Annotated in this window: 225 protein-coding genes, 4 tRNA genes, 2 pseudogenes and 1 riboswitch (1 of these 232 cut by a window edge); of the genes and pseudogenes, 117 read left to right on the forward strand and 114 right to left on the reverse strand. The window is 59.7% G+C overall.

Features of this window, described 5'->3' with window-relative positions:
* Positions 1-1,045, forward strand: the 3' portion of a protein-coding gene (gor, locus tag QD336_RS01115) for a glutathione-disulfide reductase (protein ID WP_499168936.1). The gene continues 344 nt to the left of window position 1, outside the view; the window shows 1,045 of its 1,389 coding nt (coding positions 345-1,389); the start codon falls outside the window, past its left edge; the stop codon is at positions 1,043-1,045.
* A 249-nt stretch (positions 1,046-1,294) separates the two neighbouring features.
* Complete coding sequence (locus tag QD336_RS01120) at positions 1,295-2,671, forward strand: class II 3-deoxy-7-phosphoheptulonate synthase (protein WP_269341270.1); 1,377 nt, start codon at positions 1,295-1,297, stop codon at positions 2,669-2,671.
* 67 nt (positions 2,672-2,738) lie between these two features.
* Here QD336_RS01120 and QD336_RS01125 read toward each other — a convergent pair whose 3' ends face one another.
* From QD336_RS01125 to QD336_RS01150, 6 genes are all read right to left on the reverse strand, one after another.
* On the reverse strand, positions 2,739-4,478 hold the full coding sequence (locus QD336_RS01125; protein ID WP_269341271.1) for a TadG family pilus assembly protein: 1,740 nt from the start codon (positions 4,476-4,478) through the stop codon (positions 2,739-2,741).
* Between the two features lies 1 nt (position 4,479).
* Entirely contained in the window at positions 4,480-4,902 is a 423-nt protein-coding gene (locus tag QD336_RS01130) for a TadE/TadG family type IV pilus assembly protein (RefSeq protein WP_269341272.1), read from the reverse strand.
* Between the two features lie 147 nt (positions 4,903-5,049).
* Positions 5,050-5,892 (reverse strand): RadC family protein, encoded by an 843-nt coding sequence (gene radC, locus QD336_RS01135; protein WP_499168938.1) that lies wholly within the window; start codon positions 5,890-5,892, stop codon positions 5,050-5,052.
* Positions 5,893-5,906: 14 nt separating this feature from the next.
* Positions 5,907-6,740 carry a type I methionyl aminopeptidase gene (gene map, locus QD336_RS01140; protein WP_499169249.1) on the reverse strand — a complete coding sequence of 278 codons (834 nt, stop codon included), beginning with the start codon at positions 6,738-6,740 and terminating at the stop codon, positions 5,907-5,909.
* A gap of 31 nt (positions 6,741-6,771) precedes the next feature.
* Positions 6,772-7,491: a DNA/RNA nuclease SfsA gene (gene sfsA / locus QD336_RS01145; protein ID WP_499168940.1), complete on the reverse strand. Its 720-nt coding sequence runs from the start codon at positions 7,489-7,491 to the stop codon at positions 6,772-6,774.
* A gap of 32 nt (positions 7,492-7,523) precedes the next feature.
* On the reverse strand, positions 7,524-9,383 hold the full coding sequence (locus QD336_RS01150) for a PHA/PHB synthase family protein (RefSeq protein WP_499168941.1): 1,860 nt from the start codon (positions 9,381-9,383) through the stop codon (positions 7,524-7,526).
* Positions 9,384-9,421: 38 nt separating this feature from the next.
* Between QD336_RS01150 and QD336_RS01155 the strand changes: the two genes are divergently transcribed.
* Positions 9,422-9,946, forward strand: coding sequence for a hypothetical protein (locus tag QD336_RS01155; RefSeq protein ID WP_499168942.1), 525 nt, complete (start codon positions 9,422-9,424; stop codon positions 9,944-9,946).
* 610 nt (positions 9,947-10,556) lie between these two features.
* Here the strand turns inward: QD336_RS01155 and fnrN are convergent.
* Positions 10,557-11,282, reverse strand: a complete 726-nt coding sequence (gene fnrN / locus QD336_RS01160; RefSeq protein ID WP_269341277.1) for a transcriptional regulator FnrN — start codon at positions 11,280-11,282, stop codon at positions 10,557-10,559.
* A 213-nt stretch (positions 11,283-11,495) separates the two neighbouring features.
* On the opposite strand from fnrN, the gene hemN reads away from it, so the two are divergent.
* The 8 genes from hemN to QD336_RS01200 all read left to right on the forward strand — a co-directional run bounded on the left by hemN (position 11,496) and on the right by QD336_RS01200 (position 19,593).
* Positions 11,496-12,845 (forward strand): oxygen-independent coproporphyrinogen III oxidase, encoded by a 1,350-nt coding sequence (gene hemN / locus QD336_RS01165; RefSeq protein WP_499168943.1) that lies wholly within the window; start codon positions 11,496-11,498, stop codon positions 12,843-12,845.
* Positions 12,846-12,959: 114 nt separating this feature from the next.
* A complete protein-coding gene (locus QD336_RS01170; RefSeq protein WP_003495848.1) occupies positions 12,960-13,244 on the forward strand; it encodes an acyl carrier protein in 285 nt (94 codons plus the stop codon).
* Between the two features lie 89 nt (positions 13,245-13,333).
* A complete protein-coding gene (locus QD336_RS01175) occupies positions 13,334-13,813 on the forward strand; it encodes a 3-hydroxyacyl-ACP dehydratase FabZ family protein (RefSeq protein ID WP_269341279.1) in 480 nt (159 codons plus the stop codon).
* Between the two features lie 208 nt (positions 13,814-14,021).
* Positions 14,022-15,218: a beta-ketoacyl-ACP synthase gene (locus tag QD336_RS01180; RefSeq protein WP_499168945.1), complete on the forward strand. Its 1,197-nt coding sequence runs from the start codon at positions 14,022-14,024 to the stop codon at positions 15,216-15,218.
* A 12-nt stretch (positions 15,219-15,230) separates the two neighbouring features.
* Positions 15,231-16,511 (forward strand): beta-ketoacyl-ACP synthase, encoded by a 1,281-nt coding sequence (locus QD336_RS01185; RefSeq protein ID WP_499168946.1) that lies wholly within the window; start codon positions 15,231-15,233, stop codon positions 16,509-16,511.
* Positions 16,512-16,654: 143 nt separating this feature from the next.
* Positions 16,655-17,683, forward strand: a complete 1,029-nt coding sequence (locus QD336_RS01190) for a zinc-binding dehydrogenase (protein ID WP_006316337.1) — start codon at positions 16,655-16,657, stop codon at positions 17,681-17,683.
* Positions 17,684-17,688: 5 nt separating this feature from the next.
* Positions 17,689-18,618, forward strand: a complete 930-nt coding sequence (locus QD336_RS01195; protein ID WP_442864864.1) for a lipid A biosynthesis lauroyl acyltransferase — start codon at positions 17,689-17,691, stop codon at positions 18,616-18,618.
* A 279-nt stretch (positions 18,619-18,897) separates the two neighbouring features.
* Positions 18,898-19,593, forward strand: a complete 696-nt coding sequence (locus QD336_RS01200; RefSeq protein WP_499168947.1) for a hypothetical protein — start codon at positions 18,898-18,900, stop codon at positions 19,591-19,593.
* Positions 19,594-19,651: 58 nt separating this feature from the next.
* Here QD336_RS01200 and QD336_RS01205 read toward each other — a convergent pair whose 3' ends face one another.
* On the reverse strand, positions 19,652-20,455 hold the full coding sequence (locus QD336_RS01205; RefSeq protein ID WP_499168948.1) for a TSUP family transporter: 804 nt from the start codon (positions 20,453-20,455) through the stop codon (positions 19,652-19,654).
* Between the two features lie 182 nt (positions 20,456-20,637).
* Here QD336_RS01205 and QD336_RS01210 point away from each other — a divergent pair, with 182 nt between their 5' ends.
* The 5 genes from QD336_RS01210 to recJ all read left to right on the forward strand — a co-directional run bounded on the left by QD336_RS01210 (position 20,638) and on the right by recJ (position 26,807).
* Positions 20,638-21,597, forward strand: coding sequence for a nucleoside hydrolase (locus QD336_RS01210; protein WP_269341285.1), 960 nt, complete (start codon positions 20,638-20,640; stop codon positions 21,595-21,597).
* A 302-nt stretch (positions 21,598-21,899) separates the two neighbouring features.
* On the forward strand, positions 21,900-23,120 hold the full coding sequence (locus QD336_RS01215) for an LL-diaminopimelate aminotransferase (protein WP_020012585.1): 1,221 nt from the start codon (positions 21,900-21,902) through the stop codon (positions 23,118-23,120).
* 61 nt (positions 23,121-23,181) lie between these two features.
* Positions 23,182-24,492, forward strand: a complete 1,311-nt coding sequence (locus QD336_RS01220; RefSeq protein ID WP_269341286.1) for a homoserine dehydrogenase — start codon at positions 23,182-23,184, stop codon at positions 24,490-24,492.
* 187 nt (positions 24,493-24,679) lie between these two features.
* Positions 24,680-24,901 carry a hypothetical protein gene (locus QD336_RS01225; protein WP_499168950.1) on the forward strand — a complete coding sequence of 74 codons (222 nt, stop codon included), beginning with the start codon at positions 24,680-24,682 and terminating at the stop codon, positions 24,899-24,901.
* A 97-nt stretch (positions 24,902-24,998) separates the two neighbouring features.
* Positions 24,999-26,807: a single-stranded-DNA-specific exonuclease RecJ gene (recJ, locus tag QD336_RS01230; RefSeq protein ID WP_499169251.1), complete on the forward strand. Its 1,809-nt coding sequence runs from the start codon at positions 24,999-25,001 to the stop codon at positions 26,805-26,807.
* A gap of 128 nt (positions 26,808-26,935) precedes the next feature.
* Here the strand turns inward: recJ and QD336_RS01235 are convergent.
* From QD336_RS01235 to QD336_RS01260, 6 genes are all read right to left on the reverse strand, one after another.
* Positions 26,936-27,010: transfer RNA gene (locus tag QD336_RS01235), tRNA-Glu, on the reverse strand.
* A 453-nt stretch (positions 27,011-27,463) separates the two neighbouring features.
* Positions 27,464-27,538: transfer RNA gene (locus QD336_RS01240), tRNA-Glu, on the reverse strand.
* Positions 27,539-28,166: 628 nt separating this feature from the next.
* Entirely contained in the window at positions 28,167-28,940 is a 774-nt protein-coding gene (locus tag QD336_RS01245) for an amino acid ABC transporter ATP-binding protein (RefSeq protein ID WP_080808739.1), read from the reverse strand.
* A gap of 13 nt (positions 28,941-28,953) precedes the next feature.
* Positions 28,954-30,111, reverse strand: coding sequence for an amino acid ABC transporter permease (locus QD336_RS01250; protein WP_499168952.1), 1,158 nt, complete (start codon positions 30,109-30,111; stop codon positions 28,954-28,956).
* A gap of 3 nt (positions 30,112-30,114) precedes the next feature.
* Positions 30,115-31,311 (reverse strand): amino acid ABC transporter permease, encoded by a 1,197-nt coding sequence (locus QD336_RS01255; protein WP_499168953.1) that lies wholly within the window; start codon positions 31,309-31,311, stop codon positions 30,115-30,117.
* Between the two features lie 108 nt (positions 31,312-31,419).
* Positions 31,420-32,442: an amino acid ABC transporter substrate-binding protein gene (locus tag QD336_RS01260; protein ID WP_499168954.1), complete on the reverse strand. Its 1,023-nt coding sequence runs from the start codon at positions 32,440-32,442 to the stop codon at positions 31,420-31,422.
* A 375-nt stretch (positions 32,443-32,817) separates the two neighbouring features.
* On the opposite strand from QD336_RS01260, the gene QD336_RS01265 reads away from it, so the two are divergent.
* A complete protein-coding gene (locus QD336_RS01265) occupies positions 32,818-34,005 on the forward strand; it encodes a cystathionine beta-lyase (RefSeq protein WP_269341291.1) in 1,188 nt (395 codons plus the stop codon).
* A gap of 14 nt (positions 34,006-34,019) precedes the next feature.
* On the opposite strand, the gene QD336_RS01270 is transcribed toward QD336_RS01265, so the two are convergent.
* The gene (locus tag QD336_RS01270) at positions 34,020-35,201 is read right to left on the reverse strand and encodes an FAD-dependent monooxygenase (RefSeq protein WP_499168958.1); all 1,182 of its coding nucleotides are present in this window, start codon (positions 35,199-35,201) and stop codon (positions 34,020-34,022) included.
* A gap of 22 nt (positions 35,202-35,223) precedes the next feature.
* On the reverse strand, positions 35,224-35,469 hold the full coding sequence (locus QD336_RS01275; RefSeq protein ID WP_003502857.1) for a zinc-finger domain-containing protein: 246 nt from the start codon (positions 35,467-35,469) through the stop codon (positions 35,224-35,226).
* A gap of 170 nt (positions 35,470-35,639) precedes the next feature.
* On the opposite strand from QD336_RS01275, the gene QD336_RS01280 reads away from it, so the two are divergent.
* From QD336_RS01280 to QD336_RS01290, 3 genes are all read left to right on the forward strand, one after another.
* A complete protein-coding gene (locus QD336_RS01280) occupies positions 35,640-36,416 on the forward strand; it encodes an alpha/beta fold hydrolase (protein WP_499168959.1) in 777 nt (258 codons plus the stop codon).
* 143 nt (positions 36,417-36,559) lie between these two features.
* Positions 36,560-37,384, forward strand: a complete 825-nt coding sequence (gene cysE / locus QD336_RS01285) for a serine O-acetyltransferase (protein ID WP_269341294.1) — start codon at positions 36,560-36,562, stop codon at positions 37,382-37,384.
* Positions 37,385-37,525: 141 nt separating this feature from the next.
* Entirely contained in the window at positions 37,526-37,729 is a 204-nt protein-coding gene (locus QD336_RS01290) for a DUF3126 family protein (protein WP_003524869.1), read from the forward strand.
* Between the two features lie 55 nt (positions 37,730-37,784).
* Here the strand turns inward: QD336_RS01290 and QD336_RS01295 are convergent, their stop codons facing one another.
* Positions 37,785-39,179, reverse strand: a complete 1,395-nt coding sequence (locus QD336_RS01295) for a cytochrome P450 (protein WP_499168961.1) — start codon at positions 39,177-39,179, stop codon at positions 37,785-37,787.
* Positions 39,180-39,315: 136 nt separating this feature from the next.
* Here QD336_RS01295 and QD336_RS01300 point away from each other — a divergent pair, with 136 nt between their 5' ends.
* A complete protein-coding gene (locus tag QD336_RS01300) occupies positions 39,316-39,957 on the forward strand; it encodes a TetR/AcrR family transcriptional regulator (RefSeq protein ID WP_499168963.1) in 642 nt (213 codons plus the stop codon).
* A 103-nt stretch (positions 39,958-40,060) separates the two neighbouring features.
* Here QD336_RS01300 and fdhA read toward each other — a convergent pair whose 3' ends face one another.
* A complete protein-coding gene (gene fdhA / locus QD336_RS01305) occupies positions 40,061-41,251 on the reverse strand; it encodes a formaldehyde dehydrogenase, glutathione-independent (protein ID WP_269341297.1) in 1,191 nt (396 codons plus the stop codon).
* Between the two features lie 159 nt (positions 41,252-41,410).
* A complete protein-coding gene (locus tag QD336_RS01310) occupies positions 41,411-42,283 on the reverse strand; it encodes an ATP-binding protein (protein WP_499168965.1) in 873 nt (290 codons plus the stop codon).
* A gap of 206 nt (positions 42,284-42,489) precedes the next feature.
* Here QD336_RS01310 and yajC point away from each other — a divergent pair, with 206 nt between their 5' ends.
* From yajC to QD336_RS01335, 5 genes are all read left to right on the forward strand, one after another.
* The gene (gene yajC, locus QD336_RS01315; protein WP_003524964.1) at positions 42,490-42,837 is read left to right on the forward strand and encodes a preprotein translocase subunit YajC; all 348 of its coding nucleotides are present in this window, start codon (positions 42,490-42,492) and stop codon (positions 42,835-42,837) included.
* Between the two features lie 82 nt (positions 42,838-42,919).
* Entirely contained in the window at positions 42,920-45,484 is a 2,565-nt protein-coding gene (gene secDF / locus QD336_RS01320) for a protein translocase subunit SecDF (protein WP_269341299.1), read from the forward strand.
* The gene (locus QD336_RS01325; protein ID WP_269341300.1) at positions 45,484-45,876 is read left to right on the forward strand and encodes an Mth938-like domain-containing protein; all 393 of its coding nucleotides are present in this window, start codon (positions 45,484-45,486) and stop codon (positions 45,874-45,876) included. The genes secDF and QD336_RS01325 overlap by 1 nt, the downstream gene beginning before the upstream one ends.
* Positions 45,877-45,899: 23 nt before the next feature.
* Complete coding sequence (locus QD336_RS01330) at positions 45,900-46,745, forward strand: phytoene/squalene synthase family protein (RefSeq protein ID WP_499168967.1); 846 nt, start codon at positions 45,900-45,902, stop codon at positions 46,743-46,745.
* Positions 46,746-46,870: 125 nt separating this feature from the next.
* The gene (locus QD336_RS01335) at positions 46,871-47,329 is read left to right on the forward strand and encodes a hypothetical protein (RefSeq protein ID WP_269341302.1); all 459 of its coding nucleotides are present in this window, start codon (positions 46,871-46,873) and stop codon (positions 47,327-47,329) included.
* 18 nt (positions 47,330-47,347) lie between these two features.
* Here QD336_RS01335 and QD336_RS01340 read toward each other — a convergent pair whose 3' ends face one another.
* From QD336_RS01340 to lipB, 3 genes are all read right to left on the reverse strand, one after another.
* A complete protein-coding gene (locus tag QD336_RS01340) occupies positions 47,348-48,283 on the reverse strand; it encodes a DMT family transporter (RefSeq protein ID WP_269341303.1) in 936 nt (311 codons plus the stop codon).
* Between the two features lie 69 nt (positions 48,284-48,352).
* A complete protein-coding gene (locus QD336_RS01345) occupies positions 48,353-49,420 on the reverse strand; it encodes an NAD(P)-dependent alcohol dehydrogenase (protein WP_499168968.1) in 1,068 nt (355 codons plus the stop codon).
* Positions 49,421-49,486: 66 nt separating this feature from the next.
* Positions 49,487-50,218 (reverse strand): lipoyl(octanoyl) transferase LipB, encoded by a 732-nt coding sequence (lipB, locus tag QD336_RS01350; RefSeq protein ID WP_499168969.1) that lies wholly within the window; start codon positions 50,216-50,218, stop codon positions 49,487-49,489.
* 189 nt (positions 50,219-50,407) lie between these two features.
* Between lipB and QD336_RS01355 the strand changes: the two genes are divergently transcribed.
* Together QD336_RS01355 and QD336_RS01360 are read left to right on the forward strand one after the other, a co-directional pair.
* A tRNA-Leu gene (locus QD336_RS01355) sits at positions 50,408-50,492 on the forward strand.
* A 593-nt stretch (positions 50,493-51,085) separates the two neighbouring features.
* A complete protein-coding gene (locus QD336_RS01360; protein WP_269341306.1) occupies positions 51,086-51,472 on the forward strand; it encodes a PAS domain-containing protein in 387 nt (128 codons plus the stop codon).
* A 91-nt stretch (positions 51,473-51,563) separates the two neighbouring features.
* Here the strand turns inward: QD336_RS01360 and QD336_RS01365 are convergent, their stop codons facing one another.
* Positions 51,564-51,731, reverse strand: coding sequence for a Thivi_2564 family membrane protein (locus QD336_RS01365; protein WP_269341307.1), 168 nt, complete (start codon positions 51,729-51,731; stop codon positions 51,564-51,566).
* Between the two features lie 120 nt (positions 51,732-51,851).
* On the opposite strand from QD336_RS01365, the gene QD336_RS01370 reads away from it, so the two are divergent.
* A complete protein-coding gene (locus QD336_RS01370) occupies positions 51,852-52,280 on the forward strand; it encodes an OsmC family protein (RefSeq protein WP_499168971.1) in 429 nt (142 codons plus the stop codon).
* A gap of 3 nt (positions 52,281-52,283) precedes the next feature.
* On the opposite strand, the gene QD336_RS01375 is transcribed toward QD336_RS01370, so the two are convergent.
* The 3 genes from QD336_RS01375 to QD336_RS01385 are packed head-to-tail and all read right to left on the reverse strand — an operon-like array spanning position 52,284 to position 55,414.
* A complete protein-coding gene (locus QD336_RS01375; protein ID WP_499168972.1) occupies positions 52,284-52,778 on the reverse strand; it encodes a peptide deformylase in 495 nt (164 codons plus the stop codon).
* A 17-nt stretch (positions 52,779-52,795) separates the two neighbouring features.
* A complete protein-coding gene (locus tag QD336_RS01380; protein ID WP_499168973.1) occupies positions 52,796-53,095 on the reverse strand; it encodes a hypothetical protein in 300 nt (99 codons plus the stop codon).
* 15 nt (positions 53,096-53,110) lie between these two features.
* Entirely contained in the window at positions 53,111-55,414 is a 2,304-nt protein-coding gene (locus QD336_RS01385; protein ID WP_499168975.1) for an FdhF/YdeP family oxidoreductase, read from the reverse strand.
* A 394-nt stretch (positions 55,415-55,808) separates the two neighbouring features.
* Between QD336_RS01385 and mgtE the strand changes: the two genes are divergently transcribed.
* Both mgtE and QD336_RS01395 read left to right on the forward strand, forming a co-directional pair.
* Complete coding sequence (gene mgtE, locus QD336_RS01390) at positions 55,809-57,236, forward strand: magnesium transporter (protein ID WP_269341312.1); 1,428 nt, start codon at positions 55,809-55,811, stop codon at positions 57,234-57,236.
* A 71-nt stretch (positions 57,237-57,307) separates the two neighbouring features.
* Complete coding sequence (locus tag QD336_RS01395) at positions 57,308-57,694, forward strand: MerR family transcriptional regulator (protein ID WP_003524989.1); 387 nt, start codon at positions 57,308-57,310, stop codon at positions 57,692-57,694.
* Between the two features lie 184 nt (positions 57,695-57,878).
* On the opposite strand, the gene QD336_RS01400 is transcribed toward QD336_RS01395, so the two are convergent.
* On the reverse strand, positions 57,879-58,844 hold the full coding sequence (locus tag QD336_RS01400) for a heparan-alpha-glucosaminide N-acetyltransferase (protein WP_499168977.1): 966 nt from the start codon (positions 58,842-58,844) through the stop codon (positions 57,879-57,881).
* An 80-nt stretch (positions 58,845-58,924) separates the two neighbouring features.
* Positions 58,925-59,617 carry a DUF599 domain-containing protein gene (locus QD336_RS01405; protein WP_499169253.1) on the reverse strand — a complete coding sequence of 231 codons (693 nt, stop codon included), beginning with the start codon at positions 59,615-59,617 and terminating at the stop codon, positions 58,925-58,927.
* A gap of 482 nt (positions 59,618-60,099) precedes the next feature.
* Here QD336_RS01405 and cobU point away from each other — a divergent pair, with 482 nt between their 5' ends.
* From cobU to ccoP, 5 genes are all read left to right on the forward strand, one after another.
* A complete protein-coding gene (gene cobU / locus QD336_RS01410) occupies positions 60,100-60,621 on the forward strand; it encodes a bifunctional adenosylcobinamide kinase/adenosylcobinamide-phosphate guanylyltransferase (protein ID WP_269341314.1) in 522 nt (173 codons plus the stop codon).
* Between the two features lie 236 nt (positions 60,622-60,857).
* Positions 60,858-62,504, forward strand: a complete 1,647-nt coding sequence (gene ccoN, locus QD336_RS01415) for a cytochrome-c oxidase, cbb3-type subunit I (RefSeq protein WP_499168978.1) — start codon at positions 60,858-60,860, stop codon at positions 62,502-62,504.
* A 9-nt stretch (positions 62,505-62,513) separates the two neighbouring features.
* On the forward strand, positions 62,514-63,245 hold the full coding sequence (gene ccoO / locus QD336_RS01420) for a cytochrome-c oxidase, cbb3-type subunit II (RefSeq protein ID WP_448735008.1): 732 nt from the start codon (positions 62,514-62,516) through the stop codon (positions 63,243-63,245).
* A 13-nt stretch (positions 63,246-63,258) separates the two neighbouring features.
* Entirely contained in the window at positions 63,259-63,411 is a 153-nt protein-coding gene (locus QD336_RS01425) for a cbb3-type cytochrome c oxidase subunit 3 (protein ID WP_269341317.1), read from the forward strand.
* Between the two features lie 3 nt (positions 63,412-63,414).
* Positions 63,415-64,278, forward strand: a complete 864-nt coding sequence (gene ccoP / locus QD336_RS01430) for a cytochrome-c oxidase, cbb3-type subunit III (protein ID WP_269341318.1) — start codon at positions 63,415-63,417, stop codon at positions 64,276-64,278.
* 55 nt (positions 64,279-64,333) lie between these two features.
* Here the strand turns inward: ccoP and QD336_RS01435 are convergent, their stop codons facing one another.
* From QD336_RS01435 to QD336_RS01445, 3 genes are read right to left on the reverse strand one after another with little or no spacing between them, the layout of a single operon-like run.
* Positions 64,334-64,780 carry a VOC family protein gene (locus QD336_RS01435; protein ID WP_499168980.1) on the reverse strand — a complete coding sequence of 149 codons (447 nt, stop codon included), beginning with the start codon at positions 64,778-64,780 and terminating at the stop codon, positions 64,334-64,336.
* A 16-nt stretch (positions 64,781-64,796) separates the two neighbouring features.
* Complete coding sequence (locus tag QD336_RS01440; RefSeq protein ID WP_269341320.1) at positions 64,797-65,153, reverse strand: VOC family protein; 357 nt, start codon at positions 65,151-65,153, stop codon at positions 64,797-64,799.
* Between the two features lie 11 nt (positions 65,154-65,164).
* Positions 65,165-65,569 (reverse strand): SRPBCC family protein, encoded by a 405-nt coding sequence (locus QD336_RS01445; RefSeq protein ID WP_269341321.1) that lies wholly within the window; start codon positions 65,567-65,569, stop codon positions 65,165-65,167.
* Between the two features lie 121 nt (positions 65,570-65,690).
* Here QD336_RS01445 and ccoG point away from each other — a divergent pair, with 121 nt between their 5' ends.
* The 5 genes from ccoG to gnd all read left to right on the forward strand — a co-directional run bounded on the left by ccoG (position 65,691) and on the right by gnd (position 71,800).
* Positions 65,691-67,274 carry a cytochrome c oxidase accessory protein CcoG gene (ccoG, locus tag QD336_RS01450; RefSeq protein ID WP_499168981.1) on the forward strand — a complete coding sequence of 528 codons (1,584 nt, stop codon included), beginning with the start codon at positions 65,691-65,693 and terminating at the stop codon, positions 67,272-67,274.
* Positions 67,271-67,771 (forward strand): FixH family protein, encoded by a 501-nt coding sequence (locus QD336_RS01455; RefSeq protein WP_269341323.1) that lies wholly within the window; start codon positions 67,271-67,273, stop codon positions 67,769-67,771. The genes ccoG and QD336_RS01455 overlap by 4 nt, the downstream gene beginning before the upstream one ends.
* Complete coding sequence (locus tag QD336_RS01460; protein ID WP_499168983.1) at positions 67,768-70,059, forward strand: cation-translocating P-type ATPase; 2,292 nt, start codon at positions 67,768-67,770, stop codon at positions 70,057-70,059. Before QD336_RS01455 ends, QD336_RS01460 begins: the two co-directional genes overlap by 4 nt.
* Positions 70,056-70,217, forward strand: a complete 162-nt coding sequence (ccoS, locus tag QD336_RS01465; protein ID WP_269341325.1) for a cbb3-type cytochrome oxidase assembly protein CcoS — start codon at positions 70,056-70,058, stop codon at positions 70,215-70,217. Before QD336_RS01460 ends, ccoS begins: the two co-directional genes overlap by 4 nt.
* A gap of 152 nt (positions 70,218-70,369) precedes the next feature.
* On the forward strand, positions 70,370-71,800 hold the full coding sequence (gnd, locus tag QD336_RS01470) for an NADP-dependent phosphogluconate dehydrogenase (protein WP_499168986.1): 1,431 nt from the start codon (positions 70,370-70,372) through the stop codon (positions 71,798-71,800).
* A gap of 66 nt (positions 71,801-71,866) precedes the next feature.
* On the opposite strand, the gene QD336_RS01475 is transcribed toward gnd, so the two are convergent.
* The 3 genes from QD336_RS01475 to QD336_RS01485 all read right to left on the reverse strand — a co-directional run bounded on the left by QD336_RS01475 (position 71,867) and on the right by QD336_RS01485 (position 76,003).
* The gene (locus tag QD336_RS01475) at positions 71,867-72,190 is read right to left on the reverse strand and encodes an RcnB family protein (RefSeq protein WP_269341327.1); all 324 of its coding nucleotides are present in this window, start codon (positions 72,188-72,190) and stop codon (positions 71,867-71,869) included.
* Between the two features lie 191 nt (positions 72,191-72,381).
* Entirely contained in the window at positions 72,382-73,413 is a 1,032-nt protein-coding gene (gene mgrA / locus QD336_RS01480) for an L-glyceraldehyde 3-phosphate reductase (protein WP_499168987.1), read from the reverse strand.
* A 124-nt stretch (positions 73,414-73,537) separates the two neighbouring features.
* The gene (locus QD336_RS01485; protein WP_499168988.1) at positions 73,538-76,003 is read right to left on the reverse strand and encodes a beta-mannosidase; all 2,466 of its coding nucleotides are present in this window, start codon (positions 76,001-76,003) and stop codon (positions 73,538-73,540) included.
* Between the two features lie 491 nt (positions 76,004-76,494).
* Between QD336_RS01485 and QD336_RS01490 the strand changes: the two genes are divergently transcribed.
* Entirely contained in the window at positions 76,495-77,547 is a 1,053-nt protein-coding gene (locus QD336_RS01490) for a LacI family transcriptional regulator (RefSeq protein WP_269341330.1), read from the forward strand.
* Positions 77,548-77,659: 112 nt separating this feature from the next.
* On the opposite strand, the gene znuA is transcribed toward QD336_RS01490, so the two are convergent.
* The gene (gene znuA, locus QD336_RS01495) at positions 77,660-78,649 is read right to left on the reverse strand and encodes a zinc ABC transporter substrate-binding protein ZnuA (RefSeq protein ID WP_499168989.1); all 990 of its coding nucleotides are present in this window, start codon (positions 78,647-78,649) and stop codon (positions 77,660-77,662) included.
* 104 nt (positions 78,650-78,753) lie between these two features.
* Between znuA and znuC the strand changes: the two genes are divergently transcribed.
* The 3 genes from znuC to zur are packed head-to-tail and all read left to right on the forward strand — an operon-like array spanning position 78,754 to position 80,907.
* Complete coding sequence (znuC, locus tag QD336_RS01500; RefSeq protein ID WP_499168991.1) at positions 78,754-79,686, forward strand: zinc ABC transporter ATP-binding protein ZnuC; 933 nt, start codon at positions 78,754-78,756, stop codon at positions 79,684-79,686.
* A complete protein-coding gene (gene znuB / locus QD336_RS01505) occupies positions 79,679-80,497 on the forward strand; it encodes a zinc ABC transporter permease subunit ZnuB (RefSeq protein ID WP_499168992.1) in 819 nt (272 codons plus the stop codon). Before znuC ends, znuB begins: the two co-directional genes overlap by 8 nt.
* Positions 80,494-80,907, forward strand: a complete 414-nt coding sequence (gene zur, locus QD336_RS01510) for a zinc uptake transcriptional repressor Zur (protein WP_269341334.1) — start codon at positions 80,494-80,496, stop codon at positions 80,905-80,907. The genes znuB and zur overlap by 4 nt, the downstream gene beginning before the upstream one ends.
* 43 nt (positions 80,908-80,950) lie before the next feature.
* Here the strand turns inward: zur and QD336_RS01515 are convergent, their stop codons facing one another.
* Positions 80,951-81,481 carry a gamma carbonic anhydrase family protein gene (locus tag QD336_RS01515; protein ID WP_269341335.1) on the reverse strand — a complete coding sequence of 177 codons (531 nt, stop codon included), beginning with the start codon at positions 81,479-81,481 and terminating at the stop codon, positions 80,951-80,953.
* A 31-nt stretch (positions 81,482-81,512) separates the two neighbouring features.
* Positions 81,513-82,202, reverse strand: coding sequence for a fumarylacetoacetate hydrolase family protein (locus QD336_RS01520; protein ID WP_499168995.1), 690 nt, complete (start codon positions 82,200-82,202; stop codon positions 81,513-81,515).
* A 138-nt stretch (positions 82,203-82,340) separates the two neighbouring features.
* Here QD336_RS01520 and dusA point away from each other — a divergent pair, with 138 nt between their 5' ends.
* Complete coding sequence (gene dusA, locus QD336_RS01525; RefSeq protein WP_499168996.1) at positions 82,341-83,351, forward strand: tRNA dihydrouridine(20/20a) synthase DusA; 1,011 nt, start codon at positions 82,341-82,343, stop codon at positions 83,349-83,351.
* A 6-nt stretch (positions 83,352-83,357) separates the two neighbouring features.
* On the opposite strand, the gene QD336_RS01530 is transcribed toward dusA, so the two are convergent.
* Positions 83,358-84,158 carry a DUF72 domain-containing protein gene (locus tag QD336_RS01530; protein ID WP_499168997.1) on the reverse strand — a complete coding sequence of 267 codons (801 nt, stop codon included), beginning with the start codon at positions 84,156-84,158 and terminating at the stop codon, positions 83,358-83,360.
* 234 nt (positions 84,159-84,392) lie between these two features.
* On the reverse strand, positions 84,393-87,314 hold the full coding sequence (uvrA, locus tag QD336_RS01535; protein ID WP_269341339.1) for an excinuclease ABC subunit UvrA: 2,922 nt from the start codon (positions 87,312-87,314) through the stop codon (positions 84,393-84,395).
* Positions 87,315-87,578: 264 nt separating this feature from the next.
* Here uvrA and QD336_RS01540 point away from each other — a divergent pair, with 264 nt between their 5' ends.
* Both QD336_RS01540 and QD336_RS01545 read left to right on the forward strand, forming a co-directional pair.
* The gene (locus tag QD336_RS01540; protein ID WP_499168999.1) at positions 87,579-88,163 is read left to right on the forward strand and encodes a single-stranded DNA-binding protein; all 585 of its coding nucleotides are present in this window, start codon (positions 87,579-87,581) and stop codon (positions 88,161-88,163) included.
* Positions 88,164-88,202: 39 nt separating this feature from the next.
* Positions 88,203-88,472: a hypothetical protein gene (locus QD336_RS01545; protein WP_269341341.1), complete on the forward strand. Its 270-nt coding sequence runs from the start codon at positions 88,203-88,205 to the stop codon at positions 88,470-88,472.
* A 55-nt stretch (positions 88,473-88,527) separates the two neighbouring features.
* On the opposite strand, the gene QD336_RS01550 is transcribed toward QD336_RS01545, so the two are convergent.
* Together QD336_RS01550 and QD336_RS01555 are read right to left on the reverse strand one after the other, a co-directional pair.
* Positions 88,528-89,676, reverse strand: a complete 1,149-nt coding sequence (locus tag QD336_RS01550; protein ID WP_499169001.1) for an HPP family protein — start codon at positions 89,674-89,676, stop codon at positions 88,528-88,530.
* Positions 89,677-89,808: 132 nt separating this feature from the next.
* On the reverse strand, positions 89,809-90,438 hold the full coding sequence (locus QD336_RS01555) for a MarC family protein (protein ID WP_269341343.1): 630 nt from the start codon (positions 90,436-90,438) through the stop codon (positions 89,809-89,811).
* A 216-nt stretch (positions 90,439-90,654) separates the two neighbouring features.
* Between QD336_RS01555 and gyrA the strand changes: the two genes are divergently transcribed.
* Positions 90,655-93,447 (forward strand): DNA gyrase subunit A, encoded by a 2,793-nt coding sequence (gene gyrA, locus QD336_RS01560; RefSeq protein ID WP_499169003.1) that lies wholly within the window; start codon positions 90,655-90,657, stop codon positions 93,445-93,447.
* Positions 93,448-93,537: 90 nt separating this feature from the next.
* On the opposite strand, the gene QD336_RS01565 is transcribed toward gyrA, so the two are convergent.
* The 3 genes from QD336_RS01565 to QD336_RS01575 all read right to left on the reverse strand — a co-directional run bounded on the left by QD336_RS01565 (position 93,538) and on the right by QD336_RS01575 (position 96,233).
* The gene (locus QD336_RS01565; RefSeq protein ID WP_269341345.1) at positions 93,538-93,798 is read right to left on the reverse strand and encodes a hypothetical protein; all 261 of its coding nucleotides are present in this window, start codon (positions 93,796-93,798) and stop codon (positions 93,538-93,540) included.
* 83 nt (positions 93,799-93,881) lie between these two features.
* Entirely contained in the window at positions 93,882-95,375 is a 1,494-nt protein-coding gene (locus QD336_RS01570; protein WP_499169005.1) for an SPOR domain-containing protein, read from the reverse strand.
* Between the two features lie 138 nt (positions 95,376-95,513).
* On the reverse strand, positions 95,514-96,233 hold the full coding sequence (locus tag QD336_RS01575) for a hypothetical protein (RefSeq protein ID WP_499169007.1): 720 nt from the start codon (positions 96,231-96,233) through the stop codon (positions 95,514-95,516).
* 137 nt (positions 96,234-96,370) lie between these two features.
* On the opposite strand from QD336_RS01575, the gene QD336_RS01580 reads away from it, so the two are divergent.
* The 4 genes from QD336_RS01580 (at position 96,371) to QD336_RS01595 (ending at position 97,556) form a co-directional block, all read left to right on the forward strand.
* On the forward strand, positions 96,371-96,634 hold the full coding sequence (locus QD336_RS01580; protein WP_269341348.1) for a hypothetical protein: 264 nt from the start codon (positions 96,371-96,373) through the stop codon (positions 96,632-96,634).
* A 14-nt stretch (positions 96,635-96,648) separates the two neighbouring features.
* Positions 96,649-96,876 carry a hypothetical protein gene (locus tag QD336_RS01585; RefSeq protein ID WP_499169009.1) on the forward strand — a complete coding sequence of 76 codons (228 nt, stop codon included), beginning with the start codon at positions 96,649-96,651 and terminating at the stop codon, positions 96,874-96,876.
* 349 nt (positions 96,877-97,225) lie between these two features.
* Complete coding sequence (locus tag QD336_RS01590) at positions 97,226-97,378, forward strand: hypothetical protein (protein ID WP_499169010.1); 153 nt, start codon at positions 97,226-97,228, stop codon at positions 97,376-97,378.
* A gap of 88 nt (positions 97,379-97,466) precedes the next feature.
* A tRNA-Ser gene (locus QD336_RS01595) sits at positions 97,467-97,556 on the forward strand.
* 129 nt (positions 97,557-97,685) lie between these two features.
* Here QD336_RS01595 and QD336_RS01600 read toward each other — a convergent pair.
* Positions 97,686-98,024 (reverse strand): hypothetical protein, encoded by a 339-nt coding sequence (locus QD336_RS01600; RefSeq protein WP_499169011.1) that lies wholly within the window; start codon positions 98,022-98,024, stop codon positions 97,686-97,688.
* A 314-nt stretch (positions 98,025-98,338) separates the two neighbouring features.
* On the opposite strand from QD336_RS01600, the gene QD336_RS01605 reads away from it, so the two are divergent.
* The 14 genes from QD336_RS01605 (at position 98,339) to QD336_RS01670 (ending at position 112,719) form a co-directional block, all read left to right on the forward strand.
* Positions 98,339-99,427 (forward strand): septal ring lytic transglycosylase RlpA family protein, encoded by a 1,089-nt coding sequence (locus QD336_RS01605; protein WP_269341352.1) that lies wholly within the window; start codon positions 98,339-98,341, stop codon positions 99,425-99,427.
* A 73-nt stretch (positions 99,428-99,500) separates the two neighbouring features.
* Positions 99,501-100,673: a D-alanyl-D-alanine carboxypeptidase family protein gene (locus tag QD336_RS01610; protein WP_499169014.1), complete on the forward strand. Its 1,173-nt coding sequence runs from the start codon at positions 99,501-99,503 to the stop codon at positions 100,671-100,673.
* A gap of 132 nt (positions 100,674-100,805) precedes the next feature.
* Positions 100,806-101,480 (forward strand): dTMP kinase, encoded by a 675-nt coding sequence (gene tmk / locus QD336_RS01615; protein ID WP_269341354.1) that lies wholly within the window; start codon positions 100,806-100,808, stop codon positions 101,478-101,480.
* On the forward strand, positions 101,473-102,498 hold the full coding sequence (locus QD336_RS01620; protein WP_269341355.1) for a DNA polymerase III subunit delta': 1,026 nt from the start codon (positions 101,473-101,475) through the stop codon (positions 102,496-102,498). Before tmk ends, QD336_RS01620 begins: the two co-directional genes overlap by 8 nt.
* Before the next feature lie 252 nt (positions 102,499-102,750).
* Entirely contained in the window at positions 102,751-104,301 is a 1,551-nt protein-coding gene (gene metG / locus QD336_RS01625; RefSeq protein WP_269341356.1) for a methionine--tRNA ligase, read from the forward strand.
* 11 nt (positions 104,302-104,312) lie between these two features.
* Entirely contained in the window at positions 104,313-105,095 is a 783-nt protein-coding gene (locus tag QD336_RS01630) for a TatD family hydrolase (protein WP_269341357.1), read from the forward strand.
* A gap of 2 nt (positions 105,096-105,097) precedes the next feature.
* Positions 105,098-105,922, forward strand: coding sequence for an MBL fold metallo-hydrolase (locus tag QD336_RS01635; RefSeq protein WP_269341358.1), 825 nt, complete (start codon positions 105,098-105,100; stop codon positions 105,920-105,922).
* Positions 105,923-106,024: 102 nt separating this feature from the next.
* Positions 106,025-107,806 carry a chloride channel protein gene (locus QD336_RS01640; RefSeq protein WP_499169018.1) on the forward strand — a complete coding sequence of 594 codons (1,782 nt, stop codon included), beginning with the start codon at positions 106,025-106,027 and terminating at the stop codon, positions 107,804-107,806.
* A 135-nt stretch (positions 107,807-107,941) separates the two neighbouring features.
* Positions 107,942-108,292, forward strand: a complete 351-nt coding sequence (locus QD336_RS01645) for an ArsR/SmtB family transcription factor (protein WP_269341359.1) — start codon at positions 107,942-107,944, stop codon at positions 108,290-108,292.
* Positions 108,293-108,333: 41 nt separating this feature from the next.
* Positions 108,334-108,861, forward strand: a complete 528-nt coding sequence (locus tag QD336_RS01650; RefSeq protein WP_499169021.1) for an arsenate reductase ArsC — start codon at positions 108,334-108,336, stop codon at positions 108,859-108,861.
* The gene (gene arsB, locus QD336_RS01655) at positions 108,861-109,919 is read left to right on the forward strand and encodes an ACR3 family arsenite efflux transporter (protein ID WP_499169023.1); all 1,059 of its coding nucleotides are present in this window, start codon (positions 108,861-108,863) and stop codon (positions 109,917-109,919) included. The genes QD336_RS01650 and arsB overlap by 1 nt, the downstream gene beginning before the upstream one ends.
* A 2-nt stretch (positions 109,920-109,921) precedes the next feature.
* On the forward strand, positions 109,922-110,344 hold the full coding sequence (gene arsC, locus QD336_RS01660) for an arsenate reductase (glutaredoxin) (RefSeq protein WP_499169025.1): 423 nt from the start codon (positions 109,922-109,924) through the stop codon (positions 110,342-110,344).
* On the forward strand, positions 110,301-111,047 hold the full coding sequence (gene arsH, locus QD336_RS01665; protein ID WP_499169027.1) for an arsenical resistance protein ArsH: 747 nt from the start codon (positions 110,301-110,303) through the stop codon (positions 111,045-111,047). The genes arsC and arsH overlap by 44 nt, the downstream gene beginning before the upstream one ends.
* Positions 111,048-111,291: 244 nt before the next feature.
* Positions 111,292-112,719, forward strand: a complete 1,428-nt coding sequence (locus QD336_RS01670; protein WP_174034162.1) for an ISNCY family transposase — start codon at positions 111,292-111,294, stop codon at positions 112,717-112,719.
* Between the two features lie 6 nt (positions 112,720-112,725).
* On the opposite strand, the gene QD336_RS01675 is transcribed toward QD336_RS01670, so the two are convergent.
* Positions 112,726-113,463: a hypothetical protein gene (locus tag QD336_RS01675; RefSeq protein WP_174034164.1), complete on the reverse strand. Its 738-nt coding sequence runs from the start codon at positions 113,461-113,463 to the stop codon at positions 112,726-112,728.
* Positions 113,464-113,779: 316 nt separating this feature from the next.
* On the opposite strand from QD336_RS01675, the gene QD336_RS01680 reads away from it, so the two are divergent.
* The 9 genes from QD336_RS01680 (at position 113,780) to QD336_RS01720 (ending at position 121,005) form a co-directional block, all read left to right on the forward strand.
* On the forward strand, positions 113,780-115,153 hold the full coding sequence (locus QD336_RS01680) for an ISNCY family transposase (protein ID WP_499169030.1): 1,374 nt from the start codon (positions 113,780-113,782) through the stop codon (positions 115,151-115,153).
* 441 nt (positions 115,154-115,594) lie between these two features.
* The gene (locus QD336_RS01685) at positions 115,595-116,131 is read left to right on the forward strand and encodes a YceI family protein (protein ID WP_499169255.1); all 537 of its coding nucleotides are present in this window, start codon (positions 115,595-115,597) and stop codon (positions 116,129-116,131) included.
* 113 nt (positions 116,132-116,244) lie between these two features.
* On the forward strand, positions 116,245-116,634 hold the full coding sequence (locus QD336_RS01690; protein ID WP_499169032.1) for a COG4315 family predicted lipoprotein: 390 nt from the start codon (positions 116,245-116,247) through the stop codon (positions 116,632-116,634).
* Between the two features lie 5 nt (positions 116,635-116,639).
* Positions 116,640-117,146 (forward strand): sigma-70 family RNA polymerase sigma factor, encoded by a 507-nt coding sequence (locus QD336_RS01695; RefSeq protein WP_269347648.1) that lies wholly within the window; start codon positions 116,640-116,642, stop codon positions 117,144-117,146.
* Complete coding sequence (locus tag QD336_RS01700) at positions 117,143-117,919, forward strand: anti-sigma factor family protein (RefSeq protein WP_499169034.1); 777 nt, start codon at positions 117,143-117,145, stop codon at positions 117,917-117,919. The genes QD336_RS01695 and QD336_RS01700 overlap by 4 nt, the downstream gene beginning before the upstream one ends.
* A gap of 3 nt (positions 117,920-117,922) precedes the next feature.
* The gene (locus QD336_RS01705; protein WP_499169036.1) at positions 117,923-118,567 is read left to right on the forward strand and encodes a cytochrome b; all 645 of its coding nucleotides are present in this window, start codon (positions 117,923-117,925) and stop codon (positions 118,565-118,567) included.
* 370 nt (positions 118,568-118,937) lie between these two features.
* Entirely contained in the window at positions 118,938-119,558 is a 621-nt protein-coding gene (locus QD336_RS01710) for a DUF1062 domain-containing protein (RefSeq protein WP_269347651.1), read from the forward strand.
* A 112-nt stretch (positions 119,559-119,670) separates the two neighbouring features.
* Entirely contained in the window at positions 119,671-120,207 is a 537-nt protein-coding gene (locus QD336_RS01715) for a hypothetical protein (RefSeq protein ID WP_442864993.1), read from the forward strand.
* A gap of 141 nt (positions 120,208-120,348) precedes the next feature.
* On the forward strand, positions 120,349-121,005 hold the full coding sequence (locus QD336_RS01720) for a peroxiredoxin (protein ID WP_269347652.1): 657 nt from the start codon (positions 120,349-120,351) through the stop codon (positions 121,003-121,005).
* 54 nt (positions 121,006-121,059) lie between these two features.
* Here QD336_RS01720 and QD336_RS01725 read toward each other — a convergent pair whose 3' ends face one another.
* Positions 121,060-121,512 carry a DUF5680 domain-containing protein gene (locus tag QD336_RS01725; protein WP_269347654.1) on the reverse strand — a complete coding sequence of 151 codons (453 nt, stop codon included), beginning with the start codon at positions 121,510-121,512 and terminating at the stop codon, positions 121,060-121,062.
* Positions 121,513-121,677: 165 nt separating this feature from the next.
* Here QD336_RS01725 and QD336_RS01730 point away from each other — a divergent pair, with 165 nt between their 5' ends.
* The 3 genes from QD336_RS01730 to fghA are packed head-to-tail and all read left to right on the forward strand — an operon-like array spanning position 121,678 to position 123,717.
* Entirely contained in the window at positions 121,678-122,133 is a 456-nt protein-coding gene (locus tag QD336_RS01730) for a YaiI/YqxD family protein (protein WP_003502698.1), read from the forward strand.
* A gap of 25 nt (positions 122,134-122,158) precedes the next feature.
* Positions 122,159-122,854, forward strand: coding sequence for a DUF1345 domain-containing protein (locus QD336_RS01735; protein ID WP_269347656.1), 696 nt, complete (start codon positions 122,159-122,161; stop codon positions 122,852-122,854).
* A gap of 29 nt (positions 122,855-122,883) precedes the next feature.
* Complete coding sequence (gene fghA, locus QD336_RS01740) at positions 122,884-123,717, forward strand: S-formylglutathione hydrolase (protein WP_269347657.1); 834 nt, start codon at positions 122,884-122,886, stop codon at positions 123,715-123,717.
* Positions 123,718-123,777: 60 nt separating this feature from the next.
* On the opposite strand, the gene QD336_RS01745 is transcribed toward fghA, so the two are convergent.
* The 6 genes from QD336_RS01745 to crcB form a co-directional block, all read right to left on the reverse strand.
* A complete protein-coding gene (locus QD336_RS01745) occupies positions 123,778-124,167 on the reverse strand; it encodes a RidA family protein (RefSeq protein ID WP_006315324.1) in 390 nt (129 codons plus the stop codon).
* 230 nt (positions 124,168-124,397) lie between these two features.
* The gene (locus QD336_RS01750) at positions 124,398-124,886 is read right to left on the reverse strand and encodes a hypothetical protein (protein WP_269347658.1); all 489 of its coding nucleotides are present in this window, start codon (positions 124,884-124,886) and stop codon (positions 124,398-124,400) included.
* A 60-nt stretch (positions 124,887-124,946) separates the two neighbouring features.
* On the reverse strand, positions 124,947-125,741 hold the full coding sequence (locus QD336_RS01755) for an ATP12 family chaperone protein (protein ID WP_269347659.1): 795 nt from the start codon (positions 125,739-125,741) through the stop codon (positions 124,947-124,949).
* 30 nt (positions 125,742-125,771) lie between these two features.
* Positions 125,772-126,440, reverse strand: coding sequence for an HAD family hydrolase (locus QD336_RS01760; RefSeq protein ID WP_499169042.1), 669 nt, complete (start codon positions 126,438-126,440; stop codon positions 125,772-125,774).
* Positions 126,441-126,446: 6 nt separating this feature from the next.
* Positions 126,447-127,436, reverse strand: coding sequence for an RluA family pseudouridine synthase (locus QD336_RS01765; protein ID WP_269347661.1), 990 nt, complete (start codon positions 127,434-127,436; stop codon positions 126,447-126,449).
* 67 nt (positions 127,437-127,503) lie between these two features.
* A complete protein-coding gene (gene crcB / locus QD336_RS01770; protein ID WP_269347662.1) occupies positions 127,504-127,881 on the reverse strand; it encodes a fluoride efflux transporter CrcB in 378 nt (125 codons plus the stop codon).
* Between the two features lie 200 nt (positions 127,882-128,081).
* Between crcB and QD336_RS01775 the strand changes: the two genes are divergently transcribed.
* A complete protein-coding gene (locus tag QD336_RS01775; protein WP_269347663.1) occupies positions 128,082-128,402 on the forward strand; it encodes a hypothetical protein in 321 nt (106 codons plus the stop codon).
* 223 nt (positions 128,403-128,625) lie between these two features.
* Here QD336_RS01775 and QD336_RS01780 read toward each other — a convergent pair whose 3' ends face one another.
* Together QD336_RS01780 and QD336_RS01785 are read right to left on the reverse strand one after the other, a co-directional pair.
* Entirely contained in the window at positions 128,626-129,600 is a 975-nt protein-coding gene (locus QD336_RS01780; protein WP_269347664.1) for a copper chaperone PCu(A)C domain-containing protein, read from the reverse strand.
* An 84-nt stretch (positions 129,601-129,684) separates the two neighbouring features.
* Positions 129,685-130,107 (reverse strand): hypothetical protein, encoded by a 423-nt coding sequence (locus QD336_RS01785; RefSeq protein ID WP_499169045.1) that lies wholly within the window; start codon positions 130,105-130,107, stop codon positions 129,685-129,687.
* A 132-nt stretch (positions 130,108-130,239) separates the two neighbouring features.
* Here QD336_RS01785 and QD336_RS01790 point away from each other — a divergent pair, with 132 nt between their 5' ends.
* The 5 genes from QD336_RS01790 to QD336_RS01810 all read left to right on the forward strand — a co-directional run bounded on the left by QD336_RS01790 (position 130,240) and on the right by QD336_RS01810 (position 136,178).
* Positions 130,240-130,425, forward strand: a complete 186-nt coding sequence (locus QD336_RS01790; RefSeq protein ID WP_499169047.1) for a DUF3008 family protein — start codon at positions 130,240-130,242, stop codon at positions 130,423-130,425.
* A gap of 160 nt (positions 130,426-130,585) precedes the next feature.
* Positions 130,586-130,673: riboswitch (glycine riboswitch) on the forward strand.
* 150 nt (positions 130,674-130,823) lie between these two features.
* Positions 130,824-131,963, forward strand: coding sequence for a glycine cleavage system aminomethyltransferase GcvT (gene gcvT / locus QD336_RS01795; RefSeq protein ID WP_499169049.1), 1,140 nt, complete (start codon positions 130,824-130,826; stop codon positions 131,961-131,963).
* 28 nt (positions 131,964-131,991) lie between these two features.
* Positions 131,992-132,354 carry a glycine cleavage system protein GcvH gene (gene gcvH / locus QD336_RS01800; RefSeq protein ID WP_269347668.1) on the forward strand — a complete coding sequence of 121 codons (363 nt, stop codon included), beginning with the start codon at positions 131,992-131,994 and terminating at the stop codon, positions 132,352-132,354.
* On the forward strand, positions 132,354-135,218 hold the full coding sequence (gene gcvP / locus QD336_RS01805; protein WP_499169051.1) for an aminomethyl-transferring glycine dehydrogenase: 2,865 nt from the start codon (positions 132,354-132,356) through the stop codon (positions 135,216-135,218). The genes gcvH and gcvP overlap by 1 nt, the downstream gene beginning before the upstream one ends.
* 156 nt (positions 135,219-135,374) lie before the next feature.
* The gene (locus tag QD336_RS01810; RefSeq protein WP_499169053.1) at positions 135,375-136,178 is read left to right on the forward strand and encodes an endonuclease/exonuclease/phosphatase family protein; all 804 of its coding nucleotides are present in this window, start codon (positions 135,375-135,377) and stop codon (positions 136,176-136,178) included.
* Positions 136,179-136,222: 44 nt separating this feature from the next.
* On the opposite strand, the gene QD336_RS01815 is transcribed toward QD336_RS01810, so the two are convergent.
* Positions 136,223-136,726 (reverse strand): hypothetical protein, encoded by a 504-nt coding sequence (locus QD336_RS01815; protein WP_499169055.1) that lies wholly within the window; start codon positions 136,724-136,726, stop codon positions 136,223-136,225.
* Between the two features lie 209 nt (positions 136,727-136,935).
* On the opposite strand from QD336_RS01815, the gene QD336_RS01820 reads away from it, so the two are divergent.
* Complete coding sequence (locus tag QD336_RS01820) at positions 136,936-138,222, forward strand: MFS transporter (protein WP_499169057.1); 1,287 nt, start codon at positions 136,936-136,938, stop codon at positions 138,220-138,222.
* A 48-nt stretch (positions 138,223-138,270) separates the two neighbouring features.
* On the opposite strand, the gene QD336_RS01825 is transcribed toward QD336_RS01820, so the two are convergent.
* From QD336_RS01825 to cysG, 5 genes are all read right to left on the reverse strand, one after another.
* On the reverse strand, positions 138,271-139,083 hold the full coding sequence (locus QD336_RS01825) for a ferredoxin--NADP reductase (RefSeq protein ID WP_499169059.1): 813 nt from the start codon (positions 139,081-139,083) through the stop codon (positions 138,271-138,273).
* A gap of 147 nt (positions 139,084-139,230) precedes the next feature.
* On the reverse strand, positions 139,231-139,737 hold the full coding sequence (locus QD336_RS01830) for a DUF934 domain-containing protein (RefSeq protein ID WP_499169061.1): 507 nt from the start codon (positions 139,735-139,737) through the stop codon (positions 139,231-139,233).
* A gap of 10 nt (positions 139,738-139,747) precedes the next feature.
* On the reverse strand, positions 139,748-141,418 hold the full coding sequence (locus tag QD336_RS01835; protein WP_269347676.1) for a nitrite/sulfite reductase: 1,671 nt from the start codon (positions 141,416-141,418) through the stop codon (positions 139,748-139,750).
* Positions 141,419-141,426: 8 nt separating this feature from the next.
* Positions 141,427-141,741 (reverse strand): DUF2849 domain-containing protein, encoded by a 315-nt coding sequence (locus QD336_RS01840; RefSeq protein ID WP_499169063.1) that lies wholly within the window; start codon positions 141,739-141,741, stop codon positions 141,427-141,429.
* Positions 141,734-143,197 (reverse strand): siroheme synthase CysG, encoded by a 1,464-nt coding sequence (gene cysG, locus QD336_RS01845; RefSeq protein ID WP_499169065.1) that lies wholly within the window; start codon positions 143,195-143,197, stop codon positions 141,734-141,736. Before cysG ends, QD336_RS01840 begins: the two co-directional genes overlap by 8 nt.
* A 218-nt stretch (positions 143,198-143,415) precedes the next feature.
* On the opposite strand from cysG, the gene QD336_RS01850 reads away from it, so the two are divergent.
* Positions 143,416-144,048: a deaminase gene (locus QD336_RS01850; protein ID WP_442864995.1), complete on the forward strand. Its 633-nt coding sequence runs from the start codon at positions 143,416-143,418 to the stop codon at positions 144,046-144,048.
* 74 nt (positions 144,049-144,122) lie between these two features.
* The gene (gene mazG, locus QD336_RS01855; protein ID WP_269347680.1) at positions 144,123-144,968 is read left to right on the forward strand and encodes a nucleoside triphosphate pyrophosphohydrolase; all 846 of its coding nucleotides are present in this window, start codon (positions 144,123-144,125) and stop codon (positions 144,966-144,968) included.
* Positions 144,969-145,168: 200 nt separating this feature from the next.
* Here mazG and hflX read toward each other — a convergent pair whose 3' ends face one another.
* The 8 genes and pseudogenes from hflX to dusB form a co-directional block, all read right to left on the reverse strand.
* Entirely contained in the window at positions 145,169-146,503 is a 1,335-nt protein-coding gene (gene hflX, locus QD336_RS01860) for a GTPase HflX (RefSeq protein WP_269347681.1), read from the reverse strand.
* 196 nt (positions 146,504-146,699) lie between these two features.
* Positions 146,700-146,942 (reverse strand): RNA chaperone Hfq, encoded by a 243-nt coding sequence (gene hfq, locus QD336_RS01865; RefSeq protein ID WP_003496145.1) that lies wholly within the window; start codon positions 146,940-146,942, stop codon positions 146,700-146,702.
* 184 nt (positions 146,943-147,126) lie between these two features.
* Positions 147,127-148,512 (reverse strand): annotated as a pseudogene (trkA, locus tag QD336_RS01870) (Trk system potassium transporter TrkA); the annotation flags it as partial.
* 40 nt (positions 148,513-148,552) lie between these two features.
* Complete coding sequence (gene ntrX, locus QD336_RS01875; RefSeq protein ID WP_003521348.1) at positions 148,553-149,917, reverse strand: nitrogen assimilation response regulator NtrX; 1,365 nt, start codon at positions 149,915-149,917, stop codon at positions 148,553-148,555.
* Entirely contained in the window at positions 149,907-152,168 is a 2,262-nt protein-coding gene (locus QD336_RS01880; RefSeq protein ID WP_499169068.1) for a sensor histidine kinase NtrY-like, read from the reverse strand. Before QD336_RS01880 ends, ntrX begins: the two co-directional genes overlap by 11 nt.
* A gap of 147 nt (positions 152,169-152,315) precedes the next feature.
* Positions 152,316-153,767: a nitrogen regulation protein NR(I) gene (gene ntrC, locus QD336_RS01885; protein WP_279655230.1), complete on the reverse strand. Its 1,452-nt coding sequence runs from the start codon at positions 153,765-153,767 to the stop codon at positions 152,316-152,318.
* Positions 153,764-154,912: a two-component system sensor histidine kinase NtrB gene (locus QD336_RS01890; protein WP_499169070.1), complete on the reverse strand. Its 1,149-nt coding sequence runs from the start codon at positions 154,910-154,912 to the stop codon at positions 153,764-153,766. Before QD336_RS01890 ends, ntrC begins: the two co-directional genes overlap by 4 nt.
* Positions 154,909-155,925: a tRNA dihydrouridine synthase DusB gene (gene dusB / locus QD336_RS01895; protein ID WP_499169072.1), complete on the reverse strand. Its 1,017-nt coding sequence runs from the start codon at positions 155,923-155,925 to the stop codon at positions 154,909-154,911. Before dusB ends, QD336_RS01890 begins: the two co-directional genes overlap by 4 nt.
* Positions 155,926-156,201: 276 nt before the next feature.
* Between dusB and QD336_RS01900 the strand changes: the two genes are divergently transcribed.
* Positions 156,202-157,389, forward strand: a complete 1,188-nt coding sequence (locus QD336_RS01900; protein ID WP_499169074.1) for a bifunctional 2-C-methyl-D-erythritol 4-phosphate cytidylyltransferase/2-C-methyl-D-erythritol 2,4-cyclodiphosphate synthase — start codon at positions 156,202-156,204, stop codon at positions 157,387-157,389.
* Positions 157,386-157,895 carry a CinA family protein gene (locus QD336_RS01905; protein WP_499169075.1) on the forward strand — a complete coding sequence of 170 codons (510 nt, stop codon included), beginning with the start codon at positions 157,386-157,388 and terminating at the stop codon, positions 157,893-157,895. Before QD336_RS01900 ends, QD336_RS01905 begins: the two co-directional genes overlap by 4 nt.
* Here QD336_RS01905 and QD336_RS01910 read toward each other — a convergent pair.
* Complete coding sequence (locus QD336_RS01910) at positions 157,877-158,332, reverse strand: type II toxin-antitoxin system RatA family toxin (RefSeq protein WP_269347693.1); 456 nt, start codon at positions 158,330-158,332, stop codon at positions 157,877-157,879. The genes QD336_RS01905 and QD336_RS01910 overlap by 19 nt on opposite strands.
* Positions 158,333-158,341: 9 nt before the next feature.
* Positions 158,342-158,911 carry a P-loop NTPase family protein gene (locus QD336_RS01915; protein ID WP_269347695.1) on the reverse strand — a complete coding sequence of 190 codons (570 nt, stop codon included), beginning with the start codon at positions 158,909-158,911 and terminating at the stop codon, positions 158,342-158,344.
* Positions 158,912-159,159: 248 nt separating this feature from the next.
* On the opposite strand from QD336_RS01915, the gene QD336_RS01920 reads away from it, so the two are divergent.
* The 3 genes from QD336_RS01920 to QD336_RS01930 all read left to right on the forward strand — a co-directional run bounded on the left by QD336_RS01920 (position 159,160) and on the right by QD336_RS01930 (position 161,219).
* Positions 159,160-159,336, forward strand: a complete 177-nt coding sequence (locus QD336_RS01920) for a hypothetical protein (protein WP_003496171.1) — start codon at positions 159,160-159,162, stop codon at positions 159,334-159,336.
* A 127-nt stretch (positions 159,337-159,463) separates the two neighbouring features.
* The gene (locus QD336_RS01925; RefSeq protein WP_499169077.1) at positions 159,464-160,198 is read left to right on the forward strand and encodes a helix-turn-helix transcriptional regulator; all 735 of its coding nucleotides are present in this window, start codon (positions 159,464-159,466) and stop codon (positions 160,196-160,198) included.
* Positions 160,199-160,289: 91 nt separating this feature from the next.
* A complete protein-coding gene (locus QD336_RS01930; protein WP_269347698.1) occupies positions 160,290-161,219 on the forward strand; it encodes a DMT family transporter in 930 nt (309 codons plus the stop codon).
* A gap of 205 nt (positions 161,220-161,424) precedes the next feature.
* On the opposite strand, the gene lipA is transcribed toward QD336_RS01930, so the two are convergent.
* From lipA to QD336_RS02005, 15 genes are all read right to left on the reverse strand, one after another.
* Positions 161,425-162,396, reverse strand: coding sequence for a lipoyl synthase (gene lipA / locus QD336_RS01935; RefSeq protein ID WP_129565763.1), 972 nt, complete (start codon positions 162,394-162,396; stop codon positions 161,425-161,427).
* Positions 162,397-162,499: 103 nt separating this feature from the next.
* Positions 162,500-162,748 (reverse strand): GlsB/YeaQ/YmgE family stress response membrane protein, encoded by a 249-nt coding sequence (locus QD336_RS01940; protein WP_006312479.1) that lies wholly within the window; start codon positions 162,746-162,748, stop codon positions 162,500-162,502.
* 98 nt (positions 162,749-162,846) lie between these two features.
* Positions 162,847-164,292: a dihydrolipoyl dehydrogenase gene (gene lpdA / locus QD336_RS01945; RefSeq protein WP_499169078.1), complete on the reverse strand. Its 1,446-nt coding sequence runs from the start codon at positions 164,290-164,292 to the stop codon at positions 162,847-162,849.
* 60 nt (positions 164,293-164,352) lie between these two features.
* Positions 164,353-164,997 (reverse strand): SGNH/GDSL hydrolase family protein, encoded by a 645-nt coding sequence (locus tag QD336_RS01950; RefSeq protein WP_269343531.1) that lies wholly within the window; start codon positions 164,995-164,997, stop codon positions 164,353-164,355.
* Positions 164,998-165,009: 12 nt separating this feature from the next.
* Positions 165,010-166,362 carry a pyruvate dehydrogenase complex dihydrolipoamide acetyltransferase gene (locus QD336_RS01955; protein WP_499169080.1) on the reverse strand — a complete coding sequence of 451 codons (1,353 nt, stop codon included), beginning with the start codon at positions 166,360-166,362 and terminating at the stop codon, positions 165,010-165,012.
* Positions 166,363-166,376: 14 nt separating this feature from the next.
* Complete coding sequence (locus tag QD336_RS01960) at positions 166,377-167,783, reverse strand: pyruvate dehydrogenase complex E1 component subunit beta (protein WP_269343535.1); 1,407 nt, start codon at positions 167,781-167,783, stop codon at positions 166,377-166,379.
* Positions 167,784-167,800: 17 nt separating this feature from the next.
* On the reverse strand, positions 167,801-168,844 hold the full coding sequence (gene pdhA / locus QD336_RS01965; protein WP_269343536.1) for a pyruvate dehydrogenase (acetyl-transferring) E1 component subunit alpha: 1,044 nt from the start codon (positions 168,842-168,844) through the stop codon (positions 167,801-167,803).
* A gap of 153 nt (positions 168,845-168,997) precedes the next feature.
* Positions 168,998-169,315 (reverse strand): FtsB family cell division protein, encoded by a 318-nt coding sequence (locus QD336_RS01970; RefSeq protein WP_004441601.1) that lies wholly within the window; start codon positions 169,313-169,315, stop codon positions 168,998-169,000.
* 339 nt (positions 169,316-169,654) lie between these two features.
* A complete protein-coding gene (gene eno / locus QD336_RS01975; protein ID WP_269343541.1) occupies positions 169,655-170,929 on the reverse strand; it encodes a phosphopyruvate hydratase in 1,275 nt (424 codons plus the stop codon).
* A gap of 136 nt (positions 170,930-171,065) precedes the next feature.
* Entirely contained in the window at positions 171,066-171,911 is an 846-nt protein-coding gene (gene kdsA / locus QD336_RS01980; RefSeq protein WP_499169081.1) for a 3-deoxy-8-phosphooctulonate synthase, read from the reverse strand.
* Positions 171,911-172,792: a VOC family protein gene (locus QD336_RS01985; RefSeq protein ID WP_499169082.1), complete on the reverse strand. Its 882-nt coding sequence runs from the start codon at positions 172,790-172,792 to the stop codon at positions 171,911-171,913. The genes kdsA and QD336_RS01985 overlap by 1 nt, the downstream gene beginning before the upstream one ends.
* 122 nt (positions 172,793-172,914) lie before the next feature.
* A complete protein-coding gene (locus QD336_RS01990; protein WP_499169083.1) occupies positions 172,915-173,403 on the reverse strand; it encodes an ureidoglycolate lyase in 489 nt (162 codons plus the stop codon).
* On the reverse strand, positions 173,403-174,446 hold the full coding sequence (locus QD336_RS01995) for an L-idonate 5-dehydrogenase (protein WP_499169084.1): 1,044 nt from the start codon (positions 174,444-174,446) through the stop codon (positions 173,403-173,405). Before QD336_RS01995 ends, QD336_RS01990 begins: the two co-directional genes overlap by 1 nt.
* Before the next feature lie 49 nt (positions 174,447-174,495).
* Positions 174,496-175,266 (reverse strand): SDR family oxidoreductase, encoded by a 771-nt coding sequence (locus QD336_RS02000; RefSeq protein ID WP_499169085.1) that lies wholly within the window; start codon positions 175,264-175,266, stop codon positions 174,496-174,498.
* 10 nt (positions 175,267-175,276) lie between these two features.
* Entirely contained in the window at positions 175,277-176,479 is a 1,203-nt protein-coding gene (locus tag QD336_RS02005) for a mandelate racemase/muconate lactonizing enzyme family protein (protein WP_499169087.1), read from the reverse strand.
* A 160-nt stretch (positions 176,480-176,639) separates the two neighbouring features.
* On the opposite strand from QD336_RS02005, the gene QD336_RS02010 reads away from it, so the two are divergent.
* The 10 genes from QD336_RS02010 (at position 176,640) to QD336_RS02055 (ending at position 185,775) form a co-directional block, all read left to right on the forward strand.
* Complete coding sequence (locus QD336_RS02010) at positions 176,640-177,395, forward strand: GntR family transcriptional regulator (protein WP_173986836.1); 756 nt, start codon at positions 176,640-176,642, stop codon at positions 177,393-177,395.
* A 122-nt stretch (positions 177,396-177,517) separates the two neighbouring features.
* Positions 177,518-178,735 carry an ABC transporter substrate-binding protein gene (locus QD336_RS02015; protein ID WP_269343556.1) on the forward strand — a complete coding sequence of 406 codons (1,218 nt, stop codon included), beginning with the start codon at positions 177,518-177,520 and terminating at the stop codon, positions 178,733-178,735.
* 64 nt (positions 178,736-178,799) lie between these two features.
* Positions 178,800-179,717 (forward strand): carbohydrate ABC transporter permease, encoded by a 918-nt coding sequence (locus QD336_RS02020; RefSeq protein ID WP_499169088.1) that lies wholly within the window; start codon positions 178,800-178,802, stop codon positions 179,715-179,717.
* The gene (locus QD336_RS02025) at positions 179,717-180,547 is read left to right on the forward strand and encodes a carbohydrate ABC transporter permease (RefSeq protein WP_499169089.1); all 831 of its coding nucleotides are present in this window, start codon (positions 179,717-179,719) and stop codon (positions 180,545-180,547) included. Before QD336_RS02020 ends, QD336_RS02025 begins: the two co-directional genes overlap by 1 nt.
* A 12-nt stretch (positions 180,548-180,559) precedes the next feature.
* On the forward strand, positions 180,560-181,711 hold the full coding sequence (locus QD336_RS02030) for an ABC transporter ATP-binding protein (protein ID WP_269343561.1): 1,152 nt from the start codon (positions 180,560-180,562) through the stop codon (positions 181,709-181,711).
* Between the two features lie 70 nt (positions 181,712-181,781).
* Positions 181,782-182,768 carry a 2-hydroxyacid dehydrogenase gene (locus QD336_RS02035; protein WP_499169090.1) on the forward strand — a complete coding sequence of 329 codons (987 nt, stop codon included), beginning with the start codon at positions 181,782-181,784 and terminating at the stop codon, positions 182,766-182,768.
* A 65-nt stretch (positions 182,769-182,833) separates the two neighbouring features.
* A complete protein-coding gene (locus tag QD336_RS02040; protein ID WP_499169091.1) occupies positions 182,834-183,637 on the forward strand; it encodes a transporter substrate-binding domain-containing protein in 804 nt (267 codons plus the stop codon).
* 68 nt (positions 183,638-183,705) lie between these two features.
* Positions 183,706-184,410, forward strand: a complete 705-nt coding sequence (locus tag QD336_RS02045; protein ID WP_499169093.1) for an amino acid ABC transporter permease — start codon at positions 183,706-183,708, stop codon at positions 184,408-184,410.
* A complete protein-coding gene (locus QD336_RS02050; protein WP_499169095.1) occupies positions 184,410-185,063 on the forward strand; it encodes an amino acid ABC transporter permease in 654 nt (217 codons plus the stop codon). The genes QD336_RS02045 and QD336_RS02050 overlap by 1 nt, the downstream gene beginning before the upstream one ends.
* Positions 185,044-185,775, forward strand: a complete 732-nt coding sequence (locus QD336_RS02055) for an amino acid ABC transporter ATP-binding protein (RefSeq protein WP_269343570.1) — start codon at positions 185,044-185,046, stop codon at positions 185,773-185,775. Before QD336_RS02050 ends, QD336_RS02055 begins: the two co-directional genes overlap by 20 nt.
* A 171-nt stretch (positions 185,776-185,946) precedes the next feature.
* Here the strand turns inward: QD336_RS02055 and derI are convergent, their stop codons facing one another.
* The 5 genes from derI to QD336_RS02080 all read right to left on the reverse strand — a co-directional run bounded on the left by derI (position 185,947) and on the right by QD336_RS02080 (position 190,061).
* Entirely contained in the window at positions 185,947-186,384 is a 438-nt protein-coding gene (derI, locus tag QD336_RS02060) for a D-erythrulose-4-phosphate isomerase (RefSeq protein WP_499169096.1), read from the reverse strand.
* Positions 186,385-186,442: 58 nt separating this feature from the next.
* Positions 186,443-187,087 (reverse strand): dihydroxyacetone kinase subunit DhaL, encoded by a 645-nt coding sequence (gene dhaL / locus QD336_RS02065; protein WP_269343573.1) that lies wholly within the window; start codon positions 187,085-187,087, stop codon positions 186,443-186,445.
* 11 nt (positions 187,088-187,098) lie between these two features.
* On the reverse strand, positions 187,099-188,091 hold the full coding sequence (locus tag QD336_RS02070) for a dihydroxyacetone kinase subunit DhaK (RefSeq protein ID WP_499169098.1): 993 nt from the start codon (positions 188,089-188,091) through the stop codon (positions 187,099-187,101).
* A gap of 56 nt (positions 188,092-188,147) precedes the next feature.
* The gene (locus tag QD336_RS02075; RefSeq protein ID WP_499169100.1) at positions 188,148-189,023 is read right to left on the reverse strand and encodes a sugar phosphate isomerase/epimerase family protein; all 876 of its coding nucleotides are present in this window, start codon (positions 189,021-189,023) and stop codon (positions 188,148-188,150) included.
* Between the two features lie 150 nt (positions 189,024-189,173).
* Positions 189,174-190,061, reverse strand: coding sequence for a LysR substrate-binding domain-containing protein (locus QD336_RS02080; RefSeq protein ID WP_269343579.1), 888 nt, complete (start codon positions 190,059-190,061; stop codon positions 189,174-189,176).
* A gap of 169 nt (positions 190,062-190,230) precedes the next feature.
* Here QD336_RS02080 and QD336_RS02085 point away from each other — a divergent pair, with 169 nt between their 5' ends.
* The 7 genes from QD336_RS02085 to lexA all read left to right on the forward strand — a co-directional run bounded on the left by QD336_RS02085 (position 190,231) and on the right by lexA (position 196,959).
* Complete coding sequence (locus QD336_RS02085) at positions 190,231-190,992, forward strand: SDR family NAD(P)-dependent oxidoreductase (RefSeq protein WP_269343580.1); 762 nt, start codon at positions 190,231-190,233, stop codon at positions 190,990-190,992.
* A gap of 58 nt (positions 190,993-191,050) precedes the next feature.
* Positions 191,051-191,923, forward strand: coding sequence for a transketolase (locus QD336_RS02090; RefSeq protein ID WP_499169102.1), 873 nt, complete (start codon positions 191,051-191,053; stop codon positions 191,921-191,923).
* Positions 191,920-192,951, forward strand: coding sequence for a transketolase family protein (locus tag QD336_RS02095; protein WP_499169104.1), 1,032 nt, complete (start codon positions 191,920-191,922; stop codon positions 192,949-192,951). Before QD336_RS02090 ends, QD336_RS02095 begins: the two co-directional genes overlap by 4 nt.
* 120 nt (positions 192,952-193,071) lie before the next feature.
* Complete coding sequence (locus QD336_RS02100; RefSeq protein WP_269343585.1) at positions 193,072-194,079, forward strand: TRAP transporter substrate-binding protein; 1,008 nt, start codon at positions 193,072-193,074, stop codon at positions 194,077-194,079.
* Between the two features lie 120 nt (positions 194,080-194,199).
* Positions 194,200-194,733, forward strand: coding sequence for a TRAP transporter small permease (locus QD336_RS02105; RefSeq protein ID WP_269343587.1), 534 nt, complete (start codon positions 194,200-194,202; stop codon positions 194,731-194,733).
* Entirely contained in the window at positions 194,730-195,989 is a 1,260-nt protein-coding gene (locus QD336_RS02110) for a TRAP transporter large permease subunit (RefSeq protein ID WP_499169106.1), read from the forward strand. Before QD336_RS02105 ends, QD336_RS02110 begins: the two co-directional genes overlap by 4 nt.
* A 247-nt stretch (positions 195,990-196,236) precedes the next feature.
* Positions 196,237-196,959, forward strand: coding sequence for a transcriptional repressor LexA (gene lexA / locus QD336_RS02115; RefSeq protein WP_003521385.1), 723 nt, complete (start codon positions 196,237-196,239; stop codon positions 196,957-196,959).
* 95 nt (positions 196,960-197,054) lie between these two features.
* Here the strand turns inward: lexA and QD336_RS02120 are convergent, their stop codons facing one another.
* Positions 197,055-197,294 carry a hypothetical protein gene (locus QD336_RS02120; RefSeq protein ID WP_269343592.1) on the reverse strand — a complete coding sequence of 80 codons (240 nt, stop codon included), beginning with the start codon at positions 197,292-197,294 and terminating at the stop codon, positions 197,055-197,057.
* 94 nt (positions 197,295-197,388) lie between these two features.
* On the opposite strand from QD336_RS02120, the gene QD336_RS02125 reads away from it, so the two are divergent.
* Entirely contained in the window at positions 197,389-198,066 is a 678-nt protein-coding gene (locus QD336_RS02125; protein WP_499169108.1) for a glutathione S-transferase family protein, read from the forward strand.
* Positions 198,067-198,084: 18 nt separating this feature from the next.
* Here the strand turns inward: QD336_RS02125 and QD336_RS02130 are convergent.
* Positions 198,085-200,513 (reverse strand): annotated as a pseudogene (locus tag QD336_RS02130) (ComEC/Rec2 family competence protein).
* Between the two features lie 307 nt (positions 200,514-200,820).
* Between QD336_RS02130 and gltA the strand changes: the two are divergent.
* Positions 200,821-202,110: a citrate synthase gene (gene gltA, locus QD336_RS02135; protein WP_003502585.1), complete on the forward strand. Its 1,290-nt coding sequence runs from the start codon at positions 200,821-200,823 to the stop codon at positions 202,108-202,110.
* Positions 202,111-202,188: 78 nt separating this feature from the next.
* On the opposite strand, the gene QD336_RS02140 is transcribed toward gltA, so the two are convergent.
* The 20 genes from QD336_RS02140 to QD336_RS02235 form a co-directional block, all read right to left on the reverse strand.
* Entirely contained in the window at positions 202,189-202,923 is a 735-nt protein-coding gene (locus tag QD336_RS02140) for an amino acid ABC transporter ATP-binding protein (RefSeq protein WP_065653920.1), read from the reverse strand.
* On the reverse strand, positions 202,901-203,560 hold the full coding sequence (locus tag QD336_RS02145; RefSeq protein WP_499169109.1) for an amino acid ABC transporter permease: 660 nt from the start codon (positions 203,558-203,560) through the stop codon (positions 202,901-202,903). The genes QD336_RS02140 and QD336_RS02145 overlap by 23 nt, the downstream gene beginning before the upstream one ends.
* A complete protein-coding gene (locus tag QD336_RS02150) occupies positions 203,557-204,228 on the reverse strand; it encodes an amino acid ABC transporter permease (RefSeq protein ID WP_269343598.1) in 672 nt (223 codons plus the stop codon). The genes QD336_RS02145 and QD336_RS02150 overlap by 4 nt, the downstream gene beginning before the upstream one ends.
* Positions 204,229-204,308: 80 nt before the next feature.
* Positions 204,309-205,094 (reverse strand): transporter substrate-binding domain-containing protein, encoded by a 786-nt coding sequence (locus tag QD336_RS02155; protein WP_499169111.1) that lies wholly within the window; start codon positions 205,092-205,094, stop codon positions 204,309-204,311.
* Positions 205,095-205,100: 6 nt separating this feature from the next.
* Positions 205,101-205,811: a GntR family transcriptional regulator gene (locus QD336_RS02160; protein WP_499169113.1), complete on the reverse strand. Its 711-nt coding sequence runs from the start codon at positions 205,809-205,811 to the stop codon at positions 205,101-205,103.
* A gap of 193 nt (positions 205,812-206,004) precedes the next feature.
* Positions 206,005-207,189: a lipid-A-disaccharide synthase gene (gene lpxB, locus QD336_RS02165; RefSeq protein WP_499169114.1), complete on the reverse strand. Its 1,185-nt coding sequence runs from the start codon at positions 207,187-207,189 to the stop codon at positions 206,005-206,007.
* Positions 207,186-208,067, reverse strand: coding sequence for an LpxI family protein (locus tag QD336_RS02170; protein ID WP_269343604.1), 882 nt, complete (start codon positions 208,065-208,067; stop codon positions 207,186-207,188). The genes lpxB and QD336_RS02170 overlap by 4 nt, the downstream gene beginning before the upstream one ends.
* A 3-nt stretch (positions 208,068-208,070) precedes the next feature.
* Positions 208,071-208,886 carry an acyl-ACP--UDP-N-acetylglucosamine O-acyltransferase gene (gene lpxA, locus QD336_RS02175; protein WP_269343606.1) on the reverse strand — a complete coding sequence of 272 codons (816 nt, stop codon included), beginning with the start codon at positions 208,884-208,886 and terminating at the stop codon, positions 208,071-208,073.
* Complete coding sequence (gene fabZ, locus QD336_RS02180; RefSeq protein WP_269343608.1) at positions 208,883-209,350, reverse strand: 3-hydroxyacyl-ACP dehydratase FabZ; 468 nt, start codon at positions 209,348-209,350, stop codon at positions 208,883-208,885. Before fabZ ends, lpxA begins: the two co-directional genes overlap by 4 nt.
* Positions 209,343-210,410, reverse strand: coding sequence for a UDP-3-O-(3-hydroxymyristoyl)glucosamine N-acyltransferase (lpxD, locus tag QD336_RS02185; protein ID WP_269343609.1), 1,068 nt, complete (start codon positions 210,408-210,410; stop codon positions 209,343-209,345). The genes fabZ and lpxD overlap by 8 nt, the downstream gene beginning before the upstream one ends.
* 49 nt (positions 210,411-210,459) lie before the next feature.
* On the reverse strand, positions 210,460-212,784 hold the full coding sequence (gene bamA, locus QD336_RS02190) for an outer membrane protein assembly factor BamA (RefSeq protein WP_269343610.1): 2,325 nt from the start codon (positions 212,782-212,784) through the stop codon (positions 210,460-210,462).
* 199 nt (positions 212,785-212,983) lie between these two features.
* A complete protein-coding gene (gene rseP, locus QD336_RS02195) occupies positions 212,984-214,105 on the reverse strand; it encodes an RIP metalloprotease RseP (RefSeq protein ID WP_269344413.1) in 1,122 nt (373 codons plus the stop codon).
* Between the two features lie 49 nt (positions 214,106-214,154).
* A complete protein-coding gene (locus QD336_RS02200; protein WP_269343611.1) occupies positions 214,155-214,988 on the reverse strand; it encodes a phosphatidate cytidylyltransferase in 834 nt (277 codons plus the stop codon).
* Positions 214,988-215,731, reverse strand: a complete 744-nt coding sequence (locus tag QD336_RS02205; RefSeq protein WP_269343612.1) for an isoprenyl transferase — start codon at positions 215,729-215,731, stop codon at positions 214,988-214,990. Before QD336_RS02205 ends, QD336_RS02200 begins: the two co-directional genes overlap by 1 nt.
* Positions 215,732-215,795: 64 nt before the next feature.
* Positions 215,796-216,353, reverse strand: a complete 558-nt coding sequence (gene frr, locus QD336_RS02210; RefSeq protein WP_269343614.1) for a ribosome recycling factor — start codon at positions 216,351-216,353, stop codon at positions 215,796-215,798.
* A gap of 63 nt (positions 216,354-216,416) precedes the next feature.
* Positions 216,417-217,139: a UMP kinase gene (gene pyrH / locus QD336_RS02215; protein WP_269343616.1), complete on the reverse strand. Its 723-nt coding sequence runs from the start codon at positions 217,137-217,139 to the stop codon at positions 216,417-216,419.
* Between the two features lie 97 nt (positions 217,140-217,236).
* Positions 217,237-218,163: a translation elongation factor Ts gene (gene tsf / locus QD336_RS02220; protein WP_269343618.1), complete on the reverse strand. Its 927-nt coding sequence runs from the start codon at positions 218,161-218,163 to the stop codon at positions 217,237-217,239.
* Between the two features lie 360 nt (positions 218,164-218,523).
* Positions 218,524-219,291 carry a 30S ribosomal protein S2 gene (rpsB, locus tag QD336_RS02225; RefSeq protein WP_003496241.1) on the reverse strand — a complete coding sequence of 256 codons (768 nt, stop codon included), beginning with the start codon at positions 219,289-219,291 and terminating at the stop codon, positions 218,524-218,526.
* A 6-nt stretch (positions 219,292-219,297) separates the two neighbouring features.
* Positions 219,298-219,423 (reverse strand): hypothetical protein, encoded by a 126-nt coding sequence (locus QD336_RS02230; RefSeq protein ID WP_499169119.1) that lies wholly within the window; start codon positions 219,421-219,423, stop codon positions 219,298-219,300.
* A 61-nt stretch (positions 219,424-219,484) separates the two neighbouring features.
* A complete protein-coding gene (locus QD336_RS02235; RefSeq protein WP_499169121.1) occupies positions 219,485-220,327 on the reverse strand; it encodes a cell envelope integrity EipB family protein in 843 nt (280 codons plus the stop codon).
* 116 nt (positions 220,328-220,443) lie between these two features.
* Here QD336_RS02235 and QD336_RS02240 point away from each other — a divergent pair, with 116 nt between their 5' ends.
* The 4 genes from QD336_RS02240 to QD336_RS02255 are packed head-to-tail and all read left to right on the forward strand — an operon-like array spanning position 220,444 to position 223,295.
* Positions 220,444-220,914, forward strand: coding sequence for a RidA family protein (locus QD336_RS02240; RefSeq protein WP_269343622.1), 471 nt, complete (start codon positions 220,444-220,446; stop codon positions 220,912-220,914).
* Positions 220,911-221,651 carry a glycerophosphodiester phosphodiesterase gene (locus QD336_RS02245; protein ID WP_269343624.1) on the forward strand — a complete coding sequence of 247 codons (741 nt, stop codon included), beginning with the start codon at positions 220,911-220,913 and terminating at the stop codon, positions 221,649-221,651. The genes QD336_RS02240 and QD336_RS02245 overlap by 4 nt, the downstream gene beginning before the upstream one ends.
* Entirely contained in the window at positions 221,648-222,841 is a 1,194-nt protein-coding gene (locus tag QD336_RS02250) for a GNAT family N-acetyltransferase (RefSeq protein ID WP_499169123.1), read from the forward strand. Before QD336_RS02245 ends, QD336_RS02250 begins: the two co-directional genes overlap by 4 nt.
* A gap of 22 nt (positions 222,842-222,863) precedes the next feature.
* The gene (locus QD336_RS02255; RefSeq protein ID WP_269343628.1) at positions 222,864-223,295 is read left to right on the forward strand and encodes an HIT family protein; all 432 of its coding nucleotides are present in this window, start codon (positions 222,864-222,866) and stop codon (positions 223,293-223,295) included.
* A 179-nt stretch (positions 223,296-223,474) separates the two neighbouring features.
* Here the strand turns inward: QD336_RS02255 and QD336_RS02260 are convergent, their stop codons facing one another.
* Entirely contained in the window at positions 223,475-224,326 is an 852-nt protein-coding gene (locus QD336_RS02260; protein ID WP_499169257.1) for an urea carboxylase-associated family protein, read from the reverse strand.
* Positions 224,327-224,443: 117 nt separating this feature from the next.
* On the opposite strand from QD336_RS02260, the gene QD336_RS02265 reads away from it, so the two are divergent.
* Complete coding sequence (locus QD336_RS02265) at positions 224,444-225,307, forward strand: LysR substrate-binding domain-containing protein (RefSeq protein WP_499169259.1); 864 nt, start codon at positions 224,444-224,446, stop codon at positions 225,305-225,307.
* Positions 225,308-225,315 lie beyond the last annotated feature (8 nt).

A 225,315-nucleotide genomic window follows, 5' to 3' on the forward strand; every position in this document is an offset into this window, starting at 1 on the left:
GGAGCTGGTCGATGCCCACACCGTCAAACTCATCAAGACCGGCGAGACCTTCACTGCCGAGCGTATCGTGATTGCCGTCGGCGGCACCCCGAACGAGCACAGGGCGCTGCCCGGCCATGAGCTGACGATCTCGTCCAACGAGGCCTTCAATCTGGAAGAGCTGCCGAAATCGATCCTGATCGCTGGCGGCGGTTATATCGCCGTGGAATTCGCCAATATCTTCCATGGGCTCGGTGTCGAAACGACACTGATCTATCGCGGCAAGGAAATCCTGTCGCGGTTCGATCAGGACATGCGCAAGGGCCTGCATGAAGCGATGGAGGCCAAGGGCATCCGCATCCTTCTGGAAGATATCATCGAGGACGTCCGCAAGGACGGGGCGGACGGTTTCGTGGCTCGCACGAAGCAGGGCAAATCGCTCAATGTCGGCCTGGTGATGCTGGCGCTCGGTCGCGATCCCAACACCAAGGGCCTCGGCCTCGAAAATGCCGGTGTGAAGGTGGATGCGCGCGGCGCGATCATCGTAGACGAGTATTCGCGCACGAATGTGCCGAACATCTTTGCGCTGGGTGACGTCACCGACCGGGTACAGCTGACGCCGGTGGCGATCCACGAGGCGATGTGCTTCATCGAAACCGAATACAAGAACAACCCGACCAAGCCGGATCACGAGCTGATCGCGACGGCGGTGTTCTCGCAGCCGGAAATCGGCACCGTCGGTCTCTCGGAAGAGGAAGCCGGCAAGAAATATCCGGAGCTTGAGGTCTATCGCGCCCAGTTCCGGCCGATGAAGGCGACGCTTTCCGGCCGTCAGGAAAAGACGATCATGAAGCTGATCGTCAATGCCGCCGACCGCAAGGTTGTCGGCGTCCATATTCTCGGCCACGAGGCGGGCGAGATGGCGCAGCTTCTCGGCATCACGCTGAAGGCCGGCTGCACCAAGGATGATTTCGACCGCACCATGGCGGTTCATCCGACGGCGGCGGAAGAGCTGGTGACGATGTATTCGCCGAGCTACCGCGTGGTGAACGGCGAGCGTGTGTAACGCCGATACAGGCGTGATATAATCGCTGTACGCATCCGCCGCCGCCCTTTGAAAACCGATGTTTTTCGGATGGCGGCGGGTTGTTAAATCGTTTGAATTGACTTTTGTGTATCTGGAGCGCCCAAAACGGGCAGAATGAGCCTGTTAGCTCGGGGATCGGCTATGCAAAGCCGATGCTTGGAGCTATAAGCCGCTCAATTTTTCGAGGCGGTCGCGCGGCAGTCGCGCGGGCGAAAAAAGGGTAAGAACATGGCACAGAATTGGACCCCCGGCAGCTGGCGACAGAAACCGATCCAGCAGGTTCCCGAATATCCGGACGCGGCAGCGCTTGCGGCCACGGAAGCCACCCTTGCGACCTATCCGCCGCTGGTCTTTGCAGGTGAAGCCCGCCGCCTGAAAAAACAGCTCGCCAATGTGGCTGAAGGCAACGCCTTCCTGATGCAGGGCGGCGATTGTGCTGAAAGCTTCCTCGAGCATGGCGCCGACAATATCCGCGACTTCTTCCGCGCTTTCCTGCAGATGGCCGTCGTGCTGACCTATGGCGCGCAGCTGCCTGTCGTGAAGGTGGGGCGTATTGCCGGCCAGTTCGCCAAGCCGCGCTCTTCCAACGTGGAAGTGCAGGATGGCGTGTCGCTGCCGTCCTATCGCGGTGACATCATCAATGGCATCGAATTCAACGAGGCTTCGCGCATTCCGAACCCGGAGCGCCAGCTCGACGCGTACCGCCAGTCGGCGGCGACGCTGAACCTGCTGCGCGCTTTCGCCATGGGTGGTTACGCCAACCTTGAAAACGTTCACCAGTGGATGCTCGGCTTCATCAAGGACAGCCCGCAGGCGGACCGTTACCGCAAGCTGGCCGACCGCATCTCCGAAACCATGGATTTCATGAAGGCGATCGGCATCAGCGCGGACAGCAATCCGAGCCTGCGCGAGACCGACTTCTTCACCAGCCATGAAGCGCTGCTGCTTGGTTATGAAGAGGCGCTGACCCGCGTCGATTCCACATCCGGCGACTGGTATGCGACCTCCGGGCACATGCTGTGGATCGGCGACCGTACGCGCCAGCTCGACCATGCGCATGTGGAATATTTCCGCGGCATCAAGAACCCGATCGGCCTGAAATGCGGTCCGTCGCTGACGCCTGACAATCTGATCGAGCTGATCGATGCGCTGAACCCGGCAAACGAGGCCGGCCGTCTGACGCTGATCTGCCGCTTCGGCCATGACAAGGTGGCGGATAGCCTGCCGAAGCTCATTCGTGCGGTGGAGAAGGAAGGCCGCAAGGTCGTCTGGTCCTGCGATCCGATGCATGGCAACACGATCACGCTCAACCACTACAAGACGCGTCCGTTCGAGCGCATCCTGTCGGAAGTCGAAAGCTTCTTCCAGATCCACCGCGCCGAAGGCACGCATCCGGGTGGCATCCATATCGAGATGACCGGCAAGGACGTGACCGAATGCACGGGTGGCGCGCGCGCCGTGACGGCGGATTCGCTGTCCGACCGTTACCATACCCATTGCGATCCGCGTCTCAATGCCGATCAGGCGCTGGAACTGGCGTTCCTGCTGTCCGAGCGCATGAAGAGCGGCCGTGACGAGAAGCGCCTGGCGATCGCCAACGCGTAAGGTAACGCCGTGAACGAAAAAAGCCGCCGGGAGACCCTCCGGCGGCTTTTTCATGCGCGGTGCTGAGCTATTGCACCAGCGCCGGTTGCTGGCAGCGGACGTCGGTGACGCGCACATCGGCTTCGCCGATCTTGACGCCGAGAACCAGAAGCACATTGTAGAGCAGCTGATCGACGGGAGCCGTGACTGCCGCGAGCGTGTTGGCAAGCGCTGACTGAATGCCTGCCAGACCTCCCAGATCGAGGTTGAGGAAGAGAATCCGGATATCGAGGTTGAGGTTCTTCAGCAGTGAACTGACAAGAGTGGTAACGGTGTCCTTGGTCGAGACGCTCTTGATCTTGGCTTGTGTAATATCCGACTGGGTGAAGGTCAGCTTGGTCTTCGTCATGTTGGTGGCGTTGATGAGGGCGCTGCCATTGATGGCAAGCAGCGCTGAATCCACGATGGCCGCCTTGGTGACGCGCGGGTCCTTGCCGAAATTGGCAAAGGCCGTGGTATCGACATTGCCGAGCGCGATTTCGGCGACGCCGGGAACGACCTCGATATCGACGGTACCCTGTCCACCGCCCGTGCAGCGAATATCGGCAAGCCGCGCTTCGGCATGGGCAACTTCCACATAGAGCGGAATATTGACCTTGAGGCCGGCAATGGCCTGCAACCCATCTACCACGACATTGACCGCCAGCCGGGTCTGCGCGGTGCGCACGATGGTGCCCTGACCACCGACGGCGAGCGACGGCGTTTCGACGGGCGGTTCGCCAATGGCGAGCGTTGCCTTGACCGAGGCGAGGCCGAGAATATTGGCGTTGAGATTAAGCCCCAGCTGGTTGCCGCCATTGCCCGCCACGGCAGCGGCATTGATGAGATCGAAGACGCCGGCTGTCACCTTGAGGTTTTCACCCGTGCCGATCAGCTTGTCGGAGAAAGGGCCGAGATTGAGGATTTCCTCAAGCTTGATCTTGACGTTGCTCTTGTTGACGGTTTTTTGCAGCGTATTCAGGATGTTGACCACCGCCGGCTGTAACCCTGTGGTTTTTGTCAGCACGTCGAGGAATTTGCCGTAGGTGATTTCCGTCTTCAGCACATCCTTGTAGGTGCCGGCGGTGAGGTTGAGATCGATGGCCAGCGCCTCGACGATCTTCAGTGCGTTGACATCGGCGGCGAGAAGCGCCTGGTAATCCATGAGCTTCAGCGACACCGTGGTGCCGAGCAGGCCACCGAGCAGGCTGTTGAGAATTCCCTCATCGAGGCTCGCCAGTCGTGATCCCACCGAAAATGCGGCGATCTTCTGCGACGAGGCCGTTCCCACCGCCGAGACCTTGGGCGGCTTGGTGAAGGCGGAGGCGAAGAATATCTGCCCCTGCTCGACAATGTTCACCTTGATCGCGTTGGTGGGCAGGGCATTGTCGACGAAACGCTGGCCGACCGGTACGGTCGCATCCGGTTCGTAGTGACCCTTGATGACTTCGGCATAACCCTTGCTGCTGGCGAATTCATTCAAGGGATCGAAGGGCTGCAACCCATTTGCGGTCAGGAGACCCTTGTCCGTCTTGACGCCGAGATCCATGCCATTGAGGGCGAAATATTGCTGGACGGCCTTCTCGGCGTCGGTGGAACTGGCTGCTGCCGATATGGCCGCGAGATCGGCGGTCTGCTGCAATTGCCGCTTCTGCAATGTCAGATAACCGTAATCGACGCCCAGCGCCAATATGCCGATGAAGAGCGGTGCAGTGAGCCCGGCCGAAATGGCGATGTTGCCCGTTCTGTCCTTGAGGAAGCGGGGAAGCAGGGAATGGATATCGCGCATGTCATGCTCCTCCGATCCGGATGGTGGAAAAACGCCGGATGACCGGCTCGGGCAGGGTGTAGCTGTAGAGGCTCCAGATCGGCAGGTTGCTGGCGTCGTATTCGACCTTCACCGTGAACTGGTTGGCATTGGCTGGATCGGTGGCGACATCGACGGTGAAGCGCGATTTGTCCATGAAAGCGTAGCTGAGATCGCTTTTGGTGACGAAATCCCGGGCAAGCTGCTGTCGCTCGGTCGTATTCAGCCCGGCAACCGCCGTTCGCGCTGCATCGGCCGCGACCTGCTGCACCGAATAGGCCGCCATGAGATAGATGCCGTAGGCGATCATGGTCAAAAGGACGAGAAAGAAGATTGGCGCGACGATGGCAAACTCGATTGCGGACGAACCGGATCGATCGCGAAAGAAACGTACTCCATTACGCATAAAGCACCCCCGTTCCTTAAGGCATCAAGGTTCGATGCCTTGATTTATTATTTTCGGAAATGCTAATTTATGGGTGTTAATTTTGTGTTGACGTCGCTCTTGTGGGTTGCAGGCGGGAAATAATCTTCGCGTTAGCACCCGCCAGCTTCAGATCAGCCGAAGGCCCTTGAAGCTCGCATGGCCGTCCTTGCCGATGATGATGTGATCATGAACGGCGATGCCGAGCGGCTTTGCGGTATCGATGATGGTTTTGGTCATCTCGATATCCGCGCGTGAAGGGGTGGGGTCGCCACTCGGGTGATTATGTATTAAAATCAATGCAGTAGCGGAAAGTTCAAGGGCGCGGCGCACCACTTCGCGCGGATAGACCGGCGTGTGATCCACGGTTCCCCGACCCTGCACCTCGTCGGCGATCAGCACATTGCGCTTGTCGAGGAACAGGATGCGGAACTGTTCGCGCGTCTCATGGGCCATGGCGGCGTGGCAATAGTCGATGACGGACGACCAGGAGCCGAGAACCTGCTTGTTGCGGATTTCGCTTTTCAGCATGCGCTGGGACACCGAAGCGACGAGCTTCAGATCAAGCGCCACGGCCTCGCCCACGCCCTTCACCTCCTGCAACAGCGGCAAAGGCGCACCAAGCACGCCGCCCAATGTTCCGAAACGGGTGATGAGGGCTTTGGCTATGGGCTTGGTGTCGCGTCTCGGGATCAGCCGGAACAACAGCAGTTCCAGCAATTCATAATCGGCAAGCGCAGCATCGCCGCCATCGCGGTAACGCGCCCGCAGCCGGTCCCGGTGGCCGTGATAGTGAGCGGCATCCGCTTCCTGTTCCGTAACGGCTGCGGCCCGCTCGGCCTTCTTGGGCGCGCTTCGCGGTTCGGCAAAAAAGCCGCGCTCATCCGCCCCGTCGAACAGATCGCCTTCGCCCGCCTCAAAGCCGGGTGTCGTGGAAAGATCGGCGGAAGGCGGGGCAGGGCGTTTTGCCATAGGCGGGTCTGGCCTTATGCGAGTGGCGGCAGGCCCGGACGATCGAAGCCGCCCGGCGACAGCGTAAAGATTTCGCAGCCCGTGGCTGTCACGCCGACGGCATGTTCATACTGCGCGGAGAGCGAACGGTCGCGCGTCACCGCTGTCCAGCCGTCGGAGAGCACCTTCACATGCGGCTTGCCGAGATTGATCATCGGCTCGATGGTGAAGATCATGCCCTCGCGGATTTCCGGGCCTTCGTCGGGGTGGCCGTAATGCAGGATGTTCGGCGTGTCATGGAACAGGCGTCCGACGCCGTGGCCGCAGAAATCACGCACAACGGAGCAGCGTTCCGCTTCCGCATAGGCCTGGATCGCCGCACCGATCGCGCCGGTACGCACACCGGGCTTGACCGCCGCTATGCCGCGCAGCAGGCATTCATAGGTCACTTCCATCAGCCGTTCGGCAGCGCGCTTGATCTGGCCGACCGGATACATGCGGCTCGAATCGCCGTGCCAACCGTCAAGCACATAGGTCACGTCGATATTGACGATATCGCCTTCGCGCAGCGGCTTTTCATCCGGAATGCCGTGGCAGACGACGTGGTTGATCGAGGTGCAGACGGATTTCGTATAACCGCGATAATTCAGCGTTGCCGGCAGCGCGCCGTGGTCGGCACCAAATTCGAAGACGAAACGGTCGATGGCGTCGGTCGTCACGCCCGGCTTGACGATCGCCGCCAGCTCATCGAGGCAGCGTGCCGTCAGCTGGCACGCCTTGCGCATGCCATCAAAATCCTCAGGGCTGTAAAGGCGGATGACGCCTGTGTTTTTGAGGGGGGCGGAGGCTGCGTCGATATAGGTGACCATCATAGTGCTTTCTGTCTCTTTACGTCCCTGTTCATAAAACAGCCGGACGCCATTCGTCCATCTTAACCGTTCCGTTGACCGAAATTTGTGAGGGCGAGACCGTGCATTTCACCGCATAGGCCTCCACGCCGCGCGCCATCGCCCGTTGAAACGCCAGCGCATAGACGGGATCGAGATCGTCGCAGATGCGCATCCGCTCGCAATCGTCGCGCTGGATGAGATAAAGCATCACCGCACGGCAACCAGCTTCCGCTGCGTCACCCAGTTCCTCCAGATGTTTGGCGCCGCGTTTGGTGGCGGTGTCGGGAAATTCGGCGAGGCCTTTCTCGCGCATGAAATGCACGTTCTTCACCTCCACATAGGCATCCGGCCGACCTTCTTCCGACAGCAGGAAATCGATGCGGGAATTGCGCCCGTATTTCTGTTCGCGGCGGATTGTCGAATAGCCGGCAAGTTCTGGAATACGGCCGGTGAGGATCGCTTCTTCCGCCAGCCGGTTCGGCATGCCGGTATTGATGCCGACCACCGTGCCATCGGCCTCGACCATTTCCAGCATGTGGCGATATTTGCGCGTGGGGCTGTCATGTTCGGAGAGCCAGATGCGGGAACCCGGTGTGGTGAGCCCACGCATGGAGCCGGTATTGGGGCAGGAACCGGTGATCGCCGTGCCGTCTTCCAGGACGGCATCGAACAGGAAGCGCTTGTAACGGGAAACGAGCGTGGCGGGAATAAGTGGGGGCGTGAAGAACATGGGGCCTTGAAGGTGAGAAATGATGGGCGTGGTCAGGAAAGGACGTAGGTTCCCGGCGCATCGCCGAGTACGGGCCGCTTGCCGGCCCCCGGCTTCCGCGCTTTCACCTTCTCGGCGTTCTGGTCTTCGATCCAGTTCTGCCAGTGCACCCACCACGAGCCCTTGTGGGCCGTAGCGGCAGCCCGCCAGGCGTCGAAGTCTCCGGCCGGTGACGGCCCTGTCCAATATTGATATTTTTCGAGCTGCGGCGGATTGACGACGCCTGCTATGTGACCGGACGCGCCGAGCACGAATTCCACCGGCCCGCCGAACAGCCCAGCACCCGTGAAGACTGATTTTGCCGGCGCGATATGGTCGTCGCGGGTCGCGAGATCGTAGACGGGGATCGTGATATCGCCGAGATTGATGCGCTTGCCGGCAACGCGCATCAATCCTCGGGCGAGATTGTTCTCGAGATAACAATTGCGCAGATAGAAGGAGTGGCTTGCGGCGGTCACCCGGGTCGAATCCGAATTCCAGTAGAGGAGATCGAAGGGCAGGGGCTCGGTGCCGCGCAGGTAATTATCCACCACATAGGGCCAGATGAGATCGGAAGCGCGCAGCATGTTGAAAACGGTGGCCATGATCGAGCCATCGAGATAACCGACCGCCTGCATGTGCTTGTCGAGCGCCGCCAGCTGGCCTTCGTCTATGAAGACCTTGAGGTCGCCGGCATGGATGAAATCCGTCTGGGCGGCCAGCAGCGTGGCGCTGCGGATGCGCTCATTGCCCTCCTGCGCATGCAGCGCCAGCGCCGAAGAAAGAAGCGTGCCGCCGACGCAATAACCGATGGCGTTGATGTCCTTCTCGCCTGTCCGTTCCTCGATGGTGTCGAGCGCGAAATCGATACCCTCGCGGACATAGTCGTCCCAGCCCTTTTCGGCGAGGCGTGCATCCGGGTTGATCCAGGAGACCATGAAGACGCTGTGGCCCTGCTCAAGACACCAGCCGACGAAGGATTTCTGCGGGTTGAGGTCGAGAATGTAGAATTTGTTGATCCACGGCGGCACGATCAGCAGCGGCCGTTTGAAGACCTTTTCCGTCGTCGGGGCATAATGGATGATTTCGCAGAGCGGGCTTTTCGCCACCACCCTGCCGGGGGTGGCGGCGATATTCTGGCCGATGACGAATTTGCTGTAATCGGTCTGGCGCAGTTTCAGATGGCCATTGCCGGCCGCGACATCTTCCGCCAGCTGCGCCATGCCCTTGACGAGATTGGCGCCGCTGGAGGCGACCGTTTCGCGGAAGACCTGCGGATTGGTGAAGACAAAATTGGCCGGAGAGAGAGCCTCCGTGACCTGCCGCATGTAGAACAGCGCCTTGGTGCGGGTGTGCTCGTCGAGGCCTTCGGCCTCCGTCACCATCCGGTCGGCGAAACCGACGGTGGTCTGGTAGGCTTTCAGCAGGAAATCGAAGAACGGATTGGCCTGCCAGTCGGCATCGGCAAAACGCTTGCTTCTGCGTTGGGCAGGGCCGCTTTCGGCCGCATTTTCCGAGTGCGAATCGGCCTCGCTGGAAAATTGTGCCAGCGATTTTGCCCAGAGGTCGTAATAGCTGGAGAGAAGATGGGTCTGCGCTTCCAGCGACCGCTTCGGCTCGGCCATCCAGTATTCGGCGACGTCGGAGAGCGTCTTGATGAGGTCGGTCATCGGGTCGGCGCTTGCCTGGGGAATTTCGCCGCGTTCGCGCGGCGCCAGCCATTCCGAGGCGGCCTTGCCGAGGTTTTCGAGTGCGCGGGCGATGTTGATCGCGAAGGTTTCGGGGTCGCGGATCAGGTAGGCCTCGGCGGAACTGGCGTCGAAGCCGGGCGTTTTGCCACCCTTTTTCGCCCCCCCGCCGTCAACACCTGCCATGCACGATCCTCCACCAAATTTGTGTTTGCACATTCTGCATGAAAACGAATACAAGTTCCACCAGCAAGGGGAGGCGCGTAAAGCGCCGAACCGCGGTCGAATTCGATATCGGCAGATATCCTTACAGGCGGAACATGACGATGGGCAAGCAGATGGGCACATTCGGAACATATGCGGAAAATGCCGCGAGAATCGCTGTGCTTTCGCTCTCCGGTGCCATGCTCGTCACCACGCTTGCGGCCTGCAAGGCCCCGGAGCCTATCGTCGCACCGGCCCATATGCGCCGCCCGACGACCGAAATCGTCGGTCCGCGGCCCGTCAGCGATACTGCGGTGAGCCAGAAGCGCGACACCGACACCTATCCGACCTTCTCCCAGCCGCTGACGGCTGCGGGCAGCCAGATGGGTGATGACGAGGCCTCCAAGATGGAAACAAGCCTTTCGCGCCTCGGTGCGGCACGGCGCAACGGCCAGATTTCGGAAGCTGAATACAAGCGCCGGGTGGCCGAACTGCGGGCGCTTGCCGAAAACCAGAAGCCGGTTGCGACGCCTGCTTCGCAATAGCTCCTGACGTAATTTGCTTTGGCGCTGAGTTATGAGAAAATCGGTTTTGATCTCAACGCGCGATCCTAGGGTGCTTTTAGCCCTGATAGTTTTTTTGGGCGTTTTGCCTCTTATCCTACGCCTATTTGATGTGAGCCCGTCGTTGGCGTCGGGTACATTCATCTTCTTTCTGAATCTTGTAGTTTGTTTGTTGGGCGCGGCCACGAGATATCGTTTCGTGTGGCTGGCCTACGGAGTTGCCTGCGTCTTCGCTTTTGTGCTGTTTGGTATGTCCAGCCCTCTTTCTTTTGTCCTGCTATCGCTCGCCACGTTCAGGGCCTGATTACCTCGAGAGGTTTGTCTAAGGGCGTGGCAATCCTAACCCCTTCTTTACCCTGCCTCTGAACCATCCGCTTACCGAAGATGTTAAGCGGATGGAGGCGGTTTGCCGCCTATGATGCGGCCATAACAAACAGGCCGCTGAAAAAGCGGGGCACGGGGTGAAATATCATGAAATGCATCGCCGCTTTGCTGGTTCTTGCCGGTTTTGCGCTCGCACCCGCTCAGGCGCGGGCGCCACACATCAATTTCGGGGCATCCGCGTTTCAGGGGCAGTGACAGGGAAATTTTGTCAGTCGTTACCGGCGGCTTCGCTCAGAACGTCGAGATCAGGCACCGTGATATGGCGGTTGTTCTCGATGCGGATAATGCCTTCCTTGCGCAACTTTGTCATTTGCCGGCTAACTGTCTCGATGGTGAGGCCAAGGAAATCAGCAATATCGGCCCGTGAAAGCGGCAGGTCGAAGCAGGATTTGTCTTCATTTTCCGGGTCGATATGCGTGGCGATCATATAAAGGAAGCTGGCAACCTTTTCCTGTGCTGATTTACGCCCCAGCGTCAGCATCCAGTCGCGCGCCTCGTCCAGTTCCTTCAGGGACTGGTTGTGGAGCTTGCGTTCCATGTCAGGCACTTCGGAGACCATGCGGTCGACAACGCGGCGCGGGAAGAGACAAATCTCCACATCGGTCGCGGCTTCCGCCGTCATCTTGCTTTCGGCCAGGAAGGGACGGCCGAGGAAATCCGGCGCGAATTGCAGGCCGACGATCTGCTGTCGGCCATCCGACATCATCTTGGAGAGCTTCACCACACCATTGAGAATGTTGCCATAGGAGGTGACGAGCTCACCCTGGCCGAGAAGCTCATTGCCCGCTTCCAGTTTCTTGCGGCTGGAATGGCGGTTCAGATCGCACAGTTGCTGTGGTGTCAGCGTGCTGCAAAGACCGCCGTGTCGCGCCTCGCAAGAGCGGCAGACGACGGGTTCTTCGGAATTGTGGATGGTCTTCTGCAGCGTGTCCATAAGCCTTTTCCAATGCTGGCTTTTTCGGAACGAATGCGACCGTGGGTGTCAAATCCGGTCTTGTTGAAGGCTTGCGCCATGTAGCCGTCGTCCCCGCGTCTACTTTAGCAAGAACTTATGGCGCAATTTGATTGAAGTCAAAGTTGCAAACTGTCGCAGCGGTTACTGAAAGAGAGGAAATCGACATTTTCTTGATAAAAGGCAAATCCGGTGATGAATACCGAACTTCTTCGCAAATATTCGGGTGCAGTGCCGCGTTACACGAGCTACCCGACCGCGCCGCATTTCCACGAGGGAATCGATCATACGACCTATCGCGGCTGGCTCGGCGCGCTTGGCCACAGGAACCGCATATCGCTTTACCTGCACATTCCCTATTGTGACCGGCTGTGCTGGTTCTGTGCCTGCCACACCAAGCACACGCTGAAATATGAGCCGATTGCCGTTTATCTTGAAGCACTTAAGCAGGAGATTGTAGCCGTCGGCGCGCTTGTTTCACCCGATGCGGTGGTGAGCGCCGTGCATTTCGGCGGTGGTTCGCCCACCATGCTGAAGCCGGAGGACATACAGAGCCTGATGGACTGTCTGCGGCGGCATTTCACCTTCGGGCTGGACCCCGAGATCAGTGTCGAGATGGACCCGAACGATCTTGATGACAGCCGTTACGATGCGCTTGCCGCCGTTGGCATGTCGCGCGCCAGCCTCGGTGTGCAGGACTTTGATGACAAAGTGCAAAAAACCATCAACCGCATCCAGTCCTTTGAACAGACGAAATCCGTTGTGGATGCCGTGCGGGCGAGGGGTGTTCACTCCGTCAATTGCGACATTCTTTATGGCCTGCCGTTCCAGACCTGCGAGACGCTGAAGAAGACAGTGGATCAGATCGTCTCGCTAAATCCGGACCGGGTGGCGCTTTTCGGTTATGCCCATGTGCCGTGGATGAAAAAACACCAGTCGCTGATCCCCGAACACGCGCTTCCCGACGTTGCCGAGCGTTATCGTCAGATGACGATGGCGGGCGAGATGCTGAAGCAGGCGGGATATCGCGCAGTCGGCATCGACCACTTTGCCAAGCCGGCGGACACTTTATGCCAGGCTGTCGAAGCCGGCGCCCTGCGGCGGAATTTCCAGGGTTATACCACCGATACGGCCGATGCGCTGATCGGGCTCGGTGCATCCTCCATCGGCCGGTTGCCGCAGGGTTACGTGCAGAACATGGTGGCGACGGGGGAATATCAGCGCATGGTGGGCGAGGGCGGGCTTGCCGTCGTCAAGGGCATAGAACTGTCGGAAGAGGATCATGTGCGCTCGCATGTCATTGAGCGGCTGATGTGCGATTTCGCGCTCGACTTCGCGGATATCGATCACCGTTTCGGCAGGGCGAGCCATTCCGTGCGGACGCAGGCGCAGCAATTCGCCGCCGGCAACAGCGATGGTGTGGTGCGTATGGAAGCCGGGATTTTTGCCGTCACGGAGACGGGGAAACCCTTCGTGCGTAATATCGCGGCAATCTTCGACACCTATCTCGGCAATGGACGCGGCCGCCATTCGGTTGCTGTTTAGGCAACAGTTTTGGGGCAAATTTCAAAGTTACGTCACGAAACCATTGGCTTTTTTGTGCGACTTGCCTATGTGGTGCGTCAGACAGGATAATTCATACGAACGACAATAAGGATTATGGGCGTGACAGCTACATTCGACAAGGTTGCCGACATTATCGCCGAAACCAGCGAAATCGACCGCGAAACCATTACGCCGGAGAGCCACACGATCGACGATCTGGGCATCGACAGCCTCGACTTTCTTGATATCGTTTTCGCGATCGACAAGGAATTCGGCATCAAGATCCCGCTCGAGCAGTGGACGCAGGAAGTCAACGAAGGCAAGGTTTCCACCGAAGAGTACTTCGTGCTGAAGAACCTCTGTGCCAAGATCGACGAATTGCGCGCAGCCAAGGGCTGATGTGACAATGCCCGCTTCCGGCGGGCATTTTTCTTTCTGGACCCAGCCTGTAATGGCGGGTCGCAACCGACCAGAAACGGGCCGGACGGATGCTGCTTGAATATTTCCAGATGATCGACAAGGTCGAGGCCGTGGACATGACGACGCGCACATTGAAGGCGCAGTCCGTTGTTCCCGACAAGAGCCCGGTTTTCGAAGGCCACTTTCCCGGCATGCCGCTGGTTCCGGGTGTGCTCTTGATCGAGACGATGGCGCAGGCCTCCGGCATGCTGGTTCTGGCATTTTCCGATTTTGCCTCCATGCCGTTCCTGATGTCGGTCGATGGTGCCAAGATGCGTACCTTCGTGGAGCCCGGCGCGGTTCTCGATATCGAGGCCGTGCTGGAGCATGACGGTTCGGGCTTTGCCGTTACCAAGGCGAAGATCACCTCGGATGGCAAGAAGGTTTGCGACGCGCAGCTCAAACTCAGGACGATGCCCTTCAGCGAAATTCCGCTCGCGCCCATCGTCAGGAAGCGGGCCGAGGAAGTCGGCCTGATGGCGGCGATTGCCGCGGATGCGCAGAAATAAGCGCTTCCGCCCGTTTCTAAGGGGAGCGTTTTTCCCGTCGGCCAGGTTTTGACGCGTGAAAATCGTGGGCTCGCGACGGCGGATCGGGCCTTCACCATTGCCAATCCGCATCGCGCGCTTTATTCCGCAACGCATGAAGTGGTTGTTCGCAACCGCTGTGGATAGCCGTGACCGTTTCGGCGGGGCCGGCTGCAAAGGATGACAGACGATGAAATCTGACAATGATGTGGTGATAACAGGGGTCGGCATCGTGACCTGTCACGGCGTTGGCAGCCAGGCGCATGTGGCGCTTCTTTCTGGAGCCGCCGTGCCGGAGCCGGTTGTCGAGACCGAAAAGTTCAAGCCCTATCCGGTCCATCCCATGCCGGAAATCGACTGGTCGGCCCAGATCGCCAAGCGTGGTGACCAGCGCCAGATGGAGAACTGGCAGCGTCTCGGCGTTTTCGCCGCGGGTCTCGCACTCGACGATGCCGGCCTGAAGGAAAATGCCGAAGCCTGCGCCACCATGGACATGATCGTTGCTGCCGGCGGCGGTGAACGCGACATCAATGTCGATACGCTGATTGTCGATGAGGCGCTGAAGCGCAACGACCGCGAAAAGCTGCTCAACGAGAAGCTGACGACGGAGCTGCGCCCGACGTTGTTTCTCGCCCAGCTTTCCAACCTGATGGCCGGCAATATCTCCATTGTGCACAAGGTCACCGGGTCGTCGCGCACCTTCATGGGCGAAGAAGCGGCCGGCATTTCCGCTGTCGAAACCGCGTTCCACCGCATCCGTTCCGGCGAATCGAGCCACGCCCTTGTGGGCGGCGCCTTCTCCGCCGAACGTCCCGACATGATCCTGCTGTTCGAAGCCATCGGCGCACATGCGCAGGGCGGCTGGCAGCCACTGTGGTCGCGTGAGGATCAGAACGGCGGCGGCATGATTTCCGGTTCGCTCGGTGCATTCCTCGTGCTGGAATCGCGCAAGCATGCCAGCGAGCGGGGCGCCCGCATCTATGCCCGCATCGACGCCATCGAGGGTGACCGCGGCAGCCGCGATGACGGCAAGTTGGAAAAGCGCATGGAGCGCCTGCTGGCCCCTGCAAAGGACAGCGCTGCGACCGTCGTGTTCTCCGGCGCCAGCGGTTATGACGATGTCACGGCCCGCGAAAAGACCATTCTCGAAAAAGCCCTGCCGCAGGCCGCCATTCGCGGTTTCGGTGGCATCACCGGCCATGGGCTTGAAGCACAGTTTCCGCTCGGCCTCGCGCTCGCGGCGCTCACGCTTGAAAGCGGCGCGAAGGTTCCTACTTTCGATGCTGCCGCGGAAAAGCCCATGGGCGAAGCGGCAACCGAAGCGGTCGTCACCACCGTCGGCCATGTGCGCGGCGAAGGTGTCGCCGTCCTGTCCCGTGACGTGTGAGGAGAAAAGACCATGACCAATTTCAGGGATCATCTCGGTCGCCCGATCGTCGCCGTCACCGGCATGGGCATCATCACCTCGCTCGGACAGGGGCTTGAGGACAACTGGGCGGCTTTGACGGCCGGCACGTCGGGCATCCACAAGATCACCCGTTTCCCGACCGAAGGGCTCTCCACCCGCATCAGCGGCACGGTGGATTTCATCGACATCCCGGTTCCGAATTCCGTCGAGCGCTCTTATGCCTTCGCGCGTGAAACCACCATCGAGGCACTGGCGCAGGCCGGTATCTCCGGCGATTTCGACGGCCCTCTGTTTCTCGCAGCTCCGCCAATCGAGCCGGAATGGAGCGCCCGTTTCGAGCTTGCCGACCGGTCTCCGCCGGCTGCCCAGCCGGGCGATGCCTATGAGCGGTTCCTGACGGCCTTCCGTCAGCGTCCCGATCCGGCTTTCCAGGAAGCAGCGCTTTTCGGTGCGATTTCCGAGCGCCTTTCCGATCGCTTCGGCACACGCGGCCTGCCGGTCACGCTGTCCACGGCCTGTGCATCGGGTGCGACCGCAATCCAGCTTGGCGTTGAAGCGATCCGCCAGGGCCGTACCGAACGTGCTCTCACGGTTGCGACCGACGGTTCTGTCAGCGCCGAGGCACTGATCCGCTTCTCGCTTCTGTCCGCGCTTTCGACCCAGAACGACCCGCCGGAAAAGGCCTCCAAGCCGTTCAGCAAGGATCGCGATGGTTTCGTGATTGCCGAAGGTGCGGCGACGCTGGTTCTGGAATCGCTGGAATCCGCCGTTGCACGCGGCGCGAAGGTGCTCGGCATCATCAAGGGCGCCGGTGAAAAGGCCGACAGCTTCCACCGCACGCGCTCTTCGCCCGATGGCGGCCCGGCGATTGCGACGATCCGCGCGGCGCTGGCCGATGCGGGCGTGGCTGAAAGCGATATCGGCTATATCAACGCCCATGGCACCTCGACGCCCGAAAACGACAAGATGGAATATGGCTCGATGCTCGCCGTCTTCGGTGAAGGCCTGAAGGATATTCCGCTGTCGTCCAACAAGTCGATGATCGGTCACACCTTGACCGCAGCAGGTGCCGTGGAAGCGGTGTTCTCGCTGCAGACCATGCTGACCGGCACCTTGCCGCCGACGATCAACTACAACAATCCCGATCCGACCATCACGCTCGACGTGGTGCCGAATGTGAAGCGGGATGCGCAGGTGAGCGCGGTTCTGTCCAACTCCTTCGGGTTTGGCGGGCAGAATGCAAGCCTTGTCATGACACGGGAACCGGCCTGATCGGTTTCGTCACTAACAGGAGCGTTTCCAAATGAATTGCGGAAACGCTCTCGCTTCTTTGATTACGCATTCCGGCCGCAAAACCGTTACAGAGTTCTGCTGGAATGATTTTTAGATAACGCCCTCGGGCGAAGGACTGATATATGCGCGCTCTTCAACTCGTGGACGACCGGAAGCTCGAAAAAGTGGACCTGCCCGAACCGGATGCTCCGGGCCCGGGCGAGGTGACGTTGCGCGTCAAGGCCGTGGCGCTCAACCACATCGATGTTTGGGGCTGGCGCGGCATGGCTTTCGCCAAGCGCAAGATGCCGCTCACCATCGGTGCGGAAGCCTCCGGCGTCGTCGAGGCCATCGGCCCCGGCGTTTCGAATGTTCTGCCCGGCCAGCTTGTTTCCGTCTACGGCGCGCGCACCTGCGGGCTCTGCAAGCCCTGCCGCGAGGGCCGCGACAATCTGTGCGAACATGTTCAGGGCGTGCACGGTTTCCATCTCGATGGTTTCGCGCAGGAAAAGATCAATATTCCCGCCCGCCAGCTCGTGCCGGCCCCGCACGGCATTGACGCCGTTGCTGCGGCGCTTGCGCCGGTGACTTTCGGCACCGTCGAGCACATGCTGTTCGACAATGCCAAGCTCGAGCCCGGTGAAACCATCCTCATCCATGCCGGTGGTTCCGGCATCGGCACGGCGGCGATCCAGCTTGCCAAGAAGATGGGCTGCACCGTCATCACCACCGTCGGTTCGGACGACAAGATCGAACGGGCGAAGGCGCTCGGGGCCGATCATGTCATCAACTACCGGACCGACCGTTTCGAAGGCGTGGTGCGCAAGCTGACGAAAAAGAAGGGTGTCGACGTTGTCTTCGAACATGTCGGCAAGGATACCTTCGTCGCCTCGATGTTCTCGCTGAAGCGCGGTGGCCGTCTTGTCACCTGTGGCTCCACCTCGGGCGTTTCCACCGAAATCAACCTGATGATGCTGTTCCAGCAGCAGCTGAAGCTGCTCGGCTCCTTCGGCTGCCGCATGGAAAACATGGCCAATGCCATGCAGAAGATGGCGCGCGGCATCGTGCATCCCGTCATCGATACCGAAGTGACCTTCGACGATATCGACCGGGCGCTGGAGCGGATGGAAACGCGCCAGGTGTTCGGCAAGATCGTTCTGCGGATGGACTGAGCATCTTGAAGCTGTTCCTGACACGGATCGTCCTGAAACTGGACCACTTCCGGCAGTGGTTGATCGCGACATTCGCCTTCGGCCTCCTCAACCTGCTGAAGCTTTTTCCCGCCGATGCGGGTATCCGTGCCGCCGACCGGCTGGCGCGCTGGGTGGGGCCGAAAACCGGCCGCCACAAGCTGATGCTTTACAATCTGGCCCGCGCCTTTCCGGAAAAATCGGAAGAGGAGCGGCTGGAGATCGCCATGGACAGCTGGGCCAATATGGGCCGGCTTGCGGCGGAATATGTGTTTCTCGACCGGCTGTTCGATTTCGATCCGGAAAAGAACGAGCCCGGCCGCATCGAAGTGCAGGGCATCCCGACCTTTCTCGAACTGCGAGACAATCCGCGGCCCTTCATCGTTTTTACCGCTCACAGCGGCAATTTCGAGCTGCTGCCGGTCGCAGGCTCGGCCTTCGGTCTCGATGTGACGGTGCTGTTCCGGCCGCCGAACAATCCCTTCGTGGCCGACAAGGTGTTCAATTTCCGCAAGGAGCGCATGGGCAATCTCGTGCCTTCGCATGCCGGCTCTTCCTTTGCCCTGGCGCGGCAGCTGGAAAAGGGTGGCGGTGTCGGCGTGCTCGTTGACCAGAAATTCGCCAAGGGGCTGACGACGAAGTTCTTCGGGCTCGAAGTTCGTACCAATCCGCTGCTTGCCAAGCTGGTGCGGCAGTTCAACTGCGATGTTTATCCCGCCCGCTGCGTGCGTCTTCCCGACAATCGCTACAGGCTGGAAATAGAGCCCAGGGTTGAAATTCCGCGCGATGAAAGAGGCAATGTCGATATTCAGGCGACGGCGCAGCTTCTGAACGACAAGGTGGAAAGCTGGGTGCGCGAATATCCCGGACAATGGCTGTGGTATCACGACCGCTGGGATGTGAAGCACCTGATTTGACGTCGTTGCCGATTGACCGTATCAGCGTGGTTTTTTACGAAATTCGACCGCGAGATTGGGCATTTCGACGTTTTTCCGTATTCGTGGAACCTCATTTTTCGTTCATGGATTATCGAAATTGAAAAAATAGCGGCGGCTGTGATATTTTAAACAATAATCCCCGCGGTGTTTTTACGTTTCGTTACGTCATTTTTAAGCGCGAAGACGCTATAATCGGGGGTAGAGGGTGCATCCGTCCGCATTGGAAGCGGGGTGTTTGCCCGTTCAGGGAGAGTTGGGTTGAAAGATTTGATTGAGCTGTTCTGGCTGCGTTATACGGAACTGCAATCTGCCGTTGGTAAAAACGAATCCAACAAGATTGCCGTGCTGGAGCGTGAACTGGAGCAGCTTCTCGAGCGGATCGTCGGACGCCAGACCGGAGGCTCCGAGGATATTCGCGAGCAGTTCCGTTTTGCCATCGACCTCCTCAACCACGAGGCGGAAGATCTGGGTTGCGTGCAGCGTAACTCCGAGCTTCTCAGAACGCTTGTCGATCGATATGTCGGCATGCCGCCCAAGGCAAAGGTCATCGGTGACGAAGACGAGGATACGCTGGCGTGGCATCACCGCCATCTGATCCTCGACGAGGACATGCTCAACGATCTGGACGAGCCCGTGGTGGTCGTCTCTCCCGGTTACCGCGTGTCCTTCGCCAATGCCCTCGATGCGTTTCAGCGCAACGCCCCGGAAGGGCTCATCGGCTGCCATATCGCCGAACTGGTCGGCGTCCACCGTTTCCAGAACGACCTCAGGGAAAAGCTCGATAATTGCTTCAAGGGCGATACGTCGAAATATACCTATGCGGAAGACCAGAACGGCCGCACGATCGTGAAGTCGCTCGAAATGTCGCCCTGCTATTCTTCCGCCTACAAGCTCGTTGGCGCCATGGTGGTGATCCGGGAGATCGCCGACCGCCGACGCCGCGCCACGGCGTGACATAAGACGCCCTCTGCCTGCCGTCTCAATGGCGGGCAGGCAGGCGCTCCGCTATCCCTCACTTCGGGAAGATGGTTTCCCAGATCGCGGCGATGGACCATGCGGATGAGGCATCCGCGAGGAGCTTCGTTGCCATGGCGAGACATGACAGAACGAGAAGCGGGCGAATGATCTTCGCGCCGTTTTTCATCGCGAAGCGGGATCCGACCTGCGCCCCGATGAACTGGCCGAGGCCCATGGCGAGGCCGAGCTTCCACAAAACCGCGCCACCAATCGCAAAAACGACGAAACCGCCAAAATTCGAGCCGAAATTCAGCAGCTTGGTATGGGCGGTTGCCTTCAGCATGCCGAAACCTGCCAGCGCCACGAAGGCGAGCATGTAGAAGGAACCCGCGCCGGGGCCGAAAACGCCATCGTAAAAACCGATCAGCGGCGCGACCACCAGGCCAAAGACGAAGGGCGTGATGCGGCGATGGCTGTCGATATCGCTGAGCTGCGGCTTGAAGGCGAAATAGAGCGCAATCGCGATCAGCAGAAACGGCATGATGGTGCGCAGGAGATCGGCCGGCACGAAGGCGGCCGTCAGTGCTCCGAGCATTCCGCCGGCCATCGCCATCAGCCCCATCGGCAGTTGCTCTTTCAGATTGACGTGGCCGCGTCTCGCATAGGCAAGCGTCGCGGAGGCCGAGCCGAACTGCGCCTGCAGCTTGTTGGTGCCGAGCGTATCGAGCGGCGCAATGCCCATGATCATCATGGCCGGAATGGTGATGAGACCACCGCCGCCGGCGATGGAATCGATAAATCCGGCAAAGATGGCGACGCAGAAGAGAATGACGAAAACGTTGAGGGCGATGTCTTGCACTGGGAATGTCCGGGCAGGCGGGAGGAGAGGGCTTCTTCTTTCACCGAAAAGGCCACCGCGCAATCTCTTTCTGCGCGCTTGGGCGCGGGCAGGGGGATTGCGGTGTGGCCGCTTATCGTTATGTTTCCGTGGCGCGTCGCCGGAAGGGTCGATGGCGCTTCAGACATACGGATGAGGGCATTATGCATAAAGTGATATTCGATACGGACCCCGGTGTGGATGACGCGATGGCGCTTCTGTTCCTGCACCGTCACCCCGATATCGATCTGATCGGCGTCACCACGGTCTTCGGCAACGCGCCCATCGACATCACCACCCGCAATGCGCTTTTCCTGAAGCGGGAATGGCAGATGACGGCACCGGTCGCCAGGGGTGCCGGCGTGACCTTCGATCCCGCCCGCAAGGAAGGCCATTGGCCGACCTTCATCCATGGCGAAAACGGCCTCGGCGATATCGATATTCCCGAAACCATCGACCTGCCGCTCGATCCGCGCCCCGCGCATCGCTTCATCATCGAGACGGTGAAGGCCAATCCCGGCGAGGTGACGCTGATCGCCGTCGGCCGCATGACCAATCTGGCACTGGCGCTGCGCGAGGAACCGGATTTCGCCGCGCTGGTGAAGGAAGTGATCGTCATGGGCGGCGCTTTCGATATGAACGGCAACGTCTCGCCGGCGGCGGAAGCCAATATTCACGGCGACCCGGAAGCGGCCGATTTCGTCTTCACCGCGCCGTGGCGGGTGGTCGTCGTCGGCCTTGACGTCACGACAAAGACCGTGATGACCAGCGCCTTCATGGCGGAGATGGCAGAGGCCGGCGGCAAGCCTGTGCAGCTTCTCTCCGACCTCTCGCAATTCTACATCGATTTCTACAAGACCCGCACCGGCGACGGCATGGTGGTGCATGACAGCTGCGCCTGCGTCTATCTCGTGGCGCCGGAGCTGTTTGAGACCCGCAGCGGCCCGGTGCGCGTCGTCTGCGGCGGTCTTGCCGATGGCCAGACCATTCAGAAGCCGGACGGTCGCGCCTTTCCGCCGGGCGACTGGGACGGGCATCCGAGCCAGCTCGTCTGCACGGATATCAAGCCGGAGCGCGTGCTTTCGGTCATCCGCGCGGCAATTGTGAAGGGCGAGCGCGGCTGAACGACAGGAATGACCGTTCTTGAGCATGGCTTGCCTTGCATTTTCCCAGAATCTGGCGTTATGCAAGTTCCTTGATCCTATTGCGCGATCCGCCTTGCCAAAGGGGCTGAAAAGGCTGTGCCAGAGGCACGGGCGGATGATCGTGATGCCGCGTGGGCCGAGAAAAGCCTTGTAGGTTTTCCCGTGCTTTGCGCTACAATGAATAACGCCTGCCGGGTCGGTTCGTGTCGGCGGCGTTTAAAAACAAAAGACGAACCTTCGTTATGGGCCGGCAGAACCGGTCCATTCCCATGAGGAAAGAGATGGAAGAGTTTCACAAGGTCCGGCGTCTGCCGCAATACGTCTTCGAACAGGTCAACCGTTTGAAAGCGAGCGCGCGAGCGGCCGGGGCCGATATCATCGATCTCGGCATGGGCAATCCCGACCTTCCGACCCCGAAGGCGATCGTCGACAAGCTTTGCGAGGTCGTTCAGGATCCGCGTACCCATCGTTATTCCTCGTCCAAGGGCATTCCGGGCCTCCGTCGCGCGCAGGCCGCCTATTATGCCCGCCGTTTCGGCGTGAAGCTGAACCCCGATACCCAGGTCGTCGCCACGCTCGGCTCCAAGGAAGGCTTCGCCAACATGGCGCAGGCCATCACGGCACCTGGTGACGTGATCCTGTGCCCGAACCCGACCTATCCGATCCATGCCTTCGGCTTCCTGATGGCGGGCGGCGTTATCCGCTCCATGAATGTCGAGCCCGATGACAGCTTCTTCGGCCCGCTGGAACGCGCCGTGCGCCATTCCATCCCGAAGCCGCTGGCGCTGATCGTCAACTACCCGTCGAACCCGACGGCACATGTCGCCTCGCTTGATTTCTACAAGGACGTCATCGCATTCGCGAAGAAGCACGAGATCATCGTGCTCTCCGACCTTGCCTATTCGGAAATCTACTTCGACGACAACAATCCGCCGCCATCCGTTCTGGAAGTTCCGGGCGCTATCGACGTTGCGGTGGAATTCACCTCCATGTCGAAGACCTTCTCCATGCCCGGCTGGCGCATGGGCTTTGCCGTCGGCAACGAGCGGCTGATCGCGGCACTGACCCGCGTGAAGTCATATCTCGACTACGGCGCCTTCACGCCGATCCAGGTTGCGGCGACCCATGCGCTGAATGGCGACGGCTCCGACATCGCCGAAGTGCGCAATGTCTATCGCCGCCGCCGCGATGTCATGGTCGACACCTTTGGCAAGGCCGGCTTCGAGGTTCCGCCGCCGGCGGCGACGATGTTCGCCTGGGCGAAGATCCCGGAAAAGTTCCGCCATCTCGGCAGCCTGGAATTCTCCAAGCTTCTGGTCGAGAAGGCTGATATCGCCGTTGCTCCCGGCATCGGTTTTGGCGAGATGGGCGATGATTACGTCCGTCTCGCGCTCGTGGAAAACGAGCATCGAATTCGTCAGGCAGCGCGCAATCTGAAGCGTTTCCTGTCGAGCGCAGACGAAACGATGCACAACGTCGTTTCGCTTAACGCCCATAGATAAGGGCAACCGAAGGCGGCCGGGCCTCGGCCGCCACCATCACCAGCAAATCAGGAACATACCCATGGCAGATTCATTGAGAATCGGCATAGCGGGGCTCGGCACTGTCGGCGCTTCGCTCGTGCGCATCCTCCAGCAGAGAAGCAACGAACTTGCGATTACCTGCGGACGCGCGATTGAGATTATTGCGGTGAGCGCGCGCGACCGTTCGCGCGACCGCGGCATCGATCTCAAGGGTATTACCTGGTTCGATACGCCCGAGCAGCTGGCGAGCGAAGCCGATATCGACGTGTTTGTCGAACTGGTCGGCGGTGCTTCCGGTCAGGCGGAAAATGCGGTGCGGGCAGCGCTGTCGCGTGGTCTCCATGTGGTGACAGCTAACAAGGCGCTGCTTGCAAAGCACGGCGTCGAACTGGCGACCATTGCCGAAGACAAGGGCGCGCTTCTCAATTTCGAAGCGGCGGTGGCCGGTGGCATTCCTGTCATCAAGGCGCTGCGTGAGTCTCTCACCGGCAACCATGTGTCGCGCATCTACGGCATCATGAACGGCACCTGCAATTACATCCTGACTAAGATGGAAAAGGAAGGCCTGTCGTTCGAGGCGTGCCTGAAGGAAGCGCAGCGGCTCGGTTATGCCGAAGCGGATCCGGCCTTCGATATCGAGGGCAATGACACTGCACACAAGCTCTCGATCCTGACCACGCTTGCCTTCGGCAACAAGATTGCTGCCGACGACATCTATCTCGAAGGCATCACCAATATCTCCATCGAGGATATTCAGGCGGCCGCCGAGCTTGGTTACCGTATCAAGCTTCTCGGTGTGGCGCAGGTGACGGACTCCGGCATCGAGCAGCGCGTACATCCGACCATGGTGCCGCTCGATTCCGTTATCGCCCAGGTGGACGGCGTGACCAATGCAGTGGCGATCGAATCCGACATTCTCGGTGAATTGCTGATGGTCGGCCCGGGTGCCGGCGGCAACGCCACGGCATCCGCCGTGCTTGGTGACATCGCCGATATCGCCAAGAGCCGTCCGGGCGCCCAGCAGGTGCCTGTGCTCGGCCGTCCGGCCAAGTCGCTGACGGACTACCGCCGCGCCAAGATGAAGAGCCATGAGGGCGGTTATTTCATCCGTCTGACGGTGAAGGATCAGGCGGGCGTTTTCGCCTCCATCGCCACCCGCATGGCGGATAACAACATCTCGCTGGAATCCATCGTGCAGCGCCAGCGCGTGCACGTGGAAGGCGCGCCGCAGACCATCATCCTCGTCACCCATGCGACGATGGAAGATGCGATCCGCAAGGCGGTGAAGGCGATCAAGAACGAGAAATATCTCGTCAGCGAACCGCAGGTCATCCGCATCGAGCGCACCTGAGACGCTTTATTATTTTGATGGCATCGAGAGCCGCGCTTCCATCTGGAGGCGCGGTTTTTCGTTGTGTGCCGGCCTGTATAGTGCCGCTCGTTCCACGCCCATAAAATTTGAGGGGATGGCGCCGGAACCGCTGGAAAACAAGGCGATTCGGCACTATGGTTAACCCTGTTCACCAAGCGAGGGAGGCGTGGCCGTGACATCGATCATCCTGTTCAAGGACAATAAGCACGCAGGCGTTGCCGCCGCCCATCACCGGGCGCGCCACAATGCCAATGACAATATTCGCAGCATGGAATTCGACATGGCGGAACATGAGCGCAACTGGTGTTCGCTCGCGGTCTTCTTGTTACTGCTGCTCGTCGCCACTGTCTCGATCATCAGCCCGTTTCTCTCGATTTTTTCGGCGTAGGTCCTGTCAGGCGCGTTTTTGCTTGAAAAACGCGCTTACGCCATTTAGCCCGTTGCTGAAGCGCGGATAAGCGCGCATGACAGGGCGAATGGACAGTATGGCAATGATGGAGCCGGCCGATACCGTGGCCCGCGCATTTTTAAGCGTGGAGCGGTCGGCGACAGAACAGCGCTGGGTGTCGCGGCTGGATCAGGCCGGGCAGAACCGTGCGTTGGCCATGTCCCAGATCCACGCCATTCCCGAATTGATTGCCCGCGTGCTTGCCGGGCGCGGGGTGGGTGTTGATGACGCCCTGGCATTCCTTGATCCCACCATACGCGCCCTGATGCCCGACCCGCATATGCTGACCGATTGCGAAAAGGCCGCCGAGCGGCTGGTGCGCGCCATCGACACCGGCGAGAAGGTGGCGATCTTCGGTGACTACGATGTTGACGGTGCTGCCTCTTCGGCGCTGATGTATCGCTTTCTCGCGCATTTCGGGCTGACGCCGGAAATCTATATTCCCGACCGCATTTTCGAGGGTTACGGGCCGAACCCGGCGGCGATGCAGCAGCTTGCCGCCAATGGTGCGACGCTGATCGTGACGGTCGATTGTGGCTCAACCAGCCATGACTCGCTCAAGGCTGCGAAGGATGCCGGAACGGATGTGGTGGTGATCGATCACCATCAGGTCGGAACGGAACTTCCGTCGGCCGTGGCGCTGGTCAATCCCAACCGGGAGGATGATCTGTCGGGGCAGGGGCATCTCTGCGCAGCCGGCGTTGTGTTCCTCGTGCTGGTGGCCACGTTGCGGCTGCTGAAGGACAGACGCAACCGGCAGGCCTTCACGCTCGATCTGCTGTCGCTGCTTGATATCGTCGCGCTTGCGACGGTCTGCGACGTGGTGCCGCTGAAGGGCCTCAACCGCGCTTATGTCGTCAAGGGCCTGATTGCCGCGCGGCACATGAACAATGCCGGGCTTGCGGCGCTATTCAAGAAGGCGGGGCTGGGTGGGCCTGTCACGCCCTATCATTTCGGCTTCCTGATCGGGCCGCGCATCAATGCCGGCGGCCGTATCGGCGATGCGGCCCTCGGCAGCCGCCTGTTGACCATCGATGATTCCTCGCAGGCGGAGGTGATTGCCGAGCGGCTGGATGAGCTGAACCGCGAGCGGCAGGCCATGGAAGCGGCAATGCTGGCGGAGGCGGAAGCCGAGGCGCTGTTCGAATATGGCGACGGCTCAGGTGCCGGCGTCATCGTCACCGCGCGCGAGAACTGGCATCCCGGCATTGTCGGCCTGCTTGCCTCGCGCCTGAAGGACCGTTTCCGCCGTCCGGCCTTTGCCATTGCCTTCGATCCATCCGGCAAGGGCACCGGCTCCGGCCGTTCGATCAACGGCTTCGATATGGGCCGTATGGTGCGTGCCGCCGTGGAGGCGGGATTGCTGGTCAAGGGTGGCGGCCATGCCATGGCGGCCGGCCTGACGGTGGAACGGGCCAATCTCGGCAGGCTCCGGGCCTTTTTCGAGGAAGCGGCCGCAAAGACGGTGAATGAGCTGGTGGAAAGCAGCGTGCTGAAGATCGACGGCGCCATCGGCGCGTCGGGTGCGACATTGCAGCTTGTCGACCAGCTGGAGCAGGCCGGTCCCTATGGTTCGGGCCATTCGCAGCCGATCTTTGCCGTGCCGGCCCATCGCCTGCGCGATGTACGGCTTGTGGGCACAGCGCACGTCAAGATCACGCTGGAGGCCATGGATGGCTCGCGGCTGGATGGAATCGCCTTCCGCGCTGCCGAAGCACCTCTGGGGCAGATGCTGCTCAATGCGCGTGGCAGGAACATTCATGTTGCAGGCACGGTGGGCGCCGATCTCTGGCAGGGCCAGAGGCGCGTGCAGCTGCGCGTGCTGGATGCGGCTTTCGCGCCCTGACGGGGCTGCAGAACGATCCGGAATTCTGAGAAACAAGGTCTTTGACGGGAGAGCCAGACGTGCGTCGAGGTCTTTACGCGATGCGTGAAGATTTTCGTACAGACTGCGGATTTTCAAGGAGAAGCAAGTGGCACGCCCTAGGGGAGTCGAACCCCTCTTTTCAGAATGAAAATCTGACGTCCTAACCGATAGACGAAGGGCGCGTGCGCTTGTGGTGTGGCGCCCTTATAGTCAGGCTCCGGTTGGTCCGCAAGCGGAAAAATTGATTTTTTTCGCTTCGGGACGAGTTTTTTTATGGAAGTCGAAAGGCCTGTGGAAAACTGCATCGGAACTGGCCAAGGCCTTGAAATGTCGCCCCTATCACTGCGCGCCGACAAGGCACTCACACGTCGTGGGAGGCCGGGCAGGTGGATTCCCAACCCCTAGCTGGCATCAGGCTGCTGTCTTGGCAGAAGAGACGCTGTGAGTGAGGTGAGGGGGGAAGGCAAGCCGGTTGATCTGCCCGGTGGCATTTCGTCCGGCTTGCCTTCCATCGGGGGGGGGCGCCATTCTAACGTGCCGAGAGGGAATCGGTTCCGCGCGATGATGACGCGCGACAAAATCGTAGCGTTGAATGAGACGTTCACATTTTTGAAGGGGAAGAACACGAAGGCAAGTGGCACGCCCTAGGGGAGTCGAACCCCTCTTTTCAGAATGAAAATCTGACGTCCTAACCGATAGACGAAGGGCGCGTGCGCTTGTGGTGTGGCGCCCTTATAGTCAGGCTCCGGTTGGTCCGCAAGCGGAAAAATGCATGATTTGACAAAAAAATGACATGGGTGGCCAGAAGCCCTGAGAAACAAGGATTCTTGTTTCGTAACAAATGGTTAAATGGGCGGTGTGTCGAGTGGTGTGTACTGTTTTATGCGTTTCACTATCGCTTGGCAGCGATGGTTTCGCGAATCCAGGTATTTCAATCGTATCGACCCAAGGTGGATATTATGTCGAATAGACCCTGTATAAAACCAGAACGATGAGCATCACGATTGCCCCATTGATAAGACGTGCCACCCACCGGACGAACTTTGATTTTGAGGGATGGCCCGATGTCAGATAGCCCAAAAGGTCTGCCAGGGACCCAACCAGATCGCTCATTGCGAAATCCGCCTGAAAATGTCGTTATCTCACCGCAGTAGTTACGTGAGGCCGACCATTCTCGAATTCAAGGTCCGCCTTGACCGAGAATCAAAGAGGGCCGTGGTTTTACTCACAGCCCTTTGTCACCCTTCGATAGAGTAACGGGGCCGTATGGCCCCGTATCTGCGTCTTGGTCCGGAACTGGGATAGAAGTGCCCGTTGCGGACGCATGCTGTCCAAAAATCAGTGCAGAATCTGGCTGAGGAACAGCCGGGTGCGCTCGTGCTGCGGATTGTCGAAGAACTCGGCGGGCGAGTTCTGTTCGACGATCTGGCCCTGATCCATGAAGATGACGCGGTTTGCGACCTGGCGGGCGAAGCCCATTTCGTGGGTCACGCACAGCATCGTCATGCCGTCTTCGGCGAGGCTCACCATGGTGTCGAGCACTTCCTTGACCATTTCCGGGTCGAGCGCCGAGGTCGGCTCGTCGAACAGCATGATCTTCGGCTTCATGCAGAGCGAACGGGCGATCGCCACGCGCTGCTGCTGGCCGCCGGAGAGCTGGCCGGGGTACTTGTGCGCCTGCTCGGGAATCTTGACGCGCTTCAGATAGTGCATCGCCACTTCTTCGGCTTCCTTCTTGGGCATCTTGCGAACCCAGATCGGCGCCAGCGTGCAGTTTTCGAGGATCGTCAGATGCGGGAAGAGGTTGAAGTGCTGGAACACCATGCCGACTTCGCGACGCACTTCATCGATCTTCTTCAGGTCGTTGGTAAGCTCGATGCCATCGACCTGGATCGAACCCGACTGGTGTTCTTCCAGCCGGTTGATGCAGCGGATCATGGTCGACTTTCCCGACCCGGAAGGACCGGCGATGACGATGCGCTCGCCCTTCATGACCTTCAGGTTGATGTCGCGCAGCACGTGGAAATCACCATACCACTTGTTCATGCCGGTGAGTTCGATTGCCACGTCCGTTGTCGAGACGGCCAGTTTTTTTGCTTGGGTTTCTGCCATTTTTGAGCGTCCCTTATCGTTTATGCCCGGTGTCGAGGTGCCGTTCCATGAACAGCGAATAACGCGACATGCCGAAGCAGAATATCCAGAATATGAAACCTGCGAAAATATAGCCAGTCATTGCCGTGACAGGCGTCGCCCAGTTCGCATCCGCTTGGTTGAGTGTGACAATACCGAGCAGGTCGAACATGCCGATGATAGAGACCAGCGACGTGTCCTTGAACAGCCCGATGAAGGTGTTGACGATGCCCGGAATGACGAGCTTCAGCGCCTGCGGCAGCACGATCAGCCTCGTCTTCTGCCAGTAGTTCAGGCCGAGCGAATCCGCCCCTTCATATTGCCCCTTCGGAATGGCCTGCAGGCCGCCGCGGATCACCTCCGCCATATAGGCCGAGGAGAACAGCGAGACACTGACAAGTGCGCGCAGGAACTTGTCGAAGGTCCAGCCTTCGGGCAGGAACAGTGGCAGCATGATGCTGGCGAAGAACAGCACGGTGATCAGCGGAATGCCTCTGATGACTTCGATGAAGAGCACGCAGAGCATCTTGATGACAGGCAGGTTCGACCGCCGCCCGAGCGCCAGAAGAATGCCGAAGGGCAGGGATACCGTTATTCCGAAGAACGACAGGATCAGCGTGATCATCAGCCCGCCCCAGAGCTGCGTTTCCACCTTTGGCAGGCCGAAGACGCCGCCGATGAGCAGGAAAAACGCAATGAAGGGCAGGATGATGAAAAGCACCAGCGCGTTTAGTCGCTTGAACGGTGCTTTCGGGATGAGCATCGGTATCAGCAGAATGGCAAACGTCACCATCACCAGGATGGGACGCCAGCGCTCGTCGATCGGATAGCGACCGAACATGATCTGGCCGAATTTCGCCGAGACGAAGGCCCAGCATGCCCCGGCCTCGCCATCCGGTAATGCACCACCCTGAGAGGACGTCAGGCAGGCGAAGCGATCTGTACCGGTCCACACCGCATCCGCGAACAACCACTTGAAAAGCGGTGGCAGAAGATAGGCCAATACAGCGATAGCCAGAACCGTAAGGGCGGTATCTTTCGGCGTGGCGAAGAGTTTGGTGCGCAGCCAATGAGAGAGACCTACCGCACTCGAAGGTGCGGGTTTTGCTTCCTCGATGGTATGACGCACGAAAGCATGATTGCTTAATGTCATCGTTTATCTCTCCACCAGGGCCATTTTCGCGTTTAACCAGTTCATGACCAGAGCCGTGAGCAGGGACAGCGAGAGGTAGAGAACCAACCAGACAGCAACAACTTCGACTGCCTGTCCCGTCTGGTTCAGGATCGTGCCGCCGACGGAAACGATGTCGGCGAAGCCGACGGCGACGGCAAGCGAGGAGTTCTTGGTCAGGTTGAGATATTGACTTGTCAGCGGCGGGATGATGATGCGCATCGCCTGCGGCACGATGATCAGACGTGTCGTCGTGCTGGAGCGCAGCCCCAGTGCTTCCGCAGCTTCCGTCTGGCCCTTCGCCACGGCCTTGATGCCGCCGCGAACGATCTCGGCGATGAAGGAGGCGGTGTAGAAGGAAAGCGACAGAAACAGCGACATGAATTCAGGTGCAACGACCGCGCCGCCCGAAAGGTTGAAACGTCCGGCAATCGGGTAATCGAATGTCAGCGGTGAGCCGAGGGCCAGAAATGTCGCGGCAGGGAGGCCAATAATGAGAAGTGTAACCGTGATGCCGGTGCGGAATTGCTGGCCGGTTTGTTCCTGTCTCGCCTTTGCCCAGCGATATACGAGGAAGCTGAAGACGATTGCCACCAGAAAGGCGAGCGGTATCAGCCAGGTGCCTTCTCCCCAGAGTGGCTTGGGAAAGAACAAGCCGCGATTGTTGAGATAGGTTCCAAGCGGAAGCTCGAGCGACTCGCGCGCCTGCGGCAGAACCGCGATGACGCCCTTGTACCAGAAGAAGATGACGAGCAGCGGCGGGATGTTGCGGAAGATTTCCACATAGGCCTGCGCGAGTTTCGAAATCAGCCAGTTGTTGGAGAGCCGGGCAATACCGACGATGAAACCGATGATCGAGGCGGCGATGATGCCGAAAAATGCGACCTGGATCGTGTTGAGAATGCCAACGAGCAGAGCCCGGCCATAGGTCTCGTCGCTGGAATAAGCGATCAGCGACTGGCCGATGTCGAAACCGGCTCTTCCATCGAGGAAGCCAAAGCCGGATGAAATGTTTGCCCGTTGAAGATTGGTGATCGTATTCGTCACGATGATCCAGACGAAGGCGGCCAGGATGACGACTGTCAGAACCTGGTAGAAAATGCCGCGTATTCGTGGATCGTAGATAAGTGACGACGCGCTTTGCGCGCGCGATCGTTGCGAACTGACCGCGTTGCCTGCCATAGGCACCTTTCCCTTTTATATGCTCTTTGCGAGCTTATTTATATAATTCTAAAATGGAGGCCAGGCGTTGCCCAGCCTCCTGTCATGATCCAGCCAATGATGGGCCGATCAACGGACCGGCGGTGCGTATTGCAGGCCGCCCTTGGTCCACAGCGCGTTCTGGCCGCGCTCGATCTTCAGCGGCGAGCCCGCACCGACGTTGCGGTCGAAGACTTCGCCGTAGTTGCCCACCAGCTTGACGATGTTGTAGGCCCAGTCATTGCCGACGCCGAGATCGGTCCCGATCTTGGTGCCTTCTTCTGTGCCGAGCAGACGCTTCACGTCCGGATTGAGGCTGGTCTTCTGCTCGTCAACGTTCTTGGAGGTGATGCCAAGTTCTTCGGCGTTGACCATCGCATAGTGAACCCAGGTCACGATGTCGAACCACTGGTCGTCACCCTGGCGAACGGCCGGTCCGAGCGGCTCCTTGGAGATGACTTCCGGCAGAACGATGTTGTCGTCCGGGTTCTTCAGCTTCAGACGGATTGCATAAAGACCCGACTGGTCGGTGGTGTAGACGTCGCAACGGCCGGCATCATAAGCGGAGGTCGCGTCGGCTTCCTTTTCGAAAACGACCGGGTTGTACTGCAGATTGTTGGTCTTGAAGTAATCGGCGAGGTTAAGCTCGGTGGTCGTGCCGGTCTGGACGCAGACGGCGGCGCCGGAAAGCTCAAGCGCGGACTTCACGTTCAGGCCCTTCTTGGCGATGAAGCCCTGACCGTCATAATAGTTGACGGTGCGGAAGTTGAAGCCGAGCGAGGTGTCGCGGCTGATCGTCCAGGTGGTGTTACGGGTCAGAACATCGACCTCACCGGACTGGAGAGCCGGGAAACGGTCCTTGCTCGAAAGTGCGACGAACTTGGCCTTCGTAGGATCGCCGAAAACCGCAGTGGCAATACCACGGCAATAGTCGACATCGATGCCGGACCATTCGCCCTTGTCATCGGGATTGGAAAATCCCGGAATGCCAGCGCTTACGCCGCAGGTGACGAAACCTTTCGACTTCACGTCCTGAAGCGTCGCAGCCGAAGCGACCGAGGCTCCTCCCAAAACTGCTGCGCCGATGGCGGCTGACAGAATTGCCTTTTTCATTTTTCCCAACCTTTGTTTGTTATCGTCGATGGAAGGGGACCGGCATGTTTGTTTTACCCCAGCTCCCCCTTCAGCAAGACCTTTTCGATCCGCTTTTTCTATCACAATCGCAATTGGCAGCGGGGTCAAGACGTGCGGGCAATAATTGTGCCTATAAAACGGAATTTTCCAATTTTTGGTCGGGAAGTGTGCAAAGGGTGAAAATATAAGCATATTTTTGCGGAAAATTGCACTTGCACTAAATTTGTATACTTCTTGTATTCTGCTTCACGATGGATCAATCGGCCATATTCGATGCCCGCTGCGGGACTTGACCTTGCGGTGCGCTCTCAGCATTGTCGCACCCGTCAATGTTCCTTCGAAAGCTGATCTGAAATGACCAAGACAAATGACCTGCTTTCCGCCGCAGGTGTGAATACGCGCCTGACCCATGGCGGCAATGATCCCGCGGACTGTTTCGGTTTCGTCAATCCTCCCATCGTGCGCGGCTCGACCGTGCTTTTCCCCGATGCGGAGACGCTTTCGACCGAAAACCAGAAATACACCTATGGCACCCATGGCACGCCGACGACGGATGCGCTGTGCAATCTCGTCAACGAGCTGGAAGGTTCTTTCGGAACCATTCTCGTGCCCTCCGGGCTTGCGGCGATTACCGTGCCGTTTCTGGCCTATCTCAGTGCGGGCGATCACGCTTTGGTGGTTGATTCCGTCTATTTCCCGACCCGCCGCTTCTGCAATACGATGCTGAAGAAGCTGGGTGTCGAGATCGAATATTACGATCCGGCGATCGGCGAGGGCATTGAGGCGCTCATCCGGCCGAACACGAAGCTGGTGCATCTGGAAGCACCGGGTTCCAACACCTTCGAGATTCAGGATGTGCGGCTGATTACCGAGATTGCTCACCGGCACGATTGCGTGGTGACGATGGATAATACCTGGGCGACGCCGCTTTATTTCAAGCCGCTCGATTTCGGCGTCGACATTTCCATTCACGCCGCCACCAAATATCCATCCGGCCATTCCGATGTACTGATGGGCTTCGTTTCGGCCAATGAGAAGCACTGGAAGGCGCTTTATCAGGCCAATGCCAATCTTGGCATCTGCGTCACGTCCGACGATGCCTACCAGATCCTGCGCGGCATGCGCACCATGGGAATCAGGCTGGCGCACCATCAGAAAAGCGCGCTCGACATCGCCACATGGCTGGAGAGCCGGGACGATGTCGTTCGCGTTCTGCATCCGGGCCTGCCGAGCTTTGCCGGGCATGAACTCTGGAAGCGCGATTTCAAGGGCGCGAGCGGCGTCTTCTCCTTCGTGCTGAAGGCGGAAGAAGGCAAATACAAGCAGGCGGCGGCCGCCTTTCTCGATGCGCTGAGCTTCTTCGGGCTTGGTTATTCCTGGGGCGGATACGAATCGCTTGCCGTCTCGGTCTCGCTCATCGACAGGACCATCGCCAAGGGCCCATCGGAAGGGCCGGTCATCCGCCTCCAGATCGGGCTCGAGGATATCGCCGATCTCAAGAAGGATCTTGAGGCCGGATTTGCGGCGGCGGCCGGGGTCTGACCCAGCCCCAGCCCTCAGCCCTTCGCGCGGTAGCCGTAGAGCCAGTCGAAGTCCTTCAGGAACGCTTCCGTGGGGCGGGTGGAAAACACCAGGTCGCGGGCAATCCGGACCGGACCTTTGGCATGATAGGCAAAACGATTGAGAGAGGCCCGCTTGCGGGCCTTTTCTATGCGCGGGAGACGCAAGGCCTCGAAGGCGGCAAGGGCCTGCGGCACGGGCAGGGGCTTTTCGCCGTTACTGCCGGCCACTGCGCCCGCAAGTTCAAACGCATCCTCTATCGCCATGGCCGCGCCCTGTGCGGCAAACGGCATCATGGCGTGTGCCGCGTCGCCGATCAGCACCGTGTCGCGGCCATTGTGCCAGCGGCCGGGGCCGGCCTGATAGAGCGGCCAGAAGGTCGGGCTTTCGGATGAGTTCAAGAGCCTCAGCAAGTCCGGGCTGAACCCGCGAAACTGCTCCAGCAGCAGGGCTTTCTGCCGTCCGCTCGATTCCGCCCGCCATGTCGCGCCGGGATCGGCACCGAGAGCGATGGCGACGATGTTGAAACCGCCGACTTCCTTCAGCGGATAAGCGACGATATGGCCGCCGGAGCTGAGATAGGCCGTGACGGCGCTCTTGTTGATGGCGGATGGAACATCGCTGTCGGTGACCGTAAAGCGCCAGGCCACATTGCCGGAGAAGGTGGCAGTGGGTGCGGCAGGCACGGCAAAACGGGCCGCCGACCAGACGCCATCCGCGCCGACGACCAGGTCGTGATCGCGAAACGTCGTCGCGGCAATGACATCCGCCATTGCATTCTCGATGCGTTTGCCAAGATGCAGCCGGCAGAGCGGATTGCGCTTGACCGCATTCAAAAGCGCGCCTTGCAGCGTCGAGCGGTGCAACACCCCATAGGGGGCGCCCCAGCGGCTGCGGGCGACTGCGCCCATCGGCAGGGACAAGAGCGTGGCAAGGGATTTTCCCGAGGCGAGATCGACGCTCACCGGCTCGGTCCAGCGTGCCTCGATTTCCGGCAGCACGCCAAGCGTGGCCAGGATGCGGGCGGCATTGGGCGACAGTTGCAGGCCGGCACCCACTTCGGTCAGTTCGCCGGCCTGTTCGATGATGTCACAGTCGATGCCGTGCCGGGCAAAAGACAGGGCGGCGGTGAGACCGGCGATGCCGGCACCGACGATGGCCACGGATTTTATGGGCATGATACGCCCCGATCGGGAAAGGTCAGGCGGCCTTCACGTGGAAGACGCAGCCGGGGGGATTGGTCTGCTCGGCCTTCAGCGACGGATTGTAGCGGTAAAGGGTGGAGCAGTAGGAACAGACTTTCTCGTTGTCGTCGCCCATATCGATGAAGATATGCGGATGATCGAAGGGCACGGAAGCGCCGGTGCACATGAATTCCTTGACGCCGATCTCGATCATGCGGTGTCCGCCATCGTTCTGGAAGTGGGGAATGGAATGCCCGGCCATGTTCGTCTCCAAATGCAATATCGTTATCGAGCCGCGATCCGTCTTCGCGCATCGGCTCGTCGTCGCGGATATGTAGCCTCAAACGCATTGCATCTCCATAAAAATCGTCAGCAAAACATGGTCAATTCATCGAATTCCTGCCATATGGTCCGGCAAAAAGGATGTCCTTGATGAATCTCAACACGCCGCAATTTTCCGATTTTTCCCATGACGGCCTTCGCCTTGCCTATTTCGACGAGGGCGATCCGGCGGGCGATCCGGTTTTGTTGATCCACGGCTTCGCCTCCAGCGCCAATGTTAACTGGGTGCATCCTGGCTGGTTGAAGACGCTGGGAGATGCGGGCTACCGGGTGATCGCCATCGACAATCGCGGCCATGGCGCAAGTGACAAGCCGCATGATCCGGAAGCCTATTATCCGTCGGTCATGGCGGGTGATGCGGTGGCGCTGCTCAATCATCTCGGCATCGCCGAAGCCCATGTGATGGGTTATTCCATGGGCGCGCGCATTTCGGCCTTTCTGGCCATGGCCCATCCGGAGCGTGTGCGCTCGCTGGTGTTCGGCGGGCTTGGCATCGGCATGGTCGAAGGCGTGGGCGACTGGGATCCGATCGCCGAGGCGCTTCTGGCGCCTTCGCTCGATGTCGTCACCCATGAGCGCGGCCGTATGTTCCGCGCCTTTGCCGACCAGACGAAAAGCGACCGGCTGGCGCTCGCCGCCTGTATTGAGACGTCGCGGGTTCTCGTCAGCCGCGAGCAGGCCGAAAAGATCGAGGCGCCGACGCTGATCGCGGTCGGAACGAAGGACGACATCGCCGGATCGGGTGCGGAGCTTGCCGCGATCATGCCGCATGCGCGGGCGATCGACATTCCCGGCCGCGACCATATGCTGGCTGTCGGTGACCGGGTGTTCAAGGCGGCGGTTCTGGAGTTCTACCGATCGCTGTGAGCGCCGGCGGCGAGAAACGGTTTTTCATGCTGCATGAAGAAAAACTGAATCCTTGCCGTCTTTAAAGTCGGCATTCGAATCCCATTTCTAATGCACGTCTTTTTCTGTATAAAGAACGACCACTGCAAACGAGGAGACCATTCATGGTCGCACGTACCGAGGCCCGTCAGCCCGAACAGCTGGCGATCGTCGATCCGATCTGGGGCAGCCTGCTCAATGAGGCGCGTAGCGCTGCGGCGCAGGACCCGCTGCTTTCTGCCTTCCTTTATTCGACGATCCTCAATCACCGGTCCCTCGAAGAGTGTGTGATCTACCGTATCTGTGAGCTTCTCGATCATCCCGACATGCAGGCCGTTCTTCTGCGCCAGACCTTCCAGGACATGCTGGATGACTGGCCGGAATGGGGAAGCGTGCTGCGCGTCGATATCCAGGCCGTTTACGACCGCGATCCGGCCTGCACGCGCTTCATGGAGCCGCTGCTCTATTTCAAGGGGTTCCAGGCCATCCAGACCCACAGGCTGGCGCACTGGCTGCTGCAGAAGGGCCGGAAGGATTTCGCGCTTTATCTGCAAAGCCGCTCGTCCAGCATCTTCCAGACGGATATCAATCCGGCCGCGCGCATCGGCAAGGGCATCTTCCTTGATCACGCCACCGGGCTGGTGGTCGGCGAGACGGCTGTCATCGGCGACAACGTCTCCATTCTCCATGGCGTGACGCTCGGCGGCACCGGCAAGGAGGGGGCGGACCGCCACCCGAAGATCGCCAATGGCGTGATGATCGGGGCGGGGGCGAAAATCCTCGGCAATATCGAGATCGGCAGCTGCTCGCGCATCGCCGCCGGCTCCGTTGTGCTGAAGCCCGTTCCGCCTAAGACCACGGTTGCCGGCGTGCCGGCGCGGGTGGTTGGAGAAGCAGGGTGTTCCGAACCCTCGCGCCTGATGGACCAGCTTATCGGAGCCGATATCTGACGGGGCCTTTTACGCTCTGACGGCACCTGCATTTTTACGGTCGTCCGTGTGGAAGACACGGATGACTTGCCGCTTTCACTTTACTTTGGCCTTTGTCCCATGCCAAAAGCGGGCCAACGCGAACCGCACAGGAGAATAGTGGTGAAAGCCGACGAAATCAAAAAACTCGACGCCTATTTCAAGCGCACCTTCAATCCGACGATGGTGGTCAAGGCGCGTCCGCGCAAGGACGATTCCGCCGAAGTGTATCTTGGCGAAGAGTTTCTCGGCGTCGTCTACATCGATGACGAGGACGGCGACCGTTCCTACAACTTCTCCATGGCGATCCTCGACGTCGATCTGTGATCGTCACCATCCGGTGACGGATGGGTTTTCGCATTCGTCAGTCGCCCGTGGCGGTCTACGCCGCGGGCGATTTGTTTTTTCGCTGCCTCACCTGCATCATCAGGCGGTTTTCCGGCCGCAATGTCACCCTCATCAGCGGCTCGACCTTTGCGGCGGAGCTGTTTTCAAGATGGACGGTCTGCAAAACGACCGCGAGGATGGCGACAGCCTCCATCATGGCGAAGGCATTGCCGATGCAGACGCGCGGGCCGGCACCGAAGGGCATATAGGCATAGCGGTGGCGGGTCCTGCTTTCCTCGGGTCCGAAGCGTGACGGGTCGAAACGTTCGGGTTCGTTCCAGAGCGCCGTGTGCCGGTGCACGGCATAGATCGGCACATAAAGGACGGTCCCGGCCGGAATATCGTGTTCGCCAAGCGTGAAGTCCTGCAGCGCGGTGCGTGTGATGATGGGGGCGGGCGGGTAAAGCCGCATCGCCTCGGAAAACACCTGTCTGGTATACGTCAGGCGGGCGATGTGTTCGGCGGCGACCGGTTCGCCGGCGGTGACGGCTTCTATTTCCTCGACGACCCTGCGTTCCTCCTCCCTGTTCTGCGACAGAAGATGGAAGGTCCAGGCGAGACCAAGCGCGGTGGTTTCGTGGCCGGCGGTGATGAAGGTCAAGAGATTGTCGACGATTTCCGTATCGCTCATCATGCGCCCGGTTTCGGGATCTTTCGCCTCAAGCAGCATGGAAACAAGATCGGTCTGTCCCATGGGGTTTTGCCGCCTTCCGGTCACCACTGTCGCAAGGCTGGCGCGCAGGTAATCGACCGCCGCGCGGGCCTTGCGCCGGCCGGGATGCGGCAGCCATTCCGGTGCGCCCAGCACGGCGAGCGCGAAGGTCCAACCCGTGGGTTTCAGATAATCGGTGATGCTTTGCTCGACGCGTCCTATGTCGATGCCATGGCCGCCGGACATCATGGTTTCGACGATGATGTCGAAGGTTGTCCGCATCATTTCATGGCTGATATCGATGTCTCCGGAAGGGGACAGGTGCCAGTGTTGCCCGGTTCGCCGCGCGGAATCGATCATGACAGGCATCAATTCCAGCAGCTTTTCATGCCGGAAGGCGGCGGCGACGGATTGCCGTTGCCATTTCCAGTGATCGCCATCGGCCGTCAGCAGCCCCTGGCCGAGTGCGGGGCCAAGCGCCCGGCGCACATCCTCCCCCTTGGCGAGCAGATGGGCGTTCTTGACCAGGGCTTCGTGGATAAGGGCGGGATCGGCAAGGTGGACCCGCATCTTGCCGCCGAGACGGCTAAAGACCGCTGGTTCGCTGAAGATCTCCGGCGGCATTGCCTTCAGCGGATTGCGGATAAGCGACAGGGCAAGGCGTGCCGTGGCAAATTTGGAAAGCGACACGGTCCCGGGCGCTTCCGGGGAGGCGGTGCGAAGGTCGGTTCCGGTCATATTTACAGGTCCATTATTCGCGTTGGTCACTTAAATTTCCTTTTAAGGTGTATGCCTTATTTTTAAATATCTAAGGTGCTCACCTTATGTTTCAATGCCAGCTTCACTATCAATGACGAAAAACGGCACCGGGAAGATGACGAAACGCCCTTTATCCACACGCCAGCGCATCCTTGCCGCCACTCTCGCATTGTTTAACGAGCGAGGGCCAGACCATGTGACGACGGCCGAGATTGCGGCGGCGGTAAAAATCAATGGCGGCAATCTCTATTATCATTTCCGCACCAAGGAAGCGCTGGTGCTGGCACTGTTTGCCCGGTTTGAAGCAGATGCTCTGGCGATCGTTGCCAGGATCGACGGAGCCGATGAGGCGGCCTCGGCGACCTATAGCGGCCTTTTGCGGCAGTGGTTTTCGCTGGTGTGGAATTACCGCTTCCTGTTCCGTGATCTGATCGGTCTTGTTTCTTCCGCCCCGGCGCTGGTGGAACCGATAGGCGCCGTCAGCGCGGCCATGCGCGTTGCCGTCGGCGATATTGTCGGTCGTATGGAGAAGGCGGGACTTGCCGCTATTCCGGAACGGGAGCGTTCGGCCGTTCTGACGAATCTGTGGATCGTCTCCACCTATTGGGCGTCCTATCTCAATCTCCAGGAAGGGGTCACGGAATTCGGGCCTCAGCAGATCGACTGGGGCCTGCGCCAGGTATCGAGCCTGTTCCGGCCCTACCTTTCCCCGGAGGCGACGGCAGAACTGGAGGCTATGCTTGCGGCGGAGCCGTAAATTTCACCGAATGGTGACCATGCCGGACTGAAAACAAAGACGCCCGCGATGGATACCATCGCGGGCGTTGTTCATGGGCCGTATTTTCGAACCCTCGGCGACGTCAGGCCGCCTTCAGCAGATCGCCATGCGGATCAAGCACGAACTTGGTGGCCGCGCCCTGATCGAAGCTTTCATATCCCTGCACGGCATCATCAAGGGCGATGATCTTGGCGTTGACGATATCGGCAATCGGCAGGCGGTCGTGCAGGATGGCCTGCATCAACTGGCGATTATATTTCAGCACCGGTGTCTGGCCGGTGTGGAAGGATTGCGCCTTCGCCCAGCCAAGGCCGAAGCGCAGCGACAGAGCGCCCTGCTTTGCAGCATTATCGACCGCACCGGGGTCTTCGGTGACGTAAAGCCCGGGAATGCCGATCGAGCCGGCGGCGCGGGTGATTTCCATCATCTGGTTGAGAACGATGGCCGGCTGTTCGCCGCCGGAATGGCCGCGTGCTTCAAAGCCGACGGCGTCGATGGCGCTGTCCACCTCGTTGGTGCCGACGATGTCAGCAATCATGTCGCCCAGCCGGTCGCCCTTGGAAAGATCGACGGGTTCAAAACCGACACGTGCCGCGTGGGCGAGGCGATCCTTGTTGAAATCGCCGACCATGACGACGGCCGCACCCAGAATACGGGCGGAAGCGGCAGCGGCAAGACCGACCGGACCGGCGCCCGCGACATAAACGGTGGAGCCGACGCCGACGCCCGCCTTGACGGCGCCGTGGAAGCCGGTCGGCAGAATATCCGACAGCATGGTGAGGTCGCGGATCTTCGACATCGCCTTGTCGCGATCCGGGAATTTCAGCAGGTTGAAGTCGGCATAGGGGATGGTGACATAACGGGCCTGTCCGCCGATCCAGCCGCCCATGTCGACATAACCATAAGCGCCGCCGGCGCGGGCAGGGTTCACCGTCAGGCAGACGCCGGTATCCTGCGACTTGCAGCAGCGGCAACGGCCGCAGGCGACGTTGAACGGCACGGAGACGATGTCGCCGACCTGCAGCATCTCGACGTCGATGCCTTTTTCGATGACTTCACCGGTGATTTCATGGCCAAGGACGAGGCCCGGCATCGCGGTGGTGCGGCCGCGCACCATGTGCTGGTCGGAGCCGCAGATATTGGTGGAAATCACCTTGAGAATGACGCCGTGCTCAATACGGCGGCCATCCGGCGCCTCGAGCTTCGGGTCGTCGATATCGCGAACCTCGACCTGACCCGGCCGCATGTAAACGACGCCTCTGTTCCTGCTCATATCCATCTCCTCCGTGGTTGAACACCGTGCCTGCCAGCTCCTCCGCGGGCAGGATGACTCCATGGCGTAGCAAACCATTTGGCGGGAGATGTCGCGTTCGGGAATACGACACGCGTTGTGGCCGTAACGACACCGGCTTTCACCGGCGTCGCGGTGGCGTTATCGGTCGAGCGGTTTTCTGAGGCGGCCAGCGGCATCCTGGATATATTGCCAGGCCACACGGCCCGAGCGGCCGCCGCGGGTCGTCGCCCATTCCAGCGCCTCGTGGTGCAGGGTCTCGCGGTCCAGCCCCAGATCGAAATGCGCGGCATAACTTTCGATCATCGTCAGATAGTCTTCCTGGCCGCATTTGTGGAAACCGAGCCACAGGCCGAAGCGATCGGAGAGCGAGACCTTTTCCTCTACCGCCTCGGACGGGTTGATGGCGGTGGACTGTTCGTTTTCCATCATGTGACGGGGCAGGAGATGGCGGCGATTGGAGGTGGCGTAAAACAGGACGTTGTCCGGCCGTCCCTCGATGCCGCCGTCAAGCGCGGCCTTCAGCGATTTATACGCCGTGTCGTCATGATCAAAGGAGAGGTCGTCGCAGAAGACGATGACGCGCTGGCCGGACGCCTTCAATATGTCGAGCAAAGCGGGCAGGGTGTGGATGTCCTCGCGGTGCACTTCCACCAGCTTCAGGGAAACGCTGCTTGCCGCGCGCACATCTTCGTGAACGGCCTTGACCAGCGAGGATTTGCCCATGCCGCGCGCGCCCCAGAGGAGCACGTTGTTGGCGGCGAAACCTTCGGCGAAACGCAGCGTGTTTTCATGCAGGATGTCGCGAACATGGTCGACGCCGCGAATGAGCTTCAGCGCGATGCGGTTGGGGCGGGGAACCGGCTGGAGAAAGGAATTCACCGGCGCCCAGACGAAACAATCCGCCGCATTCCAGTCGTTTACGGCGGGTGCGGGTCCGGCAAGCCGTTCCACGGCAATGGTAAGCCGGCGCAGTTCTGAAAGAAGCAGGGAGGCCGTTTCTTCTCGAATCATGGTGTTTCTTCCGCTTGTCTGGTGTTCAAAACTCTCTTTTGCGCCCGGCCTAGCATGGTGTTTCAGGCCCATAAAGGTTAAGAGGTCCGGAATCGGTACGGCGGGGGCCCTGCATCTGTTGCAATCCCGGCGTTCCCCACTATATTCCGGCGGCTTGAAAGCTGGGGCGGCATCCAAGGTCGTGCCGTAATTCTGAGGAGTTTTATATGTTCATTAGTCAAGCTTTTGCCCAGGACGCAGCAGGCGGCGCATCGGCCTTCGGTTCCGGCCTTGAGATGCTTTTCCTGTTTGCGCCGCTCATGGTGGTCTGGTATTTTTTCCTCATCCGCCCGCAGCGCGCGCAGATGAAGAAGCGCCAGGAAACGCTGACCAACATTCGCCGTGGTGACCAGGTCGTTCTCGGCGGCGGCATCGTCGGCAAGGTGACCAAGGTCATCGACGACAATGAACTCGAAGTCGAAATCGCCGAAGGCGTGAAAATCCGTGCCGCTCGTGCCTACATTGCCGAAGTGCGCGTGAAGGGCGAAGTGGTCAAGACGGAAGCCGCTTCCTGATCCTGCCGGACAACCGAGTGTTCGCTTCCGAATTTTGACGGGTTGCGTGCTGCGCGCGACCCCAACCCTGACCGAGATCGAAATGCTTCATTTTTCCCGTTGGAAAACAGTCTTCATCTGGCTGCTTGTGCTGGCAAGCGTCTTCATCGCCTCTCCCAACCTGTTTTCGGACAAGCAGCTGGAGGGCATGCCTGCCTGGTACAAGGACAACAAGGTAACGCTCGGTCTCGACCTTCAGGGCGGTTCGCACATTATGCTCAAGATCGAGCGTACCGACATCGTCAAGGAACGCCTTGAAACGATCGTGGGTGATGTGCGCACGCAGCTCCGCGACGCCAACATCCGTTATTCGGGGCTGACCGGCAACGGCCAGCAGATCCAGGTCCGCATCAGCGATCCCGCTCAACTGGAAGCCGCCAAGACGGCACTTCGTGATCTGACCCAGCCGGTCTCCGCCGGCACGCTGGTCGGCGGCTCCATCACCGAAGTCACGATGAATGATGGCGGCGACAATCTGCTCAGGCTCAACCTGACGGATGAGGGTATCGATTACCGCCTGTCCTCGGCCGTGTCGCAGTCGATCGAAGTCGTGCGCCGCCGCGTCGACGAAGTCGGCACAACCGAGCCGCTCATCCAGCGCCAGGGTTCTGACCGCATCATCGTGCAGGTGCCGGGCCTTCAGGATCCGCAGCGCCTGAAATCGCTTCTCAACCAGACGGCAAAGCTCTCCTTCCGCATGGTCGACACGACGATGCCGGTGCAGGAGGCCATGAATGGCCGTCCGCCGGCAACGTCTGAGGTTCTCTATTCGCAGGACGATCCGCCGGTTCCCTATCTGGTGGAACGCCGTGCACTCGTCTCCGGCGACAATCTCGTCGATGCCCAGGCAAGCTTCAACCAGCAGACCAACGAACCGGTCGTCACCTTCCGCTTCGACAGCCGCGGCGCGCAGCGCTTCGCGCAGGCGACGCAGCAGAATGTCGGCAAGCCTTTCGCCATCGTGCTCGACAACCAGGTCATTTCCGCACCGGTCATCCGCGAGCCGATCATCGGCGGTTCGGGCCAGATCTCCGGTAATTTCTCGGTGCAGGGCGCGAATGATCTCGCCGTTCTGCTGCGCGCCGGTGCACTGCCGGCCACGCTGACGGTCGTCGAAGAACGCACGGTCGGCCCGAGCCTCGGTAACGACTCCATCACCGCCGGCCTGACGGCCAGTGCCATCGGCGCCATCGGCGTCCTCATCTTCATGTTCGTTTTCTACGGCTTCTTCGGCCTGCTCGCGAATATCGCCCTTGTGGTCAACGTCGTCATGCTGTTGGCCGTCCTCAGTGTGATCGGATCGACGCTGACACTACCGGGTATTGCCGGTATCGTTCTGACCATCGGCATGGCGGTGGATTCCAACGTTCTGATCTATGAGCGCATACGCGAGGAGGTGAAGAGCGGCAAACCGCTGATCCAGTCCCTGGATAACGGTTTCACCCGTGCCTTTGCGACGATCATCGATGCCAACCTGACGACGCTGATCGTGGCGAGCGTTCTGTTCTACATGGGCACCGGTCCGGTCAAGGGCTTCGCCGTTACGCTTGCGGTCGGTATCATCACCACCGTCTTCACCGCCTATACGCTGACGGCATGGATGTTCGGCTACTGGGTTCGCCGCAGCCGCCCGAAGCACCTGCCGAAGGGTGTTCGCACCGCCATGTTCGACGGCCGCGACATTCCCTTCATGCGGTATCGTCGCGTCGTGTTCATGATCACCGGCGCAGTCATGCTCGCCTGCATCGGCGGCTTCATCGGCAAGGGTCTGAACCTTGGTATCGACTTCCAGGGCGGTTCGGTCATCGAGGTGCGCGCCAAGCAGGGTGAGGCGGATCTCGCCGATATCCGTGAGCGTTTGAATCAGCTGAACCTCGGTGAAATCCAGGCGCAGAACTTCGGTACGCCGCAGGATGTCCTCATCCGCATCCAGGCGCAGGACGGCGGCGAAAATGCCGAGCAGTCGGCCATCACCCTGGTACGCGGCGAACTTGAAGCCAACTACGATTTCCGTCGCGTTGAAGTTGTCGGTCCGGCCGTGTCGGGTGACCTGACCTTCACCTCCACGATCGGCATCCTGCTCGCGATGAGCGCGATCATGGTCTACATCTGGGTGCGCTTCGAGTGGCAGTTTGCGCTCGGTGCGGTCATCTCCATGGTGCACGACGTGGTCTTCACCATCGGCCTCTTCGTCTTCCTGGGGATAGAATTCAACCTCACCAGTATCGCGGCGATCCTGACGATCATCGGTTATTCGCTGAACGACACCGTCGTGATTTACGACCGTATCCGTGAGAACCTCAGGCGATACAAGAAGATGCCGCTGTCGATGATCATCGACGTATCGCTGAACCAGACGCTGTCGCGTACGATCCTCACCGGTCTGACCGTGCTTCTGGCCCTTCTGTCGCTGTACCTCTTCGGTGGCGAAGTCATCCGCTCCTTCACCTTCGCCATGCTGTTCGGTGTCGGTATCGGCGTGTTCTCGTCGCTTTATATTGCCGCTCCGGTGCTGATCGCCTTCAAGCTGCGTCCCGACAGCAAGGATGCGGAAGACGAGAAGGATGAAAAGCCCGGTAGCGCCATCGGCGGCAAGCCTGCCGTCTGATGGCTGGCGGGATTGAAATACGCCCGGCCCATTTTCCCGGCCGGGCGCCCATCGATGCCTATGGCAATGGCGGTTTCCGCTTTGCCGACATGTCGCATCGCGGCTCCCTTCTGCTTTTGCCTTCGGGCATTTACGGGTGGGAGCCCGTTGATGCGAAAGAACTGACCGTCGCGCATTTCGAAAAGGTTCTGGCGGAAGCGCAGGATATCGAGGTGCTGCTGATCGGCACGGGTGACGGCATGCGGGTCCTGCCGAAAGAATTGCGTGCCGCCTTCAAGGAGGCGGGCATTTCGGTTGACCCGATGAGCACGGGTGCTGCCGTGCGCACCTATAATATCATGCTTTCGGAATCGCGTGCCGTAGCGGCGGCGCTGATTGCCGTCGAAGGCTGAAGACGTTTCGCGCGCGGGGAACCATGGCACCCACAGAAAATCTCGACGTCTGCCTCGCGACGCTGCGCGACACCGATCGCGACCGCTATCTCGCCTGCCTTCTGTCGCCGGCCGACAAGCGTAATTCTCTCGCCGCACTTTACGCCTTCAACGCCGAAATCGCCCGTATCCGCGATTCCGTGCGCGAGGCGCTGCCCGGCGAAGTGCGTATGCAATGGTGGCGTGATCTTCTCGACGGCAATCCGCACGGTGACAGCCAGTCACACCCCGTAGCCGCGGCACTTTTGAACACCATCGAGCAATATCGCCTGCCGCGCCCGGTGCTGGGCAATATGATCGAGGCGCGTATCTTCGATCTCTATGACGACCTGTTCGAGGATCGTAACGCCCTTGAGGGTTATGCCGGCGAAACCGCCTCGGCCCTCATCCAGCTCGCAAGCCTCGTGCTTTCCGCCGAGGATGCCGCTGCAAGCGCGGAGGCGGCGGGACATGCGGGTGTGGCCCAGGCCATGGCGGGCATGCTGCTGCTCATGCCTCTCCACCGGCGTCGCGGGCAGGTCTATATTCCCGCCGACATGCTCTCGGCCGCCGGGCTTGATCGCGAAACCTTTCTCGAAGGCGAGGACAGGCAGCGTATCGGCATTGCCATTGAAATTTTCGCTACCCATGCGCTCGATCATATCGAGAAGGCAAGACGCGCAAAGATCGCGAAGACTGTCTTTGCTGCCTATCTGCCCGTCGCTTTGTCCGGCCCGGTCATCGCCGCCGTCAGAAAGGCGGGAGCTGGCGTTTTCGACGGCGACCTGCAACTGTCGCAGCTTCGCCGGCAATGGCTGCTGGCCAAGGCTTCTTTCCTCAAGCGCTTCTGATCGTACAAACCGCCTGTCGCGGCGAGCCATACTTCACGCAAGCCTCGATCTTTATGAACCCAAACCGGGTTCGTGTCGTTTTGAGTCGCGAATCGAAAAGTTTCGATGCTGAGGGAGCGTCCCGGATGAATTTGGCGATCTGGATTATCGTTTTCGTGCTGCTTTCGGTCTTTGCTGTTTATGCCTGGCGTATGTCTCAGGCGACCGAGGAAGACAACAGCCATGATGTGGGGCAGGCGATCATGGATTTCGCCCGCGCCTTTCCCAATGAGGCGATCAGAAGCCTGCACATGACGGCGGATGGCGGCGCCGCCTTCGTGCGGCTGCACGACAACAAGGCCGGCTTCATGCGCAACATGGGCTCGCATTATGTGTGCGTGATGATCGATCCCGAGCGCATCCGGGTCGAGAGCCTGGAAAGCGGCGACGGTTTTGTCGTCACTTTCTTCGATATGCCGAAATATAGCGGCTCCTATCGCTTCAAGTCAGCGGGAGAGGCGGCCGAAGTTTCGCTCTGGCTGCTCGGCAGCCTTGTGGAAGCGCAGGATCATCACGACGAAGGCCCGCTGCCCTCGGAGAGCTGACGGGGCTGTGGCCAGACGTCATTGCCCGTCGAGCGGCGGCGTCGTATGGGCCTGTTTGCTTTCCCGCCAGATGATGAACAGGCCAGATGCGACGATGATAAGGATGCCCAGCCATTTTGATGGTGTCGGGAAATCCGAGAACAGCGCGTAGCCGAGAATCGTCGCCGAGATGATCTCGAAATATTGAAACGGCGCCAACAGGGAGAGCGGCGCCAGCCGGAACGCCCTGACGATCAGCAGATGCATGTAGCCGGATATCGATCCCAGCAGGACAAGCAGGGCAAGCGCGAATCCGGATTGCGGCAACGAGACGGCGAAATCCCTGTCGCCCAGCGCATCGCCGGCGAGGAGTGCTGCGCCCATGAACAGCGTCCCGGCAATGCCGGACATGGTCTGCATGACAAGCGGGCTGTCGGCATCGCCGATGGCGCGGTTCAGGAACAGGTAAAGCGTGTAGAGAAAAGCGCAGGCGACCGGCAGCAGCGAGGTCCAGCCGAAGATTTCGAAACTCGGCTGAATGACGATCAACGCACCGCCAAAACCGACGACAATCGCCGTCCAGCGCTTCCAGCCGACCCTGTCACCCAGGAAGAGGGCGGACATCATCGTCAGCATGAAGGGCTCGACGAAATAGATCGCGAAGACATCGGCAAGCGGCATGTATTTGACGGCGGCAAAGAACATCAGGCTGGCGGAGGCATGCAGCACCCCGCGCAGGCAGTTCATCCATGGCCGCTTGGCGCTGAACAGCGCCCTTGGAGATACAACAAGCAATAGCGGCAGGGTGCACACCACCTGGAAGAAGAAGCGATAGAAGGTCACCTGTGCCGGCGACATGCCACCGACTACCGCCATATATTTGGCGATGGCATCCATGACCGGCAGCACCAGCATGCAGCCCGCCATAATGGTCATGCCCCTGGCGACATCGCTGAAACCGGTCTGGCTGGTCATGTGTGGGGCTGCGCTTTCGACCGAAAGGTCCAACGAGGAAAGGGGACGCCGGAAAGCGCCCCCTTAAGGTCAGGCGGCTTTCTGGCGCGGCAGGCTCTTCATATCAATGACGAAACGATAACGCACATCGCTTTTTATCATGCGTTCATAAGCGTGATTGATCTGATCGATATCGATCATCTCGATTTCGGCGGCGATGCCTTTTTCGGCGCAGAAATCCAGCATTTCCTGGGTCTCGGGAATGCCGCCGATCATCGAACCGGCAAAGGTCTTGCGGCCGGGGATGAGGCTGAAGGCCATCACCGAGAGCGGTTTTTCCGGCGCGCCCACCTGCACCAGCGCGCCATCACGTTTCAGCAGCGCCAGATAGGCGTTGATATCGTGGTCGGCGGCGACAGCATCGATGATGAGATCGAGGCTCGACGCGGCCTTCTTCATCTGCTCCGCATCGCGGGAAACGATCACCTCATGGGCGCCGAGCTTCCTGGCGTCTTCCGCCTTGCCAGGTGATGTGGTGATCATCACCACGGTCGCGCCCATGGCATTGGCGAGCTTGACAGCCATATGGCCAAGGCCGCCGAGACCAACCACGCCTATCCGCTTGCCGGGGCCGGCATTCCAGTGACGCAGCGGCGAATAGGTGGTGATTCCCGCGCAGAGCAGCGGTGCTGCGGCCGCCGGGTCGAGCCCTTCTGGAATATTGAGCACATAGCGGTCATCCACCACCACATGGGCGGAATAACCGCCAAGTGTATGCGCGCCGCCGCCCATGGCCTTGTCGGGCGAATTATAGGTGCCGGTCATGCCGTTTTCGCAATATTGCTCCAGTCCCTCGGCGCAGCTTGCGCATTCCCGGCAGCTATCGACAATGCAGCCGACGCCGACGCGGTCACCCGTCTTGAACCGGGTAACCTGCGAGCCCACCCGCCCGACCCGGCCGACGATTTCGTGACCGGGGACGCAGGGGTAGAGGGAGCCCGGCCATTCGCTGCGGGCCGTGTGGATATCCGAGTGACAGACGCCACAGAATTCGATCTCGATTTCGACATCGCGCGGGCCGGGATCGCGACGCTTGATGGTCGAGAGCTTCATCGGCGAAGAACCGTCATCGCAGGCATAAGCGGACGTAATGAACATGGTCGTTCCTCCTCTTGTGGTGATCGATGCATCAAACACCGGCCTGCGACAAAGGTTGCGGTGGGATCAGCCGCCTGCGCCGGTTTCGGGCACTGCCGGGCCAAAAACCTCCTCGAAGGCCTCGCGCAGCAGAACGTCGACGTCGCCGATCATAACCGGCAATCCGAGATCGACAAGGCTGGTAACGCCATAGGCGCTGATGCCGCAGGGAACGATGCCGGAGAAATGCGAGAGGTCGGGATCGACGTTGATCGACAGCCCGTGAAAGCTCACCCATTTGCGCAGGCGGATGCCGAGCGCTGCGATCTTGTCTTCCGCCATGCCACCATCTGGCAGGAGAGGTTTTTCCGGCCGCCTGACCCAGACGCCGACGCGATCCTCACGCCGCTCGCCACGCACATTCATCTTGTCGAGCGTGCGGATGATGACATCCTCGAGCGCCGCCACATAAGCGCGGACATCCTGCCGGCGACGTTTCAGGTCGAGCATCACGTAGACGACCCGCTGTCCTGGTCCGTGATAGGTATATTCGCCGCCGCGGCCGGTGGCGAAGACCGGAAAACGCTCCGGCTCGATGAGGTCGGCGGAATCGGCGCTGGTGCCGGCGGTGTAGAGCGGCGGATGTTCCAGAAGCCAGACGAGTTCGTCGGCCTCGCCGGCGGCTATGGCTGCGACTTCCCGCTCCATCTCCTCTATCGCCTGCTCATAGGGGACAAGGCCGTCCGAGATTCGCCAGCGAACGGGCGGTGATCCGGCGGCGGGGAACATATTTGTCTCGATATCCGTGCGTGTGAGCATGAAAAAGTCCTTTCCACAGCCTTCTCGCAAAATGGCGAGACGGCCGCAACCCCAGCATTTCCGGGCTTCCTGCATATAGGATGGTGCAGTGCGATTTTTAATTTCAAAAAACTGTCACGACGCTCTTGTGCACCCAAAATCCTTTTGCTACATGCACCCCCGTCGGCGCAAGTCGACGCCTACCACGATGCGGTCGTGGCGGAATTGGTAGACGCGCAGCGTTGAGGTCGCTGTGGGGCAACCCGTGGAAGTTCGAGTCTTCTCGACCGCACCAAAGAAACCCGCTTCGGCGGGTTTTTTCTTTTTTAGCCAGTCGTTTAGCTTTCTCTCTGTTTTCTGCCCCGGGGTTGTTGGAACGAATTGGATGTAACCCGGGTCACGTCAATCTGTTTTACCCCGCAGCCAGAGCGCGATAAGTGAGGGCGGCAAATTGTCGACCTGCCGCCGTCCTGATTGAATGAACGGGGTGGCTAGCGTCGGTTGCGCTGCCCGTCGCCGACCCGGTAGGGGTCGCCATCCATCACCTGATCCATGCGCCACTCGGTTCCACGATAAGGACTATGCCAAGTCTGGCACCCGGCTAGTAAGACGGTTGCGGTCAGCAATCCGAAAGTGAGGGCGGCTCGCACCATGTTGAACTCCTTCGACATATCATCACAAGCCATGTAGGCGCGGGCGGGTGATTTTGCGATGCCTCTTCAGAATTTATCATTCATTTCGGGATGCTAGTCGGATTCGATCATCATCAAATTTCGGTGGATATCGATGCACGCTACAGTAGCCGGGCATTTTCCCCCATAAAACCAAGGGGTGGAATCTGAGAGGTCTGATGTTAGCTTTTGTCAGGAAAAAAGTCTGGGGGTTTTCGTGCTGGGGGACAAAACGGATTCAGACAATGCGCTTGGCTATTACATGTGGAGCATTTCCGACAACAGGCTGATCATGGATGCGGTCACCGCGGAATGTCATGGGTTTTCCGAACCGGTTGCGTCGCGCGGGGTGACGATCGAAGAAATTCTCGAAAGAATCGACGCCGAAATGCGCGAGCAGGTGGCGCAGGCGATTTTTGACAGTATCACCACCGGCGTGTTTTTCGACCAGCGTTACAAGGTCAATCTGCCGGATGGTTCGAGCCGGTGGATATTGGCAAAGGGCAGGGCGATTTTCGACGCCGAGAATACGCCGTTTCTCGGCATAGGCAGCGTTCGGGATATTACCCTGAAAAAAGCCTATCAGTTCGATCCTCGTCAATAACGACGGGCGGACAATATCCGCGCATAAAAAAGGCGGCTTTCGCCGCCTGTTTTCATCTGTATTTAAATCGTCACCACGACCGAGCGGGACATCAGAAGACGGCGAGATATTTCAGCAGCGAAATAATGCCGATGATGATGACGATCACCTGTGCGATCTGTTTGACGCCGCCGCCGACCGGCAGTCGCGCGATGAGCCACAAGACGAGCACGATCACCAGGAAAGTGATCAGAATGCTGACGAGCGTAGATGTAACCATATGTCCCAGCTCCCTGTAAAATAATGGTTCAACGGTCGTTCACCGTTGTGTGAGTAAAAAGCGCCAGACAGGTTTTTGTTCCATGCGGTCGGTTGCGCGCGATTAAATCAGGATGTGAGAATGGTTGACGGTGCGAAGGTGAAATTGAGGCCGGTCGGCGCTTCGGCGAAGGTCGGGCGGCTTGGTCGCCCGCTGGTTTCGACGGTGACCGGCGGCTCTCTGGAGATTGTGACCGGTGTGTCGGAGCCGGGTTTTAACCCGATCGATCTTCTTTACGCGTCGCTTGCCGCATGCCTGGCGCTCAGCGCCCGTATCGCGGCAAGCCACATGGGGCTGCTCGATCGATTCGAAGGTGCTGCCATTGACGTCTCCGGTGAAAAATCCGCTGTGGAACCCTATCGTATCATCCGTTTCGATATCGGGATTGCGATTGCCGGGAATTTCGATGCGGCGACCCGCACTGCAATCGCCCATGCGGCGGAGGATATCTGCACCGTCAGCAATACACTGAGGGGCGATGCGGAATTCGCGCTGTCGATAACCGGCTGACCGTCACGGCTTTCGGGATTTTTCCCATTTCTTCACCAGCCGGTCGCGTTTCAGCTTGGAGAGGCGCTTCAGCCAGAAAATGCCGTCCAGCTGGTCGATCTCGTGCTGGATGCAGATGGCGTGAAATCCTTCGGCGGTCTGGCTGTGTTCCACACCCGATACGTCCTGAAACCGCACTTCGATCCCGGACGGCCGTTCCACCTCGTCGGTAAAGCCCGGCATGGAAACACTGCCCTCCACATGCCGCATGGTTTGCGGGGACTGGCTGATGATTTCAGGGTTGATGTAGGTCAGGACGGTTCCCGGTGTCAGTTCGAGCACGAAGACGCGCTGCTTCACGCCGATATGGGCCGCGGTGATGCCGACGCCGGGGGCGGCGCGCATGGTGTCGATGAGGTCCGTGACCAGTTCCTGCAGATGATCGTCAAAAGCCGTCACCGGCGCGCAGATTTCGGACAAGCCGGAATGGGGGTAGGGCAGGATCGGCCTGATTGCCAAGGAATGCTCCGTTCGTTTCAAGCCGGCAAGGAGGAGGCGGCAAGCGCCTGTCCTTCCCCGGTCACCTCCAGAAAGCTGCGCTGGGTGCGGGCGTCGCGTTTCGTCACCCGCAGGAAGCCGGGCGACAGCACAGTGATTTCGCGCAGAACGAGGGCATGCGCAAGCCCCAGACGATTGGCGATGCTGCGGCTGTCGGTGGCGATATTCAGATGCACCGCGAGAAGGATGGCGGCACCCGTCGCCGTCAGCGCTGGAGACGATGCCTGAATTCTCTCCACCGCAGTCATGAAAGCGGCTGCGGATTGCTTTTCATCCATCAAGCGGCATCCCGTTCACGGGGCGGCATTGGCGAGCAGGCGGACGGAAACCAGCACCGATTTCGATGTCGGCGTAAAGCTGCCCTCGCCATAGCTGGACAGCGGCACCAGCACATTCAGTTCCGGATAATAACCGCCGACGCTGCCACGCGGAAGATTATAGGGCACCAGCCGGAAGTTTTTGGCGATGCGCTCCACGCCGTCACCATATTCGCCGATGACATCGACGCGCTGGCGCGAATGGGCGCCGAGCGCCTCCATGTCCTTGGGGTTCATGAAAATGACGTGGCGCTCGCCATAGACGCCGCGATAGCGGTCATCCATGCCGTAGATCGTGGTGTTGTATTGATCGTGGCTGCGGAAGGTCTGCAGCACGAAAAGATTGTCGCGGCTGAGCGCCTGCTGGTGTTCGGTCTGTTCGGGCAGCGGGCCGGTGTAAAACGTCGCCTTTTTCGCCGGCGTATCCCATTGCCGCTCCGCTGCCGCATTACGCAGATGAAAACCGCGTGGCACGCGGACGCGCTCGTTGAAATTGTCGAAGCCGGGAATGACCCTCTCGATCATGTCGCGGATGAGATCGTAATCATCAGCGAGCGCTTTCCAGTTCACATGGGCATTGCCGAGCGTCGCTTCGGCGATGCCGGCGATGATGGCAACTTCCGAGCGCAGCGCATCCGAGGCCGGCGGATTGATGCCGCCGGAACCATGCACCATGCTCATGGAATCCTCGACGGTCACGATCTGCGGCCGGTCCGCCGAATTGAGGTCGATTTCCGTTCGGCCGAGGCAGGGCAGCACGAAGGAGGTTTCGCCCGGCACCAGATGCGAATGGTTGAGCTTGGTGGCGATGTTGACGGTCAGCTTCTGCTTTTCGAAAGCCTTGACGATCAGCGGGCTGTCGGGCGTCGCCCGCATGAAATTGCCGCCGAGCGCGATGAAGGTTTCGGCCTTGCCATCCAGCATGGCGGCCACGGCCTCCACGGTATTGTGGCCGGGCTCGCGCGGCATGGGGACGCCGAGTTCCTTCTCCAGCGCGTCGAGAAGTGCGGGCGGGGCTTTTTCGTCGATGCCGACCGTGCGGTCGCCCTGCACGTTGGAATGGCCGCGCACGGGGCAGAGGCCGGCGCCCGGACGGCCGATATTGCCGCGTAGCAGCATGAAATTGGTGATTTCGCGGACGATGACGACCGAATGGCGGTGCTGGGTAACACCCATGGCCCAGGTGGCGATGACGGAGCCGGCATTCATGTAAATATGGGCGGCTTCCTCGATTTCCGCACGGGTGAGGCCGGATTGGTCGAGGATGCTGTCCCAGCTCGTCGCTTCGACGGCGGCGCGATAGGCCTCGAACTCCGCCGCATGTTCGGCGAGGAAGTCGTAATCGATGATGGCGGGCTCGCCCGCCGCCCTTGCGGCATCATCGGCGGCGAAGACCGCCTTGCTCATGCCACGCACAGCCGCCATGTCGCCGCCCTGGCGCGGCTGGTAATAATTGGTGGCGATGCGGGTGCTGCCACCGGTGATCATTTCGACCTTGTCCTGCGGATCGGCAAAGCGCTCCAGACCCTTTTCGCGGATGGGATTGAAGACGGCGATGCGGGCGCCGCGAAGGGCGGCGCGGCGCAGGTCGCCCAGCATGCGGGGGTGGTTGGTGCCGGGATTTTGCCCGATGACGAAAATGGCGTCCATCTGTTCGAAATCCTCGAGCAGCACGGTGCCCTTGCCGACGCCGATCGATGCCTTCAGGCCGACGCCGCTCGCTTCGTGGCACATGTTCGAGCAATCGGGGAAATTATTGGTGCCATAGAGGCGCACCATCAATTGATAAAGGAAAGCCGCCTCGTTGGAGGCGCGGCCGGAGGTATAGAACTCCGCCCGGTTCGGGTTGTCGAGGCTCTTGAGGATGCGGCCGATTTCGGCGAAGGCATCGTTCCAGGAGACGGGCAGATATTTGTCGCTCGCCCGGTCATAACGCATCGGATGGGTAAGACGGCCCTGCTTCTCCAGATCATAATCGGACCAGCCGCGCAGTTCGGAGACCGTGTGGCTGGCGAAGAAATCCGGCGGTACGCGAGCTTCCGTCGCTTCCCATGCGACAGCCTTGACGCCATTTTCGCAGAATTCGAAGGAGGAGCCATGTTCCGGGTCGCCCCAGGCGCAACCGGGACAATCGAAACCATCCGGCTGGTTCGTTTTCAGGAGGGTGCGCGCGCCGGAAATCGGGGCCCCGGATTCCAGAAGGCGTTTGCCGACACTTTTGAGTGCGCCCCAGCCGCCTGCGGCGGTCGACGCCTTGCCAATGAAATCCGTCTTGCTCATGGTCCTGATTCCCGGAAACTGTCTTCTCGTGCTTGGCTGTCGGCGTTTGCCGATTGTCAAATGCATCTTCAGAAGCGCCGTTCCAGGCGGCCTGTCAATGTCTTAATTGTGCATTGCGGCGAAACCTTTCTTTGCCCGTTCGACATTTGAAACGGGAACGGCGTAAAGGGGGTGGGCGTTGTCGCAAAGCAGGCTGCAAAGATCGGCTAAACATGCCTATAGCCGCTGGCCGAGGCCCCGCCGGCGAAGAGGAAGAGGAATGTTGAATGGATTTTTCGCCGCAGTCGGAGAGCTTGTTTATTTGCCGCTATCCGGTTGTTGACAATATACCTTTTAACGCCATTCTGCCTGCGCATCCGTGCACTGCGGCATTTGAAATACGAGGGGACGCCAGATGACAGACCGTGACGACGATCCTGTCGCGCCCGAGGACGTGAAGCCGACAGAGGCACCCTCCGATATCTACGCCGAGGATGGGTCCGTCCGCTCCGATTTTCTGACCATGGTGGGGGCGGCGATCGCCGACCGCGACCTGCTCTTCCTGCGCAAGAATGTGGCCCGGCTGCATGAGTCGGAACTCGGCGACGTGCTCGAATCCATCCTTCCGGAACAGCGCCACGCGCTGGTCAGGCTTCTCGGTTCCGATTTCGACATGACGGCGCTGACCGAGGTGGATGAGGGCATCCGCCTCGACATCGTCGACCAGATGTCGAACGAGCAGATCGCCGCCGGTATCGGCGAACTCGATTCGGACGATGCGGTCTATATTCTCGAGGACCTCGACGACGAGGACCGCGAGGATATTCTCTCGCAGCTGCCCTTTACCGAACGCGTGCGGCTCATGCGGGCGCTGGATTATCCCGAAAGCTCGGCCGGTCGCCGCATGCAGACGGAATTCGTCGCCGTGCCGCCGTTCTGGACCGTGGGGCAGACCATCGATTATCTGCGCGAGGAGGAGGAATTGCCCGATTCCTTCACGCAGATTTTCGTCATCGATCCCACCTTCAAGTTGGTCGGTGCGCTCGATCTCGACAAGGTGCTGCGCGCCAAGCGTCAGGTGAAGATCGAAACGATCATGCACGAGACCAACCACTCCATTCCGGCCGAGATGGACCAGGAAGAGGCGGCGCAGCTTTTCGAACAATACGACCTTCTCTCCGCCGCCGTGGTCGACGATAACGGCCGGCTGGTCGGTGTGCTCACCATCGATGACGTGGTCGACGTCATTCAGGAAGAGGCGGAGGAGGATCTGCTGCGTCTCGGCGGTGTGGGTGACGAAGAATTGTCGGACAGTATCGTCAGCACCTCGCGCTCGCGCGTGCCCTGGCTCGCCGTCAACCTCCTTACTGCCTTTCTGTCGGCCTCGGTCATCAGCCTGTTCGATGCGACGATCCAGCAGATTATCGCGCTGGCGATCCTGATGCCGGCTGTTGCCGGCATGGGCGGCAATGCGGGATCGCAGACCATGACCGTCTCGGTGCGGGCGCTCGCCACCAAAAGCCTCGATATTCACAATGCCGCCCGCATCATCCGGCGTGAGGCGGGGGTGGGCATCTTGAACGGCATGCTGTTCGGCTGTGCCATCGGCGTCGTTGCCGGTATCTGGTTTCAGGATATCCATATTGGCGGCATCATCGCCACGGCCATGTGTCTCAATATGCTGGCGGCAGCGCTCGCCGGCATTCTCATTCCGCTGGTTCTCGACAAATTTGGAGCCGACCCCGCCGTTTCATCGGCGGTGTTCGTGACGGCAGTGACCGATATTGTCGGCTTTTTCGCCTTTCTGGGGATCGCCACCTGGTGGTACGGTATTTCAGGATAGGCGAGGCGGGCAAAAATTGACTTTTACGTGAAGGTCAAATAATGTCTTCCGACCATGAATCGGATAGGCCCTTGGACAAGTATTATAGCATAACCGAACTGACACGCGAATTCGGTGTTTCCACCCGCACCTTGCGATTTTACGAGGATGAGGGGCTGATTCACCCTGAGCGTCGCGGGCGCACCCGGCTTTTCAGGGCTGCGGACCGCCGACTCATCCAGGAAATCCTGCGAGGCCGCCGTATCGGTTTTACCATCTCCGAAATTCGCGAAATCATTCACGTCTACAAGGAACCGCCGGGCGAATCGGGCCAGCTGGTGCTGCTGATGAAGAAGGTCGACGAAAAGCGCGCCGAGCTTCGGCAGAAGCGCAAGGACATCGAAGAGACGCTGGCGGAACTCGACAATGTCGAAGAGGCGTGCCTGACGCGGCTTGCCGAGATCGGCGTGGGGACTTGAAAGCAGCTCGCGCTGCTTGATTTTCCATGACTTGATGCCGAAACAGGTCTCAAGCCTTTTATCTTTACCGCATTCCTTTGAGGGGTGATCGCTAGAGCGGCAATGGGTCGCCTTGGAGCGAATGTGCACCGCTTGTTTCTTCTCCCCGGCGGGAGAAGAAAAGGCGGCAAGCCCTGACGTCTCCCTATTGCGCCTCAACCGTACACTGTTGCGCCACTTCGCTGACCTTTGTCTGCTGATCGGCGCTGAGCTTGCCTTCCATCATCGTGTCGAACAGGTTTTCCGCCTGCAGCTTCTCCAGCGTGCAGCCGCAGAAACGCTGGCACAGTTCCAGCCCGTTCGGCTGCTCGACGCAGCTTTTTTCACAGCTCGATTTGTAGAGCTCGACCTGATCGACGGGCGGAGGCGGGGCGAGGACGGACAGGGTGTAGACGAGGCCGATCAGCACCGGCTGGTGGATGAGGTAAAAGGCGAGGCTGTGGCGGCCGGCGCTGGCGACCAGATTGCGCGGCGAGCTTGGATTGCGAAAGCGGTCCAGCCAGCTGCGTGGCGTGACGAATTGCGAAACCGCAAGGCCGGCGAGGAAGGGTGCAAGCCAGGGCAGCAGCGGAACATAGTCGTTCGAACGCGGCGGCATGGTGGAAAAACCGATCCAGGCCAGCCATTTTGCATTGAACAGGTCGGATTGCAGATAGTGCGGCAGGACAAATGCGATGACAGCGAAAAGCAAAGTCACCGGCGCGGGCGCCCGCAGGAACAGCAGTCCCACAAGGCTTGCGGTGGCAATATTGTGCAAGATGCCGAAGAAGATGAAGCTGTCCGGGAACGCGAAATAGGTGGCGACGGTGATGAGCAGCGCAGAGCCTGCCACCATCGCAAAACGTTTGCCGAAGGACGGCCAGTTCAGACCCTTGCCATGGGCGAGGAACAGGCTGAAGCCGGCGAGAAACAGGAATGAACTGGCGATGCCGCGCGCATAGAGCTTCCACAGACCCGTCGTCGCCGTGCCGGGTTCGAGATAGCCGAAATATTCCAGATTCCATGTGAAGTGGTAGGACGCCATGGCGAGGAGGGCGAGCCCTCTCAGCGTATCCAGCACGCCGATGCGGCCTCTGCGGCGGGTTTCATTTGCGGCTGTGTCTGTGTCCATGGTTTCCGCTTTTTCAGCTTTTCGAGGGGCCGGTAATCACTTGAATTGACCTGGGGCTTGGCCCTTGAAGTGCGGCGATTTCAAGGCCTGTTTTCTTCCATGATGGCGAGACGGGCTTCTGAAAAGAACTGGCGGCGCAGGAGTGCGACGATGATGATGACGGTGCTGGCGATGAAGACATAGGGGCTGATGAACCAGCCGAGATAACCGATGGACAGGAAGATCGTCCGCAGGCCGTCATTAAAATTCTTAGCAGCGATGATGTTCATCTTTATGACATTTTCGGCCGCACGTTCCGCCGCCTCGCGGTCCGCACCGACATCGTGGACCATGGGGATGGCGCCGAACAGGATGGTGCAATAGTTGAACAGGCGGTAGGACCAGCCGAATTTGAAGAAGGAATAACCGAACAGGCAGGTGAGCCCGATGACCTTCAGCTCAAACGCCGTGCGCCCGGAATAATGCACGAAAGGCATGTCGCGGAAGACCGATTCGACCTGCTCGGTCGCTCCCAGAAGTGCGAAACATCCGCCGATGGCGAAGATGGAGGTGGAGGCGAAAAAGGCGGTGCCATTCTGAAGGCCGGCCATGATCTGCGTGTCGATCATCTTCAGGTCGCGCTTCAGCGAATTCATAATCCAGTGACGCCGGCGCTCGGCCATGGCCTGATTGAGGCTGGCGCGCGAAAACAGCCGCGATCCCGTCGTGATATGGGTATAGGCGGCCCATAACAGGATGAAAACGATGATCGAGATATAGTCCATGACGGTCATCACGGGCAGGCCACCTTGCTGTTTGCGAATCTTCGAAAGCATATTGATTTGAAGGCTATGGCAAGGCAATGGCGGCGGCTGCCGTCTCCGAATATTCTCTGTTGCGGTTCCATCATTCGGATTTTCGCTAACCTTCCGGTAACCAAGTCGCTTTATCAATCGCTTCGCGGACGAAAGGTCTGCCGGTTCCGGGTAAGGTTTTGCGTACCGGTTCCGCCTGTATCCTGCCGATTGACAGAATTGCCATTCACACCTAGCCTTTCTGGAGGACCGGTGTTTCCGGCATCCGGGGTGGCCAAGGCTTCAATGTCCCGCATCGTGCAGGCAGGTTTTGTTCTCTTCGGCCCGGTATCAGCGGCAGTCCGGCATGAGCAACCGGGGACGCCTTTTTCTACGAATCGTTCCCTTCATGTCCGCCTGTCACCGGCTTGCGACATTGCAAAAGACACCGGTCCGTTTCATTCTCTTCATCCAGGTTTTCCATGACAGATCAAAACCGCTCCGTTTTCATTCTTGGCGGCGCGCGCTCCGGCAAGTCCCGTTTCGCGGAAGAACTTGCGGGGCAGGCCGGTGCGTGCCTGCATTATCTGGCGACCGGCCGGGCATGGGATGACGAGATGCGTGACCGCATCAGCCATCACCGGGAGCGGCGGGGCGGGGAATGGACCACCCATGAGGCGCCGGTCGATATTGCCGCCGTGCTGCAGCGGCTCGATGAGCCGGAGAACGTCATCCTCATCGACTGCCTGACATTGTGGCTCACCAATCTGATGATGGAAAATGCCGATATCGACGCCGCCTTCGTCGCGCTTGAGGCGGCGATCGCATCGACCAGGGCGAAACTCATTCTCGTCTCTAACGAGGTCGGCCTCGGTATCGTGCCGGAAAACCGCATGGCGCGTGAATTCCGCGATCATGCCGGGCGGCTGCACCAGCGCGTTGCCGCCATTGCCGGCGAGGTCTATTTCGTCGCCGCCGGACTGCCGCTGAAGATGAAGGGCTGAAAAAGGGCCTGCGAAAGCGAAATCGCCACCGCCGCCTTTTTGCTCCTGCGCAATTCCTCCGGCGAAGCCGCCGCCCGATTTACGGGGGCTGCGACAGCTTTGCTTTCTTGATCTGGATCAAGGTGGCCTTCCCCGCCCGGTGGCAATGCTCCAACCGACGCAAAGGCGCGTTTCCGCTCTCCTGGGCGCGTGCCGTGTCTTTCGTCGGTCGGCTTGCACGTTGGGGGAAACCAACAATGAATTACACGTTAGAAACCGCGATCGTGGCCCTCGGGGCCTTTCTCGCGTTGCTCGGGGCAGCCTTTGCCCATGACAGTCTTTTCGCCGCCCATATGTGGGTGCTGTTCTTTACGCTTCTGGTCAGTACGGTGCTTCTGCTGCGCCGGGTTTCCTTCGCGCCTGTCGATCCGGCCGCGCGCGCCCGGCTGAAATCCGAATATTTCGACGAAGTGGTGAAATACGGCGTCATCGCCACCGTGTTCTGGGGTGTCGTCGGTTTTCTGGTCGGGGTCGTGGTCGCGCTGCAGCTCGCCTTTCCCGATCTCAACATCGCGCCCTATTTCAATTTCGGCCGCATGCGGCCGCTGCACACCTCTGCGGTGATCTTCGCTTTCGGGGGAAATGCGCTGATCGCCACATCGTTTTATGTGGTGCAGAGAACCTGTCGCGCGCGCCTGTTCGGCGGCAATCTCGGCTGGTTCGTGTTCTGGGGCTATAATCTCTTCATCATCATGGCCGCCACCGGCTATCTGCTCGGCATCACCCAGGGCCGCGAATATGCGGAGCCGGAATGGTATGTCGATATCTGGCTGACCATCGTCTGGGTCGCCTATCTGGTCGCCTTCCTCGGTACGATCCTGATGCGCAAGGAGCCGCATATCTATGTGGCGAACTGGTTCTATCTCGGCTTCATCGTCACCATCGCCATGTTGCACATCGTCAATAACCTGGCGGTTCCGGTTTCCTTCCTCGGGGTCAAGAGCTACTCGGCCTTCTCGGGCGTGCAGGATGCGCTGACGCAATGGTGGTACGGCCATAATGCCGTCGGCTTCTTCCTGACCGCCGGCTTCCTCGGCATGATGTATTATTTCATTCCGAAGCAGGTGAACCGCCCGGTCTATTCCTACCGCCTGTCGATCATCCACTTCTGGGCGCTGATCTTCATGTATATCTGGGCCGGCCCGCACCACCTGCATTACACGGCGCTGCCGGACTGGGCGCAGACGCTCGGCATGGTGTTCTCGGTCATGTTGTGGATGCCTTCCTGGGGCGGCATGATCAACGGCCTGATGACGCTTTCGGGCGCCTGGGACAAGATCCGCACCGATCCCGTCGTGCGCATGATGGTGATGGCGGTGGCCTTCTACGGCATGGCGACCTTCGAAGGTCCGATGATGTCGATCAAGGCCGTCAACTCGCTCAGCCACTATACCGACTGGACCATCGGCCATGTTCATTCCGGCGCTCTCGGCTGGAACGGCATGATCACCTTCGGCGCAATCTATTACCTGACGCCGAAGCTCTGGGGCAGGAAGCGTCTCTACAGCCTGCAACTCGTCAACTGGCACTTCTGGCTCGCCACGCTCGGCATCGTCGTCTACGCCGCCGTCATGTGGGTAGCCGGCATTCAGCAGGCCCTGATGTGGCGCGAATATGATAGCCAGGGCTTCCTCGTCTATTCCTTCGCGGAATCGGTCGCGGCCCTGTTCCCCTATTACGTGATGCGTGCATTGGGCGGCCTGATGTTCCTCAGCGGCGCGCTGATCATGGCCTACAACGTCACGATGACCATCCTCGGTCATCAACGCGACGAGGGCGTCCATACGGATGCCGAAGCTTTGGCGCAGCCCGCCGAAGCCCGTTCGCTACAGCCCGCGGAATAGGAGGGGCAGATGTCCATACTCGACAAACACGCCGTCATCGAACGCAACGCCACGCTGCTTCTGGTCGGCTCCCTGCTGGTCGTCTCGATTGGCGGCATCGTGGAAATCGCACCGCTCTTCTATCTCGAAAACACCATCGAGAAGGTGGAAGGCATGCGCCCCTACACGCCGCTGGAGCTTGCCGGACGCAATATTTACATCCGTGAGGGATGTTATGTCTGCCACAGCCAGATGATCCGTCCGTTCCGCGACGAGGTGGAGCGTTACGGGCATTACAGCCTGGCGGCGGAATCCATGTACGACCATCCGTTCCAGTGGGGTTCCAAGCGCACGGGACCGGACCTTGCCCGTGTCGGCGACCGCTATTCGAACGAATGGCACGTGCAGCATCTGGCCGATCCGCGCTCGGTCGTGCCGGAATCGATCATGCCGTCCTATGCGTTCCTGAAGACCACGCCGCTGAAGATCACGGACGTCTCCATGGAGCTGAAGGCCAACCGCGCCGTGGGTGTGCCCTATAGCGACGAGATGATCGAGAAATCCGCGGCCGATCTTGCCGCCCAGGCCGATCCCAATGCGGATTCCTCGGAACTGCTGGCGCGGTATCCGAAAGCCAAGGTCGGTGATTTCGACGGCGATCCGGCCAAGCTCACCGAAATGGATGCGCTGGTCGCCTATCTGCAGATGCTCGGCACGCTGGTCGATTTCTCGACCTATGACGATGCCGCCGGATACCGGTGAGGAGGCCTGAGCCATGGAAACCTACACGGCCATGCGCCACTTCGCCGATAGCTGGGGCCTGCTTGTCATGACCCTGTTCTTCGCCGGCGTTGTCGTTTTCACCCTTCGCCCCGGCTCGAAGAAGGCCGCGGACGATGCCGCCAGCATTCCGCTCAAGGAGGACTAGGATATGTCCGAAAAACACATTGATGACATCAGCGGCGTCGAAACCACCGGCCATGAATGGGACGGTATCCGAGAGCTGAACAATCCGATGCCGCGCTGGTGGGTCTGGACCTTCTATTTCACGATCCTCTGGGCAATCGGTTACACCATTGCATATCCGGCGTACCCGCTGATCAGCGGCGCAACGAAGGGGTTGCTCGGCTGGAGCAGCCGTGGCGAGATTGCCGCCGATATTGCCGATGCGAAACAGGCGCAGAGCGTTTATGTCGACAGGATCGCCAATTCGTCGCTCGCCGAAATTCAGGCTGATCCGACCCTGATGCAATTTGCCCTTTCCGGCGGTGCTGCCGCCTTCAAGGTCAATTGCATTCAGTGTCACGGTTCGGGTGCCGAAGGCGGGCAGGGTTATCCCAACCTCAATGATGACGACTGGATGTGGGGCGGCAGTGTCGATGATATCTACACGACGGTGAAGCACGGCATTCGTTTTGCCGACGACGCGGATACGCGCGCTTCGGAAATGCCGGCCTTTGGCGACATTCTCAAATCCGACGAAATCCGCGAGGTTGCCGCCTATGTCGTTAGCCTCACCGGAACGCCCTCCAACCCGGCGCTGGTGGAGCCCGGCAAGCAGCTCTTCGCCGACAATTGCGCCTCGTGCCACGGCGAGGATGCCAAGGGTAATCGCGAATTCGGCGCGCCCAATCTGGCCGATGCGATCTGGCTGAAGGCGCATGGGGAGGAAGGGATCGTCGCGCAGATCCGGTCGCCCAAGCATGGTGTCATGCCCGCCTGGGGAGAGCGTCTTGGTGATACGACCGTCAAGCAGCTGGCGATCTTCGTGCATTCGCTCGGTGGGGGCGAATGAGACAGGTAGAATGTAAAGAAGGGGCGCCGGGAGGCGCCCTTTTTTATTGTTCAGATCAGGCGTTTTCCGCCCGTCCATCCGGATATTCGGCTGGTCCCTTCAGCTCGATCTTGTTGCCGAAGGGATCACGGAAATAGAACGAATGTCCCATTCCTCTCGCGCCGCCGTGAAAGGCTTCCTGTTCTATCGTGACGTCAAATTTCGCCAGATGGGCGCGAAGCGCGTCATGGTTCAGAGGACCGGTCGCTATGCAGATGTGATCGACATTACGACCTCCGGCGACGGGCGGAGCGGCCTTTGTGCCGCCGGGGTGCGTGATATCCCACAGCACGATCAAGGCATTTCCGCACCAGACTTGTTCCATCCCGAGAGCAGGGTAAGAGTAACCATCCCTACACCCCAGCACGTTCCGGTAAAAATCGAGCGCCCGCATCATGTCGTCGACGATGAAGACGATATGATCGATACCGACCAACAAAAAAGGCGGCGTTGTCAAAGTCATGGCGGGCTCCTGCCGATCAGTTTTTCGACCAGACGGCCAGTTCATATCCATCCGGATCGGTGAAATGGAAACGCCGACCACCCGGAAATTCGAAAAGCGCGACGCTGATCTGGCCGCCGGCCGCCTCGACGCGGCGCTGGGCATCCTCGATATCGATTGCGTAGAGAATCACCAGCGGTCCGCCCTTGGCCGAAACCGGCGCGGTGGTGGTGAAACCGCCGGTCAGCCGACCATCGGAAAATTCGCAATATTGCGGACCGTAATCCTTGAAGGTCCAGCCGAAGGCACTGCCATAAAACTCCTTGCTGCGCTCGATATCGGCGACGTTGAATTCGACATAGTCGATGCGCCGGTCGTTGGCATTTTCTGTCATCATTTACTCCATCAATCCGCTTCGAGCAGTTCCTTCAACGTTTTCAGATCGGCCGTGACGGCCTTGGCGTCCTGCTCGAAATCCTCATCCGTCATGCCCTGAAGGCGCAGCAGCGTGAAGCTCACCTCCGTGCCGCTGCCATTCGGGGTGACCCGCAGCGCGTTATAGACCTTCAATCCGTCCGGCAAAGTCACGACATGATCTATGACGCCGAATTCGTTGTGGGGCGCGAAATTCACGCGCACTTCGCCGAGCGGCCCGCCCTCGGCGATCCAGTCCTCACCATCGGGTTTCAAGCCGCCCGCAAGGCCCGCGGCCCAGCGAGGCATGTTCTGCGGGTCGGCGGCGAAGTCGTAGACCTGGGCCCAGGGTTTTTCGACAGACAGATGAATGATTCTCGACTGCATGACAGGCATTTCATCCTCCCTTGGCGGTGCGTTCCTCTGACTGCGCCACTTTGTCGTCACTTGATGTAAGTCAAGGATGTTTCACCGGGGAGATGGGAGAAAGCAAGGAGATAAAAACGGACACCTTGCCATGAACATCTATCGCGCCGGACAGGACCGCCCGCAACAGCCCGTCGAAAGGCTGGAGGCGGAAGCCGTCAATTCCGCAAAAACGCGCAAACCTCTTTACGAAGCGCGCAGGAAGATTTTTCCCAAGCGTGCCGAGGGCAGGTTTCGGCGGTTCAAATGGCTGGTGATGCTGGTCACGCTCGGCATCTATTATCTGACGCCGTTCCTGCGCTGGGATCGTGGCCCCTATGCGCCCGATCAGGCGGTATTGATCGATATCGCCAACCGGCGCTTTTATTTCTTCTTCATCGAAATCTGGCCGCAGGAATTCTTCTTCGTTGCCGGCCTGCTGGTGATGGCCGGGCTGGGACTGTTCCTCGTCACCTCCGCCGTCGGGCGCGCATGGTGCGGTTACACCTGTCCGCAGACCGTCTGGGTGGACCTTTTCCTCGTCGTCGAACGGGCCATCGAGGGTGACAGGAACGCCCGCATGAAACTGGACGCTGCGCCCTTTACATTCACCAAATTGCGCAAGCGCGTGCTGAAACATGCGATCTGGCTGGTGATCGGCGTCCTGACCGGCGGCGCCTGGATTTTCTATTTCGCCGATGCGCCGACGCTGGCGATGCAATTCGTGACGGGGCAGGCGCCGATGATCGCCTATTCGACCGTCGCCATCCTCACCGCCACCACCTATGTCTTCGGCGGGCTGATGCGGGAGCAGGTCTGCACCTATATGTGTCCCTGGCCGCGTATCCAGGCGGCGATGCTGGATGAAAATTCGCTGGTCGTCACCTATAATGACTGGCGTGGCGAACCGCGCTCGCGGCACGCCAAGAAGGCTGCGGCCGCAGGCGAGAGCATCGGCGATTGCGTCGATTGCAACGCCTGCGTTGCGGTCTGTCCCATGGGCATCGACATCCGCGACGGGCAGCAACTGGAATGCATCACTTGCGCGCTCTGCATCGATGCCTGTGACGGAGTGATGGACAAGATTGGCAAGCCGCGCGGGCTGATCGCCTATGCGACGCTCGCCGAATACCAGTCCAACATGGCGCTCGCGACTGGCAACGGCCAGCACGCCATCCGTCCCGCTAATGTGCGCGAGGAGGATGGCAGCTTCAAAAAGAGCGTCCGCCACTTCAACTGGCGCATCGTCTTCCGGCCGCGCACGCTGCTTTACACGGCAATATGGGCTGCTGTCGGCATCGGCATGCTGTTTGCGCTGGTGACGCGCGAGCGACTGGCGCTCAACGTCCTGCATGACCGCAATCCTCAATATGTGCTGGAATCCAACGGCTCGATCCGCAACGGCTATACGGTGCGCATTCTCAACATGGTGCCGCAACCGCGCACGATGAGCCTGACGATCGAGGGTATTCCGAATGCGGTGATGAAGATAAACGGCATGCCGGATACGGCTGCGCGCGCCTTCGAAGTGACGGTGGAGCCGGATGAGGCGACGACGCTGAAGGTCTTCGTCACCCTGCCGGGCAAGGATGTCGCACGCACGGCGGAAAATTTCGAATTCATCGTCAGCGATACGGGCGGCCATGAAACGGCCCGTTACGATGCCGTCTTTAATGCTCCGGGAGTGAAAAAATGACAGTGAACAATCAACGCGCCTCCGGCTTCGTTTTCACCGGCTGGCACATGCTCGGCGTCATGCTGCTGTTCTTCGGCACCATCATTACCGTCAACATGATCATGGCGTGGAATGCGGTTCACAGCTGGAGCGGGCTTGTGGTGCCCAACACCTATGTGGCCAGCCAGCAGTTCAACGCCAAGGCGGAGGCCGCCAAGGCAAGGGCTGCAACCGGCATCAAGGGAAGGCTCGTGGTGGATGAAAAGACGGTGCGCTACGAGGTCTTCCATCCGGAAAAAGGCCCCGTCGATACGGATAGCGTGACGGCGCATTTCCGCCGGCCGGTTGGGGAAAACCAGAATTTCGACATGGAGCTGACCCCGGCCTCCACCGGCGTCTTCATCGGCGCGCATGACATGCTGCCGGGCCAGTGGATCGTCGAGGTCACCGCCGTCAAGGACGGGCGGATCATCGTGCATGAGGGCACGCGGATCGCCGTCATCAGGGGGCGCAAATGAGCTGCTGTGCACCGGGAACGGAAGGATCGCTGCAACTTGGCGAACCGGTCAATCCGCCATCGTCGGAGGAATTGCTGCTGGCAAGCCGCGATCTGGGGCAGGGGTTGCGCCAGACCGATCTCAGCGTGCCGGATGTCTATTGCGGCGCCTGCATCACCACCATCGAGACCGCGCTCGGTCGTCTGCGGCAAGTGGAGCGGGCGCGGGTGAACCTGTCGTCGAAACGTGTTGCCATCGTCTGGAAAGAGGAGGTCGATGGGGTCAGGACCGATCCGGCCGATCTAGCCCGTGCCATTCTTGCGACGGGATACCGCACGCATCTTTTCGCCAGTGGTCAGGATGCTTCGGACGCCTTGCGCTCGCAGTTGATCAGGGCCGTGGCGCTGTGCGGTTTTGCCTCGGCCAATATCATGCTTTTGTCCGTCTCCGTCTGGTCGGGGGCGGATGCGGCGACGCGCGACATGTTTCACTGGATTTCGGCGATGATTGCCGCGCCGGCGTTGATCTATGGCGGCCGTTTCTTTTACCAGTCGGCCTGGAATGCGCTGAAACACGGCCGCACTAATATGGATGTGCCGATCGCGCTTGCCATTACGCTCTCCTATGCTGTTTCCCTGTGGGAAACGATCCATCACGGCGAACATGCCTGGTTCGATGCGACCGTGTCGCTGCTGTTCTTCCTGCTGATCGGCCGTACGCTGGATCACATCATGCGCGACAAGGCGCGCTCGGCCATTGCCGGGCTTGCCCGGCTTTCGCCGCGCGGCGCAACGGTGATCGGTGAGGATGGGGTGCGGGACTACCGGTCGCTTGCGGATATCGAACCCGGAATGTCGATTGCGATTGCGGCGGGTGACCGGGTGGCCGTGGATGCCGTGGTCATCTCCGGCAGCAGCGATCTCGACATGTCCATCGTCAATGGTGAAAGCGCGCCGCGCCGTGTTGCAGCCGGTGATAGCCTGCAGGCCGGCACGCTCAATTTGACCGGCTCGCTGATTGCCCGGGTGACCGCCTCGGCAAAGGATTCCTTCCTGTCGGAAGTGATCGGATTGATGGAGGCGGCCGAGGGAGGGCGCGCGCGTTACCGCCGCATTGCCGACCGCGCTGCGAGCTATTATTCGCCCGTGGTGCATCTTCTCGCGCTGGTGACCTTTCTCGGCTGGGGCATTTTCGGCGGCGACTGGAAACAGGCGATGCTGATCGCCATTGCCGTTCTCATCATCACCTGCCCCTGTGCGCTTGGCCTTGCCGTTCCCGTCGTGCAGGTGGTGGCCGCCGGAAGGCTTTTCCGGCACGGCATCATGGTCAAGGAAGGCTCGGCCATGGAGCGTCTGGCCGAAATCGACACCGTGCTGTTCGACAAGACCGGCACATTGACCATCGGCAAACCGAGACTGGTCGATGCCGGCGATATAAAGCCCGCCACCATGGCGATTGCGGCGGGGCTCGCCGCCCATTCGCGTCACCCCCTTTCGAAAGCCCTGTATGCCGCCTATGGCGGGCCCTTGCCGGCCTATGAGGCAGTGCGCGAAATTCCGGGCTCCGGCGTCGAAGCCGAGACGGAAGCGGGAACCTACCGGCTCGGCAATCGCCGTTTCGCCTGCCCTGATGAAGTGATTTTGGAGACTGGCGCGGCACGTTCGGAAGTGGTGCTGTCTCTTGATGGCCGGCCTCTGGCGAGCTTCGGCTTCGAGGATAATCCGCGCGCGGGTGCGGTTGCGGCATTGCGCAGCCTCTCAGTGCGGGGCCTTTTGCAGGAAATCGTCTCGGGTGACTGCGCAGCGGCGGTCAAGGCCATGGCGCAGCGGCTGGGGATCGGCCTGTGGAGTGCGGATCTTTCGCCGAAGGACAAGGCAGCGCGTTGTGCTCAACTGGCCGGCGAGGGGCGCAAGGTGCTGATGGTCGGAGACGGCATCAACGACGCGCCGGCGCTTGCCGCCGCCCATGTGTCGATGGCGCCCGCCACCGCCGCCGATATCGGCCGGCAGGCCGCCGATTTCGTGTTCATGCAGGAGGATCTCGACGCCGTGCCTTTTGCGATCGAGACATCGCAGCGGGCGGGAAGGCTGATCCGGCAGAACTTCGCGCTCGCTATCGGCTACAACGTCATCGCCGTGCCGATCGCGATTGCCGGCTATGCGACGCCGATGATCGCGGCCATCGCCATGTCGACGTCTTCGCTGATCGTCGTCGCCAATGCGTTGCGCCTTGCCGGTGCGGCAGACACCGTCCGTCCTCAAAATGAAGCGAAGGCGGGATTTGTGGGCGAGGGGGCGCAACTGGCATGAATATGTTGATCTATCTTATTCCCGTCGCGCTGTTCCTGGGCGCGCTTGGACTTTTCGCCTTCCTCTGGTCGGTGCGCTCGGGTCAATATGAGGATATGGACGGGGCGGCCTGGCGGGTCATAGACGATGGCGATGACCGGCCCCGGCCGCCATCTTGAGAGCTCGCGCAACTGCTGCTTCGACCTGCTACAAATATGCAAAGCTGATTTGCGTCATCAAAATTTAATCGTTTCAGTCGCCCCCAGCCTTGCCGTTTGGTGATTACAGTGCCACAACACGACCACCAAAAAGCAAGATGGAGGCACATCCCTTGGAACAGGCAGAAATCGGTTTGATCGGTCTCGGCGTCATGGGCTCGAACCTGGCGTTGAACATCGCGGAAAAGGGCAACAAGATTGCCGTATTCAACCGAACCCCTGAAGCGACGAAAAAATTCTACGCCGAGGCGGGTGAGTTGCAGGGACAGTTGATCCCATGCGAAACCATCGAGGAATTTGTCGCCGCCATTCGTCCTCCGCGCCCGATCATCATCATGATCAAGGCTGGTGACCCGGTTGACCAGCAGATGGAAATCCTGAAGCCGCATCTGGCCAACGGCGATATCATGATCGACGCGGGTAATGCGAATTTCCGCGATACGATCCGCCGTTTCGATAACCTCAAGGATAGCGGCCTGACCTTTATCGGTATGGGCGTTTCCGGCGGTGAGGAAGGTGCGCGTCACGGCCCGTCGATCATGGTCGGCGGCACCGAGGACAGCTGGAAGCGTGTCGAGAAGGTGCTGACCTCCATTTCCGCCAAGTATAATGACGATCCGTGCGTGGCATGGCTCGGCAATGACGGTGCGGGCCATTTCGTCAAGACCATCCATAACGGCATCGAATATGCCGACATGCAGATGATCGCCGAAATCTATGGCATCCTGCGTGATGGCCTGAAGATGAGCGCCGTCGAAATCGCCGATGTGTTCGCCGAGTGGAACAAGGGCCGCCTGAATTCCTACCTGATCGAAATCACCGAGAAGGTTCTGCGCGCCGCCGATCCGATCACCGGCAAGCCGATGGTCGATCTGATCCTCGACAAGGCCGGTCAGAAGGGCACCGGCAAGTGGTCGGTCATCGAAGCCCAGAACATGGGTGTCGCCGCAACCGCCATCGAAGCGGCTGTAGCTGCCCGTATCCTGTCTTCGCAGAAGGATGAGCGCGAGGCTGCCGAGAAAATCTTCGGCCTGCCGACGCTTGCAGCAGCACCCGTCGACAAAAAGGCGTTTATCGCCGATCTGGAAAGCGCGCTTCTGGCCGCCAAGGTTGGTGCCTACGCGCAGGGCTTTGCCATCATGTCGGCAGCTTCCAAGGAGTTCAACTGGAACCTGCCGATGCCGACGATCGCCCGCATCTGGCGCGCCGGCTGCATCATCCGTTCGGAATTCCTCGATGAGATCACCTCGGCCTTCACCAAGGACCCGCATGTGGCCAACCTCATCGTAACGCCGGCCTTCTCCAGCATCGTCAAGGACACCGACGCGCCGCTGCGCCGTGTGGTTTCCTACGCCGTGCTGTCGGGCCTGCCGGTTTCGGCGCTGGCTTCGGCGCTTGGTTATTTCGATGCCTATCGCCGTGGCCGCGGCAGCGCCAACCTCATCCAGGCACAGCGCGACTTCTTCGGCGCCCATGGCTTCGAGCGCACCGATGGTGTGGACAAGCCGCACGGCCCCTGGGGCAGCGGCGCCGACATTTTCTGATCGGCTAAACGATAAACGACAAAAGGCCCGCGCAAGCGGGCCTTTTTCATTCGGCTGTGGATTTACTCAGCGAGCGGCGGCGAGGCCGACGATCAGGCCGCTGACGGCATTGATGAGCAGGAACTGGTTGTCGACGCGCACCCAGCGCTGGTCGCGGCGCGGCTCGGCCAGATGGTAACGGCGATAATCACGACGATCCACCATGTTGCGACGTTCACGAGCGGAAAGGCGCTGACCACGATCCCAGCGGTGCTTCTTGACGATGACCTTCTTGGTGACGTGACGTTCGACGGTGACACCGCGATGGCGATCATCGTGTCGGCTTTGCGCCTGCGCCATCGGAGCTGCAAGAACGGTGGCGGCCAGAAGAATGGTGACGAACTTTTTCATGGATGCTTCCTCTCGGGTTTCGATGAGAAGAACCTACGAATAAACGAATGAACGGAAACTGAATTTAAAATTACAATTATGTAATGGTTGTTAACGGTTAGGCACGGTCGTTAATCTTTCAGTTGCGGATTTACGTCGCGCTTTTACAGGTCAAGACCGCCCGGCGAAGGCCGGACGGTCTGTTTAATGCATCAAACGCGCTCGGCGGATTTTGCCCAGAGGTTGATATCCGCGTCCTTGGCGTAACGGTCGATTTCGGCCAGTTCCTCGACGGAGAAATCGGCATTGTCGAGTGCCTTCACGCAATCCTCGACCTGTTCCACACGGCTTGCGCCGATGAGTGCCGAGGTAATGCGGCCGCCGCGCAACACCCAGGCGATCGCCATCTGCGCCAGCGTCTGGCCGCGCCGTTCGGCAATGCTGTTCAGCGCGCGGATGTTCTCGACATTGCGTTCATTGAGAAAGGCGGGGTTCAGCGACTTGCTCTGCGATGCGCGGCTGCCCTGCGGCACGCCGCCCAGGTATTTCGTTGTCAGCATGCCCTGCGCCAGCGGCGAGAAGACGATGGAGCCGATGCCCAGCTCTTCCAGCGTGTCGACGAGACCATCTTCCTCGATCCAGCGGTTGATCATCGAATAGCTCGGCTGGTGGATGATGCAGGGCGTGCCGAGGTCCTTCAGTATGGCTGCGGCCTCACGGGTGCGCTTCGAATTGTAGGACGAGATGCCGACATAAAGCGCCTTGCCCGAGCGCACGATCTGGTCCAGCGCACCGCAGGTTTCCTCAAGCGGCGTATTGGGATCGAAACGGTGGGAATAGAAGATATCGACGTAATCGAGCCCCATGCGCGTCAGGCTCTGGTCACAGGAAGCGATCAGATATTTGCGGCTGCCCCATTCGCCATAGGGACCGGGCCACATGTTGTAACCGGCCTTTGAGGAGATGATCATCTCATCGCGGTAACCTCTGAAATCCGTCTTGAGGATTTCACCGAAAGCGGTTTCGGCACTGCCGGGCGGCGGGCCGTAATTGTTTGCGAGATCGAAATGGGTGATGCCGAGATCGAAGGCACGGCGGCAAATGGCCTGTTTGGTCTGGTGTGGCGTGTCGTTGCCGAAATTGTGCCAGAGCCCCAGCGAAATCGCCGGCAGTTTCAGGCCGGTCTTGCCGCAATGATTGTATTTCATGGATGCGTATCGGTTTTCGGCCGGTTGCCAAACCATGGGTCTTCCTCCACTTGCTGATGACTGGCTGCCGGAGAACCCGGCACCCCTTTGAATAGGCGACGGCAGGCGCGTGGCGCCCACCTTTCTTAAGAGCGATGGTTATGCCTTTCTCCGCATCGTTTCAATGCGAGGATTGGCAGGTATGAAGATCGAAGACGCGGAAATGCGGCTGGGGGCCGGCCGCCTTCGGGGTGAAGATGATGCGGCGGGTCTCGCCAGCGGAAAGATCGAACAGATTGTCCGAATAACGTCCGGGCTGGTCCGCCTCCAGCATGACGAAGAGCGCGAGACCGGTTGCCGTGATGTCGATTTCGAACTGGCCGTTTTTCAAGGTGTTTGTCGTGAAGGTCAGGCCGGCAGGCTGAAGCTCCAGCGCCTTGTAGGTGTCGCGCACATGGTGGCCTTCGCCGGTCATACCGTTGGAAGCAATGAAGTTCCAGGCAAGGATGGCACCATCAGGCAGGCTGTCCATGTCGATATCTGTCAGCGTCGCGGCCTTGTCGCTCGTGCAAGTGCCATTGGCGGATTTCAACGGCACGCGGTTGCCGTTCATGGTCAGCGCAACGATATTCATGTCGATTTCGACGTCCTCCGCCGTGTCGTTGACCATGGAGAAATTCACCCGGCGTCCATCTTGCGAAGGGATGGCCGAGACCGCGACCGGCTGGAAGAAACGGCGGGCAGCATAATGCAGCGCCTTCCAGCCGCCGCCATAATCGAGGCTTGACCACGATGCGACCGGCCAGGTGTCGTTCAGCTGCCAATAAAGCGTGCCCATGCAATGGGGTTTCAGCGAGCGCCAGTAGTCCACGGCGGTGCGGATGGCCAGCGCCTGCTGGACCTGGCTCAGATAGACGAAGTTTTCGAAATCCTTCGGGAAGCGGAAATAGCGGAACATGGTGCCGGCGATGCGTTCATTGCCGCCGACATTCTTCTGGTGCAGCTCGACGACCGGGGAAGCGATGTTCATGTCCTTGTCCTCCGCATAGGTGCGAATGACCGGCATGGATGTATAGGACTGGAAACCGAATTCGGAGCAGAAACGCGGTTTCACCGAACGGTAATTGTCGAACGACTTGTTCTCGTGCCAGACGGACCAGTAATGCATATCGCCGGAGCCATCCGCGTGCCAGGCATCGCCATAATCGAGATAACCCGAGGCAGGGCTCGATGGCCACCAGAGCGCTTCGGGGGCGGCCTTTTTCAGGGCTCTTTCGATGGTGCGGTTCAGGCGGTCGTAAGCCACCAGATAGCGGTCGCGATTGTTTCGGGATTCATCGAACCAGGTCAGCGCGCCGACCAGCTCGTTATCGCCGCACCAGAGCGCGATGGAGGGGTGGGAGGACAGGCGTTTCACCTGATAATCGACCTCGTGTTCGACATTGTCGAGAAAGTCTTCGCTGCAAGGGTATAGATTGCAGGCGAACATGAAATCCTGCCAGACGAGCAGGCCGAGACGGTCGCAGAGATCGTAGAACCAGTCCTCCTCATAAAATCCGCCGCCCCAGACGCGGATCATGTTCATGTTGGCCTCGACGGCGGAGCAGAGGAGATCTTCGGTTTTCTCCCGGCTGGCCAGGGCGTAAAGCGCATCGGCCGGAATCCAGTTGGCGCCACGGCAGAAAATCTCCCGGCCATTGATGCGGAAGGCGAACCGACTGCCCGCTTCATCCTTGTCCGTCAGAAGCTCGATGGTTCTGAAGCCGATCTGGCGGGTGACGGTTTCGTCAGGCAGTTCCACCGTCAGGTTGTAGAGCGTCTGCTCGCCACTGCCGGCCGGCCACCAGAGGTCCGGATTTTCGATGAAAAAGACGTGGTGCACCACCGTTTCGCCCGCGCCGACGCCGCAATCAAGCCGCAGCCTTTCATCGTTGAGTGACAGATAGATCGGCAGGCTTGCCGGACCCTCGGCAAAGAGCGTGATGGCCACATGCAGCTCGACGCCGCCTTCGACATGGTGCTGGGAGGTGACGACATGTTCGATACGGGCCGTATCAAGCCGCTTCAGCAGGATTTTCCCGTAAAGGCCAAGCGGTGCAATCCCGATGTTCCAGTCCCAGCCGAAGTGGCATTGCGGCTTGCGCAGCATGTTGCCATTGGCGATGGGCGAATTGCCTTCGTGATAGGGAATGTAAAAGGGTTGCCGCGCCTGCCGCTCGGCGCCGGCCGTGATGTTGGAATGGAAGTGGATGCGGATGGTGTTTTCACCCGGCCGCACGGCACGGGAAATATCGGGCCGGTAACGGCGGAAGCAATTGTCGGCGCTCAAGATCGGGATATCGTTGACGAAGACGATGGCGACGGTGTCGAGATAATCGATATCGAGGTACCAGCTGGCATCTGCGTCATCGAGGATGAAGGTGCGCTCGATGATCCAGTCCTGCTGCGCCACCCATTGCACGGCCTTCTCATTGGCGCCGTGATAGGGGTCGGGAATGATGGCGGCGTTTTTGAGCGCCGTGTGAATATCGCCCGGAACGGAAAGCGTGGTGGCATGATCTCCTTCCACCGAACTCAGGCGCCAGGGCCCGGCCAGATCGATGACGGTTTCGGGCGAGGAAGAAGAGATCATGATCGGACCCTGCATAATATGAATTCAACGAAGACGAGCTGGCATTATGGTGCCGGCTTGTGTCAGAATCTGGGGAGGATGAATACCCGCACGACGCTTGTCACCAAGCTTATCCGGCTTTGCGATTTCCTCCCTCCGGCAACGTTACCGTAAAACAATCGTGCCGTCATGCCTTTGGTTGGCAAGCGAGGGTGTGAAAAATGTCTCTGGCCGTAGTCTCGGGGTAGTGAGCTGATTGAGTTATAAATAGAAGTATTTTTTTATATATGTATTGCATATTTATAGTTGTTTTTTAATCTAACAAATTAGGATTGAAGCGCCCCGATATCCAGGGCGACTTGCCGATAAAGTGGTGGCGTCAGCGGGCCGTATTTTTTGTAACTATATCGTTATAGCTGAATTGTCGGCTAGGTGGATGAGATCGGCCGGGCGATTGGCGACCTTTGCCTTTGCAATGGAGCAAAAGCTATCTATGATTATCGTTCGGTAAAGTGTGGCGAAATGACATGAACGATACTGGCAAATCCGGCGGGGGCGATACACCTGCAACGACGGGCGAGCGCCCAACCCTGAAGACCATCGCTTATATGACGGGCCTTGGCATCACCACCGTCTCGCGCGCGCTGAAGGATGCGCCGGATATCGGCGCCGAAACCAAGGAGCGTGTGCGGCTCATCGCCCGGCAGATCGGCTACCAGCCGAACCGAGCCGGCGTGCGCCTTCGCACCGGCAAGACCAATGTCATCGCGCTGGTGCTGAGTGTTGACGAGGAGCTGATGGGTTTCACCAGCCAGATGGTGTTCGGCATCACCGAGATTCTCTCCACCACGCAATATCACCTTGTCGTCACGCCCCACATCCATGCCAAGGATTCCATGGTGCCGATCCGCTACATTCTTGAGACCGGCTCGGCGGACGGGGTTATCATTTCGAAGATAGAGCCGAACGATCCGCGCGTGCGTTTCATGACGGAGCGCAACATGCCCTTCGTCACCCATGGGCGCTCGGATATGGGCATCGAACATGCCTTTCACGACTTCGACAATGAGGCCTATGCCTATGAGGCGGTCGAGCGGCTGGCGCAATGCGGGCGCAAGAGGATCGCCGTCATCGTGCCGCCATCGCGCTTTTCGTTTCACGACCATGCTCGCAAGGGTTTCAATCGGGCGATCAGGGATTTTGGGCTCACTGAATTTCCGCTGGATGCCGTCACCATCGAGACGCCGCTTGAGAAAATCCGGGATTTCGGCCGGACGCTGATGCAGTCCGATGATCGCCCTGATGGGATCGTCTCGATCAGCGGCAGCAGCACCATCGCGCTGGTGGCGGGTTTCGAAGCCGCGGGGGTGAAGATCGGCGAGGATGTCGATATCGTCTCGAAACAGTCGGCCGAGTTCCTGAACTGGATCAAGCCGCAGATCCACACCGTCAACGAGGACATCAAGCTGGCGGGCAGGGAGCTTGCCAAGGCGTTGCTGGCCCGCATCAACGGTGAGGCTGCGGAAACGTTGCAAAGCATCAGCAGGCCGGTCTGGTCTTCGATGGCACCGAAGCCGTAGGTCAGGCTCTCCGGTAAGGCGATATGCTGCCTTGGCCGGCGTGGCTGTCTGCCAACCCTTACGTCTCCGTCATGCCGGCCCGGAGCCGGAATGACGGAGACAGAATTTCATGTCAGGACAGGCAGCTCCTGAGCGAACCGGCAATGCCCTGCATCAGCTTGAAATAGAGATCGGGGCCGGGCTCCAGTGTCGCCGCTTCCGGATCGAGCGTCGCCGATTTCGCTGGTGTGCCTTCGGTGATGACCGAGACCAGTTTCGGCTCGAATTGCGGCTCGGCGAAAACGCAGGTCGCACCCAGCTGGCGCACCTTTTCCTGTATCTGTTTGACGCGATCCGCGCCTGGCAGGGTTTCGGGGCTGACGGTGATCGATCCCGCCGTCTTCACGCCATAACGATGCTCGAAATATTGATAGGCATCGTGGAAGACGATGAAGGGCTTGTCCTTCACCGGTTTCACCGTTTCCGCGACTTCGGCGTCGAGCGCATCGAGATCATCCATCAGCTTCTTGGTGTTGGCCTGATAGGTTGCGGCATTGCCGGCATCGGCCGCGATCAGCGCCGTTTCGATCGCCTGGGCCATGGCCTTGGCGTTGGCGGGGTCCAGCCACAGATGAGTGTCATAAGCGCCGTGCTCGTGCTCCTCGGCATCGCCATGGTCGTGTCCGTGATCATGCACAGCTTCGCCTTGGGTGTGGCCGTCATGCGCCTCATGGCCTTCTTCGCCGTCGTCGTGCGCCTCGAAAGGGCCGCCTTCGCGGAAGGGCAGCTTTTCGAGACCCTTCACATCTTCCAGTTCCACTACGGTTGCCTTGCTCGCTAGGGCCTCCAGCGGCTTTTGCAGGAAGGCTTCCAGTCCGGGCCCCACCCAGAACACCACATCCGCCTTTTCGAGCTTGCGTGCATTCGACGGCCGGAGATTATAGGTGTGCGGCGAGGCCGCGCCGTCGACGATGAGCTGCGGTTCGCCCACGCCTTTCATGATGGCGGCAACTAGGGAGTGGACGGGCTTGATCGAGACCACGACATCGGGCGCGGCGGTGGCGCCCGAAGCGGCGGCCGCTATCGCAGCCGACGCCATGAGCGGGATCAGGATCGATTTCATGAAATGCACTCCACTTGAACAAGTATAGTTATGTTATTACATTTATTGCGTAACTCTATAACGTATGCAATAGCGGTAGGCAACATCGCCGAACGGACAATCCCATGCTTCATTCCGCCCACAGGGGCAACGAGATACTGGTTTCCCTCGCCAATGCCGGCGTGCAGCGCAACGGCCGCTGGCTGGTGCGTGGCGTGGAATTTTCCGTCAGCAAGGGCGAGATCGTCACGCTCATCGGCCCGAACGGCTCCGGCAAATCCACCAGCGCAAAAATGGCGATCGGGGTGGTGAAACCGAGCGAGGGCAAGGTCGCGCGCAAGGCCGGCCTGAAGGTTGGCTATGTGCCACAGAAGCTTTCGGTGGACTGGACCATGCCGCTTTCCGTGCGCCGGCTGATGACGCTGACCGGGCCGCTGCCTGCGCGGGAAATCGACGCGGCACTCAATGCGACGGGCATCGCACATCTTGCCAATGCCGAGGTGCAGCATCTTTCCGGCGGCGAGTTCCAGCGGGCGCTTCTGGCCCGCGCCATTGCCCGCAAGCCCGATCTGCTGGTCCTCGATGAACCCGTTCAGGGTGTTGATTTCTCCGGCGAGATCGCGCTCTATGATCTGATAAAAAATATCAGAAATTCAAATGATTGCGGAATTCTGTTAATCTCGCATGACCTGCATGTTGTGATGGCGGAAACCGATACGGTCATCTGCCTGAACGGCCATGTCTGCTGCCGCGGCACGCCGCAGGCGGTGAGCCAGAGCCCGGAATATATGCGGCTGTTCGGCGGCGCGGCGGCCAAGGCACTGGCGGTCTATAGCCACCATCACGATCACACCCATCTGCCCGACGGCCGGGTGCAGCACGCGGATGGAACGGTGACGGACCATTGCCACCCCGAAGACGGGCACCATCACACGCATGATCATCATCATGACCACGGACACCATCAGGATGGCCATGGTGAATACGGCTGCGGCGAAGACCACGACCATGGGGACCATGCACCCCAAGACCAGCGGCAGGGAGAGCGCCATGTTTGACGATTTCTTCACTCGCGCCATGGTCGCCGGCATCGGTGTCGCGCTCACCGCCGGTCCTCTCGGCTGTTTCGTCGTCTGGCGGCGTATGGCCTATTTCGGCGACACCATGGCCCATTCGGCGCTTCTCGGTGTTGCGCTGTCTCTGCTTTTGCAGCTCAACCTCATCGTCAGCGTCTTTCTGGTGGCGTCGGCCGTTTCGATTCTCTTGATCTTCCTGCAACGCCGGCAGGCACTTTCCGCCGATGCGCTGCTGGGCATCCTGTCCCATTCGGCACTGGCGATCGGCCTTGTCATCGTCGCCTTCATGAGTTGGGTGCGTATCGATCTCGTCTCGTTCCTGTTCGGCGATATTCTTGCTGTCACCCGCAGCGATATCGCGCTGATCTGGGGCGGCGGGCTGGTGGTCATTGTCTCCATGGTCTTCCTGTGGCGGTCGCTGCTCGCTTCTACCGTGAATACTGAACTGGCGGAAGCCGAGGGGCTGAACCCGGAGCGGGCGAAGCTCATCTTCACGCTGCTGATGGCGCTGGTGATCGCCATTGCCATGAAGGTGGTCGGCATCATGCTCATCACCTCGCTGCTCATCATACCGGCCGCGACCGCGCGGCGTTTTTCGAGCACGCCGGAGGTGATGGCGATTGTGGCCTCGCTGATCGGCGCGGTTGCTGTTGTCGGCGGCCTGTTCGGTTCGCTCACCTATGATACGCCGTCCGGCCCATCCATCGTGGTTGCTGCGGTGATCCTGTTCGTTATAAGCCTGTTGCCGGCGCCGGGTTTTTCCCGCTCCGCGGATGAAGGAGGCAAATCATGAATGCGCAGACCCAGCCGAACCTCACCAAAAACCAGTCGCTGGTGATGAATGCCCTTTCAAACGCGCATCAGCCGCTCAGCGCCTATATGATCCTCGACAAGCTGCGCGACGACGGGTTTCGCGCACCGCTGCAGGTTTACCGGGCGCTGGAAAAGCTGGTGGAATTCGGCCTTGTGCACCGGCTGGAAAGCCTCAATGCCTTCGTTGCCTGCACCCATACGCAGGCCGAATGCTGCTCGCACCACCATGGAACCGTGGCCTTTGCCATCTGCGAATCCTGCGGGCAGGTGACGGAGTTCCACGATCACGAGATTGACCACCGTCTGGAGCGCTGGGTGAAGGACAGCAAGTTCAAGGCAGAAAAGACCACGATTGAGATTCGCGGTCTCTGCGCCGCCTGCGCGGCATAAGTTGATTTGAAGCAGGCGGGCGCGAGCTGCCCGCCATCCGTCTTTATTCGATGATCGCCAGATCTTTCGAAAAACGCTTCCAGTTCTCGATGTATTTTTCCGCCGAGCGGCGAAGGCCCGCAATGGTTTCGTCATCCAGCGTGCGGATGGCCCGCGCCGGTGACCCGACGATCAGCGAATTGTCCGGAAACTCTTTGCCCTCCGTCACCAGCGCGTTGGCGCCGACGAGGCAGTTGCGGCCGATCTTTGCGCCGTTCAAAATCGTTGCGCCCATGCCAACAAGCGAATTGTCGCCGATGCTGCAGCCATGCACGATGGCGTGGTGGCCAATGGTGCACATTTCACCGATGGTCGCGGCAAAACCGGGATCGCTGTGCACCATAACGCCTTCCTGAATATTGGTGCCGCGGCCGATGCTGATCGGCTCGTTATCGCCGCGCAGCGTCGCACCGAACCAGATGCCGACATCTTCGCCGAGCGTGACCGAACCGATGACATTGGCATCGGGTGCAACCCAGTAATGATCCGGGGCAGGGGTTTGTGGTACCCGATCGGCGAGGCGGTAAAGCGGCATGGCGGTGTCCTCCCTTTGCGTTTCCTGCCGATCAGGCGATTTTGACCGAGAGTGTGCCGACACCGTCGACGCCACAATCTATCCTGTCACCGCGCACGATGGGGCCGACGCCGGCTGGCGTGCCGGTCATGATCACGTCGCCGGCGGCAAGGGTGAACAGCTTGGAAAGCTCGGCAATCACCTCTGGCACCTTCCAGATCATCTGGGCGAGATCGCCCGTCTGCTTGCGTTCGCCGTTGACATCGAGCCAGATCGCGCCTGTTGAGGGATGGCCGATTTTATCGGCGGGAACGATGGCCGAGACCGGTGCGGAATGTTCAAAGGCCTTGGCGCCCTCCCAGGAGCGCCCCATTTTCTTCAACCCGTCCTGCAGGTCGCGGCGGGTCATGTCGATGCCAACGGCATAACCCCAGACATGGCTCAGCGCCTCCGACGCTGGAATATCCGCGCCGCCACTCTTTAGCACCACGACGCACTCGACTTCGTAATGCACGTTGGAGGACAGCGGCGGGTAAGGGAAATCATTGCCTGCGGGCAGAAGATTGTCCGGGTTCTTCTGGAAATAAAAGGGCGGCTCACGCGAGGGATCGTGGCCCATCTCGATGGCGTGATCGGCGTAATTACGGCCGACGCAATAGACCCGCCGCACGGGGAACATGTCTTCCGTGCCCTCGACAGGCAGCAGAACGGGTTTCGGAGCGGGGATGACGGTGGCGGCCATGGGGATTTCCTGTCGTCTCTTTAAGCTGCAAGTCTTGTCCCGCGATTCCGGGGCGATTTCCAGTTGAAAATGACCTTGCCTGCAAAACTGGCTTTTTACGGTCCTTTGCTGTAGAAGCCGGCGCAAAGAGGTTTACCCATGTACAGACAAGCGCTTGCCAGCGGCGAAAAAATCTTCGCCGTGGCCCCTATGATCGATTGGACCGACACGAGGTGCAGATTTCTGCACCGGCAATTGTCGAAGCGCGCTTTGCTGTTCACCGAAATGATCGTTGCCGACGCCATCATTCATGGTCAGCGCGAGAAGCTGCTCGGTTATCATCCGCAGGAACATCCCGTTGCGCTGCAGCTCGGCGGATCGGATCCGGCCAAACTTGCCGAGGCGGTGCGGATCGCCGGTGATTACGGTTATGACGAGATCAACCTCAATGTCGGCTGCCCTTCGGACCGGGTGCAATCCGGTACCTTCGGCGCCTGCCTGATGCGTGAGCCGGATGTCGTGGCGGAATGTGTTTCGGCGATGAAAGCGGTTGCGGCTGTGCCGGTCACGGTCAAATGCCGCATCGGCGTTGATGACCAGGAACCCGAAGCCTTGCTGCCGGATTTTCTGGCGCGGGTGGTTGCGGCCGGTGCGGATGCTGTGTGGGTTCATGCGCGCAAAGCCTGGCTTCAAGGGCTTTCGCCAAAGGAGAACCGCGAGGTTCCACCGCTCGATTATGATCTCGTCCATCGCATGAAGCGGGAAAATCCTGACGTCTTCATAGGCATCAATGGCGGTATTTCCGATCTCGATCAGGCGAGCGAGCACCTGAAACATATGGACGGCGTGATGCTCGGCCGCGCCGCCTATCACAATACCTCGATCCTTGCCGATGTCGATCATCGCATCCATGGCGAGGAAGCCCGCCAATATGACTGGATGGCGCTGCGGGACGTGATGATGGCTTACGCCGCTGATTATATTGCCGCAGGTGGACGTCTCAATCACGTCACCCGCCACATGGTCGGCCTGTTTCAGGGCATGCCGGGCGCGCGCCGTTTCCGGCAAATCCTCTCCAGCGATGCCACCCGGCCGGGTGCTGGGCCGGAGGTGATCGAGGCAGCGTTTGCCGCCATCGATTTCAATCCGACGAAAGAACTGGCGGGCTGAGGGGGCTCAGACCGCTTTTTGCAGTTCCTGCGCACCAACAGGCGCATTGACCTTGCCGCCGGTGATGAAGAAGGCGAAGACGTCGCGCGGGGTCTTTTCGACCTTGCGCTCGGGCGCGATCAGCGCCAGATCGTCAGGCACGCCGCCCGCCGCATAGGTCTTGACCCGTTTGGCCCAGTCGCTGATCCCGGTCTGCGGATAACAGGTCTTGATATCGTCTTCGCCCTTCTGCAGGCGGCAATAGACGAAATCGGCGGTCACATCCGGCAGCATCGGATAATCGTGATGATCGGCGCAGACGACGGCGACCTTGTGTTTGGCGAGGAGATCGATGAATTCCGGCACCTGGAATGTTTCATTGCGAACCTCGACCACATGCCGCAGGGAAATGCCGTCCTGTTTTTCCGGCAGCAGCGCCAGAAAGGCGCCGAAATCATCCGCATCGAATTTTTTCGTGGGCGCGAACTGCCAGAGGATCGGGCCGAGATGGGAGCCAAGTTCCGTCAGCCCCTGCGTCAGGAACTTCGTCATGGATTCACCGGCCTCGGCCAGAACCCTGCGATTTGTGACGAAGCGGCTCGCCTTCAGCGAGAAGATGAAATCCTCCGGCACTTCGGAGGCCCATTTGGCGAAGGTTTCCGGCTTCTGGCTGCTGTAATAGGTGCCGTTCACCTCGATTGCCGTCAATTGCCGGCTGGCATGTTCGAGCTGACGTTTCTTTGTCAGCTTTTCCGGATAAAACGTGCCTTCCCAGGGCTCGAAGGTCCAGCCGCCGATACCGATGCGGATCGTTCCTGATGTCGACATATGCTGTTCCTCCACTGACGCCTCGATGGTTGAATTCTTGCTTGAACAGGCAGCGAATGGCTCCGCAGCCTCAAACCGCTGACACAGCGTATCTCAAAGCCCGCATCATCCCCGGGCCTGTCCCGAGGATTTAACCCGTACCGTCAATCTACCGGTCGCAGATGCTCGGGACAGGCCCGAACATGACGCAGGAGAGGTTTGCAGACTTCGCCACGACCTCAACCCTTGCCGTACTTACTCCGCTGCCTCGCGTTTCCCGGCCGGCCGGCGGTCGAGAAGTTCCTTCAGGAAGTGGCCGGTATAGGAGCGCTCGACCTTGACGATGTCTTCCGGCGTGCCGGTCGCCACCACTTCACCACCGCCCGTGCCACCTTCGGGGCCGATATCGATGATCCAGTCGGCCGTCTTGATGACTTCGAGATTGTGTTCGATCACCACCACGGAATTGCCCTGTTCCACCAGCGCATGCAGCATTTCCAGGAGCTTGTTGACGTCGTGGAAATGCAGGCCGGTCGTCGGCTCGTCGAGGATATAAAGCGTACGGCCCGTCGAGCGTTTCGACAGTTCCTTGGCGAGCTTGACGCGCTGTGCCTCGCCGCCGGAAAGCGTGTTTGCCTGCTGGCCGACCTTGATGTAACCGAGGCCGACATCGAACAGGGATTGCAGCTTGTCACGCACCGCCGGCACGGCGGCGAAGAACTCTACGCCTTCCTCCACCGTCATATCCAGCACGTCAGCGATGGACTTGCCCTTGAAGGTGACATCCAGCGTCTCGCGATTATAGCGCTTGCCGTGGCAGACGTCACAGGTGACGTAAACGTCGGGCAGGAAGTGCATCTCGATCTTGATGACGCCATCGCCCTGGCAGGCCTCGCAGCGGCCGCCCTTGACGTTGAAGGAGAAACGACCCGGCGCATAACCGCGTGCTTTCGCTTCCGGCAGGCCGGCAAACCAGTCACGGATCGGCGTGAAGGCGCCGGTATAGGTGGCGGGGTTGGAGCGCGGCGTGCGGCCGATCGGCGACTGGTCGATGTCGATCACCTTGTCGATGAATTCGAAACCGTCGATGCGGTCGTGTTCGGCCGGGATTTCACGCGCGCCCATTACCCGGCGCGCCGCAGACTTATAGAGCGTCTCGATCAGGAAGGTCGATTTGCCGCCGCCAGATACGCCGGTCACCGCGGTGAAAACGCCGAGCGGCACGGCTGCCGTGACATTCTGGAGATTGTTACCGCGGGCGCCAAAAACCTTGATCTCGCGACCCTTTTTCGGCTTGCGGCGTTCGGCCGGCACGGCAACGCCCAGTTCGCCGGAGAGGTATTTGCCGGTCAGTGATTTCGGATTGGCCATCACATCCTGCGGTGTGCCTTCCGCGATCACCTGACCACCGTGAATGCCGGCGGCCGGGCCGATATCGACCACATAATCCGCCGTCAGAATGGCGTCTTCGTCATGTTCGACAACGATGACGGTATTACCGATATCGCGCAGGTGTTTCAGCGTCTCGAGCAGGCGGGCGTTGTCACGCTGGTGCAGGCCGATCGACGGCTCGTCGAGAACATAGAGAACGCCTGTCAGACCCGAGCCGATCTGCGAGGCCAGACGAATACGCTGGCTCTCACCGCCGGAAAGCGTTCCGGAATTGCGCGACAGGCTGAGATAATCGAGCCCCACATCGTTGAGGAATCGCAGGCGCTCGCGGATTTCCTTGAGAATGCGGACTGCGATCTCGTTCTGCTTGGCGTTGAGATTTTCCGGCAGCACCTCGAACCAGTCGCGTGCCTTGCGGATCGACATTTCGGTGACTTCACCGATATGCAGCTTATTGATCTTGACGGCGAGGGCTTCCGGCTTCAGGCGATAACCGGCGCAGGCCGGGCAGGGGGCCGCCGACATGTAACGCTCGATTTCCTCACGCGCCCAGGCGCTGTCGGTCTCTTTCCAGCGACGCTCCAGATTGGGCACGATGCCTTCGAAGTTCTTCACCGTCTTGTAGGAACGGGCGCCGTCCTGATAATTGAATTCGATCTTGTCGTCCGTGCCCTGAAGGATGGCGTGCTGCGCTTCCTTCGACAGATCGGACCATTTGCTCGACAGCTTGAACCCAAAGGCATTGCCGAGCGCTTCCAGCGTCTGGTTGTAATAGGGCGAGGAAGATTTTGCCCAGGGGGCAATGGCGCCGTCGCGCAGGGTGCGGGCCGGTTCGGGCACGATCAGGTTTTCATCTACCTTCTGCTGCGAACCGAGGCCATCGCAGCTGGGGCAGGCGCCGAAGGGGTTGTTGAAGGAGAACAGCCGTGGCTCGATTTCCGGGATGGTAAAGCCGGAAACGGGGCAGGCGAATTTCTCCGAAAACAGCACACGCTCATGGGTCTCGTTGAGAGACTTGTTGGCCGAGCCGCCGGCGGCGGTTTCTTCGGGTGGCAGAGGCTTGTCGGCGAATTCGGCGATTGCCAGCCCGTCGGCGAGCTTGAGGCAGGTCTCGAGACTGTCGGCAAGGCGTGCGGCCATATCCGGGCGCACGACGGCACGGTCGACCACCACGTCGATATCGTGCTTGTATTTCTTGTCTAGGGCAGGAACGTCGGCGATCTCGTAGAACTGGCCATCCACCTTGACGCGCTGGAAGCCCTTCTTCATCAGCTCCGCCAGCTCCTTCTTGTACTCGCCTTTGCGGCCCCGCACGATCGGCGCGAGAATATAAAGACGCGTGCCTTCCTCGAAAGCGAGGATGCGGTCGACCATCTGGCTGACTGTCTGGCTTTCGATCGGCAGGCCGGTCGCAGGCGAATAGGGCACGCCGACACGCGCGAACAGGAGGCGCATATAGTCGTAAATCTCGGTGACCGTGCCGACTGTGGAGCGCGGATTGCGCGACGTTGTCTTCTGCTCGATGGAAATGGCCGGCGACAGGCCGTCGATCTGGTCGACATCCGGTTTCTGCATCATTTCCAGGAACTGGCGCGCATAGGCCGAAAGGCTTTCGACATAACGGCGCTGACCCTCGGCATAGATCGTATCGAAGGCAAGCGACGACTTACCCGAGCCGGAAAGCCCGGTCATGACGATCAGCTTGTTGCGCGGTAGATCCAGATCGATGCCCTTGAGATTATGCTCGCGGGCGCCACGGATGGAAATCGTCTTCAGTTCACTCATGACAAGGCTCGGACAAAAATAACACACTTGATGGCAGCGCGTCCTTATGTAGTGACGCAGCCGAAGGTGTCGAGGTCTATTTCCTATCGGTCGCAGCTTTTCGGAATGCTTGACTCGAAATCTGCGATTTAATAGAACAAAAAAGGAACGAATTGCAAGCGTGAATGTCTGCTCCCGCAGCTTAAGATTATTCTTTGTGGATAGTTCCCTGGCTGCGGTGCCCTTTGCGGGCAGCGGTGGTTATTGTGTGCGGAATTTTTTGAAATGCAATTGCCGGTCATGAAGGCTGGCGGACAGGATGACGAGATGGCTGGTAGCGTAAATAAGGTAATTCTGATCGGAAACGTGGGCGCCGATCCCGAAATCCGCCGGACGCAGGATGGCCGCCCCATCGCCAACCTGCGTATTGCCACCTCGGAGACCTGGCGGGACCGCAACAGCGGCGAGCGCAAGGAAAAGACCGAATGGCACACCGTCGTGGTTTTCAACGAGGGCCTGTGCAAGGTCGTCGAGCAATATGTGAAAAAGGGCGCCAAGCTCTATATCGAAGGCCAGCTGCAGACGCGGAAATGGCAGGACCAGACCGGCAATGACCGTTACTCCACCGAAATCGTGCTGCAGGGCTTCAACTCCACGCTGACGATGCTTGATGGTCGCGGCGAAGGCGGCGGCGGCCGCAGCGGCGGCGGTGATTTCGGCGGTGGCAATGATTATGGCAGCGGCGGCGGTTCCGGTTACGGCGGCGGCGGTTACGACCAGCAGTCCTCGTCGCGCGGCGGCTCTTCCCGTGGCGGCGGCCAGCCTTCCGGCGGTTTCTCCAACGACATGGACGACGATATCCCGTTCTGAGCGGACGGCGAATACGTAATAGCGTGACAGGAGGCAGGCATGAGTGACGAAACCGCACCGAAACCGCCGGCGACAAAACAACCGGCTACCTGGCGCATCATTCTCGCCTTCTTCCTCGATTTCTGGACGGCGTTTTTCATCGCCGGATTTCTTGTCGCGTCGGTTGCAGGGGGGCGCACGCCACAGGGTTTTACCCTGAATGGCCTGCCCGCCTTTATCGCCTTCGCGCTGATCATCGCTTATTTTGTCGTGCTCGGGCGGTTTTTTGGCGGCACGCTATGGCAGCGTCTCCTTAAGGCGAGGCGCTAACATCCGGTTTTGCCGGCTCTCCCACAGGGAGGTAGTATTTCGGCGTCGCGGCAGACTATGCCGCGACCTTGTCCGCCAGCATCGCGACCATGACATCGGATTGCGACACGATACCCACCATTTTTCCTTTGGCATCGATGACCGGCAGGTAATGCAGCCCTTCCTCCGCAAAGCGGATGATGGCTTCCTCGATCGAGGTTTCCGGTCGCACGGTTTTCACCGGCGAGGTCATGATGTCCTTGACGGTGTCGTTGGGTGCGCTTGCACCTGAGAGGATGAGGCGCAGCCGTTGCAGGAAGCCGATGGAGGGGCGGCCGTTCCTCCAGCTTGCCTTTTCGAGAAAATCCGTCTGGGTGACGATGCCGACGATTTCGGCCCTGTCGTTGGTGACGGGCAGCGCCTTGAAATGATGGCTGTGCATCAACGCATGGGCGTGGCGCAGGCTGTCATCGGGGGCGACGCCGACCACATCCTGCGACATGACGCTGGCGCAATCGAGATGCAACGCGCGGCGGCGATAGGAGCGCAACTCGGTCTTGCGCAGGATGGTCTCCAGCGCATCGCGGTCGATATCGAGGAATTCGTCATATTCCTTCAGCACCTCGTCGAGGTCGGTCGAGGAAAAGCCGATTTTCTGGATGGGAGTGGGATCCGTGGTGCCGTGGGCGGCCTTTCCGAGCTTCAGGCCGTGGGGATAGGCGCGGCCGGTGGCATTGTTATAGGCGAGCGCAAGCGCAAGAAGGATCAGCGAGTTTCCGGCGACCGGCCACAGGAGAAAACCATATCCGAGGCTATGTACGGCGGGGCCACCGAGAACGGCCGTCAGCGCCACCGCTCCGCTTGGCGGGTGCAGGCAGCGCAGCGCCATCATCGCGGCGATGGCGAGGCTGATCGCCAGTGCGCTGGCGAGGAAGAGATCCGGCACCAGCAGCGCCACGGTCACGCCCACGAAGGCCGAAACGAGGTTGCCGCACAGGATTGACCAGGGCTGCGCCAGAGGGCTGGAGGGCACGGCGAATAAAAGCACGGCCGAAGCGCCCATCGGCGCGATCATGGCGGGCAGGGTGGGATCGAAACGCAGAGCCAGACCGCCCAGAAGGCCGGTCAGCAGAATGCCGACAAAGGCGCCGGTTGCGGAGCGCAGCCTTTCCCTGTTGCTGACGGGTGCGGCATCCGGGATGAGGCGGCGCAGCATGGAACGCATGAGGAGAACTTTCGAATCCGGAAAAGATGCGCGTCTTTTAGCCGAAATGGCGGCCGGATTTAAAGGATGGATTTTCCGGAGTTGTTGCCGGATGCGGGATTTTGTTGCGCAGACATGCGATCATGCCGGAGTTCAGAAATCGAAGGCCGATTTTATGCCGTCAACCACGAACTGCACCGAGAGTGCGGCGAGCAGAACGCCGAGAAGCCGGGTAAGGATGGCGCGGCCGGTATTGCCGAGAAAACGGTCCATGCGCTCCGAAACGATCAGTGCAGCATAAACGAGGGCCATGGCGAAAGCGAGGATCAGGATGAGCACTACCATCTCGATGGTGGTTTTCATCGAGCCGGCAAGCAGCACGGTGGCGGAAATGGCGCCCGGCCCCGCGATCAGCGGCAGGGCCAGCGGAAAGACCGCTAGATTGTGCAGGTGGTCCTTGGTGATGGCGATCTCGGAGGTCTTTTCCTTGCGCTCCTGGCGTTTCTCGAAAATCATCTCGAAGGAAATCCAGAACAGCAGAAGGCCGCCGGCGATGCGGAAGGCGCCGAGCGAAATGCCGAGCAGGTTGAGAATGGCAAGACCGAACAGTGCGAAGACGGCAAGAATGCCGAAGGCGATGATGGAACCGCGCAATGCTACCTGGCTGCGCTGGTCACGCGTCATGCCGGCGGTCAGCGCCAGGAAAACGGGGGCGAGACCCGGCGGATCGAGCGTGACCAGAAGTGTGGTAAGCGCATTGATGAGCGTTTCGCTGCTGGCCATTCTTTCCCCGCTTATTGCTTTTTGCGCATGAGCCTACGCAAGTCGTGGCTGCTTTGAAAGGGAGCGGACCCGCTTTTGCCGGGCTAAATCGTGAAAAGCGGCGTTCGTCTTGCAAATGACGCAAAAGCCTGTTCAAAACTCGCCGGGAAATTGGCTTAACGTGGCTGTTTCCGCTATAAAAATCCATCCGATTCTTAACAGAGAATGTGATCCGTTTTGACTGACCAGAGCCCCCCCGGCGGCGGAAAACTTCCGCCAGGCATTGAACCGATTTCCATCATGGAGGAAATGCAGCGGTCGTATCTCGATTACGCCATGAGCGTCATCGTGTCCCGCGCGCTTCCCGATGTGCGAGACGGCCTGAAGCCGGTTCATCGCCGTATCCTCTACGGCATGTCCGAACTCGGCATCGACTGGAACAAGAAATACGTCAAATGCGCCCGTGTTACCGGGGACGTGATGGGTAAATTCCATCCGCACGGCAACATGGCGATCTATGACGCGCTGGCGCGCATGGCGCAGGACTGGTCACTCCGCCTGCCGCTGATCGACGGCCAGGGCAATTTCGGCTCCATCGACGGTGACCCGCCGGCGGCTGAGCGTTACACCGAATGCCGCCTGGAAAAGGCCGCGCATTCGCTGCTCGACGATCTCGACAAGGAAACGGTCGATTTCCGTGACAACTATGACGGCACCTTGCAGGAGCCTGTCGTCATTCCGGCCAAGTTCCCGAACCTTCTGGTCAACGGGGCAGGCGGTATCGCGGTCGGCATGGCCACCAACATTCCGCCGCACAATCTCTCGGAAGTCATCGACGGCTGTATTGCCATGATCGACAATCCGGCGATCGAATTGCCGGAACTGATGCAGATCATTCCCGGTCCGGATTTCCCGACCGGCGCGCTGATCATGGGCCGTTCGGGCATTCGCTCGGCTTATGAGACCGGCCGCGGTTCCGTCATCATGCGCGGCCGCGCCACCATCGAGCCGATGCGCGGCGACCGCGAGCAGATCATCATCACCGAAGTTCCCTATCAGGTGAACAAGGCGAACATGATCGAAAAGATGGCCGAACTGGTCAAGGAAAAGCGCATCGAGGGCATTTCCGACCTGCGCGACGAGTCCGACCGCCAGGGTTACCGCGTCGTCATCGAACTGAAGCGCGATGCCAATGCCGAAGTCATCCTGAACCAGCTTTACCGCTACACGCCGCTGCAGACCTCCTTCGGCTGCAACATGGTGGCGCTGAACGGCGGCAAGCCGGAGCAGATGACACTCATCGACATGCTGCGCGCCTTCGTTTCCTTCCGCGAAGACGTCGTCAGCCGCCGCACGAAGTACCTGCTGCGCAAGGCACGCGAGCGCGCGCATGTGTTGGTGGGTCTCGCGATTGCGGTCGCCAATATCGACGAGGTCATCCGCGTCATCCGTCATGCGCCCGATCCGGCTTCTGCCCGTGAAGAGCTGATGACACGCCGCTGGCCGGCGCAGGACGTGGAAAGCCTGATCCGTCTGATCGACGATCCGCGTCACCGCATCAATGATGACGGCACCTACAATCTTTCCGAGGAACAGGCGCGCGCCATTCTCGAACTGCGCCTTGCCCGCCTCACCGCGCTCGGTCGCGATGAAATCGGCGACGAGCTGAACAAGATCGGCGCGGAGATTTCCGAATACCTCGAAATCCTGTCGTCGCGCCTGCGCATCCAGCAGATCGTCAAGGACGAGCTTGTCTCGATCCGCGACGAATTCGGCACGCCGCGTCGCTCCGAGATCGTCGAGGGCGGTCCTGACATGGACGATGAAGACCTCATCGCCCGCGAGGACATGGTCGTCACCGTCTCGCATCTCGGTTACATCAAGCGTGTGCCGCTGACGACCTACAAGGCGCAGCGCCGCGGCGGCAAGGGCCGTTCCGGAATGGCGACGCGCGACGAGGATTTCGTCAACCGTCTCTTTGTTGCCAACACCCATACGCCGGTGCTGTTCTTCTCCTCGCGTGGCATCGTCTACAAGGAAAAGGTCTGGCGCCTGCCGATTGGCACGCCGCAATCCAAGGGCAAGGCCCTCATCAATATGCTGCCGCTGGAGCCCGGCGAGCGCATCACCACCATCATGCCGTTGCCCGAGGACGAAACGACCTGGGAAACGCTTGATGTGATGTTCTCGACGACGCGCGGCACGGTTCGCCGCAACAAGCTCGGCGATTTCGTGCAGGTCAACCGCAACGGCAAGATCGCCATGAAGCTGGACGAGGAGGGCGATGAAATCCTCTCCGTCGAAACCTGCACGGACCGCGACGACGTGTTGCTGACGACCGCGCTTGGCCAGTGCATCCGCTTCCCCGTGGACGATGTGCGCGTCTTTGCCGGCCGCAACTCCGTCGGTGTGCGTGGCATCAACATGGCCGAAGGCGACCGCATCATCTCCATGACCATTGTTGGCCATGTCGATGCCGAACCGTGGGAGCGTGCCGCCTATCTGAAGCGCTCGGCTGCCGAACGGCGTGCCGCCGGTGTCGATGAGGACGATATCGCGCTTGTTGGCGAGGAAGTGACGGAAGAGGGCGAGCTCAACGAAGAGCGTTATCAGGAGCTGAAGGCACGCGAAGAATTCGTGCTGACGGTTTCCGTGAAGGGCTTCGGCAAGCGTTCGTCTTCTTACGACTTCCGCACCTCGGGCCGCGGCGGCAAGGGCATCCGCGCCACCGATACCTCGAAGACCAACGAGATCGGCGAACTTGTTGCCGCCTTCCCGGTGGAAGAGGGCGACCAGATCATGCTGGTTTCCGATGGTGGCCAGCTGATCCGCGTACCGGTCAACGGTATCCGCATCGCGAGCCGCGCCACCAAGGGCGTCACGATCTTCTCCACCGCCAAGGATGAGAAGGTGGTTTCCGTGGAACGCATCAACGAGCCGGAAGGCGACGACGATGCCGAGAACGGCAATGGCGAAGAGGCGGATGGTAATCTGCCGGATACGCCGGAGGCACCGGAGAGCGAGGCGTAAGCCGCCTCGTTTCCCATACCCATTAACGAAAAACCCCGCGGTGCATGCGCTCCGCGGGGTTTTTCTTTGCCTGTTTGGCTAGTCCGGTTCTTATCGAATTCGCATATGCACCGGTGCACGTCCCGAGCGGCGCCCGACATGAAGGTGGATGCTGGCTTCCGGCTGGTTGGCGCGCCAGGCGCGGGCGCCATGCGACAGAAGCAGCGCCACGAGATCGCGTGTCTTTGCCTTGGAACGGTTGAGACCGATATCGGCGATACGCATCGCCGCCTCGTGAATGGGATGCAGGACCGAAAGGCTGCCATGCCCGTTGCCAGACGCAATGTCCGAATAATTCTCGTTGACTGCCATCTTGGAAAGCCTCGCTACTCACTACACAATTCGAGGAGACAGGCGATGTTTCGACAATGAAGCACCGCCTGCGGAAACGTCCGTTACTGGAGTGACGCCCAGCAGCTGACGCCTTTCTTTTTCAATGCATTGCATGCATTTACCGCGGCATTCTGGCCATCGAAGCCGCCGAAACGGGCGCGGTAGATCTGGGAGCCGTCCTTGCTGAAGGCGACCGTGAAGGGCTTTGCGGAGCGCAGTGCCGCGCCGCCTTTTTCCTGCGCGTTCTGCAACAGGCCGCGCGCGGAGTTTTCGTCGGGCGATGCGCCGATCTGGATCACCCAGCCACCCTGCGGAGCCTCTGCCCTGGGGGAGACGGAAGGTGCGGCGGATGCAGATGCTGCCGTCGATGCCGTGACGATATTGTCCACCTTGGTGGAGTTGGTAATCATCTTGCGATCCGGCGCGACGGGGGCCTGGGAAATGGGGTCCTTGCCCTTCTGCCAGGTGGCTGCTTCCATGGCCTTGACGGCGGCATTGGAAGAGGAGCCCGCAAAGGCGGTGACCGGCGCTTCTTCGTAACGGGTCTGCGGAACGGGGCCCGCATGCGGAAGGCCGGCATCGGTGGCTGCGACGGCCACGGAAGGAACGGCTGCCGCCACGGCAACGGGTTCTTCGACCGGAGCAGAGCGCGTCTGAGCAATCAGGTTGCTGTTGCCGCCACGCGATGCCTGCGGCAGATAAGTCGCGACCAGCTTGCGCATGGTGGCGTCACGGGCAGCGCTGGAGCGTCCGCCGAGAACGACGGCGACGATCGAGCGGCCATCGAGCTGCGCGGACGTCGCGAGATTGCTGCCGGCTGCGCGGGTGTAACCGGTCTTGATGCCATCCACGCCCTTCACGGTTCCGACGAGGCGATTGTGGTTGCCGATAACCTGCTTGCCGAAATTGAAGGTACGGGTGGAGAAATAGCCGTAATATTGCGGGAAATGCTGGCGAAGGGCGACGCCGAGGCGGGCTTGGTCGCGTGCCGTCGTCATCTGCGCCGTGTTGGGCAGGCCGTTGGCGTTGCGATAGGTCGTGCGGGTCATGCCGAGTGCGCGGGCCTTTGCCGTCATCATCCGGGCGAAACGGTCTTCCGAGCCGCCGAGATGTTCGCCGAGCGCGGTCGCCATATCGTTTGCGGAACGGGTGACGAGGGCGAGGATCGCCTGCTCAACCGTAACGCTGCCACCGGCGCGCACGCCAAGCTTGGACGGCGGCTCCTTGGCGGCATTGGCCGAAACTGGCACTCGGGAATCAAGCGAAATGCGTCCGCTGTTGAGCGCCTCGAATGTCAGGTAAAGCGTCATCATCTTGGTCAGCGACGCCGGATAACGCAAACCATCAGGATCCTCGCCATAGAGAACCTTGCCGGTCTTGGCATCGATGACGATACCCGCATATTTCGGATCGGCCTTTGCGGTCTGAACGGATGTTGCGGTTATGAACGCCGCAGCAAGGGTTAGCGCAATAAACCTTACGAAAGACGTCGCACCCGCTTTGCGCGAATGTGCCCCAGATAGACTTTTCAACACTGCTGAACTCTTCAATCGCATATTTCTGTTCCGCTCGGACACGCCCCGCCCGATGCTCCGGGAAGAAACTTTATCGGGATGGCGTTACCAAGTGGTTTATGAAAGGTATCCGCCTTCCATAAAATGCGACTTTTCACACGCAATCTGTGCCGTGCCGTGTCAGGGATTTGCGTCTTTTACGAGGCGCTGCGTGACATAGACTTTCACATCCGCATCGAGCTTTTGCCATTGCGGCAGCAGATTGGCGGAAAAGCGGTAGAACAGGCTGAGGTCCTGGCCGATGTGAATATCCCTCTGGCAGTCGCTTCCCGTCGCTTCCTGCGGCGTCTGCGGCAAGAGGCAGCGCGCCACAAAGGCGTCGTTGTTTTCACGTTCCCCGGTCACGATGACTTCCTTGCCATAGCCGGAATCGGCACGCAGGTGGTGTAGGAAGAGGCCGTGCTTCAATGGCACCGGCTCTCCTTCGGTCAGCCGCGAATAGATCGGCCCGAAACGGCCGGACATGTCTTCGGACATGGTGCTTTGCGAGAGCTGGACGAAGATCAGCCCCGCTGACCGGGCGGGATCGTCGAAGATCGCACGATTCGCATCCTCATATCCTTTGAGGTCAGGCCAGGTGAGGTAGAGGTCGACCCGTTCGCTTTCGCCGCCCTGTCGTTCGGAAGGCGTTCGCAGCGTGTTTCTGGCGAGTTTCAGCCGATCGTTGCCGATGGTGATCTCCACCTCATCGGTATCGGTCACATGTCCTGCCTTGAGGATCCGCTCGCCATACCATTTGATGCCGACATTGAGGCCGACGAGAAGGATGAGAAGAATTCCGGCAATGAGGACCGCGCGGCGCAAGAGGGACGATGAAAGCAGGGGTCTTTGGTCGTGCATGGGCTTCCATCTTCGTTCCGGCCGCAGGATGATTTTCCAGACGGAAAATAGCCATGCAAAGCTTTAACCCGAGGCGGACGGCATTGAAATGACGTTTTGCCGCTGCTACCTGATACCAACCAAACAAAGGACGGCAGATGGCAGCGCGCGACAGATATTCCCGAAAGCTCGAATGTTCCAAATGTGGTCATCAGGGTTTTGCCGAAGCGTCGGAATCGGATGACAAGAGCCGTCGGGATGTCGATTTTCGCATCGATGACATGCCGAGGGGGTTTCGCACGGAACGTGCCTCGGGCGATCCGACGGATTTCATGATCCGCTGCGCCCAGTGCGGCAATATATTCCGGTTCCTGCAGAAAACCGCCTATGCGCCCGGAGGCGAACCGCGCGTGAAGGCCTGAAGGAAGGTGCCTGCATGACTCTACCGCAACAGCAGAACGGAGGCCCGCAAAGGCGCAAGCCGATATGGCCCTGGATCGTGCTTCTGGTGCTGACGCTCTCGGCCATCTATTCCTATAATCGTGCCGGCGAGATCATTGCGGAATTCTCCGACAACTTACCGCCGGCGCTGCTCAACCTGTTCGAGGATATTCTCCGGGGCGACGGCCGGCATGGCAATGGCGGACCAGGCATCGGCGTCTGAAGAGCAACCGTGCTGGCGCGCCGTGTCCGGGGCACTCTTCTACCGGCGGACCTATTTTCGGTTCTATAAAAGAAAAAAGCCCCGCAAACAGGCGGGGCAGGTTGATCGCTCGGGGAAAGTTGGGCAATGCCCGGGAGCGATGGCTTGATATAAGTGACAATAGTGCTGACGCGATAGGCCATTTCCGTCCCAAACAGTACGCCTGTGCATAAATTTCGCTCAATTTGGATTTTTTTGAACGACGAGTTGGGTAAATCTGTAAGACAACTTGACAGACTTTCGCGTTATTCTTTGCATTGCCTCGAATTGCACATATTCGCCTTTAACATAACGTGACATGAGCAGACGCATGGATAAATCGGGAATCGTCTTCGTGGCGCTTTTACTGGTGCTTGTCGCAATCGTTTTGAGCCTGACGTTGTTCGATACGGCCCAACAGGTGCCATCGATTCCCTCGGGAGAGGGATCTCTGCTGCCGCCGGCAACCGCACCGGCGCAGTGACATTCCGAGCGGAAAAAGAAGGATGGGCTCCGCTCGTCCAGCGGGATTGACGGCCATTTTCAAACCGCTATAAAGCCTCACCACCGATGGATGGGTGTCCGAGTGGTTTAAGGAACCGGTCTTGAAAACCGGCGTGCGTGAGAGCGTACCGTGGGTTCGAATCCCACCCCATCTGCCATTCAGCCAAAACAATAATGATAATGCGACGACGGGGCGGCGCCTCCGGCGTGTCATCTGGATTGGGCATGTATAAAAATCGGCGCGATAGGAAACCCGCCTTTCGGCGGGTTCCATGCGACTGGTGTCATCAGAGTTCCGGACAGCCCCGTTCGTTCGCAAATGTGATGCGGTCCGGTCCACGGCGGGTATAGCCTTCGACCACGACACGGCCGGGGGTGACGCGCACGACTTCGGGATCGCGCAGGCCGGCCTCGCGGGCGGCGGCGCGGGCTTCGCGTTCGCTGCAGCCGCGCATGCGCGGCGGGCCACGGCGGTCACGGTCACGGTCACGATCGCGGATGACGGGGCGAATGCCGTCCGGTCCGATTCTGAGTTCCATATCCTGCGCCCCCGCGGGGACCGTTGCGGCGAAGGATGCCAGGGCGACGCCGATTGCGAGGCCTGTTATTTTAATAGACTTGATCATGTTTCCTCCTTCAGCCGAGACCGGCGGAAAGCTCGTTTGTTTGCGGAATGGAAACGTGATTACCTTTCGTTTGTTCCTTGCAGGTGCTGCGGGAGACCCGGTTGAGGCGGGTGAATTGCGCCCGGCAGCAGCTTCAAGAGACATAAATCGTTAACCACGTTCGTTACAATTTTATCGAATTTGCAGAAGTCGTTCGCATTTTTGCCACGTTATGCACAAGATTAAGCGACTGTTAGGTGCTTCGATGGCAGGGGCAAATCATCGAGGCAAGTGAGGGTGCGGTTCTCCGAGCCAATAAGCGTGGGGCAGACGATTTGAATTCTACGGTCAAGAAACTCGGCATCAGCACCAGATCGGGTGCGAAGTGGCTTGCAATTTCCGTGCTTTGCGCTGCAACGGCTTCGTGTTCCACCACCTCTGAGACCAAGCCTAAGCCCAAGCGCAGCAAGGAATATTTCTCTGAATCGGAATATGGCGTCAAAGCCAGCCCGCGTGTGGCCGATGGGAAGAGCATTCCCAAGGGCGGCGGGCGAGAGCTGGTCGGCAATGCCTATACGGTCAAGGGCCGTCGTTATTTTCCGAAAGAAGAGCCGGGTTACAACAAGACCGGTCTCGCCTCCTGGTACGGTTCCGCCTTCCACGGCCGCCTGACGGCGAATGGCGAAGTCTACGATAAAGAACATCTTTCCGCCGCACATCCGACATTTCCCCTGCCGAGCTATGCGCGCATCACCAATATGGAAAATGGCGCATCGGTTCTGGTGCGAGTTAACGATCGCGGACCTTTCCATGAGGGTCGCCTGATCGACGTTTCCAGCAAGACGGCCGATCTTCTCGACATGAAGGGCACCGGCACCGCCAATGTCCGCGTGCAATATGCTGGTCGTGCGCCGCTTGATGGTCACGACATGCCCTATCTGATGGCGTCTTATATTCCGAAGGGCTCGCGTTCGCCGGGCGTCGCACCGGAAGGACAGATCGCAACGGGTGTGATGGTGGCTTCGGCTTCTCCGAATTTCGTGCCGGCGCCTGCGTCCAACCCGAATTATGGCGGCTCCACGCAGACGGCGCTGGTCGGTTCCAAGAAAAATGCGGCACTTCAGGCCATGCCGCTGGTCAACGGCGTCCAGCCGGCTTTCGAACAATTTGCAATCCTGCCGGAAATCGGCCCATTCCTGGCCGAGCGGCCGGAGGGCAATTTCATGCGTGAGCCGGCAGCGCCCGGCGGCAATTATCTGCGCGTGCCGACGCCGTCCTCCAAATATTCGGCAGCCTATTCGGAAGAATCAGCTACGGTTTCCAAGACTGTGCGCGCCTTCGACAGCGTGCTCGTCGATCGTGGTGCGCTCAACGAGCAATCGATACTCGCCCATGTGAAGCGTCAGCAGACGAAGTCGCGCTGACGGATTGAAGGATAGGCTGCCTCTCGCTTTCGTCGCGTGCAGCCGGTTGCAGCACGCAGGACTGGGCGGTTTCATGCGCAAGGCCATTCATCGCTCCTATCGGTCGGTCGTTGTGGCGGCCGCCTTTGCGTTTTTCAGTGCAGGCGCGGCGCAATCGCAGACAGCTCCTTTCATCGCCAAGGCTGAACAGGCCTATATGATCGATGCCGAAACCGGCACGGTGCTTCTTTCGCAAAATGAAGATCAGTCCTTTCCGCCCGCATCGCTCGCCAAGCTGATGACGGTGGAAGTGGTGCTCGACGCGCAATCCAAGGGGCAGGTGATGCCGGAGACCGCCTATCCGGTCTCGGAATATGCCTGGCGCACCGGCGGCGCTCCATCGCGCACCTCGACGATGTTCGCGGCGCTGAAATCCTCCGTCGGAATCAACGATCTCCTCACCGGTATCATCGTGCAGAACGCCAATGACGGCTGCATCATCGTGGCTGAGGGCATGGCGGGTTCGGATGCCGCCTTCGCCAAGCGCATGACGGCGCGGGCGGGCGAACTTGGCATGAACCGCAGCATATTCGCCAATTCCACGGGACTTCCCGATCCCGGCAACCAGACGACGGCCAAGGACATGGTGCGTCTTGCCCAGCATCTGCATGACACCTATCCCGATCGTTATGCGCTTTTCACCAAGCCCGATTTCGAGTGGAACCGGATTTTCCAGCGCAACAAGAATTCGCTTCTGATGCCGGGCAGCGGCATCGATGGTCTGGGCCTCGGTTTTGCGGAAGGCAGCGGTTTTGCCGCCGTCGTTTCGGCCGAAAGGGAGGGGCGCCGTGTCTATCTGGCGCTTGCCGGCATCGTTGACGACAAGACGCGGCAGGAGGAGGCCCGCCGGGTGGTGGACTGGGGCCTGACAGCCTTCGAGAAACGCCATCTTTTCAGCAAGGATGAAGCGGTCGGCGCAGTCAGTGTTTATGGCGGCGATGTCTCGCATATCGATCTTTCGCCCAAGGAAGATGTCAGCGTGCTGGTGCCGGTCAATAATCCGGATCGCATTTCCGGCCGCATCGTCTATCGCTGGCCGTTGACTGCGCCGCTGGATGCCGGCGCGAATGCCGGAACGCTCAAGATATTTTCGGGCGAACGGCTGCTGCGCGAAGTGCCGCTTTATACGAAGGCTGCGGTGGGCAAGGGTTCTCTGACCCAGAATGCGACGGGCGCGCTGAAGGAACTGCTGCTTTTCTGGCTGTGAAGGCCATTTTCGCCGGCCTCGTTCCTATGCTTTTGTTCAGGCATCGGATTTTCTGAAAAGCGCTTCACACATTTCGCTTCGATGCTGTAAACAGGCATTTCGAATTTCAGGAAACCCGTGCAGGACGAGACATTGGCCGAAAAGACCGGATTGTTCATCAGCTTCGAGGGCGGCGAGGGCGCCGGCAAGTCGACGCAGATTCGCACGCTTGCCGAGGCGCTTCGCGGCCGTGGTTTCGAGGTGGTCGTAACGCGTGAGCCGGGTGGTTCTCCGGGCGCGGAGGCCGTTCGGCATGTTCTGCTCTCGGGTGCCGCGGAATCCTTCGGCGTGCGCATGGAGGCGATCCTGTTTGCGGCGGCGCGCAACGATCATGTCGAGGAGGTCATTCGCCCGGCGCTTGCGCGTGGTGAGATCGTGCTTTGCGACCGCTTCCTTGATTCTTCGCGTGTCTATCAGGGCACGACCGGCAATCTGGAGCCGGAATTCATCGAGACGCTGCAACGGATCGCCATCGATGGTGTCGTTCCGGAACTGACGCTGATCTTCGATATCGCCGCCGAAAAGGGTCTCGCGCGCGCCAGGAAACGTGCGGATGAGGGGGCAACCCCCGACCGGTTCGAAAAAGAGGAAATCGAGACCCACGAGAAGCGGCGTGAAGCCTATCTGGATATTGCGCTGGCTGAGCCGCGTCGCTGCCGCATCGTCAATGCCGACCAGCCGGAAGACAAGGTTACGGAAGACGTCATGTCCTTCGTAGAGCCTTTGCTCGAGCGCGCGGGAAACGCGACGGACGCGGCGCATGAGTGAGGTTCAGGGCGTTCTCGACGGCGCGATCGCGCCGCAGCAGAACACGAGGCTTTTCGGGCATGAGGAGGCGGAAGCGTTTCTTGCGCAATCCTATCGCTCCGGCAAAGGCCATCACGCCATTCTGATCGAAGGGCCGGAGGGGATCGGCAAGGCGACACTCGCCTTCCGTTTCGCCAATCATGTGCTGAACCATCCCGATCCTGCATCCGCACCGGATTTTCTTGCCGACCCCGATCCGCAATCGCTCGTCAGCCGGCAGATCACCGCCGGTGCCTCGCATAATCTGCTGCATCTGACGCGTCCAGTGGATGAAAAGACCGGTCGCGTCAAATCCGCCATCACCGTGGATGAGGTGCGGCGGGCAGGGCATTTCTTTTCGCAGACATCGGGCACCGGCAACTGGCGTATCGTCATCATTGACCCCGCCGACGATCTAAATCGCAACGCTGCCAATGCCATCCTGAAAATACTGGAGGAGCCGCCGAAACGGGCGATGTTCCTCGTCCTTTCGCATGCGCCGGGAAAATTGCTGCCGACCATTCGCTCGCGCTGCATGCCGCTCCGGCTCCTGCCGCTTTCCGATGCGGCCATGGTGCAAGCGCTCGATCACCTCGACATCAGCCCCGAAGGCGAAAAGCGCGACGACCTGCTTGCGGCATCCAAAGGTAGCGTCGCGCAGGCGCTGAAGCTGATGAATTACGGTGGCTCCGACATTGTCGAGGCCTTTGCAGAAGTCATGTCCGCCGAAGGGCCGGGGGCACGCAAGCGCATGCACAAGCTCGCCGAGGTTCTGGCGCAGAAGGATGGCGACATCGTTCTCGGCTTCTTCATGGAGCATGTGACGGAAGAGCTGATGGCGCGGGCGCGGGCAGCGGCCATGGCGGGCGATATCGCGGCCGCGGAAAAACATGCACGGCTTTCCTCGACGCTTTCGGAACGCATCACCGTGGCGCAGGCTTATAATCTCGACAAGAAACAGATGGTGCTTTCCATTCTGGAAGATATTCGCGGCGTGTGAAGACGGAAAGAGCGGACGTTCAATACTACTGTTTTGGTTACACGTTTCGCCCACTCGGTTCACTCTCGGGCTCAATCCGAGTATCAACAACCCTTTGAAATCTCTAGGGCGTTGGGTTTGCTCAAGGACGACGAGTATGCGCGGCCTAGCAATTTTCAACTTACCAAAATGGTACTCTTCGCTTTCGCTGCTGCGAACAATGGTTTAAGAGCGGTCTATCCAAAAAACAGCCTGTAAAGTCGATCGACCGTCATGACAGACAAGACACCATTCTACATCACCACCGCGATCTCCTATCCTAACGGCAAGCCGCATATCGGCCATGCCTATGAGTTGATTGCGACGGACGCCATGGCACGCTTTCAGCGCCTGGATGGAATGGATGTTTTCTTCCTGACCGGCACGGACGAACACGGCCAGAAGATGCAGCAGACGGCGCGGGCGGAAGGTATTTCGCCGGAAGAGCTGGCGCAGCGCAACTCCGACCAGTTCCGTGAAATGGGCAAGTTGCTCAACGCCTCGAATGACGATTTCATCCGCACCACGGAAGAGCGTCACCACGAGACCTCGCGTAATATCTGGAACCTGATGGCTGATAGCGGCGACATCTACAAGGACAGCTATGCCGGCTGGTATTCCGTGCGCGACGAGGCCTATTACGCCGAGGACGAGACGGAGGTGCGCGCCGATGGCGTTCGTTACGGGCCGCAGGGCACGCCGGTCGAATGGGTGGAGGAGGAAAGCTACTTCTTCAAGCTCTCCGAATATCAGGATAAACTCCTGAAGCTCTACGAGGAGAACCCTGATTTCATCGGTCCGGCCGAGCGTCGCAATGAAATCATTTCCTTCGTGAAATCCGGCCTCAAGGACCTGTCGATTTCCCGCACCACATTCGACTGGGGCATCAAGGTTCCGAACGATCCGAAGCATGTCATGTATGTCTGGGTCGATGCGCTGACCAACTACATCACGGCCACCGGCTATATCGAGGACAAGAACGGCCCGCGCGCCAAATATTGGCCCGCCGATGTGCACATTATCGGCAAGGACATCATTCGTTTCCACGCGGTCTACTGGCCCGCTTTCCTGATGAGCGCCAAGCTGCCGCTGCCCAAGCGGGTCTATGCGCATGGCTTCCTGCTCAACAAGGGCGAGAAGATGTCGAAATCGCTCGGCAATGTCGTCGACCCGGCCAATCTGGTGGCCCATTTCGGCCTCGATCAGGTCCGTTATTTCTTCATGCGCGAAGTCTCCTTCGGCCAGGATGGCAGCTATAGCGAAGAGGGTATCGCCACCCGCATCAATGCCGATCTCGCCAACGGTATCGGCAATCTCGCCAGCCGTTCGCTGTCGATGATCGTCAAGAATTGCGATGGCCAGGTTCCGGCACCCGGCGCATTCACTGACGAAGACAAGGCGATGCTCGCTTCCGCCGACGGGCTACTGGCGCTTTGCCGCGAGGAGATGGGCAAGCAGCTCATCCATCGTGCGCTTGCCGCCATCATCGCCGTCGTTTCGGAAACCGACCGCTATTTCGCGTCGCAGGAACCGTGGGCGCTGAAGAAGACCGATCCCGAGCGTATGGGCACCGTGCTTTACGTGACGGCTGAAGTGGTGCGCCAGATCGGCATCCTGCTGCAGCCCTTTATGCCGGGCTCCTGCGAGAAGCTGCTCGACCTCGTTGCGGCGCCGGCTGACAGGCGTGATTTCGCCGCGCTCGGCGAGGCGGGCCGTCTGGTTCCTGGCACACCGCTCGAAGCGCCGAAGCCGGTCTTCCCGCGTTACGTCGCGCCGGAAGCGTGAAGGCGACCGCTATGCTGATCGATACCCATTGCCATCTGGATTTTCCCGATTTCGAGGCTGAGCGCGACGATATCATCGCGCGTGCCCATGCCTCCGGCGTCAGCCAGATGGTGACGATCTCGACTCGGGTGCGCCGTCTGCCGGAGCTTTTGAAGATCGCGGAGAAATATCCGTCGGTTTTCTGCTCGGTGGGCACGCATCCGAACAATGCCGACGAGGAACTGGATATTTCCGCTGACGAGCTGGTGCGGCTGGCGGAAAGCCACGACAAGATCGTGGCGATCGGCGAGGCGGGTCTGGATTATTTCTACGATACGCAGAAGCCGGAAGACCAGAAGACCGGCCTCATCCGCCATATCGAGGCGGCGCGGAGGACGAAGCTGCCGCTCGTCATCCACAGCCGCAGCGCTGATGACGACATGGCCGCTATATTGCGCGCCGAAAGCGGGAAGGGCGCCTTTCCCTTCATTCTACATTGCTTTTCCGCCGGTCCTGACCTGGCGAAAACCGGTGTCGAGCTTGGCGGTTACGTGTCGTTTTCCGGCATTCTGACCTTTCCGAAATCGCAGGATATCCGCGATATCGCCGCCACCGTGCCGCTGGACCGGCTGCTCGTTGAAACGGATGCGCCCTATCTTGCGCCGAAGCGCTGGCGGGGCAAACGCAACGAGCCGTCCTATGTGGTCAATACCGCCGAGGTTCTGGCTGAAGTTCATGGCGTTTCCTTCGAACGCATGGCCGAAATCACCACCGAAAATGCCTTCCGCTGCTTTTCCAAGATGACAAGGGTGTAGGCGTGGCAAGTTACCGTCGCCGCTTCACGGTTCTCGGATGCGCGTCGTCGCCCGGCGTGCCGCGCATCAACGGCGACTGGGGCGCCTGCGATCCCGAAAACCCGAAGAACCGGCGCACGCGCACGGCCTTCATGGTGGAGCAGATCGGTCCGGATGGCGGCAAGACCACCGTCGTCATCGACACCGGTCCGGATTTTCGCGAACAGATGATCGCCGCAAAGGTGGAGGCGGTGGACGCCGTGCTTTACACCCATGCCCATGCCGACCATCTGCACGGCATCGATGATCTGCGTATCTATTTTGCCCTTCAGCAAGGCCGCATCCCTATCTATGCCGACCCTGTCACCATGGCGCGCATAAAGGACGGTTTCGCCTATTGCCTGGAAACGCCGCCCGGCAGCAGCTATCCGCCCATCGTCGAACCGCGGATCATCGGCGACATCAACGTTCCGGTCGTCATAAACGGGGCGGGCGGGTCGATCCCCTTCAATGTGCATATGCAGCAGCATGGCGACGTGCATTCGCTCGGCTTCCGCATTGGTGACGTCGCCTATTGCACCGATGTCAGCGATTTTCCGGCGGAAAGCCTGCCCAGGCTTGCCGGCCTCGATGTCCTCGTCATCGACGCGCTGCAGCACCGTTACCACCCCAGCCATCTTTCGCTGGAACAGGCGCTCGGCTGGATCGAGACATTCGCCCCCAAACGGGCGATCTTGACCCATATGCATATTCCGCTCGATTATGACACGGTGATGCGTGAGACGCCGGACCACGTTGAGCCGGCTTACGACCAGATGCGTTTCGAAGTCGAGATCGAAACACCCTGAGCCTGTCTTGCGAAAGTGGTTTCCGCTTTTGGGACCAGGACATGCCTTGGAGCAACAAAGGAAAGGCGCGTCGCGCTTTGGCGCCGCCTGAAAAGGAATAGCATGTCGACCAGGCCTTTCCGTGCACCCAGTATGGCGAGCTTCTTCGACAATCTGCGCGCCAGCCGGTTGCGCGCCATGTTCCGGCGCGGCGAACTTGGGCTGGTGGTCCTCGCCGTCTTCATCGGCATTGCGGCGGGCCTTCTAGTGGCGCTGATCGGGGCCTTGAGCACGGCGCTGCATGTGCTGGTCTTCGGCGTCGAGCGGCTGAGCAGCAGCGACCTGTCCGGGTGGATCGTGCTCGCCGGGCCGGTCATCGGCGGCATCGTGCTCGGCCTCATCATCTTCATCCTGTCGAAGACGCGCAAGAAACCCATGGTCGACCCGATCGAGGCGAATGCGCTGCATGGCGGCCGCCTGTCGCTGACGGACAGCATCATCGTCTGCGTGCAGAACATCGTTTCCAATGGTTTCGGCGCCTCCGTCGGGCTGGAGGCGGGTTATACGCAGATCGCCAGCGGCGTCGCCTCCAAGATCGGCATCAAGCTGAAGCTGAGGCGAGGGGACATGCGCATCCTCGTCGGCTGTGGCGCCGCAGGTGCGATCGCGGCGGCCTTCAATGCGCCTCTGACGGGGGCGTTCTACGCCATCGAACTCATCATCGGCACCTATACGGTCGTGACGCTTGCGCCGCTCATCGTCTCTGCATTGGTTGCGACCACCGTCATCGGGCTTATCGGCGGCCACGGCATCTCGATCGATATTGTCGACGCCAGCCGGGTAACGCCGGCGGATTATGTGCCCGCCATTTTCCTCGGCGTCGTTTGCGCCGCCATCGGCATCGTGCTGATGCAGGCGGTATCCTTCATCGAGGAAACGGCGCGCAAGAGTGCCATTCCCGGCTGGCTGCGTCCCACCATCGGCGGTGTGTTTGTCGGCGGGCTGGCGCTGATTTCGCCGCAGGTACTGTCGAGCGGCCATGGCGCGCTGCATCTCAACATCGACACCGAACTGACGATCTACGGGCTGGCCGGGTTGTTCCTTTTGAAGGCGGCGGCCAGCGCCATTTCCATCGGCTCGAATTTCCGCGGCGGCCTGTTTTTCGCTTCGCTGTTCATGGGCTCGCTGCTCGGCAAGATCTTCGCGCTCTGCGCACCCTATATCGGTTACGGTTCGACGGCGCCCATCGTTTATGCCGTGATCGGCATGAGCGCCTTTGCCGCCGCCATCATCGGCGGACCGCTGACAATGACGTTTCTGGCGCTGGAATTGACCGGCGACTTCCAGATCACGGCGCTTGTGCTTGCCGCGGTCATCACCACCTCGCTGGTGGTGCGCACCACCTTCGGTTACTCCTTCGCGACCTGGCGTTTTCACCTGCGCGGCGAGAGCATTCGCAGCGCCCATGATATCGGCTGGATCCGCGACCTGACGGTGGGCAAGATGATGCGCGCCGATATACGCAAGGCCAATGTCAGCATGGGGCTTCCGGCCTTCAAGGAGAAGTTCCCACTCGGTTCGACGCAACGGGTGATCATGACCCATGATGACGGGCGATATGCCGGCATCGTGCTCGTGCCGGAAATCTATGCGGACCCGATGGATCGCGACCCCAGCAAGATCAGCCTCGAAACCTATCTGCACTACAAGAGCGATATATTGCTGCCGAACATGAATGCCCGTCAGGCAGCCGCAGCCTTCGACGCGGCGGAAAGCGAGGCGCTGGTCGTCGTCAATGACAAGATCGAAAACCGTCCCGTCGGCCTTCTTACCGAAAGCCACACGCTGAGGCGTTATAGTGAAGAGCTCGATCTGAGGCGCCGGGAGGCTTCCGGCGAGTTCTAAATCACATTAGAAAACTATCACTATATATTGATTTATATTAATTTATTTAGATTCGTTGTCTCAAGTTCACTCCGAAGTTTTTCAAAGGTAGGGCTTGGTCGTTGACATGCTCAATATATCCACTATTCTAGATATATGGATAATAGTAGTGCAATAACGGCGCTCAGCGCGCTCGCCCAATCCACCCGGCTGGAAACCTTCCGGCGTCTCGTGCAGCACGAGCCAGACGGCATTCCGGCCGGTGAGCTCGCGCGCCTCATCGACGTTCCGCAGAACACGATGTCGGCGCATCTCGCCACGCTTGCGCGGGCAGGGCTGGTCAAGAGCGAGCGGCAAAGCCGGTCAATCATCTATCGCGCCGACCTTGAGGGGCTGCGCGCGCTGACCCTGTTTCTGCTGAAGGATTGCTGCGGCGGAGCGACCGAGCTTTGCGCTCCGTTGATCGCCGAACTCACACCCTGCTGCTGCGCGGAGGCGGAGGCGTGATGAGCGCCATCAGGCCAACGATCTAACCACGGACCAACACCATGACCGAAAAGATCTACAACGTCCTCTTTCTGTGCACCGGCAATTCCGCCCGTTCCATTCTTGCCGAATCCATTCTCGCCAAGGAAGGTGAGGGGCGGTTCAATGCCTATTCGGCCGGCAGCCAGCCGAAGGGAAAAGTGAACCCTCACGCCCTGAAGGAACTGGCGGCGCTGGGTTATCCGTCGAGCGGTTTCGCCTCGAAGAGCTGGGACGAGTTTGCCGGGCCCGATGCGCCGCAGATGGACTTCATCTTCACGGTGTGTGACAGCGCCGCCGGCGAAGCCTGCCCCGTCTGGATCGGCCATCCGATGACGGCCCATTGGGGGATCGAGGATCCCGCCGCCATCGTTGGCTCGGAGGTTGAGATACAACGCGCCTTCGCCCAGGCCGCCCGTTTCCTCAAGAACAGGATCACGGCTTTCGTCAGCCTGCCGCTGCAATCCATCGACCGCATGGCGCTCGAAACGAGGCTGCATAATATCGGTGCCATGGAAGGCGCAACGGTGCCGCAGGGAAACCCCGCCTGATGTCTGTCTTCGAACGTTATCTGACCGTCTGGGTGTTTCTGTGCATTATCGTCGGTGTTGCGCTCGGCCATCTGATGCCCGGCCTCTTTCAGCTCATTGCCGCGGCCGAGATCGCCAGGGTGAATATTCCCGTCGCGGTGTTGATCTGGCTTATGATCATTCCGATGCTGCTGAAAATCGATTTTCGCTCTCTTTCGCAGGTCGGCGCATTCTGGCGCGGCATCGGCGTGACTCTGTTCATCAACTGGGCCGTCAAGCCGTTCTCGATGGCGATATTGGGCTGGTTTTTCATCGGCTGGCTGTTCCGCCCGTATCTTCCGGCACAGCAGATCGATTCCTATATCGCCGGGCTGATCATCCTTGCCGCTGCGCCATGCACCGCCATGGTCTTCGTCTGGAGCAATCTTACACGCGGGGAGCCGCTGTTCACGCTGTCGCAGGTCGCTCTCAACGATGCGATCATGGTCGTGGCGTTTGCGCCGATCGTCGGTCTGCTGCTTGGCCTTTCGGCCATCACCGTTCCGTGGGACACGCTCATTCTTTCCGTGGCGCTTTATATTGTCGTGCCGGTCATCCTCGCGCAGCTCATTAGGAGCCGGCTCATGGCTAACGGCACGTCAGCGACACTGGATCGTTTTCTCGCAAGGCTGCAGCCGGTCTCGCTGGTGTCACTGCTTGCGACGCTGGTTCTTCTTTTCGCCTTTCAGGGTGAGCAGATTATCGCCCAGCCGGCCGTCATCGGCCTGCTCGCCATCCCGATCCTGATTCAGGTCTACCTGAATTCGGGGCTTGCCTATCTTTTCAACCGGATGACCGGTGAAAGGCACTGCGTTGCCGGCCCATCGGCCCTGATCGGCGCCAGCAACTTTTTCGAACTCGCGGTCGCGGCCGCCATCAGCCTGTTCGGCCTTCAATCCGGTGCGGCGCTGGCAACCGTCGTCGGCGTCCTCATCGAAGTCCCGGTCATGCTTTCGGTCGTCTGGATCGTGAACCGCTCGAAGGACTGGTATGAGGCTGCGCCCGCCGTTTCCCGAACGATACTGACAGAAAGGCAATGAGCATGGACGCCACGATCTATCACAATCCGTCCTGCGGGACTTCCCGCAACACGCTGGCGCTGATCCGCGCGGCGGGGATCGAACCGACCGTGATCGAATATCTGCAGCAGCCGCCAACGCGCGAATACCTTGCAAGGATGATCTCCGATGCGGGCCTGAGCGTGCGCGGGGCCATACGGGAGAAGGGGACACCCTATGCCGAACTTGGTCTCGACAATCCGGATCTGAGCGACGACCAGCTGCTCGATGCGATGATCCAAACGCCGATACTCATCAATCGCCCCTTCGTCGTGACGCCGCTTGGCACCAGGCTTGCCCGACCTTCCGAAGCCGTGCTGGATATATTGCCCGACACTTTCAGGGGGCCGTTCTTCAAGGAGGATGGTGAGCAGGTTCTCGACGGGGAAGGAAAACGCATTGCCTGATACGTTCCCCGCATTGCAGGCCCAGCATCTGCAAGACATAGATACTGACGCGCTGCGTCCGGCTTTCTCGACCCACAGGCCGCGCATCCTGATCCTCTATGGCTCGCTGCGCGAGGTTTCCTATAGCCGTCTGCTTGCATTCGAAGCCGGACGGTTGCTCGAACGGCTCGGATGCGAGGTTCGGATATTCGATCCGAAAGGCCTGCCTTTGCCCGATGAAGCGCCAGCCAGCCATGCCAAGGTGCAGGAACTGCGCGATCTCTCACAATGGTCGGAAGGACAGGTGTGGGTAAGCCCGGAACGCCATGGGGCGATGACCGGCATAATGAAAGCGCAGATCGACTGGATTCCGCTGGCAGTCGGATCAGTCCGGCCGACGCAGGGCAAGACGCTCGCCATCATGGAAGTATCCGGCGGCAGCCAGTCCTTCAACGCCGTGAACCAGATGCGTATTCTCGGCAGATGGATGCGGATGATCACCATTCCCAATCAGTCCTCGGTGGCCAGAGCTTATCAGGAATTCGACGTGGACGGTCGGATGAAGCCATCATCCTATTACGACCGCGTGGTGGATGTCTGCGAGGAACTGGTAAAATTCACGCTGCTGACGCGTGACGCTTCAAGCTATCTGACAGACCGATACAGTGAACGTAAAGAACAGGCGGACGAGCTTGAAAAACGTGTTTCGCTGAAATCGATCTGACAAATCGGCCTGGAAAACACATAAAGCTGGCAATCTTCGATGCCCAAAAGCAAAGTCCAGACCACATTTTAGTTCCATAATCTATCTTATGCGATCTTCGTTTGTAAGGGCTATTTAGTAATGCGACAGTTGGGCCAGTTAGAGATGCGACAGTCTAGCCTCTCGACGCACTGGTCAAAGCCAACGTTGGGAGCAAGGATGACGATCTTCAGCCTGGTCGAGACCATGAGCGGTCGGAGTCGTCATGTCCTGTTTGATCACCATGTCGCAGAAAGAATTGCATCGCCTCGAACTTATCCAGAAGATCCGTGACGAACGCCTGAGCGTCGTCCAGGCGGCGGACCGGCTCGACCTCAGTCGAAGTCAGGTCCATCGGCTGCTGCAGGCTTATGACCGGGATGGCCCGGCCGGGCTCGTTTCGAAGAAGCGATCACGGCCGAGCAATCGGCGCCACAGCGAGGAATTTCGCAATGCGGCGCTGGATTTGATCCGCGAACGCTATCTGGATTTCGGCCCAACGCTGGCGCGTGAGAAGCTGATCGAGCTGCACCGGATCTCGGTCGCCAAAGAGACGCTGCGGCAATGGATGACCGAGGCCGGGATCTGGATCTCGCGCCGGGAACGCAAGAAACGGGTTTTCCAGCCACGCGGCCGAAGGGATTGTTTTGGCGAACTGGTGCAGATCGATGGTTCGCATCACTGGTGGTTCGAGAACCGTGGCCCCAAATGCGCCCTCCTCGTCTATATCGACGATGCCACCGGCAAGCTTTTGCATCTACGCTTTGCCGGATCGGAGAACACGTTCGACTATCTGCATGCAACGAAGGCCTATCTACAGCAATGGGGCAAGCCACTGGCATTCTACAGCGACAAGCACGGCGTTTTCCGCTCCCTTCATGCGTCGAGGAATGACCGCACCAGTGGACTGACGCAGTTTGGCCGTGCGCTTTATGAGCTAAACATCGACATCATTTGTGCCAACACTCCGCAGGCCAAAGGCCGGGTGGAGCGTGCCAATCAGACGCTGCAGGATCGGTTGGTGAAAGAGATGCGTCTTCGCGGTATCGACACGATCGAAGCTGCCAATGCCTATGCGCCTGAGTTTATTGCGGATTTTAATACACGTTTCGGAAGGCTACCGCGCAATTCAAAGGACATGCACAGGCCGTTGGCCGATCACGAGAACCTCGATGGCGCCATGTGCCGCAAGGAAGTCCGCACCCTGTCGCAATCTCTGACACTGCGTTACGACAAGGTGCTGTTCATTCTCGATCCGACAGAGATTTCCAGGCCATTGGCGGGCCAGAAGGTGATCGTATGCGATTATCCCGACGGCCGGCTCGAGATCATGCACGAGAGCTTTGCCCTGCCCTATAGAACCTTCGACACGTTACGCTCGGTACATCGCGCCGAAGTCGTAGACAACAAGCGACTGGATGACATGCTGTCGCTGGTTGCCGAGATGCAGGCTGGTCGCGAACAGCAACGCAGCAAGGGCGGCCCTCGCCGCACCGGTCAGACGGATCATATGTTCGCCATTCGCGACGGCAGCACGGCAAACGGGTATCAGAAGCGTGGCCGCAAGCCGGGTCGGCGGACGGATTTCATGAACGATCCAGCGGTGATTGCGAAGCGCGAGAAAGCATTGTCGAAGCAGCCGGCGGCGGAATAAGACGTTTCAATGCACCCCGATGTCGCTTTGTGTATCCGATTCCAGCTGCAGGCAGGCGGACCAAAGTGGCGTCTTGTGGAAGGATCCATCCTGGAGGAGCGTGAGCCCTTCTCGTGCCTCGTAGAGCAGGCCCAGCCAGCACAGGCGCCTCAGCACGCCATATTGGACATCGGATTTCAGTTCCCAGGCTTCCAGTGTCATTTCGGTCTCAGACAGGGGAGCGAAGTGTGGCTTGAGGATTTTTACAATCTGCAATGGCGTGCACCCTTCTCTGGCCTTGATATTGAGAAGATTGAGGAACATGCGCCACCAGCGTAACCGTGCCCGGACCTCCTCTTCCCGTTCGGTGTCGTGGACATAGGAATAGAGATAATCCGTGGCAATCAGATCAAAGAAGGCGTTCGGGTCCAGCAGAAACTCCCGGCCGCGTTTGGTTGGAAGCAGCACATTCTTCTTCCGGCGAAGGAGTTTCAGATGACGGGTCATGTCGCGCACGGCCCAGAGCGGCGGCATGTCGCCTTCGTTCAGCACTTTGTTCATGCTGTATAGGTCTTCGGCCGTAAACCCTGGCCAGAGGAAGTGCACGGCGGCCCAATGCACGAACTTGCGGTTCATGGCGCCGGTCGCCGTCAATCCTATGCCACCTTCGCCATCAGCATAGGCGACGGACAAAAGCATGCCGCGAAGAAGTGGTGACAGCGCGGCGACATCGACGTCACCGTGCAACTTGATTTCCGGAAGCATCATGCCGCTTTGATCCCTACCCGCCCGATGCAGGTGCAAAAACGATTATCAGCTGGCAACGAGATAATTGCTACTGAGGAAGCTAAAGCCGAAGAGGGGATTCTATCACCCGCCCCCTCCCTACCCTTGCAACCCGGCCCAGCCGGTCCGGTCGGGGGCTGATTGTCGGGGCAAGTGTCGCATTTCTAACGGGCCAGCGGCGCCGCATCTCTAATCAGCTTTGACATCGTTTGTAGCCGCAAAGTTAGAATGTCCTGTTTCTGCAAAGTTGGAATGTCACACTCCCCGGGTCTGAATGATGCCTGGGAGTTTGCGGATGGGATTGATAGCGATGAGCGAGCGCGATCTGCAGCGGATCGAGGTTCTATCGAAGGTCGTCGGCGGACGGATGACGACGGTGTCAGCGTCGCATGTGCTTGATCTGAGCGAGCGCCAGGTCCGCCGTCTTCTGGAACGGATGCGCACTGACGGTGCGGCGTCGATCCGTCACAAGGCAATCGGCCGTCCGTCGAACAACCGGATCAGTGACGGCGTTCGCGACTACGCGGTGGCGTTGGTTCGTGAACGTTATGCGGATTTCGGCCCGACGCTTGCGACCGAGAAGCTTGTCGAACGTGATGGCCTGCATGTATCACGCGAGACGGTTCGTACCTGGATGGTCGATGCCGGCTTATGGCTGTCGCGCAAGCAACGACGAACGTTTCATCAGCCGCGACTGCGACGCGAGGCTTATGGTGAGTTGGTGCAGATCGATGGTTCGGAGCATCGCTGGTTCGAAGACCGTGGACCAGCATGTTCACTGCTGGTGTTCGTTGACGATGCGACCGGCAAGCTGATGCAGTTGCGCTTTGTACGTTCCGAAAGTGCCTTCACCTACTTCGAGGCACTGGCGCTTTATCTTGAGCAGCACGGTGCACCGATTGCCTTTTATTCCGACAAGCATTCAGTGTTCCGGGTGGCAAAGAAGGATGCCAAAGGCGGCCAGGGCATGACCCAGTTCGGGCGAGCGCTTTGTGAGCTAAATATCGAGATTCTTTGCGCAAATTCGAGCCAGGCCAAAGGTCGGGTCGAGCGCATGAACCGGACGCTGCAGGACCGTCTGGTCAAGGAACTGCGATTGGCCGGCATCGACAGCATGGAGGCTGGCAATGCGTTCGTGCCCGGTTTCATCGATGACTATAATGCACGGTTTGCGGTTTGCCCTGCCCGATCCGATGACCTGCATCGGTCAATGAACCTGGCGCCGGATCGATTGCGAGAGATCCTGTGCAAGCGAGAACAGCGGTATGTCGGATCGCAGCTGACATTTTCCTATGAGCGCCAGCGGATCATGCTGGACGAGAACGACGTCACGCGCGGCCTGGTTGGCAAATATGTCGAGACCTATGCCTACGCCGATGGTCGCCTCGACGTGCGCTGGAAGGGACATTCCCTGCCCTACACGGTGTTCGACAAGGATCAGCGCGTGACGCATGCGGCGATCACCGAGAACAAGCGGCTTGGCGATGTCCTTGCGTATATCAAGGAGCGCCAGGACGAGCAGGAAAAGCCGACGGTGAAGAGCAACAGCGACAAGAACGGCTACACGCCGCGCGCTCGCAAGCCCGGCCGACGGAAGGACTTCATGAACGATGCGAAGGTTATTGCGCGTCGTCAGAAGGCACTGTCGCGACAGCAGGCTGCGGAGTGAGGTGTCTCAAAGCTAAAGCCGAAGAGGTGTGTTTACCACCCGCCCCGATCTGATCTTGCAACCGGATCAGCCGGTCAGATCGGGGCTGGTCGGTGTGCCGTGTGGCGACCAAAGGACATTTCTACTTGGCAAACCAGCGGACATGCCAACTCACCCGCCACATCGTTTGTGGCGAAAGGCGGCTTTCGGTTCGCCCCTTTTGGCGGGCCGGTATCCCAGCCGTAATTGGAGTTCCCGTGCGCCATCTTCATTTAAGGACCGCACGCGATAGCGACGCTGGCACGCGTACCGGCATGTGCGTGGCTGATCGGGTCTCGGCGATTTAACGTTCGGTCGCCAGTCACATGGATTAAATGGCTCCCCGCGGTGTTCTCTTGGTTACGACCAAGTACTCACAAGGGAGCCCGCACCGTGAAATATTCCTGTTCTATTCCTTTCCTGATGGCGGCATTGGCCTGCACTCCGGTGTCCGCCAGTCCATTCTCGTCTGCCGCCGGGCGCTATCGCATCGATCCCGCATCCCATATCGGATTTTCAATTGCCCAGGTTGCCGGTCCGGGAATAAAGGGCGCCATTCTCGATATATCCGGCCGCTTCGACATCGATCCGGACCAACCGTCCAAGTCTTACGTGGAAATCAGCTTGAAGCCGTCCAGCGTCAAGACCGGGCAAGAGCGGGTGGAAAACTTCCTGAAATCCAGCGCGGTTTTTAATATTGCCGCTTATCCGCAGATCGTGTTTCGCTCCAGCCGGGTCACTCAGGATGGACCGCGCAGCGCGGTGGTCGAAGGCATATTGACGGCCAAAGGCATATCCCGACCCGAAACCTTTCACGCGACATTCGTTGAACAGCAAAAGGGATCGGTCACCTTCCATGTCACCGGCAATGTTCCCCGCATGCCCTATGGCATGGGCGTCGGGGTGCCGCTCTATTCGAATACGGTGGCGTTCGACATCGATCTGAAGGGTGTCAGATAATAAAAAACCGCAGGCGCATCAAAAAATCAGCGAGGCGGGAATAAATTCCGCTGACCGGTGTTCTATCCAATATCGGGCACGTTGTCCGATCGTTTATTTCAAAGGACTATAACATGCGTGCACATCATTTCGTTCTGGTCGGCGCCCTGGCGTTCGCCTCCACTGCCGCCCTCGCCGACCCCTATGCCGGTGGCGCGGTGGTTGAAAAGGCGACGGCCAAGGGCACTATCCTGACCGACGCCAAGGGCATGACGCTTTATACATTCGACAATGACGGCGATTCCTCGTCGGCCTGTTATGATGGCTGCGCGAAAAAGTGGCCGCCCCTCGCCGCCTTGAAAACCGATAAGCCGGACGGTGACTACAAACCGATCGCCCGCAAAGATGGCACGATGCAGTGGTCGCATGACGGAAAGCCGCTTTATCGCTGGCAGATGGACAAGAAACCCGGCGACATCACAGGCGATGGCGTCGGCGGCGTTTGGCACGTTGCCAAGGAGTAACTCCAATGCCGGACTTTCTGGACGAGATGACAAGTTGCATACCGGCGCTCCGACGTTATGCGAATGCGCTGACGCATGATCGCGACACGGCTGACGATCTTGTCCAGGACTGTCTGGAAAGAGCGATCCGCAAAAAGGCGTTGTGGCGACCGCAGGGGCCGTTGCGGCCCTGGTTGTATCGGGTGCTTGTCAATGTCTACCGCAACAATCTGCGCGGCAGCAAACGCCGACCCCAGCAAATTCCGATTGACGACGCTGCGGAACAACTGGTGGTTCCGGCGGCGCAGACGGGTCGGGTCGCCCTTGCGGAAATGGCCCGCGCCATTGAAAAACTGTCCGGCGAACACCGGGAGGCGCTGCTTCTCGTCGTTGTCGAAGGTTTCAGTTATGCGGAAGCCGCAAATATTCTTGAAATTCCCCTTGGCACACTGATGTCCCGTCTGGGGCGAGCCCGAACGGCGCTTGCCCGCATGACCCAGGAAGACCAGCCAAATCTCAAGGTGATAAAATGACCGGTAGCGAGCCACAGATAACCGAAACCGATCTGCTCTCTTATGTCGATGGCCAGCTTGAAGACCAGAGGCTTGATGCCGTTCGCGCCCACCTCGCCTCCAATCCGGCCGACGCACGCAAGGTCAAGATGTGGCAGCAGCAGAATGCGACGTTGACGGCGCTTTATGGTCCTCTCGACACCAATGTTTTGCCCGATCGTCTCGATGTATACCGCATTGAGCGGCGCATGCGATCGGAACGGGCCGACTGGCGCAACATGGCAGCGGCGGCCGTCCTTGTTCTTGCCGTCGGCCTGACAGGCGGCTGGTTCGGGCGTGGGTTTGTATCCGGGGTTGCCGAACCTGCTTCCATCGTGGCGGATGCAGCGCAGGCACATAAGCTGTTTGCGAGCGATGTTCTGCATCCGGTGGAGGTTCGCGTCGATAGCGAAGATGCTCAGAACCTGCCGAAATGGCTATCGAAGCGGCTGGACCGTAAAATCAACATCCCGGATCTCACCCGTCACGGCCTGTCCCTCGTTGGGGGTCGTGTGCTCCCCGGTTCCGAAGGCCCCGCTGCCCAGCTTATGTATGAGGACAAAGGCGGGCAGCGTGTCACGCTTTACATCGTTGCTGCGGCCGACTCGAACGACAGCGCCATGCGGCGCTCCAGTGTCGGTTCGCTGAAAACAGTGTCCTGGGACGACGAAATGATCCGTTGCGCCCTGGTCGGCAATCTGCCGTTCGATCGAATGGACGCCATCGCCAAAGACACCTATCAACAGCTGAGTTGAACGATGCAATATTCTGGCGACAATTCCGAGAGCGCTCCGGCTGTTGGACGCAGCTGGCGCAACGCGCCCTCCTCCTTTGGGCTGGTGGCGATCGCCTTCCATTGGACGATTGCTGTCCTTTTCGTGGCGCAGCTTGCGCTGGGATATCTGATGAGCCGTGACAGCATCGATCCGGTTCTTCAGTTCAATCTTTTTCAGTATCACAAGTCGATTGGATTTCTGGTGCTGGCTCTTGCTGTGCCACGTTGCATCTGGTCGGTTTTCAGCAGGAGGCCGCGGGCTATCGAGGGTGAAAGTCCGGTTTCGAGGTTCGCCGCGCGGGCCGCTCATGCGGCGTTGCTGTTCCTGACCCTGGCCGTTCCCCTCGCCGGGTGGGCGGTGGCGTCGACCTCTCCCTTGCAGATCCCCAGTTACGTCTTTGATCTCGTCGTCATTCCGGGATTGCCCATGGCGATCTCCGATCAGGCCGAGGCCTTCTGGAGTGACGTTCACGCCACCCTCGCCTATCTCGCCGCCCTTATCGTATTCCTGCATGTGATGGCGGCGCTGTGGCACCATTTCATCCGCAGAGATCCGACCCTTCGTCGCATGCTTCCCCTTACAGAAGCCACGGATAACAGCCGCCGGGAAATCTCCTCCGGACAATAGGGAGACGATCGAAGAGTTGCGTAAAAGCTGCAGGCGCAACCTGTTTCAGCCACAGCCTACGGGATGACTCCCTTTTGGGAGCATCATTTGTTATCGTCGCCCGCGAAGAGCATTGGCGCATTGAGGTAGACTTTGCCTAAGTAATCACCGGTCTCAATCCAGTTTCACCCGCATCGCCGGATAGCCGCAGGCTGTCGGCGTATGATCATGTTCATCGGGTGGTGGCAAGAGACCGGTTTGGCATCGTCAAATGTGCCCTGTGCAGCGCCGCTGTCTCAGCTCTTCACCACCCAGAACATCGCCATGCCGTTCCCGCAAGGGTTTCTCCTGCACCATCTTGGTGGACTTCCAGACGGAAGACCAAGACGCTATGTGCAATTTACTTCGGGTCCAATGGACCATCACGCCACGAGTGGCGCCCCAGCCCTGGCTTGCCTGTAACGGATGCGGTGAGCTGAGGGCATTTCAGGCCAGCGGCAAGATCCGGCTCAATGCCAATGGCCGCAAACTCGATGCCTGGCTCATCTACAGATGCCTGACCTGTGACAAAAGCTGGAACCGGCCAATCTTCGAGCGGCAGAATGTTCGCGACATAAGCCCTGCCGTTCTGGAGGCGCTGCAGTCCAACGATCCGCAATGGATAAGAGCCGAGACCTTCAACCTCGAGGCGTTGAGACGCAAGTCGCAGCGTATCGATGAGTTTCCGGAGTTCGATATCGAGAAAAAGATACGGGTCGAACCTCCCGACTGGGCCGCGGCCGAGATCGATCTGACGGTTCCGTTTTCGGCCGGCATACGCCTCGATCGCCTGCTGGCTTCCGAACTGGGGCTTTCACGCTCGCTGCTGCAGAAGCTTCATGATGGCGGCCAGATACGGGCGCAATCCGACCTTTTGCGGCGGCGTCTCAGGAACGGCACACGGATCGTGATCGAGTGCCGCGACGGGCTTGATCGGGAGCGGTTCTGGAAACCCGCGACGACCGGCCTCTAAGGGTAGCGCGGGGGTCTGCATGTTCAGGCCCTCGCCTTGCCGCATCGATGCGGTTCAGCCAGTCAATGGAATAGACCTTTTTCCATTCATCAGGCTTGCGGAACGAAGAGGAATGGTAAAAAAATCGCGCCGTCTAACGAGGGTATTCAGCGGAATGAAAAGCGCTTCTTACATCGCATGGGTGGTCATCGCGGCGATGTCCGCCTCAACGGAAGCAGCTAGCGCCGGGTCGAAGGATCACCATTGGTTGAAGGATCCGGCGAGCCAATGTGCATTCGTCCTGCCGGCCTCGATGACCGAGGGACCGGCCTTCTGGACAGGTGCCTGTATCGACGGAAAGGCGTCCGGCATCGGCATGCTCCGTCGCCGGGATGGCGGTCGCGCCGGGGCAGCTTTCCTCGGTAAAATGAAAAACGGCCTTCCTGATATCGGTGTCGTCGATCTTGGTGACGGATATCGGGCGGGTAGGTTCAGCAACGGCGATATTGGTGGCGAGGCTGAGCTTGAGCCCCAGGTGCGGATCGATGCGTTTCGTATCGCAGCTGACGCTGCAAGGCAGGTCAGCGCCAAATACGCTGCGGAGAAGAATGAAGCCTCCGCTCAGCTCTATGGTACCATGGCGGAAACCCTTGAAACTCAGATCGAATAGACAGCCCCTGCCCGGCGACGTCATCGACAGGTGGTGAAAAGCTCTGGCCATTTCAGGCAAAAACTTTAAGCTCATCCGCCGGACACAGATTGCCGAGAACCATCAGATTTTCAGTTCAAATCATCAGGGAGAAAGCACACTATGAGCCTGCGTATCAACGATATTGCCCCCGACTTCACCGCAGAGACCACCCATGGCCCGGTGCATTTTCACGACTGGATCGGCGACGGCTGGGCGGTGCTGTTTTCGCATCCGAAAAATTTCACGCCGGTCTGCACGACGGAACTGGGTGCCATGGGCGGCCTGCAGCCGGAATTCGAAAAGCGTGGCGTCAAGATCATCGGCATTTCGGTCGATCCGGTCGAAAGCCATGAAAAATGGAAGAACGATATCCGCACCGCGACCGGCTTCAATGTCGACTACCCGCTGATCGGCGACAAGGACCTGAAAGTTGCCAAGCTCTATGACATGCTGCCGGCGGGTGCGGGCGAGAGTTCCGAAGGCCGCACGCCTGCCGATAACGCCACCGTGCGCTCGGTCTTCGTCATCGGTCCGGACAAGAAAATCAAGCTGGTCCTCACCTACCCGATGACCACCGGCCGCAATTTCGAGGAAATTCTTCGCGCCATCGATTCCATCCAGCTCACCTCCAAACATCAGGTGGCGACGCCCGCCAACTGGAAACAGGGCGAGGATGTCATCATCACCGCCGCCGTCTCCAACGAAGACGCGATTGCCCGTTTTGGTTCCTACGACACGGTTCTTCCCTATCTGCGCAAGACGAAGCAGCCCGGCTGATCCGAAACCTGTGATGGGGCGGTGAAAACATCATCGCCCCAGTCACCGCACGTCTCATGGCTTTATGATCCCGCCATGATAGTCAAGTCGGTACGTTTCGACATGTCCCCGGTAGATGCGCTCGACACCGGTGAAGGACTCGAATTCACCAGCATTCGTATCGACATAGATCAGATTCTCCACCGGGTGGGTAAAGCCGCCGAGAAAGCGGCCTTCCCGATAAAGCGTGGAAAGCGACCGCTGAATGACCATGCCGGCCGTCGTGCCGTCGATCATATCAGGCCTGAGAATACGGCCGTAATAACTCATCGCCCACACCGCGGTTCCCTGGTGCCAGACGACCTCCTGGCCGATGAAATCGGTTCCCCCGAAATAGCTGTCGATATAATGCCAGTCTCCGTCGCGATAACCGAGATCGTGCGATCCCTGACGCGTGGGGGTCGCAGATTTATCGCCGCCGCCGACATATGTTGCAGACTTGGCTTGCACGATAAACTCCTCCAACATTGACCCTCTCCACGATCAAGAACATAAAGTGAACATAGACGGTTTTCGCGATCGTCGCAAGCATCCTCCTGCGCGACGTCGAGCCGCTATTTCAGCGCTGACGGGCTTGGTAATTGCGGCGTTTGCGCTTAGAAGCTTGGCAGGAATTATCCCAAAAGAGTGCTCATGCCGCAAAACCCACAAATCTATGTCGATGCCGATGCCTGCCCCGTGAAGCCGGAAATTCTCAAGGTGGCGGAGCGGCATGGGCTGGAAGTGACCTTCGTTGCCAATTCTGGTCTGCGCCCGTCGCGCGATCCTATGGTGAAAAACGTCATAGTATCCGCCGGTTTCGATGCGGCGGATGACTGGATTGCCGATCATGCCGGTGAGAACGATATCGTCATCACCGCCGATGTGCCGCTCGCCGGCCGCTGTGTCGCCAAGGGTGCGCTGGTCACGGGACCGACGGGTCGCGTCTTTGATCAGTCGAATATCGGGATGGCGACGGCGATGCGTGATCTTGGCGCCCATCTGCGCGAAACCGGTGAAAGCAAGGGATATAACGCTGCATTTTCACCGCGCGACCGCTCTGCCTTTCTGGAGACGCTTGACCGTTTTTGTCGCCGTGTCAAAAAGTGATACCGCAAGCAGAAAGGCGCAGCCCATGACCCCGGCCAATCCGAAAAGCCCAACCAGTCCCAGGAAGCCGGCCAGCCGCAGGGGCAATGCCTATCGCCGCCATCGGCCTTTCGTCCTCGCATTTCTCGCCGGTGCCCTTGGTCTTGCGCTGGCGCTTGCCTTTGCGCCCTCCCTGGCAATCGAGATCGCGGCCGTTTTGTTTTTCCTGACGTATCTGACGCTGGTTGCGTTTCGCCTGCCACAGCTGACGGCACAGCATCTGAAGGCCTATGCCGATAGCGACGATCTGCCGGCAATCGCCATCATCGCCGTAACGTTGCTTGCGGTCGGTGTTGCCGTGGTGTCGCTGTTTCAGGCGCTCAACCACACGGGCGAGACGATCTGGACGCTGCTCATCGCCTTCGCCTCGGTGATCTTCGGCTGGCTGACGATCCACACCATGACTGCCCTGCATTATGCCCATCTTTACTGGCGGCCGGCCATGGTGGACGGCAAGCCCTTGCATCGCGGCGGCATGGAGTTTCCCGCGACGAAGGAGCCCTGCGGTTACGACTTCCTCTATTTCGCTGTGGTGATCGGCATGACGGCGCAGACATCGGATGTGGGGATAACCACCACCGCCATGCGCAAGGTCACATTGCTTCACTCCATCGTTTCTTTTTTCTTCAACACGGTTCTGGTGGCAGCGGCGGTCAATGCCGCAGTCTCGCTCGCCGGCTGAACCGGAATTTTTCTTAAGGGAATGGCTTCATGAACATCATTTCGCAGAATACGGCCTTTGGCGGCATGCAGGGCGTATTTTCGCACCAATCCGAAACGCTCAAAAGCGAGATGACCTTTGCGGTCTATGTGCCGCCGAAGGCGATCCATGAGCCCTGCCCGGTTGTCTGGTATCTCTCTGGCCTCACCTGCACCCATGCCAATGTCATGGAAAAGGGCGAATATCGCCGCATGGCATCAGAATTGGGCTTGATCGTCGTCTGCCCGGACACCAGCCCGCGCGGCAACGACGTGCCGGATGAGCTGACCAACTGGCAGATGGGCAAGGGCGCCGGTTTTTATCTCGACGCTACCGAGGAGCCGTGGTCGGAGCACTACCGGATGTACAGCTATGTGACGGAAGAGCTGCCTGCCCTCGTCGGCCAGCATTTCCGCGCGGATATGAGCCGTCAGGCCATTTTCGGCCATTCGATGGGTGGCCATGGTGCGATGACGATCGCGCTGAAGAACCCCGAGCGCTTCAAGAGCTGCTCCGCCTTCGCGCCGATCGTCGCCCCCTCTTCCGCTGACTGGTCGGAACCGGCGCTGGAGAAATATCTTGGTGCGGATCGGGCCGCATGGCGCCAATACGACGCCTGCTCGCTGGTCGAGGATGGCGCACGGTTCCCCGAATTCCTGATCGATCAGGGCAAGGCCGATAGTTTCCTTGAAAAAGGCCTGCGCCCATGGCTGTTCGAAGAGGCGATCAAGGGCACGGATATCGGCCTGACGCTGCGCATGCACGATCGCTACGACCACTCCTATTATTTCATCTCCACCTTCATGGATGACCATCTGAAGTGGCACGCCGAGCGGCTTGGCTGAGGATGGAGAAACAGGCCGGCGGCGCCTTGTCAGCGCCGCCGTTTCCGTCTTGATCCAGCATCACGGGATGCGGGCGATGACCTTGATCTCGAAATCGAAACCGGCGAGCCAGTTGACGCCGATGGCGGTCCAGTTCGGATAAGGCGATTTGCTGAAAATCTCCTGCTTGACGGTCATGATCGTTCCGAACTGGTTTTCCGGGTCCGTATGGAACGTCGTTACATCAACGATGTCGTCGAAGGTGCACCCTGCGGCTGCAAGTGTCGCCTTGAGATTTTCAAAGGCCAGCCGGACCTGCTGTTCAAAATCGGGTTCCGGCGTTCCATCGGCACGGCTGCCGACCTGGCCGGAGACGAAAAGAAGGTCACCGGATCGAATGGCGGCCGAATAGCCGTGTTCTTCGTAAAGCGCGTGCCTGTTGGCCGGGAAAATTGCTTCGCGTTCAGTCATTTCGCATCTCTCTTTATGGCTGAGTGGCAGTGGACGGGCGAAGCATGCTTGCTAGCTTCGGACGTCATTTGACATACGTTACGTATGCGAGATAGTGACGTACGTAGCGTATGTCAATTCAGATACGCAATGTATGTGAATTCCACTGCATCGAGATGCAATTTTCAGAGCGTGCGATTTACAAGATAAATAGGGATGGATGGATGTCGCGCTCCCGCATTCCCTGTTGCTTACGGAAACAATGCCGTCGCAAGCGTGGTCGGGCCGGGCCGGCTGAGCCTGAACTCGCGGATCACCCGTTCGGCGACGCCATAGGCGAGTTCCTGTTCGATCGATTGATTGTCGAAGCTGACGACGGTCGCGGTGAATTTGGCTTCGGCGATCACCTCGCCTGTCGCCACGGCGGCGGCACGAACGATGACCTTTGCGGATGCCCTCTCCCCGAACAGGAAGGGACCACGTGTGACAGATGCGAGACGGATGGTCAGCACCACGCGCGGTCTGGTCTCGCCACGCGCGGTCGTCTTGATCGCATTCTGCACCTGCGCATGGATGGACTGCATCAGTGCCGGCGCGACATCCGGGCGTGCGGCGACAAATGCGCCGCGCACATCGTAAAGCAGCCGGTCGGCATTCGTCGCTTCCGGTTCCAGCCTGAAAGACATGAGCGTGAAACACGCCAGCACAAGAATGCCAAGGCGTTTCAGCATGGTGGTCATGATCAGCGGCTCCCCTAACGTGAGGTAGCCGCATATTCGACGATCAGGGTTAGAAAAGCGTTAAGAGGCGCTCTTCAGTGACTCCAGAACATGGAGTGCTGCACGCATGTCGATGAGCCTGACAGCGCGGCGTTCCAGCGCTTCTTCGTCCTCACCCCATTGCTCGGCGGTCCAGTCCTCGTCCAGGTGGGCGAGCGCCCAGGCCTCTTCCAGCGTCAGCTCGCCTTCCGCCAATGCCAGCGCCAGAATGGCGGAGCCGGTCAGAGACGTCATGGTGTGAAGCGCGGCGAGCGCAATCGGCGTATCGTATTTCTTCAGCGTAACCGCGAAGGCGGCAATCGCCTCACGCGGCTGGTCGCGATGCATGACACCTTCGACGAGGATGAAGCGGGCGCCGAGCACATTGGCGGTCCAGTCCAGCACCGGATCCCAATGGTCCGTCTGCCGCGCAACCAGCGCCTCCGGATCGCCAGCGCGGTAGCACAGGAGATCGGAGGAGGAAAAACGGAGAATATCCTCGAAAACCGCCTGCGTGTCATTGGCAACGCCGTCGATGGCGGTGTTCACGTGCCGAGATACGGGCATGACCACCGGGTTCACCACTTCCTTCTGTGCATCCCACTCATCGCGAAGCAGGTTGGCAAGCGCCTGTGTCGGCACGACCAGCGGCTTCTTGGCGGGGGTGCGCAGCGGCTTGCCGTCGAGCAGGATGGTAAAACCGCCCTCCTCCGCCTCGGCGACGGTCACATCCTTGTAGAACCGTTTCGGCAAGGGCTTCTGCATCTGGATTTGCGCGCGCAGGATCGGATCGGGATGGCTGAGGCCTTCCGAAAGGTCGTTCAGGAGATCACGCATGGCACATCCTCATCAGTCGGATAGAAAGGGTCATTCGGAAGTATCGGCCGGAACATAGGCCGGGATTTCCCGCGGATGGCTGACAACCGCGTCGGCGCCTGCCTTCCAGAGTTCATCGACCGAGGCGTAACCCCAGGCGACGCCGATGGCTTTTGCGCCGGCAGCCTTGGCCATCTGCATGTCATAGATCGCGTCACCGATGACGATAGTATCGGCCGGAACCATGCCGGTTTCATGGCAGCATTCCATCACCATGGCCGGGTGCGGCTTGGAGGGGCAATCATCCGCCGTGCGCGAAACGATGAAGTGCTCGGCAAAGCCGTGGCTTTCGAGAATTTGGGTAAGCCCGCGCCGACCCTTGCCGGTGACTGCGCCGATCAGCACGTCATCCCGTTTCGATAACGTATCGATCAGCGTGGCGATGCCGTCGAAGAGCGGCGTCGTCATCTCGGGACGCTCGCGTATGGGGTGGTAAACCTCCCGGTAACGCTGCGTCATCGCCTGCGCCTCGTCATCCACATGTGTCTTGCCGAGCATGCGGGCGATGGCGATATCGAGCGTCAGTCCGATGATCGCCTTGGTCTGCGCAATATCAGGTCGTGGCTTTCCGAAATAGGCGAAGGTATCGGACATGACGGCATGGATCAGGCCGGCGCTATCGACCAGAGTGCCGTCGCAATCGAAAAGGACGAGTTTCATCGGCTGTCAGTCTTCCCTATCGCCATCGGCCACGTCGAGACCGAGCAGGTTCCAAGTCTGCACCATGTGCGGCGGCAAGGGCGCGCTGACACGAAGCCGTCCGCCGTTGGGATGCGGTATGTCGATATGGCGCGCATGCAGGTGCAGGCGCTTCTGGATACCACCCGGGAAATCCCAGTTCGGGTCGTCGATATAATATTTCGGATCGCCGATGATCGGATGGCCCATATGCAGCGCATGCACGCGAAGCTGGTGGGTGCGGCCGGTATAGGGTTCCATTTCCAGCCAGGCGAGGTTCTGCGCGGCGGTATCGATGACGCGATAATAGGAAACGGCGTGATCGGCCCCCTCCTCGCCGTGCTTGGCGATGCGCATGCGGTCGCCATCCATCGTCTGTTCCTTGACCAGCCAGGTGGAAATCTTGTCCTGATGTTTGCGTGGCACGCCCTTGACCAGAGCCCAATAGGTCTTCTTGGTATCGCGTTCGCGGAAGGCCGCCGTCAATTTCTGCGCGGCACCCCGGGTGCGGGCAACCACCAGCACGCCCGACGTATCCCGGTCGAGGCGATGCACCAGACGCGGCTTTTCGCCCTTCTGGTTGGTCCAGGCCTCCAGCAGCCCGTCAATGTGACGGTTGACGCCGGAACCGCCCTGCACGGCAATGCCGGCCGGCTTGTTGAACACGAAGACCTTGTCGTCCTCATGCAGCAGCATGCGCGCCAGAAGCTCGCCGTCTTCGGAATGTTTGAGATCCTTCGAGCCGATCGGACCGGTTTTGGTCTTCATATCGGAATCGACCGGCGGTACGCGCACCATCTGTCCCGGCTGCACCCGTGCATCCGTCTTCACCCGGCCGCCATCCACACGCACCTGGCCGGAGCGCAGCAGCTTCTGCAACTGCCCGAAACCAAGTCCCGGATAGTGAATCTTGAACCAGCGATCGAGGCGCATACCGGCCTCGTCGGCCTCGACCTTGATATGCTCGATACCTGCCATGAAATTTCCAGTCTCTCTGTATTTGATCGCGCGCTCTGTTCTTCGGCGCGCCGTTTGGATCAAGCCTTTAGAACAAGTTGCGGCCCAAGGCCAGCCCGACAAAAACCGCGGCGATGGAAACCACAAGACTTGCAAGAACGTAAAAGGCCGAAAGGCCAAGCGCACCGCGCTCGAAAAGCGCCACTGCATCGAGCGAGAAGGATGAAAAGGTGGTGAAACCACCGAGCACGCCGGTGACGAGAAACAGGCGCATCTCCATTGACGCGTTCAACCGCCTTGCGACAAGCTCGACCAGCAGGCCGATCAGGAAAGACCCCACCACATTCACCGCGAGCGTTCCCCAGGGAAAATTCGGCCCAGCCAATCGCATGCTCCAGACGCCGACCAGATAGCGGAACACGGAACCGATTGCGCCGCCTGTGGCGACAAGAGCGATATTGATCATGGGGATGTGTCTCCGGGGAAATTGCCGGACCGGGCAGTCCGAGGCATTTCTAGACCATGGGAACCGCTGGCGAAACCCCTTTGGCCGGCCGTTTTGGTCGTTAAAATATGATTAAATTGCATGCCCGCGATTTAGCCTTCCAACAAGGCCTGAATGCTAATCTGTCGTTTTAAGGGTCGGCGAAGATTGCCGGGGGTTGAATGACACAGGTTCTTTCCGTTTCTGCGAATACGGCAGCCTATGCGCTGGAAGCCGTGAAGCCGTCGCAGCGCGTTCCGCGCAAGAGCGAGGTCGAAGATGCCATTCACGAATTGGCGCGCAACGCCGAACGTGGGGATGACTTCCAGCTTCGCGGCATGATGACCGTGATCAAGCCACCGGCCCTGACGCTCTATTTCCTCACCGTTGCCAGCCAGCGCAACGAACCGCAGGCGACACTGGAGCAGGCCGTGGAGGCCTACGAGGAAAACAACTCGACATCGAAATCTAAAAATAATCTTACAGATCAAATTGATATGTAGATATTTTAATTTCGTTTCTCGTTTCTTCACCCTGTCGTTCGGGCGTTCGCGTTCAGCTTGGTGTCAGCTTGGTTTTCTAGATATTTTTGACCGAGTTCCGGAAAATCACGATGGTGGCGCCATCGTCCCCTTTTCCATCACGGCGCTGAAAAACAAATACAATATATCGAAAATCTTGCGGCTACCGGATTTGTGATGCGTTCCGGTAGCCGCTTTTCGTCGATCAATTATGCTGATGGTCGCTGCCGCCCTTGGCTGCGCCCGCAGAGAGCACGATCTCGACCTTGCCGGCCTTTTCGAAGATCAGCGTCACCGGCACCTTGTCGCCCTCGGCAAAGGGCTTCTTTACTTCGAAGAACATCATGTGCAGGCCGCCGGGCTTCAGCTCCACCGTCTGGCCGGCGGGAATGACGATACCCTCATCCAGTTTGCGCATCTTCATGACGTCGTTGACCATGGCCATCTCATGGATTTCGGCACGGCCAGCGGCGGAGGATTCGACGCCAATCAGCTTGTCGTCGCTGGAACCGGTATTCTTGATCGTCACATAACCGCCGCCCACGGGCTGGCCCGGCAGCATGGCCTTGGTCGCGCCGCCCGAAACTTCGAGGCTGCCGGCCTTCACGACATCCATATCCATGCTCATGCTTGAATGATCATGCCCGCCCGCATGTGCCTTGGCAGCGACCTTGATCGTTGGCGCCGGGCTTTTCAGCGAATGCGGATCAACGCCGGCGGCGGCGACCTCATCCCAGGATACCTTGCCCTTGTCGCCGCACAGCTGTGTAACCTTGAAAGGCAGCTCCTGCCCTGCTTCGATGCCGGAAATTTTGCCCTGCACGGCGAAGGTGTCGTAAAATTCGTCCGGCAGGTTGCCGCCCTTCCAGCGGATTTCGACCGGCCCGCTTTTGACGTCTTTGCCGTGGTTCTTATACGCCTTCTGGTAGTCGCCCTTGATGACTTCCAGCTCCCAGCCGGCCTTGGGCTGCGGCTTGGCGGAAATGAAGCCTTCCGGCAGCTTGATCTGCACTTCCGTGGTGGCGAGCCCGCCATCGCAGCCATGCGGCACCTGAAGTGCGGCGACCACCGTGCTGTCCTGTTCGGCCGTGCCGTCAACGAAGGTGGCGTGGGCGAAGACCTGTGCGGTCGAAACCGAGGCGACGAAGAGAGTGCAGGTGATGATCTTGGTGGTTTTCATTTGCTTGTCCCCGTGACTGCGGCCCCTGGGCCCGTGCAGCCGCTCCGTGCCGCCCGCAGGCGGCGTTGATACCGTAAACGAAAGTCAGACGGACAGGGATGGCGGGCCGCGCGCGGCGGGTTTCTGGATCGTCAGGACCGAGCGGAAGCTCCATTCAGCGGACAGGCGATTGTCGAGCCAGGCGAATTCGGTCTTCAGCCAGCTTTTCGTATCGGGCATCGGCAGAAGAATGGACGAGGCCAGCAGGCACGCCTCGCAAAAGAGGATGGCATCGCTCGAATGGGCCGGGCCGTCCTTGGTGTGGGCGGTACCCTCCCCATTGGCGTGGCCGAGGCAGATCTCGGCAAAAGTGCCATCCGGCAGCCGGTAGCTCTCATCAAGGACAACGTCCGGGGTGGTGGCGAGCGCCGGCTTGTGGGCAAAACCGAGCGACAACATCAGGGTCGCGCAGAAAATGCGAAGCATCTTCTCCAGTCCCGTCACCCGTCTGTTTCGATTTGCGTCCATGGCCTCATGCGATACCCCGCTTTCCTGCCGATTTCAAAGGGGAATTTTGCCGCAGGCTTGATAGTTGCAAGGGAACAATCGGCGGAAGGCGGCATTGTCCCGCTGGAACCACCGTTTCAAGGGAGATTCGACATGCCAGCCAAATCGAAAGCCCAGCAGAAAGCCGCCGGTGCTGCACTGGCGGCCAAACGTGGTGAGATGAAGAAATCCAGTTTAAAAGGTGCTTCAAAAAACATGGAGAAGTCCATGACAGAAAAGGAACTTGATGATTTCGCTTCGACGAAACACAAGGGTCTTCCAGAGAAAAAATCCGACTGACGATACCTCTCGATCCTCATTTCCCCGGAACAAGCCCGAGGGTGTATGGAAGCAACCTCGCTAGCGCTCGGGATTCACCATGGCGCAGATGGAGCAAAAATCTGCTCATATGCGTCATTTGGTCCTTGCCAACAGCAGGTCTTCGCAGATAATGAGCGTCGCATCATCGTTGGGAGAAGCCGCTTCACTGCGGTGCCGAAGGAGCAACCGCCCCGGAAACTCTCAGGCAAAAGGACCAGCGATGACGACGGAACTCTGGAGAGAAGCCACCTTTTCAAAGGACGGCTCGCCGAAGGGATAACAATCTCAGGCGACGAGGACAGAGGGGGCTCTTGAACCGGCGCTTTTGCGCCATGACCTGAGCCCGCGCGATCTTTCGCGCAACCCTGGAGGCGTCCTTGGACGATACCGCCGAGCTTCAAATCACGCCGCTGCATTCCCTGCATCTTTCGCTTGGCGCCCGCATGGTGCCGTTTGCCGGTTACGACATGCCGGTGCAATATCCGGCCGGTGTGCTGAAGGAACATCTTCAGACACGCAACTCCGCCGGTCTGTTCGACGTGTCCCATATGGGTCAGGTGATCGTGAAGGCGAAGTCCGGCAAGAATGAAGATGCCGCACTTGCGCTTGAGAAGCTGGTTCCGGTTGACATTCTTGGCCTCAAGGAAGGTCGTCAGCGCTACGGTTTCTTCACCGACGAAAATGGTGGCATCCTTGACGATTTGATGATCACCAATCGAGGCGACCATCTTTTCGTCGTCGTCAACGCCGCCTGCAAGGATGCCGATGTCGCCCATATGAAGGCGCATCTTTCAGACGCTTGCGAGATCACCCTTCTCGATGACCGCGCCCTGATCGCGCTGCAGGGACCGCGTGCCGAAGAGGTGCTGGCCGAGCTGTGGACCGGCGTTTCCGAAATGAAGTTCATGGACGTGCAGGAAGTGCCGCTGCATGATGTGCCCTGTATTGTCTCCCGCTCCGGTTATTCCGGCGAAGACGGTTTTGAAATCTCCGTGCCGGCCGAGAAGGCGGAAGAGATCGCCAGGGCCCTGCTCGAACATCCCGATTGCGAAGCCATCGGGCTTGGCGCACGCGACAGCCTTCGCCTCGAAGCCGGTCTTTGTCTTTATGGCAACGATATCGACACCACGACCTCCCCCATCGAAGCCTCGCTCGAATGGGCGATCCAGAAGGCGCGCCGCGCCGGTGGCGATCGCGAGGGCGGCTTTCCGGGGGCGGAACGCGTTCTGCGCGAACTCAAGGATGGCACATCGCGCCGCCGTGTCGGCCTGAAGCCAGAAGGCAAGGCACCAGTGCGCGGCCATTCGAAGCTTTTCGCGGATGCCGAAGGCAAGACGGAAATCGGTGAAGTGACCTCCGGCGGTTTCGGCCCCTCGGTCGAAGGTCCGGTCGCCATGGGTTATGTGCCTGTTTCCCACGCTGCTCCCGGTACGGCGATCTTCGCGGAAGTGCGCGGCAAATACCTGCCCGTCACCGTCGCCGCCCTGCCCTTCATCAAGCCCACCTACAAACGATAATCCTCATTCCATCTCCGGAGAGAATACGATGCTGAAATTTACCGCAGAACACGAATGGCTGAAGTTCGAAGGCGATGTCGCCACCGTTGGCATCACCAGCCACGCCGCCGAACAGCTTGGCGATCTCGTTTTTGTCGAATTGCCGGAAGTGGGCGCCACCTTCTCCAAGGATGGCGAGGCTGCAACCGTTGAATCCGTCAAGGCGGCTTCCGATGTCTATTGTCCGCTGGATGGCGAAGTGGTCGAGATCAACCAGGCCATCGTCGATGATCCCTCGCTGGTCAATTCCGACCCGCAGGGTGCCGGCTGGTTCTTCAAGCTCAAGCTTTCCAATGCGGCGGATGCCGATACGCTGCTCGATGAAGCAGCCTACAAGGAGCTGATCGCGTAATGACGACGCCCACCGAATTCCATTTCACCGACTACCAGCCCTATGATTTCGCCAACCGGCGTCACATCGGGCCGTCGCCGTCGGAAATGGCGGAGATGCTGAAGGTCGTCGGCTATAAGAGCCTCGACGCCCTGATCGACGCCACCGTCCCCACTTCGATCCGCCAGAAGGTGCCGCTCACCTGGGGTGCGGCGCTGACCGAACGCGAGGCGCTGGATCGTCTGCGCGAGACGGCCAACAAGAACCAGGTCCTGACCTCGCTGATCGGCCAGGGCTATTACGGCACGATCACGCCGCCGGTCATCCAGCGCAACATTCTGGAAAACCCGGCCTGGTACACGGCCTATACGCCCTACCAGCCGGAAATCAGCCAGGGCCGTCTCGAGGCGCTGCTGAACTACCAGACCATGGTCTGCGATCTGACCGGTCTCGATGTCGCCAATGCATCGCTGCTCGATGAAGCAACGGCCGCCGCCGAAGCGATGGCCATGTGCCAGCGCGTCGCCAAGTCAAAGGCGACAACCTTCTTTGTCGATGCCAACTGCCACCCGCAGACCATTGCGTTGATCGAAACCCGCGCGGCCCCGCTCGGCTGGAAAGTGATCGTCGGCAATCCCTTCACCGATCTCGATCCGGTCGACGTGTTCGGCGCGATCTTCCAGTATCCCGGTACCCACGGCCATGTCAGCGATTTCTCCGGCCTGATCTCCCGCCTGCACCAGACAGGCGCGATTGCCGCCGTCGCTGCCGATCTTCTGGCGCTGACGCTCTTAAAGTCTCCCGGTGAAATGGGCGCGGATATCGCCATCGGCACCTCGCAGCGTTTCGGTGTTCCGGTCGGTTACGGCGGTCCGCATGCGGCTTACATGGCCGTGAAGGATGCGCACAAGCGCTCCATGCCCGGCCGTCTCGTTGGCGTTTCCGTCGATGCACGCGGCAACCGCGCCTATCGCCTGTCGCTGCAGACCCGTGAACAGCATATCCGCCGCGAGAAGGCGACGTCGAACATCTGCACCGCGCAGGTGCTGCTCGCCGTCATGGCTTCTATGTATGGCGTTTTCCACGGCCCGCAGGGCATCAAGGCGATTGCCCAGCAGACCCACCAGAAGGCCGTATTGATGGCCAAGGGTCTGGAGAAGCTCGGCTACACCATCGAGCCGGAGACCTTCTTCGACACCATCACCGTCGAAGTCGGCCATATGCAGGGTGTCATCCTGCGTTCGGCCGTGGCGGAAGGCGTGAACCTGCGCAAGGTCGGCGCGACCAAGATCGGCATGAGCCTTGACGAGCGCACCCGCCCGGCAACGCTTGAGGCGGTCTGGCGCGCCTTCGGCGGCAATTTCTCGATCTCGGATTTCGAACCGGAATATCGTCTGCCGAAGGAACTGCTGCGTACCAGCCAGTACATGACGCATCCGATCTTCCACATGAACCGTGCCGAAAGCGAGATGACCCGTTACATCCGCCGCCTTTCGGATCGTGATCTGGCGCTCGACCGTTCGATGATCCCGCTCGGCTCGTGCACCATGAAACTGAACGCGACTGCGGAAATGCTGCCGATCACCTGGCCGGAATTTTCTGACATTCATCCCTTCGTGCCGGCCAACCAGGCGCTCGGTTACAAGGAGATGATCGACGATCTTTCCGAAAAGCTGTGCTCGGTCACCGGTTACGATGCCTTCTCCATGCAGCCGAATTCCGGCGCGCAGGGGGAATATGCGGGCCTTCTGACCATCCGCAACTATCACCTCGCCAATGGTGATACGCATCGCGATATCTGCCTCATTCCGACTTCCGCGCATGGCACCAACCCGGCCTCGGCGCAGATGGCAGGCATGAAGGTAGTACCGGTGAAGGCACGCGATAACGGTGACGTCGATATCGATGATTTCCGTGCAAAAGCAGAGCAGTATGCCGAAAACCTCTCGTGCTGCATGATCACCTATCCGTCCACCCACGGCGTGTTCGAGGAGACGGTTCGCGAGATATGTGAGATCACCCACAAGCATGGCGGACAGGTCTACCTCGACGGTGCCAACATGAACGCCATGGTCGGCCTTGCCCGTCCCGGCGATATCGGCTCCGACGTTTCGCACCTCAACCTGCACAAGACCTTCTGCATTCCGCATGGTGGCGGTGGACCGGGCATGGGCCCGATCGGCGTCAAGGCGCATCTGGCGCCTCACCTTCCCGGCCATCCGGCGACGGACGGTCGTGAGGGTGCGGTTTCGGCAGCACCTTTCGGCTCGCCGTCGATCCTGCCGATCTCCTGGAGCTATTGCCTGATGATGGGTGGCGAAGGGCTGACGCAGGCGACCAAGGTGGCGATCCTCAACGCCAACTACATCGCCGAACGGCTGAAGGGCGCTTACGACGTGCTCTACAAGTCCGAGACCGGTCGTGTGGCGCATGAATGCATCATCGACACCCGACCGCTCGCGGACAGCTGCGGCGTGACGGTGGACGATGTGGCAAAGCGCCTCGTCGATTGCGGCTTCCACGCGCCGACAATGAGCTGGCCGGTGGCCGGCACGCTGATGATCGAGCCGACGGAATCCGAAACCAAGGCGGAAATCGACCGTTTCTGCGATGCCATGCTGGCGATCCGCGAGGAAGCCCGCGACATCGAGGAAGGTCGTGCGGACAAGATCAACAATCCGCTGAAAAACGCGCCCCACACGGTGGAAGACCTGGTCGGCGAATGGGATCGTCCCTATAGCCGCGAAAAGGGCTGCTTCCCGCCCGGCGCCTTCCGCATCGACAAGTACTGGTCTCCGGTCAACCGCATCGACAATGTCTATGGCGACCGCAACCTCATCTGCACCTGCCCGCCGATGGAAGCTTACGCCGAAGCGGCTGAATAAGGCATTCGACTGACGAAACAGACAGAAGAGGCCCGGAGCGATCCGGGCCTTTGTCATTCAAGCGCGATGGGTCGGATATCAAAAACGACGGAACAGGATTGATCGCCATCCGCTCCATGCTAAACCGTGTCATGAGGTCCGTGACAAGGAGTGTAGATGCGTCTGATCTGCCTGAATGGCTGGGGTGGGAATCTCCATGACGAGCTTGTTCCCTATCTCTCCTCATCCGACCCCGATATTCTGTGTCTGCAGGAAGTGGTGCATACGCCAATCGCCAATGAGGATTGGCTGATCTATCGCGACCACGGCATAGACCTGCCGCAAAGAGCGAATTTCCTTCGGGATGTCGCAGATGCCCTGCCCGATCATGTGGCGATATTCTGTCCGGCGGCGCAGGGTGACCTCTGGCACGGCGAAATGCGGTATCCCTCACAATGGGGACTGGCGACCTTCGTGCGCAAATCCATTGCCGTGATTGCGCAGGCACAGGGTTTCGTTCACGGCGCCTTTTCAGCGGATGGATACGGCGATCATCCGAGATCGCGCACTGCCCATGCCATTCGTGTTTTCGATTTCAGTACCGGCCGCCCGACCGTTATCGCCCATATGCATGGCCTGCGGGACATTGAGGGCAAACACGATACGCCTGCGCGGCAGGCGCAGGCAAAACGCCTCGTCCACTTGGTCAGGACCGTTGCGGAAGAAGGTGACCGTGTCATCGTCTGCGGTGATTTCAACGTTCTGCCGGAGAGCGAGACTTTCGCCGTGCTGAAAGAACTCGACCTTGTCGAGCTGGTTACGACGCGCGGCTTTACCGACACACGAACCTCCCATTATGCCAAGCAGAACCGCTATGCGGATTATATGCTGGTCAATCCGTCCGTGCAGATCCACCACTTCGATGTGGTGAGACAGCCGGAAGTCTCGGATCATCGCCCGCTTTTGCTCGAATTCAGTTGAGACGCCGGTTTCCCACCGGCATCATTCAGGTCGGCCGAAGGCCATCAGCGCACCAGACGGATATCGCTCGTCACCACCGTTTTTCCGGTCCTGCCGTCCCTGTCGGTGGTGCGTAGCCGCAAACCGTTGTCACCGACCTTCTCGATGGTCATGGCGGCAACACGGTCACCGTTGACATCTCGGTGCCAGCGGACCGTGAGATTGATCGCATTACCCCGGCGATTGCCGGCGAGCGCTGAAGGGCGGCCGGAAGGGCCCGTATAGGTGCCGCTGTAACGCGCGCCGCTGGCAGCCAGATCGGCGGCGATGGCGCGTTTTACCACGACAAGCCCCCGGCAGGTGCCCGACATGCGCAAGGCTGTCGCCTCTGCGTCGGTACTGAGTGTGCAATTGACCTTGATTGGCGGCATGCCGATGCGGGTAATCACCGTTCCCCTGCCCGTCCATGTACCTTCCAGCGACGAAAGGAACCCGCTCTCGTCGGCAAGTACGGGATTTACGGCAAGCAGGCTTGCGAAAGATAAGATAATGGCGGCCTTCGATTTCATGGCGATCTTCCGGTGCGATTTGGTGGAAGGTAACTCGCAGATTGCGGAAAATGTTCCTGATGCGGTTTTCCGGTCGGTGACACCATTGCCGGGCAATCATTTTGTCTTCGTCGTGCAACCAAATGCCCATAGACATGGTTTGGACGCTTGGCGGCGATTTCATGCCGGTACCAGACATATTGTGAGACATATTTTTCGGAGCTTATTTCATGACGACCATCGGCGTTTCGGCACCACAGGCCAACCTTCCCTCCGGTGGCCTGCCACGCAGCGGTTTTTCCGACCGCACGCTTTTTGCACTGGCGGCGCTGAACTTCTTTCTGGCCGATGCGCGGGACGGGCTTGGGCCGTTTCTCGATGCGTTTTTGGCCACCAATGGCTGGTCGTCACTTTCCCTTGGCCTGATCGCGACGGTCGGCGGTCTGGTCGGTCTTCTGGCGACGCCGCTTTGCGGCGCGCTTGTTGATGGCACGGCATGGAAACGGACGCTGATCGCGGTGCCTGTCGTTCTGGTGACGATCGGCGCGCTGATAACGCTTATCTTTCCCGATGTATGGATCGTCTGGACCGGTCAGATCATGACCGCCGTCGTCGGTGCGGTGGTCGGCCCGGCGCTTGCCGGGCTCACGCTCGGTCTCGTTGGCGAACGGCTGTTTTCCCGGCAGATTTCGCGAAACGAGTTCTGGAACCACGGCGGCAACTTCGCATCGCTCTTCGCGACATATGTCGCCGTTTCCTTCTTCGGCCTCAATGGCGTCATCGGCCTGATGCTGCTTACGGCGGCGGGTGCGCTTGTCGCCACGGCCGCGATCGACCCTGACAGGATCGACCACAAGGTTGCGCGCGGCCTTGCCGAAGACAGGGGCGAACCCGGCCCGTCTGGCATCAATGTGCTGTTTCACGAACGCGGACTGATCCTGCTCGCCGTCATCCTGCTGATATTCCATTTCGGCAATGCGCCGATGGGCAGGCTTCTGGCGCAGGATTTTGCCATTGAATTGCAGACGCCGTTCCGCACGACTGCCATCATCACCGGCGTCGCACAGTTCGCCATGATCTTTGTCGCCGCCATGGCGCCGTGGCTCATCCGCCGCTTCGGCCTTGCCACGGTTTTCCTCGTTGCGCTCGCGGCCTTGCCGATCCGTGGTTTTCTCGCATCCGCCTTCACCGATTTCTGGGTGATTTTTCCGGTGCAGTTTCTCGATGGCATCGGCGCCGGTCTGTTAGGGATCGTGACGCCGGTGGCGGCCGAGCGGATCCTGAAAGGAACCGGGCGCTTCAATGTCGGTCTCGCCAGCGTGATGATGGTACAGGGTATCGGGGCTTCGTTCAGCAACGTCGTTGCGGGCTGGCTGGTGACGAAAGGCGGTTATGCCCTGTCACATCTGGTGGGCGGCGGCATTGCAGCGATCGCGATTGCCCTTTTCCTTGTTTACCGGCACGAGATCGCGCCGAAGCAGAATGATGAAATGGAGGCCTGGACGGCGGGCAAATAAAAAGGAGGCCTTTCGGCCTCCTTCAAAAACGTCCGTGCGGCCTCTTATTCAGCCGACGAAAGCACGTTCGATCACGAATTCGGCGGGCTTGTTGTTGGCGCCCTCGGTCAGGCCGGCTTTTTCAAGCAGCTCCTTGGTGTCCTTCAGCATGGCCGAGGAACCGCAGATCATGCCGCGATCGATGGCGGGATCGAGTGCCGGCACGCCGAGATCGGCAAACAGCTTGCCGTTTTCGATCAGCGTGGTGATGCGGCCCTGGAAGGGGTAATCCTCGCGGGTGACGGTCGCATAATGCTTGAGCTTGTCGCCGACGATCTCGTTCAGGAATTCGTGGTTGCGGATTTCCTCGACCAGATCGAAGCCATATTTCAGCTCGGCCACATCGCGGCAGGTATGGGTGAGGATGACCTCTTCGAACTTTTCATAGGTCTCGGGATCGCGGATCAGGCTCGCGAAGGGCGCGATGCCGGTGCCGGTCGAGAACATGTAAAGCCTTCTGCCGGGCGTCAGCGCATCCAGAACCAGCGTGCCTGTCGGCTTCTTGCGCATCAGGACGGTATCGCCGGGCTTGATCGCCTGGAGATGCGAGGTCAGCGGGCCATTCGGAACCTTGATCGAGAAGAACTCCAGTTCCTCGTCCCAGGCGGGGCTGGCGATGGAATAGGCGCGGTAGATCGGCTTGTCGCCGACCATCAGGCCGATCATGGCGAATTCGCCGGAACGGAAACGGAAGCCGGCCGGACGCGTCATGCGGAAACGGAACAGGTGGTCCGTATAGTGCTCCACCGACAAAACCGTCTCGGCGTAAACACCGTCCGGTATCTTGATCGCGAAATCTTCCGTCTTGGCTGGCGCGTTCATTTCAGGTTCCGTCCATTCTCATCGGTAAGCGACATTCTCCAACCGGGCAATTATACCATTTTTGCCGAAGTTTGAAGGCATGAGAATGTCAATACTGCCATGTGCGTAGGAAATATGTATTTAAAACTCATATTTCCGCGCAACGTGTCATTGCGACGCACGACGACGCCAGCTATAGGCCTCGCCACCCGCCGCCGGTCGGGCCGTCGGCTGGTAATAGACCGGGATTTCTGGCAGGCGATTTTCGGACAGGCGGCGGATCGCCGTGCCGTTCGTCACCGCAAAGCTGGTAAAGCCGGTGCGCAGCATCAGCGGCACCTGGTCGATCAGCACGTCGCCGACCGCCCTCACCTCACCGGCAAAGCCGAGACGGCTGCGCAGCAGCGAAGCGTGGCTGAAACCACGGCCGTCATTGAATGCCGGAAAGCTCACGGCCACAAGGTCGATACGGTCGAGATAAGGCCCGATCCGGGTGACATCGTCAGCCGGCGAAATCAGCACACCAAGGCCGATATCGTTGCTTTCGGCGGCGCGAACCAGGAAATCGGCGAGCGGCAACACCGGCTTCTGATCCGCCCCGGCCTTCACTTCTTCCGTTTCGATGACCCAGGGATCGTTTTCCACGAAGCCGTCGCGGTTCCAGATTTTCGTCATATCCATCTCCTCAGGCGGCTTCAGCGGCGGAACCGTAGAGCGCATCCTTGAAGGGCTGCGGTCCGACGCGGCGATAGGCTTCGAGGAAGTTTTCTTCCTTCGAAAGGCGCAAGCCCAGATAGGTATCGACGATGGTCTCGATGGCGTCGGTGACTTTTTCTGGCTCGAAACCGCGACCGATGATCTCACCGATCGAGGTATTTTCGTCACCCGATCCGCCAAGCGTGATCTGGTAGAGTTCCGCGCCCTTCTTTTCCACGCCCAAGAGGCCGATATGGCCGACATGGTGGTGGCCGCAGGCATTGATGCAGCCGGAAATCTTGATCTTCAGCTCACCGATTTCCGCCTGACGCTCCGGCGCGCCAAAGCGGGTGGAGATTTCCTGCGCCACCGGAATGGAGCGCGCATTGGCAAGCGCGCAATAGTCCAGCCCGGGACAGGCGATGATATCGGTGATCAGCCCGGCATTGGCGGTGGCAAGACCGGCGCCCACCAGCGCACGATAGACCGGTTCGAGATCGGCCAGCGCTACATGCGGCAGGATGATGTTCTGCTCATGGCTGATGCGGATTTCGTCAAAGGCATATTCCGCGGCGATGTCGGCGACGAGTTCCATCTGCTCGTCGGTCGCGTCACCCGGAATGCCGCCGATCGGCTTCAGCGAAATCGTCACCATGCCGTAGTCGGGGTGCTTGTGCGGCTTGACATTCTGCTCGACAAAACGGGCGAAGCCTTCGTCGGCCCGCTTCCAGCGCGCCAGGCTTTCCCAACCTTCCGGCCGGTCCGTCAGCGCCGGCGGGGCGAAATAGGTGGTGATGGCGGCAATATCCGCATCCGGCAGCTTCAATTCGGTGTTCTTCAGCTCGGCGAATTCCACCTCGACCTGACGGGCCAGCTCTTCCGCGCCGGTCTCATGCACGAGGATCTTGATGCGCGCCTTGTATTTGTTATCGCGGCGGCCGTGCAGGTTATAAACGCGCATGACTGCCGTGGTGTAGGACAAAAGGTCCTCTTCCGGCAGGAAGTCGCGGATCTTCTTGGCGATCATTGGCGTGCGCCCCTGCCCGCCGCCGACATAAACGGCAAAACCGATCTCGCCCTTGTCGTTCTTTTTCAGATGCAGGCCGATATCGTGGACCTGAATGGCGGCGCGGTCGCGCTCTGCACCCGTCACCGCGATCTTGAACTTGCGCGGCAGGAAGGAGAACTCGGGATGCACGGAAGACCACTGACGCAGGATTTCCGCATAGGGACGCGGATCGGCGACTTCGTCTGCCGCAGCACCGGCGAAGTGATCGGCGGTCACGTTGCGAATGCAGTTGCCAGACGTCTGCAGCGCATGCATTTCCACGCTTGCCAGTTCGGAAAGGATATCCGGCGTGTCCGAGAGGCGCGGCCAGTTGTACTGGATGTTCTGGCGGGTGGTGAAGTGGCCGTAACCCCGGTCATATTTACGGGCGATATGGGCCAGCATCCGCATCTGCTTGGAATTCAGCGTACCGTAGGGAATGGCGACGCGCAGCATATAGGCATGCAGCTGAAGATAAACGCCATTCATCAGGCGCAGCGGCTTGAACGCGTCCTCGGCCAGCTCGCCGGACAACCGGCGCTCGACCTGATCGCGAAACTGCGCCACGCGGCCTTCAACAAATGCGTGATCGAACTCGTCGTAACGGTACATATTCTTCCTCAGACTGCGATAAATGCTGCATCGGCCGGCTTGTAACCGGCGGCATAGTGCATGGTCGGGCCGGCCGCGCGGATGCGCTCGCGAAGACGCGTCGGCCAGAGCTTGCCATTCTCCTCCACGACGTCGATGAGAGCGACGTCAACGACCTTGTTGGCGGAAAAATCGCGCTTGCCGATTTCCTCGAACGAGGCCACGGCCTCCGCATGGCGGGCGACGATCGCGTCCTGCAGCTTCTCGGTCCATTCGCCATTGGCGTCGAGCCACACGGCAATACCGTCGCTCAGGCGATTGGCGGTCAAAACCTTGTCAACCATTCACATACTCCCGTTTGAGGTTCGCTGGCTTGGCTGCAAGCGCAAGCGCCTCGGATCTGTCGAAATTGGCGCCCGCAACCGCATCACCGATGATGACCATGACCGGGCCGGTCAGTTCATCGCGATGTTCGAGGTCGGGCAGATCGTTCAATGTGCCATGCAGCAGGCGGCGATCCGCGCGGCTGGCATTTTCGATGACGGCGACGGTGGTTTCCACGCCAAGCCCCGCATCGATCAGCCGCTTGGCCACCGAGGCGGCCACGCTGCGGCCCATATAGACGGCAATGGTGGCACCGGAGACGGCAAGACGCGCCCAGTCGGGCAGGACATCGCCGGTCAGGTCGTGGCCGGTGGTGAAAATCAGCGAAGAAGCGACACCGCGCAGCGTCAGAGGCAATTCGAAATCCGCAGCCGCGGCGAAAGCGGAAGTGATGCCCGGCACGATTTCATAAGCGATGCCGGCCTCGCGCAGCGCTGCCATCTCCTCGCCAGCGCGGCCATAAACCAGCGGATCACCGGATTTGAGGCGCACGACACGTTTGCCTTCCTGGCCGAGACCCACCAGCAGGCGATTGATTTCATTCTGCGATTTGCTGTGGCAGCCCTTGCGTTTGCCGACGGAGAGCCTTTCAGCATCGCGGCGGCCCATGTCGACAATCGCCTGCGGCACCAGGGCGTCATAAACGATCACATCGGCTTCCATCAGCACGCGCTGGGCGCGCAGCGTCAGCAGGTCTTCTGCACCGGGGCCAGCACCAACCAGCCAGACGCGGCCTTCGCTGCGTTCGGGAGATTGCAGCAGACGGTCAACTGCCTGACGGGCGGACGGCGTATCGCCAACCGCGACTGCATCCGCAACAGCGCCAGAGAAGAAGCGGCGCCAGAAATTACGCCGCAGGGCGCCCTTCGGCACATTTTCCTCGGCCGCATCACGATATTGCACGGCAAGACGTGCGAGTTTGCCAAGCGACGGCGACAACATCCGGTCGATGCGGGCGCGGATCATCTGAGCAAGAACCGGTCCCGCCCCTTCCGTGCCGATGGCAACGGCGACGGGTGCGCGGGCGACAAGCGCCGGCGTGAAGAAATCGCAGAATTCCGGCTGATCCACCGCATTGGCGGGGATTTTTTTCGAACGCGCAACGGTGACGATCTCACCGTCCAGCGCCTCGTTGCCGGTGGCGGCGAAGACCAGGGTGGCTCCCTCAAGCAAATGACCTGCGAAACCCAAAGCGCGATGATCGATGCCGTTTTCCTGAAGATAACGCGAAAAATCCGCTTCCGGCTGGTCGGCATAGGCAACGATATGGGCGTTGGTATTGGCGAGCAGCCTCACCTTCGCGAAAGCCTCGTCACCGTTACCGAAGACAGCCACCTGCCGTCCTTCGACCCGGAAGAAAGCAGGGAAGGTTGAAAGGCGGTCGCCAGCAGCGGAAAAATCATGTTCGTTGTGCATTGGACATATATCCCGCATTGCGGTTCAAGATTGAAGAAACAGAAATTCAAGCCTTTCCGGGACCTGGATTTTTATTTCTCGAAGACCCCGGTTTTGGAGGAAAACAAACCGGCAATGATTTTCAGGGCCTTGGCAGGGCTTTAGAATCCCCTCGGAATCCCTTGACAAAGCGGGTGCCCGCGCCGAACAAGGAACGACAATCATCTGTCGATTTCTCCATGCGAAGACCGCTTTTGACTGAAGCGGCACGAAGGATCAGACCCTTGACCAGCCAGACGCTCGCCGCCCGCCTCCTCGATGTCATCGAACACGATATTCTGCCGCTGACGGTGCGCGGCGTCAGCCTGGGCAACAAGGTTTTCGGGGCGGCTATCCTGCGTAAATCCGACCTGTCGCTCGTTGTTGCCGAGACCAATAACGAGCTGGAAAATCCGCTCTGGCATGGCGAAGTGCATACGCTGAAGCGGTTCTACGAACTGGGCGAAAAGCCGAACACCAAGGAGCTGATTTTTCTCTCCACCCACGAACCCTGCACCATGTGCATGTCCGCCATCACCTGGGCCGGTTTCGACAATTTCTACTCCTTCTTCAGCCATGAAGATTCCCGTGACGCTTTCGCCATTCCGCATGACCTGAAGATTCTGAAGGAAGTCTTCGGGCTGGAACCGGGCGGTTATCGCCGCAATAATGCCTTCTGGAATTCCTTCTTCATCGCCGATCTGGTGGAAAGCGAAAACGATCCGCTGAAAAGCACATTGAAGGCGCAGACGGCACGCATCAAGGCCGTCTATGACGATCTTTCCACCAGCTACCAGTCATCCAAGAGCGACAACGATATTCCGCTGAATTAGGACATTTCCGGGAAAAGTGCGTAGCGGTTTTCCATCCGGACAATGCGTAAACTAAAAACGAAGGTTTAGACACGATGGAAGCCTCGAAGGATATTTCCCGCCTGATCGAGATCATGGAAGCGCTGCGCCAGCCGGAAACCGGCTGCCCCTGGGATGTCGTGCAGACCTTCGAGACGATCAAGCCCTACACGATCGAAGAGGCTTATGAGGTTGCCGACGCCATCGAGCGCAAGGATATGGACGATCTTTGCGAAGAACTGGGCGATCTTCTCCTGCAGGTGGTTTTCCACGCCCGCATCGCCGAGGAACGGGGCGAGTTCGCCTTTGGGGACGTGGTGCATGCCGTCACCTCGAAGATGATCCGCCGCCATCCGCATGTCTTCGACGTCTCCGATGCCGATACGCCTGACAGCGTCAAGCTGCAATGGGACCAGATCAAGGCTGAGGAAAAACGCGAAAGGGCGGAGCGCCGCGCGCGCCGGGGCATCACCGAAGATTTCAAGGCCGGGTTTCTGGGCGGCGTGCAGCGCAGCCAGCCGGCGCTGACGGAAGCTTTAAAGCTGCAGGAACAGGCCGCCCGCGTCGGTTTCGACTGGTCTGACCCGGCCCCCATCCTCGACAAGATCGAGGAGGAAATCGCTGAACTGCGGGAGGCGCTGGCGGAAGGAAAGCCGGAGAAAGTCTCTGACGAACTCGGCGATCTGATCTTTGCGCTGGTCAATATCGGCCGCCACGTCAAAGCCGATCCGGAAAATGCCCTGCGTGGCACCAATACGAAATTCCGCAGGCGTTTCAATCACATAGAGACGTCGCTCAGCGACAATGGCGAAACGTTGAAAGAGGCGAGTCTCGAGAGGATGGAAGATTTGTGGCAGGCAGCGAAACGGATCGAGCGTTCGCTTGATGCGGTTTCGTCCTGACCACTCGGGATATGCATTAAGACAAGGAGTGCTCAGCGCTTCGAGGATTGTTTATAGAGGTTGAGAACTTCTCCTCCGTCATGCTCGGGCTTGTCCCGAGCATCTGCTGCCTATCGATTTTGAATACCGTGGCAGATCCTCGGGATAAGCCCGAGGATGACGTCGAATGTGACGAAAGCTTGCCATCGTCCGCAGAACGCTCAGCGCTCCCAGTCTTCCCGCTCGCGGATGGTCGTCTTTCCAAGCTTCCGTTCCAGCTCGGCAGCCTGCGCTTCCGAGAGGCGCACATCGAGTGCAACCGATCCGTCCTCGTGATCTTCACGGCCGTCGACGATGGAATTGCTGTAGACCCAGGAGATCAGCGGCAATTGCTCGACGGAAAGCACCACGGTGGTTTCCGTCAGCACACCGGACAGACGCTTTGAAATCTCGTCCATCAGGGCGTCAACGCCCTCGCCCGTGATGGCGGAAACGGCGCGGATATCCGAGCGACCTTCGGCGCGCTGCATGATGGCATCGTGCGCTTCCGGCTCCAGACGGTCGACCTTGTTCCAGACCTCGATGATGCGCTTTTCAGCTTCCTTCTCATCGATACCGAGATCGTTAAGAATGCGCAGCACATCCGCAGACTGGGCGGCATTATCCGGGTCGGACATGTCGCGCACATGCAGGACGAGATCGGCTTCGAGTACTTCTTCCAGCGTCGCGCGGAAGGCGGCGACCAGATGCGTCGGCAGGTCGGAGATGAAACCGACCGTATCCGACAAAATGACGGTTCGGCCATGCGGCAGTTTCATGCGGCGCAGGGTCGGGTCGAGCGTTGCGAACAGCATGTCTTCGGCGAGAACGCCCGCACCGGTGATGCGATTGAACAGCGTCGATTTGCCGGCATTGGTATAACCAACCAGCGCGACGATCGGATGCGGCACCTTGCGGCGCTTGGCGCGATGCAGCTGGCGGGTACGCACCACCTGCTCGAGTTCCTTCTCAAGCTTTACGATGCGATCCTGCAGCAATCGTCTGTCAGCTTCGATCTGCGTTTCACCCGGACCGCCCATGAAACCCGCGCCACCGCGCTGGCGTTCAAGGTGGGTCCAGCTTCGGACGAGACGGCCCTTCTGATAGTTCAGATGCGCGAGATCGACCTGAAGAGTGCCTTCCTTTGTGGAGGCGCGGCGGCCGAAGATTTCAAGGATGAGACCCGTGCGGTCGATGACCTTGGCGTTCCACTGCTTTTCGAGATTACGCTGCTGCACCGGGGTGAGCGGGTGGTCAACAATCACCAGGCCGGAATCGGTCTCATCGAGAAGATGGCCGATTTCCTCTATCTTGCCGGTTCCGAACAGGGTCGCGGGCCGCGGCTGGTTGACGGCGACGATGAGGCCCTGGGTCACCTCGAGATCGATGGCAAGCGCCAGCCCTTTTGCTTCCTCAAGCTTGGCTTCCGTGGAACGGCTGGGAGCAGCCGGGGCTGCCGTGGCGTCACGATTTTCGCGCTGCTGCTTGAGGACAGGCACGAGCACGACCGCGCGCATGTCGTCGCGGCGCTTTTCCTGCTCCGGAATGATCGATTCGTTCGAGGTGTCGCGTGTTGAAATGGGCTCGGCCTTATCCAGAAAGAATGTTACGGCCGACCGCCTCCCGACGGAGAGCCATGGAGATTAACCTGACGGGATCGGAAATGTTCCCGATCCGGATCAGTCTATTTTGAATATCCGTCAGGGAGCCTGATCAGGCCGCGCCTTCTTCGCTCTCGAACATCTGCATCGGCTGGCCGGGCATGATGGTGGAGATAGCATGCTTGTAGACCAGCTGCGAATGACCATCGCGGCGCAGAAGCACGCAGAAATTGTCGAAGGAGGTGACAACGCCCGTCAGCTTGACGCCGTTGATCAGGAAAATCGTGAGCGAAATCTTTTGCTTACGAACGGTATTGAGGAAGAGATCCTGAAGGTTTTGAGAACGTTCCGCCATGGCGCCGCTTCTTTCTTTTTTGCCGGCAGGGATACCGGAAAATAATCAATCAATAATAAGCCGGCCGAGTCTTGTCCCCCGCTTGGCCGACCTCAAACTCTGGTATCAAATCATGTTCCGTTCCGCAACGGCGAAAACAGTGTGACGACTACGAGTATTGACCCACATTTTCAATTCGGGACAGTCAAAAATATTGTATCGAAACACGGAAAAGTTGTTCCACGTCGCGCACCGCATCGGCGGATGCAAACAGCACGACACGGTCCTTCGCCTTGATTTTCGTGCTGCCATCCGGGCGGATCACCACGCCGTCGCGGTAGATCGCGCCAATGCGCACGCCATCCGGCATATCGATATCGCGGAAGGACTGGCCGACCAGCGGCGAAGTCTCCAGCGCTTCCGCCTCGATCACCTCTGCAGAGCCGCGCTGCACGGCGTAGACCGAGCGGATGCGGCCTTTGCGCACATGCTGGAGAACGCGGGAGATTGTCACAGCCCGGGGGTTGATATAGGCATCGAGCCCGAGCGAGCGGGCAACATCATGGAATGACGTACTGTTCAAAAGCGCCAGATTCGATTTGCAGCCAAGCTGCTTGGCGATCACGGCGGCCAGAATATTGGTCTGGTCGTTATTGGTGAGCGTGACGATCAGATCGGCATCCTGGATATCCGCCTGCATCAGAATTTTCTGATCGAGGGCCGAGCCATGCATGACGATGGTGTGGCTGAGCTGTTCGGAAGCGGCAACCGCCCGGTCGCGATCCGCCTCGATAATCTTCACCCGCGTTTTCGGCTGCATCTCCTCGATCTTGCGTGCGACGAAATGGCCGATATTGCCGGCGCCCGCAATCACGATGCGCTGCGCCTCCTGCTCCTCGTGGCCAAAGAGGCTCAATGTGCGGCGGGCGTGCTGGCGCTGGCAGATGACATAGGCAAGGTCACCCACGCGCAACTGCTCGGAGGAATGCGCCACCTTGAGAATGCCGTCACGATAAACACCTACCACCGTGGCGATGAGATCCGGAAACAGGCTGGAGAGCTGCTGCAGCGGCGTGTTGATGACAGGACAATCTTCCATGCACTCGATGGCCAGCATGTAGATCGTATCTTCAGCAAAGCGTACCACGTCGGTAGCGCCCGGAAAGGCGATACGCCGCAGTACCATCTTGCCGACTTCGACTTCCGGGGAAATCGTCACATCGATGGACATGTTCTCGCGGCTGAAGAGATCGGCATATTCCGGTTTCAGATAGCTCTGGTCGCGGATGCGGGCAATCTTGGTAGGTACGCTGAAGAGCGCATGCGCCACCTCGCAGGCGACGATATTGATCTCGTCATGCAGGGTTACGGCGATGATCATGTCGGCCTGATCCGCACCGGCCTTGGCCAGCATGTCGGGATGGGCACCATGGCCGACATAACCGCGTACATCCAGCGTCTCGGTAATGGCGGTGATCAGCGGCGCGGCCGTATCGATCACCGATACCTCATTATCCTCCCGCGACAATTGTTCGGCGATGCCGTAACCCACCTGCCCTGCGCCGCAAATGATGACTTTCATGCTGTCTCTCTGAAGGAATAATCGGTTACGACGACTGGGCCTTCCTCCCTTATACTCCGAGAGATTTCAGTTTGCGATGCAGTGCCGACCGTTCCATGCCGACAAATTCCGCCGTGCGCGAAATATTGCCGCCGAAGCGGTTGATCTGGGCCATCAGATAATCGCGCTCGAACATTTCACGGGCTTCGCGCAGCGGCAGTGTCATGATGTGCTGGTCGCCCTGCGCCGAAATCTTCGGCAGCATGTCGCCGATATCCGAAGGCAGCATGTCGGCCGAGATCGGCGCTTCGCCGCCTTCCGGGCGGGCGAGGATCATCAGCCGCTCGATATTATTGCGCAGCTGGCGGATATTGCCCGGCCAGTCGTGCGTCTGGAGAACGGCCATGGCGTCATCGCCGATCTTGCGCGGGCGAATGCCTGCCTGTTCTGAAATCTGGCGCATGAACATGTCGACAAGGAAGGGAATATCCTCGCGCCGTTCCGAGAGCGCCGGCACCTTGACCGGCACGACGGCGAGACGGTGGTAGAGGTCCTCGCGGAACTGCCCTTCGGCGATCAGGCTTTCGAGGTGATGGGCGGTCGATGAAATGATGCGCACATCCACCTTCACCCGCTTGCCGCCACCGACACGCTCGAACTGTTGGTCGACCAGCACGCGCAGGATCTTGTTCTGCGTTTCGCGCGGCATCTCGCCCACTTCATCGAGGTAGAGAACGCCACGATGGGCTTCTTCCAGAGCGCCCACCTTGCGGGGCTGCCCGGGCAAGCCTTCCGTGCCGAACAGCGCGATTTCCATGCGATCCGGCGTGATTGTCGCGGCGTTCAGCGCCACGAAGGGACCGCTGGCGCGCGAGGACTTCTTGTGCACCATGCGCGCCACCAGCTCCTTGCCGGAACCGGAGGGGCCGAGGATCATGATGCGGCTGTTGGTGGGGGCAACCCTGTCGATGGTCTGGCGCAGCTGCGAAACCGCAAGCGAGGCGCCGACGAGTTCAACCGCGTCACCGGTGCGCTTCTTGAGTTCCTGAACCTCGCGCTTCAGCTTGGAGTTTTCCAGCGCCCGCTCGGCAATCAGTATCAGCCGGTCGGCCTTGAACGGCTTTTCGATGAAATCGAACGCGCCACGCTTGATGGCATTGACGGCGGTTTCGATATTGCCGTGACCGGAAATCATGACGACAGGAATTTCGGGATGGCGGCTCTTGATCTCATCCAGCAACGCCAGACCGTCGAGCTTCGAGCCCTGCATCCAGATGTCCAGAAAGATCAGGCGCGGCACGCGTTCCGAGATGGCGGCCAGAGCGCTGTCGCTGTCGAAGGCCATGCGGGTCTCGTGGCCCTCATCGGAAAGAATACCCGCTACGATTTCGCGAATGTCCGCCTCGTCATCCACGACCAGAATATCAGACGCCATATGCTGCTTCCTTGTTATTTTCGCCGCCGACCGCCTCGATATAGGGCAGCAGCACTCGGATCATGGCGCCATGGCCATGGTCGAATTCGGCAGGGGCATCGTGGAGTTCCAGATACCCGCCATGTTCCTCAATGATCTTCTTGACGATGGCCAGACCAAGGCCCGTGCCCTTGTCCCGCATCGTCATATAGGGTTCGAGAATGCGGTGACGGTTCTCGACGGGAAGGCCGCGGCCATTGTCGATGATGTCAGCCACGAAACGCGAATTGGCCTCATCGAAGGATGCGCGCACCAGGATTTTACCCGGCCGCTTTTCGCCTTCCACCGCCTCAATCGCTTCCGTCGCATTCTTGATGAGATTGCCGAAGGCCTGACCCAGCATGCGGGCATCGAACATGCCCTCCAGCGGGATATCGCCCAGTTCCGTCGCGAACTTCGTGTCGGCGGCGCTGATTTCCCGGAGGAAGGCCGCATCCTTCAGGATCGACCGCAGGTCCGACTTTTCCTTCGTCGGCTTCGGCATGCGCGCAAAGGCGGAGAATTCGTCCACCATCCGGCCGATATCGCCGACCTGGCGGACGATGGTGTCCGTACACTGGTCGAAGACGGCGCGGTCGCTCTCATCGATCTGCTTGCCGAAACGGCGCTTGATGCGCTCGGCGGAAAGCTGGATCGGTGTCAGCGGGTTCTTGATTTCATGCGCGATGCGGCGCGCGACATCCGACCATGCGGTGGAGCGTTGGGCGATGACGAGATCGGTAATGTCGTCAAGGGTGATGACATAAGAATCGCGGCTATCGCGGGCATCCTCACGGGTCACCTGCACATTCAGCGTCCGCTCCTTGCCGCGTCGCATAATGTTGATCTGCTTGCGGAAATTGCCGCGGGACCAGGTGTTGGCCTCGGTCACCACCTGGTCGATCTCAGGCGCGATCTCGGAAAGCTCCGCGCCGATCAGCTGCTCGGAATTCAGCGCCAGGAATTCCTCGCCCGACGGATTGACGATGGTGATCTTGCGGTTCTCATCAACGCCGATGACGGCGGCGGTGACACCTGACAGCACGGCTTCGATGAAGCGGCGACGGTCGTCAATGTCATCCTTGGCCTCGATGATCTGCTCCTGCTGACTGCGCAGCTCCGAGACCATCTTGTTGAAGGTGCGTGACAGGCGCCCGACGTCGCCATCCACGGCGCGAACGGGAACCAGCACATGCATGTTACCGGTGGCGACGCTGTCTGCGGCGCTGATGAGAAGACGGATCGGCCGCACGATCCGGTCGGCGACCGCGATTGCCGTCCAGATGGCGACCAAAAGCACGATCAGCGCAAAACCGAGATAAAGGATCGCAAAGGCGATCTGCAGCGGCGCGCGGCCCGCCTCCATATTCTTGTATTCCGCGCGGTTCTCCTCCATCAGCCGCATCGCGCCCATCACCTTCGGGTCGACGGCGCGCACGGTGTAAAGGAAGGTGCCGCTGATGCCTTCGAGCTTGATGATGGCGCCGACAAGGTTGGTGATACCGGGCGGGATCAAGGTCGGCTGGCCGGCCGCGGCCTTTTCCAGCGCGTCATGCGGGATGGCGGGCAGCGGTTTTTCCGTCTTGAGGTCGGCCTGGGCGACGGCGTCGCCGTCCTCCTGCACCAGAAACGCGCCAAGCAGGCCACGGCCTTTGGCCTGACGGGTCATCAGCTCGACGAAGCCGGTACGGTCGAGATAAAAAAGCGCGCGGTTGCGGTCGAGGTCGGTGGCCATCGACAGGGTCTGGCCCTGCAGATAGCCGGCATTTTCCATCATATAGGCCTGGGCGATATTGCCCGATGATTCGACAATCGATTGGGTGCGGATCGAAAACCAGCGGTCGAGACCGACATTCAGCGTCAGGCTGGCGAAGATCGCCACGAGAACCGCCGGCGTGATCGCCACGATGGAGAAAAGCACTACGATGCGAACATGCAGACGCGCCGCCGCCCTGCCCTTTTTTCGCGCTTTCAGCAGCCGGTTGATTTCGCGGCCAATGAGAACGATCAGGCCGATCACGAAGATCGAATTGATCACCACCGAGGCGATGACGACATTGGTTGTCGGCGCAATCGGCGTCACGCCCATAAGCACGAAGAGGGTGACGATAGCACAGACAAGGGCAACGCCGGCGAGCACCAGCCCCGGCAGGGCGAAAGACATCCTGCGATCGGCAACCACCATTCCCGCTGCCTCGTCGGCAACGTCGTGTTCGGCGGCGGATTTCCGCATGCGCTACTCCCAATCGCTGGCCAGCCAGCACCACAATCTTGAAGTCAGGCAAGACTCGCCCCAATCGGCGAATCTCTCCTTCCTAGTGTTTTCCAAGCAACACAATGTGGCGAAAATGCAACGACAAATGCGACCTTGTCAACATTCTCAGCTGGGGCGGGAACTGCGATAGACGGAAACGCCAAGCTCTCGGATTTTCTTGCGCAGGGTATTGCGGTTGAGACCGAGCAGATCGGCGGCCTTGATCTGGTTACCACGCGTTGCAGTCAGAGCGGCGAGAATCAGCGGATATTCAAGTTCGCGCAGCACACGGTCATAAAGGCCGGGCGGCGGCAGGCCATCACCGAAGCTGGCGAAATAATCCCGCATGTTTTCTTCGACCGCCTGCGAAATGGTGAGCGAACCGGTGCGAACCGCCATCTTGTCCAGCGGGCTGTCGGGGACATCCGACTGCAGTTCCTGCTCGATGATCTCGCGGGTGATGACTTCCTGCGGATAAAGCGCCATCAGGCGACGGATCAGGTTTTCCAGCTCGCGCACGTTGCCCGGCCAGGCATAGGCCTTCATGACTTCCAGCGCCTCGCCCTCGAAACGCTTGCCCTCCAGACCTTCCTTTTCGCCCTGCTGGATGAAATGGCGCACGAGATCGGGAATATCTTCAGCACGGTCACGCAGCGGCGGCAGGCGCAGCGGTACGACGTTGAGGCGGTAATAGAGGTCCTCGCGGAACAGACCCTGGTTGATCGACTGTTTCAGATCCTTGTTGGTGGCGGCGACGATGCGGACATCGGTGCGGATCGGCGTGCGCCCACCCACCGTCGTATATTCGCCCTGCTGCAACACGCGCAGCAGGCGCGTCTGGGCATCCATCGGCATGTCGCCGATTTCATCGAGGAACAGCGTGCCGCCCTCGGCCTGTTCGAAACGGCCAGTGGAGCGATTCTGCGCACCGGTGAAGGCGCCCTTCTCATGGCCGAACAGTTCCGATTCGATGAGATCGCGCGGGATTGCCGCCATGTTGATGGCGACGAAGGGGCCGTTGCGGCGCTTGCCGTAATCATGCAGCGCACGCGCCACCAGCTCCTTGCCCGTACCGGATTCACCCGTGATCATCAGCGTGAGATCGGTCTGCATCAGGCGGGCGAGAACGCGGTAGATTTCCTGCATCGCCGCCGAACGGCCGACGAGCGGCATGCCGTCCTGCATGTCGTCATCGAGCTTGGCCGGCTTGCGCTTTGGCTCCGAGAGCGCGCGGCCGATGATGGCGATCAGCTCCGTCAGGTCGAAGGGCTTGGGCAGGTAGTCGTAGGCGCCCTTTTCCGAGGCCTTGATGGCCGTCATGAAAGTGTTCTGGGCGCTCATGACGAGAACCGGCAGGTCCGGGCGAGCCTTCTTGATGCGCGGCAGAAGGTCGAAGGCATTTTCATCCGGCATCACGACATCGGTCACGACGAGATCGCCCTCACCTGCCGAAACCCAGCGCCAGAGCGTTGCGGCATTGGAGGTGATGCGCACGTCATAACCGGCGCGGCTGAGCGCCTGGTTCAGCACCGTGCGGATTGCGGCATCATCATCGGCGACGAGGATCGTAGCTGTCATCTGTCATTTCCTGTCGTGTTCGGCAAAGAGCTGTCGTCAAGCGCCACTTCCCGCGAGACGGGCATCAATACGCGGAAAGTCGTGCGGTGGTTCTGGCTGTCGCATTCGACAATGCCGCCATGGGCACCGATCAGCTTGGCGACAAGCGCCAGGCCAAGGCCCGAACCATTCGTCTTGGTGGTGATGAAGGGATCGAAAAGATGCGGCAGCAGATCGGAGGGAACCCCCGGGCCATTATCATGCACGCAGAATTCAAGCGGCAGCGAGATACGCTCGCGGCTGCCGGCAACCGAAAGCCGCATGCCGGGACGGTAGGCCGTGGTGAGGATGATCTCGCCATCCGGCTGGTTGCCCACGGCCTCGGCCGCATTCTTCACGAGATTGAGGAAGACCTGCACCAGCTGGTCGCGATTGGCATAGACCGGCGGCAGCGACGGGTCGTAATTCTCGGAAATCTTGATGTTGCGGGCAAAGCCGGCCTTGGCGATGGCCTTCACATGATCGAGCACCGAATGGATGTTGACCGGCACGCGGTCCACCGGCCGCTCGTCGGAAAACACTTCCATGCGGTCAACCAGCGAGACGATGCGGTCGGTTTCGTCACAGATCAGCCGCGTCAGCGCCCGGTCTTCGTCGGCAACGGAGGTCTCCAGAAGCTGGGCAGCGCCGCGAATGCCGGAGAGCGGGTTCTTGATCTCATGCGCGAGCATCGAGGCTAGGCCGGTGACCGAGCGGGCGGCGGCGCGATGGGTCAGCTGGCGGTCGATCTTGTCGGCCATCGACCGTTCCTGGAAGACGACGACAACCGATCCCGGTTCGCTGACGACGGGCGCAACGTAGAGATCGACCAGCTTGTCCTGGCCGAGGCGCGGGGAACTGAGATCGACGCGATATTCGTTGACCGGCGCGCGACGCTCCCGCACCTGATCGATCAGCGCCAAAAGCGGGCTGCCGAAGGGAATGAAGGTGGACACGCGATAGCGGGCAAGATGGGAGGCGCTCGCTCCGAAAAAGGCTTCGGCTTCCCAATTGGCGAATGCGATGAAACCTTCGCCATCCACCAGAATGACCGGGTTCTGCACCGCGTTCAGAACCGCCATGGCGAGCGGGTTCGCATCTGCCGGGCTGTGTTTGTCAGCGCTCATGCGGCCTTCCTTGCGGCGTCTTCGCCCGCATTGTCGCTAAGGGCGGAGCGCAGCAGATCCGCCACCTCCCCCGTGTCACGCGATGTCATGATTTTTGCCTTTTCGGGCGTGGCAATGTCGGACGCGGAACGGTCGAGATACCAGCCCAGATGTTTGCGGGCATGCCGGAGACCGGCTTCCCTTCCGTAAAATTCCAGCATCATCTCGTAATGTTCGATGGCGATGGCGGGAATATCCTCGCGCTGCGGCGCTGCATGTCCGGCGAGCACCGCCGGCAGCCAGGGCTGCCCCTGTGCGCCGCGGCCGACCATGACGGCATCCGCACCGGAACGGCGCAGGATTTCGCGCGCATCATCGGCCGTTTCCACATCGCCATTGGCGATCAGCGGCACGGAAATCACCTCGCGCACAGCACGGATGGCATCCCAGTCTGCCCGCCCCTCATAAAACTGCATGCGGGTGCGACCGTGAATGGTGATGAGCTGAACCCCTGCCGCCTCGGCACGGCGAGCAATCTCCGGTGCATTGATGGTGTTTTCGTCCCAGCCGAGCCGCATCTTAAGCGTTACCGGTACATCAACCGCGCCAACCGTCGCCTCGATCAACGACAGTGCATGGTCGGGATCACGCATCAAAGCCGAGCCGGAATAACCGCCCGTCACCTTCTTTGCCGGACAACCCATATTGATATCGATGATGCCGGCGCCGTTATCGGCGGCAATCTTCGCGGCCTCAGCCATGAAATGTGCCTCGCGCCCGGCAAGCTGCACCATATGCGGAACCATGCCGGCATTTTTCAGCCGTGCCCAGGATTCGCCCCTGTTAGCGACGAGTTCGCGACTTGCGACCATTTCCGTCACGACCAGACCCGCGCCATAACGCCAGGCCAGCTGCCGGAACGGCAAATCCGTCACGCCCGACATGGGCGCCAGCACCGCACGATTACGGATCGTGACTGAGCCGATGCTGAACGGTTCTGACAACTCCGGAAGATGCAATTGATGATCTTTCATGCAGAAGGGTTATTTGCATTATTTTTAGACAGTGTTTGTGCGGTTGCCAAGCACTTTTAGAGGGTTGCACCTTTTATTTGCTGGGCGGCTGCCTGCCTGTTTTGCTGTCGGCAGCAATTTGTGCAGGTTCAAAGGCGCGATGACGCTCGATCCTGCGACATGCAGGGGCGAATGCGCGTCTTATCGGGCTGGCCATCCGGGTTTTGAAACGCTAGAGCAGGACTGTCAACCGCTAAGGGTTGCGCACAAAGCATATGACCAATGCAGGAAAGTACTATGAAATTCGGCATCGTCATCGTCGCCGCCGGACGCGGTGAAAGGGCAGGCTCACCCGAGGAAGGGCCCAAGCAATATCGTCCGATCGGCGGCAGGGCCGTGATCGAGCATACATTGGCGACTTTCCTCGGCTGGAACGACACCTGCCCTATCGTGGTCGTCAGCCATGCCGACGATGCGGCGCTGCTGTCGCCGATCCTTGCGCGGGTTGATGCTGGCGAGCGGATCACCACGGTAACGGGCGGCGCGACACGCCAGCAATCGGTTCTGGCCGGGCTGGAGGCGCTCTCCTCGCACGGCCTCACCCACGTGATGATCCACGATGCCGTGCGGCCTTTCGTCGCCACGGACATGCTGGAGCGTATTGTGGCGCTGCATCGCGCGGGTGCGGGGGGCGTTCTGCCTGCCCTGCCCGTCACCGATACGCTGAAGCGCGGTACGGGCGATCGCGTCGTGGAAACGGTTTCCCGACAGGGGCTTTATGCGGCGCAGACACCGCAGAGCTTTAATTACAGCGATATTCTCGTCGCGCATCGCGCCGCAGCCAGCTCTGGCAAGACGGATTTCACCGATGATGCATCGATTGCCGAATGGGCGGGACTGACGGTGACGCTGACCGAAGGTTCGGTCGACAATGTGAAACTCACTCTCAAGCGGGATATCGCCATGGCCGATGAAAAGCTCTCCCACGCATTGCCCGATGTGCGCACCGGCAATGGTTACGACGTGCACCAGCTGGAGGCCGGCGACGGCGTGACGCTCTGCGGCATCTTCATCGAACACGACCAGAGACTGAAAGGCCATTCGGATGCGGATGTGGCGCTGCATGCGCTGACGGATGCACTTCTCGCCACCTGTGGCGCCGGCGATATCGGCGATCATTTCCCGCCTTCCGATCCGCAATGGAAGGGGGCCGCCTCGCGCATCTTCCTTGAACATGCGGCAAAGGTCGTGCGCGACAATGGCGGCACGATCATGAATGCCGATGTCTCGCTGATTGCCGAAGCGCCGCGCATCGGCCCGCACCGTCAGGCCATGCGGGAGGCGCTCTCCGACATGCTCGGCATTGCGCTGGAGCGCTGCTCGGTGAAGGCGACGACCAATGAGACGATCGGCTTCGTCGGCCGCCGGGAAGGCATAGCCGCAATCGCCACCGCTACCGTTGTCTATCGAGGCAGACCGTTATGAGCCTTTTCCCTGAAGACATCGAAGAACTGGCACGGCGGATCATCACTGATTTCACCGCCCGTGGTTTGATGGTCTCGACGGCGGAAAGCTGTACCGGAGGACTGATCGCCGGCGCACTGACGGAAATTGCCGGCTCCTCCGCCGTCGTCGATCGTGGTTTCGTCACCTATACCAATGACGCCAAGCGGGACATGCTGGGGGTTGGCGCCGAGACGCTGGCGACATTCGGTGCAGTCTCACGACAGACCGCGTTGCAAATGGCGCATGGCGCCCTCTTCCGGTCGCGCGCGGATTTCGCCGTGGCGGTGACCGGCATTGCCGGTCCGGGCGGCGGTTCAGCCGAAAAGCCGGTAGGGCTGGTGCATCTGGCCGCCAAGGCGCGTTCTGGCGGGTGGCAGCATAAGGAGATGCGTTACGGCGAGATTGGCCGCACCGAAATCCGGCTTGCGACGGTGAAAACCGCGCTTGAGATGCTGATTGCCCTCAATCAGGCTGGGTCGGTGTAGATTTTGTCGGCGCGGGTCTCGAAGGCTTCTGCGAACATGCGGAAAGCCCGGTCGAACATCGAGCCCATCACTGCACCCAGCAACCGGCTCTTGAATTCATAATCGATGAAGAAATGAATGGCCGTGCCGCCATCTTCGGCCTCTTCGAAACGCCAGCGATTATCGAGATATCTGAACGGCCCATCGATATATTTCACATCGATGGCGCGCTCGGCCGGATTCAACAGAACCTGTGTGGTGAAGGTTTCGCGAATGGCCTTGTAGCCCACCGTCATATCCGCCACCAGCAGCACCTTGCCATCCCGTTCCTTGCGCGAGCGGACGACGAGCGCTTCGCAAAGGGGCAGAAACTGCGGATAGGTCTCCACATCGGCGACAAGGTCGTACATGCGGTCTGGCGAGTGTTTGACAAAGCGATGCGTTTCGAACTGGGGCATAAGCGGCAGTTAATCCGCGATGCGAAGAAGATCAAGAAGGCGGCGAAACTGTTTTCGGCTTTTCAGCTGGAATACCGGCACACCCTGACCGTAAAGGGCGAAATTCTGCTCGAAGATCGGAGCATGGCGACGTTCGAAATTCCAGATATAGCGCAGGAAATCGACGTCTATCCTTTCCGGGCATCCTTCGGCCATTTCCGGCCGCGCCTTGCCATATCCCCTGATCGCCCGGCTGACGGCGCCCCACAGGCAGAGCCAGCGCGGCATGCGCACCCACACAACGATATGTGACCTCGGCAGGCGCATGTCAAAAGACGATGGATTGCTGCCATCCATCAGCCAGCGCTCCTCGGTGATGATGGCGGCGATCCTCTGCCGTTGCTCCTCACGCGGGCGCGCCTGCCAGCCGGGCAGCCAGAAGACTTCACGGTCCATGGAGATGTAACGAAGTCCGAAATTGCGCGCGAGCTTCTGCGAAAGCGTCGATTTGCCGCCGCCGGAGCAGCCGACGACCAGGATGCGTTGCGCCCCGGCGATGATCGTCGCGGCATCTTCCACCCTGTGAAGATAGTTCGGCATTTCATAAACCTCATCTGACCGCTGGATATATTTCCGCCACGCAATAGCCACCGGGCACGGTGTTGTCGTTGCGCATGGCAGTTACGGAAAATTGACTATTGCAACCCCGTCTCAGGGATTGCTATTTATTTGCGTCTAATATTACACCCACTGGATGCAAACGCGCCGGGCCCTCCCGATTTCCCCGCGCCTCTTCATCCTTGGGTTCAGACCCGATACATAACCGCTTTGAGCCACTGAGTGAGCCGATGGACGATTTTTCCAACATCATCAACCTTCTCGAATCCGCCAAGCAACTCGCATCGATGAACGGCATGCCGGTGCTTGCCTATCTCATCGACGTCGCGAAATGCGAAGCGAGAGAGAACAAGCCGGTTCTGCGCAAGCGCAAACGCGGCGAATCGACCGCCAAGGAAGACTGTTAATTGCCAGCGGCACAGCCGAGCGATAAAGCTGGCTGGCCCAATCTTCAAGACGATGTCATAATCATGCAACGGAACCGGCCGCTTTTTCGAGGCGGCCATTTCTTTGCACAATGGAAACGACAGCGTCATGACATCCGCATCCGCCGATATCAGAACCTACAGGCAGGAAAGACCGAAGGAACGGCATGGCTTCGTGCAAATCGTTCTTCCCGTCTCCGGTAGCCTGCGGATCGATGTGGCCGGGCGGCAGGATGAGCTCTCCACCGGACGCGGCGTCTTCATCCATCGGGATGCGCCGCACACGCAGGAAGCGACGGCGATCAACCATTCGCTGGTGGTCGATCTCGATGAAAGTGCCGTTTCCGAATGCACACTCGAAAAGTTCTCCCGCAGTCCCTTTCTTGATATTGCCCCGGATACACGGCAATTGATTGCCTATATGCGCGGCCTCATCGGAACGGATGGGCGGCGCGACGATGTCGCCGGCCTATGGGCGCCGCTTCTCGTCGACAGCCTCGCAAATGAAAGAACCGATATCCGCGAGCGCCTGCGCTGGCTTGGCGCCGTCGTCCGGGCGGAGCCTTTCTTCCCCTGGACCATCGACATGCTGGCAGCCTGCGCCTCGATCAGCGACAGCCGTCTGCATGCGCTGTTCCTCGAAGAATTCGGTCTCTCGCCTCACCGCTGGCTGGCCGGGCTTCGCATGGACAAGATCTGCGCCCTGCTCACCGATTCCAGCCTGCAGATTGCCGAAATCGCACTCAGGGCCGGTTTTTCGGACCAGACGGCGCTGACGCGCGCCATGCGCAATATTGTGGGCGAAACACCTGCCGCCTATCGCCGCAACCGCGGTATCCACTAGAACCGCCGTTCATTCATCAGGAGTTTTTGTCAAGACAGCCGCAAGGGCCTGTGGCACATCGCAGGCAAATGTGAATGCGGATATGACAGACATGAACAGGACAGGTCTCGGTGTATTTTACGGCATGCTGGCGGGTGCGCTCTGGGGCGGGATATTCCTCGCGCCCAAACTCGTGCCGGATTTTTCCGCGCTGCAACTCTCGACGGCACGTTACCTCACCTACGGGCTGATTTCCCTCATCATCATCGGGCCGCGCCTGAGGCGGGTATCTGCCCATTTCGGCGCGCGGGAATGGTTCGCGCTTGGCTGGCTGAGCATGATCGGCAACATCGCCTATTATGTCTTCATATCGACGGCGGTGAAGCTGAGCGGCGTCGCCTTCACCTCCATCATCATCGGTTTCCTGCCGGTTGCCGTCACCATCATCGGCAGCCGCGACCATGGCGCGGTGTCGCTCCGGCGGCTTTGGCCATCACTCGTTTTCGGGGCAATCGGCATCATCGGCATTTCCTGGCAATCGCTGATGGAAAGCGACGGTGGGCTGGATATGTCCCGCGTCATCGGCCTTGCCTGTGCGCTGGGGGCGCTTGCATCATGGACCGCCTTTGCAGTCGGCAATGCCCGCTGGCTGTCCCGCCTTCATGATGTCAGCGCCGATGACTGGAACATGATGACGGGCGTGGTGACCGGCGCCCTTGCGCTGGCGCTCGCCATCCCGGCCTTTGCCTTTGGCGGAGAAGGCCACAGTTCGGGAGACTGGCTGCACTTCGTGACCGTTGCAGCAGTCCTCGGCTTCACCGCCTCCATTCTCGGCAACGCACTCTGGAACAGGATGAGCCGCCTTCTGCCGCTTACCATGGTCGGGCAGATGATTTTGTTCGAAACGCTGTTTGCGCTGCTTTACGGCTTTCTCTGGGAAGGGCGTGGGCCGACACTCATCGAGGTCGTGGCAATCTGCTCGGTGGTGCTGAGCGTGGTGCTATGCATGCGGGCGCACCGGCCGGAGAAGGTCGTGGCGTGACCGGGTTACACCGCAATCAAGCGGCTGAACCATTTCACAGGCACCGTCACGAACACGGCGCATCCTCGGGCCTGCCCCGAGGATCCAATCACCTATCATAAAATTCATGGGCTGCAGATGCTCGGGACAGGCCCGAGCATGACGGCGGAGAGAGCGATCAAATCGCCCAACCGTAACGCCATGTGTTGCCGGGCTTTTCCGTCCCTTACTCCGCAGCCGCCAGCAGCTTCTTCTCGCGGGCAGCGCGCAGACGCTCGAAATCGTCGCCAGCATGGTGCGAAGAGCGAGTAAGCGGGCTGGAGGAGACCATCAGGAAGCCCTTGGTATAGGCGACCGTCTCATAGGACTTGAATTCCTCCGGCGTCACGAAGGCCTCGACCTTGTGATGCTTGCGGGTCGGCTGCAGATATTGGCCGATGGTCAGGAAATCCACATCGGCGCTGCGCAGATCGTCCATCAGCTGCAGCACTTCGTTACGCTCTTCACCGAGGCCAACCATGATGCCGGACTTGGTGAACATGGTGGGGTCGAGTTCCTTCACCCGCTGCAAGAGACGCACGGAATGGAAATAACGCGCGCCGGGGCGAACCGTGAGGTAATTGCCCGGAACGGTTTCCATGTTGTGGTTGAAGACGTCAGGCTTGGCGGCGACGACACGCTCCAGCGCGCCGGGCTTCTTCAGGAAGTCGGGGGTGAGGATTTCGATGGTCGTCGTCGGAGACGCGGCACGGATCGCCCAGATGACCTTCTCGAAATGTTCAGCACCGCCATCGGCGAGATCGTCACGGTCGACCGAGGTGATGACGACGTGCGAAAGGCCCATCTGCTTGACGGCCTTGGCGACATTCTCAGGCTCGTCCATGTCGAGCGGATTGGGCTTGCCGGTCGCGACGTTGCAGAAGGCGCAGGCGCGGGTGCAGATTTCACCCATGATCATGAAGGTCGCGTGTTTCTTGTCCCAGCATTCGCCGATATTCGGACAGCCGGCTTCTTCGCACACCGTTACCAGCTTGTGCGAACGCACCAGTTCACGCGTCTCGTGGTAACCCTTGGAGGTCGGCGCCTTGACGCGGATCCATTCCGGCTTGCGCATGACCTCGGTATCGGGCCGATGCGCCTTTTCCGGGTGGCGAATGCGCTTTTCTTCGGACGAAGTCCTGTCGAGAATAGTGACCATTAAAAACCTGCTTCCATCGCCTGTAGCGATCTAAACACCTGTTGGCCGGATGCTTTAGAACAATTCCAGAAAAAGCGTAAGCCCCTTCCGGTCATGCAGCCCGTTAGCGCCGCACCAGCTTTGCCACAAACAGCAACAGGCTGGCGCCAAGGAAAGACGTGACGAAGTAACCGAGCCTGCTGTCCTGCACGAAGACATCGAGGGTGCGAAGGACGGCGACCGCGACAACCGAACCGACAATGCCCAATATGATGTTCATGAAGATGCCGAAGCGCATGTCCATGAGTTTGCCCGCAAGCCAGCCGGCGAGACCGCCGATGATGATTGCTGCAATCCAGCCTACACTTTCCATTCCCACGCTCCCTGAAAGAACAGTTCCCCTTGAAGAACCGCCGTTGAGACATATGGGACACCCGGCAAGGTTAGACAATGCCGGGCATCACGCGGCACTTATGCGTTCAGCACACGTCCGTAGGCGTCGAGCACGCTTTCCTTCATCGATTCCGAAATGGTCGGATGCGGGAAGATCGTGTGCATCAAATCCTCTTCCGTCGTCTCGAGATTCATGGCGACAACGAAGCCCTGAATGAGTTCGGTCACTTCCGCACCGACCATATGGGCACCGAGCAACTCACCGGTCTTCTTGTCGAAGATGGTCTTGACCATGCCCTGGTCTTCACCGAGAGCGACCGCCTTGCCATTCGCCGCAAAGGAGAAGCGGCCAACGCGGATATCGCGACCCTGTTCCTTCGCCTTGGCTTCGGTGAGACCAACCGAGGCGACCTGCGGGTTGCAATAGGTGCAGCCGGGAATCTTGAGCTTGTCCATCGGATGCACATTCGGCAGGCCGGCGATCTTTTCAACACAGATGACAGCCTCATGCTCAGCCTTGTGGGCGAGCAGCGGCGCGCCGGCGACATCGCCGATGGCATAGATGCCGGGGACGTTGGTCTTGCCGTAACCGTCAATGACGATGAAGCCGCGATCGGTCTTCACGCCGGCAGCCTCAAGGCCGATGCCTTCGATATTGGCGACAACGCCGACGGCGGAAATCATCCGGTCGGCGGTGATCTTCTCGGACGAACCATCCTTCTTCTCGAGCGTCGCGGTGACAGAGTTCGCGCCCTTCTCGACCTTGGAAACCTTGGTTTCCAGATGGATCTTCATGCCCTGCTTCTCAAGCTGCTTCTTGGCGAAGGTGGAGATTTCCGCATCTTCGACCGGCATGACCTGGCTCATGATCTCGACGACGGTGACGTCGACGCCCATGGTGCGGTAGAAGCTGGCGAATTCGATGCCGATCGCACCCGAGCCCATGACGAGCAGCGACTTCGGCATTTCTTCCGGCTTCATTGCCTCGAAATAGGTCCAGATCAGCTTGCCATCCGGCTCGATGCCAGGCAGCGCACGCGGGCGGGCGCCGGTGGCAACGATGATGTGCTTGGCAGTGTAAGTACCCTCACCCAGCGTGTTCTTCGGCACGGGACCCTGCGGCTGAACCACCGGCTTGGTGGACTTGCCGACAACGATTTCGCCCGGCTTGGTGATCTTGGCTTCACCCCAGATGATATCGACCTTGTTTTTCTTGAACAGGAAACCGACGCCGTTGTTCATGCGCGCAGCGATGCCGCGCGAACGGGCCACGATTGCCTTCACGTCAGGCTTGATCGAACCTTCCAGCGTCAGGCCGTAATCCTTGGCGTGGGTGGCGGTGTGCATGACATCGGCGGTGCGCAGCAGGGCCTTGGTCGGGATGCAGCCCCAGTTGGAGCAGATGCCGGCCAGATGCTCGCGCTCCACGACGGCAACCTTCATGCCGAGCTGGGCTGCGCGGATCGCGGCAATATAACCGCCCGGTCCCGAACCGATGATGATGACGTCATAAGATTGAGCCATTGGAAATCCTGCCTTGTCTTGTTCGGATGACGGTAAACCGCTCCGAAACGAGAATGAGTGTCAAAGTCCGAGCATCATGCGGACGACGGGCTCCAGCCCGCGCCCGATGGCCCGCGTGTTTTCAGCATCGAGATGAACGCCGTCCACCGGCGTCGTGTGGGCGACGGACCCGGCATCGAAAAATCCGCAATCGAGGTCGTCGGCAAGGTCCCGGTAAACGGAAGCCAGCATCGCCGATTCATCGATTGCATCGCGATAGATCGCGCCCATGACGGGGTTCGCCGTTTCGCAAAGCTGCGGCGGCGCGACGATCAGCACGTCAGGCGCTTCCCAATCCGGCACCTGCCAGACATGGTTGCGCGTGAGTTTCACCAGACGCTCGATCCCCTTCATTGCCACCATGGCCGATCCGTGGATCGACGGCTTCATGTCGTTGGTGCCGAGCATGATGATGACGAGGTCAAGCGGCGCATGGCTGTGCAGCAGCGTTGGCAGAAGTCTTGCCCCGTTGCGGTCGCAATCGGCCGTATGGTCGTCATAAGCGGTGGTGCGGCCACCCAGACCCTCGTGGATCACATGCACGTCGGAACCGAGCGCCTTCTGCAAGACGCTCGGCCAAAGATCGTCATGGCTGTGCCGGCCACCCGTTTCCGCGTCATATCCCCAGGTCAGGGAGTCACCAAAGCAGAGGACCGACTTCACCATCTCACTCTCCGATCAAACCAGCATGCCCATCGGGTTTTCGATATAGCGCTTGAAGGCGCCGATCAGTTCGGCTCCGAGCGCACCATCGACACAGCGGTGGTCGGTGGAAAGCGTGACCGTCATGACATTGGCGATCTTGATCTCGCCGTTCTTCACGACAGCGCGCTGTTCGCCCGCGCCGACCGCCAGAATGGTGGCATGCGGCGGGTTGATGACGGCGGAGAAGCTTTTCACGCCCATCATGCCCATGTTGGACACGGCGGTTGTGCCGCCCTGATATTCCTCGGGCTTCAGCTTGCGCTCTTTCGCGCGCTTGCCGTAGTCCTTCATCTCGTTGGAGATGGTGGAGAGCGACTTCTCTTCCGCCTTGCGGATGATCGGCGTGATCAGGCCACCCGGAATGGAAACGGCAACGCCGACATCCGAGTGCTTGTGCTTGACCATGGCGCTTTCCGTCCAGGAGACGTTGGCATCCGGCACATCACGCAGCGCCAGAGCAAGCGCCTTGATGACCATGTCGTTGACCGACAGCTTGTAGACCGGCTTGCCGTCCTTTTCAGGAGCAGCCGCGTTGAGCTGGGCGCGCAGTGCCAGAAGCGTGTCGAGCTCGCAATCCACGGAAACGTAGAAATGCGGAACCGTCTGCTTGGATTCGACCAGACGCTTGGCGATGACCTTACGCATGCCGTCATGCGGCACGAGCTCGTAGGAACCCGGCTCGAACAGCTTGAGAACGGCTTCGTCCGACTGGCCCTTGGCGAGTGCCGGAGCCGGCGCGCCTGCGGATGCTGCGGCGGCCGTAGCAGCCTTCGCACCGCCGGAGGCAGCAGCTTTTTCCACGTCGGTCTTGACGATGCGGCCATGCGGGCCGGAACCGGAGACGGCCGAAAGGTCGAGACCGGCTTCCTTGGCAAGACGGCGGGCAAGCGGCGAAGCGAAGATGCGCTCTCCGGACTTTGCAACCGGCGCGGAAGGTGCCGCTGCCTGATCAACCGCCGGCTTTTCAGCCTTGGCCGGTGCAGCTTCTTCCTTCGGCGTTTCAGCCTTTGCAGCTTCCTGCTTTGGAGCTTCCGCCTTGGCGGGAGCGGCAGCGCCGCCCTTTGCCGCCTCGGCAACATCCTCGCCGTCAGCAGCGAGGATCGCGATCAGGGCATTGACCTTGACGGCTTCGGTGCCGGCCGGAACGACCAGCTTGGCAACGGTGCCTTCGTCGACGGCTTCCACTTCCATGGTCGCCTTGTCGGTCTCGATCTCGGCGATCACGTCACCGGGTGCGACCTTGTCGCCTTCCTTGACCAGCCACTTGGCCAGATTGCCCTCTTCCATCGTTGGAGAAAGGGCAGGCATGGTGATGTTTATCGGCATCGAAACGCCTCCCCTTACTTGTAGCAGACGGTTTTGACAGCCTGAACGACTTCATCGACGTTCGGCAGAGCCAGCTTTTCGAGGTTTGCCGCGTAAGGCATCGGAACATCCTTGCCGGCGATCGTCAGGATCGGCGCATCGAGATAGTCGAAAGCGGCGCGCATGACCTGGTTGGCGATGAAGTCACCTACCGATGACTGCGGGAAACCTTCCTCGACGGTCACCAGACGACCGGTCTTCTTGACCGATTCAATGACGGTGGGCAGATCCATCGGGCGGATGGTGCGCAGGTCGATCAGTTCGACATCGATGCCGAGCTTCTCGAGTTCCGCAACCGCCTTGATCGCATAGGTCATGCCGATGCCGAAGGAAACGATGGTTGCATCCTTGCCCTTGCGGTGAATGCGCGCCTTGCCGATCGGCAGCACGAAATCATCGAGCTTCGGCACTTCGAAGCTCTGACCGTAGAGAATTTCATTTTCCAGGAAAATGACAGGGTTCGGATCGCGGATAGCTGCTTTCAGCAGGCCCTTGGCGTCGGCTGCCGTGTAGGGCATGACGACCTTGAGGCCCGGAATATGGCTGTACCATGCGGCGTAACATTGCGAATGCTGAGCGCCAACGCGGGCAGCAGCGCCCGAGGGACCACGGAACACCATCGGTGCGCCCATCTGGCCACCCGACATGTAAAGCGTCTTTGCCGCCGAGTTGACGATCTGGTCGATCGCCTGCATGGCGAAGTTGAAGGTCATGAATTCGACGATGGGCTTGAGGCCCGTCATTGCAGCGCCGACGCCGATACCGGCAAAACCATGCTCGGTGATCGGGGTGTCGATGACGCGGCGCTCGCCGAATTCCTGCAGCAGGCCTTGAGTGATCTTGTAGGCGCCCTGATATTCGGCGACTTCTTCACCCATGACGAAAACTTTTTCGTCGGAGCGCATTTCTTCGGCCATGGCGTCGCGCAGCGCTTCACGCACCGTCGTCATCACCATTTCCGTGCCGGCCGGAATATCCGGATCGGCAGCAACTTCGATCTTGGGTGCTGCCGGAACCTTGGCGGCTTCCTTGTCAGCGCTCGGCTCTTCGGTCGCTTCGCGGGTCTTGCCGCCGGCGGCATCCGAGCCGGAATTGGCGGCTTCCGCCTTCGGCGCCGAAGCGATATCGTTGGCGCTCTCGCCTTCCTGGATGAGAACGGCAATCGGCGTATTAACCTTGACGCCTTCGGTGCCGGCATCGATCAGCAGCTTGCCGATAACACCTTCATCCACGGCTTCCACTTCCATGGTCGCCTTGTCGGTCTCGATTTCGGCAATCACGTCACCAGAGGTGACCTTGTCGCCTTCCTTTTTAAGCCACTTGGAAAGCGTGCCTTCCTCCATGGTCGGGGAAAGGGCGGGCATAAGAATTTCTACAGGCATGGGTTTCCCTTTCCCGATCAGAGCAGAATGTCGGTGTAGAGCTCGGAGACATCCGGCTCGGGGTCGTTCTGGGCGAAGTCGGCGCTGTCGGCGACGATATCACGGACATCCTTGTCGATGGCCTTCAATTCGTCTTCGCTTGCCCAGCCATGGTCCAGAAGCCGTGCCTTGACCTGCTCGATCGGGTCATGTTCGGAGCGCATCTTCTGCACTTCGTCCTTGGAGCGGTATTTCGCCGGGTCCGACATGGAGTGACCACGGTAACGGTAGGTCAGCATTTCCAGGATGATCGGACCCTTGCCGGAACGGCAATGTTCCAGCGCCTGGTCGGCGGCGGCCTTGACGGCGCGCACATCCATGCCATCCACCTGAACACCGGGGATGCCGAAGGACTGTCCGCGCAGCGAATAGTTCGACTGGGCGGTGGCGCGGGCGGTCGAGGTGCCCATGGCGTAACGGTTGTTCTCGACGATATAGATGATCGGCAGTTTCCAGAGAGCAGCCATGTTGAAGCTCTCGTAGACCTGGCCCTGGTTGGCGGCGCCGTCACCGAAATAGGTCACGGAGACATTGTCGTTACCGCGATACTTGTTGGCGAAGGCGAGACCGGTTCCAAGCGAAACCTGCGCGCCAACGATGCCGTGGCCGCCGTAGAAATGTTTCTCCTTGGAGAACATGTGCATGGAGCCGCCCTTGCCTTTCGACAGGCCGCCCCTGCGGCCGGTCAACTCGGCCATGACGCCACGCGCGCTCATGCCCAAGGCGAGCATGTGGCCGTGGTCACGGTAAGCGGTGATGACCTGATCGCCGTCCTTCTGCGACATCTGCATGCCGACGACAACAGCTTCCTGGCCGATGTAGAGGTGACAGAAACCACCGATGAAGCCCATGCCGTAAAGCTGGCCTGCCTTTTCTTCGAAACGGCGGATCAAAAGCATTTCACGGTAAGCGTGAAGCTCTTCGTCCTTCGAGAAGTCCGGGCTGTTCTTGCCGGTGAATTCGGTTGCGGACTTTGCCGTGGTCTTGCGGCCGGATACGGTCGCTGGTTTTCGCGGCGCCATTCATCCCTCCCTGAGTTGCCGTTTGAATGGATAGAGTGGCGCGTACCATATGCAAGAAAATGCCATGCAGCAATGCTTTAAACGCATGGCACATATTCACGCTAAGATGCTGTGAATAAATCAGAAATGTTAAATTAACTTGATTTCGGTTAATTAGAAATAAGTGTTCATGATGACGATTTCGTCCGTGCGGGACATATTCAGCTGGTAACGGGAAATCTCGTCGATCATGTCGCGCTCGAGCGAACCATCACTCAGCAATTCCACCTGCCGCTCCAGCGCCACACGGGCCTGCGTCAGCTTTGCAAGCTCCGCAGTCCGGGTAATACGCTGCCGCTCCAGCCGCTCCGTCGCCTGAAGGCCGAAGTCGCCATGAATGGAATGATAACCGAAATAGGAAAGAAAAGCGATCGTGATGGCCGGAACGATCAAACGGCCGAATCGTCTCTTTTTATGATGTCTGGTCCACATGCCGGAGAGAAGCCTTAAAACGCACAACGTGATTCTGAGACTAAGCCGGATTGTTTAACTATCCGTTGACCTTAAATTCCAATCCGCGGATGGTCATGAAAAAGCCCGCCTGAAGGCGGGCTGAGAAAGGCAGTGATGTCAGATAAACCTCGTCATGCCGGACTTGATCCGACATCCCGCCACGGCGCGTCTGCGCCGTGAGAGAGTCTTTCGCGATCAAAGACTTGATCGCACGGGATCCCGGATCAAGTCCGGGATGACGGAGCGTGGATGACACCGCTCACTCCGTGAATTAAACCCGCCGGACGGCGGGCCTCATCCGCAAAACCAAACCGAGAATTACCCGCGCAGGATCGAACGGCCGGCGTAGGCAGCCTGCGGGCCCAGCATTTCCTCAATGCGGATCAGCTGGTTGTACTTTGCGAGCCGGTCGGAACGGGCAAGCGAACCGGTCTTGATCTGACCGCAGTTCGTCGCAACTGCGAGATCGGCGATGGTCGAATCTTCCGTCTCGCCCGAACGGTGCGACATGACGGCGGTGTAGCCTGCCTTGTGCGCGGTCTCAACCGCATCCAGCGTCTCGGAAAGCGAACCGATCTGGTTGACCTTGACGAGGATGGAGTTTGCAACGCCCATCTTGATACCGTCGCGAAGGCGGGCGGAGTTGGTGACGAAGAGATCGTCGCCCACCAGCTGGCACTTGTTGCCGATGAGATCGGTCAGCGCCTTCCAGCCGTCCCAGTCGTCTTCAGCCATGCCGTCTTCGACGGAGATGATCGGATACTTGGCAACGAGTTCGGCCAGATATTCGGCCTGCTCGATCGGCGAACGGGTCTTGCCTTCGCCTTCATAAACGTAGTTGCCGTTCTTGAAGAATTCGGTCGCGGCACAGTCAAGACCGATGAACATGTCGTCGCCCGGACGGTAACCGGCCTTTTCGATCGACTTCATGATGAAATCGAGAGCAGCAGGCGCGCTTTCGAGACCCGGTGCAAAACCGCCCTCGTCGCCGACATTGGTGTTGTGGCCCTGTGCGGACAGTTCTTTTTTCAGCGTATGGAACACTTCCGAGCCCATGCGCACGGCTTCACGGATGTTTTCCGCGCCAACGGGCAGGATCATGAATTCCTGGAAATCGATCGGGTTGTCGGCATGCGCGCCGCCATTGATGATGTTCATCATCGGAACCGGCAGCAGATGCGCGTTCGGGCCACCAACGTAACGGTAAAGCGGCAGGCCGGAAGCTTCAGCGGCAGCCTTGGCGACGGCGAGCGAAACGCCGAGGATGGCGTTGGCGCCGATGCGCGACTTGTTCGGCGTGCCGTCAAGCGCGATCATCAGCTGATCGATCTGGATCTGGTTTTCAGCATCGAAACCGCCGATGGCGTCGAAGATTTCCGTATTGACGGCTTCAACCGCCTTTTCCACGCCCTTGCCGAGATAACGCTTGCCGCCATCACGCAGCTCAACCGCCTCATGCGCGCCGGTGGAGGCGCCCGAAGGAACGGCTGCACGGCCCATCGAGCCGTCTTCGAGATAGACATCGACTTCAACGGTCGGGTTGCCGCGGCTGTCGAGGATTTCGCGCGCGATGATATCGGTAATGGCAGTCATGGTCTCTCCCTTGGGAATGGAACAGATATTTTCCGTCGCCTGTCTTAGACGATGGCGAAGAAATTACAATGACGGCGGGCGGCAGAAACGGACCGCCCGCCATTTAAAATCGATTGGCACGAACCGCGCCCGTTCCTCAGGCTTTCGCGATGGCGTCGAAGGCCAGAAGCTTCTCGAGCAGTTTCGGCATATCCTTCAGATGCACCATGTTGGGGCCGTCGGAAGGCGCATTGTCCGGGTCCTCATGGGTCTCGATGAAGAGGCCGGCCACGCCGACAGCCACTGCCGCGCGCGCAAGCGTCTCGACGAATTCGCGCTGGCCGCCGGTGGAACCGCCCTGCCCGCCCGGCTGCTGCACCGAATGGGTGGCGTCGAAAACGACCGGCGCGCCAAGCGAAGCCATGATCGGCAGCGAGCGCATGTCGGAAACCAGCGTGTTGTAACCGAAGGATGCGCCGCGTTCGCACAGGAGCACATTCGGATTGCCGCTGTCATTCAGCTTGGCCAGCACGTTCCTCATGTCCCAGGGTGCCAGGAACTGGCCCTTCTTGACGTTAATGACACGGCCGGTCTTTGCTGCGGCGACAAGAAGATCGGTCTGGCGGCTGAGGAAGGCCGGAATTTGCAGCACATCCACCACTTCGGAGACGACGGCGCATTGTTCTTCGGTGTGAATATCCGTCAACACCGGAAAGCCAAATTCCTTCTTGAGATCGGCGAAGATTTCCATCGCGCTGTCAAGACCGATGCCGCGCTTGCCGGAAAGCGAGGTGCGGTTCGCCTTGTCGAAGGAGGATTTGTAAACGAGGCCGATGCCCAGATTGTCGCACAGCTCCTTGAGCACGCCCGCGATCATGAAGGCATGTTCGCGGCTTTCCATCTGGCAGGGGCCGGCAATCAGCGAAAAACGCTCGGCGTTGGAGAAGGAAACCTTGCTGGCGCCATCGCCGGCGGTGACTTTGAGATTGTTGGTAACGCTCATCATATTTCCTCGAAGGCGAAGGCAACGCCCTGACCGGGCGCGGCGGGAACCACCAGACGGCCACCCGCTTCCATGCTGGAAACGCCATTAGCAGCAAGTACCGCCGCTGTCACGGCAAGATCGTTGACGGAGAAGACGATGCCCGCGCCGCGCAGCCCGCCGTCACCCCGATTTGAAGCATTCAGGTCGACGCTGGCGAAGGCCGGCTTTTCGGTCAATCTGATCCTGACATTGCCGGTTGCGAAAACCGTATCTCCGTCCGGAGACATGGTCGCTTCACAGCCAAAGACCGTTTCGATCAGGCGAGCCGCCTTTGCGTCTCCGCCGGAAAACAGGACAATTTCGCGGAGACCCGTGACAGAATTGGCATGCTTCTCCAGCACCGTGCGATCACCCGGCAAGGCCTTCAACCGCTGGCAGCTGAACAGGAAGAAATCCGCCGGTGCCCCGCTTGCCGCAAAGGCCAGCCGGAATGCCGCCTCGCTGCGCGAGCCGTCCGGCATCTGCACCGGTCGCGAAAAGTCAAAGCGATCACCGGCGGACAGGCCCGCCGCGACGAACCGTTCGTGATCGGCAATAGCGTCGTCTGTTTTGGCGACGAGAGCCGAAAAACCTTCCTGCTCGTGATGTTGTCTGAACGCCCGATCCCTGCCGGTAAAGACGTCACCCTTTTCTATCGAGGCGTTATAATTAGCTGGCTTAGCAATCGCCAGTGGCTCGATGTAGGTGCCATCCTGAAAGAAAACGCAGGCGTTTTGTGTGCCGAATGGATGGAGAGCCGGCGGCGCGACCGTAAAACCAAGAGCTTCAAGTCGATGAGCAGCGACACCGATATCCCGCACGGGCAGGACGAGATGATCGACGCTTCGCTTGTCATCCATGATTTCCGCCCCTTCGGCCTGCCTCCGGCGCTGGACCGGACTGTTGCGGCAGACAAAAGCACGAACGGCGCCAGGAATGCAAATTGGCTATCCCGGATATTGTGCGCATCCCGGGCAAACATTCACGAAGAAATGTTGGACATATCCACCGATACAGGCGTTTGCAGTGGGTAAAGGACGGTGTCTCCACCACTTCCCGTCTGCCACATCGTCATGGCAAATCGGCCGGAAGGCGCAAGCGGTGTCAGCCTGTGGTGCATGACGCCGCAACGATAGGTGACGATCTGGCTCGGGCCTGCCAGAAAGGCCTGGAAGGTGGTTTCATCCGGCATCCCGTCTTCACCGGCCTCGCAGACCACGACCAGAGATGGCGACTTGTCGAGCGGCAGAAAAGTCTGGCTGGAGAATGGATGTATTTCCATTTGCGAAATGACTGGCGAACCCGACATCGCCTTCGCCTGCACGAGTTGAAGCACCGGCGTTCTTGCGTCGCCGGTCCCCTCATAGGCACCCGTCAGCGACACCAGATTTTCAAGTGCGGAGATGTCGGCGACCGAGCCGAATGATGCGAAGGCTTCCGCTGTCAGCGGCTTGGCGACAACGGGCTTCATCAGGCTGCTCCACTGAAGGCAAGCTGCACTTTCATGCTCTTTGCGCGGTCACCGGCAAGATCGAAAGCCTCCCGGGCGCGGTCAAACGGCAATGTGGCGCTGATCAAAGGCTTAACATCAATCAGGCCGCGTCCCATCATGTTCACCGCCTGCGCAAATTCCTCATGGAAGCGGAACGTTCCGCGCAGTTGCAGCTCTTTGGCAACGATGAGGTTCATCGGGATGGTGAAGTCTCCGCCAAGGCCGAGCTGAACGATCACGCCACCCGGTCGGAGCAGATCCAGCGCCGGGACCAGAGCCGCCTGATTGCCGGAGGCTTCGAACAAGACATCGAAGGCGCCTTTTTCAAACCGGTATTTTTCAAGCGTGCCGGCATCGCGCAGGATGTTGACGGCTTCATCCGCGCCGATACGTCGCGCCAGATCGAGCGGCGCATCGGCGACATCGGTAACGACGATATGCGCCGCGCCGGCAAGACGGGCAACGAGCAGGCTCAGCATGCCTATCGGTCCGGCGCCGGTTATCAGCACCGTCTTGCCCAGAAGCGACCCGGCCTGACGCGCGGCATGGAGGCACACGGCCAAAGGTTCGGCCATCGCTGCCTCACCCATGGAAAGCGCGTCGGCAATCGGTACCGGTTGCGTCGAATGGACCGTCACGACTTCACGGAAACCGCCCTGAACATGGGGGGAGCGCATGGCGCTGCCCATGAAACGCATGTCCAGGCACTGGTTCTGCATTCCCTCACCGCAATAGCGGCAGGTGCCGCAAGGCAGGCTCGGATTGACCGCCACGCGCATGCCGGGCACGAGATGCGAGACGGAACTGCCCACCTCAGCCACCGTGCCGGCAAACTCATGACCAAGCGCCATGGGCTCGCGCACGCGCACCGTGCCGAAGCCACCATGGTTATAATAATGCAGATCCGAACCGCAAATTCCGCCGACGGCGACAGCCACCCGCACCTCGTCCGCGGCAAGTGGCTGGCCGGCAACGTCCTCTACCCGCAGGTCTTTTGCTGCATGAATGACGACTCCGCGCATGCGCGTCTCCTCCCGTCAATTTCTGTTGGCATCAAGGATGACGGCGGCCCTAAAGAACCGACAGCATTCCACCATCGACATAGATTATCTGGCCATTGACGTAGTCGGAGGCCGAAGCAGAAAGGAACACAGCGGTTCCGACGAGTTCCTGCGGCTTGCCCCAGCGTTTCGCCGGCGTGCGCGCCTTCACCCAGGCGTCGAATTCCGGATTGTCGATCAGTGCCTGATTCATGTCGGTCAGCATGTAGCCCGGGCCGATGGCATTGGCCTGTATGCCATATTGCGCCCACTCCGCCGCCATGGCGCGGGTCAGCATCTTGATACCGCCTTTGGCCACGGTGTAGGGCGCCACTGTCGCACGCGCCAGTTCGCTGGTCAGCGAGCCGATATTGACGATCTTGCCATATCCCCGCGGGATCATCCGCTTTGCCGCCTCACGGCCAATCATGAAGGCGCTTGTGAGGTTGGTGTCGATCACCCGCTGCCAGTCCGCCGTCTCGAGCTCGACCATCGGCTTGCGGAACTGAATGCCGGCATTGTTGACGAGAATGTCGACCTCTATCCCCTGCCCATCAAGCCTGGCGAACGCCTCAATGATTTCACTTTCGGAGGTGACGTCAAAGGCGACCGCCTCCGCATCATGGCCGGCGCTGCGCAACTCCTGAACCGCTTGGGCGACACGCGACGGATCGGTGCCGTTAATGAGGACGCGTGCCCCCGCGACGGCAAGCCCTTCCGCCATCGCGCGGCCAAGACCGCGTGAGGAGCCGGTAACAAGCGCAGTGCGCCCGCCGAGATCAAAGATGGTCTGATAGGTCATGGCGTCCTCCTCACAGCGTGCTGACACGGACGGTCAGGTCCGGCCGATCGAAGACCTTGGGCAGCAATTCGGTCCCGAGGCCGGGGCCTTCCATCGGCAGCACGAAGCCGTTTTCGATGACGGGCAGATTTGTTACCAGCTCGCTGTACCAGCCGGTATAAAAAGCGCGCACCGACTCCTGGATCATGGTGTTGGTCTGCGAAAAAGAGGAATGAACGGCTGCCGCATAGGCGACAGGCCCGGTGCAATCATGCGGCGCGTAGGGGCGATGATAGGTATCAGCCAGCGCGGCGATCTTGCGGCCTTCGGTCAGACCGCCGGTCCAGACGAGGTCAGTCATGACGATGCCGATCGCACCGGCTTCCAGCATGTCCTTGTAGGGGAAACGGGAACCGAGCGTTTCCGAGGCACAGATCGGCACGCTGGTGGAGGCGGCCAGTTCCGAAAGGGCGGATACCGAATTCATCCTTATCGGGTCCTCGTACCATGTCGGGTCGAAGGCTTCGAGTTCGCGGGCGATCTTCTTGATCGTCGGCAGGTTCCAGAGGCTGTGAAACTCCACCATGATCCGCATACGATCACCCACACGTTTGCGTATCTGCTCGAACGGTAAAAGGGCCACGCGCAGCTGTTCGCTGGTGATGTAACGCCCGTCGTTTTCGATGGCCGCAGGATCGAAGGGCCAGATCTTCATGGCCGAAATGCCCTGCTCCAGCAGGTTTTCGGCAAGCGCGCCCGCATCTGTCATGAAAGCCTTGAGATCTTCATAGGGGCCTTCGGCATCGTCGCGAAAATTCCAGGTATCGACCGGCTTGATCTTGTTGGACCGCACATAACCGTAACCGGCACAGGTGTTGTAGACGGGAATACGATCATGGCAGAGACCGCCCAGCATCTGATGGACCGGCTGGTTGCAGACCTTGCCGAAAATATCCCACAGCGCCAGATCGATCGCCGAAGCCGCGCGATATTCGGCGCCAGTCGAGGCCTGCGCCATCGGCAGATTCACCAGTTCGCGGGAATGAGCCTCAATCCTCATCGGGTCGCGGCCAAGCAGGCGACCGGCGAGCACGTCGTGGATATGAGCCTCGACCGCGCCTGCGCCATAGAATGTCTCACCCAGCCCGATCACCCCGGCATCGGTGTGGATGCGCACCCAAAGCACATTTGAGAATTCCTCGGTCCGCAAAGTTTCGACAGACGTAATCTTCATTAGCTCCTCCGCGCGCCCGGCTCGGTCGCGTCTCCCGATTGACTGACCAGCCTCCCAGCCAGTCTCGATCCGGACAATAATGTTGCTTGTAAAATTTCACAACATGTTTTAAAACAATTCCAGCACAGAGTTTGTAGACCGCGACGGGAGGAGACCGGAGATGGCACGCAAGCAGACGAAGCCCGAACTGGTAACGGACGGCGAAAAGCCGAAGCGCGCGAACCGCGTAAACTTCTTCGACCTAGCCTATGAGCGCATTGAGGAACTGCTGATCAATTGCGAGCTGAAGCCCGGCCGGCAATTGACATTGCAGGAGTTGCAGGACGTGACGGGGTTCGGCCGCACGCCGGTTCATAACGCCGTAAGCCGTCTGGCCGCGGATACGCTGCTGGTCGTGCTGCCCCGCCATGGCCTCAGGGTCGCGCCGATCGATCTGGCGCGTGAGCGCCTTCTGCTGCAGCTGCGCCGGGACATGGAACGCTTCGTCATGCGGCTGGCGGTGGAGCGGGCAAGCCTCTCCCATCGTAATCAGATGCTGCATATCGAACGCGCCCTGCGTGAACGGCGGGAGCAGATCACGCTCAGCGAATTCAACCTGCTCGACCGTCGGATCGACCAGATATTGCTGGCGGCGGCGAACGAACCTTTCCTCGAACATACGCTGCGGCCGCTGCACACGATCTATCGGCGCATCGGCTTCATTCACCACACGGTGACACATGGAAAATCCGACCTGACGCAGACGGTCGACTGCCATCTTTCGGTCTTGAACGCCGTCGCGAACCGCCATCTGGACACGGCACTTGCCGCAACGGACGCATTGGTCGGCTTTGTCGATTCCATGTTCGACGAAATGGAGACGGGCATAGACCCTCGCCTGCTGGATTGCAGCATCGAACCGATTTTCAAGATTTGAAACAGCAGCGCCATTGGATGTCCGACATCCGGCCGCCACGAAGAAAGATTTCTGAAATACATATTTTACAATGACTTATGGCGCTCGGGAGGCGCCACTAAAAAGCTCAGGGAGGAGCATGGATGAGCAATATCGTAAAATCCTTGATTGCGGCCACAATGGCGACGGCGCTTGCATCCTGGGCAGCGCCTGCGCTGGCCAAGGACAAAATCACCTTCGCCGCCGCGGTTTTTGCGGAAGCCGGACGTGGTGACCGGGTCAAGGCCTGGATCCAGAAGTTCAACGAAAGTCAGGACAAGGTCGAAGTTGAACCCATCGCAATTCCGTTTTCCAGCCTCGCCAACACCGTCTTCACCCAGATGGGCGGCGGCGGTGGACCGGACCTCGTGCGCTTCGACCAGACCGATTTCTTCGCTGCTATCCCATCCGGACGCCTGCTGCCGCTCGATGATCTGATCAGCGACAAGGATCACGAATTCCTGGGTCCGGACCGCTTCATGAAGGTAAAGGACGTCCGTTACGGTCTGTTGTTCGACACGACGGGTTATGCGCTGCTGTACAACAAGGACATCCTGCCGGAACCACCGAAGGATTTCGAAAGCTTCCTGGCGGCCGCCAAGGAGAAAACCAAGGACGGCGTGTATGGTTATGCCTACCGCGCCACGATGGCGGAGCGCGCCGGTTTCTGGCAGGATCTCTGCAACTACGTCTTCGGATTTGGCGGTCGCTGGAGCGACAAGGACGGCAAGCTCACGCTCAACAGCCCTGACGTCATCAAGGGCGTCACCGCCTACAAGCAGGTTTATGATGCCGCCGTGACGCCACGCGGCGCGGATGCGGCCACCTATCGCCGCATGTTCTGGGAAGGCAAGATCGCCATGAACGTCGACAATGGCGGCGTGGCGGCAATCTTCAACCAGAATGCCCCGCAGCTCAATTTCGCAGCAGCCCCCTCGCCTTTCCCGGACAAGGCACAGGGCCTCATCATGACCGCGCTCGTGGTCAACGCCAATACGAAGCACAAGGATGCGGCGGGCGCCTTCATAAAATGGGCCTATGCCCCCGAGAACCAGAAAGGCCTTCAAGCCGCGATGGGCACGGGTGTCGGCACCAAGATCGACATGTCTGCCGAAGAGCAGGCGAAGCGGCCATGGCTGAAGGTCTATGAAGGCCAGATGCAGAATGCCCTGCCGCAGCTTGTGATGGGGCATGAGGGCAAGACGCCCGAAATCCAGCAGATCGTGCTCGAGCAGGTGTTGAAGGTGCTTCTCGAAAACGCCGATCCAAAGGACGCCATGGATCGCGCCCAATCGCTGGTGGAGCGACGTGTCCTTCGCTGAGATCAATGCGGAGGCTGCCTGAACAGCCTCCGCAACCACGGCTATTTTCCCATCGAGGTCAGTTATGAAACGTGCCCAGCTCGCAGGAGCAAGGCTCGACGGTCATCCGTTGACTCCTTATCTCTTCGCCGCACCGGTCGGCATCTATCTCCTGCTGTTTCAGTTTTATCCGCTGGTCCAGCAGTTCTTCATGAGCTTCACCGCCACCGACCTGCTGACGCCCAACGTCAACCCGTTCGTCGGCATTGAGAATTATTCGTTCCTGATCGAAGACGGCGAACTGTGGAAGGTGCTGTGGATCACGGCGATCTATACCGTCGCCTGCGTGATCTTTGCGATCGGCACGGGCCTCGGTTCGGCAATGCTGCTCGATTCACCCTTTTTCGGCCGGGGCATTGCCCGGGCGCTGATCACCGTTCCCTGGGCCGCGCCGTCCGTTGCCGTCGCGCTGGTGTTCACCTGGATATTCAATTCGCAATACGGCATTTTCAACCGGGTACTCAGCGGCCTCGGCCTTCCCTTCGGCGGCGAGAACTGGCTGGACGATCCAAACCTCGCCCTTCCAGCCATCCTGCTCACCACCGTCTGGCAGATATTTCCCTTCTCTTCCGTGGTGATCCTCGCGGCCCTGCAGGGCGTACCGCATGAGCTTAAAGAGGCTGCCGTCATCGACGGTGCGGACCGGCTCAACATCTTCAAGACCGCCACATGGCCGACCATCCAGCCGACCGTGCTGATGCTGACGCTGTTCGTCACCATCTGGTCGCTGCGCCGCTTCGACCTCATCTGGCTGATGACGCAGGGCGGCCCTATCGGCGCGACCAACACGCTCGTCATCGAGCTTTATCGCCAGGGTTTCGTCTATCGCGACCTCGGATCGGCGGCCTCCATCGGCATGATCGGCCTGTCGATCGCGCTTCTGGTCACCGTCATCTATTTCAAGGTCACCCGGATGACTGAACAGGCACAGGGGAAGCGTTGATGAACACCACAAGCAACGCCCATTACATCCGTATCCTTGCCGTCCTCTTCATGCTCGGCTTTGCGGCTTTTCCGATCTACTGGATGTTCGTCACCTCCATGACGCCGTCGTCGGAACTCTTCGCGCCCTTTCCGCGGCTCGTACCGGACTGGTCGCAGCTAGGAATCTATCTCGAGGTCTTCGATACCATTCCAGTGACGACGTGGCTGAAGAACAGCTTTCTGGTCGCAGCCGGAACCACCGTTCTCAGCATCCTGCTTGCCGTCCTGCCGGCATACGCACTTTCCCGCTTCCGTTTTGCGGGACTTGCCGTACTGGGCTTTGCATTGTTCGCAACGCAGATGCTGCCGGAAGCCATGCTTGTCGTGCCGCTCTATTCGATATTCGGCGACCTCAACCTGCTCAACACGATTCCCGGCCTGGTGCTGGCAAATACCGCTTTCGTGGTGCCCGTCATCACCTGGATCATCAAGGGCGCGATCGACGGCATTCCGATCGAGATCGAAGAGGCTGCAAGGGTCGATGGCTGCTCGCGTCTCGATATTGTGCTCGGCATCATCATTCCACTGATTGCGCCGACGCTCGCTGCCGCCGCCGTCATCTCCTTCTTCCACGGCTGGAACGAATATGTCTTCGCGCAGACCCTGATCAGCAGTGAAAGCCTCAGGACGGCTTCCGTCGGGCTCGCCAGTTTTGTCGGCGAACTCTCCACGCCCATCCATTCCGTCATGGCAGTGGGGGTGATCTACACCCTGCCCGCCATCGTCTTTTACCTCTTTGCCCAACGCTATGTGGTCGCCGGAATGACCGCCGGCAGCGTCAAAGGCTGACAGGAAAACCAGATGTCCGCTATTGAACTCAACAATATCTCAAAGAAATTCGGCGCGAAGGAAGTCATTCGCGACATCAATGTCTCGATCGAAGAGGGAGATTTCCTCGTCCTTCTCGGTCCTTCTGGCTGTGGTAAATCCACACTTCTGCGTATGCTCGCAGGCCTTGAAAGCATTTCCGGCGGGGAAATCCTGATCGGCGGCAGGCGGGTCGATCAATTGCCGCCCGGTGAGCGCGATATCGCCTTCGTGTTTCAGTCCTACGCGCTTTACCCGCATCTTTCCGTGCGCAGGAACATGTCCTTCCCGCTGTTGATGCAGCAGTTTCGCTGGTGGCACCACCTGCCGGTCATTGGCGGCATGGCGAAACGCCGGATCGAGAAATCACCTGCAGTTGTCGAAAAGGTAGCCAGGATCGCAAAAATCCTCGGACTGACGGAGATGCTCGACCGTTTTCCGCGCACGCTTTCCGGTGGACAGCGCCAGCGTGTCGCCCTCGGGCGGGCCATGGTGCGGGAACCGGAAGTGTTCCTGATGGACGAGCCGCTCTCCAATCTGGACGCCAAGCTTCGGACCTCCATGCGTTCGGAAATTTCACGGCTGCACCAGGAGATCGGCGGCACTTTCGTTTATGTGACGCACGACCAGGTCGAAGCCATGACCATGGGCACAAAAATCGCCCTGATGCGCGACGGCATCATCCAGCAATTCGGAACGGCACGCGAAATCTATACCGATCCGGCCAATACCTATGTCGCCCGCTTCATCGGCACGCCGCCGATGAACCTGATCGTTGCGGACAGAAAGCCGGACGGCCTCTTCGTCGGTTCAACCCCCATTCGCATAGATGCGCCGAAGTCAGAGACGGCTTCCACCGTGCTGTTGGGCGTCCGGCCGAACGCCCTCTCCCTGACGGCAGAGCCGACCGAGGCTTCCCTGCGGGGCGAGGTCGTGATGGTCGAACATATCGGTGCGGATTCGATCATCGCCGTTCGCCTCAAAGACGGCCGCACGGCGCATGACGAAGACGGCGATATGGATGCGGTGATGGTGACCGTTCCCGGATATTGCACGCTTTCACTGCGGCAGGAGGTTTCGCTGACGATCGATCCCGATCAGGCCATCCTGTTTTCGACCGTGACGGGCGAGCGGATCCGGTCGTGATCGTGACCGGATATGCACCAGCGCAACCATTTTTCAATCTCCAGAAATATCCGCAGCGGGGAGAATAAACATGTCAAAACGGATCGTTTTTCACGGCGAAAATGCCGCTTGTTTCAGCGATGATTTCACAAGCCTCGTGGATGGCGGCGCGGAAATCGCTCTGCTGCCGGATCAGCTCGCCACCGAGGAAGACCGCGACGCCTATCGCAACGCCGATATCATCGTCGGCGTCAAATTTGATGCCTCGCTACCGACGCCTGGGAGACTGACGCTGTTTCATGTGCCCGGCGCCGGATATGACGCAGTCAATCTCGATCTGCTGCCGAAAAGTGCTGTCGTATGCAACTGCTTTGGCCATGATCCCGCGATTGCCGAATATGTGTTTTCAGCCATTCTCAACCGCCATGTTCCGCTGCGGGATGCCGACAACAAATTGCGCGCCGGCCAATGGGCCTACTGGTCCGGTTCGACCGAGCGTCTGCATGACGAAATTTCAGGAAAGACTGTCGGTCTTCTCGGATTCGGTCATATCGGGAAGGCCATTGCCATCCGCGCGAAGGCGTTCGGAATGCAGGTCAGTGTCGCCAATCGCAGCCACGTGGAACCGTCGGATCTGGTCGACCGCTCCTTTACACTGGATCAGCTGAACGAATTCTGGCCGACTGCAGATTTCATCGTCGTCTCCGTACCATTCACGGACACGACACGCGGGATCGTCGATGCGGAGGCTTTCGCAGCGATGAAATCCGGTGCCGTCATCATCAATGTCGGGCGCGGCCCGACCATAGACGAACAGGCGCTCTACGACGCGCTGAGGGGCGGAACGATCGCCGGCGCGGTCATCGATACCTGGTACGCCTATCCGTCCCCCGACGCACCGACGAAACAACCCTCCGCACTGCCATTCAATCAACTCGATAACATCATCATGACGCCGCACATGTCCGGCTGGACCAGCGGAACGGTGCGGCGGCGTCAGCAGACAATCGCGGACAACATCAATCGGCGGCTGAAGGGTCAAGACTGCATCAACGTCGTCCGCACCGCGTCTGAATAGCAGATCACCGCATGGCCGGGAGGAGCCGGCCGGAAACCACAGCTCAATCAACCAGGGAGAGAGTGATGAGCATCTTTCAGTCTTTTAAATCCGTCGCTGCCGCTATCGCGGTTTGTGCCGGTATCTTCACCGGTTTTTCGGCAAATGCACAGAGCGTCGATGACATCGTCAAGCGCGGCTCGGTGAAGATCGGCGTGCTGGTCGGTGCACCGCCATTCGGCTCGGTGGACGCGCAGGGAAATCCGGTCGGGTATGATGCCGATGTCGCAACGCTTGTCGGCAAATATCTCGGCGTACCGGTCACGATGGTCCAGCTGACACCGCCATCGCGCATTCCGGCTCTGGAATCCGGCAAGGTGGACTTCCTTGTCGCGACGCTGGCGCCGACGCCGGAGCGCGCCAAGGCGGTGATGTTCACCAACCCCTACAGCGCCTTCCAGGTGGGGATCTATTCCCACAAGGATACCAGGATTGAAAAGTGGGAAGACCTCAAGGGCATGACTGTCGGGGTCAATCGCGGATCGAGCGTCGAGCGCGAATTCGTCAACCGCGAGAAGGAACTTGGCCTGACGATCCTGCGCTTTGATGATGACGCAACGACCATGCAGGCTCTTTTCTCGGGTCAGGTGCAGGCGATCGCGGGGCCGGATGCGCAGGCCAACGCGGCCATCAAGCTGCGCGGCGATACGACGACAGAAGTGAAATTCTTCTTCTCCATGCAGCCGAACTCGATGACCGTTCGCAAGGATGCCACCGACCTGCATCAGTGGCTGAACAATACGATCTATTACATCAAGCAGAATGGAGAGCTGGACGCGATTGCCCGCAAATGGGTCGGTACGCCCCTGCCCGTTCTCCCGACGTTCTGATCGGACGGCAAAACTCCGGCGCGCCCTTCCACAGGCGCGCCGGAACCGCTTATTCGGGAGGAACCAGCATGAATTTTTCACTTCACTTCGAGGCCGTGTTTGCCGAATCGGATCTGATCTGGCGCGGCATCCTGTTGACGATAGGTCTTTCGGCAACCGCTATCGTCCTCGGCACGATGATCGCCGTGGCGCTGGTCGCCATGCGCAGTCTCGGCAATGGAGCCATCCGCTTCGGTGTCGATTCCTATGTCGAACTGCTCAGGAACACGCCGTTTCTCGTCCAGCTCTTCATGGTCTTTTTCGGACTGCCGCTCGTGGGCTTTCGCATGTCCGGAACACAGGCAGCGCTCTTTGCCATGACGCTCAACCTTTCGGCCTATGCGACGGAGATCATTCGCGCCGGGGTGGAGTCCATACACCGCTCACAGGTCGAGGCGGGCCTGTCGCTTTCGCTCAGCCGCCTTCAGGTGTTTCGTTACGTGGTGATGAAGCCGGCCTTTGCAAAAATATGGCCGGCGCTGTCCAGCCAGTTCGTGCTGATGCTTCTGGCATCGAGCATCTGCTCCTTCATCTCGGTGCCGGAGCTCTCCGGTGCGGCTTCGATCATCGAGCAACGGACGTTTCGAAGCTTTGAAACCTACATCGTCGTCACCATCATCTACCTCCTTCTCGCGCTGGCGCTGAAAATCATCCTCGCATGGTTCGGTCACTGGCTGTTCCGCCGCCGCGTCAAGGTCCTGCCCGCAATGACCGTCAAGGAAGGAATTGCCTGATGTCCTCATTCGGTTGGCCTGAATTTCTTTTCCTGCTTCGTGCGGCTGGCTGGTCCATCGTCCTGACCGCCATCGCCTTCAGCATCGGCTCTATCGCCGGCGGCTTCTTCGCCATCATGCGGCTTTCGCAATACGGATCGGTCCGCAGCGTCGCGGCAGGTTACATCACCATCATCCAATCGATACCGGTGCTGATGATCCTGTTCATGTCCTATTACGGGTTGACGCTGTTCGGGTTCGAAATACCGCCCCTGCTCGCCGCATCGGTGTCCCTGTCGGTCTATGTTTCGGCCTATCTGGCGGAAATCTGGCGCGGCTCCATCCAGGCTGTGCCAAAGCAGCAATGGGAAGCCTCGGCCTCGCTGGCGCTCACGCGTTTCCAGCAATACCGTTACGTCATCCTGCCGCAGGCGCTGCGGCTTTCCCTGCCTCCGACGGTGGGGTTCCTTGTCCAGCTCGTCAAGAACACCTCCATCGTATCGGTGGTGGGCTTCGTGGAACTTTCGCGCGCGGGTCAGCTCGTCAACAATGCGACGTTCAGACCCTTCCAGGTGTTCTTCGTCGTCGCCCTTCTTTATTTCGCGATCTGCTTCCCGCTATCGCGCCTCAGCCGTCATCTCGAAAGGGTTCTCCATGTCGGTCGTAACAATTGATCAGGTGCACAAGCGTTATGGCGCCCTTGAAGTTCTGAAGGGCGTATCGCTGAACGTCGAGGCGGGACAGGTTGTCGCCATCATCGGGCGCAGCGGCTCCGGCAAAAGCACGATGCTGCGCTGCATCAATGGTCTCGAAGAGTTTCAGTCCGGCAATATCACAGCCGCGGGACACAGGGTGGAGCAGGACCAGACCAAGCTCAGACAGCTGCGCAAGGACGTCGGCATCGTCTTTCAGAGCTACAATCTCTTTCCGCATCTGACCGTCGGCGAAAACATCATGCTGTCTCCGAAGATAACGCAGGATGTTGCAAAGGCGGAGGCCGATGCGCTGGCGCGCAAGGTGCTGGCGCAGGTGGGTCTGGCGGAAAAATTCGACGCCTATCCGGACATGCTTTCGGGTGGACAACAGCAGCGCGTGGCCATCGCCCGCTCGCTGGCGATGCGGCCGAAAGTCATGCTGTTCGACGAGGTGACCTCCGCTCTCGATCCCGAACTGACGGGAGAAGTGCTTCTTGTCATGGAACAGCTGGCGCGGGAGGGCATGACGATGTTGCTGGTGACACATGAAATGAGCTTTGCCCGCAGTGTCGCAAACGTGACCGTCTTCATGCATCAGGGCAAGATCTGGGAAATGGGTGCTTCGAAACAGCTGTTCGAACAACCGCAAACGCCCGAGCTGCAGGCTTTCCTGTCCAATGGCGTGAAATAGGCAGTCACCGGCTCAGCGCGCATCAATGCGCACAACAGGAAGCAACGCAGACAATGTCACTCTTCTGCGTTGCTTTGGCTTATCCAGACTGTACGAGGTGGGAGGTGAGTTGCGGGCCGCGCCGGTTTATCGCGACCGATGCGGCCCCGCCCCGATCCAATCCAAATTCCACTACCGGCAGGCGTCGAGGCGGTTGATGGCCTCCACATTCTGCGCCGAAGATCCTCGCGGATCGAAATCCGAAACCAGCCACGCGTCGACGATGGCTTTTGCGAGTTCCGGGCCGATCACGCGCGCTCCCATGGTAATGATCTGGGCATTGTTGGATTTCGCCGCGCGTTCGGCGGAATAGGTATCATGGGTCAAGGCGGCGCGAATTCCCGGCACCTTGTTGGCCGAGATACAGACGCCGATACCGGTTCCGCAAAAAAGCAGGCCGCGGTCGAATTCGCCGGAAAGAATGCTGCCGGCAACGGCTTCGGCGAGATCGGCATAAAACCCGTCCTGGCTTCGATCCACGACCGTCAGTCCTTCCCTGCCGGAGAGATGGGCGAGCACCGCATCCAGCAGGGGTTTTCCGGCGCTATCGGCGCCCGCGACAATTCTCATTTTGAAATCTCCCGTTGGCTGCGCAAGCCTGACCGGCTGCGACCGATATGTTGTGTTTTCACGATTGCAATCTGGCCTGCGCACCTTCGGCAAGGCTGCGCAAAATGAGCGCACAGGAGGTGGCTCCCGCATCGAGAACGCCCAGCGAGCGGTCGCCGAGGCGACTGGCGCGGCCGATCTTCGCAACCAGATTGATGGTTGAGTCCCTGCCGGTTTCGGCCGCAGCCACAAGTGCCAGAGCGGCATCGTGGAACGACGAGCCGGAAGCGATGGCGACGTCGAATGCCGTAACGGCCGGCACCAGCGTATCCATCAGCGTCTTGTCGCCAACCTTCGCGGAACCGATGGAGGCGACGCCTTCAAGGCCCGCATGCAGCATTCCGCTGAAGGAGGCAGCATCGATCGCCTCGGCATTTTCGATTTTCTCGGCGAATTCCGTAAACATGACGCCATAGAGCGGCCCCATCGAACCACCGATTTCCGTCATCAGAACCGTTCCGAGCGTATCCAGCGCCTCAGCCAGCGAGGCGTCCTGCCCGCGCAGCCGGTCTGCCGCCATGCCGAAACCCTTGGCCATGTTCACGCCATGGTCGCCATCACCGATCTTGCCGTCGATCTCGCTGAGATAGGCGCGGTTTTCGATGATCCTCTCAGCCATGGACAGAACGATGTCTCCGGCCTTTGCGTTCTGAAAAGATTGCATGATTTTTCCCCTCACAGCGTAACGGTGCAAACTGCCTCGGCATCGAGCAAAGGCTTCAACTCGTCATCCAGCGCCATCACGGTCAAAGTCGCGCCGACCATCTCGAGAGACGTGAAATAGTTGCCGACATAGGTTTTGTGGATTTTCAGGCCGCGTGCGGAAATCTCAGCCTCAATCGTGTCGTTGAGGATGTAGAGTTCATTGACCGGCGTTGCGCCCAGGCCGGAAACCAGCACCGCCACCTCGCTGCCGGCGGGCAGGTTGTGATCGTCGAGCACGATCTTGCACATGTCCCTTGCCACGTCGGCGGCGGATTTCAGCTTTTCGACGCGAACGCCGGGTTCGCCGTGGTGGCCTATGCCCACTTCCATGGTGCCGGGCGCGATCTCGAAGTTCGGATGGCCGACCGCCGGCAGAGTGCAGGGACCGAGGCCGACACCAATCGAACGGCAATTGTTGATGGCCTTCTGTGCGGTCGCCCGCACCTCCTCCAGCGAAGCGCCGCTTGCCGCCTTGGCGCCGCCGATCTTCCACATGAAGATTTCGCCTGCGACGCCGCGGCGTTTCTCACGCTCCCCGGGTGCGGCGGAGCATACGTCGTCATTGGCGACGACGGTGGCGATCTCGATACCGTCCTTGGCGGCAAGTTTTGTCGCCATTTTCACATTCATGTTGTCGCCGGCATAGTTGCCATAGAGCACGATCACGCCTCTGCCGCCATCAGCCTCGCGGATGGCGTCGTGAAAGCTCTTGGCCGTGGGTGATGAAAACAATTCGCCAACGGCGACGGCATCCAGCATGTTGCGGCCGGTGTAACCGATAAAGGCGGGCTCATGCCCCGAGCCACCACCCGTGACCACCCCAACCTTGCCGGCAACCGGTGCGCCCCTGGCAACGACGACACGTGGATTTTCCGCAAGACGCACGATCTCACGATGGGCCTTGACAAAGCCTTTCACCGTGTCTTCGACCACCTCGTCGGGGTTATTCACAAATCTCTGCATTACTCTCCTCCTTTATGCCGTCTACGCGCCAGCCTTGCCGCTTCTCAGGCCGCTTCTCAGGCGACAGCGGCCGAGCTTGCAGCTCCGCTCCCGGCCAATCCTCTTTTGACCGCATCAAGCGAAGCCGTCAGCGCCTCCTCTATTTCCCAAAGCGATGCGGGGCTGATACGCCTTACCGGCTGGGCATCCGCGCGGCGATGAAGGCGCGCCGGAAACTCGATGCTGATCGGCATCTCCGGCTTTCGCGCAATCTCGCCGAGCAGCTTGCGGCAATCGATATCGCCCTCGCCCACCGGCACGAAAAACCAGCCTTCCGGTGTGCGTTTCACATCCTTGATATGTGCGTGGACCGAGGCGGGCAGTGCTGCCACCGCGTCGTCGGCAAAGTCCTTGAGTTGCGGACGATGGGACGCGGTATTGGCCGCGTCATAATTCAGCCCAAGCCATGGGGAACCGAAACGCTGCGTGAGCGCGATACCCTCCTGCGCGATATTGAAAAGGTTGTCGCTGCCGTCGCCGGGATTTTCCAGCGCGATCACGATGCCGAAGGCCTCGGCACGGCGCAAAAGCACCTCGATATTACGCAGGAACTGTCCTTCGCGCTGCCGGGCCGATGCATTGGTGGCGATGACCCTCGCGCCGATTCCCGCCGCAAAAGCCATTCTGCCGGTGAAAATTTCAACGGAATTGTCCAGTCCGAGATCGATATGCGACGACATGGCGTGGCAACCAAGCCCGGCATCGCTCAGCGAGCGGCGCCATGATGCCATTTCAGCCGGCAGGAAGGCGCTTTCGTCGAAGGGTTCGGTGTAACCGACGATAAAGGCAGGCTCCACATGGCAAAAACCGACTTTGGCGATGCTCTCCAGCATCTCCTCGCGCCCATAGCCGTCATATGGCGCGCCGGACGCCGATATGATGCGATCTTTCATGCAATCCTCCCTTGAGCCGCAGCTGAAGGGACGATGCCGATCACGCTGCAACCTCATTATTCCGATCGGAAAATGACGGAGAGGTCCGCTCGCGAGCAAGCGGAAAAAATTAACGCGCCAGTGAATTCAATTCATGTAACAGCCACACTCCTATTCGGAGGCGGCATCCTGCGGGTCATCGATCAGCCAGTCGGCGAACCGCCGGGCCAGCCTGCGCTGGCTGCCGGACTTCGGGTAAGCGAGATAATGCCCGACATAGTGAAGATCCTGCGTCACGCCGCTCAAGGGGGCGACCAGCCGCCCGGATTTTATCTCGCGATGGGCAAGCCGCGTCGATTCCAGCGCCACGCCGACGCCATTGGCGGCGGCGTCGATCGCCAGAAAACTGCGGTCGAAACTCATGGCCTGAATGGGCGGCTTGCCGAGCCCATTGGCCTCGAACCAGTCCGGCCATTGCAGACGTTTGTTGTCGCTTCGAATAAGCAATTGCCGGTTCAGATCACGCGGCGTCTGGATCTCTGCCGCAAGCGCCGGTGAGCAAAGCGGGGTGACACGCTCGCTACCGAGAGGAATGGTGATCAGATCGTCTCCCTGCGGTTCACCGTAGATGATATCGGCATCGAATTCACCATCCACGAAACGCACATAGGTGGTGCTCGCGGCAAGCCGCACCTCGATCCCCGGATTGGCGTTTAGAAATTCAGGCAGGCGCGGAGACAGCACCTGTGCCGCATAGCTCGGCGCGCAGTGCAGGCGCAGAAGATGCGAGCGATTGGAGGACACCACCTCGATGCCCTGCCGCAGCTCCTCGAAGGCGTTCGATGCATGGGTCAGAAGCGTCTGCCCCGCCGCCGTCAGGCGCACGGTCCGCGTCGTGCGTTCAAAAAGCGGCGTGCCGAGCACCCTTTCGAGCTTGACGATGGCATGGCTGACGGCGCTGGCCGAAAGGTTGAGCTCATCCGCAGCGGCGCGGAAAGAGCCGAGCCGGGCGGCGGATTCGAAGGCGCGGATGGAGGTGAGTGAAATGCCGTTCAACATTCGATTAGTGAAGCAGATTCATGAGATGATGTAAACTTCGCGTTTGAAGCACCCTCTGCCCATCTGCAATATCGAGGCTGCATTCGTCGCAGGACGGGATGCGGCGGCAGGTCGGGAGCACCGCCGTCAAGCGTATGAAGCCGGCCCGCCTGGCTTGGGAGGATTGCTCATGTTGTTGAATGGAAAGACCGCGGTTATTTCAGGCGCCGCCAGCAAACGCGGCATCGGCCGCGCCACGGCGGAACTTTTCGCCCGCCACGGCGCCCGCGTCGCCATCGTGGATCTCGACGAAGCCGGCAGCATCGAAGCTGCGGCCTCGCTTGAAAAAGTGGCTGGTGGCGAGCATCTCGGCGTCGGCGGCAATGTCGCAGATCGCGCCTCCTGCGAGGCGGCCGCGCAAAAAGTCATCGCCGCTTTCGGCAAGATCGATATCCTCATCAACAATGCCGGCATCACTCAGCCGGTCAAGACGCTCGACATTACCGCCACGGACTGGCAGCGCATCGTCGACGTTAACATGACCGGTGTGCTGAATTTCAGCCAGGCCTTCATCCCCAATATGCGCGATAACGGTGGCGGTTCGATTGCCTGCATGTCGTCGGTTTCCGCGCAGCGCGGCGGCGGCATTTTCGGCGGGCCGCATTATTCGGCGGCCAAGGCAGGTGTTCTCGGTCTCGCAAAGGCCATGGCGCGTGAATTCGGCCCTGACGGCATTCGCGTCAACTCCGTTACCCCCGGCCTGATCCAGACAGACATTACCGGCGGCAAGCTCACCGACGACATGCGCCGCGACATTCTCAAGGGCATTCCGCTCAACCGTCTCGGCGACGCCGTCGATGTGGCCAATATCTATCTTTTCCTCGCCTCGGATCTCTCCTCCTACGTCACCGGTGCGGTTGTCGATGTGAATGGCGGAATGCTCATTCACTGAAAACCATCTTTCGAAGCCGGGAAGCCGGCTTCGATTTTCTGACCGGGAGGAGGAAACCATGGCTCAGGCGTATTCGGATACCGATGCAACGAGGGAAGCGGCACTGGCGAATGTATCGCTGGCGGAACGCGCCTGGCGCATCCGGCGCAACGCCTTGTTGATGGGTGAAGTTCAGGGACAGGGTTATGTCGGTCAGGCGCTCGGCATTGCCGATGTTCTGGCCGTGGCATGGTTTCACACCATGCGCTACCGGGCGGACGATCCGCACTGGGAGGGCCGCGACCGGTTTCTGCTCTCCATCGGCCATTATGCGATTGCACTTTACGCAGCACTCATCGAGGCGGGCGTCATCCCGGAAGACGAGCTGGAGACCTATGGCTGCGACGGTTCGCGCCTGCCCATGTCCGGCATGGCCTCCTATACGCCGGGCATGGAAATCACCGGCGGTTCGCTCGGCCACGGGCTTGGCATTGCCGTTGGCATGGCTCTCGGCCTCAAGCGCAAGAATTCAGACCGGTTCATCATAAACCTGATGTCGGATGGCGAGTTGGGGGAAGGTTCGACCTGGGAGGCCGCCATGGGCGCATCCCATCACAGGCTCGGCAATCTCATCAATCTCGTGGATTTCAACAATCAGCAGGCGGATGGCCCTTCCCGCGAAATGCTGTCCTCCGAACCCGTCGACGCTAAATTCGCGGCCTTCGGCTGGCATGTGCAACGCGTCAACGGCAACGATATCGACAAGGTTCGCGAGGCTTTCGACATCGCCATGTCACTTGCCGATGACAGGCCGCGCGCCATCATCTTCGATACCCAAATGGGCCGTGGCGTGCCCTTTCTCGAAAACCGAGAAATCACCCATTTCATTCGCGTGGAGGCGCATGAATGGAAACTGGCGCTCGACGCCCTTGAGGAAGGACGGCCGTCATGAGTGCAGCAGCCCCGCAGAAGCGCCTCACCACGTCGGCGATGATCGCCTCCATTGCCGCCGAAGGTCAGCCGACACGCCCTGCGCCCTTCGGTCATGCTCTTGTTCAGCTGGCGAAAGAACGCGAGGATATTGTCGGCCTTACCGCCGATCTCGGCAAATATACCGACCTGCATATTTTCGCCAAAGCCTTTCCCGAGCGCTTTTATCAGATGGGCATGGCCGAGCAGCTGCTGATGAGCACTGCGGCCGGTCTGGCGCGCGAGGGCTTCGTGCCCTTCGCGACCACCTATGCGGTCTTCGCCGCCCGCCGCGCCTATGATTTCATCGCGATGGCGATTGCCGAAGAAAACCTGCCGGTGAAGATCGTCTGCGCCCTGCCCGGCCTGACGACGGGTTATGGCCCCAGTCATCAGGCGACCGACGATCTGGCGATCTTCCGCGCGCTGCCGAACATGACGATCATCGACCCATGCGATGCGACCGATATAGAAGGCGCGGTGCCGGCGATTACGGCTTACAACGGCCCGGTCTATATGCGCCTGTTGCGCGGCCAGGTGCCAGTGGTACTCGAAGAATATGGCTACAGGTTCGAACTCGGTAAGGCCAAACTCATTCGTGATGGTGCGCAGGTCCTTTTCATATCGTCCGGCATATTGACGATGCGGGTTCTCGAAGCGGCTGCCCTGCTTGAGAAGGAGGGCGTCGGCTGCGCCGTGCTGCATTCCCCCACCATCAAACCGCTCGATACCGCCTCGATCTTCGCGGAGGTGGACAAGGCCGATCGTCTTGTCATCGTGGCGGAAAACCATAGCGAAATAGGTGGTCTCGGAGAGGCCGTGGCAATGGCGCTGATGAAAAGCGGCCGGGCGCCGCGACTGCAGCATATCGCCCTGCCCGATGCCTTTCTGGATGCGGGTGCGCTGCCCACCCTGCACGACCGCTACGGCATCTCGACGACAACGATCGTGGCGCGCGTTAGAGGTTGGCTGGAGAATGAAGGTTTTGAAGTACCGCGCGGTTCGGTCTAAAGGCTGAGGTGAAAACATCGCGCAGAATCAGCCGGGGGGAGCCGGCGGCTTTAAGGGAGTGGAGCGCGTTATCCGCATGATCGGACAACGCTGAGGGTATTTAAATCCAGGGAGGAAAAAATGAGTATTTCCATCAACAGGCGCATGTTCCTGACCGGTACCGGACTGGCACTGGCGGCACCGGCCATTCTGACGGCAGCCCGCAACGCCCGGGCCGCCACAACGCTGACGCTCGGTCATGGTGCGGCACCGGGCAATCCGCGCACGCTCGCAGCCGCGAAATTCGCGGAACTCGTTGGAGAGAAAACCGAAGGCCGAGTGGCGATCAACGTCGCCGGTTCGGAAACGCTTGGCAGCGACGCCGCCATGCTGACCAGCCTGCGCACCGGGGCACTGGATTTCACCGCCAATAGCCAGGGTCCAGTTTCGAGTGTTGTTCCAGAACTCGCGGCGCTCGGCCTGCCCTTCCTGTTCAGCAATGCCGATCAGGCGATCAAGGTGCTTGAGGGCGATGTCGGCGCATCACTCGATGCGCGCTTCCAGAAAGTCGGCATCGTGCCGCTTGACTGGTGGGATAACGGCATCCGCCATGTTTCCAATTCCAAACACGCCATCACCAGGCCGCAGGATGTTGCAGGCCTGAAAATCCGCACGCCCGCCGACCCGATGACGATGGATATTTTCAAGGCGCTGGATGCGGCGACGGTTCAGATCGCCTTTGGCGAACTTTACATCGCGCTTCAGCAGGGCGTTGTGGACGGGCAGGAAAACCCTCTGGTCAACATCGAAAGCTCCAAGCTTTACGAGGTCAACAAACATATCAGCCTCACCGCTCATAAATGGGAATCCACGCCATTCCTGATGTCCAAATTCGCCGAGGGGCGGCTGGGCAAGGATTTTGAAGCGGTCAAGGCGGCTGCGAAGGAGGCCGGGGCGCTTCAACGCAAACTTTCGGCTGAAAAGGCAAGCGCATCGCTGGCCGCCTTCAAGGCCAATGCCGCTATCGAGGTGGTGGAAGACATCGACCACGCCGCTTTCGCGAAGGCCACCGCGCAGGTTCTGGAGACATGGAAACAGAAGCCCTTCGGCGATTTCGTCGCTGAGCTGGAAAAGGCCGCCAAGGGCTGACGATCAGGATGCCGGGCCGGCTCATGCCGCCCGGCCTCGCCTTCATGTCCACCGACAGGATCGGCGGGAGCCTCGCTCACGCCGACATTCATACGGTTTCAGTTTTCAGGAGATGCGCCAATGCTCGAAGGAGCCTTGTCCGCCGCCAATCGCGTTGACAGTTTCATCGCCATCCTCTGCCGCATCATCATCGTGGCATCCGGCATTCTGCTCACGGTCATCATGACCGCAAACGTCATCGTCCGCTATCTATCGACATCCGGCGGTCTGGATTTTGCGGAAGAACTGCCGACCATGCTATTTCCATGGTTCATCGTCGCCGGCATTACCCTTGCCGCACAGAGCGGCGCGCATATGGCGGTGGAATGGATCTATGACAAGTTCGACGAACGCGGCAAGGTGGGCGTTCTGCTGTTCGCCAATCTCGTCACTGTCGCAAGCTTCATCATTCTCGCGCAGCAGGCGCTTGTCGTCGCCGAGATCGCCGGCGCGGAAATCAGCCCGGTTCTGCAGCTGCCCAACAGCATCGGCTATTATTCCATCGCCTTCGGCGCGGCACTGGTTTCGGTCACCACCGCAACGGCCAGCCTGCGCATTCTCTCCGGCGGCTGGCATGCCCGCCCGCACGGTGCAACCGAGGAGATGCCGCTATGACCATCGTAATGATCATCGCATTTTGTATTCTCATGATGATTGCGGTTCCGGTCGGCTATGCGCTGATCATCTCTGCGGGCGTCGCCGTGCTGTGGAACGGTTACGTGCCGCTTTCGATCGTGGCGCAGCAGGTTTACGACCAGACCCAATCCTTCCCCATGCTGGCGCTGCCATTCTTCATGCTCGCGGGCACGCTGATGCTCGGCGGCAAACTCGGAACCCAGCTTCTGGAACTCGCTTCCAAGGCCATGCAGCGCTGGCGCGGCGGCCCGCTTTCCACGACAGTCATTTCTTCGGTCGTGTTCGGCGGCGTTTCTGGCTCGGCGGTCGCCAATGCCAGTGCGCTCGGTTCAGTGCTTATTCCATGGCAGAAGCGTCAGGGTTACCCTGCCCCTCTGTGTGCGGCGAACAACGCCACCTCGGCGGTCATCGACGTGCTTATCCCACCGTCGATCCCGATGATCCTCTATTCGCTGGTCAGCGGCGTCAGCATCGCCAATCTGTTCATCGCCGGCATTTTGCCGGGCCTGCTCATGGCGGTGGGTTTCATCTTCGTTTGCTGGGCCATCGCTGTGCGGCGGGGCTATGCGGTGCGTGACGAAAGTATCCGCAAGCGCGATCTGGCGCTCCTTGCGTTCCGCAGCCTGCCGGCAATCCTTTTGCCGATCCTGATCATCCTCGGCCTGCGTTTCGGCTTTGCAACGCCAACGGAAGTCGCCGTTCTTTCTGTCGTCTATTCGCTCGTGCTCAGCATCTTCTTTTATCGCGATCTGACGTGGAAGCGTTTCTGCGACAATTTCGTCGAGGCAGGCTCGGCAACCGGCGTCGTCATGCTGGTCATCATGGGAAGTGCCGCGGTGGGCTGGGTCCTCACCTTCGATCAGGCACCCCAGCATTTCGCCACCTGGGTGGCAGAGAATATTTCGAACCCGATCCTGATCATTCTCATGATGAACATCCTGATGCTGATCATCGGCATGCCGCTCGATCTGCCGCCTTCGATCCTGCTGCTCGGACCGATCTTCGTGCCACTGGCCGATATGATAGGGCTCGACCGGGTACAGCTCGGCATGATGATGGTGATCAATCTGGGTATCGGGCTCTACACTCCGCCCATCGGCACCACGCTGTTCATCTCGTCCTCCATTGCCAGAGCACCGCTCGGCGCGACGACGAAGGAATTGTGGCCGTTCTTCACCATGGCGATGCTGCTTCTCATCGCGGTCAGCTTCATTCCTGCGCTCACGATCTACTGAAATTCAGCCCGCAGCAAAACGCTAAGGGAAACCATCGGCCGATTCTCCCCGGCCGGTGGTTTTGGCGTTCGAGACACCTCGCTTAAGTAATCAAATCCGCTTTGTTCACGGTTTCGACGATCAAATCACCATCTGCGATACACCCTTCACGAAATTTTAGGGGATTGCGGAACACATATGGAACATATAGTGTTCGTTCTGTATTTGTTTCGCGACTTCAACGACGATTCTCAAGGGTGTTTTCCTCATGCTCACGCGCAAACAGCAGGAATTGCTTCTCTTCATTCATGAAAGAATGAAAGAGTCCGGCGTGCCGCCCTCCTTCGATGAAATGAAGGACGCACTCGATCTTGCCTCCAAATCCGGCATCCACCGGCTGATCACCGCACTCGAGGAGCGCGGATTTATTCGCCGGCTACCTAACAGGGCGCGAGCGCTGGAAGTGATCAAATTGCCGGAGGCCTACACGCCGGGTGCGAGGCCGCAACGCGGCTTTTCGCCAAGCGTCATCGAAGGCAGCCTCGGCAAGCCGAAGACGCCGGAACCTGCCCCCGCCCCCAAGGCGCCTGCCAACGATCTCGGCGGTGCGGTCACCGTGCCGGTCATGGGCCGCATTGCCGCCGGTGTGCCGATTTCCGCGATCCAGAACAACACCCATGATGTGGCCGTGCCGGTCGACATGCTGGGTTCGGGCGAACATTACGCTCTGGAAGTCAAAGGCGACTCGATGATCGAGGCCGGCATTTTTGATGGCGACACCGTCATCATCCGCAACGGCAACACTGCCAATCCGGGCGATATCGTCGTGGCGCTGGTGGATGATGAAGAAGCGACGTTGAAGCGTTTCCGCCGCAAGGGTGCCTCCATTGCGCTTGAAGCGGCCAACCCCGCTTATGAAACCCGCATTTTCGGGCCGGACCGGGTGAAGATCCAGGGCAAGCTGGTGGGACTGATCCGCCGTTACCATTGAATGGGTGATATCGAGCCCGTCCCTTTCGCGATGGCGAGAGGACGGTCTCTTGTGATGCATGGCCGCCGGTCCGAGGAACGGCGCGTTTACCGCGTTCATGAGGGGACGCACCATCCGTCGGATCGACATGCCGTTTCCTGCGAAGAGCAATTCCAGCTTTCACGCTTGATGTTTCGGTTGCGCTGCAGGCGCAACGGCAAAATGACGCTGGCTGCAATCGCGGAAAAGGCGCATTTCCCTTCTTCGCGAGCCATGGGCAGCCAATCGCCTCGCACCTTTTCGGTCGTCTCCAGGTGGTGATGTGTGTGGAATTCTTTCCCCTGCCCGGCCGCCATTCATCAATCCGGCTTATGGAAGCCATGGATTATTTGCAATATTCCGGACCGCATTGCCGGTATAGAAATGCGCGTCATATCGGGGAGACATGCCATGTACGATCTTTATATCGCCAACAAGAACTATTCCTCATGGTCGCTGCGGCCCTGGATATTGATGCGCACGCTCGGCATCGCCTTTGATGAAAAACTCGTTCCCTTTGGCGAAGACGTCTCATTTTCCAGCTTTTCGCCGACCGGAAAGGTGCCCTGCCTTGTCGATGAGGGCGTGACGATCTGGGAAACGCTGTCGATCGCCGAGTATCTTGCCGAGAGACATCAGGGTGTGTGGGCGAGCGACAAGCAGGCAAGGGCCTGGTCGCGCTCGGCGGCGAGTGAAATGCATGCGGGCTTCTCGTCGCTGCGCAATCTCTATCCCATGTCGGTCGGCATCCGGGTAAAGCCGAAGGGCGGCGACGCCGGGCTTGCGGCCGATATAAAGCGCATCGATGCGCTGTGGAACGAAGGCCTCACGAAATTCGGCGGACCTTTTCTCGCCGGTCAGAAATTCACGGCGGTCGATGCTTTCTTCTGCCCGGTGGCATTCCGTTTCCAGACCTACGGCGCCGACCTCTCGCCGGCGGCCAAAACCTATTGCGACCGGCTGCTCGACCTGCCGGCCATGCGCGAATGGTACGAAGCAGGGTTGAAGGAAATCTGGCGCGATCTGCCCCATGAAGAGGAAGTCGGCGGCATTGGCGAATTGACCGCGGATCTGCGCGTCAAGGCCTGATGGACCACGCTGGCGGCATCATTGTGACGCCGCCAGCAGCCGGGTGACGGCTTCGGGCACCTCATGGTCAAAACGGCCGCTTTTCCAGTCGTAGAAGCGATGTTCGCTCCAAGGCCTGTCGGTTCCCGCGGTTGCCGCGCGCATCCTTCCGACGACCCCGGTTTGATCGCTTCCGGCGAAATTGACCTCCACCGAACCGATGCGCCGTAAAATATCGCGGTTGAGCAGCAAGGCTCCCGAGCGGCATTGCGCAAACGAGGTTCTGCGGGAAACAATGACGATATCGGCAATGTCGCAGGCTTTCCCGGCAAACCGGCCGTCTTCCAGCACAATGATCCACTCGCCGCTTCGCGCGCGCGCCGCACACCAGATGCCTGTCCTGCAGGTAAAGGCTCCCGGCGCAGCGTCCCTCAGGGCAGCCGTCATCTCCCGCGCCACGGCCTTCATCTCTTCCGGCGCAAGCTTCGATTTTGCGCTTAAAGCAACGGTGGTTGCCGGAACTCCCGACTTGAGAAGGACCGGTGAGAGCGGTTTCTCAGGCAATAGCAGCGCCCTCTGCCATTGCTCATAGATGAAGCCCTGCGGCCGCGTTTTTGTGGTATAGACCTTACCCTCGTCCAGAAGGGCGACCAGCCTGCCTTCCTCATGAATAAGCAGATCAGGCAGACCGCGTTGGGCGACCGCTCCGGACAGGCCAAAGGCAAAGAGCAGAAGCGGAATTCCGAGAAGCGCCAGACGGGTGCGCAGCAATGTCAGCAACAGAAAGCCCCCAGAGGCAATGCCGATGAACCAGCCATGCGGCCGCCCGGTCGCAGCGCTGCCGCCCCAGGACGCCACCTCCTGCGCAACCTCGATGACGAGCGCCATGCCAAAACCCATGACCTTCAGGAAAGGCGCATCGAGCCCGAAGGGCATCAGCAGCATGGCGATGAGGCCGAAAGGCATGACGATCAGCGACATCAGCGGCATCGCCGCCAGATTGGCAAAAAGTCCATAGGTGGTGACACGCTGAAAATGTTCAGCCGAATAGATCGCCGTCGAAAGCCCACCGATCAGCGATGTGGTGACGACCCCGCCAACAACGGCGCCTGCCGTTTGCGCAATCGTCATCCACGCCGGTTTGCGACCGATGACGAGACGCTCACGATCTCTGCGCCAGCGGCTCCAGGCGGCATAGGCGGAAACGAGCGCAATTGTCGCGGCAAAGGACATCTGAAAGCTCGGCCCCATGATTTCCGAAGGCGAAAGGGCGAGAATGACCAGCGCGGAAAGCGCAACATTCCTGAGGCTGAGCGAAGGTTGGTCGAACAACACCGCAATCAGCATCACCGACATCATCAGCCAGGCACGTTCGGCGGAGACGGCAAAACCGGAAATCAGATAATAGGCCAGCGTCATCAGGAGCGCTGCGAAGGCGGACATCTTCTTCACCGGCCAGCGCTGCGCGAAAGCCGGAAACAGGCTGAAGGCGAGCCTCAGTCCCACGAAGAATATGCCGGAAGCGAGCGCCATGTTGAGCCCGGATATGGCGACGATATGGGCAAGACCGGAAAGCCGCAACGCTTCCATCGTCCCGGCCGATATGGCCTGTCTCTCATCGGTGACGATGGAGGCGGCGAAAGCGCCGGCATCACCGCCGATCGTGTTGCGGATGCGCTCGGCAATGGCGGTGCGCAGGCCATAAAGCCGCATATCGGCCCATTCCAGCCAGCCAGTTATCGCGTCGATGTCAGGTGGCGCTACGGCTGCGGCGGCTTATAAAAGAAGCCTGTCGCACCTATGCCCCTGAAATAGGAGGCGAAGGCGAAATCGTTGAGACCCGGCAAGGCCGGACCGGATGGTGGAGAAAGCCGCGCCTTGCCGCGGATGGTCGCGCCGAGTGTAACAGGCTCACCCCCGCCGCGGGCAAGCAACGAAACCTTCTGCGGCGGGCGTGACAATGCCGGCGCTTCCGTCGCAGCCAGTTGCACGACATACCGCCAGTCACCACGCGCATCGACCTCCCGACGCATCACCGTGCCGGTGATGGTGGTGGTAACGGGCGTATCCAGCAGCACGGTCCCTGCCCGCCACGTTTCGAACCCAGCGAAAAGCATGCCCAGCAACAGCAGCGCAGCGAGGCTGCAGGCCGTGGCTGCCAGGTGGGCACGATATCTGGTGACGAGCGCCATGCTGGCGGCATGCGAAAATGCGATAGCCAGAAGCAGCAATGAAGGTGTGGCATCCAGCGAAAACCAGAGGACCGCTCCACAGCCAATGAAGACCGGCACGAAAAGAAAATCATGGCCGAATGCGCGTTCTTCGGCAAGGCAGGCGGTGATTTTTTGGAGAACCGCAGTTTGCAGTTTCGGCTTGCTGACAATGGCCGGCAAATCATATGTCGCGACTTCGCCGGTCCGGCGCAGCGGAGACAGGATATCCGCCGTGCGGGGCAAGCCGCCCTGCATCGTTTCGGCATATCCGAAATGCTGTTTTTCCCCTTGATCAAGCAATCTGCGCCGCGCCCCTGCCGCACCGGAAACAGGTTTGCAGATGGACGCGCGGGATTGCAATGCTTTCCTTTAACCCTGCGTTGACCGAGATTGAATTGCTATTGCCGATAAAGCTGAAAGCAACGCGATTGCGTTTGCCGCAATGCACAATTTGACCTTTGGATAGCTTGGCATCGGCGCCAGGATCATATAGCTAATCGGTAGACGCTTAACCGCGAGGCGTGTCTCAACGCCTCCACCCGCATGTTCTCGGAGGATCAGTATGACGGAAAAAAGCGCTACAGTGACACTTGGCGAAAAGCAGGTGGAACTCCCGGTCAGGGAAGGCACGATTGGACCAAGCGTCGTCGATATCGCCACGCTCTACAAGCACACGGGCTCCTTCACCTACGACCCGGGTTTCACGTCGACGGCCTCCTGCGAATCCAAGATCACCTATATCGATGGTGACGAGGGCGTTCTGCTGCATCGCGGCTTCCCGATTGAGCAGCTTGCCGAACAGGGCGACTTCCTGGAAACCTGCTACCTGCTGCTTTACGGCGAACTGCCGACGGCTGCACAGAAGAAGGATTTCGACACCCGCGTCACGCGCCACACCATGGTGCATGAGCAGATGAGCCGCTTCTTCACCGGCTATCGTCGCGATGCGCATCCGATGGCCGTCATGTGCGGCACGGTCGGCGCTCTCTCGGCCTTCTACCACGACTCGACCGACATCACCGATCCGCACCAGCGCATGGTCGCTTCGCTGCGCATGATCGCGAAGATGCCGACGATCGCCGCGATGGCCTACAAGTACCATATCGGCCAGCCCTTCGTTTACCCGAAGAACGATCTGGATTACGCCTCCAACTTCCTGCACATGTGCTTTGCCGTGCCGTGCGAGGACTACAAGGTGGATCCGGTTCTGGCCCGCGCCATGGACCGCATCTTCATCCTGCATGCCGATCACGAGCAGAACGCCTCCACCTCCACGGTGCGTCTTGCCGGTTCGTCGGGTGCAAATCCGTTCGCCTGTATCGCGGCTGGCATCGCCTGCCTCTGGGGCCCGGCTCACGGCGGTGCCAACGAAGCGGCGCTCAACATGCTCAACGAAATCGGCACGGTTGACCGTATTCCGGAATATATCGCCCGCGCCAAGGACAAGAACGACCCGTTCCGCCTGATGGGCTTTGGTCACCGCGTCTACAAGAACTACGACCCGCGCGCCAAGATCATGCAGAAGACGATGTACGAAGTGCTGGAAGCCACCGGCAACTCCGACGATCCGATCATGCAGGTCGCGCTGGAACTGGAAAAGATCGCCCTTTCCGACCCCTACTTCGTCGAAAAGAAGCTCTACCCGAACGTCGACTTCTATTCGGGCATCACGCTGAAGGCGCTCGGCTTCCCCACGACCATGTTCACCGTTCTCTTCGCTCTCGCCCGCACCGTCGGCTGGATCGCACAGTGGAACGAAATGATCGAAGATCCGCAGCAGCGTATCGGCCGTCCGCGCCAGCTCTATACGGGCGCCGGCAAGCGTGACTACGTTCCGGTTTCCAAGCGCTAAGCGACGAAACCCAGCAAGATCAAAGGCCGGCAGGTTTTCACCCGCCGGCCTTTTTGTTGAATGTCGTCCCAATAGCTCTCAATGGCGCGCAGCAACGCCCAGGAACTGCTTGAGTTCGGGCGTGGCCGGATTGGAGAACACCTCTTCCGGCGGGCCGATTTCGTGCACCCTGCCCTCATGCATGAAAACGACGCGGGAGCAGACGTCGCGCGCAAATTTCATTTCATGCGTCACCATCAGCAGCGTCATGCCTTCGCCGGCCAGTTCACGCACCACCGCCAGCACCTCCGAGACCAGCTCGGGATCGAGTGCCGAGGTGATCTCGTCGCAAAGAAGCGCGATCGGCTGCATGGCGAGTGCACGGGCAATCGCAACGCGCTGCTGCTGACCACCGGAAAGTTCATCGGGATAGGCATCGAACTTATGCGCCAGCCCGACCCGTTCCAGCATCTTGCGCGCAACGGCTTCCGCTTCCGGTTTCGGCGTCTTCTTCACAACGGTCTGCGACAGCATGACATTGCCGCCGACCGTCTGGTGCGGGAAGAGATTGAATTGCTGGAAAATCATGCCGACCTTCAGCCGCAGGGCTTTCAGATGCAGATCGTCTTCGAGAAGCTGCGCACCGGCGACCGATATGGAACCGGCCGATATCGTCTCCAGCCCGTTGATGCAGCGAAGCAGGGTCGACTTTCCCGATCCGCTCTTGCCAATGATGGCGATGACCTCACCCGGCTCCACATCAAGGTTGATGCCTTTCAGAACCTCGTTGCTACCATAGCTTTTGCGGACTTCAGTGATTTCGATGAGCGACATTGAGCTTCCTTTCGAGGATCTGGCTGCTCTTCGACAGAGGCCAGCACAGCGCGAAATAGATGAGGGCGACGAGGCCATAAACGGTGAAGGGCTGGAAGGTGGCGTTGGTGACGACCGTGCCGGCCTTGGACAGTTCCACGAAGCCGATGATCGAGGTCACGGCCGTGCCCTTGATGACCTGGACGAAGAAACCGACGGTTGGCGGAATGGCGACCCGCATGGCCTGCGGCAGGATGACGTAACGCATCTGCTGCAGGCGGCCCATGGCAAGGCTTGCCGATGCCTCCCATTGGCCTTTCGCGACGGATTCGACGCAGCCGCGCCAGATTTCGGTGAGAAAGGCAGCGGCCCAGAGGATCAGCGTCAGGCCCGCCGCCAGCCAGGCCGGCACATCGATGCCGAACAGGCCAAGGCCAAAAAAGGCGATGAAGAGCTGCATCAGCAGCGGCGTTCCCTGAAAAAGCTCGACATAATAACGCGCAAAAGCCCGCATCGATTTTTTTCGGGAAATGCGCATGAACAGCAGAAGCAGCGCCACAACGCCACCGCCGGCAAAGGAAACGAGCGAGAGCAGCACGGTCCAGCGCGTGGCGAGCAACAGGTTTCTGAGAATATCCCAGGTGGAGAATTCGATCATCGGACACTCCTGCGCGGAAAGATAAGGTTGCCGCCCATGACAAGCACCTGCCGGAGAAGAATGGCCAGCACGAGATAGATGACGGTGGAGACCATGTAGGCTTCGAAGGCGCGGAAGGTGCGCGACTGGATGAAATTGGCGGCGAAGGTCAGGTCCTCGGCCGCGATCTGCGATACGACCGACGAGCCGAGCATGACGATCACCACCTGCGAGGACAGTGCCGGCCAGATGCGTTGCAGGGACGGCACCAGCACCACATGTCGGAAGGTTTCGAAACGGGTCATGGCAAGGCTTGCCCCCGCTTCGAACTGCCCCTTCGGCGTCGCCTGAATGCCGGCACGGATGATCTCGCAGCTATAGGCTCCGAGATTGACCACCATGGCGATGTTGGCCGCACTCAGTTCCGATAGTTGCAGGCCAAGCGACGGCAGGCCGAAAAAGATAAAAAACAATTGTATGAGAAATGGCGTATTGCGAATGAGCTCCACATAGGTCGCGACCGGCGGCCGTAGCCATTTAGGCCCAAGCGCGCGCACCCAGGCGCAGAATATGCCAAGCGCGATGCCAAGAACGCCGCCGACGGCGATCAATTCCAGCGTGATGACGATGCCCTTGGCGATCTGCGGGTAATAATCGAGAAGCCATCCAAAATCGAATGTATATTTCACCCGATGTTTCCTTTCGGGGAGGACAAACCATGCGCCGGACCGGGATCAGACAGGACCGGCGCGTGGATTTGCCGGGTTGATCAGAGATCCTTCGGAAGATCGGTTTTCAGCCACTTCTGTGCGATTGTGTTCAGCGAACCATCGGTCTTTGCAGTCGCGATTATGGCGTTGACCTTTTCAAGCAGCGCCGGCTGTTCCTTGTTCAGGCCGATATAGCAGGGCGAATTCTTGATCAGGAATTTCAGCTCGGGACGCTTCGGCGGGTTCTTGGCCAGAATGGCGGCAGCCACGACATTGCCGGTGGCCACGGCTTCCACCTGGCCGGCGAGGAAGGCGGAGATCGTGCCGTTATTATCCTCGTAGCGCGTGATGGTCGTGTCGGCCGGAGCGACCTTGGTCAGTTCCAGATCTTCTACCGCGCCACGGGTGACGCCGATGGTCTTGCCCGCCAGATCTTCTGCCTTGGCGACGGTAACCGAGTCCGGAGCAAACACGCCATTGAAGAAAGGTGCATAGGCGGTGGAGAAATCGATGACCTTTTCACGGTCCGGGTTCTTGCCGAGGCTCGAAATCACGAGATCGACCTTGTTGGTTTGCAGATAGGGAACGCGGTTGGCGCTGGTGACCGGCACCAGCTCGACCTTCACGCCCAGCTTCTCGCCGATCAGATTGGCGACATCGATATCATAGCCCTGTGGGGCCATATCCGTACCGACGCTACCGAAGGGCGGAAAATCCTGTGGGACGGCAACGCGGATCGTGCCGCGGGAGGTGATATCGCCGAGCGTATCGGCAAGGGCAGCAGATGAAAAACCAATCGTTGCGGAAATCGCGGCAATGGCAAGCAATGAACGTCTGGACAACATGGGAGACTACTCCTTGGGGCTTGAGAAAAGCGGCTGCAGTGAAAGGGAATTGCGAAGCTCGTAGAGCGGGTCCGGCCTGCGGGTGAGATCGAGACCGGTTTCGACCTCATCGAGGTGGCGGATGGCGAGTTCGGCGGCGGCGTGGAAATCGGCCGCCTGAATCGCCTCGAAGATGCGGCAGTGCCCGTCATGCGATTGCTGCGCATGGAAATCGGACTGATAGAGCATGGAGATGAGGATGGTTCTGGCGGTCAGGTCTCGGAGCGTTTCGACGATGATGTCGTTTCCGGCGATTTCCGCGATGCGGATATGGAAATCACCCATCAGGCAGGTCAGGCGCTGGCGATCACCCTTGGCGATGGCCGCCTTCTCCTCGTCGAGGTGACCGGCAAGGATGGTGATGCCTTCCGGGCTGACAACGGAAAGATTGCGCAGAAGCCCATATTCTATGACGCGGCGCGCCTCATAGACCTTGATGGATTCTTCCGCAGAAGGCTCCACCACGAACCAGCCGCGACGCGGACTGACGGTGACGATGCCACGCGTTTCAAGCCGCATCATCGCCTCGCGGATGCGCGTGCGTGACACGCCGAAAAGACTGGCGAGCTGGTTCTCGCTGAGGCGGGTGCCCGGACGAATGCGCGCGGAGAGAATACCGGAGATGATGGCGTCTTCTACCGCGCTCTGGGCGCTTTCGGATGTATGGCTATCTTGCATACAAGATTGAAAGCAAGAGCCGTGCCAGACGTAAATCTAGAGACTATTGGCCATTTGACGGTGCATCGCCTGCCGCCCTAACGATCAAATGCGTTAAAACAGACCCCTCGCCTGCCTCGATCCGCAGCAGGATGGCCGTAAGCTTCACCTGCCGGCGAACCGCAATTCCGGCACCTCGGACATGATGATATGATTAGGCTGAGCGGCTATCTTTGCTCTTCAGGACATCGAGAAGGATGGCCGCGCCGGTTTCGCCCGGGGGGACGTCCGTGCGCAGACGCTGCTGCACCAACGCATAACCTTCCAGCATCGCACGTCGTTCGATGGTATCGGAAGACAGGCGTTCGGCCCAGCGCAGCATCGAACCTGCCCGGACCACTTCGTTGAAATATTCCGGCACCACGGCATAGTCCGCAATCAGGTTCGGCAGTGCGCCCGTCCAGGTCTTCACCCGCTTGCTCAGCATGGTGAAAATCCAGTCGGTCTTGTAGACGGAAATTGTCGGCACACCGGCCAGCGCCAGTTCGAGAATGACAGTGCCGGAAGCGGCTATGGCCGCATCGGCCTGCGCAAACGCATTCCACTTGAAGGCGGGGTCTATGCCGATCTCGGGCCTGATATCTTCCGGCCATGTCGCGGCCAGTTCACGGAGACGGTTTTCCTGACGCTGAACGGTGGGCAGCACGAAACGGGTCGGGCCGTTGCGTTCCACGAAGGCTCTTGCCGCCTGCTGAAATGGCTCCATCAGCCGTGTCGTTTCGGTGGAGCGTGATCCCGGCAGGAGAAGAATGGTCTTCGACTGGCCCTGTTCCGGCAGAGGCCGCTCCGCTCGCCTCTGCCGCACCGCCAGCACATCGGGATCAACGCTCAGGCGATGGCCAACGAAGGTTGTCGGCGGGCCGCCAAGGCGGCGCATTGCCTCCGGCTCGAAGGGCAGCAGCGCCAGAACGTGATCGACATAGGACAACATCGCGGTGGCGCGATATTCCTTCCACGCCCAGACGCTGGGGCAGACATAATTGACGACCGGCAGAGGCGGCAGTTGCTTGCGGACTTTTTTCGCGACGCGATGGGTGAAATCCGGACTGTCGATGATCAGCAGAACATCCGGCCTTGCGGCAATGATCGCCTGCGCAGTCTGGTTGATCCGCGCAATGAGCTTCGGCAGCTTCTTGAGAACCTGCGTGAAGCCCATGATGGAAAGTTCGGAATAATCGAACAGCGAGGTGAGCCCCTGCGCCTCCAGCGCTTCGCCGCCAACGCCCACCAGTTCCACAGGACCCGGATATTGGACTTTAAGCGACCGGATCAGATCCGCGCCGAGAAGATCGCCGGACACCTCACCGGCAATAACCGCCACTTTGAGTGCCGCCGTCATGCGTTCATGTCTCCGCCAACCATGTCGCCACCGAGTGACGTATCGATGCCGCAGACGAATATGCCCGCCTCATCCGCCGCTTTCAACATCGCCTCGCGATCAAGCACCAATGCTCGCCCGGCTTCGACAGCAATGCCCGCCAGCCCGGCTTTTTTCGCGTTTTCCACGGTTTCGATGCCGATGGTCGGCAGATCGGCGCGCACATCCTGCTGCGGTTTGCAGAGCTTGACCAGCACCCCCTTACGGCGTGGCGATATGCGGCCTTCGGCACGCAACGCCGCGACGCGCGCCAGCATGGCATCCGTACCCTCGACGCCTTCCAGCGCCACGATACGGCCGCCAACGGAGACCGCCCCCTGCCCGACATCGAGCTTGCCAAGCGCAAGCGCCGCCTCGGCAGCCTTGCGAATATCCTTCTGATCCTCCTCGGCAGGCTTCTGCCCGCCGAAAGGGCCTGTCGTTGCCAAAAGGCCGGGTGCAATCTCGTGCGCGCCGATGACCTTTGCGCCGAGCGTGCTGATGATCTTGATCACCATCTGCAGAACCGCATCATCGCCGCCCGAAAGCAGCGTTTTGACGATGGATGGCAATTTCAGCAGGATGCCGGCTGTGGGGCGGATTTCACGCCATTCCGGCCGCCGGGCGACACCGCCGGACAACACGACACGATCTACCTGGTTATCGCGCAGCAGACGACCAAGCCCGGCGACATCGCCAACGCTGATGACGGCATTGTCGAAACCGCTCCAGTCGAAACGGGAGTCATCGCGCAAGCGCACGATGAAGGGGTTCTCACCCATCTCACGGGCGGCGGCCGCCACATAAAGCGGCAACTGGCCACTGCCGGCCACGATGGCGAGACGCCCGCCGCCTGTCACGGCTCACTTGCCCCGGTTGGGCGAAGAAATCGCGCGATCGGTGCCCGCGCCGATGAAATCGATGACTTCAAGCGCCTGCGGGCAATCCAGATAGTCATTGCGGTCGATGGCCGCCGCATTGCCGCGGATCGTACCCTCGGCCTCGAAAATCGCCTTGTAGACGCGTCTGACCTTGTGGATATCCGCGCGCTCGATGCCCGCGCGCGTCATGCCCACGACATTCAGGCCGCCGAGGATGCCGGGATTGCCGTTCAGCATACCGTAAGGGATCACATCGTAATTGACCGCCGACAGCCCGCCGATAAAGGCCTGACGGCCGATGCGGGTGAACTGATGCACAGCGCAACCGCCGCCCAGTATGGCGCGGTCCTCGATGGTGACATGGCCCGCCAGCATCACATTGTTGGACAGGATGATATGGCTGCCGAGGCGGCAATCATGCGCCACATGTGAATTGGCCAGGAAGAGATTGTCGTCGCCAATAATCGTCTTGCCGCCGCCATCGGAACTGCCGGCATTCATCGTCACGCCTTCGCGCATGATGCAACGCTCACCGATCTCGAGCGTCGTTTCCGAACCGTCGTGGCGAACCGCCTGCGGCGTACCGCCGATAACCGCCATGGGATGAATGACCGAACCGCGGCCGATGACGGTGAGGCCGGACACCACGGCGTGGTTGTGCAGCCGGACATCGTCATGCAGCGTTACCTTCGGTCCGACATAGGCAAGCGCACCGACGACAACGTTTTCACCGATGACCGCTCCGTCTTCGATGACGGCCGTCGGGTGAATTCTGGCCGAGGCCGCGATCGTGCTCATTGCTGGTCCTCGGGGATCATCATGGCGCCGACATCTGCCTCCGCCACCAGCGCACCGTCCACCTTCGCTTCGCAATGGAACTTGAAGACATTACCGCGCTGACGCTGCTTGGTGACATGGATTTCCAGACGATCACCGGGGATCACGGGTTTGCGGAAACGCGCATTGTCGATCGTCATGAAGTAAACCAGGTGACCACCCTCGCCCTGGCTGCGAGCGCATATCGCACCTGCTGTCTGGGCCATGGCTTCGACGATCAGAACGCCCGGCATGATCGGCCGGTCCGGGAAATGGCCGGTGAAATGCGGTTCGTTGACCGTCACATTCTTGATGCCGATCGCCGAATTATTACCGTCGATCTCGATGATCTTGTCGATCAGCAGGAACGGGTAACGATGCGGCAAAAGCTTCATGACTTCCAGAATGTCAGCCGCGCCAAGCGTCGTCTTCGTTTCTTCAGTCATTATTTTTCTCTCCTGTTTTTTTATCACGCCCTTCAGCGCGTGCCAGAATTTCGGCCATGTCGCGCAGGAAATATTTCATCGGACGCGCAGGCGTTCCGCCATAACGGGCGCCTGCCGGTACGTCCGCCACAACACCGCTCATCGCCGCGATCTGCACGCCGTCGCCAATGGTGATATGGCCATTGATGCCGGCCGCGCCACCAATCATCACACCGTCGCCGATGCGGGTGCTGCCCGCAATGCCGACCTTGCTGACGATGCCGCAATGGCGGCCGATGCGAACGTTGTGGCCGATCTGGACCTGGTTGTCGATCTTGGTGCCTTCGCCGATGACCGTGTCATCCATGGTGCCGCGATCGATCGTGGTGTTGGCGCCGATCTCGACATTGTCCTGGATGATCACCCGGCCGATCTGCACGATCTTCAGCATGCCGCGCGGACCGGGCGCATAACCGAACCCGTCCTGACCGATGCGCGCACCATTATGGATAATCACATTATTACCGATGAGCGCGGCAAGAACGCTTGCGCCGCCGGCAATGGTGCAATCGCGCCCGATCTGCACATCCTGCCCGATGATGACGCCGGGGCCGATCCGCGTGCCGGCGCCGATATGGGCGCCAGCCCCGATCACCGCGAGCGACTCGACGATGACACCAGCCTCCAGCTTCGCCGATGGATCGACATGTGCCGCATGAGAAATTTCAGCTTCCATCCGCGCTATCGGACCGGGACGCATGGCGGAAGGATGCAGCAAGGCACCAACCTGCGCAAAAAGCGTGTGCGGGTTTTTCGATATCAGCGCAGGGGTGTGAGACGGAAGCATGTCTACAAGCGCCGCGTCACAAATGACGGCGCCAGCTTCGCAGGTTTGCAGTTCATCGCGGCTCTTGCGCGAAAGAATATAACAGAGCTGGTCCGGTTTTGCCCGGTAGACCGGCGCAACGGACCGAATGATCCGCTCCCCCGCCGTTTCATCAGACAGTTCCGCCCCAAAACGGTCTGCGATATCTTTCAATCGCAGTCCCTCGTGGGGCGGAAAAAAGGCATTGTATTCCATCAGCCGGAAACTCCAGAACGTTCAAAGTTGCAGTTCTGGACTGCCGATATCAGAAAGTGTTGGACATGCCAAACCGGAAACGCTGTTCCTCGTCGTAGTCTTCCTTGGCGATCGGTACAGCATAGTCGACGCGGATCGGACCGAAGGGCGACGCCCACATCACGCCAACACCGGCAGAAGCGCGGATGGAGTTATCATCCTTCACACCTGCACTGTTGGCAACCTTGTTGCCATACAACGTACCGGCATCCACGAAGCCAGCAAGACGCAGGCCGAAATCTTCCGGAACACCAGGCATCGGAGCCGTGACTTCAGCAGAGGCCGCGAAATAGGTCGTGCCGCCGATGGAGTCGGAGCCGATACGCGGGCCAATACCGTCGTTCTTGAAGCCACGAACCTGACGACCGCCAAACTTGAACTGATCGAAGACCAGCAGATTGTCGCCCGTCGGCACGACATGACCCGCCTGACCGGTGATCGAGCCGATGACATCGTACTCGTCCGACAGCGTGTAGAAGAAGCGCGCCTTGGCGTAGACCTTGTAATATTCGGAATCGCCGCCGAGACCTGCAAATTCGTTCGTCAGAGCAGCCTGCCAGCCTTCACGCGGCATGTTGCGGTCGTCGAGCGTATTGTAGTTCAGCGTGTTCGAGATGATCGACTGGGTCCAGTCGCCACCGCGAATCAGGTCCTTGTAGGGCTCAGCAAGGTTGCTGCCGGTTTCCCAGTCGCCCTCACCGTCATAGTTGAGCTGCTTGTAGGTATATTTGAACGTCGTCGAGAGGTCCTCGGTGATCGGCGCGGTCACGCGCAACGAGAAGCCCTGCTCGTCGTAGTCGTAATAATCTTCGCTGCGGCTCTGGCTCTTGAACAGGTCGAAACCTGCGGCAAGACGGTAGCCAAGGAAATAAGGCTCGGTGAAGGACAGCGTATAGGTGCGCGCATCGTCTTCACCCGCACCCGCCGCAAGACGGATGTACTGGCCACGGCCGAGGAAGTTCTTTTCTTCGATGGATGCTTCGAGCAGAACGCCGTCGTTCTGCGAGTAACCCGCACCGATACCGAACGAACCCGTCGACTGGTCCTCGACATCGACAACGATCACGACGCGGTCCGGCGCACTGCCGCCGGCGGTCGAGATATTGACCTTGGAGAAATAACCGAGCGCTTCGAGACGGCGCTTTGCAGCGGTGATGACCGTCTGGTTGAACGCATCGCCTTCGGAAATGTCGAACTCGCGACGGATGACGTAGTCACGCGTGCGGGTGTTGCCGCGGATTTCGATACGCTCGACATAAGCGCGCTCGCCCTGATCGACGATGTAGGTCACGCCGATGGTGTTGCCAGCCATGTCGCGGTCGCCGCGCGGCGTAACACGGGCGAAGGGATAACCTTCACCGGCAACGCGCTTGGAAATCGCTTCCATGCTCTGCTGAACTTCCTTGGCGCTGTAGCTCGCACCTTGACGGGTTTCCACGAGGCCCTGCAGCTCCGAACCATCGACACCTGGAACGGTCGATTCGACCGCGACACCGCCGAAGTTGTAACGCTGACCTTCATCGACCGTAACGGTGATGTTGTATTCGTTCTTGGACTCGTCCAGCACAGCCTCGGAACCCACGACCCGGAAGTCGGCGTAACCGCGATTGTAATAGAACTGGCGCAGCGCCTCTTCGTCGGCGCGCAGCTTGTCCTCGTTATAAACGTCCTTACGCGTCAGGAACGACAGCATGTTGGACTTCTTGGTATTGATGACAGCAGCCAGACGACCATCGCTGTAGGCATTGTTGCCAACGAAGTCGATACGGCCAATCTTCGTGCGCTCGCCTTCATTGATGACGAAAGCAATGTTCACGCGGCCCTGACCGACGGAAACGGTCTGCGTGGTGACTTCGACATCACTACGGCCGATGGCGGCGTAGGCTTCCTTGATGCGGGCAATATCCGCCGTCACGATGGCCTGGTTGAACGGGCCGAGCGACTGGGTCTGCACGATGCCGGTGAGCTTGTCGTCCTTGATCTTGCGGTTGCCGTTGAAGACAACCTGATTGACCATCTGATTCTCGTTGACCGTTACGACCAGCGTGCTGCCGGAAACGCGCATGGAGACATTCGAGAAATAACCGGTGGCGTAAAGACGCTTCACCGATTCATCGATGTCCGAATTGGAAAAGTTCTTACCCGGCGCAATGGTGATGTTGGAACGCACGGAGTCCGCACCGGACCGTTCAGCCCCGCGAACATCGATCTTGCTGATGACAGCTGCATTTGCAGCACCAGCAGAGGCAAGCACGCCAAGGCCCGCAACCGAAGAAACACCGGCAGACAGAGCAACCGCCGACACAGCGTTCAAAAATCTTGAACCAGCCTTCATTTCAATTCTTACCTTTTTACGTTGTCCCTCAGCGGGCGGAACCCGACTCCGGCCATGTGCGTCGTTTTACCTGCTTTTCCCCTACAAGCAAGCGTGAACGTTAAATTCTGTTTACTTCGTGCTCCAGAGTGGCTCATTCGCCACTTCGGCATAAAAACACGGTAAACAAATAACTAACAAAACCGTTAAAACACAATCCTCAGCCGATCAAGCTGCTGATATCATTCCATGTTGCAAAAACCATAAGACCCAAAATCATCATCATGCCGATACGGAACGCCACTTCCTGCGCGCCCGCGCCGAGCGGCCTGCCGCGGATGGCCTCAATGGCGTAGAATACCAGATGCCCACCGTCCAGAACCGGCACGGGCATCAGGTTCAACAGACCGATCGAAACGGAAAGAACGGCGGCGAGCTGGATAACGGCGGAAATGCCGAGCGTCGCCATCTGACCGGAGGCCTGCGCCACACGCACCGGGCCGCCCAGCTGATCGGCATTCATGCGCCCCGTCACGAGATTGCCGATATAATTGACGGTACCGGTTATGACGTGGCCCGTTTCGCGCACGCCCTCAACCAGAGCCTCCGACGGCGAATATTCGATATGACGGAAATTGCCACTGGTCTGGTCGGTGACGATGCCGATAATACCCATTTCCAGCTTGTTGCCGAACTGGTCGGTGGTTTCGGTGCGCGTCGGGACCATCGGCAGCTTAAGCGCCTCGCCTGCCCTTTCGACTGTTACCGTAATCGGCGTGCCCGGTCGGATGCCGACATAACGGCGAACATCCTCGAAGGTCGTCACTTTTTCACCGTCGATCGCCACCAGCCGGTCACCCGGGCGCACGCCGGCGGCGGCGGCCGCGCTGTTTTCACGCACCTCGGCCACGACCGGATCGGCGATCATCCGGCCATAGACACCGAAGAGCACCGCGAAGATGAGAATCGCGAGGATGAAATTTGCGATCGGGCCGGCGGCAACCGTGGCCGCCCTTTTCCACAGCTTTGCGCCGGAAAGGGTCTGCGCCCTCTCCTCCAGCGACATATGCGACAGGCCGGAACTGTCCGGCTTGCTTGCCGCATCTTCATCGCCGAAGAACTTGACGTAGCCGCCGAGCGGAATCGCCGAAACCTTCCATCGCGTGCCACGCTTGTCGGTAAAACCGATCAGCTCCGGGCCGAAACCGATGGAGAATGCCGTGGAGCGGATGCCGCACCAGCGGCCGACAAGGTAATGCCCCATTTCATGAACGAAAACGAGCAGGGAAAGCACCAGGATGAAGGGCACGATATAGCCGGTCAGAAAACCCGTCGCCGCCATTACTGTGTTCATGACAATCTGCCCTTTATGTCGTGACCTTTCGCGCCGCCTAGAAGCCCGGCAGCAGACCGCCGCCCGATCCGGGCACGTCGCCAGTTGCCGCTGCATGCACGAAAGCTATGAGGAATACCGTAAAGCAGGCAAAAACAAGACCGTCAACACGGTCCATGAAGCCGCCATGGCCCGGAATGAGATGACTGGAATCCTTGACCTGGAAACGCCGTTTCACGAAGGATTCGAAAAGATCGCCAATCTGGCTGAACACCGAGAGGATGAGGGCGAGCCCGAGCACCAGCAGGCTGATCCTGCCATGATAGGCCATGGAGACCGCCGCACCGCCGATCACCGCCGCCACCGCCCCGCCAATGGCACCGGACCAGGTCTTGCCGGGCGAAATCGAAGGTGCAAGCTTCGGCCCGCCAATGGCGCGTCCAACGAAATAGGCCAGGATATCCGTCGACCAGACGACGGCGAAAATGAACAGGATGGAGACGAAACCCGTCAGTTCATCACCACGAATGGCGGCGAGCGCTATGCCGCTCAGACCGGCGTAGAGAATGCCACCCACCAGCCACCAGTTCTTGCCGCGCAAGACCGGAAACAGCGCCGCGGTCAACGTGAATCCGGATAAAAGCGGCAGATCGAGCGAAGGTTCGCCAAAAATCGTATTGCCGGCGATGACGGCGACCGCGAACCAGCCCCAGGCATTGCCGGTGGAATTGGTTTCGGACAGCCGGGTAATCGTCGACCACTCATAATAGATGAGGATCGCCAGAAGGCCCGCGACGATGCGGAACAAGATGCCGCCATACCAGGTCGCGGCCAGAATGACCGCCGCCATGACGATTGCGGACACGATCCGCAGTCTGAGTTCACGGCTCATCAGGCGCCTGCCACGGCAACCTGCTCCGTGATTGCGCCAAAGCGGCGATCACGCGTTGCATATTGCTCGATTGCGGAGAAGAAGAGCTTCCGGTCGAAGTCCGGCCAATATTCGGGAACGAACAGGAACTCGGAATAGGCAGCCTGCCAGAGCAGGAAGTTCGACAGCCGCTCTTCGCCACTGGTGCGGATAATCAGATCCGGATCCGGCATTCCCGAGGTATCGAGTCTCGCCGAAATCATCTCAGGCGTAATGGCGTCGGCACTGAGCCGGCCTTCGGCGACATCGCGGGCGATTGACGCTGTCGCACGCGCGATCTCGTCACGGCTACCGTAATTGAAGGCGATCACCAGCGTCAGCTTGGTGTTGTCCGCCGTCATATGCTCCGCCTCTTCAAGAAGGGAGCGTATATCGTTCTTAAGTCCCTGCCGGTCGCCGATGATGCGCACACGGACGTTTTCGCGATGCAGTTCCGCCAGGTCACGCCGGATGAAAGCCTTCAGGAGCCCCATCAGGTCGCTCACCTCGGCTTCGGGCCTGCGCCAGTTTTCCGAGGAGAAGGCGAACAGCGTGAGATAGCGTATTCCGCATTCGCCGGCCGCACGCACGGTCTCGCGCACGGCCTCCACCCCGCGGCGATGCCCCATCACGCGCGGAAGACCGCGCTGTTTTGCCCAGCGGCCATTGCCATCCATGATGATGGCAACGTGCTCGGGTATGGAGGAACGTGTCGTCGTCGGCATATCGATCCAGTAACAGGCAGCGCGGAATTAAAACGGATAAAATACAGGTCTATCGCAAGCGATATCAGACCTGCATGATTTCCTTTTCCTTCTCGCCAAGCAAGCGGTCAATTTCCGAAATCGTGTCGTCGGTGATTTTCTGCACCTTTTCCGACTGTCCACGGCTTTCGTCCTGACCGATATCGCCGTCTTTTTCGGCTTTTTTCAGACCGTCCATGCCGTCTCGGCGCACATGGCGAATCGCCACTTTTGCTTTTTCGGAATATTCGTGGGCCACCTTGACGAGCGATTTGCGGCGTTCCTCGTTCAGTTCAGGCAGCGGAATACGCAGGTTCTGACCGTCGACAATGGGGTTGAGACCGAGATTGGATTCGCGGATGGCGCGGTCGACGGCATTGACCATCGACTTGTCCCAGATGTTGACGCCGAGCATGCGCGGCTCCGGAACGGTGATGTTCGCAACCTGGTTGAGCGGCACGCGCGAGCCATAGGCATCGATGGTCACCGGGTCGAGAATATTGGCCGAGGCGCGGCCGGTGCGCAGCGATGCGATATCGCTCTTGAACGCATTGATGGCACCATCCATACGGCGCTTGATATCGTTGAGGTCAATACCACTCATCTTGATACTCCATCTTGTCGGCCATGGCGGCCGTAATTCGCCCGTGGGGCGGCATCGTTTTGATTATTTGTCGTGCACGATGGTCTTGCGGCCGCCGCCGGTCAATATCTGCGTAAAACCACCCTTCTCGTGGATCGAGAAAACAATGATCGGGATGTGGTTTTCGCGCGCAAGCGCGACAGCGGCGACGTCCATGACCGCGAGCCCCTTGCCGAGCACTTCGCTGTGGGTCAGTTCGTCGAAACGGGTGGCCGTCGGATCCTTCTTCGGGTCGGCGGAGTAGATGCCGTCAACCTGGGTACCCTTGAAGATCGCCTCGGCGCCCATTTCCGCGGCGCGGAGTGCTGCGGCGGAATCGGTGGTGAAGAAGGGATTGCCCGTGCCGCCGGCAAAAATCACCACGCGACCCTGCGCGAGATGATGGAGCGCTGCGCGCTGCGAGAAGCTCTCACAGATTTCAGGCATGGCGATTGCCGAAAGAACGACGGTGTCAATGCTGAGCTTGCGCAGCGAGGTGGCAAGCGCCAGCGCGTTGATGACGGTGGCCAGCATGCCCATATGGTCGCCGGTAACGCGATCGCCGCCCTTGGACGCCACGGCTACGCCGCGGAAAATATTACCGCCGCCGACGACAACGCCGACTTCGACGCCCATCGCCCTCGCCTCGGCAATATCGGAGGCGATACGGTCGGCCACCGCCACATCGATACCGAAACCCTGATCGCCCATGAGGGCTTCACCGGAAGCCTTGAGAAGAACACGTTTGTAGATCGGCTTGGAAGACATCATGACTCCTCGGAAATGTAACCGAAACGCGGATACACGAAGGGCACCGCGTTGTCACGCGATGCCCTCCCGTTTTCCCAAGATTGGGTAAATATAATCAGCCCTTGGCGACGGCTGCGACTTCGGCTGCGAAATCGCTTTCTTCCTTCTCAACGCCTTCGCCGAGCAGCAGGCGAACCATGCCCGTCACTTCGATGGAAGCGCCGGCTTCCTTTTCGGCTGCCTTGACGGCGTCGCCGACGGTCAGGTCGGGGTTGATGACGAAAGCCTGCGACAGAAGGGCGACTTCTTCGAAGAACTTGCGCATGCGGCCATCAACCATCTTTTCGATGATGGCTTCCGGCTTGCCGGATTCACGGGCCTGTTCGATGAACACGTTGCGCTCGCGCTCGGCAACGGCGGCGTCAACTTCTTCAGCGCGGATGGCGAGCGGGTTGGTCGCAGCAATGTGCATGGCAACCTGGCGGCCGATGGAGTTCAGAACGGCCTTGTCGCCTTCCGACTTCAGGGCAACGAGAACGCCGAGCTTGCCGATGCCGTCGCCGGCAGCGTTGTGGATGTAGGTCGCAACAACACCATGCGGAACTTCGAGCGCTGCCGAGCGGCGGAGCGTCATGTTTTCGCCGATCGTTGCAATCGCGTCCTTGATGCTGTCGGAAACAGACTTGCCGGTTGCCGGATAGGTGGCAGCGGAAACAGCGTCAACGGTGCCGTTGGTGGTGAGGGCAACCTGGGCGATACCGCGGATGAGGTCCTGGAACGCGTCGTTGCGGGCAACGAAGTCGGTTTCGGAGTTCAGCTCGACAACGACAGCCTTGTGACCCATGGTGGCAACGCCGACCAGACCTTCGGCAGCCGTGCGGCCAGACTTCTTGTCGGCCTTTGCGATGCCCTTGGCGCGCAGCCAGTCGATTGCCGCTTCCATGTCGCCATTGGTTTCAGCAAGAGCCTTCTTGCAGTCCATCATGCCTGCGCCAGACTTCTCGCGCAGTTCCTTCACCATTGCGGCTGTGATTTCGGTCATTGTTTGCCTCTTATCGGTTCGATCGGTCAGCCGGCGGAATTTGCCGTGCCGAAGTTCTGGGTGATGACTGTACCCGGCCGCACACCCTCTGAAACCGGAGAGGATTTCAGGAAAGGGGCATGCGCATTCCCAAGTGCTGCGGCGTCTCCATGCATCGAAATGATGGGTGCCGCTGAAGTGTGACAGCGTTATGAAGACTGCCTTCCGTTTCAACCACATCAGACGCCAGCGGTTTCCTCAAAAACGTGACGGAGCGGTATGAAACGAACAAGGCCGTCAACCCGTGAAAGGTCTTTGACGGCCTTGTCATATCCTGGTCGAGGAGACGGCGACCGAGATCGCCGCCAGACAGGGCCTAAATCAGGCGCCAGCCTCGTCTTCGAGAGCGGGCTCGATCGGAGCTTCTTCAGAAGCGCCGATGTCGCGGCCGGAAGCGCCCTGCTGACGGGCGATACCGTCGATGGCAGCGCGGGCGATCAGGTCGCAGTAGAGCGAGATGGCGCGCGAAGCATCGTCGTTACCCGGGATCGGGTAGTCGATGTGGTCCGGATCGCAGTTGCTGTCGATGATCGCAACGACCGGAATGCCAAGACGCTTGGCTTCTTCGATCGCGATCTTTTCCTTGTTGGTGTCGATGATGAACATCAGGTCCGGAACGCCGCCCATATCGCGGATACCGCCGAGAGCCTTTTCAAGCTTTTCGCGTTCGCGCTCGAGGTTCAGGCGTTCCTTCTTGGAGTAGCCGGAAGCTTCCGAGTTCAGGATCTCGTCAACCTTGCGCAGGCGCTGGATCGAGTTCGAGATGGTCTTCCAGTTGGTCATCATGCCGCCGAGCCAGCGGGAGTTGACGTAGTACTGGGCCGAACGCTTTGCGCTGTCGGCGATGATTTCCGACGCCTGGCGCTTGGTGCCAACGAACAGAACGCGGCCACCACGGGCAACGGTGTCGGACACGACCTGAAGGGCGCGCGACAGCATCGGAACGGTCTGAGCCAGGTCGATGATGTGGATGTTGTTACGGTCGCCGAAGATGTACGGCTTCATCTTCGGGTTCCAGCGGTGCGTCTGGTGGCCGAAGTGAACACCAGCTTCCAGAAGCTGACGCATAGAAAAATCGGGCAATGCCATGCCTTGTTACTCCTTTTCCGGTTTAACCCCCGCGAAGCGAACAGCGCCGATTTTCATCGACACCACCGGGCGGAACAGACCGGATTTCTCCCGGAACATCCCAAGCTTCGCGTGTGGAATGGTGAGCCGCATACAGTCGCCCGCATGAAAATGCAAGCATTTATGCGAAAAAACCGCGAGAACGGCCCGTGTTTCAGCGAACCGGCTTGTTTTCGCAGGTTTCCGGCTTGAGAATATCAAGCTTCGCAAGCTTTCCCGTCAGGACGAAATCGCCGTAATCCATCGTCAGATCGCGGGTGATTCCGTTTTCGTAAAGCTTGAACGACATGCGGTAGATCGGCAGGGCGTCGGTGCCGGTCTTGTCGTTGTAATAGGCGATCGTCACCGGCCAGAACGCGGCTTTGCCGAATTCGCCCGCCTTGCCGGCTTCCGCATCGCCATCCTTCGGCATCTGCGACTTGCCGACCAGCGTCGACGTGATCAGGCTTTCATCGCCGTCATCCGACCCGTCGAAAATGCGCGATTCGAAGATGCGCTTTCCCTGCCTAGCGTTTTCGATGACCTGGAACATGTGCTGGGTTGGAAACTCGCTGGCGACGAGATTGACCTGGCGGGCATCCGGGCGGGTCAGATCGACCTTCACGCCCTCAGTATTGTCGGTCGCAGCCCCCTGCACTTCCTTGTCCAGCTTGTCGTCGGTGTAGGACTTGGTCTCGAAGGTGAATTTCTTCGCCGCAAGATCCTCGAAGGTCGTGGTCTGCTGATCGGTCATGCGCACGGCGTCGCCGGTGTTGATCTGCGTCACGAAACGGAAATCCGTCTTGTAACCCTGGCAGGCCGAGCCGGTGAATTCATAGACCATGCGGCCCGTCATGCCCTCGATGCCGGAGCGATCGGACGCATCCTTGAGCTCGAGGTCGTAGACGGCGCGGTGCGCTACGAGATCCGGAACCGCGACTGGCAAGGCATTGGCGGCGTTCGACAGGCCGGTCATGAGCCCTGTTGCGGCAACGAAACCAAGCGTCCTGACAAACATGCAATATCTCCTGTTGGACTCGCCGCTCATATTGTACAAGCAACCGCCCGGCTTTTGGATCAACATCTTCTGAATGCCGGATTCTTGAAGGATTTACAACAAAACCGGAGACGAAAATGTCGGACGTCATCGAAGGCCGCCTCAAGGAACTTGGCTTTACGCTTCCTGTCGCGGCAGCACCAGCCGCAAACTACGTTCCGTTCACCATCAGCGGCAATCTGCTTTATGTATCGGGTCAACTGCCGATGGAATCGGGCAAGATTGCGGTGACAGGCCTCGTTGGCCGCGATGTAGACGTCGCGGGCGCCCAGCGCGCCGCCGAATTATGCGCCGTTAACATTCTCGCACAGGTCAAGGCCGCTTTGAATGGCGACCTCTCGAAAATCCGCCGCGTCGTCAAGCTGAACGGCTTTGTTGCGTCGGTTCCGGAGTTCGTGGAACAGCACCTCGTCATCAACGGCGCTTCCAATCTCATTGCCAATGTTCTCGGTGAACCCGGCAAACATGCCCGCGCCGCCGTCGGCATGGCCTGCCTGCCCTTCAATGCCGCCGTCGAAATCGACGCCATCGTGGAAATCGACGTATGACGCTGAAACTCTCCTGGCTGACGGCTGAGCCCGTCGCCCATCGCGGTTATCATGATCTCAACAAGGCGGTATGGGAAAACACGCTCTCCGCCTTCTCCCGCGCCATCGAGGCCGGTTTCGCCATTGAATGCGACGTACAGCTGGCAGCGGACAGCGTGCCAGTGGTTTTCCATGACCACGATCTGGAAAGGCTGACCGGCATAAAGGGCGATGTGCGGGAACGCACATCGGCCGAGCTGTCGCTTCTCGCCGTTGGCCAGACCGGCGACCGGGTCCCTACCCTCAAGCAGCTTCTCGCGCTCTGCGCCGGCAAGGTGCCGCTGGTCATCGAGCTGAAGGGCCGTGCCGGCGAAGGTGTCGATGACGGTTTTGCCGAGGCGGTGCTTGAAGACCTCGAGGGCTACAAGGGCCATGTGGCGCTGATGAGCTTCGATCATCATTTGCTGAAGGACCTGAAGGCTGCGGGTTCGCCCTGGCCGCTGGGGCTGACCGCCGAAGGCGACAAGCCGGAAGACTTCTTCAAACATGACGAAGCAATGCAGCTGGGGCTCGATTTCATCTCCTATCATTGGGGGCATCTGCCCAACAGCTTCATCGAAGCGCAAAGAAAACTCGGGCTTCCGGTGATTACCTGGACTGTCAGGGATGAAAATGCGCGTGCGACTACCTATAAATATGCGGACCAGATGACATTCGAAGGTTTCGACCCGAGAGAGAACCCCTCCGCCACGGCATGACAGACGACTATTCCATAAGCATTGCGCAATCCTTCGCGGATATCGATCCGGAAAGCTGGAAACGGCTTTCCGGGACATCACGTAATGCATCAGCAAAATACTACAACCCATTTATTTCTCATGAATTTCTATCCTCCATGGAGGAGTCTGGCTCGGCGACGGCGAAGACCGGCTGGCTTGGACACCACCTGCTGCTCGAAGATGCTGCGGGCACGCTTGTCGGCGCTGTTCCGGCCTATCTGAAGAACCACAGCCAGGGCGAATATGTGTTTGACCATGGCTGGGCGGATGCTTTCGAAAGGGCTGGCGGCCACTATTATCCGAAACTGCAATGTTCGGTTCCCTTCACGCCTGCGACCGGCCCGCGGCTGCTTGTTGCCGAAACGGCCGACGCCACGCGCTTCAAGCCGCTTCTGGCCTCCGGTCTCGCGCAGGTGACGGAAAAGATCGGCGTTTCCTCGGCACATGTCACGTTTTTGCAGGAAGACGACCTCTCGGCTCTTCTGCCGCGCGATTTCCTGCATCGGACCGACCAGCAATTCCACTTCATCAATGACGGTTATCGCGACCATGATGATTTTCTCGAGGCCCTCTCTTCACGCAAGCGCAAGGGGCTGAAAAAGGAACGCCGCGCGGCGCTGGAACACGGCATCGAGATCGACTGGTTGACCGGACGCGATCTGACCGAGGATATCTGGGACCAGTTCTTCGCCTTCTACATGGATACCGGCAGCCGCAAATGGGGCCGGCCCTATCTGACGCGGGCGTTTTATTCGCTGATCGGCGAACGCATGGCCGATGACGTACTGCTGGTCATGGCGAAACGCGAGGGGCGCTATATTGCCGGTGCGATCAACTTCATCGGTTCGGATGCGCTTTATGGCCGTCATTGGGGCTGCATCGAGGACCACCCCTTTCTGCATTTCGAGGTTTGTTACCATCAGGCGATCGATTTCGCGCTTTCCAGGGGATTGAAACGGGTCGAAGCCGGCGCCCAGGGCGAACACAAGCTGGCGCGCGGTTATGTGCCGGTCACCACCCATTCGGCGCATTTCATCGCCCATCCGGGCCTGCGCCGCGCCATTGCCGATTATCTTCAGCGCGAGCGCGAAGAGGTCGAGCATATCGGTGACTATCTGGAAGACCATACGCCCTTCCGCAAGGGCGAGAGACAGGAGCCGGACGTATAGTCCGCATAGAGGAGAGACCACGATGACGGCCAGCGCCTATGACGACAACAATATCTTCGCGAAAATCCTGCGCGGCGAAATTCCGAGCCACAAGCTTTACGAGGACGAACACACGCTGGCCTTCATGGATGTGATGCCGCAGGCCCCCGGCCATCTGCTCGTCGTTCCGAAAACCGGCTCCCGCAACCTGCTGGATGCCGACCCGGAAGTGCTGGCGAGGACCATTCCCGTCGTGCAGAAACTCGCCGTCGCGGCGAAGGAAGCCTTTGATGCAGATGGTGTCTTTGTCGCCCAGTTCAACGAACCGGCGGCCGGCCAGACCGTGTTCCACCTGCATTTCCATGTCATTCCGCGCAAGGAAGGCGAGCCGCTGAAGCCGCATTCCGGCGTGATGGCCGATGGCGAAGTATTGAAAGCCCACGCGGAGAAGATTAGGGCGGCGCTCGCTTCGTGAAGAGCGTCAAGACGCATGGGCGTTTGGCAGCAGGACCACGGCATCCGCAGGCCGTCACCCCGGACCTGATCCGGGGTTCAGCGCGATCAGGTCCTTGATCGCAGGAGACTCTTTCACGGCGCAGACGCGCCGTGGCTGGATACCGGATCTAGTCCGTCATGACGACAATGGTGTTTTTATCACTCGACAGGACGGTACGCGTTCCTCTCCGGCCACGGCCAGCCTTCGAGCACCGTCATATCCGGCCGGAAGATTTCCACCTTCAGCGGATAACAGGCCGCCGTATCGCTCGAATGCGTGGCGCTGCAATCACCGCCCGGGCAGGCGGAAAGCGCGCCGATGAGATCGATTTCCGCAAAAAACTCCAGATAGTCCCCGGGCCGCACCGGGCTTGCCTTCATGAAATATTGATGTGTATCGCGGGTGAAACCCGTGCACATGAAGACATTCAGTACATCATGCGCATGCGGCTCGACCTCGCGGAACGACAGGCCCTTGGCCGAAGCAAGCGCATTCGTAAGGTTCGAATGGCAGCAATGGTGATAATCGCCGCCACTCAACAGCTTGTTGGTATAGGGATCGCAGCGTGTGCCGATCACGTCATGCACACCGCCGCCATCCTCGTCGAAGCCATACCATGACAGCGTATCATGGGTGATGGTCGCCATCGGCCGCAGGGATGGCAGATTGCTCCACAGCCGGTTGCCGACGGATACATGGGTGGCATGCAGCGCGCGGGTCTTGCCGCTGAAAAAGCGCTCGCTCAGATCATGGGCGTTCCACAGGTTCAAATCTCCGACCTGCGGCCCTTCGATGCTGACGATGCGGAAGAAATGCCCCTTCGGCACATGAAAGCTGCGGCCGTCGCGCGGCGGTACGATGACCTCGTCGATCTTTTCCATGCCCTCCCTGGCCCTTTGCAGCCTTGCAAGGTCCGGCACCTCCAGCGTGCCGTTCGGGTAGACAACGACGGGACGGACGGCTCGGCGCGTGGCGGCATCCACGGGTTCGGCATTGGGCATTGGGGGCATGGCGGGCATGAAATCCTCGGAGCGATGAAATATCGCTGCGAAATTGCGGCATGAAGGCCTATCTGACAAGACGGGTTTTTCTTGCGCTCAGCCCAAGCCTCACTTACCCTTGCGATCATGACGCTTCCGCCGCTCGCCACCCTCCGCGCTTTCGAAGCCGCCGCCAGAAGAACGAGTTTTTCTTTGGCCGCGCAGGAACTGGGCATGACGGCGACCGCCGTGAGCCAGCATGTGCGCAATCTGGAAGCATGGCTCGGCGTTCCGCTTTTCGAACGGCACGCGAGAGGCGTGACACTCACCCCGGCCGGAAAGGAATTCGGCGGCACGGTTTCGGCCAGCCTGCGGCAGATCGCTTCCGGCGCGGAACGCATCCGTAAGGGCCGCGAACGCAAGACTGTCCGGCTTGCCAGCCTGCCCTCGGTGGTGACGTATTTTCTCACACCCCGCCTGCCGCGCTTCCGGGCGCTGCATCCCGACATACAGGTATCAATCAGCTATTCCGGGGCGCATCAGGCAAAGTCGGCCGACCTGACCATAGGGCATGGGGTGGCTTCCGGTAAAAATGCCGTGGCGCTTTTCAGTGCCGAGACACGCCCGACCTGCGCACCGGGCTACGCCGCCGAGTTCGGCCCTTTCGATGAGGTTGCCAGCCTGCTGCAGGCGGAACTGCTGCATGACGACACCGAGGCGGCATGGCGGGACTGGTTCGCAGCCGAAGGCCTGTCCCTGCCGGATGGCGCCGGCCCCGTTTTTGCGGATTTCAACCTGCTCGTGACCGCCCTCAAGGCGGGACAAGGAATCGGCCTTTGCCCGACGGCGCTTTTGCGCGATGAAATTGCCAATGGCCAACTGACCGTGCTTTTCGAGCGCGCCGCCGATACGGAAAAATATTACTGGCTGATGGAGGCAGAAGAGATGAGTGCGCCGGCCCGGCTTCTTGCGGATTGGCTGGTGGCGGAGGCACACCGAAGCGATCTCTGACATCGAAT

It is taken from the genome of Rhizobium sp. BR 250 (assembly GCF_047445855.1).
GTDB classification, from domain to species: domain Bacteria; phylum Pseudomonadota; class Alphaproteobacteria; order Rhizobiales; family Rhizobiaceae; genus Agrobacterium; species Agrobacterium tumefaciens_I.

Excerpts from the sequence above, each read along its gene's own strand:
- QD336_RS01120 (WP_269341270.1), top strand. The coding sequence starts at position 1,295 with ATGGCACAGAATTGGACCCCCGGCAGCTGGCGACAGAAACCGATCCAG.
- QD336_RS01125 (WP_269341271.1), bottom strand. The coding sequence starts at position 4,478 with ATGCGCGATATCCATTCCCTGCTTCCCCGCTTCCTCAAGGACAGAACG.
- QD336_RS01130 (WP_269341272.1), bottom strand. The coding sequence starts at position 4,902 with ATGCGTAATGGAGTACGTTTCTTTCGCGATCGATCCGGTTCGTCCGCA.
- radC (WP_499168938.1), bottom strand. The coding sequence starts at position 5,892 with ATGGCAAAACGCCCTGCCCCGCCTTCCGCCGATCTTTCCACGACACCC.
- map (WP_499169249.1), bottom strand. The coding sequence starts at position 6,740 with ATGGTCACCTATATCGACGCAGCCTCCGCCCCCCTCAAAAACACAGGC.
- sfsA (WP_499168940.1), bottom strand. The coding sequence starts at position 7,491 with ATGTTCTTCACGCCCCCACTTATTCCCGCCACGCTCGTTTCCCGTTAC.
- QD336_RS01150 (WP_499168941.1), bottom strand. The coding sequence starts at position 9,383 with ATGGCAGGTGTTGACGGCGGGGGGGCGAAAAAGGGTGGCAAAACGCCC.
- QD336_RS01155 (WP_499168942.1), top strand. The coding sequence starts at position 9,422 with ATGAAAACGAATACAAGTTCCACCAGCAAGGGGAGGCGCGTAAAGCGC.
- fnrN (WP_269341277.1), bottom strand. The coding sequence starts at position 11,282 with ATGGACACGCTGCAGAAGACCATCCACAATTCCGAAGAACCCGTCGTC.
- hemN (WP_499168943.1), top strand. The coding sequence starts at position 11,496 with ATGAATACCGAACTTCTTCGCAAATATTCGGGTGCAGTGCCGCGTTAC.
- QD336_RS01170 (WP_003495848.1), top strand. The coding sequence starts at position 12,960 with ATGGGCGTGACAGCTACATTCGACAAGGTTGCCGACATTATCGCCGAA.
- QD336_RS01175 (WP_269341279.1), top strand. The coding sequence starts at position 13,334 with ATGCTGCTTGAATATTTCCAGATGATCGACAAGGTCGAGGCCGTGGAC.
- QD336_RS01180 (WP_499168945.1), top strand. The coding sequence starts at position 14,022 with ATGAAATCTGACAATGATGTGGTGATAACAGGGGTCGGCATCGTGACC.
- QD336_RS01185 (WP_499168946.1), top strand. The coding sequence starts at position 15,231 with ATGACCAATTTCAGGGATCATCTCGGTCGCCCGATCGTCGCCGTCACC.
- QD336_RS01190 (WP_006316337.1), top strand. The coding sequence starts at position 16,655 with ATGCGCGCTCTTCAACTCGTGGACGACCGGAAGCTCGAAAAAGTGGAC.
- QD336_RS01210 (WP_269341285.1), top strand. The coding sequence starts at position 20,638 with ATGCATAAAGTGATATTCGATACGGACCCCGGTGTGGATGACGCGATG.
- QD336_RS01215 (WP_020012585.1), top strand. The coding sequence starts at position 21,900 with ATGGAAGAGTTTCACAAGGTCCGGCGTCTGCCGCAATACGTCTTCGAA.
- QD336_RS01220 (WP_269341286.1), top strand. The coding sequence starts at position 23,182 with ATGGCAGATTCATTGAGAATCGGCATAGCGGGGCTCGGCACTGTCGGC.
- recJ (WP_499169251.1), top strand. The coding sequence starts at position 24,999 with ATGGCAATGATGGAGCCGGCCGATACCGTGGCCCGCGCATTTTTAAGC.
- QD336_RS01245 (WP_080808739.1), bottom strand. The coding sequence starts at position 28,940 with ATGGCAGAAACCCAAGCAAAAAAACTGGCCGTCTCGACAACGGACGTG.
- QD336_RS01250 (WP_499168952.1), bottom strand. The coding sequence starts at position 30,111 with ATGACATTAAGCAATCATGCTTTCGTGCGTCATACCATCGAGGAAGCA.
- QD336_RS01255 (WP_499168953.1), bottom strand. The coding sequence starts at position 31,311 with ATGGCAGGCAACGCGGTCAGTTCGCAACGATCGCGCGCGCAAAGCGCG.
- QD336_RS01260 (WP_499168954.1), bottom strand. The coding sequence starts at position 32,442 with ATGAAAAAGGCAATTCTGTCAGCCGCCATCGGCGCAGCAGTTTTGGGA.
- QD336_RS01265 (WP_269341291.1), top strand. The coding sequence starts at position 32,818 with ATGACCAAGACAAATGACCTGCTTTCCGCCGCAGGTGTGAATACGCGC.
- QD336_RS01270 (WP_499168958.1), bottom strand. The coding sequence starts at position 35,201 with ATGCCCATAAAATCCGTGGCCATCGTCGGTGCCGGCATCGCCGGTCTC.
- QD336_RS01275 (WP_003502857.1), bottom strand. The coding sequence starts at position 35,469 with ATGGCCGGGCATTCCATTCCCCACTTCCAGAACGATGGCGGACACCGC.
- QD336_RS01280 (WP_499168959.1), top strand. The coding sequence starts at position 35,640 with ATGAATCTCAACACGCCGCAATTTTCCGATTTTTCCCATGACGGCCTT.
- cysE (WP_269341294.1), top strand. The coding sequence starts at position 36,560 with ATGGTCGCACGTACCGAGGCCCGTCAGCCCGAACAGCTGGCGATCGTC.
- QD336_RS01295 (WP_499168961.1), bottom strand. The coding sequence starts at position 39,179 with ATGACCGGAACCGACCTTCGCACCGCCTCCCCGGAAGCGCCCGGGACC.
- QD336_RS01300 (WP_499168963.1), top strand. The coding sequence starts at position 39,316 with ATGACGAAACGCCCTTTATCCACACGCCAGCGCATCCTTGCCGCCACT.
- fdhA (WP_269341297.1), bottom strand. The coding sequence starts at position 41,251 with ATGAGCAGGAACAGAGGCGTCGTTTACATGCGGCCGGGTCAGGTCGAG.
- QD336_RS01310 (WP_499168965.1), bottom strand. The coding sequence starts at position 42,283 with ATGATTCGAGAAGAAACGGCCTCCCTGCTTCTTTCAGAACTGCGCCGG.
- yajC (WP_003524964.1), top strand. The coding sequence starts at position 42,490 with ATGTTCATTAGTCAAGCTTTTGCCCAGGACGCAGCAGGCGGCGCATCG.
- secDF (WP_269341299.1), top strand. The coding sequence starts at position 42,920 with ATGCTTCATTTTTCCCGTTGGAAAACAGTCTTCATCTGGCTGCTTGTG.
- QD336_RS01325 (WP_269341300.1), top strand. The coding sequence starts at position 45,484 with ATGGCTGGCGGGATTGAAATACGCCCGGCCCATTTTCCCGGCCGGGCG.
- QD336_RS01330 (WP_499168967.1), top strand. The coding sequence starts at position 45,900 with ATGGCACCCACAGAAAATCTCGACGTCTGCCTCGCGACGCTGCGCGAC.
- QD336_RS01335 (WP_269341302.1), top strand. The coding sequence starts at position 46,871 with ATGAATTTGGCGATCTGGATTATCGTTTTCGTGCTGCTTTCGGTCTTT.
- QD336_RS01340 (WP_269341303.1), bottom strand. The coding sequence starts at position 48,283 with ATGACCAGCCAGACCGGTTTCAGCGATGTCGCCAGGGGCATGACCATT.
- QD336_RS01345 (WP_499168968.1), bottom strand. The coding sequence starts at position 49,420 with ATGTTCATTACGTCCGCTTATGCCTGCGATGACGGTTCTTCGCCGATG.
- lipB (WP_499168969.1), bottom strand. The coding sequence starts at position 50,218 with ATGCTCACACGCACGGATATCGAGACAAATATGTTCCCCGCCGCCGGA.
- QD336_RS01365 (WP_269341307.1), bottom strand. The coding sequence starts at position 51,731 with ATGGTTACATCTACGCTCGTCAGCATTCTGATCACTTTCCTGGTGATC.
- QD336_RS01370 (WP_499168971.1), top strand. The coding sequence starts at position 51,852 with ATGGTTGACGGTGCGAAGGTGAAATTGAGGCCGGTCGGCGCTTCGGCG.
- QD336_RS01380 (WP_499168973.1), bottom strand. The coding sequence starts at position 53,095 with ATGGATGAAAAGCAATCCGCAGCCGCTTTCATGACTGCGGTGGAGAGA.
- QD336_RS01385 (WP_499168975.1), bottom strand. The coding sequence starts at position 55,414 with ATGAGCAAGACGGATTTCATTGGCAAGGCGTCGACCGCCGCAGGCGGC.
- mgtE (WP_269341312.1), top strand. The coding sequence starts at position 55,809 with ATGACAGACCGTGACGACGATCCTGTCGCGCCCGAGGACGTGAAGCCG.
- QD336_RS01400 (WP_499168977.1), bottom strand. The coding sequence starts at position 58,844 with ATGGACACAGACACAGCCGCAAATGAAACCCGCCGCAGAGGCCGCATC.
- QD336_RS01405 (WP_499169253.1), bottom strand. The coding sequence starts at position 59,617 with ATGACCGTCATGGACTATATCTCGATCATCGTTTTCATCCTGTTATGG.
- cobU (WP_269341314.1), top strand. The coding sequence starts at position 60,100 with ATGACAGATCAAAACCGCTCCGTTTTCATTCTTGGCGGCGCGCGCTCC.
- ccoN (WP_499168978.1), top strand. The coding sequence starts at position 60,858 with ATGAATTACACGTTAGAAACCGCGATCGTGGCCCTCGGGGCCTTTCTC.
- ccoO (WP_448735008.1), top strand. The coding sequence starts at position 62,514 with ATGTCCATACTCGACAAACACGCCGTCATCGAACGCAACGCCACGCTG.
- QD336_RS01425 (WP_269341317.1), top strand. The coding sequence starts at position 63,259 with ATGGAAACCTACACGGCCATGCGCCACTTCGCCGATAGCTGGGGCCTG.
- ccoP (WP_269341318.1), top strand. The coding sequence starts at position 63,415 with ATGTCCGAAAAACACATTGATGACATCAGCGGCGTCGAAACCACCGGC.
- QD336_RS01435 (WP_499168980.1), bottom strand. The coding sequence starts at position 64,780 with ATGACTTTGACAACGCCGCCTTTTTTGTTGGTCGGTATCGATCATATC.
- QD336_RS01440 (WP_269341320.1), bottom strand. The coding sequence starts at position 65,153 with ATGACAGAAAATGCCAACGACCGGCGCATCGACTATGTCGAATTCAAC.
- QD336_RS01445 (WP_269341321.1), bottom strand. The coding sequence starts at position 65,569 with ATGCCTGTCATGCAGTCGAGAATCATTCATCTGTCTGTCGAAAAACCC.
- ccoG (WP_499168981.1), top strand. The coding sequence starts at position 65,691 with ATGAACATCTATCGCGCCGGACAGGACCGCCCGCAACAGCCCGTCGAA.
- QD336_RS01455 (WP_269341323.1), top strand. The coding sequence starts at position 67,271 with ATGACAGTGAACAATCAACGCGCCTCCGGCTTCGTTTTCACCGGCTGG.
- QD336_RS01460 (WP_499168983.1), top strand. The coding sequence starts at position 67,768 with ATGAGCTGCTGTGCACCGGGAACGGAAGGATCGCTGCAACTTGGCGAA.
- ccoS (WP_269341325.1), top strand. The coding sequence starts at position 70,056 with ATGAATATGTTGATCTATCTTATTCCCGTCGCGCTGTTCCTGGGCGCG.
- QD336_RS01475 (WP_269341327.1), bottom strand. The coding sequence starts at position 72,190 with ATGAAAAAGTTCGTCACCATTCTTCTGGCCGCCACCGTTCTTGCAGCT.
- mgrA (WP_499168987.1), bottom strand. The coding sequence starts at position 73,413 with ATGGTTTGGCAACCGGCCGAAAACCGATACGCATCCATGAAATACAAT.
- QD336_RS01485 (WP_499168988.1), bottom strand. The coding sequence starts at position 76,003 with ATGCAGGGTCCGATCATGATCTCTTCTTCCTCGCCCGAAACCGTCATC.
- QD336_RS01490 (WP_269341330.1), top strand. The coding sequence starts at position 76,495 with ATGAACGATACTGGCAAATCCGGCGGGGGCGATACACCTGCAACGACG.
- znuA (WP_499168989.1), bottom strand. The coding sequence starts at position 78,649 with ATGAAATCGATCCTGATCCCGCTCATGGCGTCGGCTGCGATAGCGGCC.
- znuC (WP_499168991.1), top strand. The coding sequence starts at position 78,754 with ATGCTTCATTCCGCCCACAGGGGCAACGAGATACTGGTTTCCCTCGCC.
- znuB (WP_499168992.1), top strand. The coding sequence starts at position 79,679 with ATGTTTGACGATTTCTTCACTCGCGCCATGGTCGCCGGCATCGGTGTC.
- zur (WP_269341334.1), top strand. The coding sequence starts at position 80,494 with ATGAATGCGCAGACCCAGCCGAACCTCACCAAAAACCAGTCGCTGGTG.
- QD336_RS01515 (WP_269341335.1), bottom strand. The coding sequence starts at position 81,481 with ATGCCGCTTTACCGCCTCGCCGATCGGGTACCACAAACCCCTGCCCCG.
- QD336_RS01520 (WP_499168995.1), bottom strand. The coding sequence starts at position 82,202 with ATGGCCGCCACCGTCATCCCCGCTCCGAAACCCGTTCTGCTGCCTGTC.
- dusA (WP_499168996.1), top strand. The coding sequence starts at position 82,341 with ATGTACAGACAAGCGCTTGCCAGCGGCGAAAAAATCTTCGCCGTGGCC.
- QD336_RS01530 (WP_499168997.1), bottom strand. The coding sequence starts at position 84,158 with ATGTCGACATCAGGAACGATCCGCATCGGTATCGGCGGCTGGACCTTC.
- uvrA (WP_269341339.1), bottom strand. The coding sequence starts at position 87,314 with ATGAGTGAACTGAAGACGATTTCCATCCGTGGCGCCCGCGAGCATAAT.
- QD336_RS01540 (WP_499168999.1), top strand. The coding sequence starts at position 87,579 with ATGCAATTGCCGGTCATGAAGGCTGGCGGACAGGATGACGAGATGGCT.
- QD336_RS01545 (WP_269341341.1), top strand. The coding sequence starts at position 88,203 with ATGAGTGACGAAACCGCACCGAAACCGCCGGCGACAAAACAACCGGCT.
- QD336_RS01550 (WP_499169001.1), bottom strand. The coding sequence starts at position 89,676 with ATGCGTTCCATGCTGCGCCGCCTCATCCCGGATGCCGCACCCGTCAGC.
- QD336_RS01555 (WP_269341343.1), bottom strand. The coding sequence starts at position 90,438 with ATGGCCAGCAGCGAAACGCTCATCAATGCGCTTACCACACTTCTGGTC.
- QD336_RS01565 (WP_269341345.1), bottom strand. The coding sequence starts at position 93,798 with ATGGCAGTCAACGAGAATTATTCGGACATTGCGTCTGGCAACGGGCAT.
- QD336_RS01570 (WP_499169005.1), bottom strand. The coding sequence starts at position 95,375 with ATGCGATTGAAGAGTTCAGCAGTGTTGAAAAGTCTATCTGGGGCACAT.
- QD336_RS01575 (WP_499169007.1), bottom strand. The coding sequence starts at position 96,233 with ATGCACGACCAAAGACCCCTGCTTTCATCGTCCCTCTTGCGCCGCGCG.
- QD336_RS01580 (WP_269341348.1), top strand. The coding sequence starts at position 96,371 with ATGGCAGCGCGCGACAGATATTCCCGAAAGCTCGAATGTTCCAAATGT.
- QD336_RS01585 (WP_499169009.1), top strand. The coding sequence starts at position 96,649 with ATGACTCTACCGCAACAGCAGAACGGAGGCCCGCAAAGGCGCAAGCCG.
- QD336_RS01590 (WP_499169010.1), top strand. The coding sequence starts at position 97,226 with ATGGATAAATCGGGAATCGTCTTCGTGGCGCTTTTACTGGTGCTTGTC.
- QD336_RS01600 (WP_499169011.1), bottom strand. The coding sequence starts at position 98,024 with ATGATCAAGTCTATTAAAATAACAGGCCTCGCAATCGGCGTCGCCCTG.
- QD336_RS01610 (WP_499169014.1), top strand. The coding sequence starts at position 99,501 with ATGCGCAAGGCCATTCATCGCTCCTATCGGTCGGTCGTTGTGGCGGCC.
- QD336_RS01620 (WP_269341355.1), top strand. The coding sequence starts at position 101,473 with ATGAGTGAGGTTCAGGGCGTTCTCGACGGCGCGATCGCGCCGCAGCAG.
- metG (WP_269341356.1), top strand. The coding sequence starts at position 102,751 with ATGACAGACAAGACACCATTCTACATCACCACCGCGATCTCCTATCCT.
- QD336_RS01630 (WP_269341357.1), top strand. The coding sequence starts at position 104,313 with ATGCTGATCGATACCCATTGCCATCTGGATTTTCCCGATTTCGAGGCT.
- QD336_RS01640 (WP_499169018.1), top strand. The coding sequence starts at position 106,025 with ATGTCGACCAGGCCTTTCCGTGCACCCAGTATGGCGAGCTTCTTCGAC.
- QD336_RS01645 (WP_269341359.1), top strand. The coding sequence starts at position 107,942 with ATGGATAATAGTAGTGCAATAACGGCGCTCAGCGCGCTCGCCCAATCC.
- QD336_RS01650 (WP_499169021.1), top strand. The coding sequence starts at position 108,334 with ATGACCGAAAAGATCTACAACGTCCTCTTTCTGTGCACCGGCAATTCC.
- arsB (WP_499169023.1), top strand. The coding sequence starts at position 108,861 with ATGTCTGTCTTCGAACGTTATCTGACCGTCTGGGTGTTTCTGTGCATT.
- arsC (WP_499169025.1), top strand. The coding sequence starts at position 109,922 with ATGGACGCCACGATCTATCACAATCCGTCCTGCGGGACTTCCCGCAAC.
- arsH (WP_499169027.1), top strand. The coding sequence starts at position 110,301 with ATGGTGAGCAGGTTCTCGACGGGGAAGGAAAACGCATTGCCTGATACG.
- QD336_RS01670 (WP_174034162.1), top strand. The coding sequence starts at position 111,292 with ATGTCCTGTTTGATCACCATGTCGCAGAAAGAATTGCATCGCCTCGAA.
- QD336_RS01675 (WP_174034164.1), bottom strand. The coding sequence starts at position 113,463 with ATGCTTCCGGAAATCAAGTTGCACGGTGACGTCGATGTCGCCGCGCTG.
- QD336_RS01680 (WP_499169030.1), top strand. The coding sequence starts at position 113,780 with ATGGGATTGATAGCGATGAGCGAGCGCGATCTGCAGCGGATCGAGGTT.
- QD336_RS01685 (WP_499169255.1), top strand. The coding sequence starts at position 115,595 with ATGGCGGCATTGGCCTGCACTCCGGTGTCCGCCAGTCCATTCTCGTCT.
- QD336_RS01690 (WP_499169032.1), top strand. The coding sequence starts at position 116,245 with ATGCGTGCACATCATTTCGTTCTGGTCGGCGCCCTGGCGTTCGCCTCC.
- QD336_RS01695 (WP_269347648.1), top strand. The coding sequence starts at position 116,640 with ATGCCGGACTTTCTGGACGAGATGACAAGTTGCATACCGGCGCTCCGA.
- QD336_RS01700 (WP_499169034.1), top strand. The coding sequence starts at position 117,143 with ATGACCGGTAGCGAGCCACAGATAACCGAAACCGATCTGCTCTCTTAT.
- QD336_RS01705 (WP_499169036.1), top strand. The coding sequence starts at position 117,923 with ATGCAATATTCTGGCGACAATTCCGAGAGCGCTCCGGCTGTTGGACGC.
- QD336_RS01710 (WP_269347651.1), top strand. The coding sequence starts at position 118,938 with ATGTGCAATTTACTTCGGGTCCAATGGACCATCACGCCACGAGTGGCG.
- QD336_RS01715 (WP_442864993.1), top strand. The coding sequence starts at position 119,671 with ATGGTAAAAAAATCGCGCCGTCTAACGAGGGTATTCAGCGGAATGAAA.
- QD336_RS01720 (WP_269347652.1), top strand. The coding sequence starts at position 120,349 with ATGAGCCTGCGTATCAACGATATTGCCCCCGACTTCACCGCAGAGACC.
- QD336_RS01725 (WP_269347654.1), bottom strand. The coding sequence starts at position 121,512 with ATGTTGGAGGAGTTTATCGTGCAAGCCAAGTCTGCAACATATGTCGGC.
- QD336_RS01730 (WP_003502698.1), top strand. The coding sequence starts at position 121,678 with ATGCCGCAAAACCCACAAATCTATGTCGATGCCGATGCCTGCCCCGTG.
- QD336_RS01735 (WP_269347656.1), top strand. The coding sequence starts at position 122,159 with ATGACCCCGGCCAATCCGAAAAGCCCAACCAGTCCCAGGAAGCCGGCC.
- fghA (WP_269347657.1), top strand. The coding sequence starts at position 122,884 with ATGAACATCATTTCGCAGAATACGGCCTTTGGCGGCATGCAGGGCGTA.
- QD336_RS01745 (WP_006315324.1), bottom strand. The coding sequence starts at position 124,167 with ATGACTGAACGCGAAGCAATTTTCCCGGCCAACAGGCACGCGCTTTAC.
- QD336_RS01750 (WP_269347658.1), bottom strand. The coding sequence starts at position 124,886 with ATGACCACCATGCTGAAACGCCTTGGCATTCTTGTGCTGGCGTGTTTC.
- QD336_RS01755 (WP_269347659.1), bottom strand. The coding sequence starts at position 125,741 with ATGCGTGATCTCCTGAACGACCTTTCGGAAGGCCTCAGCCATCCCGAT.
- QD336_RS01760 (WP_499169042.1), bottom strand. The coding sequence starts at position 126,440 with ATGAAACTCGTCCTTTTCGATTGCGACGGCACTCTGGTCGATAGCGCC.
- QD336_RS01765 (WP_269347661.1), bottom strand. The coding sequence starts at position 127,436 with ATGGCAGGTATCGAGCATATCAAGGTCGAGGCCGACGAGGCCGGTATG.
- crcB (WP_269347662.1), bottom strand. The coding sequence starts at position 127,881 with ATGATCAATATCGCTCTTGTCGCCACAGGCGGCGCAATCGGTTCCGTG.
- QD336_RS01775 (WP_269347663.1), top strand. The coding sequence starts at position 128,082 with ATGACACAGGTTCTTTCCGTTTCTGCGAATACGGCAGCCTATGCGCTG.
- QD336_RS01780 (WP_269347664.1), bottom strand. The coding sequence starts at position 129,600 with ATGAAAACCACCAAGATCATCACCTGCACTCTCTTCGTCGCCTCGGTT.
- QD336_RS01785 (WP_499169045.1), bottom strand. The coding sequence starts at position 130,107 with ATGGACGCAAATCGAAACAGACGGGTGACGGGACTGGAGAAGATGCTT.
- QD336_RS01790 (WP_499169047.1), top strand. The coding sequence starts at position 130,240 with ATGCCAGCCAAATCGAAAGCCCAGCAGAAAGCCGCCGGTGCTGCACTG.
- gcvH (WP_269347668.1), top strand. The coding sequence starts at position 131,992 with ATGCTGAAATTTACCGCAGAACACGAATGGCTGAAGTTCGAAGGCGAT.
- gcvP (WP_499169051.1), top strand. The coding sequence starts at position 132,354 with ATGACGACGCCCACCGAATTCCATTTCACCGACTACCAGCCCTATGAT.
- QD336_RS01810 (WP_499169053.1), top strand. The coding sequence starts at position 135,375 with ATGCGTCTGATCTGCCTGAATGGCTGGGGTGGGAATCTCCATGACGAG.
- QD336_RS01815 (WP_499169055.1), bottom strand. The coding sequence starts at position 136,726 with ATGAAATCGAAGGCCGCCATTATCTTATCTTTCGCAAGCCTGCTTGCC.
- QD336_RS01820 (WP_499169057.1), top strand. The coding sequence starts at position 136,936 with ATGACGACCATCGGCGTTTCGGCACCACAGGCCAACCTTCCCTCCGGT.
- QD336_RS01825 (WP_499169059.1), bottom strand. The coding sequence starts at position 139,083 with ATGAACGCGCCAGCCAAGACGGAAGATTTCGCGATCAAGATACCGGAC.
- QD336_RS01830 (WP_499169061.1), bottom strand. The coding sequence starts at position 139,737 with ATGACGAAAATCTGGAACCGCGACGGCTTCGTGGAAAACGATCCCTGG.
- QD336_RS01835 (WP_269347676.1), bottom strand. The coding sequence starts at position 141,418 with ATGTACCGTTACGACGAGTTCGATCACGCATTTGTTGAAGGCCGCGTG.
- QD336_RS01840 (WP_499169063.1), bottom strand. The coding sequence starts at position 141,741 with ATGGTTGACAAGGTTTTGACCGCCAATCGCCTGAGCGACGGTATTGCC.
- cysG (WP_499169065.1), bottom strand. The coding sequence starts at position 143,197 with ATGCACAACGAACATGATTTTTCCGCTGCTGGCGACCGCCTTTCAACC.
- QD336_RS01850 (WP_442864995.1), top strand. The coding sequence starts at position 143,416 with ATGCGAAGACCGCTTTTGACTGAAGCGGCACGAAGGATCAGACCCTTG.
- mazG (WP_269347680.1), top strand. The coding sequence starts at position 144,123 with ATGGAAGCCTCGAAGGATATTTCCCGCCTGATCGAGATCATGGAAGCG.
- hflX (WP_269347681.1), bottom strand. The coding sequence starts at position 146,503 with ATGCGCGCGGTCGTGCTCGTGCCTGTCCTCAAGCAGCAGCGCGAAAAT.
- hfq (WP_003496145.1), bottom strand. The coding sequence starts at position 146,942 with ATGGCGGAACGTTCTCAAAACCTTCAGGATCTCTTCCTCAATACCGTT.
- ntrX (WP_003521348.1), bottom strand. The coding sequence starts at position 149,917 with ATGGCGTCTGATATTCTGGTCGTGGATGACGAGGCGGACATTCGCGAA.
- QD336_RS01880 (WP_499169068.1), bottom strand. The coding sequence starts at position 152,168 with ATGCGGAAATCCGCCGCCGAACACGACGTTGCCGACGAGGCAGCGGGA.
- ntrC (WP_279655230.1), bottom strand. The coding sequence starts at position 153,767 with ATGACAGCTACGATCCTCGTCGCCGATGATGATGCCGCAATCCGCACG.
- QD336_RS01890 (WP_499169070.1), bottom strand. The coding sequence starts at position 154,912 with ATGAGCGCTGACAAACACAGCCCGGCAGATGCGAACCCGCTCGCCATG.
- dusB (WP_499169072.1), bottom strand. The coding sequence starts at position 155,925 with ATGAAAGATCATCAATTGCATCTTCCGGAGTTGTCAGAACCGTTCAGC.
- QD336_RS01900 (WP_499169074.1), top strand. The coding sequence starts at position 156,202 with ATGAAATTCGGCATCGTCATCGTCGCCGCCGGACGCGGTGAAAGGGCA.
- QD336_RS01905 (WP_499169075.1), top strand. The coding sequence starts at position 157,386 with ATGAGCCTTTTCCCTGAAGACATCGAAGAACTGGCACGGCGGATCATC.
- QD336_RS01910 (WP_269347693.1), bottom strand. The coding sequence starts at position 158,332 with ATGCCCCAGTTCGAAACGCATCGCTTTGTCAAACACTCGCCAGACCGC.
- QD336_RS01915 (WP_269347695.1), bottom strand. The coding sequence starts at position 158,911 with ATGCCGAACTATCTTCACAGGGTGGAAGATGCCGCGACGATCATCGCC.
- QD336_RS01920 (WP_003496171.1), top strand. The coding sequence starts at position 159,160 with ATGGACGATTTTTCCAACATCATCAACCTTCTCGAATCCGCCAAGCAA.
- QD336_RS01925 (WP_499169077.1), top strand. The coding sequence starts at position 159,464 with ATGACATCCGCATCCGCCGATATCAGAACCTACAGGCAGGAAAGACCG.
- QD336_RS01930 (WP_269347698.1), top strand. The coding sequence starts at position 160,290 with ATGAACAGGACAGGTCTCGGTGTATTTTACGGCATGCTGGCGGGTGCG.
- lipA (WP_129565763.1), bottom strand. The coding sequence starts at position 162,396 with ATGGTCACTATTCTCGACAGGACTTCGTCCGAAGAAAAGCGCATTCGC.
- QD336_RS01940 (WP_006312479.1), bottom strand. The coding sequence starts at position 162,748 with ATGGAAAGTGTAGGCTGGATTGCAGCAATCATCATCGGCGGTCTCGCC.
- lpdA (WP_499169078.1), bottom strand. The coding sequence starts at position 164,292 with ATGGCTCAATCTTATGACGTCATCATCATCGGTTCGGGACCGGGCGGT.
- QD336_RS01950 (WP_269343531.1), bottom strand. The coding sequence starts at position 164,997 with ATGGTGAAGTCGGTCCTCTGCTTTGGTGACTCCCTGACCTGGGGATAT.
- QD336_RS01955 (WP_499169080.1), bottom strand. The coding sequence starts at position 166,362 with ATGCCGATAAACATCACCATGCCTGCCCTTTCTCCAACGATGGAAGAG.
- QD336_RS01960 (WP_269343535.1), bottom strand. The coding sequence starts at position 167,783 with ATGCCTGTAGAAATTCTTATGCCCGCCCTTTCCCCGACCATGGAGGAA.
- pdhA (WP_269343536.1), bottom strand. The coding sequence starts at position 168,844 with ATGGCGCCGCGAAAACCAGCGACCGTATCCGGCCGCAAGACCACGGCA.
- QD336_RS01970 (WP_004441601.1), bottom strand. The coding sequence starts at position 169,315 with ATGTGGACCAGACATCATAAAAAGAGACGATTCGGCCGTTTGATCGTT.
- eno (WP_269343541.1), bottom strand. The coding sequence starts at position 170,929 with ATGACTGCCATTACCGATATCATCGCGCGCGAAATCCTCGACAGCCGC.
- kdsA (WP_499169081.1), bottom strand. The coding sequence starts at position 171,911 with ATGAGCGTTACCAACAATCTCAAAGTCACCGCCGGCGATGGCGCCAGC.
- QD336_RS01985 (WP_499169082.1), bottom strand. The coding sequence starts at position 172,792 with ATGGATGACAAGCGAAGCGTCGATCATCTCGTCCTGCCCGTGCGGGAT.
- QD336_RS01990 (WP_499169083.1), bottom strand. The coding sequence starts at position 173,403 with ATGAAGCCCGTTGTCGCCAAGCCGCTGACAGCGGAAGCCTTCGCATCA.
- QD336_RS01995 (WP_499169084.1), bottom strand. The coding sequence starts at position 174,446 with ATGCGCGGAGTCGTCATTCATGCAGCAAAAGACCTGCGGGTAGAGGAC.
- QD336_RS02000 (WP_499169085.1), bottom strand. The coding sequence starts at position 175,266 with ATGACCTATCAGACCATCTTTGATCTCGGCGGGCGCACTGCGCTTGTT.
- QD336_RS02005 (WP_499169087.1), bottom strand. The coding sequence starts at position 176,479 with ATGAAGATTACGTCTGTCGAAACTTTGCGGACCGAGGAATTCTCAAAT.
- QD336_RS02010 (WP_173986836.1), top strand. The coding sequence starts at position 176,640 with ATGGCACGCAAGCAGACGAAGCCCGAACTGGTAACGGACGGCGAAAAG.
- QD336_RS02015 (WP_269343556.1), top strand. The coding sequence starts at position 177,518 with ATGAGCAATATCGTAAAATCCTTGATTGCGGCCACAATGGCGACGGCG.
- QD336_RS02020 (WP_499169088.1), top strand. The coding sequence starts at position 178,800 with ATGAAACGTGCCCAGCTCGCAGGAGCAAGGCTCGACGGTCATCCGTTG.
- QD336_RS02025 (WP_499169089.1), top strand. The coding sequence starts at position 179,717 with ATGAACACCACAAGCAACGCCCATTACATCCGTATCCTTGCCGTCCTC.
- QD336_RS02030 (WP_269343561.1), top strand. The coding sequence starts at position 180,560 with ATGTCCGCTATTGAACTCAACAATATCTCAAAGAAATTCGGCGCGAAG.
- QD336_RS02035 (WP_499169090.1), top strand. The coding sequence starts at position 181,782 with ATGTCAAAACGGATCGTTTTTCACGGCGAAAATGCCGCTTGTTTCAGC.
- QD336_RS02040 (WP_499169091.1), top strand. The coding sequence starts at position 182,834 with ATGAGCATCTTTCAGTCTTTTAAATCCGTCGCTGCCGCTATCGCGGTT.
- QD336_RS02045 (WP_499169093.1), top strand. The coding sequence starts at position 183,706 with ATGAATTTTTCACTTCACTTCGAGGCCGTGTTTGCCGAATCGGATCTG.
- QD336_RS02050 (WP_499169095.1), top strand. The coding sequence starts at position 184,410 with ATGTCCTCATTCGGTTGGCCTGAATTTCTTTTCCTGCTTCGTGCGGCT.
- QD336_RS02055 (WP_269343570.1), top strand. The coding sequence starts at position 185,044 with ATGTCGGTCGTAACAATTGATCAGGTGCACAAGCGTTATGGCGCCCTT.
- derI (WP_499169096.1), bottom strand. The coding sequence starts at position 186,384 with ATGAGAATTGTCGCGGGCGCCGATAGCGCCGGAAAACCCCTGCTGGAT.
- dhaL (WP_269343573.1), bottom strand. The coding sequence starts at position 187,087 with ATGCAATCTTTTCAGAACGCAAAGGCCGGAGACATCGTTCTGTCCATG.
- QD336_RS02070 (WP_499169098.1), bottom strand. The coding sequence starts at position 188,091 with ATGCAGAGATTTGTGAATAACCCCGACGAGGTGGTCGAAGACACGGTG.
- QD336_RS02075 (WP_499169100.1), bottom strand. The coding sequence starts at position 189,023 with ATGAAAGATCGCATCATATCGGCGTCCGGCGCGCCATATGACGGCTAT.
- QD336_RS02080 (WP_269343579.1), bottom strand. The coding sequence starts at position 190,061 with ATGTTGAACGGCATTTCACTCACCTCCATCCGCGCCTTCGAATCCGCC.
- QD336_RS02085 (WP_269343580.1), top strand. The coding sequence starts at position 190,231 with ATGTTGTTGAATGGAAAGACCGCGGTTATTTCAGGCGCCGCCAGCAAA.
- QD336_RS02090 (WP_499169102.1), top strand. The coding sequence starts at position 191,051 with ATGGCTCAGGCGTATTCGGATACCGATGCAACGAGGGAAGCGGCACTG.
- QD336_RS02095 (WP_499169104.1), top strand. The coding sequence starts at position 191,920 with ATGAGTGCAGCAGCCCCGCAGAAGCGCCTCACCACGTCGGCGATGATC.
- QD336_RS02100 (WP_269343585.1), top strand. The coding sequence starts at position 193,072 with ATGAGTATTTCCATCAACAGGCGCATGTTCCTGACCGGTACCGGACTG.
- QD336_RS02105 (WP_269343587.1), top strand. The coding sequence starts at position 194,200 with ATGCTCGAAGGAGCCTTGTCCGCCGCCAATCGCGTTGACAGTTTCATC.
- QD336_RS02110 (WP_499169106.1), top strand. The coding sequence starts at position 194,730 with ATGACCATCGTAATGATCATCGCATTTTGTATTCTCATGATGATTGCG.
- lexA (WP_003521385.1), top strand. The coding sequence starts at position 196,237 with ATGCTCACGCGCAAACAGCAGGAATTGCTTCTCTTCATTCATGAAAGA.
- QD336_RS02120 (WP_269343592.1), bottom strand. The coding sequence starts at position 197,294 with ATGGCGGCCGGGCAGGGGAAAGAATTCCACACACATCACCACCTGGAG.
- QD336_RS02125 (WP_499169108.1), top strand. The coding sequence starts at position 197,389 with ATGTACGATCTTTATATCGCCAACAAGAACTATTCCTCATGGTCGCTG.
- gltA (WP_003502585.1), top strand. The coding sequence starts at position 200,821 with ATGACGGAAAAAAGCGCTACAGTGACACTTGGCGAAAAGCAGGTGGAA.
- QD336_RS02140 (WP_065653920.1), bottom strand. The coding sequence starts at position 202,923 with ATGTCGCTCATCGAAATCACTGAAGTCCGCAAAAGCTATGGTAGCAAC.
- QD336_RS02145 (WP_499169109.1), bottom strand. The coding sequence starts at position 203,560 with ATGATCGAATTCTCCACCTGGGATATTCTCAGAAACCTGTTGCTCGCC.
- QD336_RS02155 (WP_499169111.1), bottom strand. The coding sequence starts at position 205,094 with ATGTTGTCCAGACGTTCATTGCTTGCCATTGCCGCGATTTCCGCAACG.
- QD336_RS02160 (WP_499169113.1), bottom strand. The coding sequence starts at position 205,811 with ATGCAAGATAGCCATACATCCGAAAGCGCCCAGAGCGCGGTAGAAGAC.
- lpxB (WP_499169114.1), bottom strand. The coding sequence starts at position 207,189 with ATGACGGCGGCACTCAAAGTGGCGGTTATTGCCGGTGAGGTGTCCGGC.
- lpxA (WP_269343606.1), bottom strand. The coding sequence starts at position 208,886 with ATGAGCACGATCGCGGCCTCGGCCAGAATTCACCCGACGGCCGTCATC.
- fabZ (WP_269343608.1), bottom strand. The coding sequence starts at position 209,350 with ATGACTGAAGAAACGAAGACGACGCTTGGCGCGGCTGACATTCTGGAA.
- lpxD (WP_269343609.1), bottom strand. The coding sequence starts at position 210,410 with ATGGAATACAATGCCTTTTTTCCGCCCCACGAGGGACTGCGATTGAAA.
- bamA (WP_269343610.1), bottom strand. The coding sequence starts at position 212,784 with ATGAAGGCTGGTTCAAGATTTTTGAACGCTGTGTCGGCGGTTGCTCTG.
- rseP (WP_269344413.1), bottom strand. The coding sequence starts at position 214,105 with ATGGCGGCGACGGGTTTTCTGACCGGCTATATCGTGCCCTTCATCCTG.
- QD336_RS02200 (WP_269343611.1), bottom strand. The coding sequence starts at position 214,988 with ATGAGCCGTGAACTCAGACTGCGGATCGTGTCCGCAATCGTCATGGCG.
- QD336_RS02205 (WP_269343612.1), bottom strand. The coding sequence starts at position 215,731 with ATGCCGACGACGACACGTTCCTCCATACCCGAGCACGTTGCCATCATC.
- frr (WP_269343614.1), bottom strand. The coding sequence starts at position 216,353 with ATGAGTGGTATTGACCTCAACGATATCAAGCGCCGTATGGATGGTGCC.
- pyrH (WP_269343616.1), bottom strand. The coding sequence starts at position 217,139 with ATGTCTTCCAAGCCGATCTACAAACGTGTTCTTCTCAAGGCTTCCGGT.
- tsf (WP_269343618.1), bottom strand. The coding sequence starts at position 218,163 with ATGACCGAAATCACAGCCGCAATGGTGAAGGAACTGCGCGAGAAGTCT.
- rpsB (WP_003496241.1), bottom strand. The coding sequence starts at position 219,291 with ATGGCATTGCCCGATTTTTCTATGCGTCAGCTTCTGGAAGCTGGTGTT.
- QD336_RS02230 (WP_499169119.1), bottom strand. The coding sequence starts at position 219,423 with ATGCGGCTCACCATTCCACACGCGAAGCTTGGGATGTTCCGGGAGAAA.
- QD336_RS02235 (WP_499169121.1), bottom strand. The coding sequence starts at position 220,327 with ATGTTTGTCAGGACGCTTGGTTTCGTTGCCGCAACAGGGCTCATGACC.
- QD336_RS02240 (WP_269343622.1), top strand. The coding sequence starts at position 220,444 with ATGTCGGACGTCATCGAAGGCCGCCTCAAGGAACTTGGCTTTACGCTT.
- QD336_RS02245 (WP_269343624.1), top strand. The coding sequence starts at position 220,911 with ATGACGCTGAAACTCTCCTGGCTGACGGCTGAGCCCGTCGCCCATCGC.
- QD336_RS02250 (WP_499169123.1), top strand. The coding sequence starts at position 221,648 with ATGACAGACGACTATTCCATAAGCATTGCGCAATCCTTCGCGGATATC.
- QD336_RS02255 (WP_269343628.1), top strand. The coding sequence starts at position 222,864 with ATGACGGCCAGCGCCTATGACGACAACAATATCTTCGCGAAAATCCTG.
- QD336_RS02260 (WP_499169257.1), bottom strand. The coding sequence starts at position 224,326 with ATGCCCCCAATGCCCAATGCCGAACCCGTGGATGCCGCCACGCGCCGA.
- QD336_RS02265 (WP_499169259.1), top strand. The coding sequence starts at position 224,444 with ATGACGCTTCCGCCGCTCGCCACCCTCCGCGCTTTCGAAGCCGCCGCC.